General features: G+C 51.4%; 163 protein-coding genes, 1 tRNA gene and 2 pseudogenes. 99 read left to right on the plus strand and 67 right to left on the minus strand.

Features of this window, described 5'->3' with window-relative positions; all coding sequences use genetic code 11:
- Nucleotides 1–88: 88 nt before the first annotated feature.
- Nucleotides 89–1,027 carry a KamA family radical SAM protein gene (locus FYJ64_RS06210; protein ID WP_154574349.1) on the plus strand — a complete coding sequence of 313 codons (939 nt, stop codon included), beginning with the start codon at nt 89–91 and terminating at the stop codon, nt 1,025–1,027.
- Between the two features lie 335 nt (nt 1,028–1,362).
- Here FYJ64_RS06210 and FYJ64_RS06215 read toward each other — a convergent pair whose 3' ends face one another.
- From FYJ64_RS06215 to rpmH, 21 genes are all read right to left on the minus strand, one after another.
- Nucleotides 1,363–1,770 carry a DUF5301 domain-containing protein gene (locus tag FYJ64_RS06215; RefSeq protein WP_154574350.1) on the minus strand — a complete coding sequence of 136 codons (408 nt, stop codon included), beginning with the start codon at nt 1,768–1,770 and terminating at the stop codon, nt 1,363–1,365.
- A 164-nt stretch (nt 1,771–1,934) separates the two neighbouring features.
- Nucleotides 1,935–2,522: a GNAT family N-acetyltransferase gene (locus FYJ64_RS06220; RefSeq protein WP_206045562.1), complete on the minus strand. Its 588-nt coding sequence runs from the start codon at nt 2,520–2,522 to the stop codon at nt 1,935–1,937.
- Between the two features lie 38 nt (nt 2,523–2,560).
- Nucleotides 2,561–3,511: a ferredoxin gene (locus FYJ64_RS11335; protein ID WP_206045563.1), complete on the minus strand. Its 951-nt coding sequence runs from the start codon at nt 3,509–3,511 to the stop codon at nt 2,561–2,563.
- Between the two features lie 165 nt (nt 3,512–3,676).
- On the minus strand, nt 3,677–5,686 hold the full coding sequence (locus FYJ64_RS06225) for an LTA synthase family protein (protein ID WP_154574352.1): 2,010 nt from the start codon (nt 5,684–5,686) through the stop codon (nt 3,677–3,679).
- A gap of 26 nt (nt 5,687–5,712) precedes the next feature.
- A complete protein-coding gene (rsmA, locus tag FYJ64_RS06230; protein ID WP_154574353.1) occupies nt 5,713–6,579 on the minus strand; it encodes a 16S rRNA (adenine(1518)-N(6)/adenine(1519)-N(6))-dimethyltransferase RsmA in 867 nt (288 codons plus the stop codon).
- The gene (rnmV, locus tag FYJ64_RS06235; RefSeq protein WP_154574354.1) at nt 6,536–7,096 is read right to left on the minus strand and encodes a ribonuclease M5; all 561 of its coding nucleotides are present in this window, start codon (nt 7,094–7,096) and stop codon (nt 6,536–6,538) included. The genes rsmA and rnmV overlap by 44 nt, the downstream gene beginning before the upstream one ends.
- Nucleotides 7,086–7,424, minus strand: coding sequence for an FtsB family cell division protein (locus tag FYJ64_RS06240; protein ID WP_154574355.1), 339 nt, complete (start codon nt 7,422–7,424; stop codon nt 7,086–7,088). Before FYJ64_RS06240 ends, rnmV begins: the two co-directional genes overlap by 11 nt.
- Nucleotides 7,408–8,694: a DnaD domain protein gene (locus tag FYJ64_RS06245; RefSeq protein ID WP_154574356.1), complete on the minus strand. Its 1,287-nt coding sequence runs from the start codon at nt 8,692–8,694 to the stop codon at nt 7,408–7,410. Before FYJ64_RS06245 ends, FYJ64_RS06240 begins: the two co-directional genes overlap by 17 nt.
- A 17-nt stretch (nt 8,695–8,711) precedes the next feature.
- Nucleotides 8,712–10,025 (minus strand): replicative DNA helicase, encoded by a 1,314-nt coding sequence (dnaB, locus tag FYJ64_RS06250; protein ID WP_206045564.1) that lies wholly within the window; start codon nt 10,023–10,025, stop codon nt 8,712–8,714.
- Entirely contained in the window at nt 10,025–10,468 is a 444-nt protein-coding gene (gene rplI / locus FYJ64_RS06255) for a 50S ribosomal protein L9 (RefSeq protein WP_154574358.1), read from the minus strand. The genes dnaB and rplI overlap by 1 nt, the downstream gene beginning before the upstream one ends.
- A gap of 5 nt (nt 10,469–10,473) precedes the next feature.
- On the minus strand, nt 10,474–12,234 hold the full coding sequence (locus FYJ64_RS06260; protein WP_154574359.1) for a DHH family phosphoesterase: 1,761 nt from the start codon (nt 12,232–12,234) through the stop codon (nt 10,474–10,476).
- Nucleotides 12,235–12,352: 118 nt separating this feature from the next.
- Complete coding sequence (locus FYJ64_RS06265) at nt 12,353–13,249, minus strand: ParB/RepB/Spo0J family partition protein (RefSeq protein WP_154574360.1); 897 nt, start codon at nt 13,247–13,249, stop codon at nt 12,353–12,355.
- Nucleotides 13,249–14,022, minus strand: a complete 774-nt coding sequence (locus FYJ64_RS06270; protein ID WP_075713307.1) for a ParA family protein — start codon at nt 14,020–14,022, stop codon at nt 13,249–13,251. Before FYJ64_RS06270 ends, FYJ64_RS06265 begins: the two co-directional genes overlap by 1 nt.
- Before the next feature lie 205 nt (nt 14,023–14,227).
- Entirely contained in the window at nt 14,228–14,971 is a 744-nt protein-coding gene (rsmG, locus tag FYJ64_RS06275; RefSeq protein WP_154574361.1) for a 16S rRNA (guanine(527)-N(7))-methyltransferase RsmG, read from the minus strand.
- Nucleotides 14,971–16,851, minus strand: a complete 1,881-nt coding sequence (mnmG, locus tag FYJ64_RS06280) for a tRNA uridine-5-carboxymethylaminomethyl(34) synthesis enzyme MnmG (RefSeq protein WP_154574362.1) — start codon at nt 16,849–16,851, stop codon at nt 14,971–14,973. The genes rsmG and mnmG overlap by 1 nt, the downstream gene beginning before the upstream one ends.
- A gap of 6 nt (nt 16,852–16,857) precedes the next feature.
- A complete protein-coding gene (gene mnmE, locus FYJ64_RS06285) occupies nt 16,858–18,228 on the minus strand; it encodes a tRNA uridine-5-carboxymethylaminomethyl(34) synthesis GTPase MnmE (protein WP_235897135.1) in 1,371 nt (456 codons plus the stop codon).
- Between the two features lie 34 nt (nt 18,229–18,262).
- Nucleotides 18,263–19,120: an RNA-binding cell elongation regulator Jag/EloR gene (gene jag / locus FYJ64_RS06290; protein WP_154574363.1), complete on the minus strand. Its 858-nt coding sequence runs from the start codon at nt 19,118–19,120 to the stop codon at nt 18,263–18,265.
- A gap of 47 nt (nt 19,121–19,167) precedes the next feature.
- Nucleotides 19,168–19,905, minus strand: a complete 738-nt coding sequence (locus FYJ64_RS06295) for a YidC/Oxa1 family membrane protein insertase (RefSeq protein WP_154574364.1) — start codon at nt 19,903–19,905, stop codon at nt 19,168–19,170.
- Between the two features lie 12 nt (nt 19,906–19,917).
- Entirely contained in the window at nt 19,918–20,148 is a 231-nt protein-coding gene (gene yidD, locus FYJ64_RS06300; protein ID WP_075713317.1) for a membrane protein insertion efficiency factor YidD, read from the minus strand.
- Nucleotides 20,145–20,543 (minus strand): ribonuclease P protein component, encoded by a 399-nt coding sequence (gene rnpA / locus FYJ64_RS06305; RefSeq protein ID WP_154574365.1) that lies wholly within the window; start codon nt 20,541–20,543, stop codon nt 20,145–20,147. Before rnpA ends, yidD begins: the two co-directional genes overlap by 4 nt.
- Nucleotides 20,494–20,628 (minus strand): 50S ribosomal protein L34, encoded by a 135-nt coding sequence (gene rpmH / locus FYJ64_RS06310; RefSeq protein ID WP_075713321.1) that lies wholly within the window; start codon nt 20,626–20,628, stop codon nt 20,494–20,496. Before rpmH ends, rnpA begins: the two co-directional genes overlap by 50 nt.
- Before the next feature lie 283 nt (nt 20,629–20,911).
- Between rpmH and FYJ64_RS06315 the strand changes: the two genes are divergently transcribed.
- From FYJ64_RS06315 to FYJ64_RS06350, 8 genes are all read left to right on the plus strand, one after another.
- Nucleotides 20,912–21,994, plus strand: coding sequence for a PTS sugar transporter subunit IIC (locus FYJ64_RS06315; RefSeq protein ID WP_154574366.1), 1,083 nt, complete (start codon nt 20,912–20,914; stop codon nt 21,992–21,994).
- Nucleotides 21,995–22,205: 211 nt separating this feature from the next.
- Nucleotides 22,206–23,585, plus strand: coding sequence for a chromosomal replication initiator protein DnaA (gene dnaA, locus FYJ64_RS06320; RefSeq protein ID WP_154574367.1), 1,380 nt, complete (start codon nt 22,206–22,208; stop codon nt 23,583–23,585).
- 150 nt (nt 23,586–23,735) lie between these two features.
- Entirely contained in the window at nt 23,736–24,845 is a 1,110-nt protein-coding gene (gene dnaN / locus FYJ64_RS06325; RefSeq protein WP_154574368.1) for a DNA polymerase III subunit beta, read from the plus strand.
- 1 nt (nt 24,846) lies between these two features.
- The gene (recF, locus tag FYJ64_RS06330) at nt 24,847–25,962 is read left to right on the plus strand and encodes a DNA replication/repair protein RecF (protein WP_154574369.1); all 1,116 of its coding nucleotides are present in this window, start codon (nt 24,847–24,849) and stop codon (nt 25,960–25,962) included.
- A 196-nt stretch (nt 25,963–26,158) separates the two neighbouring features.
- Nucleotides 26,159–28,075: a DNA topoisomerase (ATP-hydrolyzing) subunit B gene (gyrB, locus tag FYJ64_RS06335; RefSeq protein ID WP_154574370.1), complete on the plus strand. Its 1,917-nt coding sequence runs from the start codon at nt 26,159–26,161 to the stop codon at nt 28,073–28,075.
- Nucleotides 28,076–28,104: 29 nt separating this feature from the next.
- On the plus strand, nt 28,105–30,588 hold the full coding sequence (gene gyrA / locus FYJ64_RS06340) for a DNA gyrase subunit A (protein WP_154574371.1): 2,484 nt from the start codon (nt 28,105–28,107) through the stop codon (nt 30,586–30,588).
- A gap of 121 nt (nt 30,589–30,709) precedes the next feature.
- Nucleotides 30,710–31,108: an ATP-binding protein gene (locus FYJ64_RS06345; RefSeq protein WP_154574372.1), complete on the plus strand. Its 399-nt coding sequence runs from the start codon at nt 30,710–30,712 to the stop codon at nt 31,106–31,108.
- Nucleotides 31,105–31,845, plus strand: a complete 741-nt coding sequence (locus tag FYJ64_RS06350) for a SigB/SigF/SigG family RNA polymerase sigma factor (protein WP_154574373.1) — start codon at nt 31,105–31,107, stop codon at nt 31,843–31,845. Before FYJ64_RS06345 ends, FYJ64_RS06350 begins: the two co-directional genes overlap by 4 nt.
- A 56-nt stretch (nt 31,846–31,901) precedes the next feature.
- Here FYJ64_RS06350 and FYJ64_RS06355 read toward each other — a convergent pair whose 3' ends face one another.
- Both FYJ64_RS06355 and FYJ64_RS06360 read right to left on the minus strand, forming a co-directional pair.
- The gene (locus FYJ64_RS06355) at nt 31,902–32,537 is read right to left on the minus strand and encodes a DUF47 domain-containing protein (protein ID WP_154574374.1); all 636 of its coding nucleotides are present in this window, start codon (nt 32,535–32,537) and stop codon (nt 31,902–31,904) included.
- 55 nt (nt 32,538–32,592) lie between these two features.
- Nucleotides 32,593–33,612 carry an inorganic phosphate transporter gene (locus FYJ64_RS06360; RefSeq protein WP_154574375.1) on the minus strand — a complete coding sequence of 340 codons (1,020 nt, stop codon included), beginning with the start codon at nt 33,610–33,612 and terminating at the stop codon, nt 32,593–32,595.
- A 213-nt stretch (nt 33,613–33,825) separates the two neighbouring features.
- Between FYJ64_RS06360 and FYJ64_RS06365 the strand changes: the two genes are divergently transcribed.
- Nucleotides 33,826–34,080, plus strand: a complete 255-nt coding sequence (locus tag FYJ64_RS06365) for a glutaredoxin family protein (protein WP_154574376.1) — start codon at nt 33,826–33,828, stop codon at nt 34,078–34,080.
- A gap of 150 nt (nt 34,081–34,230) precedes the next feature.
- On the opposite strand, the gene FYJ64_RS06370 is transcribed toward FYJ64_RS06365, so the two are convergent.
- Entirely contained in the window at nt 34,231–34,788 is a 558-nt protein-coding gene (locus FYJ64_RS06370) for a hypothetical protein (protein WP_154574377.1), read from the minus strand.
- Between the two features lie 112 nt (nt 34,789–34,900).
- Nucleotides 34,901–35,455: a ribonuclease H family protein gene (locus FYJ64_RS06375; protein WP_154574378.1), complete on the minus strand. Its 555-nt coding sequence runs from the start codon at nt 35,453–35,455 to the stop codon at nt 34,901–34,903.
- 137 nt (nt 35,456–35,592) lie between these two features.
- Between FYJ64_RS06375 and FYJ64_RS06380 the strand changes: the two genes are divergently transcribed.
- The 17 genes from FYJ64_RS06380 to FYJ64_RS06460 all read left to right on the plus strand — a co-directional run bounded on the left by FYJ64_RS06380 (nt 35,593) and on the right by FYJ64_RS06460 (nt 49,770).
- Nucleotides 35,593–36,393, plus strand: coding sequence for an MBL fold metallo-hydrolase (locus FYJ64_RS06380; protein ID WP_154574379.1), 801 nt, complete (start codon nt 35,593–35,595; stop codon nt 36,391–36,393).
- A 3-nt stretch (nt 36,394–36,396) separates the two neighbouring features.
- Nucleotides 36,397–36,876, plus strand: coding sequence for a 23S rRNA (pseudouridine(1915)-N(3))-methyltransferase RlmH (rlmH, locus tag FYJ64_RS06385; RefSeq protein ID WP_154574380.1), 480 nt, complete (start codon nt 36,397–36,399; stop codon nt 36,874–36,876).
- 125 nt (nt 36,877–37,001) lie between these two features.
- The gene (locus tag FYJ64_RS06390; RefSeq protein WP_154574381.1) at nt 37,002–37,376 is read left to right on the plus strand and encodes a hypothetical protein; all 375 of its coding nucleotides are present in this window, start codon (nt 37,002–37,004) and stop codon (nt 37,374–37,376) included.
- Nucleotides 37,373–38,158: a F0F1 ATP synthase subunit A gene (locus FYJ64_RS06395; protein ID WP_154574382.1), complete on the plus strand. Its 786-nt coding sequence runs from the start codon at nt 37,373–37,375 to the stop codon at nt 38,156–38,158. Before FYJ64_RS06390 ends, FYJ64_RS06395 begins: the two co-directional genes overlap by 4 nt.
- A gap of 51 nt (nt 38,159–38,209) precedes the next feature.
- On the plus strand, nt 38,210–38,431 hold the full coding sequence (gene atpE, locus FYJ64_RS06400; protein WP_075713357.1) for an ATP synthase F0 subunit C: 222 nt from the start codon (nt 38,210–38,212) through the stop codon (nt 38,429–38,431).
- A gap of 37 nt (nt 38,432–38,468) precedes the next feature.
- On the plus strand, nt 38,469–38,978 hold the full coding sequence (gene atpF / locus FYJ64_RS06405) for a F0F1 ATP synthase subunit B (protein ID WP_154574383.1): 510 nt from the start codon (nt 38,469–38,471) through the stop codon (nt 38,976–38,978).
- Complete coding sequence (gene atpH, locus FYJ64_RS06410) at nt 38,969–39,505, plus strand: ATP synthase F1 subunit delta (RefSeq protein WP_154574384.1); 537 nt, start codon at nt 38,969–38,971, stop codon at nt 39,503–39,505. The genes atpF and atpH overlap by 10 nt, the downstream gene beginning before the upstream one ends.
- Before the next feature lie 12 nt (nt 39,506–39,517).
- Complete coding sequence (atpA, locus tag FYJ64_RS06415) at nt 39,518–41,032, plus strand: F0F1 ATP synthase subunit alpha (protein WP_154574385.1); 1,515 nt, start codon at nt 39,518–39,520, stop codon at nt 41,030–41,032.
- Nucleotides 41,025–41,888, plus strand: coding sequence for an ATP synthase F1 subunit gamma (atpG, locus tag FYJ64_RS06420; RefSeq protein WP_154574386.1), 864 nt, complete (start codon nt 41,025–41,027; stop codon nt 41,886–41,888). Before atpA ends, atpG begins: the two co-directional genes overlap by 8 nt.
- Nucleotides 41,889–41,905: 17 nt before the next feature.
- The gene (gene atpD / locus FYJ64_RS06425) at nt 41,906–43,312 is read left to right on the plus strand and encodes a F0F1 ATP synthase subunit beta (protein WP_154574387.1); all 1,407 of its coding nucleotides are present in this window, start codon (nt 41,906–41,908) and stop codon (nt 43,310–43,312) included.
- Nucleotides 43,305–43,565, plus strand: a complete 261-nt coding sequence (locus FYJ64_RS06430) for a hypothetical protein (protein ID WP_075713369.1) — start codon at nt 43,305–43,307, stop codon at nt 43,563–43,565. Before atpD ends, FYJ64_RS06430 begins: the two co-directional genes overlap by 8 nt.
- Nucleotides 43,562–45,079, plus strand: a complete 1,518-nt coding sequence (locus FYJ64_RS06435; RefSeq protein WP_154574388.1) for a Y-family DNA polymerase — start codon at nt 43,562–43,564, stop codon at nt 45,077–45,079. Before FYJ64_RS06430 ends, FYJ64_RS06435 begins: the two co-directional genes overlap by 4 nt.
- A complete protein-coding gene (locus FYJ64_RS06440; protein ID WP_154574389.1) occupies nt 45,076–45,321 on the plus strand; it encodes a hypothetical protein in 246 nt (81 codons plus the stop codon). Before FYJ64_RS06435 ends, FYJ64_RS06440 begins: the two co-directional genes overlap by 4 nt.
- Nucleotides 45,309–46,679 carry an MFS transporter gene (locus tag FYJ64_RS06445; RefSeq protein ID WP_154574390.1) on the plus strand — a complete coding sequence of 457 codons (1,371 nt, stop codon included), beginning with the start codon at nt 45,309–45,311 and terminating at the stop codon, nt 46,677–46,679. Before FYJ64_RS06440 ends, FYJ64_RS06445 begins: the two co-directional genes overlap by 13 nt.
- Before the next feature lie 176 nt (nt 46,680–46,855).
- Complete coding sequence (locus tag FYJ64_RS06450; protein ID WP_154574391.1) at nt 46,856–47,914, plus strand: ABC transporter permease; 1,059 nt, start codon at nt 46,856–46,858, stop codon at nt 47,912–47,914.
- A 2-nt stretch (nt 47,915–47,916) separates the two neighbouring features.
- A complete protein-coding gene (locus FYJ64_RS06455) occupies nt 47,917–49,095 on the plus strand; it encodes an ABC transporter permease (RefSeq protein ID WP_154574392.1) in 1,179 nt (392 codons plus the stop codon).
- Nucleotides 49,096–49,770 (plus strand): ABC transporter ATP-binding protein, encoded by a 675-nt coding sequence (locus FYJ64_RS06460; protein WP_206045565.1) that lies wholly within the window; start codon nt 49,096–49,098, stop codon nt 49,768–49,770.
- Nucleotides 49,771–49,782: 12 nt separating this feature from the next.
- Here FYJ64_RS06460 and FYJ64_RS06465 read toward each other — a convergent pair whose 3' ends face one another.
- Nucleotides 49,783–50,115: an ArsR/SmtB family transcription factor gene (locus tag FYJ64_RS06465; protein WP_154574393.1), complete on the minus strand. Its 333-nt coding sequence runs from the start codon at nt 50,113–50,115 to the stop codon at nt 49,783–49,785.
- A 143-nt stretch (nt 50,116–50,258) separates the two neighbouring features.
- Between FYJ64_RS06465 and FYJ64_RS06470 the strand changes: the two genes are divergently transcribed.
- The 10 genes from FYJ64_RS06470 to buk all read left to right on the plus strand — a co-directional run bounded on the left by FYJ64_RS06470 (nt 50,259) and on the right by buk (nt 62,616).
- On the plus strand, nt 50,259–51,656 hold the full coding sequence (locus FYJ64_RS06470) for a sigma-54 interaction domain-containing protein (protein ID WP_154574394.1): 1,398 nt from the start codon (nt 50,259–50,261) through the stop codon (nt 51,654–51,656).
- A gap of 306 nt (nt 51,657–51,962) precedes the next feature.
- Nucleotides 51,963–53,024, plus strand: coding sequence for a 2,4-diaminopentanoate dehydrogenase (ord, locus tag FYJ64_RS06475; protein WP_075713390.1), 1,062 nt, complete (start codon nt 51,963–51,965; stop codon nt 53,022–53,024).
- Nucleotides 53,025–53,195: 171 nt separating this feature from the next.
- Complete coding sequence (ortA, locus tag FYJ64_RS06480) at nt 53,196–53,495, plus strand: 2-amino-4-oxopentanoate thiolase subunit OrtA (RefSeq protein ID WP_154574395.1); 300 nt, start codon at nt 53,196–53,198, stop codon at nt 53,493–53,495.
- Nucleotides 53,495–54,901, plus strand: coding sequence for a 2-amino-4-oxopentanoate thiolase subunit OrtB (ortB, locus tag FYJ64_RS06485; protein ID WP_154574396.1), 1,407 nt, complete (start codon nt 53,495–53,497; stop codon nt 54,899–54,901). Before ortA ends, ortB begins: the two co-directional genes overlap by 1 nt.
- 123 nt (nt 54,902–55,024) lie before the next feature.
- Complete coding sequence (locus FYJ64_RS06490) at nt 55,025–55,396, plus strand: ornithine aminomutase subunit alpha (protein WP_075713396.1); 372 nt, start codon at nt 55,025–55,027, stop codon at nt 55,394–55,396.
- Between the two features lies 1 nt (nt 55,397).
- Nucleotides 55,398–57,650, plus strand: coding sequence for a D-ornithine 4,5-aminomutase subunit OraE (gene oraE, locus FYJ64_RS06495; RefSeq protein ID WP_154574397.1), 2,253 nt, complete (start codon nt 55,398–55,400; stop codon nt 57,648–57,650).
- 195 nt (nt 57,651–57,845) lie between these two features.
- Nucleotides 57,846–59,582: a GlmL-related ornithine degradation protein gene (locus FYJ64_RS06500; RefSeq protein WP_154574398.1), complete on the plus strand. Its 1,737-nt coding sequence runs from the start codon at nt 57,846–57,848 to the stop codon at nt 59,580–59,582.
- 21 nt (nt 59,583–59,603) lie between these two features.
- Entirely contained in the window at nt 59,604–60,695 is a 1,092-nt protein-coding gene (orr, locus tag FYJ64_RS06505; protein ID WP_154574399.1) for an ornithine racemase Orr, read from the plus strand.
- Nucleotides 60,682–61,530, plus strand: a complete 849-nt coding sequence (locus FYJ64_RS06510; protein ID WP_154574400.1) for a deoxyribonuclease IV — start codon at nt 60,682–60,684, stop codon at nt 61,528–61,530. The genes orr and FYJ64_RS06510 overlap by 14 nt, the downstream gene beginning before the upstream one ends.
- Before the next feature lie 33 nt (nt 61,531–61,563).
- Entirely contained in the window at nt 61,564–62,616 is a 1,053-nt protein-coding gene (gene buk, locus FYJ64_RS06515; protein WP_206045566.1) for a butyrate kinase, read from the plus strand.
- Nucleotides 62,617–62,917: 301 nt separating this feature from the next.
- Here the strand turns inward: buk and FYJ64_RS06520 are convergent, their stop codons facing one another.
- Nucleotides 62,918–64,552: a phosphohexomutase domain-containing protein gene (locus FYJ64_RS06520; protein ID WP_154574402.1), complete on the minus strand. Its 1,635-nt coding sequence runs from the start codon at nt 64,550–64,552 to the stop codon at nt 62,918–62,920.
- Between the two features lie 264 nt (nt 64,553–64,816).
- On the opposite strand from FYJ64_RS06520, the gene srtB reads away from it, so the two are divergent.
- From srtB to FYJ64_RS06565, 9 genes are all read left to right on the plus strand, one after another.
- The gene (gene srtB / locus FYJ64_RS06525; protein WP_206045567.1) at nt 64,817–65,560 is read left to right on the plus strand and encodes a class B sortase; all 744 of its coding nucleotides are present in this window, start codon (nt 64,817–64,819) and stop codon (nt 65,558–65,560) included.
- Nucleotides 65,561–65,636: 76 nt separating this feature from the next.
- Nucleotides 65,637–66,380 (plus strand): LytR/AlgR family response regulator transcription factor, encoded by a 744-nt coding sequence (locus FYJ64_RS06530; protein WP_154574404.1) that lies wholly within the window; start codon nt 65,637–65,639, stop codon nt 66,378–66,380.
- The gene (locus tag FYJ64_RS06535; protein WP_154574405.1) at nt 66,367–67,299 is read left to right on the plus strand and encodes a hypothetical protein; all 933 of its coding nucleotides are present in this window, start codon (nt 66,367–66,369) and stop codon (nt 67,297–67,299) included. Before FYJ64_RS06530 ends, FYJ64_RS06535 begins: the two co-directional genes overlap by 14 nt.
- Nucleotides 67,296–67,448, plus strand: coding sequence for a hypothetical protein (locus FYJ64_RS06540; protein ID WP_154574406.1), 153 nt, complete (start codon nt 67,296–67,298; stop codon nt 67,446–67,448). The genes FYJ64_RS06535 and FYJ64_RS06540 overlap by 4 nt, the downstream gene beginning before the upstream one ends.
- Entirely contained in the window at nt 67,445–68,752 is a 1,308-nt protein-coding gene (locus FYJ64_RS06545; RefSeq protein ID WP_154574407.1) for a lectin-like domain-containing protein, read from the plus strand. Before FYJ64_RS06540 ends, FYJ64_RS06545 begins: the two co-directional genes overlap by 4 nt.
- On the plus strand, nt 68,752–69,516 hold the full coding sequence (locus FYJ64_RS06550) for a LytR/AlgR family response regulator transcription factor (RefSeq protein WP_154574408.1): 765 nt from the start codon (nt 68,752–68,754) through the stop codon (nt 69,514–69,516). The genes FYJ64_RS06545 and FYJ64_RS06550 overlap by 1 nt, the downstream gene beginning before the upstream one ends.
- 242 nt (nt 69,517–69,758) lie before the next feature.
- Nucleotides 69,759–70,181: a PaaI family thioesterase gene (locus tag FYJ64_RS06555; RefSeq protein ID WP_206045568.1), complete on the plus strand. Its 423-nt coding sequence runs from the start codon at nt 69,759–69,761 to the stop codon at nt 70,179–70,181.
- Nucleotides 70,182–70,207: 26 nt separating this feature from the next.
- A complete protein-coding gene (locus FYJ64_RS06560; RefSeq protein WP_154574410.1) occupies nt 70,208–70,762 on the plus strand; it encodes a phosphoribosyltransferase family protein in 555 nt (184 codons plus the stop codon).
- Nucleotides 70,763–71,115: 353 nt separating this feature from the next.
- A tRNA-Lys gene (locus tag FYJ64_RS06565) sits at nt 71,116–71,191 on the plus strand.
- A gap of 228 nt (nt 71,192–71,419) precedes the next feature.
- On the opposite strand, the gene FYJ64_RS06570 is transcribed toward FYJ64_RS06565, so the two are convergent.
- Nucleotides 71,420–71,812 carry a mannose-1-phosphate guanylyltransferase gene (locus FYJ64_RS06570; protein ID WP_154574411.1) on the minus strand — a complete coding sequence of 131 codons (393 nt, stop codon included), beginning with the start codon at nt 71,810–71,812 and terminating at the stop codon, nt 71,420–71,422.
- A gap of 3 nt (nt 71,813–71,815) precedes the next feature.
- Complete coding sequence (locus FYJ64_RS06575; RefSeq protein ID WP_154574412.1) at nt 71,816–73,060, minus strand: ATP-binding protein; 1,245 nt, start codon at nt 73,058–73,060, stop codon at nt 71,816–71,818.
- A gap of 271 nt (nt 73,061–73,331) precedes the next feature.
- On the opposite strand from FYJ64_RS06575, the gene FYJ64_RS11340 reads away from it, so the two are divergent.
- From FYJ64_RS11340 to FYJ64_RS06585, 3 genes are all read left to right on the plus strand, one after another.
- Nucleotides 73,332–74,033, plus strand: coding sequence for a helix-turn-helix domain-containing protein (locus FYJ64_RS11340; RefSeq protein ID WP_206045569.1), 702 nt, complete (start codon nt 73,332–73,334; stop codon nt 74,031–74,033).
- Nucleotides 74,034–74,041: 8 nt separating this feature from the next.
- The gene (locus tag FYJ64_RS11345; RefSeq protein WP_268891410.1) at nt 74,042–74,926 is read left to right on the plus strand and encodes an IS3 family transposase; all 885 of its coding nucleotides are present in this window, start codon (nt 74,042–74,044) and stop codon (nt 74,924–74,926) included.
- A 556-nt stretch (nt 74,927–75,482) separates the two neighbouring features.
- Entirely contained in the window at nt 75,483–75,701 is a 219-nt protein-coding gene (locus FYJ64_RS06585; protein WP_154574413.1) for a hypothetical protein, read from the plus strand.
- 197 nt (nt 75,702–75,898) lie between these two features.
- On the opposite strand, the gene FYJ64_RS06590 is transcribed toward FYJ64_RS06585, so the two are convergent.
- The 4 genes from FYJ64_RS06590 to FYJ64_RS06605 form a co-directional block, all read right to left on the minus strand.
- Nucleotides 75,899–77,071, minus strand: coding sequence for a M20 metallopeptidase family protein (locus FYJ64_RS06590; protein WP_154574414.1), 1,173 nt, complete (start codon nt 77,069–77,071; stop codon nt 75,899–75,901).
- A gap of 15 nt (nt 77,072–77,086) precedes the next feature.
- Nucleotides 77,087–77,797: a cysteine hydrolase family protein gene (locus FYJ64_RS06595; protein WP_154574415.1), complete on the minus strand. Its 711-nt coding sequence runs from the start codon at nt 77,795–77,797 to the stop codon at nt 77,087–77,089.
- 175 nt (nt 77,798–77,972) lie between these two features.
- On the minus strand, nt 77,973–79,283 hold the full coding sequence (locus tag FYJ64_RS06600; RefSeq protein ID WP_154574416.1) for a sigma-54 interaction domain-containing protein: 1,311 nt from the start codon (nt 79,281–79,283) through the stop codon (nt 77,973–77,975).
- A 53-nt stretch (nt 79,284–79,336) separates the two neighbouring features.
- The gene (locus FYJ64_RS06605) at nt 79,337–79,606 is read right to left on the minus strand and encodes a hypothetical protein (protein ID WP_154574417.1); all 270 of its coding nucleotides are present in this window, start codon (nt 79,604–79,606) and stop codon (nt 79,337–79,339) included.
- Between FYJ64_RS06605 and FYJ64_RS06610 the strand changes: the two are divergent.
- A pseudogene (locus FYJ64_RS06610) lies at nt 79,597–79,719 on the plus strand (transposase); the annotation flags it as partial. The gene FYJ64_RS06605 and the pseudogene FYJ64_RS06610 sit on opposite strands and share 10 nt — an antisense overlap.
- Complete coding sequence (locus FYJ64_RS11350) at nt 79,670–79,885, plus strand: hypothetical protein (RefSeq protein ID WP_206045580.1); 216 nt, start codon at nt 79,670–79,672, stop codon at nt 79,883–79,885. The pseudogene FYJ64_RS06610 and the gene FYJ64_RS11350, both read left to right, overlap by 50 nt.
- Here the strand turns inward: FYJ64_RS11350 and FYJ64_RS06615 are convergent.
- Nucleotides 79,857–80,405 carry a YgjV family protein gene (locus FYJ64_RS06615; protein WP_154574418.1) on the minus strand — a complete coding sequence of 183 codons (549 nt, stop codon included), beginning with the start codon at nt 80,403–80,405 and terminating at the stop codon, nt 79,857–79,859. The two genes, FYJ64_RS11350 and FYJ64_RS06615, sit on opposite strands and share 29 nt — an antisense overlap.
- A 159-nt stretch (nt 80,406–80,564) precedes the next feature.
- On the opposite strand from FYJ64_RS06615, the gene FYJ64_RS06620 reads away from it, so the two are divergent.
- Nucleotides 80,565–81,449: a LysR family transcriptional regulator gene (locus FYJ64_RS06620; RefSeq protein ID WP_206045570.1), complete on the plus strand. Its 885-nt coding sequence runs from the start codon at nt 80,565–80,567 to the stop codon at nt 81,447–81,449.
- Nucleotides 81,450–81,653: 204 nt separating this feature from the next.
- Here FYJ64_RS06620 and FYJ64_RS06625 read toward each other — a convergent pair whose 3' ends face one another.
- From FYJ64_RS06625 to FYJ64_RS06650, 6 genes are all read right to left on the minus strand, one after another.
- Nucleotides 81,654–82,142, minus strand: coding sequence for a GNAT family N-acetyltransferase (locus FYJ64_RS06625; RefSeq protein WP_206045571.1), 489 nt, complete (start codon nt 82,140–82,142; stop codon nt 81,654–81,656).
- A gap of 16 nt (nt 82,143–82,158) precedes the next feature.
- A complete protein-coding gene (locus FYJ64_RS06630; RefSeq protein WP_154574421.1) occupies nt 82,159–82,326 on the minus strand; it encodes a hypothetical protein in 168 nt (55 codons plus the stop codon).
- Between the two features lie 213 nt (nt 82,327–82,539).
- Nucleotides 82,540–83,280 carry an aminotransferase class I/II-fold pyridoxal phosphate-dependent enzyme gene (locus FYJ64_RS06635; protein ID WP_154574422.1) on the minus strand — a complete coding sequence of 247 codons (741 nt, stop codon included), beginning with the start codon at nt 83,278–83,280 and terminating at the stop codon, nt 82,540–82,542.
- 29 nt (nt 83,281–83,309) lie between these two features.
- Complete coding sequence (locus tag FYJ64_RS06640; protein WP_206045572.1) at nt 83,310–84,323, minus strand: ornithine cyclodeaminase family protein; 1,014 nt, start codon at nt 84,321–84,323, stop codon at nt 83,310–83,312.
- A gap of 92 nt (nt 84,324–84,415) precedes the next feature.
- On the minus strand, nt 84,416–85,426 hold the full coding sequence (locus FYJ64_RS06645; RefSeq protein ID WP_154574424.1) for an ornithine cyclodeaminase family protein: 1,011 nt from the start codon (nt 85,424–85,426) through the stop codon (nt 84,416–84,418).
- A gap of 18 nt (nt 85,427–85,444) precedes the next feature.
- Nucleotides 85,445–86,566, minus strand: a complete 1,122-nt coding sequence (locus tag FYJ64_RS06650; RefSeq protein ID WP_154574425.1) for an aminotransferase — start codon at nt 86,564–86,566, stop codon at nt 85,445–85,447.
- Nucleotides 86,567–86,738: 172 nt separating this feature from the next.
- On the opposite strand from FYJ64_RS06650, the gene FYJ64_RS06655 reads away from it, so the two are divergent.
- From FYJ64_RS06655 to FYJ64_RS06665, 3 genes are all read left to right on the plus strand, one after another.
- Nucleotides 86,739–87,884: a PucR family transcriptional regulator gene (locus FYJ64_RS06655; protein WP_206045573.1), complete on the plus strand. Its 1,146-nt coding sequence runs from the start codon at nt 86,739–86,741 to the stop codon at nt 87,882–87,884.
- Between the two features lie 261 nt (nt 87,885–88,145).
- Entirely contained in the window at nt 88,146–89,444 is a 1,299-nt protein-coding gene (locus FYJ64_RS06660; RefSeq protein ID WP_154574427.1) for a GNAT family N-acetyltransferase, read from the plus strand.
- Nucleotides 89,445–89,477: 33 nt separating this feature from the next.
- Nucleotides 89,478–90,005 (plus strand): DUF2284 domain-containing protein, encoded by a 528-nt coding sequence (locus tag FYJ64_RS06665; RefSeq protein ID WP_235897137.1) that lies wholly within the window; start codon nt 89,478–89,480, stop codon nt 90,003–90,005.
- 124 nt (nt 90,006–90,129) lie between these two features.
- Here the strand turns inward: FYJ64_RS06665 and FYJ64_RS06670 are convergent, their stop codons facing one another.
- A complete protein-coding gene (locus FYJ64_RS06670; RefSeq protein WP_154574428.1) occupies nt 90,130–91,404 on the minus strand; it encodes a hypothetical protein in 1,275 nt (424 codons plus the stop codon).
- Between the two features lie 189 nt (nt 91,405–91,593).
- On the opposite strand from FYJ64_RS06670, the gene FYJ64_RS06675 reads away from it, so the two are divergent.
- From FYJ64_RS06675 to FYJ64_RS06735, 13 genes are all read left to right on the plus strand, one after another.
- Nucleotides 91,594–92,250 carry a cupin domain-containing protein gene (locus FYJ64_RS06675; RefSeq protein ID WP_154574429.1) on the plus strand — a complete coding sequence of 219 codons (657 nt, stop codon included), beginning with the start codon at nt 91,594–91,596 and terminating at the stop codon, nt 92,248–92,250.
- 87 nt (nt 92,251–92,337) lie between these two features.
- On the plus strand, nt 92,338–92,523 hold the full coding sequence (locus tag FYJ64_RS06680; protein WP_407928778.1) for a ferredoxin: 186 nt from the start codon (nt 92,338–92,340) through the stop codon (nt 92,521–92,523).
- A 242-nt stretch (nt 92,524–92,765) separates the two neighbouring features.
- Nucleotides 92,766–93,941, plus strand: a complete 1,176-nt coding sequence (locus tag FYJ64_RS06685; protein WP_206045574.1) for a PucR family transcriptional regulator — start codon at nt 92,766–92,768, stop codon at nt 93,939–93,941.
- Nucleotides 93,942–94,181: 240 nt separating this feature from the next.
- On the plus strand, nt 94,182–95,495 hold the full coding sequence (locus FYJ64_RS06690; protein WP_154574431.1) for a cytosine permease: 1,314 nt from the start codon (nt 94,182–94,184) through the stop codon (nt 95,493–95,495).
- Nucleotides 95,496–95,695: 200 nt separating this feature from the next.
- Nucleotides 95,696–96,727, plus strand: a complete 1,032-nt coding sequence (locus FYJ64_RS06695) for a 2,5-dihydroxypyridine 5,6-dioxygenase NicX family protein (protein WP_235897138.1) — start codon at nt 95,696–95,698, stop codon at nt 96,725–96,727.
- A 294-nt stretch (nt 96,728–97,021) separates the two neighbouring features.
- Nucleotides 97,022–98,737, plus strand: a complete 1,716-nt coding sequence (locus tag FYJ64_RS06700; RefSeq protein ID WP_154574433.1) for a choice-of-anchor A family protein — start codon at nt 97,022–97,024, stop codon at nt 98,735–98,737.
- Between the two features lie 484 nt (nt 98,738–99,221).
- Nucleotides 99,222–101,999: a hypothetical protein gene (locus FYJ64_RS06705; RefSeq protein WP_154574434.1), complete on the plus strand. Its 2,778-nt coding sequence runs from the start codon at nt 99,222–99,224 to the stop codon at nt 101,997–101,999.
- A gap of 221 nt (nt 102,000–102,220) precedes the next feature.
- Nucleotides 102,221–102,868 carry a MotA/TolQ/ExbB proton channel family protein gene (locus FYJ64_RS06710; RefSeq protein WP_206045575.1) on the plus strand — a complete coding sequence of 216 codons (648 nt, stop codon included), beginning with the start codon at nt 102,221–102,223 and terminating at the stop codon, nt 102,866–102,868.
- Nucleotides 102,855–103,178, plus strand: coding sequence for a DUF2149 domain-containing protein (locus FYJ64_RS06715; RefSeq protein WP_154574436.1), 324 nt, complete (start codon nt 102,855–102,857; stop codon nt 103,176–103,178). Before FYJ64_RS06710 ends, FYJ64_RS06715 begins: the two co-directional genes overlap by 14 nt.
- Nucleotides 103,179–103,201: 23 nt before the next feature.
- Nucleotides 103,202–104,977 (plus strand): fibronectin type III domain-containing protein, encoded by a 1,776-nt coding sequence (locus tag FYJ64_RS06720; RefSeq protein ID WP_154574437.1) that lies wholly within the window; start codon nt 103,202–103,204, stop codon nt 104,975–104,977.
- A 30-nt stretch (nt 104,978–105,007) separates the two neighbouring features.
- Nucleotides 105,008–107,455 carry a PQQ-binding-like beta-propeller repeat protein gene (locus FYJ64_RS06725; protein ID WP_154574438.1) on the plus strand — a complete coding sequence of 816 codons (2,448 nt, stop codon included), beginning with the start codon at nt 105,008–105,010 and terminating at the stop codon, nt 107,453–107,455.
- A gap of 343 nt (nt 107,456–107,798) precedes the next feature.
- Nucleotides 107,799–108,290: a hypothetical protein gene (locus FYJ64_RS06730; RefSeq protein ID WP_154574439.1), complete on the plus strand. Its 492-nt coding sequence runs from the start codon at nt 107,799–107,801 to the stop codon at nt 108,288–108,290.
- Between the two features lie 11 nt (nt 108,291–108,301).
- Nucleotides 108,302–109,873, plus strand: a complete 1,572-nt coding sequence (locus FYJ64_RS06735; protein WP_154574440.1) for an ASKHA domain-containing protein — start codon at nt 108,302–108,304, stop codon at nt 109,871–109,873.
- Between the two features lie 120 nt (nt 109,874–109,993).
- Here the strand turns inward: FYJ64_RS06735 and FYJ64_RS06740 are convergent, their stop codons facing one another.
- The 7 genes from FYJ64_RS06740 to dltA all read right to left on the minus strand — a co-directional run bounded on the left by FYJ64_RS06740 (nt 109,994) and on the right by dltA (nt 116,661).
- Nucleotides 109,994–111,421, minus strand: a complete 1,428-nt coding sequence (locus FYJ64_RS06740) for a sensor histidine kinase (RefSeq protein ID WP_154574441.1) — start codon at nt 111,419–111,421, stop codon at nt 109,994–109,996.
- On the minus strand, nt 111,418–112,095 hold the full coding sequence (locus FYJ64_RS06745; RefSeq protein WP_154574442.1) for a response regulator transcription factor: 678 nt from the start codon (nt 112,093–112,095) through the stop codon (nt 111,418–111,420). The genes FYJ64_RS06740 and FYJ64_RS06745 overlap by 4 nt, the downstream gene beginning before the upstream one ends.
- A 17-nt stretch (nt 112,096–112,112) precedes the next feature.
- Nucleotides 112,113–112,280, minus strand: coding sequence for a hypothetical protein (locus tag FYJ64_RS06750; protein WP_154574443.1), 168 nt, complete (start codon nt 112,278–112,280; stop codon nt 112,113–112,115).
- A complete protein-coding gene (dltD, locus tag FYJ64_RS06755; protein WP_154574444.1) occupies nt 112,246–113,433 on the minus strand; it encodes a D-alanyl-lipoteichoic acid biosynthesis protein DltD in 1,188 nt (395 codons plus the stop codon). Before dltD ends, FYJ64_RS06750 begins: the two co-directional genes overlap by 35 nt.
- 25 nt (nt 113,434–113,458) lie before the next feature.
- A complete protein-coding gene (dltC, locus tag FYJ64_RS06760) occupies nt 113,459–113,698 on the minus strand; it encodes a D-alanine--poly(phosphoribitol) ligase subunit 2 (protein WP_075713540.1) in 240 nt (79 codons plus the stop codon).
- Nucleotides 113,699–113,798: 100 nt separating this feature from the next.
- A complete protein-coding gene (gene dltB / locus FYJ64_RS06765; protein WP_154574445.1) occupies nt 113,799–114,971 on the minus strand; it encodes a D-alanyl-lipoteichoic acid biosynthesis protein DltB in 1,173 nt (390 codons plus the stop codon).
- A gap of 1 nt (nt 114,972) precedes the next feature.
- Nucleotides 114,973–116,661, minus strand: a complete 1,689-nt coding sequence (gene dltA / locus FYJ64_RS06770; protein ID WP_154574446.1) for a D-alanine--poly(phosphoribitol) ligase subunit DltA — start codon at nt 116,659–116,661, stop codon at nt 114,973–114,975.
- A gap of 271 nt (nt 116,662–116,932) precedes the next feature.
- On the opposite strand from dltA, the gene FYJ64_RS06775 reads away from it, so the two are divergent.
- The 3 genes from FYJ64_RS06775 to FYJ64_RS06785 all read left to right on the plus strand — a co-directional run bounded on the left by FYJ64_RS06775 (nt 116,933) and on the right by FYJ64_RS06785 (nt 121,125).
- Nucleotides 116,933–117,136 carry a hypothetical protein gene (locus FYJ64_RS06775; RefSeq protein WP_154574447.1) on the plus strand — a complete coding sequence of 68 codons (204 nt, stop codon included), beginning with the start codon at nt 116,933–116,935 and terminating at the stop codon, nt 117,134–117,136.
- A gap of 402 nt (nt 117,137–117,538) precedes the next feature.
- A complete protein-coding gene (locus FYJ64_RS06780) occupies nt 117,539–119,392 on the plus strand; it encodes an NAD(P)-binding protein (protein WP_328596995.1) in 1,854 nt (617 codons plus the stop codon).
- Entirely contained in the window at nt 119,386–121,125 is a 1,740-nt protein-coding gene (locus tag FYJ64_RS06785; RefSeq protein ID WP_154574449.1) for a [FeFe] hydrogenase, group A, read from the plus strand. Before FYJ64_RS06780 ends, FYJ64_RS06785 begins: the two co-directional genes overlap by 7 nt.
- A gap of 12 nt (nt 121,126–121,137) precedes the next feature.
- Here FYJ64_RS06785 and FYJ64_RS06790 read toward each other — a convergent pair whose 3' ends face one another.
- Nucleotides 121,138–122,109, minus strand: a complete 972-nt coding sequence (locus FYJ64_RS06790; protein ID WP_154574450.1) for a calcium/sodium antiporter — start codon at nt 122,107–122,109, stop codon at nt 121,138–121,140.
- A gap of 711 nt (nt 122,110–122,820) precedes the next feature.
- Between FYJ64_RS06790 and FYJ64_RS06800 the strand changes: the two genes are divergently transcribed.
- Entirely contained in the window at nt 122,821–123,024 is a 204-nt protein-coding gene (locus tag FYJ64_RS06800; RefSeq protein ID WP_441139498.1) for a TnpV protein, read from the plus strand.
- Nucleotides 123,025–123,246: 222 nt separating this feature from the next.
- A complete protein-coding gene (locus FYJ64_RS06810) occupies nt 123,247–123,531 on the plus strand; it encodes a hypothetical protein (RefSeq protein ID WP_465250622.1) in 285 nt (94 codons plus the stop codon).
- A gap of 193 nt (nt 123,532–123,724) precedes the next feature.
- Here FYJ64_RS06810 and FYJ64_RS06815 read toward each other — a convergent pair whose 3' ends face one another.
- Complete coding sequence (locus tag FYJ64_RS06815) at nt 123,725–123,931, minus strand: type II toxin-antitoxin system YafQ family toxin (protein ID WP_465250624.1); 207 nt, start codon at nt 123,929–123,931, stop codon at nt 123,725–123,727.
- On the minus strand, nt 123,928–124,206 hold the full coding sequence (locus FYJ64_RS06820; RefSeq protein ID WP_075713569.1) for a type II toxin-antitoxin system RelB/DinJ family antitoxin: 279 nt from the start codon (nt 124,204–124,206) through the stop codon (nt 123,928–123,930). Before FYJ64_RS06820 ends, FYJ64_RS06815 begins: the two co-directional genes overlap by 4 nt.
- 254 nt (nt 124,207–124,460) lie before the next feature.
- Here FYJ64_RS06820 and FYJ64_RS06825 point away from each other — a divergent pair.
- The 6 genes and pseudogenes from FYJ64_RS06825 to FYJ64_RS06850 form a co-directional block, all read left to right on the plus strand.
- Nucleotides 124,461–124,601, plus strand: a pseudogene (locus FYJ64_RS06825) (cysteine-rich VLP protein); the annotation flags it as partial.
- Between the two features lie 128 nt (nt 124,602–124,729).
- The gene (locus FYJ64_RS06830; RefSeq protein WP_154574452.1) at nt 124,730–126,073 is read left to right on the plus strand and encodes a M14 family zinc carboxypeptidase; all 1,344 of its coding nucleotides are present in this window, start codon (nt 124,730–124,732) and stop codon (nt 126,071–126,073) included.
- A gap of 71 nt (nt 126,074–126,144) precedes the next feature.
- Nucleotides 126,145–126,879 (plus strand): RlpA-like double-psi beta-barrel domain-containing protein, encoded by a 735-nt coding sequence (locus tag FYJ64_RS06835; RefSeq protein WP_154574453.1) that lies wholly within the window; start codon nt 126,145–126,147, stop codon nt 126,877–126,879.
- Between the two features lie 522 nt (nt 126,880–127,401).
- Entirely contained in the window at nt 127,402–128,268 is an 867-nt protein-coding gene (locus FYJ64_RS06840) for a DNA-processing protein DprA (protein ID WP_206045576.1), read from the plus strand.
- A 17-nt stretch (nt 128,269–128,285) separates the two neighbouring features.
- Entirely contained in the window at nt 128,286–129,134 is an 849-nt protein-coding gene (locus FYJ64_RS06845) for a phosphoribosyltransferase (RefSeq protein ID WP_154574455.1), read from the plus strand.
- 26 nt (nt 129,135–129,160) lie between these two features.
- On the plus strand, nt 129,161–129,553 hold the full coding sequence (locus FYJ64_RS06850) for an ATP-binding protein (RefSeq protein WP_407928779.1): 393 nt from the start codon (nt 129,161–129,163) through the stop codon (nt 129,551–129,553).
- 260 nt (nt 129,554–129,813) lie between these two features.
- Here FYJ64_RS06850 and FYJ64_RS06855 read toward each other — a convergent pair whose 3' ends face one another.
- Nucleotides 129,814–130,662 carry a histidine phosphatase family protein gene (locus tag FYJ64_RS06855; RefSeq protein WP_154574456.1) on the minus strand — a complete coding sequence of 283 codons (849 nt, stop codon included), beginning with the start codon at nt 130,660–130,662 and terminating at the stop codon, nt 129,814–129,816.
- Nucleotides 130,663–130,834: 172 nt separating this feature from the next.
- Nucleotides 130,835–131,860 carry a serine O-acetyltransferase EpsC gene (gene epsC, locus FYJ64_RS06860; RefSeq protein WP_083628205.1) on the minus strand — a complete coding sequence of 342 codons (1,026 nt, stop codon included), beginning with the start codon at nt 131,858–131,860 and terminating at the stop codon, nt 130,835–130,837.
- A gap of 420 nt (nt 131,861–132,280) precedes the next feature.
- Between epsC and FYJ64_RS06865 the strand changes: the two genes are divergently transcribed.
- Nucleotides 132,281–132,877 (plus strand): hydrolase, encoded by a 597-nt coding sequence (locus FYJ64_RS06865; RefSeq protein ID WP_154574457.1) that lies wholly within the window; start codon nt 132,281–132,283, stop codon nt 132,875–132,877.
- Nucleotides 132,878–132,976: 99 nt separating this feature from the next.
- Here FYJ64_RS06865 and hslO read toward each other — a convergent pair whose 3' ends face one another.
- Nucleotides 132,977–133,864, minus strand: coding sequence for an Hsp33 family molecular chaperone HslO (gene hslO, locus FYJ64_RS06870; RefSeq protein ID WP_154574458.1), 888 nt, complete (start codon nt 133,862–133,864; stop codon nt 132,977–132,979).
- Between the two features lie 808 nt (nt 133,865–134,672).
- On the opposite strand from hslO, the gene FYJ64_RS06875 reads away from it, so the two are divergent.
- A complete protein-coding gene (locus FYJ64_RS06875) occupies nt 134,673–135,629 on the plus strand; it encodes a DMT family transporter (protein ID WP_154574459.1) in 957 nt (318 codons plus the stop codon).
- Here the strand turns inward: FYJ64_RS06875 and FYJ64_RS06880 are convergent.
- The 4 genes from FYJ64_RS06880 to FYJ64_RS06895 all read right to left on the minus strand — a co-directional run bounded on the left by FYJ64_RS06880 (nt 135,626) and on the right by FYJ64_RS06895 (nt 145,149).
- On the minus strand, nt 135,626–136,504 hold the full coding sequence (locus FYJ64_RS06880) for a LysR family transcriptional regulator (RefSeq protein ID WP_154574460.1): 879 nt from the start codon (nt 136,502–136,504) through the stop codon (nt 135,626–135,628). The two genes, FYJ64_RS06875 and FYJ64_RS06880, sit on opposite strands and share 4 nt — an antisense overlap.
- A 381-nt stretch (nt 136,505–136,885) precedes the next feature.
- Entirely contained in the window at nt 136,886–141,718 is a 4,833-nt protein-coding gene (locus FYJ64_RS06885) for an InlB B-repeat-containing protein (RefSeq protein WP_154574461.1), read from the minus strand.
- A gap of 540 nt (nt 141,719–142,258) precedes the next feature.
- The gene (gene nrdG / locus FYJ64_RS06890; protein WP_276960812.1) at nt 142,259–142,801 is read right to left on the minus strand and encodes an anaerobic ribonucleoside-triphosphate reductase activating protein; all 543 of its coding nucleotides are present in this window, start codon (nt 142,799–142,801) and stop codon (nt 142,259–142,261) included.
- Between the two features lie 2 nt (nt 142,802–142,803).
- Nucleotides 142,804–145,149 (minus strand): anaerobic ribonucleoside triphosphate reductase, encoded by a 2,346-nt coding sequence (locus FYJ64_RS06895; protein WP_154574462.1) that lies wholly within the window; start codon nt 145,147–145,149, stop codon nt 142,804–142,806.
- A gap of 221 nt (nt 145,150–145,370) precedes the next feature.
- On the opposite strand from FYJ64_RS06895, the gene FYJ64_RS06900 reads away from it, so the two are divergent.
- The 13 genes from FYJ64_RS06900 (at nt 145,371) to FYJ64_RS06970 (ending at nt 156,739) form a co-directional block, all read left to right on the plus strand.
- Entirely contained in the window at nt 145,371–145,883 is a 513-nt protein-coding gene (locus tag FYJ64_RS06900; RefSeq protein ID WP_154574463.1) for a transcription repressor NadR, read from the plus strand.
- Nucleotides 145,884–145,997: 114 nt separating this feature from the next.
- Complete coding sequence (pgeF, locus tag FYJ64_RS06905; protein ID WP_206045577.1) at nt 145,998–146,861, plus strand: peptidoglycan editing factor PgeF; 864 nt, start codon at nt 145,998–146,000, stop codon at nt 146,859–146,861.
- A complete protein-coding gene (locus FYJ64_RS06910) occupies nt 146,858–147,778 on the plus strand; it encodes a ketopantoate reductase family protein (protein ID WP_154574465.1) in 921 nt (306 codons plus the stop codon). The genes pgeF and FYJ64_RS06910 overlap by 4 nt, the downstream gene beginning before the upstream one ends.
- A 640-nt stretch (nt 147,779–148,418) precedes the next feature.
- Nucleotides 148,419–150,338, plus strand: coding sequence for a tetracycline resistance ribosomal protection protein Tet(W) (tet(W), locus tag FYJ64_RS06920; protein ID WP_154574466.1), 1,920 nt, complete (start codon nt 148,419–148,421; stop codon nt 150,336–150,338).
- 50 nt (nt 150,339–150,388) lie between these two features.
- On the plus strand, nt 150,389–151,156 hold the full coding sequence (locus FYJ64_RS06925) for a class I SAM-dependent methyltransferase (protein ID WP_002586626.1): 768 nt from the start codon (nt 150,389–150,391) through the stop codon (nt 151,154–151,156).
- 171 nt (nt 151,157–151,327) lie between these two features.
- Nucleotides 151,328–151,750: a sigma-70 RNA polymerase sigma factor region 4 domain-containing protein gene (locus FYJ64_RS06930; RefSeq protein WP_002586616.1), complete on the plus strand. Its 423-nt coding sequence runs from the start codon at nt 151,328–151,330 to the stop codon at nt 151,748–151,750.
- Nucleotides 151,743–151,955, plus strand: coding sequence for a helix-turn-helix domain-containing protein (locus FYJ64_RS06935; protein WP_002586615.1), 213 nt, complete (start codon nt 151,743–151,745; stop codon nt 151,953–151,955). Before FYJ64_RS06930 ends, FYJ64_RS06935 begins: the two co-directional genes overlap by 8 nt.
- 497 nt (nt 151,956–152,452) lie before the next feature.
- Nucleotides 152,453–152,851: a plasmid mobilization protein gene (locus tag FYJ64_RS06945; protein WP_002596229.1), complete on the plus strand. Its 399-nt coding sequence runs from the start codon at nt 152,453–152,455 to the stop codon at nt 152,849–152,851.
- Nucleotides 152,814–154,448, plus strand: a complete 1,635-nt coding sequence (locus FYJ64_RS06950) for a relaxase/mobilization nuclease domain-containing protein (RefSeq protein ID WP_439895554.1) — start codon at nt 152,814–152,816, stop codon at nt 154,446–154,448. Before FYJ64_RS06945 ends, FYJ64_RS06950 begins: the two co-directional genes overlap by 38 nt.
- The gene (locus FYJ64_RS06955; protein ID WP_002596231.1) at nt 154,438–154,824 is read left to right on the plus strand and encodes a cysteine-rich VLP domain-containing protein; all 387 of its coding nucleotides are present in this window, start codon (nt 154,438–154,440) and stop codon (nt 154,822–154,824) included. The genes FYJ64_RS06950 and FYJ64_RS06955 overlap by 11 nt, the downstream gene beginning before the upstream one ends.
- A gap of 72 nt (nt 154,825–154,896) precedes the next feature.
- Nucleotides 154,897–155,691, plus strand: a complete 795-nt coding sequence (locus tag FYJ64_RS06960; RefSeq protein WP_006356266.1) for a replication initiator protein A — start codon at nt 154,897–154,899, stop codon at nt 155,689–155,691.
- Nucleotides 155,688–156,530: an ATP-binding protein gene (locus tag FYJ64_RS06965; RefSeq protein ID WP_002596233.1), complete on the plus strand. Its 843-nt coding sequence runs from the start codon at nt 155,688–155,690 to the stop codon at nt 156,528–156,530. The genes FYJ64_RS06960 and FYJ64_RS06965 overlap by 4 nt, the downstream gene beginning before the upstream one ends.
- A gap of 14 nt (nt 156,531–156,544) precedes the next feature.
- Entirely contained in the window at nt 156,545–156,739 is a 195-nt protein-coding gene (locus FYJ64_RS06970; RefSeq protein ID WP_002596234.1) for a transposon-encoded TnpW family protein, read from the plus strand.
- A 64-nt stretch (nt 156,740–156,803) separates the two neighbouring features.
- On the opposite strand, the gene FYJ64_RS06975 is transcribed toward FYJ64_RS06970, so the two are convergent.
- The gene (locus tag FYJ64_RS06975; protein WP_002596235.1) at nt 156,804–157,004 is read right to left on the minus strand and encodes a hypothetical protein; all 201 of its coding nucleotides are present in this window, start codon (nt 157,002–157,004) and stop codon (nt 156,804–156,806) included.
- Between the two features lie 225 nt (nt 157,005–157,229).
- Here FYJ64_RS06975 and FYJ64_RS06980 point away from each other — a divergent pair, with 225 nt between their 5' ends.
- The 4 genes from FYJ64_RS06980 to lysS all read left to right on the plus strand — a co-directional run bounded on the left by FYJ64_RS06980 (nt 157,230) and on the right by lysS (nt 165,500).
- Nucleotides 157,230–158,846, plus strand: coding sequence for a recombinase family protein (locus FYJ64_RS06980; RefSeq protein WP_002596236.1), 1,617 nt, complete (start codon nt 157,230–157,232; stop codon nt 158,844–158,846).
- A 353-nt stretch (nt 158,847–159,199) separates the two neighbouring features.
- Nucleotides 159,200–162,754, plus strand: a complete 3,555-nt coding sequence (locus FYJ64_RS06985; protein WP_206045578.1) for an AMP-dependent synthetase/ligase — start codon at nt 159,200–159,202, stop codon at nt 162,752–162,754.
- 146 nt (nt 162,755–162,900) lie between these two features.
- On the plus strand, nt 162,901–163,383 hold the full coding sequence (gene greA / locus FYJ64_RS06990; protein ID WP_075713595.1) for a transcription elongation factor GreA: 483 nt from the start codon (nt 162,901–162,903) through the stop codon (nt 163,381–163,383).
- 191 nt (nt 163,384–163,574) lie between these two features.
- Nucleotides 163,575–165,500 (plus strand): lysine--tRNA ligase, encoded by a 1,926-nt coding sequence (gene lysS, locus FYJ64_RS06995; RefSeq protein ID WP_441185381.1) that lies wholly within the window; start codon nt 163,575–163,577, stop codon nt 165,498–165,500.
- Nucleotides 165,501–165,723: 223 nt separating this feature from the next.
- Here the strand turns inward: lysS and FYJ64_RS07000 are convergent, their stop codons facing one another.
- The 7 genes from FYJ64_RS07000 to FYJ64_RS07030 all read right to left on the minus strand — a co-directional run bounded on the left by FYJ64_RS07000 (nt 165,724) and on the right by FYJ64_RS07030 (nt 171,887).
- Nucleotides 165,724–167,148: an ABC transporter permease gene (locus tag FYJ64_RS07000; protein WP_328596996.1), complete on the minus strand. Its 1,425-nt coding sequence runs from the start codon at nt 167,146–167,148 to the stop codon at nt 165,724–165,726.
- The gene (locus tag FYJ64_RS07005; protein ID WP_154574469.1) at nt 167,108–167,485 is read right to left on the minus strand and encodes an IS3 family transposase; all 378 of its coding nucleotides are present in this window, start codon (nt 167,483–167,485) and stop codon (nt 167,108–167,110) included. Before FYJ64_RS07005 ends, FYJ64_RS07000 begins: the two co-directional genes overlap by 41 nt.
- Nucleotides 167,486–167,509: 24 nt before the next feature.
- Nucleotides 167,510–167,731, minus strand: a complete 222-nt coding sequence (locus FYJ64_RS07010; protein WP_154574470.1) for a hypothetical protein — start codon at nt 167,729–167,731, stop codon at nt 167,510–167,512.
- Nucleotides 167,732–167,764: 33 nt separating this feature from the next.
- The gene (locus FYJ64_RS07015; RefSeq protein ID WP_154574471.1) at nt 167,765–168,067 is read right to left on the minus strand and encodes a helix-turn-helix domain-containing protein; all 303 of its coding nucleotides are present in this window, start codon (nt 168,065–168,067) and stop codon (nt 167,765–167,767) included.
- A 64-nt stretch (nt 168,068–168,131) separates the two neighbouring features.
- Nucleotides 168,132–169,409 (minus strand): Sapep family Mn(2+)-dependent dipeptidase, encoded by a 1,278-nt coding sequence (locus tag FYJ64_RS07020; RefSeq protein ID WP_154574472.1) that lies wholly within the window; start codon nt 169,407–169,409, stop codon nt 168,132–168,134.
- Nucleotides 169,410–169,479: 70 nt separating this feature from the next.
- The gene (locus FYJ64_RS07025) at nt 169,480–170,568 is read right to left on the minus strand and encodes a DUF917 domain-containing protein (protein WP_154574473.1); all 1,089 of its coding nucleotides are present in this window, start codon (nt 170,566–170,568) and stop codon (nt 169,480–169,482) included.
- 29 nt (nt 170,569–170,597) lie between these two features.
- Nucleotides 170,598–171,887, minus strand: a complete 1,290-nt coding sequence (locus tag FYJ64_RS07030; protein ID WP_154574474.1) for a cytosine permease — start codon at nt 171,885–171,887, stop codon at nt 170,598–170,600.
- Nucleotides 171,888–172,056: 169 nt separating this feature from the next.
- On the opposite strand from FYJ64_RS07030, the gene FYJ64_RS07035 reads away from it, so the two are divergent.
- The gene (locus FYJ64_RS07035) at nt 172,057–173,637 is read left to right on the plus strand and encodes a PucR family transcriptional regulator (protein ID WP_154574475.1); all 1,581 of its coding nucleotides are present in this window, start codon (nt 172,057–172,059) and stop codon (nt 173,635–173,637) included.
- Nucleotides 173,638–173,784: 147 nt separating this feature from the next.
- Here FYJ64_RS07035 and FYJ64_RS07040 read toward each other — a convergent pair.
- Nucleotides 173,785–174,296: IS256 family transposase (locus FYJ64_RS07040; protein ID WP_206045579.1), on the minus strand; the 512-nt coding region annotated here is incomplete at its 5' end.

The following is a 174,296-nucleotide window of genomic DNA, read 5'->3' on the forward strand; positions in this document are numbered from 1 at the left end:
AAGGTGCATATCACTATTCTAAGAAAGGATATTGGTGATTTCCATCTCTGGAATGCTGATTTCCGTTTGACCGGAATGGTGATTTCCAATGGCCGGACAGGTGATGGATTTCACTCCGGAATACTCATATGATGTATGTAGCGATGAAATATATGATCCGATAGGTGACGATAACTATATGAAAGTCAGGGGGCTAATTCATCGTTATCCTGACAGAGTGTTATTGATACCTAGAAATGACTGTGCGGTGCAATGTCGTTTTTGTTTCAGAAAATGGAGATTACCTGAAAATGAATCTGAGCTCAGCATAAAACAAATTGATGACGCATTAGATTATGTTGCAGAAGATGACAATATTTGGGAGGTAATTTTAACTGGTGGTGAACCTTTGCTTACAAACATAGATAAATTGAATCACATTATTGACAGGATAAAGAAAATTGACCATGTTAAAGTTCTGAGAGTTCATTCACGACTTCCGATAGTCGATCCATCGTCAATAAACGAAGGAATATTGGAACTCTTTACTTCTATTACACCTGTTTATTTGGTATTGCATTGTAATCATCCTGCAGAACTAACCGATGAGGTATGTTCAGTCATAAAAAAGATAGCTGATTCTGGAGTAGTTTTGCTCAGCCAAAGTGCACTATTGAGAGAAATTAATGATGATTCAAAGATATTAGAGCTTCTATTCAGAAAGCTTATCGAAAATAGAGTTAAACCATACTATCTCCACCACTGCGACCTTGTTCCGGGAACTCGTTTCTATAGAACAAGCATAAAAGACGGACAGAAGCTACTCAAGGGGATACGAGGCAAAGTATCCGGAATCTGCTGGCCAACGTACGTATTGGACATCCCAGAGGGATATGGAAAAGTTCCTCTTGGCCCTAATTACTATGAAAAAGACAGCGATGGTAATACCATAGTTACAGACTATAAAGGACAGCAACATGAGTATCCAGACATAGATAATTCTTCTTCGAGATATCCACATACTATGGCCCATTCAAATGAGGATTGACAATCAACTACAGTTTAGAAATGTTGAAAAAAGTATTTGAATAATATGGGGGAGGTGAGCGATTAGTCGCTCACCTCCTCTCACCACCGTACATACAGTTACTTTACACACGGTTCAAAGCATACATTTGCTGTCAATCAGAGATACCAAGTTTCAAAACTCCTAGAGACTCAATTCCTACGCAATTTCTCGCGGAGGAGGAGATTTCCACACAGGAAATAACTGACTATGGCTGACCAAAGTACTATTGATAAATTTCTTTAATATGGGCTTTTTTGTTTGTTTTTTTTCAGCTTGTATAAAATGTTTTCTAACAATTAGACTTATAAACCAATTTAACGAGCGTCTATTGCTTTCACAAGTCTTTCTACAGACAATGTTTGTTTATATACTCCTATATAAGGGCTTTCTAATAAGTTTTCTTTATTCTTTTGATAGAAATATATCTTTTTTGTTTCTTTTTCCATTTTAAGAGAAATCGTTCCGTATTTTTTTTCATCAGGTACATCATTTATGGATTCCGCTTTCCATTTTGCTTCATTTAAATACTCAATAATCGTTGAAATATCTTTCTCGTCTTTATAAGTCTTTAAAGAAATATCTTTAGATTCAATTGAAATTTCTTTCACACTTTCCTTTTTCTGGACTAATAAAGGAGATTTGTTTTTTGCACAACTACAAAGAATAACGCTAAATATTAAGCAGATCAGTAAAAACAACGATTTTCTTTGTTTGTGATGCATTATTTTTCACCAGCCTTTGAAGATTTTACAAGTTTACCATTTTTTGTAATTCTACATTTTCCTGCTCTAACTTTTGCTCTTGAAAGTAGAATGGTGACTGACTGCTCCCCACGGCAAGCCGTGGAGTTTTCGCCGCAAATTTATAACTTGCAAAAGAAATTAATTTATTCGGACTTAGTTCGCGCTGACGGCTGTTTATCTGTAGCGCCGCGGTCCACAATTCCCAGTTCCTCGGCTTCTTCCCGCAGCATGGAATAGCATCGGGAATCCCGGCAGACGCCGGTCCAGGTCTCATAAGAGTGGCGTATCGTCCCTTCGTATACAAAACCGCATTTTCGGATTACGCCCTGAGATCTTTCATTGTCCGGCGCGGTACAGATTCCCACCAGCGCAAGTCCCAGCTCCTCAAACGCGAAACGCAGCACTTCACGGCATGCCTCCGTCATGAGGCCTCTGCCCCACATATCCTTCGCAAGAGAATAACCGATTTCCCTGGAATTCTCATCTCTGTGCCGATCATTCTCTAGCCCGATGGTTCCGATCAGTCTGCCGTCCTCCTTAAGGAAAATGGCCCAGGCCTCCACAGGCATAAACATTGTACGTATGATTTCCCGGGATCCCTCTGCACTTTCATGAGGTTTCCAGCCGGCGCGCGGCCCCACATCAGGATCCTTCGCATATTCGTAAAGCCCCTGCGCGTCCTCCTCCGTATAGGCCCTCAATATAAGTCTCTCTGTTTCCAGTGTTTTCATTTTCTTTCTCTCCTTGCTGTTACAGTGATTTCCGGATTCTACAGGAAAAATGCCGGTTCTGCCCGTCTCTGATAATGTTCCTCCAGGTACGCCACATGGGACAGAAAGGCGGGATCGCCAAAAAACTTTGCACCCTGAGGACAGTTCACCACACAGGCGTGGCATTTGATGCAGATTCCCGGCACTCGGGACGTCTCCATGACGTCTATGGATCCCAGAGGACAGACGCGGGCGCAGATTCCGCAGTCATCGCATTTGATAAGATTCGTCTGAACTTTAGCTTTCAGGAACTTCGCGGGCAGGCCGTCTCTCCCCAGGGGCGTATAATACGGACCCACCTCTTCACGCCCCGCAATAGATGCGATTTCCGCTGTATCCATTCCGGTTTCTGACGCATCGTCTAATTTAGTTTTCACCTGTTCCGCAAACCTGTCCACCTTCGCCAGGTCCTCTGCATCCGGCCGTCCCGGAGCGATTTTTTTCGAGAAGACATGGCGGCACGCCACAGCGGCTCCCGCGACAGGAACAAAATCCAGTCCGCTGAGCTCCTGCGTCAGCTCTGTAAGCGAGCTGTCGAAATTTCTGTTTCCGAAGGTGACCACCGCAACCGCCTGTGCCCCGTTACCTCTGAACAGATCACGAATCATGGGTAGGACCTTGTTAGGAACGCGGCCCGCATAAGTGGGCGTACCGAATACTACCAGCGTCTCCCTGTCGAATACAAAGTTTTCTGTTCGAGCGCAGGGAAGCGTGAAATCAACGGTTCGCACCTCCGGAGCGCCGGTCTTGCCGGCGTCCGCGGCATATTCTCCGGCATCCCTATCCCCGATACCTCCGGCGTCCGCGGTGTCTCTTCCGGCGTTCTCATTCTCAGTACCGCCGGTGTCCGCGGCGTACTGCTCTGCAAGTTTCGCCGCGATGCGCTCTGTTACTTCCTTTGTTCCTCCCGCAGCGCTGAAATACACCGCCGCAATTTTTCTGATTACCATTCCTTCTCCTCTCTCTCCGCACGGACGAAAAAACCGTCGTCACAGCGCGGAAGATTTTCGCTGCGCACACTTCAGTTCTCTCAGGCGCTCTTCAGTGCCCTCCGGCGCCCGCCTGGCCGCCCGCGCGGATGAAAACGCCCCGACATTCGCCGGGGCAATATTCTCCTACTCTGTGGTGCTGATAATCGAATTGTTGCTCTTATCAATCTGGCTGACCTTCATCTTGGAAGCGTCGTTGGGATCGACCTCCTCCAGCAGACCCAGCAGGCTCGGACCCAGATAGACGGTCTTCAGCTGCTTTCCGTCCAGCGTAATCTTGCTCTGCTCCGTGAAGTTCTGGCCCTTGATATAATATTTTCCGCCCACATTGACCACCTTGGTGATCTTAATTTTTTTGACACCCATCTTCATGCCGGCCTTCCTGAACGGATTCTTTCCGCCGTAGATGTACTCCTGTCCGTAGAGCATATCATATCCCAGAAGCTTCAGGTTCGGCAGGTAGGATGCGGACTTGTGGCTGACGTTCTGGTGGTATCTGAAAATCGTGCCGGTATGGATCCCCACACGGTTCAGCACATCGGCTGCCAGCTGATAGGCCGCTTGATCCTTGTCCTGCTTTTTCATCTTATAATTACTCCAGATTACATACTGAGTCTGGTAGAGATCCTTCGCCTTGTAGGTGTCCTCGGTGATGTTCAGTGCCGGAATATGGTCGCCGTACATGACCAGAACCACCTTTTCATCGTATCTGGAAAGAGTCTCCGTCAGTTTTTTTACAAACTGATCCATCTCGTAAATCTGGTTGACGTAGTATTCATACTCGTTCTTCGCCTCTTCGCTGGGCGCCTTCGTTACCTTAATCCTGGGATCGGCGATCATCTTCTCACTAGGATACTTTCCGTGCCCCTGCACCGAAATCGTATAGATATAGTCCCGGCTCTTTGTGGATTTCATCGCATCCATAATCTGTGAAGTCAGTATTTTGTCCTTGGCCCAGTTCTTCGGCGTCTTCTCCGCACCGCTCATGTATTCCAGCGAGGTGAAGGTATCGTAGCCGATATTGTTGAACACCTCGTTGCGGTTATAGAACATGGCTCTGTGATTATGTATCGCGTGAGTTCCGTAGCCGATATCTTTCAGATCCCAGGCCAAACTCTCCGCAGTCTTGTCCTTCAGGACAGATTTGAACGGATATTCGCCCGGTCCGAAGAATTTGACCGATATTCCGGTCATCACCTCGAACTCCGTATTCGCCGTGCCGGCGCCGCAGGCCGGAACCGTCAGAGACCCGGAGGAGTACTTCTTCATCAGTGAACGATAGTACGGAATGGGATCCTGCGAATACTCAACATTGGTGAACAAAGTGGGGTCCACGAAGGATTCCAACTGCAGGAACAGGATGTTCGGCCCGTCCTCGCTGTCCCTGCTCTTTGTCTTCGTGATCTTCACCGTCCCGCTCTTGCTGATGCCGCTCTTCTTAATCACCTTCTTCACACTCTCCTCAGAATAGCCGGAAGGCTTGTGAATTCCCTGATTCAGCCAGGTGTTGACAAAGCAATACGCGACGCCGTAATCCCGGTACGCATAAGCAAGATTTCCGAAGAATGTACTGAGCACGTTGATTTTCAGGAGCCCGACTGTACTGCCAAAGGCTGTAAGGATAATCAGAATCACCACGAGGAGATTCCTCTTCAGCTTCAGCTTTCCCTTCTCTACTTTTGGTCCCTTGACGAACAGCCATACGAGCACGACTGCCATGATCACCAGGGAGGCGACCATCACAATCAGCTTTGTACGGGAAATATAGTTGGTCATGATCGTGGCACCATCCGTCATGGCACTGAGATCCTTCATCGTGAAGGGGGTCATTCTCTGCGTCAGAATCACACCGTTTGCGATTCCGATGGCGATCCAGAGGCCGGATATGATCGTCGCGAGAAATATCCGCCGCCGGAACAGGAAGCAGACTGACAGCGTAGCGAAAATCAGCAGCGCGTTATAAAAAAAGAGCAGCGGATGTGTAAACACGAAAATAATTCCGCCCAGTACCGGGATGCTCTGGCGTTCCAGTGTCTCCAGAATCAGATTGACGATGCAGGCCCATATCGCGTACCGCGCCATCCCATAGCGGATGCCTTTGTCTGAAACGATTTTCAAGTCCTTTATTTTCTTCATAAACAAGTTTCCTCTTTTGTATCTCCTTACCCGTTATCCCCTGTTACAAAGCCATTGGCAACGGCAGCGAAATCCTGCAGCGACAGAGTCTCGGCCCGCTGCCGGGGATCAATGCCGGCCTTCTCCAGGCACTCCCTTATGGCATCCTTGCTGAAGCCGGCTCCGGTCAGGGAATTAAGCAGAGTCTTCCGCCTCTGCCCGAAGCCTGCCCGGACACAGCGGAAAAACATCGCCTCATCCAGCAGGCTCACCGGGGGCTCCGGGCGCATATCAAGACGCAGCACCGTAGAATCCACCTTCGGCGCCGGAAGAAATACCTCTCTCGGAACTTCCTCAACCACGCTCACCTCGCAGTAATACTGCACCGCGACAGACAGCGCGCCGTAAGCGCGGGAGCCCGGCGGTTCTTTAATCCGCTCTGCCACCTCCTTCTGCATCATGACTGTGATGCTCTCCACAGGGAGGTGACTTTCCAGAAGCTTCATCAGAATCGTCGTCGTTATATAGTAGGGAAGATTTCCGATAATCTTCACATGTTTGTATTTTACACCCGCTTCCTCAGAAATCAAGGATGACAGGTCCATCTTCACAACATTTTCATTTATGATGCGGATATTGTCGTATCCGGCCAGTGTGTCCGCCAGAATCCGGATCAGTCTACGGTCGATCTCGATGGCAACCACACGGCCCGCTTTTTCCGCAGCGGCGCAGGTAAGCACGCCGATTCCCGGTCCGATTTCAATGACCAGATCCTCCGGTCCGATCTCCGCGCCGTCGACGATGCCGTCGATGACACCCTTATCCGTCAGGAAATTCTGCCCCAGACTTCTGGAAAACTGAAAACCGTATTTATTCCGGATCGCCCGGATTACAGATGGATCGTACAGCTCCATAAAATTCCCCTCTCGTTATTCCAAATCCGTTCAGTCTCGACAGCATCCGTCTGCTGTTCCCGTAGCCGATTCCCAGAACGGCCGCAACCTTCTCCCGGCGAAGCCGGCTTCCTTCTGTGCCGCACAGACCCGCGGCCTCCAGGTCTTCCATAGTGAAGACCTCACTTTCATCCTGTTTGGTGCAGCGGGCCCGGGCAAGAGCCTCGCGGATCGCCTCCGGAGAAGCGTTCTCCACGCCTATATTCGTTCCCCGCAGTGCTTTATCTCTGGGCAGAAAGGCCTCTCCGGCTTCCGGAAACCGCTCCTTTACCTTGCGTCGGATGTTTTCACCGGCTCGGTCCGGATCGGTGAAGATGATGATTCCACGCGTCCGTGCGGCAGTCCCAATCTGCTCCCACATCCGGTCACTCATTCCGAAACCGTGGGTCTCTATCGTCTGGGCATCCACCGCGCGGAGAACCGCTGCGGTATCATCCCGCCCCTCTACGATAATCACCTCTCGTATCTTACTTTTCATTGGATTTTCCTTTGTTGTCATCGTCTCCTGTGATATACAGGATCTCGCCCGGCTTGATCATGTTCAGCTGTGTGCGCGCCTGTTCTTCGATGTAGTTCTTGTCGTTGACATTCTTCAGCTCTGCCTCCAGCTTCTTCTTCTCTGCCTTCAGCTCCACGTTCTCTTTTTTCAGATTTTTCTGTTCGATGCGGAGATCCACGATGTTCTTGACCGAAAGCGCGAAAATTATCCCGACGATTAAAATTACCACGGTCAGCGCCATGCGGGTCTTGTTGATCCGCACTCTCTTTTTTCTTCTTCCGGTATTTCTCCTAGTTTTCCTTTCCATTTTCCATACCCGCTTTTTGTTTCAGCCAGATCTCAGCCTCTTCCATACGCTTCCCCCTGCAGGAACAAGGCTCTCCCATGTCAGTGATGCCTGTATCATGGCACTTGTTACAAAAATATCTCTTATCTGTATAGTCCAGCTCAAAATTATGGTCAGTCAGAAGAACCGCACGTTCTTCCTCCAGATCATCTCTCTCCTTATTGATTCCTGCGCCGACCTCGCTCTCCCGGCCTTCAATCAGTGCCTTGGAAAGTGCGGTTCCCAGCTGCTGCATCCGCTGGTCGATCTCGCGGATGCGCGGGATCTGCGCATACACCTCCTGTGTCCTGTTTTCTGCATCCCGTTCGGAGCGTTCCCGCAGGTACAAATAATATTCCTTCAGCTGCGCCTGAGTCACCGTGATTTTTTTGTTCACGTCGTTGTCGCCCCGGCGCTTTGCGTCCTCCTTCCAATTTTCCAGCACTTTGTTGACGTAGCTGAAATTCGGGTTCGTAATCCCGGTAGTCTTGCCGACGGCATCCAGAACGCGATCCATGCTGTATCCGTATACGTCAAACCAGCGGTCCATCATCTCCCGCTCCTTCTCTGTGGCGTTGCGGGTCAGACCCAGCGCCTGCAGAACCCGGCGGTACTGGTAGAATCTCTGGTCGATTTCCTCCAAATAATGGTTCACCTCGTCCACGGTGTACAGCCCGTTCTCCGTCCAGCGCCGTATGACACTCTCGATATACCGGAAGCTGTTTTTTCCCTTTTCTACGCAGTAGCCGATTCCGTAGGTGACAATTTCCGGCGGGATCCTGTCGTCCATGATCCAGGAGATTACGCTGCGGATCTCCGTAGAACTGAGACTGCGCCCCATAGTCTGCTCAATTTCATCGAACAACTCGCGGAAGCGCTCATCGCCGAAGACCGCCTCCTGCTTCTCCGCACTGTCGGAAACCGCTTCGCCGCTGCCGTACATCAGTTCCTTCAGGCTCAGAAATTCCACTGCGTAATCAGCCTTCCCGGAAGCGCCGATGTAGTGCCTGCGGATAGCGCCCACCTCTTCCCAGTAGGTCCACGCCTCTGCCACCTTTTTCTCGGAAACACCCAGCTGCTTGGCGATTACTTTGTCCGTCATCTCCATACCGAACTCGGCGTACATATATGCGAACAGGTATACCTTGACAAAATCTCCCGGCGCCGCTGGCAGGTATTCATTGATAAAAATATTTTCTATCTGTGAATCGTGCAGATAGAAATCTGTGACTTTTCCTTTGATGAAACTCACGCTCTGCCTCACCCCGATTATGCCTTATCACTGAATTTAGTATACCGGGCCACCCATGTCAGCTCAATGGTTGCCGTCGGACCACTTCTGTGTTTGGCGAGATTGACCTCACAGATTCCCGGTTTTTCGGATTCTTCGTTATAGTAATCGTCCCGATACAGGAAAATGACGATATCCGCGTCCTGCTCGATGGCGCCGGACTCTCTGAGGTCGGACAGCATCGGTCTGTGGTTCGGCCGCTGTTCCGGCATACGGGACAGCTGGGACAGAACCAGAACCGGACAGTCCATCTCCCTGGCAAGCAGTTTCAGGTACCGGGACAGATTGCTGATCTCCTGCTGCCTGCTCTCCGACCGTCCATCCGACTTCATCAGCTGGAGATAGTCGATGACCACCAGATCCAGACCCTTCTCAGTCTTCAGTCGACGGCATTTGTTCTTAATCTCAAACACACTGAGATCCGGCGTATCATCGATGTTAATGTTCGCTTTGGACAAAGTATCCGCCGCAAGCATAATACGATCCCAGTCCTCCCGATCCAGATTTCCCTTCTTGATGTTCTCCATCTCCACCCGGGCTTCCATTGCCAGAAGTCTCTGCCCCAGCTGTTCCTTGGACATCTCAAGACTGAAGATCAGAACTGATGCACCGCCTTTCACCGCAGCATTCTGCGCAATGTTGAGGGCGAAGGCGGTTTTTCCCATCGCCGGACGCGCAGCCAGAATCACCAGATCGGACTTGTGCAGTCCATAGGTCACCTTATCCAGTTCTCTGAAGCCGGTCGTAACGCCGGTGATCTTGCCCTGATTGCGTACCGCCTCGTCCAGCATGTCGATATCCGTGAACAGGACCTCTTTCAACGGCGTGTAATCGTGACTCTGCCTGGACTGGGCGATTCCGAATATAGACTGCTCCGCATAATTCAGAATTTCTCCCGGATCCTCGTTCTCATCGAAACCCTTCTCCCGAATCTCTTCTGCGGTCAGAATCAGTTTCCGCAGGGAAGCCTTTTCCGCAACAATCCGCGCATACTCTGATGCGTTGGTGGCGGAAGGGACCTCGCTGGAAAGAGACGCCACATAGCTTCGTCCGCCGGCCTTCTCCAGTATTTTCCGGTTCTTCATCTCATCGCACACTGTAACGATATCCACCGGCTTATCCTCCCGGAACAGATCCATCATCACGGTAAAGATATCTTTGTTCGCCCCGTCATAAAAATCCTCCGGGCGTACCAGTTCGATAATGTCTGAAAGAGCGTCCTTGCTCAGCATCGCCGCGCCCAGAACAGAGCGCTCCGCCTCGAGATTATGAGGAGGGATCTTCTCGGCCATCAGTCTGTCACCTTCACATTCAGTTTAGCGGCCACCCCCGGATACAGTTTCACATTAATATCAAAGCTTCCCATCGCCTTAATCGGCTGGGGCAGCTGGATTTTTTTCTTGTCTACCGAGATGTCGTGCTGTTCCTTCAGCGCCTCCGCGATATCTCTGGATGTAATGCTGCCGAACAGTCTTCCGCCTTCGCCGGCCTTGGTACGGATGACCACCTCCAGATCACGGAGCTTCTCAGCCGTCGATTCCGCTGCGGCTTTTCTCGCCGCTTCTTCTTCCGCCTGCTTCTCCTTCACCTTTTCCAGTGTATGCACGTTACCCTTCGTCGCCTCAATCGCCCATCCCTTCGGGATCAGCATATTCCGGGCGTAACCATCGTTCACCTTAACAATATCACCGGCCTTGCCGCTGCCTTTTACATCTCTCTTGAGAATTACAATCATCTATGTCACTCCTTTTCCTCTGAAATAATGTGTTTAATCAGTTCTAGAACCTCTTCCGGGCTTTCCTCGACCTGTGCTCCCGCGGTGGTCAGATGTCCGCCGCCGCCCAGCTTCTCCATAATCACCTGTACGTTTAGTGCGCCCAGGGAACGGGCGCTCACAACCGTTTTTCCTGCATCGTTTCTGCTGGCGACAAAGGATGCCCGGACGCCTTTGATATTCAGCAACTCATCCGCAACCTGCGAATTGATGATCTGTGCGTCCCGGTTGTAGCCCTCACAGACAGAGGTGGCGATGCCGTTATCATGCAGCTGCGCCGCCGCAATGCTCCTGGCCCGAACGCGGAATGCATCCATGTCAGTCTGGAAGAAACGCTTCACCTCTGTAGTATCCGCTCCGGAACGCCGCAGCCACGCCGCTGCTTCAAAGGTCCGGACGCCGGTCTTGACGGCAAACCGGTTGGTATCAATGGTAATTCCTCCCAAAAGCGCTTCTGCCTCTAATTTGGAGAGCGCACGCTTGCGTCCCGAATACTGAAGAATTTCCGATACCAGCTCCGACGCTGAAGATGCATAGGACTCAATATACGATAGATCCGCATCCTTAATGGCGTCGGCCGCCCGTCGGTGATGATCGATAATGGCAATTTTTCCCACCTTGTCAATCAGCGGCCGGCAGGTCAGATATCCCGGCCTATGGGTATCTACGATGATCAGCAACGTGTCATCGCTTGCCAGTTCCTGTGCCCGCTCTCCGGAAATGAAACTGTATTTGGAAGACTCCTTGGCCTGTTTATAAATCACCCGGAGGGAATCATTGACCTCGTCCAGCACGATGTGAGCTTCCTTGCCCTGCATCTTGCATACGCGTACCATTCCCAGCGCTGCGCCGAAGCAGTCCATATCCGGATTGGTATGTCCCATGATCATGATCCGTCCAGCGTCCTCGATCATCTGGCGGAGGATGTGAGCGATTACTCTGGACTTTCCTTTGTTCGTCTTCTCCACAGTCTGGAGTTTTCCGCCATAGTAATCGATCTGATTGTACCGCTTGACCACTGCCTGATCGCCGCCCCGCCCCAGCGCCAGATCCAGTGCCGCGCTGGCCGCCTCTTCCGTCTCCAGAATCGTCTCGCCTCCGTTTCCTACGCCGATGGAAAGGCTCATCGGGAAATCCGCCTCTGTTTCTATCTGCCGGATCTCATCGAGTATCGCGAATCTGCTGTCCACCATACCCTTCAGATAGGAATGCTGGAAGTACATCACGTACTCGTCGCTTTTGTTATTGATGATCGAAGCCCGGATGTCCGACGCCCATTTCCGGATCGTCTTGTCCACCTGCGTGGAAATCTGCATACGCATGTCCGGCAGTGTACTGGCAATCAGTTCATCGTAATTGTCAATGCGGATAATGCAGACACAGGTTCTCTCTTCCTCGTAAGTTTCCTTCAGAGACTCGTACCGGGTTATATCGTAAAAGTATACCAGCATATTGCTGGGAGGCGCCGTTCCGTTCAAACTGGAAAACAGCCGGAATTTCTTTCCGTTGCGCTCAATCGTTCGGTAGACATCGGTCTCCGCCGCCGTCATGAGATCATCAATACGGATTCCCGTCAGTGCGAAAAAATCGCTTCCGGTGATCTCGTCATATATAAAAACGTCACTGATCCGCGAGTTGAATCCAACGATCTTCCCTTTCTGATCCACAACACACATCGGAAAAGGCACGCTCTCCGTCAGTTTTTTTTCAAATATGGTTTCACTCATTTACTCTTCCTCACATGATCCGGCAGCAGTTATTCTTCGACTGTTCTGTTCACTCGCACCGTTCCCCTCGCATCTCCGCCGCTGCGGCCGGAAAATGTTTCACATGAAACATTGCCCTCTACTCCACTGATTTCAATATATCGATAAGTCGGTTCAATTCCTCGCGACTGTAAAATTCCAGTTCGATTGTTCCTTTCTTCCCCTTCTGATTGATGGAGACTCTCGTTCCGTATATTTCCTTCAGTTCATTTTCCACCGAAACGGTGTCCGGACTTTTCACTCTTCTCGCCGGAGTCTTTTTCCCCGGTTTTCCTCCGGAAGCCAGTTTCTCTGCTTCCCGGACAGAAATTCCCTCTCTGATAATTCTGTCGCAGATTTCCTTCTGCCGCGCTTCACTCTTCACTCCCAGAAGTGCCCGCGCGTGTCCCGTGGTAAGTCTGCCCGCTCTGACATGATCCCGAATCTCTTCCGGGAGCTTCAGCAATCGCAGGGAATTGGTAATATACGGTCTGCTTTTGCTGACGCTTCTGGAGACCTCCTCCTGAGTCAGACCATAGGCCTTGATCATCTCGTTGAGGCCCATGGCTTCCTCGATGGGATTCAGGTCCTCCCGCTGCATGTTCTCTATAATCGCCACAAGCATGTTTTCTTCATCGGTAAACTCTCTGACGATACACGGAACTGTATCCAGATCTGCTTCCCTCGCGGCACGCCATCTTCGTTCACCGGCGACAATCTCATAATGACTGTCTGAGTGGCGAACGACCAGAGGCTGAATAATACCGTGCTCGCGAATAGAGTCACTGAGCTCTGTGATCTTTTCAGGATCAAAGGTCTTTCTCGGCTGGTTGCGGTTGGGAATTATATCATTAATATCAACATAGATGATACTGTTCTCATCCAAACCTTCTGCCATATTTTCATTATTTCTGCCCGGGTCGATGGGAGCCTGGTCCGCGAATAAAGCGTCCAGCCCCCTCCCCAGACCTCTGTTCTTAGGAGACTTCCCGCTCATTATAAGACGCCCTCTCTTTCAAGAAATTCCTCTGCAAACTCACGATACGCCTCCGCTCCTTTGGACCGCGGATCGTATTCGACGATAGGCATTCCGAAACTCGGCGCTTCCGCAAGCCGGATGTTTCTGGGAATAACAGTGGAATAGACCTTTGCTCCGAAGTACTTCTTGACCTCCTGAACCACCTGAATCGAAAGATTGGTACGTCCGTCAAACATGCTGAGGACGACGCCCTCCACTTCCAGATCAGGCTTCAGATTCTTACGCACAAGTTCGATCGTGCTCATCAGCTGACTTACTCCCTCCAGCGCATAGAATTCGCACTGAATAGGAATCAGCACAGATTCCACCGCACTCAGAGAGTTGATGGTCAGCAGTCCGAGCGACGGCGGACAGTCGATGAAAATATAGTCGTAATCGTTCCGGATCTTGTCGATTGCTTTCTGCAGCCGTTTCTCGCGCCCTTCCAGCTGGACCATTTCAATTTCCGCTCCGGCCAGATCCACATTCGCCGGAATCAGGTCCAGGTTTTCTACACTGGTATGCAGCACAGCGTCCCTCGGGTCGAAATTGTCCTCAATGAGGAGCTCGTAAACGGTATACTCCAGTTCCTTTTTTGAAACGCCGATACCGCTTGTGGTATTACCCTGAGGATCGATATCCAGCATCAGGACCCGTTTTCCTTTCAGCGCCAGACACGCTCCGAGATTGATGTTGGTCGTGGTTTTTCCAACGCCGCCCTTCTGATTAAAAATAGCGATTGCTTTACCCAATTTTATCCTCCTCATTACTGACATGTTTACTTGTTCCTCTATTATAATATACCCCCGTGACATTTGCCATAGTTTCCGGTAAAAAATAAATGTTTCACGTGAAACATTTATTGTAAATCGCTGATTTTCAAGGATTTTCGGCTATCTGATGTGATCTTTTTCCCATCCGTTCTCTATCCCGGGTACGTAGCTGAGGATGACCGGTTTATCGTATCGGCGTTTTTTTCGGCTTGCCGGCCTGCCTTGGATATCGGGCGGGTGTGGAGGTTTCCTTTCGGATTATAACAAAGTTATGCCCGAGTCCCTTTGTATTCACAGCCTCCACTCCGGCAATCCGCCCTCCCAGTACACGAATCGCTTTTTTCGCGGCACTGAGTTCTTCTTCTATGTCCGATCCTTTATAGGAAACAAAGTATCCTCCCGTCTTTACAAAGGGCAGGCAATATTCCGCAAGAACAGCCATATTGGCAACTGCTCTGGAAAGGCACAGGTCAAACTGCTCACGATACCGGGGATCTCTGCCGAGATCTTCCGCACGACCGTGCCGCAGATTCACATTTGTCAAAGCAATCTCCCCACACATTTCCTCCACAACGCGGACTCTTTTCTGCAAGGAATCGATCAGAGTGAACTGTTTGCCCGGAGTCAGTATTGCCAGAGGAACGCCGGGAAACCCTCCGCCGGTTCCCAGATCGAGAACGGTATCTGCGGCTCCGTATTCCGGAAGCTTCATCACGGCGGCGGAATCCAAGAAATGCTTCAGAATAAATTCATTCGGGTCGGTGATGGATGTGAGATTGATATGCTGGTTCTTCTCCAGCACAAGTCGCATATATTCCATCAGTCTGCGGCTGTCTTCTTCTGTGCACCGGATCCCCATCTCTCCGAGAGTATCCCGCATCATTTCTCTCTGTTTTTTCTTTGTCATCTCTTCAGCCATCATGTCCATCAGAGTCCTCCCCTCTTCTGCTTCTCAAGATAGATCAGCAGAACATTTATATCTGCCGGCGAAACACCTGAGATTCTGGCGGCCTGGCCTACAGACAGCGGACGAATCCGGCCCAGCTTCTGAGCAGCCTCCAGGCGCAGCCCGCGGATACCGTCATAATCCAGATCCGGTGAAAGCTTTTTATCCTCCAGTTTTTTAAACCTCTCTATCTGCTGGAGCTGTTTGGTGATGTAACCCTGATACTTGATACGGACCTGCACACAATCTCTGGCATGAGAGGAAAGCTGCGGGCGCTCCGGATCAATCTCAGTAAGCGAATCATAATCAATTTCCGGTCTGCGGAGTAGATCGTAAAGCGAAACCCGGTTCTGCAGCGGAGAGCTGCCGCGTTCCTCCAGATACTGCGATGCGTCTGAAGGTGTAACCGACGTGTTTTTCAGACGGCTGATCTCTCGTTCAACCTCCTGTTTTTTGGAAAGATAACGCTGATAACGCTCTTCTGACACAAGTCCCAGGGCGTATCCCTTCTCTGTCAAACGCTCGTCTGCGTTGTCCTGCCTCAGAACCAGCCTATATTCCGCTCTGCTCGTCATAATTCTGTAAGGTTCATTAGTACCTTTGGTCACGAGATCGTCGATCAGAACGCCAATATAAGCCTCGCTTCTGTCTAGAATAAAGGATTTTCTTCCATTTATTTCCAGTGAAGCGTTGATTCCGGCCATCAGTCCCTGTGCAGCCGCCTCCTCATATCCGGAGCTACCGTTAAACTGACCGGCACAGAACAGCCCGCCGATATTCCTGTATTCCAGATTCAACTTCAATTCCTGAGGATCAATACAGTCATATTCGATTGCATAAGCCGCCCGCGTGATCCGTATATCCTCCAGTCCTTCAATCGTATGGTAAAATTCCCGCTGTACATCTTCAGGCATGCTTGAACTCATTCCCTGAATATACATTTCCTCTGTATCCAGCCCCTCCGGCTCGACGAAAAGCTGATGGCGCTTTTTATCCGCGAAACGTTTCACTTTGTCCTCAATGGAAGGACAATAACGGGGACCGACGCCCTCGATTTCTCCACCGAACAGTGCCGACCGGTGAAAATTCTCCCGGATGACACGGTGCGTCTCTTCATTTGTATACGTAAGCCAGCAGGGAACCTGCTCCCGCTCCAGATGCTCATTCATAAAGGAGAAAGGAACGATCTTCTCATCTCCGTCCTGACGAATCATTTTGTCATAATGAAAGGTCGAGGCAAGAGCACGGGCCGGCGTGCCTGTCTTAAACCGTCGGAGTTTCATTCCGTGCTTCCGCAGATTTTCCGCCAGTTCTTCAGAAGGGGCAAGTCCGTTCGGACCGCCGGGGAAGCTGCTGTCGCCGATGAATATTTTTCCACGCAGGAATGTTCCCGTGGCGAGGATCACCGCCTTGCTCCGGTAAATGCAGTGAGTTCTGGTCACAACGCCGCAGACTCTGCCTTCTTCTGTCAGCAGATCCACAACCTCATCCTGTTTCATATCCAGATTCTTCTGCCTCTCCAGAGTCTTTTTCATCTCCAGATGATATTGATATTTATCCGCCTGCGCACGCAGCGAATGAACGGCCGGTCCCTTCGCTGTATTCAGCATTCGGCTCTGGATGAAAGTCTTATCGATATTGACACCCATTTCTCCGCCGAGCGCATCGATCTCTCTGACCAGATGTCCTTTGCCGGTTCCTCCGATAGACGGATTACACGGCATCATGGCAATAGCCTCAAGATTGATTGAAAAAATCATCGTTTTGTTTCCCATGCGCGCAGAAGCAAGCGCTGCCTCACAGCCGGCATGCCCTGCTCCCACGACGATAACATCGTACCGGTCCATTACGATCTGTTCCATTGTTCCCTACTTTCCAAGACAGAATCTGGAGAAGACCTCGTTCAGAATATCATCCGCAACCGCCTCTCCGATAATTTCACCCAGACGCTCATATGCGCTGTTCACATCAATTTCAATAATTTCCAGAGGTTCTTTTCTCAGAACCGCATCGATGGCGTCGCAGAGGGACCTCATTCCTTCTTCCAGAAGATCGCGATGCCTGGCGTTTGTCACCAGTATACTTTCACGACGGGCGGACGTATCTGTTTCCACACGAGAAACGATGCAGTCCTCCAATGCTTTCAGTCCTTCTATATCCTTCATGCTCTCGGATACCGTCCGTGCTCCCTTCAGCGCCGATGAGATCTCCGAGGCAGACAGCACTTGAGGAAGATCGGATTTGTTGATGAGCACGATCGTGCGGGAAGGATTGACATGCTCCATGATGTCATAATCCTCCTGCTCCAGTTCCCTGCTCCCGTCAAGCACAAGAATCACAAGATCCGCCTCGTTGAAGGAGGCCTTGGACCGTTCGATTCCGATTGACTCTATCTTGTCATCCGTCCTGCGGATACCGGCCGTATCGGTAAGAATTACCGGGATACCGCGTATGCTCAGACTTTCCTCTATCGTATCTCTCGTCGTTCCGGGAATTTCTGTTACAATGGCCCGGGATTCCCGGAGCAGTCCGTTCATCAGCGAGGATTTTCCGACGTTCGGCTTTCCGATAATCGCTACCTTCAGTCCTTCCCTGAGAATCCGGCCGGTATCGGCGCTGTCGATCAGCGTCTGAATCTGCTGACGGACAGAATCCAGCCCGGTGAAAAGTTTCCGGTAAGTCAGTTCCTCGATATCCTCATCCGGATAATCGATATTCACTGTCAGGTCCACGAGCACATCCAGCAGCATATTCCGGAGCATCCGGATCTTCCGGCTCAGTATTCCCTCCATCTGCTCCACGGCCACATCGTAGGTTCTGTCTGTCTTCGCGGAAATCAGGTCCATCACCGCCTCCGCCTGCGTCAGGTCAAGACGGCCGTTCAGAAAGGCTCTCTTTGTAAACTCGCCCCGCTCTGCTGCCCGTGCTCCCGATCGGAGCACCAGTTCCAGTGTTTTCCTCAGCGGAACCATCCCTCCGTGACAGTTTATCTCCACCACATCCTCTGCAGTATAAGTCTTCGGTTTTTTCATCAGAACGCAAAGAACCTCGTCGACGATGTTCTGTTCCTCGTCCACAATATGACCGTATGTCATTCTTCTGTTAACGGGATCCCCGGGCACTGCGGGAACAAAGATTTTCCGAAGGATTTCCTCCGCATTATCTCCGCTGATGCGTATGATCCCGACGCCGCCTTCTCCATAAGGCGTAGAAATTGCTGCAATTGTATTCTTCATCATAGTATAAAAGCCCGCAGGATGCGGGCTATGTCTCTCAATTCAGTTCTATGATAACCCTGCGATAAGGATCCTGTCCTTCGCTTCGCGTTGTTACACGAGGATCATCCTGCAGTGTAGCGTGAATGACTTTCCTCTCATATGGGTTCATAGGCTCAAGCTTCACGGAACGTCTGGTGCGAACAACTTTGTTCGCCAGCTTTCTGGCCAGCTGCTCCAATGTGCGTTCCCGCTTGGATCTGTAGTTTTCTGCGTCAACGACGACCTTAACGTAGTTGTCTCTGTCCTTGTTCACCACCAGGCTGGTCAGGTACTGAATCGCGTCCAGCGTCTGCCCTCTCTTCCCGATGATCGTGCCGGAATCGTTTCCGTCGATATTTACGTAGACATTATTCTCATCCGCCCGGACAACCATGTTGAGTTTCAGCCCCATCTGTTCTGTAACTTCCTCCAGGAACTCCTTTGCCGGATGTTCTTCACAGATTGGAAGAACATCCATTGTCTTGTGGAAATCCAATTCTTCCAATTTGCTGCTCCGCTGTACGGGAGCTTCGTCAAGATCGTTGCGGGAGGACTCAGCCTTCCGATGACGATTTTTCTTCTCAGACGGTTTCCGCGGAGACTGTTCAGAACGATTCCGGGTCGACGGCTTCTTTGTTTCAGACGCTGCGTCGAAGACTTTCGCCTTCTTTGTTTCAGGCTCAGGCTCTTCCTCCTCGGGTTTTTTCTTCTTTTCAACTCTGACCAGAGCAAGTTTGGAACCGATACCGAAGAATCCCCGGCTTGGCTCTTCCAGAACAGTGACGTCAACCTCGTCTCTTGTGAGTTTGAGGTCCGCAAGAGCAAGCTCCACTGCGGAATCTACATCATCGCCCCATTTTTCTGTTACATCCATATTTACTCCTTGTATAAATCCGCGCACCGCAGGCGCGGATCATGTCGCTACGTTCTGGCAACCGCCTTCGCGTGCTTCTTCCCTCTTTTCTTCGCCTCCGCTTCCTCTTTCATCTTCCTGCGAATCTGATTGAACCGGATATTATAGAAAATCTGGATAAACTGACTCAGGAACCAGTAGGTCGCCAGTCCTGCAGCGTAGGTCTTCGCCAGCCAGACGATCATGATCGGAAATCCGTATTTCATGACGTTCATCATGGCGTTGCTGCTGTTCGGAGCCTGTCCGGGCATCGCGCCATTCTGCTGTGACATATAGAAGGACGCAAATGTGGCGATTCCTGCCAGGATCGGAAGAATCCAGGGATCCGGCTGCGCCAGGTCATTAATCCACAGAAAACTTTCGTGAACCGCGAAGTACATGCTTTCCGAAGGAACGTACTTCAAGGGATAACGAAGAAGTGTGAACAGACCCATAATCACGATCATCTGGATGATCATCGGCAGGCATCCTGCCATCGGGTTGACTCCTTCCTCCTTATAAAGCTCGGTCATTTTCTGATTCATCATTTCCTTGTCGTCCGCGTACTGCCGCTGGATCGCCTGCAGCTTTGGACCCATTTCTGACATCCCTGCAGTGGAAAGAATCTGCTTCTTATAGAACGGATACAGACAGAGCTTCACGATAACAGTCAGGATAATCAGTGCAATCGCATAATTTCCCACCATATCATACAGCCACGTCAAGATCCATCCTAACGGTGTAGCGAGTATACCAAAAAAATCCATTCATTTCCTCCATTACGGAACAGGATCGTATCCCCCCGGATTCCAGGGGTGACACCTCAAGATCCGCCGTATTCCTAAATATGTGCCCTTAATCGGCCCGTACTTCTCCAGCGCCTGGATAAAGTAAGTCGAACATGTAGGGTAGAATCGACATGTAGCCGGAAACAGCGGCGAAATACATATCTGATAAAATCGTATCAGCAATATAAATATCCTTCTTACAAAATTGCTAATATACTTCATTTCACTTCTTTCAATACCCCGGTTCTTCTGAACGCAGATTCCAGCGATTTCTGCACCTGCTGACACTTTGCTCCGTCGATCGTATTACGGGCGATGATTACAAAATCATATCCGCAGGGAAGGCGCATCCCGCTGAGGCGCATCGCCTCCTTCATCAGTCTGCGCGCCCTGTTGCGACGAACGCTGTTGCCAACCTTCTTGCTGGCCAGAAAGGATATTCTGTTGTGGTCCAGATTATTTTTCAGGCAAAACACGACGACATATCGATCGCCCACTGATTTGCCCTTTCTGTAAACCCTGTCAAAATCCTTCTGATATCGAAGTACGTCTTCCCGCCGTTTCTTCTTATGCGGAAAGCTTTTTTCTGCCTCTGGCTCTTCTTCTCTTGAGGACATTTCTTCCGTTTTTGGTGGCCATTCTTTTGCGAAAGCCGTGTTCTTTCTTTCTCTGTCTTTTCTTTGGCTGATATGTCTGTTTCATGTTAACCTCCCGTTAATCATATAAATTTGATTTTTGCACAATCTAAATTACAATATGTGCACGCATATTGGTATATTATACTTTTATTATGTTTTTATGTCAATACATCTTCACAAAAACTCATCTGTAACATGTCTGTCTTGACACATGATAAGACAACTTGCTATAATATCTGCGATAACCCGTCGGACCGTCTCGTGCGCACCTTCGCGCCGGATGCCGGCACCGCATATTTTTTCTTTGTTAAACAAAGAGATATAGACATGACAGGAGAACATTTGAAATGAATGAACAAACCGGCTTCAGAGCCTTTTGTAAAAGAAAAGATATTGAAATCAGTTTCAAACGCTATGTACAGGATGCACTGTCCGCCATGGGTCTCGGACTGTTCGCTTCACTTCTGATCGGGCTCATATTGAAAACAATCGGAGAACAGCTTTGTAATATCCCCGGAATCACAGAAAAATCCGCAATACCCGCTTTTCTGATTTTAATCGGTACAGCCGCAATGAATATGATGGGGCCGGCAATCGGCGCAGCGGTAGCCCGGTCTCTGAAAGCTCCTCCGCTGGTACTGTTTTCCTGCATCGCTCTCGGTTATATGGGCGCCACATTCACCGGATTCGGAATCAAATTCACAGGCGGTCCCGCCGGTGCGTTTATCGCAGTGGCAGTAGGAGCGGAATTCGGAAAAATGATATCCAAAGAAACTAAAATCGATATCATCGTAACACCTGCAGTCACTCTTATTACAGGGGGACTGGCCGCCACTCTTATCGGCCCCGGAGTCGGCTGGCTGATGATGGAGCTGGGAGATTCCATCGTTGCCGCCTGTAACTGGCAGCCTTTCTGGTTCGGAATTTTCATTTCTGTCGTCGTCGGCCTGGTTCTTACCGCTCCCATTTCCTCCGCAGCTCTCTGCATCATGCTGGGTATTTCCGGTCTTGCAGCGGGCGCCGCAACAGCCGGATGCTGTGCACAGATGATCGGTTTCGCCGTCATCAGTTACAAAGAAAACGGTATCGGCGGTTTCTTCGCCCAGGGAATCGGTACTTCCATGCTGCAGGTTCCGAACATTGTACAGCACCCGTGGATTCTGGTACCTCCCACTCTTACGGCAGCCATTACCGGACCGATCAGTACCTGCATTTTCAAAATGACCAATAACGCTGCCGGTGCAGGTATGGGAACCTCCGGTCTTGTGGGACAGATCATGACACTGACGGATATGGGCTTTACTCTACCCGTATTCTTCAATATCCTTATCATACAGATAATAGCTCCCGCCATTATCTCATGGCTTATTTACAAAGTCATGTACAGAGCCGGACTCATTAAAGACGGAGATATGAAACTGGATCTGTGAAAACATCCGTAATATCATGAATATTTTCATCATATTCTGTAAAGCTCAGGTAAAATTAAAGTATTGATTTTATACTTATGAACAGTTTTATACACAACCTGTGGATAAAGTTGGGAAATATTTATTTTCCAACTTTATTATTTTCCACTTGTATATGGATAACTTATTAGTTAAAATATGAATTAATCACTGTTTAATCAAAGAGGGAAACATGAACGACAATCATCAGACCTGGGAAAAGGTCTTGGCTATCATTAAAGAGGAAACAACGACGCCCAGCTTTAATCACTGGTTCGCTTCCGCTCATCTTCATTCTCTGGATGACACCGCGAAAATCGCTTATCTGGAGACACAGGATGAATTTAATGTGAGAATCCTGAACAACCGTTATAAGACCATGCTGGAAAATACCTTCAAAACGGTTCTTCAGGAGGACTACCGTGTTATCGTGCGAAAAACCACGGATTATGAAAATGAGCCGGAAAAGCCGGAAGCAGTCATCAGAAAAGAAAAGGCTAAGGTGACCTATGTCAATAAAGAATTCAGAAACCAGAGGATTTTCAACCCGAAATTCAACTTTGACAATTTTGTAGTAGGAGAAAGCAATGAGCTCGCCTACGCTGTCGCCAAGGCAGTGGCGGAATATCCGGCCCAATCTTATAATCCTTTGTTCCTTCACGGAAAATCAGGACTCGGAAAAACCCATCTGATGCACGCCATCGGAATCTATCTTCTGGAAAATAACAATGATCTCAACGTTCTCTACGTTTCATCGGAGATGTTCACAAACGAGCTCATCAAAGCTCTGGGAGAGAAAAACGGAACCAGAGAATTTAAAAACAAATACCGGAAGGTGGACGTTCTCCTGATTGACGACATCCAGTTCCTGGAGGGAAAGGAGTCCACACAGATGGAATTTTTCAATACCTTCAACGAGCTGTACGCGAACAATAAGCAGATTGTCATTTCCTCGGACAGACCGCCGGATCAGCTGGTACGGCTCGACGAGCGGCTGCGTTCCCGTTTCTACTGGAAAATGGTGGCGGAACTTATGCCGGCAGACTATGAAACCCGCGTGGCGATTCTGCAGAAAAAGGCTGAGAATGAAAATCTGACTATGGACAGCGACCTCTACGAGGTAATACAGTTAATTGCGGAACGGATCTCGGATAATATTCGTGTGCTGGAAGGCGCGTTTTACCGTGTTATCTCCTTCTCCAACCTAATGGATAAGAAAATCGACAAGTCATTTGCGAAGAGGGTTCTTAAAGATATCATCATCAACGGAAGCAACAACCCTACCCCGGTACAGATAAAGAATGTGGTCAGCAAACATTTCAATATTAAAATCAACGATCTGGAATCCTCCAAACGGACTAATCAGATCGCTTATCCGCGCCAGATTGCAATGTATCTCTGCCGGACCATGACCGACTTCTCTTTTCCTCAGATCGGACAGCTTTTCGGAGGAAAGCATTATACAACCGTAATGCACGCCTGCGACAAAATACAGAAACAGCTGAGAACCGATCCGAACCTGAAGGATGTCATCGATGAGCTGAAGAAGGAAATAAACAATGTTAACAATTAAGAACAACTTTTACAGATTATCCTTATTTCAAAAACAACTGTTTTTGTTAAAAAATAGAGTTGCTCTGAAGTTATCCATATAATCCACAGGCTCTACTACTAATACTACTAAAATAATTATAAGTAAAAAAACGTATTTCGGAGGTCAATTATGAAATTTTCATGCGATCAGCAAAAGCTGTCGAAAGCTCTCAACATCGTGTCCAGGGCTGTAACTTCCAGGACGACAATGCCTGTCCTGAAAGGAATTCTGCTTGAGGTCAGAGAAGGAAAGCTCACGATGTCAGCATCCGATCTTGATATTTCCATACAGAATACCATCGACGTTGATTCTCCGGAAGACGGATCCGTCATCGTAATGGCCAAGCTGTTCGGAGATATCATCCGCAAACTTCCGTCCACAGATGTGAAAGTAATCTGCGATGACGAATACAATGTAACTGTCAAGTGTATGAACTCCAATTTCAAAATTATGGGAATGTCCGCAGACGAATTCCCCAGCATCAATACACTGGAGGAAGAAAGCAGATTTGCCGAGTTTGACAAGGATGTTCTCCGCAGTATGATTGAAAAGACATCCTTTGCGGCCAGTATAGACGAATCCAGAGGAATCATTACCGGCGTTCTGATTGAAATAGAGAACGATCAGATAAACATGGTGGCGATTGACGGCTATCGCATGGCGATTAACAGAAAGAACAAAGTAAATCCGCAGCAGAAAAAGATTATCGTTTCTGCCCGGACACTGACGGATATCGGACGTATTTTAGGAGAGACGGACAGCAGCGAGAAAACAGGAACCCTTTATCTCAGCAGTAAGAAGGCTGTACTGAGAATGGACAATGTACAGGCGGAAATGAAACTGATGGAAGGCGAATTCATCGGATACAGAGACATCATTCCCAGGGAAAGCAAAATCATCATGAAGGTGAACCGCGGTATGCTTCTGGAAAGTATAGAGAGAGCGTCTCTTCTGTCCCGCGCCGGAAAGAACAATCTGATCCGGATGAACATTCAGGATACGATTATGACCCTGACCTCCAATTCCGATGAGGGAAATGTAAGGGAGGAGATTCCCGTAACAAAAGAAGGCGAAGATCTGACCATCGGATTTAATGCACAGTATGTTATCGATGTGCTGAAGGCGGTGGAGGATGATGAAGTGAAGATGCTCTTTAATACTCCTGTCAATCCCTGCCTGATTCAGCCGCTGAGCGGGGATGAATACGAATATCTTGTCCTGCCGGTAAGAATAAACTGATATGTATATAACAGAGCTGGAACTGAAAAACTTCAGAAATTATAAAGAACTAACCATTCAATTTGATAAGAATGTAAATATTATCGTTGGGAGGAATGCACAGGGAAAGACAAACCTCATTGAGGCTGTCTTTCTCTCTTCTATTGGAAGATCCTTCCGTACTTCACATGACAGCGATTTAATCCGCTTTGGTCAGGAGGAGGCCTTTGTTCGTGTAAAGGCAGAAAAAGAAGTCATCGACACGAAGGTGGAAATAAAAATCAACAGACATCATAAAAAGTCAATACAGAAAGACGGGAACACTGTTCACAGGACATCGCAGCTGATTGACAACATCATTATTGTGATTTTTTCACCGGACGATCTGAAAATTGTAAAAGAGGAGCCGGAAAAAAGAAGAAAATTTATCGACCGGGAGCTCGCTCAGATTAAACCGGCCTATTACGACTGTCTTTCCAATTACAAAAAAACGCTGCAGCAGAGAAACGCTTGTCTGAAAGAGGATTATGTGGAGCCGTCTCTTCTGAGCCTGTGGGATGAGCAGATGATTATTTACGGAAGTGATATCATACGGATGAGGAAGGATTTCATCGACAGAATCAATGAATATTCGTCGAGGATTCATCGGGGTATCACCAACAGAAGTGAGGATCTCTCTCTGCAGTATGATCCCAACATTCGCTTTTGTGAGACAAAGGAAGAGCAGCAGGAAGTGTACAGGAAGGAACTGATGAAATCCGCCGCCTCTGATCTGCGGATGCGCACGACAACCAGAGGACCTCAGAAGGATGATCTGCAGTTCTTTGTAAACGGCGTAAATGCGCGAAGCTTCGGCTCACAGGGACAGCAGCGAACCTGTGCCCTGTCACTGAAACTTGCGGAGCTCGACTTCATCAGAGAGGAAACAGGAGAAAAAGGAATCCTTCTGCTGGATGACGTCATGAGCGAACTAGATGAAAGCAGAAGAGATTATCTGGTGAAAACTCTTCACGAAAATCAGCTGTTTATCACTACGACTGACATAGATCCCGGAATACTGGAATATTATCCGCAGGCGAGAATTATAGAGATAGAAAAAGGGGAATGTGTGAATTTGGAAAAACCTGCTAATTTATAATACTTAAGTAAAGAAAAATTAGCGGGTTTTTAAGTACAAAACAATTGATTTAACGGATTTTTTCTTTGTTAAATGATAATTTAATTAAAAATACCTTAAAATCTTGCTAAAACGCTGATTTTGTTATATAATAAAGGCTGATGCCATATCAAAGTATGGAAAATAATGGATAAGAACACATAAAAGGTGGGATTAAATGAGCGCAGAAAAGAGCAAGAATCAGTATAACGCCGACCAGATACAGGTTCTGGAAGGATTTGAGGCAGTTCGCAAAAGACCGGGTATGTATATCGGATCTACGGGTCCGAGAGGACTTCACCACCTGGTCTATGAGATTGTTGACAATAGTGTGGACGAAGCTCTTGCAGGATTTTGTAAGAAAATTAACGTTATCATCAACGAGGATAATTCCATTACGGTCATCGACGACGGCCGCGGAATGCCGGTGGATCTTCATCCCAAGATGAAGATTCCTGCTGTTGAGGTTATCCATACAGTTCTTCACGCCGGAGGAAAATTCGGCGGCGGAGGATATAAGGTGTCCGGGGGACTGCATGGAGTCGGCGCCTCTGTAGTCAATGCTTTGTCAACAAAGATGATCGTTGAAATCAACAGAGACGGAAAGACCTATGAAATTGAGTTTTCCCGGGGAAAAACCACGAAAAAATTGAATGTGATCGGAGAATCCTCCCACACCGGATCCAAGACGACCTTCTGGCCTGATCCGGAGATATTCGAGGAGACGGAATACGATTATGATACCCTTCAGCATCGTCTCAGGGAAATGGCCTTCCTGACAAAGGGAATTAAAATCACTCTGGAGGATCGGAGACCGGGCCGCAGGAAAAAGGAGGTATTCCACTACGAGGGCGGATTGAGAGAATTCGTCAAACACATTAACATCAACAAGGATGTCATTAATGACGATATTTTCTATTTCGAGTACAGCGACGGAAATCAGGAGGTCGAGGTAGCGATGCAGTATACAGATCGCTACAATGAGCTTCTTCTTTCCTATGCCAATAACATCAATACGGTGGAAGGCGGTTCCCACCTTGCGGGATTCAAGTCTGCTCTGACAAGAGTGATGAATGATTATGCGAAGAGAACCAAGATGATGAAAGACGGAGATTCTCTTTCCGGAGAGGACGTCCGGGAAGGTCTGACTGCAGTCGTTTCTGTTAAACTGACAGAACCTCAGTTCGAGGGACAGACCAAGGCAAAGCTCGGAAACACGGAAATGAGAGGCTTTGTGGAAACTTCCACCAGTCAGAATCTGATCGCGTTCCTGGAGGAAAATCCAAAACAGGCTCAAGCAATCCTGAATAAGTGTCTCAGCGCATCCCGCGCCAGAGAGGCCGCACGAAAAGCCCGGGCACTTGTTCGCAGACAGACGGCGCTGCAGGGACTTTCTCTGCCGGGCAAGCTGGCGGACTGCTCGGAAAAGGATCCGGCGCTTTCTGAAATATTCCTGGTCGAGGGTGATTCCGCGGGCGGCAGCGCCAAGCAGGGAAGAGACCGGAAACGGCAGGCGGTTCTCCCGCTTCGCGGTAAGATTCTGAACGTAGAGAAGGCCCGTCAGGATAAGATGCTGAATTCAGAGGAAATCAAGAATATGATTACCGCATTCGGCTGCGGAATCGGGGATGAATTCGACATCAGCAAGCTCAGATATCACAAGATTATCATAATGACGGATGCCGACGTGGACGGCGCTCACATCCGCACACTTCTGCTGACCTTCTTCTACCGTTATATGACGCCGCTGATAGAAGGCGGTTATGTGTACGCAGCCCAGCCTCCTTTGTTCCGTGTGCAGAAGGGAAAGAAGACCTGGTATACATACTCGGACAAAGAACAGAACAAGTTGCTGGAGGATATAAAGGATACTGCCGGGAAGGTTGAAATTCAGCGATATAAAGGTCTCGGAGAAATGGACTTCAACCAGTTATGGGAAACCACGATGGACTACACCCGACGGACGATGGTTCAGATTACAGTAGAGGATGCGACAGCGGCAGATGAAATCTTCACGACTCTGATGGGTGACAAAGTGCCGCCCCGCAGGAAGTTCATCGAAGAAAACGCCAGATACGCCACACTGGATGTATAGACCTACGGAAGACATGAAAGGAAACAGTATTGGATACTTTATTGGAAGATAAAAACATCATACAGCACGAAATCCATAACGAGATGAAGAATTCCTACATCGACTACGCCATGAGTGTCATTGTCGGGAGAGCGCTTCCGGATGTGCGGGATGGTATGAAGCCGGTGCACAGAAGAATTCTCTATGGAATGTCTCAGCTTGGAGTCACGCCTGATAAACCCTATAAAAAATCGGCCAGAATCGTCGGTGAAGTCATGGGTAAATATCATCCCCACGGAGATAGTTCCATCTACGACGCCATGGTGCGTATGGCTCAGGATTTCTCCATGCGTTATCCGCTGGTTGACGGACATGGAAACTTCGGTTCCATCGACGGCGACGGTGCGGCCGCGCAGCGTTATACAGAGGCGAGGATGAGTCCGTTCTCCCTGCAGATGCTCAGGGATATCGACAAAGATACAGTCGATTTTATTCCGAACTTCGACGGCGAGGAAAAAGAGCCGGTGGTTCTTCCCAGCCGCTATCCGAACCTCCTTGTAAACGGATCCAACGGAATTGCCGTCGGAATGGCGACTTCGATTCCGCCTCATAATCTCGGCGAGGTCATTGATGCGACAGTGAAGATTATCGATAATCCTGAGGTCAGCATCGACGAACTGATGAAAATTGTCAAGGGTCCGGACTTTCCGACGGGAGCTCAGATCCTCGGAAAGAGCGGAATTAGGGACGCGTACAGAACCGGTCAGGGAAAAATCAAAGTTCGTGCCATCTGTGAGATTGAAGAGACGAACCGGGGAAAATCTCAGATTATTGTTTCGGAAATTCCCTATGCAGTTAATAAGGCGAGACTGATTGAAAAAATCGCGGAACTGATCAAGCTGAAAAAGATAGACGGTATTTCCGATATCCGGGACGAATCCAGCCGTGAGGGAATGCGTATCGTCATTGAGCTGAAGCGGGATGCTAATCCTCAGATCACGCTGAATCAGCTGTATAAACATACGCAGCTTCAGGATAATTTCAGCTGTATCATGATCGCATTGGTGGATGGACAGCCGAAGCTTCTGAATCTCTATCAGATTCTGGATGAATATATTAAATTCCAGAAGGAAGTTGTGACAAGAAGGACCCAGTTTGATCTGGCCAAGGCGGAAGCGAGGGCTCATATTCTGGAAGGTCTGCGTATCGCTCTCGACAATATCGACGAAATCATCAAAATTATCCGCAGCGCGTACAACGACGCGAAGGAGAAACTGATGGAGCGTTTCGGACTCTCTGAAATCCAGGCGCAGGCGATTCTCGACATGAGACTCGCCAGACTGCAGGGACTGGAACGTGAGAAAATCGAAAAGGAATACGAGGAGCTGATGGACCGCATCGCATACTATAAGGCAGTTCTTTCCGATGAGGGAATGCTGATGGGAGTCATCAAGGCTGAGCTTCTTGAAATCAAAGACAAATGGAACGACAAAAGAAGAACCAGACTGGCTCCTGACGCTTCAGAATTCGAGGACGAAGATCTGATCGAGGAGGAGCAGGTCGCCGTTACTCTGACTCATCTCGGATACATCAAGAGAGTGCCGGCAGATACCTACAAGGCGCAGCGCCGGGGCGGCAAGGGCATCATGGGAATCACCACGCGTGACAATGATTTTGTAAAAGACTTAATCATGACATCCACTCACGATCAGCTGATGTTCTTCACTAACACAGGGAAAGCCCACAGAATGAAGGCGTTCCAGATTCCGGAGGCTTCCAGAACTGCCAAGGGTACGCCGGCCGTCAATTTCCTGAGTCTGATGCAGCGCGAGAGAATTACCTCCATCATTCCGGTAAAGAATTTCGAGGAAGAGAAGTATCTTGTAGCTGTTACAAAGTTCGGTACTATCAAGAAAACAGCCATTTCGGAATATAATACGAACCGCAGCAGCGGCATCATCGCCATCAAACTGAAGGATGGCGATCAGCTGATCGATATCAAGCAGACGACAGGAAAAGACAATATTATCATCGTCACCCGAAAGGGTAAATGCATCTGCTTCTCCGAGGACGACGTGCGGCCGATGGGACGCATCGCCGGCGGAGTGCGGGCTATCAAGCTGGAAAAGGATGACGAGGTAGTATCCATGTCACTGGTTCAGCCGGGTCAGGAACTTCTGGTCGTCACGGAAAATGGTTACGGAAAACGGACTCCGGTGAAGGAGTATAAAATTCAGGTCAGAGGAGGCAAAGGACTTCTGACTTACGATAAGAGCAAATTCTCCAAGACCGGTCCGCTGATTGGCGCTATGGTAGTCGATGAGGATGACGAGGTTCTTCTGATAAACTCTGACGGTATCATCATCCGTATACGTGCGGAGGAGGTTTCCGAACTAGGAAGAGCGACTCAGGGAGTCAAGATCATGAAGGTCGAGGACGGAACCAGGATAGTCGCAATGGCGAAGGCGATCCGGGAAGAGGACGCGGAGAAACAGGCGGAGAAATCAGACGCCGGAGAACAGATAAAGATTTAATCCCGGAAAACAGGGTATAAAGGTTCTGAGCGAGAACATCGCTCAGAATTTTTATACTATGGCGCTTGCATCTTAGGAAGAGGTATATTAAGATGGTGATGTAAGCCAGAAGGAGTCAAGGATGGATAATATCAAATTTATTATTCCCGGAAAGCCGGAGTATCTTACAATGGTGCGGCTTGCGATCAGTTCCATTGCCACGACGGCGGGATTTGATCTGGAGGCGGTCGAGGACATGAAGACGGCGGTGAGCGAAGCGTGTAAGAACATTTCCTGTCACGGATACAGTGGATTTGCAGACAAATATGATGTAGAATGTAACGTGGAGCAGGGAATGATCGAAATTACAGTGAGAGATGATTGTGATTCTCATTCCATTGCCAAGACACATAAGCCGTGCGAGATGTGCCCAAGCGAGGGAGACCTCGGCATTTATGTGATTGAAACGCTGATGAACAAAGTAGAGTTTGGCAGGGGAGAGGATGAACGCAAGTTTATCAGAATGGTGAAGAAGGTATGACGGACAGGGATCAGTTTATCGAATATAAGAAGCATCCTACAATTGAATTAAGAAATAAAATCGTGGAGGATCATCTTTACATGGTAGATATTCTGATCCGCAAGTACCTGAACAAGGGCGTCGAGTACGACGATCTTTATCAGGTGGGCGCGTTGGCGCTGGTGCAGGCTGTGGAGCGTTTTGATCCGGATAAAGGTTATGAGTTCAGTTCCTTCGCCACGCCGACAATTCTCGGGGAAATCAAGAAATATTTCCGGGACAAGCAGTGGAGCCTGAAGGTACCCCGCCGCCTGAAGGAAATTTCGACCAAGGTTCAGGAGGTCAGAGACGATCTCTTTCTGAAATATCACCGCAACCCCACCGCGGCGGAAATCGCGGAGGCTACCGGTTTTACCGAGGAGCAGATCATTGAAGCGATGGAAAGTTCGCAGGCGTATGGAACCTATTCGCTGGACAAGACATTTGATGACGCCGGAGAAGATGGGGAAAGCTCCTTTCTGGAAAGGTACACAGGCTTTGATGACAAAGGCTTTGAACGGGTGGAAACTGCAGAGATTATTAACAAGGTCATGAATGAGCTCAGCGATCAGAACCGGTATATCTTCCGAGAACGCTTCATTTACAACCGATCTCAGGCAGACATTGCCAAAACACTCGGAGTCAGTCAGATGACCATTTCCCGTGCGGAGCGCAATATCATCCGCCAGTTCCAGAATGAGCTCCACAGATCCTCATAAAAATAATCGCCGAACCGCAGAGGAAGCGCGGACAGCGATTTTTTTATTTGATGGTTTTATTTGATGGACTTTATTTTCAGATCCCCCAACCGATCCGCGACTTTTCCTGTTTTATTGGCCAGCGAGTTCAGATCCCGGCAGAATTCCCTGGAAGAAATGATGTCGCGGATGGAATCTTCTCCTTCGATTTCCCGGATGTTTTCCCAGAACAGCCGTTTGACTTTATTCTCATTCTTCTTTATCCGTATCATTCCCTTCCAGAACCGGTCGTCGTCGCTGCTGATCCAGGCGCCTACGGATTCCTCCAGGATGTGAATGGAATCCCGGTTGATTTCAGCCATTTCAATATTCTTGGGGGTCGGTCGATAATCGAAAAACTGAATAAAATCCTTCAGATCCTTGATTTCATCCGTCAGGTCGTCGATGACCCGGGAAAGATTGAACAGATAGTGACGCGAGACCGGAGTAATAAAGGTGTTTTCCACATAATAGATGAGAGTTTCCCGTTTCCGGTCTGCGGTCTTCTCTGCCTCTTCAATGCGGTCTGCGGTGTCAGGATCCAGCGTGTGCATGAACTGCACGAAAAGGTCGGCGCTCAGGCTGCCCTGTGCGCACTGTCCTTTCAGCAGATCATATACCTCAGTATCCGGGCAGCTCCTGAAAAAACTTTTTTTCTTTATTTTCTCTGTCATGAACAAAACCTCCGGTTTTTTTCTTTTCTGTGTTCCGTTCCGATGAAGACACGGGTTATACGGGAATAAGTATCATAAGTCTGATTACAACTGCACCGGTCAGGCCTGCCGCCGGAAGGGTCAGGATCCAGGCCGCCAGTATTTTGTACAATATCTCCCAGTTCATCGACCGGGGACGGTCTTCGGTTCCGACGCCCATGACGGATCCGGTGATGACCTGCGTGGAACTGATGGGAAGTCCCGCTGCATTGGCGATTTCCACCACGAGTATGGATGAGAGCTGAGATACAAAGGCCCGATCTGTATTGATTTTCACAATGTCGCGGCCGACAGTGCGCATCATGTTGAAGCCGCCTGTCATGGCTCCGATGGCCAGTGCCAGACCGCAAAGGGAGGTAATCGACACCGGAAGATAAGGCAGAGTCAGACTGTCCGACGGAGAGCCGCCGCCTGATGCCAGAGCGCCGAGGCATATCACGCCGGCAACCTTTTGTGCCTCGTTGCTCCCATACGATAAAGCCAGCAGAAATGTGCTCACAATGTCCAGTGCACGAACTCTCTGTGTCCAGACGATCGTTCCCCGCCGCAGGATACGATTCTGAAGTTTCAGCAGCAGAAAACCCAGTGCGAAGCCTGTCAGAGGCGAGAGAATCATGGCTGCGACGACCCGCAGCATCACGCTGCTCCATATGACTGAATCCATACCGCAGACCGCCATGGAACAGCCGATCATGGAGCCTATCAGCGAATGGGAGGCACTGGAAGGAAGACGTCCTGCCCAGGTAATCAGATTCCATACCATGCTTCCCAGGAAGGCGGAGACGGCGAAGAGAGCGGCCTGTTTCCCTCCGCCCGCAAGGATGGCACCGCTGTTCACGATTCCGTTTACCATAGTGGTTTGAACCGCACTTCCGAGCAGAACGGATCCCATCAGGCAGGCGAGACCGGCCAACAGAATTGCGGACCGGGGTTTCATAATCCGGGAGGTGACGGTGGTAGCGACAATGGTTCCCCCGTCGTGCATGCCGTTTACATATGCAGTTGCAAGTCCGATGATAACAGTCAGTACTAACATAATGATATATTACCACAGAAACCGGAAAACCGCGCGGTATTTTCCGACTCAGCCGGATGATCGTTCAGAAGTGTTGATGCGGAAAATATGGGTATAATACATCTATCCGCAGATCGGAGGCATCAGTGCTGTGCTGTCCGGCAGAGAGCGGATGAGGCGAAGAACGAAGAACGGAGCGTAATAAAAGACTCCGGTAAAAACAGGAGGAAAAAAATGAAACTGGAATTGTATAAATTTGAAGGATGTCCCTTCTGCATGAGGGTGATGAATGAAATCCGGGAAGAAGGAAGAAATGATGTGGAGTTCCACGATATCCATCAGAACGAGGATGATCGGCAGCGTCTGGTCCGCGACGGAGGCGTGGAACAGGTTCCCTGTCTGTTCATCGACGGCAGACCTCTGTATGAAAGTGCAGACATCATCGAATGGCTGCGGGCCAATCCCGCTTCCGTCGATTCCCGCGGATAATAGAGGAAAATCGAATGGAAAACGGCGCATAGAGCGCCGGACAGAAACAGAAGAGCCGTTTCCCGAACCTCTCGGGAAACGGCCGATATTCAGATACGTCCGGGGAGCACATGTTCTGACAGGTGAAAGTCTCAAACCCGGCCGAGTTGTTCAGCGTTTCTTCGACGCTGTTTTTTTCTTTTTGTTTTTCTTCCTCGGTGTGCTGATGTTGTACTTCAGGCGGATGCCCTGCATCATGGCGATTACGCTGAAGATGGCCGCGATCAGCATCAGTGCCAGCCAGATTCTGTTGTAGAATGTAAAGTCGTGGATTTTGTTATTCTCGTCTACATAAAACCGGATGTGCTGTGTAATGGTATAGAGTCCCCAGTAGACGAAGGTAAAGATGTTGCAGATCATGACTCCCTGAGAGCCGGAAATATAGCGTTCCGACTGAATGCGGAAGTTTACGCCGCCCTCCTCGACCGTCTTCGGATCGAGCGCCCTCATGTTGAGCAGGCAGATGAATGCGTAGGCGCATCCTATCGCCGCGGAAAAGATAATGACATTCAATCCGTAAAGGCTGTTTTTTTCCACGCCTTCTGCAGAGACCATGGGGCCTGTGAAGAAATTGACGAAAAAGAAAAACGCGATGACCAGAGCACCGCTGATTCCGGTGGCCGCCAGTCCGATTTCATACTTTCTCAAAAGTTCTTTTCTCTGTTCCATAATCTGATTCCTCGTATTCTGAATGTTGCTGTGGTGAAGAGTGTCTTCGCATTAAATTACCGTCGGATTTAACGGGCATTGACGCAGTTTGTCAGCAGTGCCGCTGCGCGGGTTATTCAGCCTGCCTGATCTCGTCGATCCCGATATTCGCCAGCTCGTCCGCACGGTTGTTCATTTCCGTGATATACAGAAAATCTTCGAAGCTGAAGCCGGTGCCGTTCCATCGGACGAATTTCTCATAGAGCCGATCCATATTGGTGGAGGGATGATCGGGATTCACATGCCCCTTGACCCGGTAGAAGTTCACGTCATGTCTGCGCACCAGCGCCAGAAGTGTCTGCCAGAGTTCCTGATTCTCGACAGGCTTTTTCTGAGAAGTTTTCCATCCGTTCTTCTCCCAGTTCACATACCATTTTTTCCGAAAGCAGTCCGCCACATAGGAGCTGTCTGTGAAGACCCGAACGGTCAGACCTTCCCGATTCAGTGCCGAAAAGGCGGAAATCACCGCCGTCAGTTCCATTCGGTTATTGGTGGTGTCTGCCTCGCTGCCGTGAAGCTCTTTTTTGTGATCTCCGAATTCCAGAATCGCTCCCCAGCCTCCCAGATTCTTATCGTTCTGGTTGCCGGCACATCCTCCGTCGGAATAAATGTTCAGTATCTGTGCCATAAATCTTTTACCTCGGTACTATTATGCCTTATTTTCCGGGAAACGTAAAGAGAATAACATCATCTTGCCATTTCCGAGTTTCGTGATATAATCTTATCAACTGAAACGACAACAAGACTGAGCAAGAAGGGAAATGAATGGGATTATCGTTCTGTTCTTTTGCCAGCGGCAGTTCGGGCAACTGTTATCTGGTGGAAAGTGAGAATACAGTAATATTAATTGACGTAGGGATCACGGGCAAGCGGATTCTGGCCGGGCTTGAGGAAAACGGTCTGAAAGCGGAAGACGTGGACGCGATCCTTCTGACCCATGAACACATCGACCACGTGCGGAGTATCCGGATGATCGGCCGCAAGGCCGGCCACGCGGAAGTTTATGCTTCCGGGGGAACGTTTGCGGGAATTGAAGAGAAGCTTTTGCCCAGGGGACGCTGGAGTCCCGTTCCCGACGAGGAGTTTGCCATAGGAGATATTGCGGTCAGAGCCTTCAGCCTTTCCCATGATGCAATTGAACCTACGGGATATACATTGCGGAGCGGCGGACGACAGGTGACGGTCGTTACGGACACAGGCGTCATTACGGAAGAGATTTTCGAGCAGATGAAGACTGCCGATCTTCTGGTACTGGAGGCTAACCACGAGGTGAATATTCTGCGGATGGGGTCCTATCCGTATCCGCTGCAGCAGCGGATTCTGGGAGATGAGGGTCATCTCTCCAACGAGACGGCGGGCCGGATTTTGTGCTCGCTTCTGGATCAGATGCACGGAGAAAGGGTTCCCCGGGTTCTGCTGGCACATCTTTCTCATGAGAACAACACTCCGCAGCAGGCATATCTGACGGTGAAAAACATACTATTCGAAAGGGATTACTTTGTTGACCGGGATGTGAAGCTGGCCGTGATCCGCCGGGATGAGACAAGCCCCCTATTGGAGGTATAGAAAATGAATATAACGGTGATATGCATCGGCAAGCTGAAGGAAAGATACTGGCGTGAGGCCGTCGGCGAATACAGCAAGCGGCTGGGAAGCTACTGCAGTCTGCGGATTCAGGAACTGAAGGAGGCGAGACTGCCTGCCGGCGCGGGGCCTGCGGAGGAAGAAGCTGTGAAGATTGCGGAGGGCGAGGAGATCCTCTCCCGGGTGAATAAAGATATGTTCGTCGTGTCTCTGGAAATCCGTGGAAAGCGGATGAGCTCAGAAACGCTGGCGGAAAAACTCCGGAGTCTGGCACTGGAGGGGCGGAACGAAATTGCCTTTGTTATAGGAGGAAGCCTTGGACTGTCTGAAGCGGTGAGCCGGAGAGCGGACCTGAAGCTGTCCTTCTCCGATATGACTTTTCCGCATCAGATGATGCGCGTGATTTTGCTGGAGCAGATTTACCGCTCTTTTCGGATTATCCGCGGGGAGCCTTATCACAAATGAAACCGGGCCGGCCGGAAAGCGGAGAAGAAAAAAGACTGAAAATACCGATAGAATACAATGGAAATTGATAAAAGATCTGTACTTGATTTTTGACGGATTTCGGAATATATTTATGTGATAAAGTTATGAACATGACGCAATTCAGGACAACAGAGAAAAAAGTATGCATAACCTGCGTGCTGTTCAGTGTGATATGCGCGATCACCTTTTCTTTAGTGAAGGGGATCAGCAGCGCCTTTTTTATCGGAATCGCGCTGGGAACTGTGCTGATGCTGCTGAATTTTCATCTGCTGGGAATTGTGGTCAGCAGATTTTTCGACAGATCGGGGATGGGAATTCCCGTTATGTTATATGTGCTCCGGCTGCTCATTTATGCCGCGGGCGCGGTGTTCTGCTTTCGGGTGGGAATGACCTGCCTGCTGGCGTATGCGCTGGGCGTTCTGGGGCTTGTTGCGGGAGCACTTTTAAACTTTGGTAAAGGAGGAGGTAAGGACCAATGATTCAATTCAGTGAATTGGGTCCAAGGATCATTCTGTATTTCGGGAGCGGCGGTAAGGTTTTCCTGACGGAAAGCACCTGCTTCGAGATCATCCTCGCCGTGATTCTGGCTGTCGTCGGAATCTGGCTGGGAAGCGGTCTGGAGAAGGTTCCCAGGGGGAAACAGATCGTTGCGGAAGTCCTGGTCGGCTGGGTGTATAATTTTGCTCAGCAGAATCTGGGAAAAATCCGGGGTGAGAAATTCGCACCTTATCTGGGATCACTTATCGTGTGGCTTGTATTCGCCAACAGCCTCGGGCTGATCGGACTCAGGCCGATCACGGCGGATCTCAATGTGACGGCGGCGCTGGCAGTGATGTCATTCGTCCTGATTCAGGGATTTGCGATTAAGGAACTGGGCGTCAGGGGAAGAATCGACGAGCTGGGGGATCCCTACTATGCGATTCTGCCGATGAATGTGATCAGTGAGCTGATTCTGCCGGTTACGCTGGCTCTTCGACTGTTCGGAAACATCTTCGGCGGCATGGTGGTCGTCGATCTGTGGATGCACCTGATGGAATTCCTGAGCTACAAATTCTGTGCAGTTCCGATTCTGCGGTGCATTACAGTCATTCCGCTGAATCTGTTCTTCGATATGTTTGAACCTGTGATTCAGGCATACATATTCACCATTCTGACTGCGGTCAATCTGGAGGAAGGTATGTCTGGCATGCGGGAGGATACAGCAGAGAAGAGACGACTGAAGAGAGAGAAGAAGAAACAGAAACTTATTAAAGAAGCCTGATGAAAAGAACTCAGGCACAGAAAAACCACGTATTTTAGGGAGGTAAAGAAAATGGGACTTATTGCAATCGGAGCAGGACTTGCTATGGGATTGGCGGCACTCGGCGTAGGCATCGGCCAGGGAATTCTGGCGAATGGAGCGATGCACGGAATGTCCAGGCAGCCGGAGATCGCCGGTAAAATCACCGGAAATATGATTCTGGCTATGGCTATCATGGAGACCGCGCTGGTCCTGTCCTTCGTTATCGCGATTATGCTTTACAGTAAGCTTTAATCAGGGGAAGAAATACAGAGAAAGGAGGGAATAAAACATGCACGGGTATCAGGCACTGTTTAATCTGAACTGGAACTTTCTGTTCTCGATCATAACGTTTATTGTTTTATTCTTGATCTTGAAGCATTTCTTCTTTGAAAAGGTCCATGACTTTATGATGAAGCGTCAGCAGGAGGTGGAGGATTCCCTGAATAATGCGGCGGAAACCAGCCGTATTGCCGACGCGAAACTCGCCGACTATGAGGAGCGTATCGCCAATGTAGAAACAGAGAGCCGCGCGATTATCAAGAAAGCCAGAGATGAAGCGAAGATCCAGGCGGACGGCATTATCGACGCTGCCAATGAGAAGGCTAAGGCCGCGATTACACGCTCTCAGGAGGAGATCCGGCGGGAGAAATTCAACGCCCGCAAGGAGCTTAAGGAAGAGGTGGGATCGCTGGCTGTTCTCGCCGCGGAGAAAATCATGGAACGGGAAATCGATGCGGACAGGCAGAAGGATATCGTTGACCGGATCATTGAGGAAGCTGAGGAGAAGACATGGAAATAGAAGTCGCAATGGTCTATGCCGAAGCGCTTTACGGTGCGGCGAAGGATCTCGGCGAGGTGGAAGAGATCCGGGACGAGATCACGCAGATCGACCAGATCCTCCGGAAAAGCAGAGACTTCTCGGAGCTTTTTCTGAATCCGGCTATTTCGGCTGCCGAAAAGAAGAACATACTGAAGAATGTGTTCGATGGCCGTGTGCAGAAAGAGGTCCTGAATTTCATGTACATTCTGGTGGACAAAGGCAGGACGACAGGTTTTCACGAGATGGTCCGCCAGTACTGCAGACTGATGGACGATGCGGAAGGAATCAGCGAAGGCGTAATCTATTCCGCTTATCCTGTGACGGATGAGCAGCTTCAGAAATTTGAAGCGGAGACCAGCCGGCTGTTCCGCAGAAAGGTGCATCTGAAAAACAGGGTGGACAAAAGTCTTCTGGGAGGCGTCCGGCTTTTTGTCGACGGGAAAATGATCGACGCATCCGCACAGCATAAGCTGGAACAGATGGCAAATGAGATCAGAGTATACTAAGGAGAATTTTCAATGAATTTAAAACCGGATGAAATAAGCGGTTTGATCAAAGACCAGATCAAGAATTACAGAAATGAAATGGAAATCTCCGATTTCGGTACTGTCATGCAGGTGGGCGACGGAATTGCCCGGGTCTACGGACTCAACCACTGCATGTCCGGAGAGCTGCTGGAATTTCCGAATAATGTTTACGGAATGGCACTGAACCTGGAGGAAGACAACGTGGGTGTCGTCATCCTGGGTCCATACAGGGAAATCGGAGAAGGCGATATTGTAAAACCGACCGGCCGGGTCGTTGAAGTCCCGGTGGGCGAGAATATGATTGGAAGAGTCGTGGATCCGTTGGGTCATCCCATCGACGGAAAGGGAGCCATTGAAACAAGCGAGACACGGCCCATCGAGTACCCCGCGCCGGGGGTGCTGCGCAGGCAGCCGGTCAAGGAGCCGCTGCAGACTGGAATCAAGGCAATCGACTCTATGATTCCTATCGGAAAGGGTCAGCGTGAGCTGATCATCGGGGACCGTCAGACCGGGAAAACGGCAATAGCGGTAGACACGATTCTGAACCAGAAGGGCAAGGATGTGATCTGTGTCTACGTCGCGATCGGGCAGAAGCAGTCCACCGTAGCGCAGCTGGTCAGCACACTGGAACAGAAGGAAGCCATGAATTACACCATCGTGGTGTCAGCGACTGCCAGTGCCGTCGCACCGATGCAGTACATCGCACCCTACGCCGGCTGTGCGATGGCGGAGTACTTTATGTATCAGGGCAAGCATGTGCTGATTATCTATGACGATCTGTCCAAGCATGCGGTGGCGTACCGAGCCATGTCGCTGCTTCTGCGCAGACCGCCGGGGCGAGAGGCGTTCCCCGGAGATGTATTCTATCTTCATTCCAGACTTCTGGAGAGAGCCGCGAAGCTGTCTGAGGAGCTGGGAGGCGGATCGATTACGGCGCTGCCTATCATCGAGACTCAGGCGAACGATATTTCCGCATACATTCCGACAAATGTCATCTCCATCACCGACGGACAGATCTTCCTGGAGACGGAGCTGTTCTTCGCAGGACAGCGGCCGGCGATTAACGCCGGAATTTCCGTATCCCGTGTCGGCGGAAGCGCTCAGATAAAAGCGATGAAGAGAGTTTCCAGCAAAATCAAGCTGATGCTGGCGCAGTACAGAGAACTTCAGAACTTCTCTCAGTTCGGCTCCGATATTGATGCGGATACAAAGAAGAGACTGGATCACGGACGTATTCTGATGGAGATCCTCAAGCAGGGACAGTACGGTCCGCTGGATGTCGCTGATCAGGTAATGATCATCTACGCCGCCTCCAACGGCATGCTGGATGATATCCCGGTAACCTCCGTCAAGGAGTTTGAGCGGCAGTTCTACGTCTATATGGACGACCATTATCCGGAGGTCAAGAGAGAGATCCACACAACCGGCGATTTCTCTGAGGAATCGGAGAAACTGATGCGGAAGGGAATTGAAGAATTCAAGAAAGTAGGGTTTATCAATGGCTGAACAGATGCAGGACATCAAACGCAGAATTAAAAGTATCAACAGCACAGAGCGGATTACCAACGCAATGAAGCTGGTTTCTGCGGCAAAGCTGCGTCGGGCCAAGGCGATTTACGAACACAGCAAGCTGTACCTGGATCGGATTATCGAATCCATCGATGAAGCCTTTGACAACGGACAGAAGGTTCCGAAGGAGCTGATTCTGGGAAGCCGGCAGATGAAAACAAGCTGCTATGTCATCATTACCAGCAGTACCGGGCTCTGCGGAAGCTTCAACGGAAACGTGATCCGGGAGGCGGAAGCGACAATCAGAAGAAAGAGCCGGGAGGCGGTTCTGGTGGACATCGGAAGCAAAGGCCGGGAATACTTTGAACGCAGGGGGTATGATGTGATCATCGAACATGATCCTCCGGCAGACACCGTGGACTACGAAGAGGTGAAAAAACTTGCCCGCCCTTTGTTCGAGAAGTATATGTCCGGAGAAATCGATGAGATCGTGCTGGTATACACCTCTTATGTCAACACCCTGAAGCAGGAGGTTGTCCGGAAACGGGTCCTGCCGGTGGACATCAGTGAGCGGAACGTAAGATCCTCGAACATTAATGTGATCGAGTATGAGCCGTCCGTGAATGAGGTCTTCCGCTATCTGGTTTCCAAATATATGGAAATGACGCTGTACAGCGCGGTCATTGAATCGGCGACCTGCGAACACGCGGCGCGCCGCCAGGCGATGGAGAACGCCAATGACAACGCCAGCGATATGCTGAAACTGCTGATGACGGAATACAACCGGGCGAGGCAGTCGCAGATCACTAATGAGATCATAGAAATCGTCTCAGGCTCTGAGGCATTGAATTAACAAGGAGGGAAGATAATTTGAATACAGGAATCATACATGAAATTATCGGACCGGTAGTCGATATCAAGTTTGATCCGGATCATCTTCCGGAGCTGCTGAATGAAATAAAGATCAGGCTGAATGACGATACCGTCATCGTGGCGGAGGTTGCGCAGCATAAAGGAGACGATGAGGTCAGATGTATCGCGCTCTCTTCTACTGACGGTCTTGCCAGAGGTATGGAAGCTGTAGATACGGGCAACCCCATCGAGGTTCCGGTCGGCGATGAAGTCCTGGGACGTCTGTTTAATGTTCTGGGCGAGCCCATCGATGAGAAGGGACCGGTGGAAAGCAAGATGCGCAAACCGATCCATCGGCCTGCTCCGCGGTTCGAGGACCAGGATACGTCGTCACAGATGTATGAGACCGGGATTAAGGTCATCGATCTGATTGCGCCGTACACCAAAGGCGGTAAGACCGGACTGTTCGGCGGCGCCGGCGTCGGAAAGACAGTTCTGATTCAGGAGCTGATTAATAACATCGCGACGCAGCACGGCGGAATCTCTGTCTTCGCCGGCGTCGGAGAGCGCACCAGAGAGGGAAACGACCTCTATGGTGAGATGACGGAATCCGGCGTCATCAAAAAGACCGCGATGGTATTCGGGCAGATGAACGAGCCGCCCGGGGCCAGAATGCGTGTGGCGCTTACCGGTCTGACCATGGCTGAGTATTTCCGCGATGAGGAGAAGCAGGACGTGCTTTTGTTCATCGATAATATTTTCCGTTTCACACAGGCAGGCTCCGAGGTCTCAGCGCTGCTGGGGCGTGTGCCCTCTGCGGTGGGATATCAGCCGACACTGGCCAATGAGATGGGTGCGCTGCAGGAGAGGATCACATCCACAAAAGACGGATCTATCACCTCCGTGCAGGCGGTTTATGTACCGGCAGACGACCTGACGGATCCGGCGCCGGCAACCACCTTCGCGCATCTGGACGCCACGACGGTACTGGATCGCTCTATTACGGAGCTGGGAATCTATCCGGCAGTGGATCCGCTGGCCTCTACGTCCCGCATTCTGGACCCGCTGATTGTCGGCGAAGAGCATTATGAAGTCGCCCGTCGGGTGCAGGAGGTTCTGCAGAAGTACAAGGATCTTCAGGACATCATCGCGATTCTCGGCATGGACGAGCTGTCGGAGGATGACAAGCTCACAGTGTCCCGGGCCAGAAAGATCCAGCGTTTCCTGTCGCAGCCGTTCACGGTCGGAGAGCAGTTTACCGGAATCCCGGGGAAATACGTTCCCGTGGCTGAAACTGTCCGGGGATTCCGCGAGATCCTTGACGGTGAGCACGACGATATTCCGGAGGAGCTCTTCCTTTTCGTCGGCGGTATCGACGAGGTCGTAGAGAAGTGGAACGCACAAAAGGAGCAGAACAATGGCTAGCACGAAGCTGGAGATTCTGACGCCGCAGGATATGTTCTATTCCGGTGAAGTCGAAAGTCTGACGGTGCAGACCCTCAGCGGTGACGAGGGATATCTTCCCGGGCATGTGTGGTGCCGCAAACTGCTGAAGGAGGACGGGAAGATCCGTTTTCGGGAGGCAGGATCCGCGGAAACAAAGACTGCATACATTAAAGGAGGTTTCGTTGAGATCCGTGATATCTTCACGGTGTATTCGGAGGATGCTTCTTATTGAAACGAACCTATATTGCGATTGATCTGAAATCGTTTTACGCCTCGGTGGAATGCCGGGAGCGCGGGCTTGATCCGCTGACCACGAATCTTGTGGTGGCGGACGCCGCCCGAACAGAGAAAACAATCTGCCTTGCCGTATCCCCCTCCCTGAAATCCATGGGAGTGCCGGGACGGGCAAGGCTGTTTGAGGTAATTTCCGTCATGAGGCAGGTCAATGCCCGCCGCCGTGCTGCGGCAGGCGTCGGTCTGAAGGGAGAGTCTTCGGATATCGAAGAACTTGCTGCTGATCCTGAGCTGAAGGCGGGCTGGATTACGGCGGTCCCACGTATGGCGCTGTATATGGAGTACAGCAGCCGCATTTATGATATCTATCTGAATTACGTGGCGGCAGAGGATATTCATGTCTATTCCATCGACGAGGTCTTCATGGACGTAACGGATTATCTTCCACTCTACGGAATGACGCCGCATCAGTTTGCCCGGGCGATTATTGATGAGGTTCTCGCGCAGACCGGTATTACCGCGACAGTGGGAATCGGTCCGAATCTTTTTTTGTGCAAGATCGCCATGGATCTCGAGGCCAAGCACTGCCCGCCGGATGAAGACGGCGTGCGGATTGCCGAGCTGGATGAGATGAGCTATCGCAGAAGCCTGTGGGAGCACAGGCCCCTGACGGACTTCTGGCGGGTCGGCCCCGGATACGCCCGCAAGCTGGCGTCTGTGGGGCTTTATACTATGGGGGATGTGGCCCGCTGCTCTCTGGGCGCACCCGGCGAGTTCTACAACGAGGATCTGCTGTATCGCCTGTTCGGCGTCAACGCGGAGCTTCTCATCGATCATGCATGGGGATGGGAGCCCTGCACCATTGCGGATATCAAGGCGTACCGGCCGCGAACGGAGAGTGTCGGCACCGGTCAGGTTCTGCAGTCTGCCTATGAGGGGGAAAAGGCGAGGCTTGTGGCCTGGGAGATGGCGGATCAGCTGGCGCTGGATCTGGTGTCCAGAGGACTTACCACAGATCAGATTGTGCTCAATGTCGGCTATGATATTGAGAATCTGCAGAACCCGGTGCTTCGGGCGGCATATAAGGGGCCGGTGACGACGGATCACTACGGGCGGCAGGTTCCGAAGGCGGCGCATGGAACCATCAGTCTCGGGGATGCGACCTCCTCCACAAAGGATATTCTGGAGGCGTCGATGACGCTTTACGACCGCATTGTGGATCCGCGGCTGCTGGTGCGGCGGATCACAATCACGGCGGGTCATGTGGCGCCGGAGCAAACAGAGCCGCCGGCGCCGGAACCGGAGCAGCTGGACATGTTCACGGATTACGCCGCCAGAGAAGAGGAAGCGCGGCAGAGACAGGCGGAACGGAGCCGTGAGAAGAAGGTTCAGAAGACGATTCTGGAGATTAAGGGGAAATTCGGGAAAAACGCGATTCTCAAGGGTGCGAACCTAGAGGAGGGCGCTACGGCGCAGAGCCGGAACAAACAGATCGGAGGGCACAAGGCGTGAGCAGATACGACGACATTATCGGGCTTCCTCATCATGTGTCGAGCCGTCATCCTCATATGTCCATGAAAGAGCGGGCGGCGCAGTTTTCACCTTTTGCGGCGCTGACGGGCTACGGGGATACAGTGAGGGAAACGGCGAAGCAGCATATTCGGGAGACTGAAGAGAAGAACAGTAACAGTACGCTGATGGATGACGAATATGAGATTCATCTGGAGGATATGAAAGAATTATGGAACGACTGAGCATGAAGGATAAACTGGGATACGGGTCGGCCTCGCTGGCGGACTCGCTCTCGTATAATTTCATCGCGACATATTTCATGTTCTTTCTGACGACCGCGGTGGGCATCCGGCCGGCGACGGCGGGAATGATCACTGTGATCGGAGCGGTCTGGAACGGTTTTATCAATCCGGTAATCGGGTATTTCGCCGATCATATACGGACCTCACGGGGCCGCCGCCGGCCTCTGATTTTGTTTTCCTCGATACCGCTTGCGCTGACGCTGCTGTTCGCATTCACAGACTTTCCCTTTGTTTCCGCGGAGGGAAAGCCGTTTTACTACGGGATTCTGCTGATGCTGTTCTGGCTCAGCTATACCGGGTTTCTGGTGCCGTATCTGGCGCTTGCCTCGGAGTACACGACGGACTATGACCAGAGGACGATCCTGCGGTTCTTCGCGTCCATGTTCAATATGGCGGGAGCGCTGGTAAACTTCCTGATTCCTTCGGTGGCGGTGGAATGGCTGCAGGATGCGGGCGTTCCGCTGTCTCTTGCCTGGAGTCTGGTGGGAGGAATGGTCGGTGCGGTCTGTTTCATTTCAATCCTTCTGACGTTTTTGTCGTCAAAGAAAAAGGATCCGCCCTGTGTGGATTCCGGCGCTCGCCCGGGGTTTAATCCTGCGGATGTTTTTCGGGAGTATGTTTCTCTGTTTACGCTGGGACCCATCCGGCAGCTGATTGTTGCCAGCATTGCCACTCTGATCTGTTACAGTATCATGCTTGCGGATATGGTATATTTTCTGACATATAATATGAAGTGTACTGCGCTTCAGATGTCTTTATTCATGTCTCTGCGGGCGGTATTCGGGATTCTGCTGATTCCGCTGGTGGCAAGACTGACCGTTCGGTTCGATAAGAGGGGAGCGTTCGGGCTGCTCTCTGTAATCGGCATAGCCGGCATGGTGGTTCTGAGAATGACCGGCGTCGGGTCTACAGGCGGAATCATCTGCTATATGCTGATGGTTACTCTTTGTACGGCGATCTACTGGAGTCTGATGCCGTCGATGTATCTGGATGTCTGCGACTATGACAGGCTGAAGACGGGAAAGCGGCGGCAGGCCACAATTGTTTCGTTTCAGGGGCTGGTGGAGGCTGTGTCCGGAGGAATCGGCACCATGCTGCTGGGGTTTCTGTTACAAAATGCAGGGTTCGACGGCGGCGCGCCGGTACAGACAGCGTCCGCCTGCGAGTGGATATTCAACTGCACAACGGTAATTCCCGGCGCGTTCCTGGCAATCGCGATTATCGCCGTGTGGCGGTATCCGCTGACCCGCTCCGTCCATCGGGAAATTATGGAGAAAATCGGAGAGACCGGGGAGTAAGGCAGTCGGACTTAGACGGGAATTTAATGAGCAGATACTGATTAAAAGGGAACCGAGGTCAGCATATTTGGAAATGCCTTAATATTGACAATGCTATATATACACTGTACAATAAAGAGCAAAGTGTTGGAGTTCCGTAACAGAAGTACAATTATAATTGGGTATATCTCTAGACTATGCGAGGGATTTTCTACAAGTCGAAACTGATTTTTACAATTTTCGTTGCAGTCGCTGTGCTGTTTACACTGGCGGGGGTTTCCTTTGCTGAACAAAGAAAGAATGCCAGGCCGGCTGACTTTCTGTCGGATCAGTTTGTCGTGTTTGAAATATATAATGCGGCGAATTTTACAGAGCAGGATCTGCTGCGGATTATGGAGCGGAACTGTGGCGACGGAGGTTTTCTGTGTATGAAAAAGTATACGGCGAAAGAAGGCTGCTCTATATATTTCAGTCCAGGGATGAACTGCAAAATCAGGGTTACAGAGGGCAGGTCCTTTTCCCGGAAGGATTTCGACGAAGGGAAAAATGTCGCCATTGTGACCGGTGACCGGCAGAATCAGCCATCCCATATCTCTGTCAGCCAGAAAAGATACGATGTGATCGGAAGCTGCTCCTCGCAAAGGGCAGGACAGGCTTCCGACTGGTTCATCAATATGAATGCAGAAAATCTGAAGAATAAGAGAGTGTACGGCTACTATTTTTTCGATACCGACAGGCAGGACTGCCTTGGAACAGCAAAGAAAATTGCTGGAGCTGTGAAGGACGCCTGCCCCACAGCATCAGTGGCGGCAGAAAAGGGAATGAGCAGAATCGGGCGGGGTATGCGGCCGGAAAAGACAAATTATACGAATATGCTGGGATTCCTTATCGCTACGGCTGTCCTTGTTTTGCTCAATTCCTTTTCTGCGTGTTATTACTGGCTTGAGACACGGAAAAAAGAAATTGCGATTCGGAAGATGGCGGGAGCGCGAGGCAGGAATATCGTTGCATGGCTCTGCAGAGAATACGTCGTAATTCTGTTGCTGGCCTTTTTTACCGGTGTGGTGCTGTCTGAGTTATTCCTGCGGATTGCAGTATATCTGCCTGTGGCAAATTCCGTTGAACTGATGTTTGGAACGCATATTTCACTGCCGGGCACACTGTCCGGGATGGCGCTGCTTGCACTGATCGGTGCAGTTGTCATCACTGCGACTCTGAAGCGGTTCGGCAGAAATGCGATTGCGAGTAGATTATAGAAATGAGAAGAAATTTTTTTACATTCTTTTGGCAGGATATAAGGCGGAACCTGCTTAATTACCTTGTCATTCTGGTTCAGATCGTTCTGGCTGCGGTGGTTTTGTGCTATGCGCTGACACTGGCCTGTAACGGATGGGTTGCGACGAAGAAGTTTGAAAACCTCAACGACAGGAGCAGCATATATAAGCTGTCTGCGGATCTCGAAGAATCGGAAATGGACGAACTTTCCAACAGCAGGGCAGAAGCCCGTGCCCTGTATCGCCTTATTCAGGATATGTATGCATCAGACAGCCTGGAATGTGTGACAGCCGATGACTCTATGGATTTTACCTTCGGAAAACACCGGAAGGAGTATGCCGGACTCGACAAAAAACTGCGGGTTCCAAGTGATAGAACGGTTTCGGTAGATATGGCGGTTGTCAGCAGCAATTTTTTTCGTTTTTTCGGGATAAAGGGGAAGTATGATCTGCGCCCGGAAGGGAAGCGCCAGTCGCTGATACTGGGAAATGACTTCAGAAAATACTATCGTGTCGGAGATGTCCTTCATGATTCAGTTGATGATGAATATGTTGTGAAGGGGTTTCTTCCGAAAGGCGCGTACTATGTGAATCCATTTGAGAAGAACGAACCATTTTATCTGGATCGCTATTTTATCACCGCTGTTCTCCCGCAGCGCGATGACGCCATGGGGTCGTTTATCACCGTCATGAGTACTTTTGTTGTTGAAAAAAAGAAGAATGCGCTCCATGAGATGATGAGCAGGGAAAGCATGAAGAAACTGGATTTTCTCTACACGGAAAACTATACTGATGAGATCCGGGAATCCGTCACGGATATTCTGAACAGCGTAATGACGATGGCTTCAATCGCGGTCATTATTCTTATCTTTTGTTCCGTAGGACTCATCGCGAATTTACTGCATTTTATGGAAAGCAGCATGAAGGAGTTCGCCGTCAATATGCTGTGCGGGGCACGGCGCAGAGATATTATCCTTCGTCTTGTCGCGCAGGTTGGAAGTATGACCGTAATTGCAGGCTTTGTAACGCTTTTCGTATGGCAATTCTCAGGACTGGCAGTGGTGACGCTCCTTATTCTGGTGATTTATGCATTTATTGCGCTGGCTTATCCAGTCCGTCAGCTGAAGAAAATCGAAATAATTGAAATCATAAGGAGAAAATAGGTGGCATACAGTATAGAAATTGATCAGATCTGCAAGACGTACCGCGGGGTGGGCTATGAGGTAAAAGCGCTCCGGAATGTATCGATGAAAATCAATACGGGAGAGATGACTGCAGTCGTGGGTACCTCTGGTTCCGGAAAAACAACGCTGCTGAATATTCTGGGGCTCATCGATTCACCGGATTCCGGGACATATCGGCTGGGAGACATTGATACAGGAGAGTGTACGGAAACTGAGCGTGCGGGCCTCAGAAATTCCAGACTGGGGTTTATTTTGCAGGAATTTGCGCTAATCGACCGATATACTGTGGAGCAGAATATAAAAATCCCTCTGCTTTACTCCAACGTTCCGAAAAGGGAGTGGAATATGAGAATTGATGCGATGCTGGATAAGCTGGGAATAGCAGAGAAGAAAAAAAGGCGGCCGGCAGAATTGTCGGGAGGGCAGAAGCAGCGAGTGGCAATCGCACGAGCACTGATCAGTCAGGGAGACGTGATATTGGCAGATGAACCGACAGGAGCGCTGGATTCCCGAACTTCATTAGAAATAATAGATCTGTTCCAGAGGATTAAAAGCGAAAATAAAACAATTGTTCTGGTAACGCATGATCACGATATTGCAGCCGAATGCGACAGAATTCTGCATATTGAAGACGGCAGATTATATGAAGATTGACGCCTCGGGGAGCTACAGCACGCTGAATTTCCGTGTTGCGTCGATGTATCTGGCGAGAACGCCCAGATTAGCGTAGAAGTAGGAGAATTTCTCGACCCGGCGGACCTCCACCAGCCCGGATTTGACAAGCCGCTTCATGTGCTGGGAGATTGTGGCCTGCGCATAGTCAAAAACCTGCACCAGATCCTTGGTGCAGACAGGCTGCATTTCCTTATTACAGTGCATGATGTAGCGGAACAGCGCCAGACGGACAGGGTGCGCCAGAGCATCTGAAACGGTTGCGATCAGCTCTGTATCTAATCCCTGAAGTTCCTCACTGACACCTTTGTCTCTTCTGATTCTCATGAATGAGTATACCTCCCCGGCGAAAAAACGCCATATATCAATATACAGGATTTCTGCGTCAATTTCAACCTCTCCGATAGGTGCAAAAATATTTGCATTCAAGCGGGAAATAGTGTAAAATACAGGTAGCGGAGGTATCAGGAATGGACGCAATGTGCTATAAAAAAATAATCGAGGAACTGATCGATCTGATCGACGAGGGCGTTTACATCGTGGACAGCGACGGTGTCGGTCTCTTCTACAATGAAGAGATGGCGGAAAATGAGAAGATTAACGTTACCGATGTTATCGGAAGGGATTTTCACACGGCATTCCCGGGAATCAAGCTCAATGAAAGCACCATGTACCAGGCCCTGCACAAAGGGATCGCCACGAGGAACAAGCAGCAGACCTATACGAACCTGTACGGAAAAGAGGTCACAACCGTCAACAGCACCGTACCTGTAGAGCTGGACGGCCAGCGTATCGCCGCGATTGAAGTGGCCCGTGACATCACCAATATCCGTTCCCTGAGCGACACCATTCTTCAGCTGCGGGAGGACAGAAATCCCCCGGAAAAGGCCGCCAAGGCCAGTATCAAACGCTACAATTTCAACGATTTAGTCGGAGAAAATCTGCGTTTCCGAAGCGTCGTAAACAGAGCCAGGAGAGCGGCCGGGAACAACGCCTCAGTGTTCATCTATGGCGAGACGGGAACCGGCAAGGAACTCTTCGCACAAAGCATTCATTACGAGAGCCGGCGGAAGGACAAGCCGTTTCTGGCACAGAACTGTGCGGCTCTACCGGAATCCCTGCTGGAAGGAATTCTTTTCGGGACGGCCAGAGGCGGATTCACCGGAGCCGTTGATCGTGCGGGACTGTTTGAACAGGCTAACGGCGGAACGCTTCTGCTTGATGAGCTCAGTGCTATGCCCTATGATCTGCAGAGCAAGCTTCTGCGTGTGCTTCAGGAGGATTACATCCGCCGTGTCGGTGGAACAAAGGATATTCCCATCGATGTCCGCATCATCGCAACCGTCAACGAAGCGCCGGAAAAACTGATTGCGGAGGGTCTTCTGAGAAAGGACCTCTATTACAGACTGAATGTCGTGGGAATTTCCATTCCTCCGCTGCGGGAGCGTAAGGATGACATTCCGGTTCTGGTGGATTCCTTTCTTGAGAAATATAACAAAAAATATGACAAGCAGATCTGGATGGTGTCAGAGAACGCTCTCCAGAGACTCTGTGCCTACAACTATCCGGGAAATGTACGGGAGCTGGAGAACATCATCATTCAGTCTGTGGCCATGGCGGAAACGGAACACGTTCTGACGGAGCGTCTGCTCCAGATGCCGATTCATGTCGATGAGATCGGCCGGAGCGCGGAGAAGTGGGACGGACGTGCGCCCCTGAACGAATATATGGCAGAAATGGAGAAGATGATTATTCAGGGCGCATTGATCGACGCCGACGGAAATGTGACGAAGGCCGCCGCGATGCTGCAGATCAAACGGCAGACACTCCAGCATAAGCTGAAGAAGTATGGACTGACCCCACAATAGCAAAAATATTTGCAGAAAAAGAGCAAAAATATTTGCATCGAGCAAAAAGCAAATGACAAAAAATTACAGTATTTTTCTGATAATTCATAATTTCGAAAGATATATTGTGGTTTTAAAGGGTTTTTCTTTGTAAAACCACTTTTTTTTGTATAAAATTCTTGAAGACTGTATTGTGTATACAAGAATTGCGTTGGCATAAGGCTTGCTTTGTACTATAGGCACGGGATTGTTTCCCTATGGGGTGCCGTAAGGCAGGCCATTTCGGATAAGGTTAACTATTTGTTATGAAGAAAAGGAGAAAAGCAAATGAAAAATGTACAGGTAATCCTTTGGGGATTAGGCGCTATGGGCGGCGGAATCGGAAAAATGCTGGCAAAGAAAAAGGGCGTTGATATCGTTGGCGGAATCGACATCGGCGACAAGATCGGCAAAAACCTCTATGACGTCGTTCCCGGCATTGAGCAGGGCGACAGACCGGACGTTATCGTAGGAACTCCGGAAGACGTCATCAAGCCGGGCGCTGCAGACATCGTTGTCGTTTGCACAAATTCGTTCACAAAGGATGTTTACGAGAAGCTCGTTTTCGTTATGGAGCGCGGCATCAACGTGATCACCTCCGCAGAAGAAATGGCATATCCGCAGGCACAGGAGCCTGAACTGGCGAAGAAACTGGATGAATGCGCCAAGAAGAACGGCGTTACCGTACTGGGAACAGGAATCAACCCGGGCCTCATCATGGACCTGCTGGTCATCCTCTGGACCGCGGCCTGCGAGGATGTGAACCACATCACCTCCAGAAGAGTCAACTCTCTGTCACCGTTCGGACCTGCCGTTATGGAAGAGCAGGGCATCGGTATCTCTGTTGAGGACTTCAACAAGAGAAAGGCAGAAGGAACGATGGCCGGCCACGTCGGATTCGCAGAGTCTGTCGGCATGATGTGCGAAGCTCTGGGCTGGAAGCTGGATGAGTTCGGACAGGACATGGAGCCGATCGTTACAGATGTAGACAGAAAGTCCCCGTATGGATTCGCTCCTGCGGGCAGCGTTGCAGGTGTTGCCATGAAGGGCTGGGGAATCATCGACGGCGAGAGAAAGATCGATATGGATCATCCGCAGCAGATCGAGCCTGAGCAGGTTGGCGTACACACCGGTGACTATGTCATTCTGGATTCTGTACCGCCGGTCAACATGGCTAACAATCCGGAGATCGAGGGCGGCATCGGAACCATGGCGATGATCATGAACTGCATTCCGCACGTAATCAATGCGAACCCGGGTCTGAAGACCATGATCGACATCCCTGTTCCGCATGCAATTATGGGCGACTTCAGAGATCAGATCGACGAAGAGAAAAAACTGGTTAAATAAGAACCGCAGTGTCCTGACTCCGGTGACGGCCGGAGAAGCAGGAACAGAGCTGTCCCTTCGGCGGCATGCTCCGGCGAAGGAGGAACGGACGCGGACAAAAACACAAAATATCTGGGCGGGACGGGAAGCCGTTTCCCGCTCAGTCATTCATGAAAAAAGGAGAACCAAGCAATGGCAAAAAAAGGAGACTGGGTACGTATTCACAGTATCGTTCTCAAGGCCGAAGAAAGAACCGGAAAGATCCCGGAAGATACGCAGAAATGCGATCTGGAAATGTGGACCAAAGGGAGTCTTCTGGCTGATGCAGAGATCGGCGATACAGTTGAAGTAGAAACAGCGGTGGGCCGTATTGAGAAGGGCACACTGATCGAGGTAGGCCCCTACTACACCCACAGCTACGGAAAATTTGTTCCTGAGATTATCGAGATCGATAAGCAGCTGCGTAAAATCACGAGAGGAGGGGACAAATAATGGCACTGGCGAAAGATTATGATTCCGTAATGGGAAGATCCAATGAAATTCAGAAGAAGGCGCTGGGTCTTGACTATGAGAAATATGAATCCGGTTCCATCGCCTTCGATTATGAAGCCCTGATGAAGGATACAGGATATACGCTGGACGAGATCACCAAGATTCAGTCCAGAACCGCGGTAGGAAACACACCGCTCATCGAGCTGAGAAACATCAGCAAGCTGGCGAGAAAATACGCGAAGCCGGGCTACGGCGCAAGAATTTTTGCGAAGGATGAGGCTGCTAATGCTTCCGGAAGCTTCAAGGCCAGAAGAGCCGCATGTGCAGTGGCACACGCCAAGAAGCTGGGCTACAAGGGTGTTATCGCCGCAACCTCCGGAAACTACGGTGCGGCAGTTGCGTCCCAGGCGGCGATGCAGGGACTGGACTGCATCATCGTTCAGGAGTGCTATGACTCCAACGGAGTCGGACAGCCGGAAATTGTAGAGAAGGCAAGAAAATGCGAAGCCTACGGCGCAGAGGTTATTCAGCTGACTGTAGGACCTGAACTGTTCTACACCTTCCTGTCCGTTCTGGAGGACACCGGATATTTCAATGCGTCTCTGTACTCCCCCTTCGGTATTGCCGGAATCGAGACTCTGGGTTACGAGATCGCGATGCAGTGCCGCGAGAGAGTGGGCAAGGATCCGGATATGGTAGTCTGCACCAACGCGGGCGGCGGAATGATGACCGGTACGGCGAGAGGTCTGCTGAAGGCGGGCGCTGTTGATACCAAAATGGTCGCGGCGTCCATCGATCTGACCGGACTGTCCATGGCTTCCGACAAGCAGTTCAACCTGAAGTCCTGCACCACCGGACATACCGGATTCGGCGTTCCTTACGCGACTGATCCGGATCACTCCGACGTTCCGAGGAGTGCGGCGAGACCGCTGCGTTACATGGATCGTTACGTTACGGTCAAGCAGGGCGAGGTTATGTACATGACAGAAGCTCTGGCACAGCTGGAGGGAATCGAAAGAGGACCTGCGGGCAACACAGCGCTGGCCGCGGCGTTCTCCCTGGCACAGGAGCTGCCGGAGGATGCAGTTCTGGTCATCAGTGAGACAGAGTATACCGGAGCCGGAAAACACATCCAGCCGCAGCTGTCCTTCGCGAGAGACAACGGCATTGAAATCAAGTTCGGAAATCCGACTGAGGAAGACAAGCCGGGCGTGAACGTCGTTCTGCCGGCAGACCCCGGTCTGATCCAGTGCCACGACGCAGATCTGCACCACTTCAGACAGTCCCTGATCAGAAAGGCTGTCAAAAAGGCGGGCGGTGTAACGCCGACAGATGCGGATCTTCAGTTCCTCGCAGAGGAGACCAAGACCGATGTTGCGTTCGTAAAGGAGACGCTGGGACTTTAATGGATATAACGCCTGTCTCCGTCGGGAACGTCGGAGGCAGGCATATATTGGAAGACCGACACTCATAACTGGGCGCCCGTTTCACCGACAGAGGGCGGGGCTCAGGGAAAGGTAGAAAAGAGAATGATAAGAGAAGACGATTTTGAAAAAAGAAGAGTTGAAAAAGGTATCGCCGATCTTACAGACGAGCAGCTGTACGACAAGTTCTGGGAGCTGTGCACACAAGTTGTGGATCCGCTCATCGAGCTGGGCAGAAAGAACACGACTCCTTCCGTAGAGAGAGCCGTTCTTCTGCGTATGGGAGTATCCTCCCTTGACACACAGAAAATCGTAGAGGGCGCTATGGACAGAGGCCTTATGGGTCACGGCACCGGCCACATCGTCTACAGAATTTCCAAGGACAAGGGAATTTCTATCCGCGAAGCTTCACAGGCATTGGCTCAGGGTGAATACTGGGATGATGCAGTAGCTATTTTCGGCAAGGAGGAGAAGTAAGATGGCAGATATGGTACTGAATAAGAATGAAAAACTGGACGTAAGAGAAATCCTGAAGGATCTCGAAAACTACGCCCCGAGAAGACATGGATGGCACTGGAGAGAGCCGGCCCCGAATCTTGAGATGGGACCCTTCACGTTCCACGACATGTCCAAGCCGCTGAAACAGAGCATCGGCCTTCCGCCGGCGAAGTTCTTCGGCGACATCGATCCGCAGCCGCAGCCGGTCATCACCACAGAGATCGCTTCCGGAAGATTCGAGGACGATATCAGAAGAATGAGAATGGCGGCATGGCACGGCGCTGACCATATCATGGTTATCCGTCATATGGGCCAGTCTCATATCGACGGCCTGATGGAAGGTACTCCCCAGGGAATCGGCGGCGTTCCTATCACCAGAAAACAGGTCAGATGCCAGAGAAAGGCTCTGGATCTCATCGAGGATGAGGTCGGCCGTCCGCTGAACTACCACTCCTACGTATCCGGAGTAGCCGGACCGGACGTTGCGGTCATGTTCGCAGAGGAGGGCATCAACGGCGCTCACCAGGATCCGCAGTATAACGTTCTGTACAGAGACATCAACTGTGTAAGATCCTTTGTTGACGCCTGCGAATCCAAGAAGGTTCTGGCATGGGCAGAGATCCTGCAGATCGATGGTGCGCACAATGCGAACGCTACCGCTAGAGAAGCATGGAAGGTTATGCCTGAGCTGATCGTGCAGCACGCCATCAACTCCCTGTTCTCGGAGAAGGTCGGAATCAAGCCGGAGAACATCTCCCTGTCCACCGTACCGCCGGATGCGGCTCCTGCCCCGGCGATGTACCTCGACCTGCCTTACGCGGTCGCGCTGAGAGACATCTGCGGCAGATACAAAATGAGAGCCCAGCAGACAACCAAATACGTCTGCTCCTCCGTCAGAGAAGCGACGGTAACACACGTGATGAACATGGTCATCTCCAAGCTGACCAGCGCGGACATTCAGTCCACCATCACACCGGACGAGGGAAGAAACGTTCCCTGGCACATTTACAACATGGAAGCCATCGACAACGCCAAGCAGGCCTTCGTATACATGGACGGCTTCAACGAGCTGGTTGAACTGAAGAAGGACGGACCGCTCCGCGAGATGGCGAGAGAGATCAAGGAAAGAGCGACACTGTTCATGGAGGAGATCGTCGAGGTCGGCGGTTACTTCAACGCAGTTGAGCAGGGATTCTTCGTTGATTCTGCGAAATACCCCGCCAGAAACGGTGACGGAATTGCCAGAAAGATCAAGGGCGGCGTCGGCTACGGATTCATCTTCCCGAGAGAGGATGACTACATGGCTCCTGTTACGGCGCACTTCGGATACAACAACGTGGAGCAGTACGGCGGCGACCCGGAGAATCCGAGCGCGCTGATCGGCGGCTGCACATTCGAGGACAGAAGCAAGATCGTCTATATCGACGAGCTGGATGAAGTCGACAACGTCAACGTGAGACTTGAGAAGGTCAAGAAGTATCTTGACGGCGAGGCGATCAAGCCTGAGATGGAATGGTGCGGAGACGGCGTCGTCATGCTGACCATGATGGTGCCGGCGAACGTGAGAACCGCAGAGGCTACCGGTCTGCAGATCGCGGAGAAGATGGGTCTGGATTCACCGGAGGTCATCTCCAAGGAAATCATGCACCCGGCCGAGGGTACAAGAATCGAGATCAAGGGCAAACTGACCTTCGATGTCGATCCGAAGTCCCTGGTACTGCCTCCGCCGCCGCATCATCTGCCGGATGAGGTTCTGTACAAGGAATTCAAGGATCATCACATGAGAGTCGTCTGCGGAACCGTCGGTGACGACGAGCACTCCGTCGGACTCCGTGAGATCATCAACATCAAGCACGGCGGAATCGAGAAATGGGGAATCGAGGTTAACTACCTGGGTACCTCAGTACCGGTAGAAAAACTGGTAGACGCGGCAGTCGAGCTGGATGCTGACGCAATCCTGGCTTCCACGATCATCTCTCATGACAACATCCACTACAAGAACATGAAGAGGATCAACGAGCTGGCCATCGAAAAGGGTATCCGCGACAAGGTTATCATCGCGGCAGGCGGAACACAGGTATCCCCGGAGGATGCACGCGCCACCGGAATCGATGAAGGCTTCGGAAGAGACTCCCACGGTATCGACGTAGCGACATACCTCTGCGAAGAGGCGATGAGACGCCGCGGCGAACTGCCCCCGGGAGGACACCTGAAGGGCATCGACGAAGACTGATAACTGCAGCGCCGGCGTAAAAGACGCGGCACAGCGGGTAAGGCTTTGTACGAATACAGCAGATACACCGGGGCGGGCATGAACCCGTCCCGGATTTTTTTAGAGCAGAGCTTTCACAAAGCAGGCAAAGAGCAAGCAAACGGAGGAATCTGCGGGAAACCGGCAGATCATCAGGACATTGGAGGACAGAAACAAATGAATGTAGACGTATTGGTAGCGGAAATCGGATCCACAACGACAGTGGTCAACGCATTCACGGATCTGGATACCGATCATCCGTGCTTCTGGGGGCAGGGTCAGGCACCGACTTCTGTACTCGACGGAGACGTGAGGGTCGGACTTCAGGGCGCTGTCGACGACCTTTGTAAGAACAAAGGAATAAGCAGCATTGAATACGGACAGATGCTGGCGACTTCTTCCGCGGCCGGCGGACTGAAGATGACCGTGCACGGACTGGTTTATGATATGACAGCCAAGGCTGCGAAGGAAGCGGCGCTGGGTGCGGGCGGAATCATTCATTATGTGACCAGCGGACGGCTTCGCCGGACTGACCTGAAGAAGATCCGGGAAATTCAGCCGAATCTGATTCTTATCGCGGGCGGCGTGGATTACGGCGAGCGGGATACCGCACTGGACAATGCCGAGATGATCCGCGGCATGGGACTGAAGGTTCCGGTCATCTATGCGGGCAACGTCGAGAACAAGGAGGAAATCAAACTGATTTTCGAGGACAGTGAGCAGGAGCTGTATATCGTCGAGAATGTGTATCCTAAAATCGATGCGCTGAATGTAGAGCCCTGCCGGAAGGTGATTCAGCAGGCCTTTGAGCAGCATATTACTCATGCACCGGGGATGGAGCACGTCCGCGACATGGTCAGCGGCCCCATCATTCCTACGCCGGGTGCGGTGATGGAGTGTACAAAGGTGCTGTACGACTGCATCGGGGACTTAATCGTTCTGGACGTGGGCGGAGCGACTACGGATCTGCATTCCGTTGCGGTGGAATCGGACAAGGTCGCCAGAATCATGACTTCTCCGGAACCGAAGGCCAAGCGGACGGTGGAGGGCGATCTGGGCGTTTTCGTAAATCGCTACAAGGTAATCGAATCCATCGGTGAGGAAAAACTGAGAGAGGAATGCGAGAATGAGCTCCATATCGATCTTGATAAGACACTGGAGACATACTACGCGATTCCGAAGAACGAGGATGAAATAAAACTGGTTGAGAGGCTGACCCGTGAGGCCGTGTTCCGGGCGACGGAGCGGCACGCCGGACAGCTCCGGTATATCTATGGACCCTCCGGCCGAAGCACTGTGGCAGAAGGTAAAGATCTGACACAGGTCAAATACATTGTGGGAACCGGAGGCGCGCTGACACGGCTGCCACACCGGGTGGAAATCATGGAAGAGATTCCGGGAGAGAATATCACCGGCATGAGGCTGTTCCCGACTGACCACGCAAAGGTTCTGGTGGATAATGATTACATCATGGCGTCTCTGGGCGTTCTGTCCAAGACCAACCGTGAAGCGGCAATTAAGCTGCTGGAAAAGAGTCTTGATTTTGAATTCCCGGAGAAGGTTGAGAATGAGATCTATAAGTCCTCAATCAAGGCGATGGAGGATGTCGAAGCCGAATATGAGGCGAAGAAGAAAAAGGAAGAGGAGTATGCGGAGCACATCCGGGAAATGGAAGAAATGGGCTATGATATGAGCGCGTACAAGGAAGAGGAGCCCATCGGCGGTGCCAATGCCAGAGGTCCGGAGGGAAGCCACCATGATCCCGCCAAGGAAGGCATCGAGGCAGGCGGCGGTCTGCAGCCCGGCTGGAACCGGGAGAAGCAGGAAGACATCTCCAAGCCATGGAACAACTGCAACCGCGAGTGTGACATCTGCACTCATACCCACTGCCCCAACAACCAGAGCAGACGATGAGAATGAATGGAGAGTGAAACGATGTATCCGAAACTGGTAATAGATCTGAAAAAACTGCAGGGTAATCTCGACGCTGTCGCGGAGATTACAAAAGACCGCGGAGGATGTTCGCTGATGATCGTCACCAAGGGACTCTGCGCCGATCCGGAAATGGCCGGGCTGGTGGCGAGGGATCCGAAGGTGGATTACATGGCAGACTCCCGGGTGAAGAACCTGGCAAGCTACGCCGATATGGCGCGTGCCAACGGCAAGAAAACGGTGCTTCTGCGCATTCCGATGCACGATGAGGTGGAGGGCGTCATTCAATATGCGGACATTTCCTTCAACTCGGAGCTTTCCACCATCCGACTGCTGAACGAGGAAGCGGGCAGAGTCGGAAAAGTTCACGACATCGTTCTGATGATCGACCTGGGCGATCTGCGGGAAGGTATCTTTTTCCGGAATGAAGATCTGATCTGGGAGACCGTGGAGGAAATCCTGCAGATGGAGAACATCAACCTCTACGGTATCGCTGTGAACCTGACGTGCTACGGAGCGATTATTCCGAAGTATGACAATCTTTCTCAGCTGGTGGATATCGCAAGGAAGATTGAGGAGAAGTACGACATCCGTCTGCAGATGGTGTCAGGAGGGAATTCCAGCTCGATCTATCTGATCGACAAAGGTGAACTGCCGGAGGGTATCAACAACCTGCGTCTCGGAGAAGCGTTCCTGCTGGGAAATGATACTGCCTACGAGACAGATCTTCCCGGCACGGTCGGCGATACGGTGACGCTGCAGGCGCAGATCGTGGAGCTGAAGGAAAAACCTTCGCTGCCCATCGGCGAGGTCGGAGTGGACGCCTTCGGCCAGAAGCCGTACTATGAGGACCGCGGAATCATGAAGCGTGCGATTATCGCAGTCGGAAAACAGGATACGGATCTGGGCAGCATGACGCCGACGGATCCGCAGATTGAAATCATGGGCGGAAGCTCCGACCATACTATTCTGGACGTTACACACTGCGACAGAGACTACAAGGTCGGGGATGTTGTCACCTTCGAGCTGGGATACGGCGGTATGCTCAAGGTAGCGACCAGTCCCTATGTGGAGAGGGAATATGTCCGCGGATAACAGAATATACCTCGGATGCCATCTGTCTTCGGCAGATGGCTTTGAAGTAATGGGGCGAAACGCCGTGAGCATCGGCGCTAATACCTTCGCCTTTTTCACCCGGAATCCCAGAGGCGGAAAAGCGAAGGACATCGATCCGGAGGATGCGGCCGCCCTTCGGCACATAATGAAGGAGCAGGAGTTCGGCAGACTGGTGGCTCACGCGCCCTACACGCTGAATCCCTGTTCTGCGACTGCCCGCGTCCGTGAATTCGCCCACATGGTTATGGAGGATGACCTCAGACGGATGGAATATCTGCCGGGAAATTATTACAATTTCCATCCCGGCAGCCACGTCGGACAGGGGACGGAAACGGGGATAAGGTTGATTTACAGCCTTCTTAATGATATTATATCTAAAGACCAGACAACCACGGTACTGCTGGAAACCATGGCAGGAAAGGGAAGCGAGGTCGGCAGCAGGTTCGAAGAGCTTGCGCAGATCATAGAGAGAATCCGCATTGACGAAAAGGTCGGCGTCTGCATGGATACCTGCCACGTCAGTGATGCAGGATACGATATTGTCAATGATCTGGACGGCGTGCTGGAAGAGTTTGACCGGATAATCGGATTGGACCGGCTTAAGGCACTTCACATCAACGACAGTATGAATCCGCCGGGTTCTCATAAGGACCGCCATGCGCGAATCGGAGAGGGAACTCTCGGACTGGAAGCCATACGCAAATTCATACATCATCCTGCTCTTGAGGGACTGCCCTGCATACTGGAAACACCGCAGGACAGTATCAGAGGATATGGAAAGGAAATCGCAGTTTTAAAGAGAAAAGGAGATTAGACAGACATGAATGCAAGTGAAGTAAAAGACATTTTGGTAATTAATCCTGGTTCGACCTCGACGAAAATCACGATCTATACCAAGCAGAATACAGAGATTCTGTATGAGAACAACATCGTGCATGATGAGCAGAAGATTCTGGAGTTCCCGACAGTCGCCTCCCAGAAGAACTACAGAAAGGGCATCATTCTGGATGAACTGAATGACAAGGGCTATGATCTTAAGAATCTGACAGCTGTTGTAGGAAGAGGCGGTATGCTGTTCGGCCTGAAGGGCGGCGGCTACAAAATCAACGATAAGATGTATAACGAGATGGCGAGCTCAAAACTCCCTCAGCACGCCTCCTCGCTGGGAGCGCTGCTGGCGTATTCCATCGCACAGCCTCTGGGGATCCCGTCGTTCATCTATGACTCTACCATGGGCTGCGACCTGCTGGATATCGCCAAGGTTACCGGAATTTCCGAAATTGAGAAGTACGGTGCCACGCATCTGCTGAATTCCCGGGCACAGGCGATTAAATACGCTAAGTCCAAGGGGAAGGACTACAAGGAGATGAACTTCATCAACTGCCATATGGGCGGCGGCATTACCGCAAACGCCATGAAAGGCGGAAAGGTCATCGACACCGCAGCCTATGACGACGGCCCGATGGCACCGGAACGCTCCGGCGGCGTGCCCCTGCTTTTGTTCAAGCAGCTGTGCTTCGACGGAAAGCACACAGAAGAGGATATGGAGAAGCTGATCGCAGGCAAGGGCGGACTCTACTCCTATCTGGGAACAAAGGACGCTAGAGAAGTGGAGAAGATGATCGAGGAAGGCGACAGTTATGCGGCCATGGTCTATGAGGCGATGGGCTTCCAGGTGGCAAAGGCGATTGCGGGGCTGTCCTGCGCGCTGGAGGGCAAAGTTGATGTCATCATTCTGACCGGCGGCGTGGCGTATTCTAAATGGCTGACCGAGAAGATCAAGAAGTACTGCGGACACATCGCGCCGATCGAGGTTATGCCCGGTGAGAGCGAGATGGAGGCATTGGCGGCCGGAACGCTGCGGATGCTGACCGGTGAAGAGGAAATCAAAGAGCTGTAGAGGCGGCTTTCTGTGAATTCTCCGTCGGTCTGATACTGCCTTGATGGGCGCTGACAAAGGTCGGTTAACCGCGCCGCGGAGCGCACACCGGAGTGTGCGTTATAGTAACTCAGGGCGGATTTCCTACCACTCAGGCAAAAAAAGACCACTTTCTCCGGAATCTGATTATACTGAAGGTGAAAGTGGTTAAGATAATAACATGAAAACCGGCAGGCGCCAGGCGAAGCCTACCGGTTTTTTCATGCGTGTTTGTCGTATGCCCGCCGAGCGCCTCGCGAAAAACGCGGAACAGCAGAACCGTTTATAATCCGGACGTGTCCAGACCGTCGATGTCTGCGAGACAGCCGGACAGCAGGCGGCGTATCAGGCTGCATCCGCCTGTCTGAGCGGACTCAATGTTCAGCGGCATGATGGGATCGTGAAGAGATTTCCGAAGCAGGAACCATCCGCTGTATGCTCCGCGGTAAGCCACCCGGATTCCTTCATAGTTCGGCTGTACGATTTCCAGAGAGAGTCCTGCGTCCCGGGCGGAGGCAGGATCAGAAGCCCAATGCCGGACCGCTTCAAGCGCACTGTCCGCGCAGGCAGAGAAGTCCTCTGCACTGATGGGCAGGCGTACCTCCTCGGATTCAGCCGGCTCAGAAAGAGCGGCGATGACGGAGGAAATTCCAAGCCCTTTTTTCTTCAGGACAGCGGCGCGGATAACGATGCGGGTCGCAAGGAATGCGCCGTCGTCCAGGAAATAGTTGTCCCGGTAGGCTGCATGTCCGCTGGTTTCGATAGCAAGCTGAGCATCTGTCCCTTCATTGTTTAGTTCGATGGCTTTGTTGATGACATTGCGGTAGCCTCGTCTGAAGCGCAGATGTTTCAGGCCGAGACTGTCCTCCAGATAGGTGTGGAGTTCGTCGCTGGTGACGCTGTCAGTGACCACGGTGGTACCGGGATGTTCGTCCGCGATCAGCGCCGCGGCCATTGCGACGATTCCGTTGCGGCTGATTTCGCGCCCTTCTTCATCCACAGCTGAGGAACGGTCCACATCAGTATCGAAGATAATGCCGAGGTCGCACCGGCTGTCAGTGACCGCGGCACTGATGGATTTCATCGCATCCCTGTTTTCCGGATTCGGGGCGTGGTTCGGGAAGGTTCCGTCCGGCTCCAGGAACTGACTGGCGGATACATCCGCACCCAGAGGAGCCAGAACCTGTTTCGCATAGAAACCGCCGGCGCCGTTCCCTGCGTCCACGCAGATCTTCAGCCCCTCCAGGGGGTGGGGATCGCCGGAGCCGGCCGCAGTTCCGGTTTCGGCCGCTGCATCGGCGCTGCTCGCGGCAGCAGGATCGTCCTTTGTCCCCGCGGCCTTCGCCACGCCTCTGCAGATAAGATCCCGGAGATGCGCTGAATAGATCGCCATCAGATCTGTACCGGCCTGTGTCTGTGAGGCTTGCGCGCTGCCGGTTCCTGCCGGGATCATCCCCAGAATCTGGTCGCTTTCGGCGAAGACGATGATGTCTGTGATGTCGCCCTTGTTCAGACCTCCCGAGGCACTGAAAAATTTCAGACCGTTGCGGTTCCATGGAAGGTGGCTTGCCGTGACCATAACTGCGCCGTCTGCCCGGAATTCATCGAAGACAGTGGACATGAACATCGCCGGCGTGGAGGCCAACCCGCAGTTGAGAACCCGGACGCCGAAGGGAGACAGTGCGTCGCAGAAGGCGGTCGTCAGTGCTTCGCCGGAGAGGCGGGAATCACGTCCTACCGTGACGGTCATCTGAGAGGGAGCCTTGCCTGTCTGCTGTGTCAGCCAGTACAAAAAGCCTTTTGCGAGTCGTTCCACCGCGGTGGGGGTGAGGTTGACCGGCTCACCGGGAATTCCGTCCAGGGCGACGCCGCGTATGTCGCTGCCGTTCTGAAGTTTTTTGAAATCGTAATTGGACATTTTATCTTCTGTATTCCTTTCTCATAGTATGCTGGATGCATGCGGATCTGTTTGCATGTGCCTGCCGCATTCCGCCCCGGCGGGGCGGAATGCCCGCGCTGCGGGAGGGTCATCCGGCAGCGCGGAGGCGCGCCTCCGGGGTACGGGGCGCGCCGGCAGGCACTGCAGATACTTTAATTATATTGAATTCATGCGGTTCAGACAAGGAATTGTTGGCGAAAGGGCAGATTTATGTTAAAATATTGCCGAAGGAGTGTATTATCAATGGCCAGAAAAGGGAAAAGAGGAAAAGGGGATCTGTTCTTTGATGTCATCATCGTTATTCTGCTGTGCGTAATCGCATTCAGCCTGTTTAAAGTTGCTTCAATACTGAACGAATACCAGAAAGGCACCCGTGAATATAAACAGATCGCGAAAGACGCTGATCTGAAGCTTGAGGAGAACCGTCTCCACATCGACTGGAAGGCGCTGAAAAAGAAAAACAGCGACGTGAAGGCCTGGATCTATTCAAAGGGAACCGTTATCAATTATCCGGTGGTACAGGGCGACGACAACAGTTTCTATCTGCACCGCCTTTTGAACAAAGAATATAATTTCAAAGGAACGCTGTTCATCGACTACAGGGTGGAGCGGCCGTTCGATGATTTTAATACGATTATCTACGGACACCGGATGAAGGACGGCTCCATGTTCAAGCCTCTGGTGAAATACCGCGAGGAGGATTACTACAGGAAGCATAAAGTGATGCAGCTGGCGACGCCAAAGCACCAGTACGATCTGAAGATTTTCGCAGCGGTTACGATTCCGGCCCGGAGCAGTATGTACAAGTGCGCCTTCGGGACCCGAAAGGAGAAGGAAGCGTATCTGGAAAAGATCCGGGAGAAGAATGTTCTGACAACGGACGTACATGTTTCTGCGAACGACAGGATTGTGATGATGAGCACCTGCACTTATGAATTTGATAATGCGAGAGTTGTTGTATATGGAAAACTGATTGAGAAGGACTGAAAATGACTGGAGGCCATCCGGGGGATTGAAGCGGCGCGAATGGCCGGAAATAATCCGGAAGGTCTGAGAATGACTGATGGGGTGGATCATGCGGATTGCGATTTGTGATGATGAAGTAAAGGCGATCGAAATGTACACGCGGGATCTTCAGCGGATATGCCGGGAGAATGATATTGAGGCGGATTTTACAAAATACAGAAGCGGGGATCAGCTCTTGTTCTTCACGGAGGATATCGTCCGTGACACAGATATTCTCTTTCTGGATGTGGGAATGCCGGGAACTAACGGCATTGAAACCGCGAAACGCCTGAGAGAGAATGGCTATGAGGGAGAAATCATCTTTCTCACATCGTCGAGGGAAGCTGTGTTCTATGCATTTGATGTGAGAGCGACGAATTATCTGGTGAAGGAAATGGCGTCGGAAAAACGGCTGAAGGAGGTATTTCTTCGTGCCGTGGAGACCGCCCGGGAGAAAAGAAGCGAGTATCTGCTGCTTACCGGAGTCGGAGAATACCGGAATATCAGAATCAGTGAGATTCGTTATTTTGAAGTATCGCAGAAAATTGTCACCGTATATTACGAGGATACGAGTTTTGAATTCGTATCGACGATAGGAAAGCTGGAAAATCTTTTGTTCTCCAGAGGCTTTGTGCGGATCTCCAGGTCCTGCATCGTTGCGACCCGCTACGTCGCATCCTTCGCCTATGAAAAGGTCACGCTGACGACCGGTGAGAATCTTTCGGTCGGTCGAAAATATTATAAGGAACTGAAAAAAACGATGAAAGGCGGAAGTGATGAACGGCAGGATGAGAGGGAATAGAGGCAATGACAGAGCTGCCGCGCCGTTTCCGTCGCACCGGTCTTCACGTCTGCCCGCATCAGGATGGACATTCTGTCCGATACCGGTTCTGGTGATCTTCTGCATAGTGCTTCTGCTGCTTTGCTGCACGGCGGTTCCGGCGTTTGCCGAGAGCAGCTGCCCTGAAGGCGGTGAGCACGATTATGAGGTCAGTCTTGAAAAACGTGCGACACAGACCCGCGCCGGCCTGCGCCGGTATACCTGCCATAAATGCGGCAGTACGTATACAGAGCGGATCCCGGCGATGGGACATGTCTGGGGAACGTGGAAAATAGTAAAGAAGGCGACCTGCACAGCTGACGGCAGAGAGACGCGGATCTGCAGCAAGCATCCGGGGTTGGTGCATGTACAAAGCAGGGTTGTCCCGGCGCTCGGGCACGACTGGAGCGCGTGGAAGACGGTGCGTTCGGCCGCCCCCGGCAGAGCGGGGCTGGAGAAGAGGGTCTGCCGCAACAATCCGGATGAGGTTCAGTATCGGCAGAGTCCGGCGTTCGGGACATCGGACGGAGCTGGCTCCGGTGCAGTGACGGGGAATCTGATGATTTCCGGTTCGCACTCGGGAAATGTCTCCGGAGACAATGACTCGGAGAACGCAGGGGATCCCGCCCGTGCAGGAGCGAAGTCCGGCGTGGGATCCGGAAACGGCATGGCCGGCGGAAGCGCCGGCAGCGGTGATTCGGGCGGTGATTCGGACGGCGCGGGAGGAACAGGAACCTCCGGTGCCCGGAAGACGGTTCCGTTCGGCGCTGCAGACGCTGCGATTCTGGGAGCAAACGGTGCGGCGGTGCTGTTCTGGACGCTTCTGCTGCTGCCGCTGGTCCGAGTGATGTTCTGGGTGGTTGCAAAGCGCAGGGAGAAGGAAGAGGAGGCATCTGCATGATTCTGAGACGCGTGATCGGACTGATAATCCTTGCGGCTGTCATGACGGCGGGAGCGGTTCTGTACCTGATCCTGAACCGCAAAGTCGCCGATATTGAAAGTGATCTGACGATTCGTGAAAAAAAGGATATCCGGGGTTTAAAGAAATGAAAAAGAAACTGCTGACCATTTTGTTATGCCTTGCGGTATGCTTCGGAATGTACGGAGCGGTTCTTGTGATGCCCGGGGAAAGCGGACCGGCTCATGCGGAAACCGCCGCAGAGGGTATCGACTTTACGGAATTTCAAATGACGGGCGGACTAGACACGGGCAGCGACAGTGAGAAGAACAAAGGCTTTTCGGACTGTATCCGCACCGGCTCGTCCACATCCTCCGCATGCGATACGATTACGGTTTCCAGACCGTCAGACGCGGATCGGGTAAACTTTGTTTCCACCTCCACGAAAACCTTCGATTTCAGCCGGAGCTTCTCCTTCCGGGGAACGGCACGAATCTCTGAGGATCCGGACGGAATGGCCGTCGTGTTCCAGCCGGACAGGAGCTACGCATATGAGGCAGGTGCCGGACAGTACGGTTCATCGCTGTGCGTCTACCGGATCGAAGATGCGACCCGCGGCGTGCGGAATGCGCTGGTCCTGGAATTCGACACTTTTCTGACCGGCGACAACGGCACGGACGGACAGGCGGCGGTCCGCAGCGCCGGGCAGCCTCATATGGCACTGACGACGGTGGATGCGGATGGAAAAGAGAAAGATGACGGAAATTATCCGGTTCGCGCAATTCCCATTGACATCGGAACGGTCAGTTTCTCGATGGATTGGGAGATTACCGATGCAGACAGCGGAATGGGATGCTGCACGGTGCGGTGCGGAAGCGGAGATGGAGAGCGCACGATGCGCTATGAAAACTTTGATCCGAAAGCTGTGTTCGGAACGTCCTCTGTGTATATGACGGTGGCAGGGTCGGTGAATTACGGGTACTACGACCAGTCGGGCGGGGACTGGCAGCTCCGCCTGTTCGACTTCGCATACCGGAATCCGCCCGTGGTTCCGCCTGAGAATCCGCCGGAGCTTTCTGTGAAGGAGAGCAGCAGCCAGAGCAGTCGCTACGCAGAGGATGACAAAATATACAAGTATACGATCACGGTGGAGAACAAAAGCACATCCGATGCCGTAGGCCTCTTTGTCCGCCGATATATGCCGGAGTATACGAACTTTTATTCGACGGACAGCCTCGGGCATTACGGATGCGTCGACGGAAGGGAGCATGTCAGCTGGTTTATCGACAGGCTGAAGGCGGGAGAGCGTGTTCAGCTGACCTTCCGGGCGGCGGTCAACAACTGCAGGCCCGACAGACTTGTTATTCGACATCGTGTGTATTATGAGATTTCAGGAAGTGAAACCCCGCCAATGATGAACACCGGTACAGATCCGGAGAAAGTTGCGGCAGACTGATGAAAATTGCAGTTACAGGAGGAACCCCGGAGGCGGCTTCCGCGCTTCGGGACGTAATTGAAAGCTGGGCCTCGGACAACCTCCCCGAGACGGAAATATCAATGTACAGAGGCGGAACCCAGATGCTTCGGCAGGTGACTCCGGGCAGGTACGATCTGGCGTTTATCAGTTCCATCATGTCAGATATGAAGGGCATCGAGCTTGTCGAAAGGCTATGGGAGAAAACTCCTTCGACGGGCTGTGTCTTTGTTTCCTCGGATGAAAGTCTCATGCCGGAGGCCCTGAATTGCCACGCCTTCGACTATCTGGTCCGTCCACTCAGGGAAGAGCAGATTTTCCAGGTGCTCGGCGACATGCAGGAACGGCTTCCGCAGGCGGCCCCGTTCTTCTGCTATACCTGTGACCGAAGAGCCTGCCATATGATGTTCCACGATCTGATCTATGCCAGAAGCGATGGACATTATATCGAGCTTCACAGCAGGTCGGAGGGTACGCACAGGATCCGTATGTCGATGAAGGAGCTCCAGGAGCGACTCCGCGGAGATGAACGGTTCTTCCTTATCAACAAAGGAATCCTTGTGAATATGGGGCATATTCTGTCGGTGTACGGCGGATTCTGCCTGATGGACGACGCCAGAAGAAGTCTGCTCCCGATCAGCGTCCGGAGAGGCGCGCGGCTGAAGGAACAGTTGCATCAGTACATTTATCAGAGCCTGTGCAGGGAACGCGGCGACGAATCTCCGGGCAGGACAGTAGACTTCTGAGCGCCGGCGACGAAATTCTGAATAATTGCCAAGGTCGGGGACGCGGATGCCGGAGGCTGGGAATATTACCGGTCGAGGCCGCTAACGCCGAGGTCGGGAACGTCGCCGATGGCACTCCGGAATATAGCTGCTCTGAAATATAGCAGAATATAAAAAAAAGACGCTGCGGCATGAGGCCGCGGCTCTTATTTTGTGATATAATGGGAAAGCGGTGGAAAATTTCCCCGCGGAAGGAGAGTGACATGATCCCACTGAAAGAGATTCAGCGAGTATTTGAGAACGACCAGTTTGCCACATCCAACGGCATGGAGATCATGGAGGCGGATATCAATTACAGCAAATGCAGGATGGTTATCCGGGAGGAGCACAAAAATGCCCGGGGCGCGGTGATGGGCGGCGCGATCTATACGCTGGCTGACTTCGCCTTCGCGGTGGCTGCAAATCCGGAACATCCGGAAACGGTAACGCTGGACAGCAGTATTTCCTTCATGAACAGTACTCGAGGCAACGTGCTCTACGCAACGGCGCGCTGTGAGAAGGACGGCCGCCGCACCTGCTGCTTCAATATTGAGATTACTGACGACACGAGTACTCTGGTGGCGGCGGTGCGCTCTACAGGAATGCGTGTGGGCACAAAGCCTGTTGAAATTGACTACAATGAGTGAAAGATGTGAAAGAGAGGAATCTGAAAATGTTTTATGAAATGACAATCGCCGGCTGCAAGCGGCAGCTTCCCCTTTGTCCGGTCAACGACGAACTTTACATCGCGGCGTTTATTATGTTCAATGATGTGGAAGTTACCCGCGCCGCGGCGAAGGAACTCCTGGCGAAGGCGCCGGAGTTCGATGTGGTGGTCACAGCGGAAGCCAAGGGCATCCCTCTTGCCTACGAGATGGCGAGACAGGCGGGGAACAAAGATTATGTCGTCTGCCGCAAGGGTTTCAAGCTGTACATGCGCAATGTGATTGAGACCAGCGTGGACTCCATCACCACCGATCATCTGCAGAAGCTCTGCATCGACCAGGATGATGTGGAGACTCTGAAGGGACGCAGAGTCCTGATCGTGGACGATGTGGTCAGCACCGGCGAATCGCTGAATTCCATCGAGGCGCTGTTGAAGCAGATTGACCTGACCATCGTCGGACGGATGTGTGTTCTGGCAGAGGGAGAGGCAGCAGCCCGGGGCGATATCACTTACCTGAATGAGCTGCCGGTGTTCAATCCGGACGGCACGGTAAAAGAATAATCCTTCTCCGGAAAGGCTTTATGTCATAACCGCGAATTTACAGGGTCTGTTTGTTAACCTGTGCGTGCTCAGCCATCGAATATGCTCGAAATGTCAATAATACAGAGGGTATATTCGGTGGCCTGCCGCACTTTATAGGGAGAGGTTTTGCCGAGGAAGCATCAGCGCAGGCCGCCGGAAATCCAGAAACCTGTCGGAGTCCTCTCCGAGCGGTAACCGAAAACCCCTTCCTGAACACTAACCTGAAATCCCGAAAAAACCTGAAAAACTGCAGATTTCAGGTTGACAAGGTTCGCGTAAAATGGTATTATATCAAATGTGCCGGACAGCTGACACAGAAATTCATACGACGAGCACCATTAGCTCAGCTGGGAGAGCACCTGACTCTTAATCAGGGTGTCCAGGGTTCGAGCCCCTGATGGTGTACCAAAACAACAGACGCGTAAGCGTCTGTTTTGTTTTGGTACACCGAAGGGGCTCGAACCCGAAAGGGCGCGACCGTAAAGCGCGGCAGTCCAGTGAACTGCCGCGTAGGGAGCGGGGCAAGGCGACCGAAAGGGGAGCCGCAGCCCGGCAGACTTGCAGAGCAAGGATGCAAAACCCCTGATGGTGTACCAACTAAGATATGCAGTTTCAACAAGAAGCCGCATATCTTTTTTATTCATTTTGTTCATTTAGAATCGCATGGATTCTCTCTATCGGGAAGACATCGTCTATATCCTGGATATCAAAGTGTGATTCATTCAATGATTTTGATTTTGTTATTGCAAGGTACTCGTCAATGACCTTTCGATCAATAATTACTTTGCCATGACCTAGCCAATGACGGTCACAACCATTTTTCTTGACTCCTGAAATCCAGTACTTCTCGCCAGTTTCTAAATCATAATAGTTACCACCTATGCCAGTAACGCCCCTGCTGGAACACCGTTGAAAGGCATGATCATTGAAATAAACTGTTTTTCCGGATTTTGATTCTTTAACGTTCCCTATCCAGGCTGGACCATCATCATTGTATCCAGTTTTTAATTCTATGTATTTTATGTTCATCTTTTATTTCTCCAAACAGTGTTGATCAAGCAGAAAATCCAGTAAGCCAATTACCAGGATCCCATCCTCTGTATGCCATGGTTTCATGCTGCCTTTAACAACAATTATCTTTTTAAAGCTGTCACTGATATTATTGAGCGGCCGGCTTTCCTGACTTGTCTTCTCTGGTGTGTCCAGATTTAATGCGGACTGAATGTAATATCGATTACTCCCCTGATTACAAATAAAATCAACTTCAGTCTGTATCCGTTTATTCCCTTCACGGATCTCAACAACACCAACGTCAACATTATAATCTCGTATGAGGAGTTCGTTGTAGATTGCGTTTTCCATCAGATGTGATTCTTCCTGCTGCCTGAAATTCAGACGAGCATTTCGAAGACCTAGGTCTGCAAAATAGTACTTTTGTGGGGTATTAATGTATTTCCTGCCCTTCACATCATAGCGTAAGGCTTTTTTTATGATAAAAGCATCTTCCAGATAGCTCAGGTATGAATTGATCGTATTGATGGACAGCTCTTTTGTGCCTTTGCTTTTGAAGGTGTCATGTATCTTTTGTGGATTAGTCAGAGAGCCTACTGAAGAAGCAAGAAGATTGACCATTGCGTCCAGTACATCCAGCCTTTTGATCTGATTACGATCAACGATATCAGTAAAATATGTCTGATTGAAAAGGTCTTTGAGATAATCCATCTTTTCCGAATCGGTTTTTCGAGAAAGCACCAATGGCATCCCACCGAAAGTAAGATATTCATTCCAGCATTCAAGTTTATCTCCACCAACAGCATTATAGAATTCCGAAAAAGATAATGGCTGTAGATGGATCTGGTCACCTCTGCCCCGAAATTCTGTTATAACATCAGATGACAAAAACTTTGAGTTACTTCCCGTAATATACACATCGATATTACCATCATAAAGAAGTCCGTTGAGAACTGATTCGAAATCTGATACAAGCTGTACTTCATCCAGAATCAGATAATACTGCTTATTGTCTTTGATCAGAGAATGGATATATTCATCAAAAGCTTCAGGGTCAGTATGATACTTCTTATTGGAAATACGATCCAGTTCGATTTTTATGATATGATCCTTCGGAACGCCTGATTCAAGTAGATAATCCCTGAACATTGGATCCAGCAAGTACGATTTCCCACATCTGCGTATACCGGTCACAATTTTAATAAGCCCATTAGTCCTTCGCTCAATAAGCTTCTGTAAATAATGGTCTCGTTTGATTTCTTTCATTCTGCACCTCGATGAATATATTTGCCAATAATGTCACTATTCTTCAACCAAACTATACCACGTCAGACAGGATTGGTCAATGTGCCTACTGAATATTTTTGCCGTAATTGGCGTGTTTCTTCATTTTAAATCATTACTAGGAATGTGGCCGGAAGTGTGTTACAAAAATTTGACGATTACTATATATTATAAGAAAAAAATGGCCGTCATGCTGTGATATGCTACCCTCAAGTAGGACACTAAAATATAAAACCTACTTGGGGGTATTTCTATGTCCAGAAAGAGTAAGATTGATCCAGTCCTTAAGGTCCAGTTAGTTGAACAGTATCTGAGGGGCGAAATTGGAATCAGCGAAGCTGGGAGATTAGCCGGGTTGTCCGGAAACGGAACAGATTCCTTCCGGAAATGGGTTATCATTTATCAGAACGAAGGTCCTGGCGGTCTTTTGAATCAGACGCATAACAAGCACTACCCTTTGGAACTGAAGCTTAGCGCAGTTAATGATTATCTTCAAGGAGAGGGATCTCTATTGGAGATAATGAAGCGGTACGGAATTCGGTCAAAAAAGGCACTCCAAGATTGGATAAAGCAGTATAATACTCATGGAGAAATCAGATGCCGCGGAAGCGGTGGAGGTAGCTACATGAGGAAAGCCAGAAACACTGCACCGGAAGAGCGTCACGAGATAGTAAGGGATTGCCTTGCCAATGATAAGAATTATGGTGCGGCTGCATTGAAATACAACTGCTCCTATCAACAGGTACGTAACTGGGTATTGCGTTATGAAAAGATGGGATCAGCCGGTCTGGAGGATCGTCGCGGAAGACGCGCAGGTACACAGCCTGCCAGGACGCCTGAGGAAGAAATGCGGGATAAGATCGCAGAACTGGAGCGAAGGAATCGTGATCTCCAGATGGAGAATGATCTGTTAAAAAAAGTCAGGGAGTTAGAGATGAAAGATCGCTATCTCTGACTCGACATCTGTATAAATATCAAGCGATCAAAGAACTGTCTGAAGAAAAATACTATCCCGTACAAAGGCTATGTGAGCATCTTCAGCTATCACGCAGCGCTTACTATCGCTGGCTGAAAGACCCTGTCAGTTTCAGCGAAAAGTATAATGAAGAGATCTCTGAGAAGATCAAGGATATCCATGAAAAGCATCCTGACATGGGATACCGGCGGATAAGGGATGAGCTGGACAGGAAGCATGGTATCGCTGTGAATGATAAGCGTGTCTTGAGGATCTGCCGCAAAGAACGCATCCAGTCTACGATCAAGTGGAAGCCGAAGAGCTGTACCAGAAGCAGCGATGATCCTGCACACATCGCCAGGAACTACCTGAACCGGGATTTCCACGCGGATGCTCCGAACGAGAAGTGGCTGACCGATGTGACTGAGTTCAAGTATTACATCGGCATTGAAGTCCACAAGGTATACTTAAGCGCCATTCTGGACCTTTATGACCGCAGGATTGTGGCTTACATGATAGGTGACCGCAACGACAATCCGCTTGTTATGAACACGTTTGATGCAGCTGTAGCAGTTGAGTCGGATGCCCATCCGCTGTTTCACAGTGACCGAGGTTTCCAGTACACCAGCAAGCAGTTCTCTGCAAGGCTCAAAAAGCATCATATGAAGCAGAGCATGTCCAGAGTGGCCCATTGTATTGATAACGGTCCGATGGAAGGCTTCTGGGGGATCCTGAAGCGGGAAACGTATTATGGGAGTCGGTTCACTTCAAGATCAGACCTTGTAAATACCATAGAAACCTATATCAGGTATTACAACACGGAAAGGATCCAACGAAAGCTTCAGCTGATGACCCCTGTTGAATACCATGAAAGCTACTACGCGGCTGCATAAGAATACCGCCAGCCGATTGCTCGACTGGCGGCGCGAAACTTTTTAATTATTCACTGTCCTCTTGACGGGTAGCACACCAATGCTCCGGTGCCTTTTATATCTTATTTTATTCTGATCAGCGTTTTGATCGACAACTTCTCATACTTTGTTCTGCGTCGGCTCAGGTTCTTCGCTTTAATGTCGGAGCTGCCGCAGGTTGCCCACACGGGATAGCCCCCGCCCCGCTGAATCTCAAAAGCGCCATCGTGTGCACTTTGGAATTTCCCCACTGGAAACCGACCACATCTTTTTTTGAAAAGCTTTACGGAAGATATTGAGATAGGTATACACCTATGATATACTATAATCAGTTCAAAGGAAAGGGGGTGGCACCATTGACACCAGAAGAAATAAAAGACCTGCTCAAACTTCTGGAAAAGGCATTGGCTAGCGAAATTGTCGACAAACTCGTAATAACCATTAAGCCTAAATAAGTTGTTCAAGCAGGCGGGCAGGTGTTAAATCACCTGCATTATTCTACACATAAATTGTTACAAATGTCAAGGGAGGCTTTATCATGGATGCTAAAGTGAAAATTAAATACGCAGACGGTTCTGAGCAAGTACAAAAATACGGTAGCCAGTCTAAATACGACAAAGCTAACACCGTCCAATTTAAAATGAAATTGAACAAAAAAACTGATAGCGACATTCTCGCTTGGCTGGAACAGCAGCCTAGCAAGCAAGGCGCGATCAAGGCATTAATACGGCAAGCCATCAATGAGGTGAACAAATGAACTTGATTGTGGTTCACTACACTTTACGGCAAGACTTCAACTGTTAGAACTGTATCATGCCAATTACACCATTAAAAAATTCTTTCACCTTCTTTCTGTCGAGTCCCTATATTTGAATCATACAGGAAGCTCCTTTTGGGAATAATAAAAGACCGTAAGCCATGCCTACGGTCTAAGTCTTTAGTTATTGATAGTTTTCATTTTCCGCAAATATCCATTGCGATATTTCCGAAGATTCTCACTCCATACTGCAGTGAGTCTTCATCAATATTAAGGATCGCGCTATGAAGTGATCCGGTCTCAATGTCATCGCGCTTACATCCTAACATGAATATCACACCGGGAATCTCCTCCTGGAAATATGCAAAGTCTTCAGAACCTAAATGTGGTCTTTCGATCATTATAATGTCATCTTTGCTTTCAAGTGATTTCTCAGCAGCATCGATAACATTCACTGTCAGGCGAGCATCATTATTTACTGAAGGGAAGCCTTGTATGAATTCGACTTCAGCTCTTCCTCCGAATCCCTGAGCGGTGCTTTCTGCAATTGAACTCATCTTTTCTCTTATCATGAGTTTGTTTTTGGCCTCGACACATCTTATCATTCCGCTCATTTCAACATAATCCGGAATGACATTGATTGCCTCTCCACCGTTGATCTTACATATAGAAAACGTTCCTACATCGAAGGGGCTCATGATATTACTGATTATAGTGTTAAGTCCCATGACTATCTGTGATGCTATGTTTATCGCATTTACACCGGTCTCTGGCTCAGATGAATGTGCATCATGTCCGTATACTCTAATATGGAATTCGTCATCAGTTGCTGTCATATATCCGGATTTGACTGCAATCGTACCTGTCGGGAGGTCAGGCATCATATGAAGAGCATATACTCCTTCAACGTCTGGATCCTTCAGTGCGCCATCATTAATGATGCATTTAGCACCTCCGTTAGCTTCCTCACCTGGCTGGAATATGAGTTTGATCACACCCTTAAGTTCATCCTTGATCTCGGAAAGAAGAATCGCGGTTCCTAAAAGTACAGCCATATGTCCATCATGTCCGCATGCATGCATGACTCCCACTCTTTTAGAGTCGAAATCAAGTCCGCTTTCTTCCATGATCGGAAGTGCATCCATGTCAGCCCTGAAGGCGATCACCGGACCCGGGATACCTGTGTCTAAAGTTGCCATAACTCCGGTACCGCCTATATTGGTCCTGACATCATATCCAAGTCCTTTTAGTTTATCTGCAATAAACTCGGAAGTCTCAAACTCTTCGAAACTCAGTTCAGGGAATTCATGAAAATGTCTTCTGTATTCAATCACTTTAGGTATGATCCTGTTAACGATCTCATTTATCATACGTGCCTCTTTTCTTTAGAGAGCCTCCAGTCTGGCAAGAAGCTGCTCTGTTGTTTCTGAATTAGCATATATTCTCTGGATACCCTGGAGTGCCTTCTCATGTCTTTCCTGGCTCATAGCTCCGATAGCATCCTCGATCATGTCTACATTATATCCGAGATCTCTGAAATCTCTGATAGCTGTACTTACACACTGATCTGTATAGAAACCGACTACAAGTACACTGTCAATGTGAAGGTTTCTCATGATCCTGTCGATGTTTGTCCCAACTACACAGCCGGAGCATGTCTTGTTAAGAACGATTTCACCTTCCAAGGGCATTGCCTCCTTAACGAAATCCGATCCTGGAGCTCCAGGTGGATAGAACATTCCGGCTTCTGTATGGAGTCTTCCGGTGTCAGCAGCATCAGGAAGATATGATCCTAACTTGACGTGAATAGGTTTGATGCCTTTCTCTCTGCACTTATTAAGTATCTTTTCAATATTTGCAAGAACTTTATTGGTGTTCTCGCCAAGCTGATCAAGTGCAGGCATAAGTGGTTCTACATCAATTCCCATAGCCTTATATCCCTCTACAAAGTATTCCTCTGTTACGCATTCCTGAACATCGATCAAGACTAATGCAGTGGTTTTAGGATCAAGGGGTACAGGGTTTCCATAAACTCCTCCGGCTAACTGCGCATAATAGTTTCTTACAAACTCATCTAAAATCTTGTTGTTATCCATTTTTTCTTCCTCCTATATCAAGAGCAAAATATAATTATCAAGTTTGCCAAGATATATAGCAACTACCGTGCCAACATAAGGAAGCCCTTATTTCAAGGGGTTTCATAAATGGATAGTTGTTGATTTGCAAATATTTGCGGCAACAATTTACATTATTGCAATATTTTGCAATAGGTTATATTCCAAGTTTTTTACATTTATAGTAGAGTGTCCTGAGTGGTATACCCAAAGCAACTGCAGCCCTGTTTTTATCACCGGCAGCGTTTTCGATAGCTCTTTTGATTACAACAGTTTCAACCTGTTTAAGAGCAGCCGTCAATTCTGTAGGCAAAGTATCAGGTACTCCTGCATAAGATGCTTTTGCCTTTCTGGGTCTGGCATCCTCTCCGTTGATCGAAGCTTCAATATCTTCTGCGGTCAGTACTTCTTCATCTCCGGAAAGGTTTATGAGCGCTCTTGAAAGAACATTCTGAAGTTCTCTGACGTTTCCGGGCCAGTCACTTTTCTTCAGAAGCTTGATAGCATCTTTTTCGATGGTAGTCACCTTTCTGCCATAATAGTCGTTATACTGGTTAAGGAGGTACATCGAAATAGCTTCAATATCATCCTTGCGCTCTCTGAGAGGTGGTATCTTGATTGGGAAAACGTTGAGCCTATAGTACAGATCTTCTCTGAATTCGCCTTCTTCAATCATCTTTTCCAGCGGTTTATTAGTTGCGCAGATAATCCTGACATCGATAGGGATAGACTCTGTGGACCCAACTGGCATGATTTCCTTTTCCTGAAGAGCCCTCAATATCTTCACCTGCATCCTGGGAGATACATCACCGATCTCATCTAGGAACAAACTTCCTTTATCAGCCTCTTGGAAGAGACCTTTCTTGCCGCCGCGCTGCGCACCTGTGAATGCACCTTCCTTATATCCGAATAATTCACTCTCTAGTAGTTCATCAGGTATCGATGAGCAATTGATCTTTACGAATTTCTCATTTCGCCGGGGGCTGGTATTGTGTATTGCATTGGCGAAGATCTCCTTACCGGTGCCGCTTTCACCACGAAGCATAATAGTCGCTGGTGTCATAGCAGCTGTTCTGGCGATATTAATAGCTTCCTGCAGTTTTTCATTCTCTCCAATAATGTCCTTAAAGGAGTACTTAGCCTCTACCTTTCTCAACTTCTGATTAAGTCGATCCAGTTCTCTCCTGAGTCGGTTTACCTCAGAAATGTCGTGATAAACTATGACCCTGCCTGCTTTCTTGCCATCGATATATATATCTTTGGAATCAGATACGATTTCCACGTTACCGCGCTTTAACATGATCTCATAAAGCGGGTTCTCATAGATGGTGTTTCCATACCTGTCCAACACACATATAGCATCTGATGTGGCCTTAAGCACTGGCTTAACTTCTTCGAGTATTTCCTTAACGTCAGTCCATTCCATGTCGTTCACCTTTTTGCAACTAATTGCAGCAACTTTATACATGGAATATACCACGTTTTGTTGTTTTTTTAAATGTGTTTTGTCATGTTATTTAATTATCTTTCCCAACTCTGACTTCTGACTCGAAGTTGATCTAGAAGACCATCCTCTTTAAAGCTGTACATCTCGCCGGTTTCAGCGGCAACGATGATATGATCCAGCATATTAATGATCTGGCCGTTAAGTTTCAGATTAAGAACCAGAAAGACTTCTCTGTCATAGGTGGAGAGTTCTTTGGCTATGACCTTTACTACATCTTCAGGTGATTTTATTGGCTCCGGACTATATAGTGATGGTTCTTTGACGAGCCTGATATTTGATAACATGGATTGGAACCATCACTCTCTCTGTTCCGCGTCACCGGAACCAGCCTTTCCGGACGCTGATCTTTGACAACTATTCCCGGAGCGAAGCCGCCCTCATCGCTGCGATGGCAGAAACAGAACGGATATGACTTCATCACGCTGGTGAAGACGAACATCTCCTGGGTAAAGTCGCTGATCGACAAACATATGGAAGAACTCAGCACGATATTCACGGCATACCCTTACGACGCCACGACCCACGGTGTGAGTCCTAAGCTGCACTGTCTACAGTGCTCTTGAATCTATCGTCATTCAGGTTTTTCCAGCCGAAGCGAATGATCGAAATGATGATAGAGACCAAGGTGATCGATTCGCTCAGCATGCCGCCCCAGGAGTGGATCAGAACATCGTAGAACAGTGTGCACGGCGATCCAATAAGCTGTGATAAACGGATTTTCTGTGCGTTGTCAGTCCAGTATCCTACAGTTGTCACTCCCACCGATGCAAACGGCAGGAGGCTGATCCAGCCATCCCATGTCCAGATCGTGAACGCTGCCAGAAGAGCTAAGATGCCTATCATAATCTTTTTGCTTTTTACCCAAGTCCAGACATTCACCTTGAGCAGAAGAATATTTCTCAGGATATTTATGAGAAGGCTGAGTGCTCCGGTATAGGCACCCAGGATTCCGAACTGTATGGCGAAGATGGAGCATCCTATCAGCTGGAATAAAAACAGCAATCTGTTTGATTTCATCTGATATGACAGAATGAAGAATGCTACTGCCACAAACCCGATTCCCTGTGCGATGTATCCGTTCATGTTTGCCTACCTCCGTTTTACCACTTTTCAATTAGAGATTAGCATGGCTAAAACGATTTGTAAAACTAATAGATTTTATTATATCAATAGATTGAATCTATCGATTGTGGCGTTTGTATGATATAATAGACCTGCAACTGCAGAATGGAGAATGAGTATATGGAAAATAAAAACGTCGCAACATTTGTCAAAATCGTCGAGTTCAATAATTTCACAAAGGCAGCAGACAGTCTCGGATACTCACAGGCGGCAGTTACGGCACAAATCAAATCGCTGGAGAAAGAACTGGGAGTACCTCTCTTTGACAGAGTGGGTAAAAGAATATTCCTGACACAGGCCGGCAAGACATTTCTGCCTTATGCAATCGATCTGTTAAAAGCAGAAGAGGCGGCAAAAAATTCCGTTGGTGTTTCGGAAGAATTGGAAGGGGAATTGGTCATCTGTTCCGCTTCATCCTATGCTTCGGAAGTGCTTCCTCAAATTTTGCTGCGGTACATGCATCTTCACCCAAAGGTTCGTATTACTGTAAAGGTTTCGGATTATCTGGAAGACAATATGCATAAACTTGCGCAGGGAGAACTGGATTTCCTGTTATGTATGGATGAAAGAAACGCCTTCCCCGATTTCGCATCCTTTGCTGAAAAGCCCGAACCGGTAATCTTTGTGACACACCCATCAAACCCTCTGTTGAAGAAAAAAAGGAAACCACTGCAGGATGTCGTAACAAGCAACTTTATCGTATCCGACAGGGAAATCGGATACAGCAGATTACTTGAGAAACAATTGCAAAAGAAGGGTATTGAACTATCACCAATTATGGAGATGGGATCAACCAATGCAATCATCAATGTGCTGCTCGGAGGATATGGGACGTCTTTTTTGCCGGAGTACACAGTGCGAAAGCATATCAAAGATGGAACGCTCGCCAGGATCGACGTCAAGGATATCAATGTTGATATGTACTCATTCTTTCTTTGCAGCAGAGATCGCTGGATCAATCCGGTCATGCAGGCATTCATAGATATTGTGAACAAATCAGAATAATGCAAGGGAAAGAAAATGTGCTGTTTTCGCGATTTTTCAATAATACTAAGTTTCTATATATCACCTGAAATGTCAACGAGAGTTAATTTGATCGGAAACTGCCATATACATTTTAAAAGCATATGGTAAACAAGATAAACCTTACTTGGATATCAGCAGCGCCGATTAAGCCCTGTCGGACTTAATCGGCAGACACGGTTTGGATTAATAGAACCTTCTGCGAACCATTTCAAATGTCCGGTTCGGATCTGTGGAGGTTCGTTCGATGCGTCCGGGAGCGCTCTTCACGGAGTCTCCTGTGAGGTGAAACCCGGCCTTTTCATAGACTGCTGCAGCACGGTCGTTGTCCGGATAGTGAATCAGTTCTACACAGCCGATACTCGGGAATTCCTTCTTAAAAGCTTCGCAGCAGGCCTCAAGCGCCTGCACTCCATACCCTTTTCCCTGCTGGTTTTTGTCCACCATGATGCGGTGGAGGAACACGTAATCCGGATCTCCTTCTACGAAATAGTAGAGGACAAAGCCGACAGGGACGTCGCCGTCGTAGATTCCTTTGGGGATGAATTCTTTGTAGAGATAACATTCCGCAATGGAAAACAGGTTATCCTCAACGAAACCCTTCTGGTCATCCTCCATTTCAAGATCCGTTATTTCAATCAGATTCTCTTTGGTTACCGGTTTTAATTTCAGCATTTTGCACCTCCCGCCGTCAGGCGTTCTCTTCGATAAACTCATCGATCAGTGCCAGTCCCTCTTCCAGCCGGTCAGCGTGGGACAGTGTGATCCGGAAGGAATGGGGAACAAAGAAGCAGTCGCCGTGGCAGACCAGGATCCCCTTCTCATCCAGTAGACGGTCGCCGAATACCTGTGCATCCATATCGATGTCATAGTGTATCAGGTAAGTGGTGCCGTGCGCGTCGGCGTACTGTTTAAGATGCGGGTGGCCATCCAGCCAGCGGTCGATGATTTTTTTGTTGGCGTTAACGATGGAACGGCTGCGCTGAAAGATTTTGTCCGCATGCTCCAGCGCAACAGCGAAAATCCATTCATCGAAGACCCCGCCGCAGATAGAATCATAAGAACGGCGATTCTAGATTCTCTTCCGCATCTCCGCATCATGGCAGACAATCCAGCCGACCCTTACGCCGGCCATGGAATAGATTTTCGATGAGCTGCAGGTGACGATGGCCTTCTCGTACAGATCGGCGAAGGAGGGCATATATTCCTCGTCCAGACCTCTGTACATTTCATCACAGACAATCCAGGCGTCACAGCTCCTGGCGATCTCCACCAGCGTTTCCATCTCCCGGCGCGTCAGCAATGCTCCGGAGGGATTGTTCGGGTTAGTGAACAAAATCGCCCTGGTGTCGGAGTCGACCTTCCGGCGGACCTCCTGCAGGTCCAGACGATATCCGGCTTCCGGCTGCAGATGCACATTCCGCACCTCCGCCCCCAGGGAACGGGGGATCGAATCGAACTGCTGATAGTTGGGCACAATGGAAATTACATTATCATCAGGCTCCACCAGGGTCATGACCACCGTGTTATTGGCGCCCGTTCCGCCATGTACCAGAATCACCTCATCCGGCTCTACTGCCCTGTACAAACCGGACACGGCTTTCTTGCAGCGAGGAGTGCCGTCAAACCGCGGATAACCGAGATTCATCGTTTTCAGTTCCCGGAAGAAGTCCTCCATACTTTCCCCGGTAAGCCGGAACAGCTCTTCTACCGTCATGGGCTGCACACAGCTGCCGCCCAGATAAATTTTGTTCTTGTCACTGTCACAGGCAGGATTCAGCCAGTTTTCCAATACAAAGTTATCAATTTTCATGGTATTCCTCCTTAACGGGCATATGTTATTTAAATTTCTGCTGTTGTACCGAGATGCTTTTTCTGCGCCGATTCTACCGCTGTCTTTGCGGTGACAAGATCCAGGGCAGCCAGACCGGTGGCGTCGAAAATCGTGATATCATCCGCAGATACCCTTCCGGGGACTTCTCCGATGAGAACCTGACCGATTTCCCCTGTTACTGTGTCCGGTGAAATAAGCCCCATCCTGGCCGGAATTTCCATTTCGCCCACGGCGCAGCACTGCTTTGCATCGTCCGCAAAGGCTCTGGCGACTGTAAAGAGCTGAGGATCAATCTCCTCCTTCCCCGTCATGTCGGCGCCGATACAGCTCAGATGCGTTCCCGGGCGGACCCAGTCCTTCATAATCAGAGGCTTTGTGCTTCTGGTCACGGTAAGAATGACATCGCTGACCTCCACCGCTTTTTTCAGATCATCGCATGCCCGGAAGGTCACATGACCGCAATCGATATGTAATTCTTCCTTCAGCCTTTTCTCGATGGATTTCACATATCGGGAGGCGTTTTCTGGCGCATAGGGGTCGGCGACAATTACTTTCGTAATGTCGGGCAGCTTCAAAATGGACGCGCCCAGCAGATAGATGGACTGTAATCCTGCTCCGACCAGAAGAAGCGTTTCGCTGTCCGGACGTGCCAGGGCGGCGGCGCCAATAGCCGCTGCTGCGCCGGTGCGAAGGCGGGTGATATAGGAAGCATCCATTACGCCGATGGGCATGCCCGTTTTCGAGTCGAAGGCCATCAATACGCCGGTAAATACCGGAAGCCCCTTCTCTGCGTTTTCCGGGAAATTATTTAACAGCTTCGCACCGTGAATGGCGACTTCTCCGAATGCTCCTCCGGAGCGGATATCCATCAGTGCGCCGGTTTCAAACCGGTGCTCCACAAGAGGCCATGCCGCGACCTGTCCTTTGGCCTTGGCCCTGTACACCGCCTCTACGCCTTCGATGACTTCCGGCAGCTCCAGAACGTTTATGAGATCCTTTCTGCTCAGTACCTTGATTTCCATTGCTACTACCTCCGTTTGATTTTGTTTAATGCGTGTTTGCAGCCGAACACCTGATGAACAGACACTGTTTACGGTAGCTTCCTTTGTCTGCTCTACAGATCTACTGTTACGCCCAGTCCCTTTTCTGCGCCAAGGGTCAGAGCCACCTTCGCAGCCGCGATGTCCATGAGTGCCATGCCGCATGGATCATAGATTGTAATTTCCTCATCCGATGTCCGGCCGGCAGTCTGCCCCGCAATTAACGTTCCGATTTCCGTAAGATCTGTTTCTGCAATAACGCCATTCTTAATCGGGATTTCCACTTCTCCTGCTTCGATGCAGTGCGGAATGTCGTCGACAAAGACTTTGGCGCCGCGGAAGATCTCCGGATCGATTTCTTCCTTTCCTTCCATATCGGAGCCGACAGTGGAGAAATGTGTTCCGGGTCTGACCCATTCCTTTCTGATTACCGGCTCTCTGGCAGGGGTGACGGTGATGACGATATCGCTGTCCGGAATGGCGGAGGCCGGATCTACGGTGGCTTCAAAGTCAACACCCGATGCATCGATTCCAAATTCCTCCTTCAGTCTCCGACGGATTTCGGACGCAAAACGTTTTCCGTTATCAGGGTTGAGAAGATCCGCGATATAGACTTTTTTCAGCCCCGGGAATACCACCAGTGTCGCTCCGATCTGAAACGCCGCCTGATTCCCCGCACCAAGGACGAACAGGGTGTCGGAGTCTTTCCGGGCCAGATATTTGGCGCCGATAGCGCCGGCCGCCCCTGTGCGAAGTCCTGTAATGTAAGAACCCTCCAGAAGGCCGATCAGACTTCCGGTATATTCATCGAATACATTGATTGTTGCCATAAGCGTGGGCAGGTTCTTCTCTGCGTTTCCGCCGAAAAAGCCGATTGTCTTATGTCCGAAAACATGTTCTCCGGGCAGGTAACCGGAACGGATATCCATGTCCCGCACGCCTTCCTCAAAGATATGGAACACGGTGGGCCAGGCGACAGCTTCTCCTGCGCTTTTCATTTTGTACACGTTTTCTACAGCGGTAATCGTCGGCTCCATCTCTACGACCTGCATGATGTCGGCCTTGTTCATAACTCTTGCTTTCATCTATGTCCTCCTCGTTCATCAGATTTCCTTCAGATATTCCCCGAACAGTTTCAGCCCTTCAGCCAGAAGCTCTGAGTCAAAGGCGTATCCGATGCGCACGGCGCCTTCTATCTCGAAGCATTCGCCCGGAGTGAACATGACCCCTTTGGATTTAAGCAATCCGATGCATAGATCTCGCGAGGGGATGTCTTTTCTGTAATAGACCAGTGCCGTTGTGCCGGCCACAGGTTTCTGATACCAGACTTCTTCAGTGGCGTTCACCCACTCGTCCAGAATATGCCGGTTCTTCAGCAGAATCGCTCTGTTTCTGGCGTAAATCGCCTCTTTATTGGCCAGAGCAAGCGCCGCAAGTTTATCGTCGATTACCGGGCAGCTGATGGTGTCATAATCCCTTCTTTCCCTTGCCAGACGCACCAGTTCTTTGTCGCGGGAAACAAACCAGCCGATGCGCAGTCCCGCCAGAGAATAGATTTTGGACATACTGCCTACGCTGATTCCTTTCTCGTAGATATCGACGATGCTTGGCATATAGCTGCCGTCTTCGGAAATTCCGCGGTACACCTCGTCACAAAGTACATAGGCATCCACGCTTCGCGCAATCTCAGCGATTTGCTGCATTTCCTCTGTCGGAATCAGAGAACCGCTGGGGTTGTTCGGATTGTTGATGGTAATCATCCTGGTGTTCTCATCCACAAGTGAACGAAGTTCGTTCAAATCCGGAAGGAATCGGTTCTCTGGGTTCAGTCTCAGCACGCGAACCTCTGCTCCGATGGACTCCGGTATGGAATAATGCTGCTGGTAGGTCGGCATGACCGATACCATATTGTCTCCGGGCTCCAGCAGTGTCATAATGACCTGATGGTTCGCACCGATTGCCCCGTGGAGGGGAACGATGTCCTCTGCATCCACATTTTCATAGAGCGACGCGATTCCGGCAAGCAGCTCCGGCGATCCCTCGATATGACTGTAGGTCAGCCGGGTATCCGCCAGATTCTTCATATATTCCCCGACATCCTCTCCCGAGAGCTCCAGAAGCTCCCGCACAGTCAAAGAGTCGATACAAGTTTCTGCCAGATTATACCTGCACCTGGTTTCCCACTCGTTCATCCACTGTTCCACTTTAAAGGTTCTGATTTTCATGGCTCTTACCTCCGTGTTTACGCCCTTTGCGTTCTTTGCACTCTTTGTGTTCTTTGCGCCTTTTGCACCCTGTCTTTGTCTCTATTCTAACAAAAGTTTTCCCTATAATTTATTGTAGGTTTCAATAAATTAATGTATACTATTTGTGAAATATACAATGAGGAGGAGAGCGATGGCACTGACGGTTAAAGACATATTAAAGCTGCCCTGCGCTGATTCCTTTGTGCTGGCTGCGGGGCGCGGAGGGCTGGAGAGACCGGTTCAGTCGGCGGAGATTCTGGATTACGAGTTTGCTCCGGACGTAGTATACGATGCCGCGGGATCCTTCAATCCGGACAGCGTGGTGCTTTCCAGTCTGCTATTCGCAAAGGATCGCCCGGAACTGCTTCTTCCGGCCGTCAGAGAGCTTTCTGAGCGCGGTTCTGCGGCTCTGATTTACAAGCGGGTTATCTTCGAGACACTTCCTCAGGAGGTTCTGGACTTTGCCGACAAAATGTCTTTCCCTGTTTTTTGTTATCGGGAAGGCACCTGGTTTGAAAATATTATCTTTGACATCATCTACGCCATCCGGCAGGACGACTCGTCATTTCTTACCTCTGATGTGGTTGATCAGATGATTCGCGGGAATCTGGGAAGGGAGTCCCAGTACCGGATCAGCCATGGGATTTCTTTGTTATTAAAGGAATTCAGCGCTGCGGTGTACTTTCGCCCCGGAAGTTCCGGCGAGCCGGACGTCGCACGCGTTGAAAACTCATACTATCTGAGCAAGGGAATCAAAACGAAGGTGCTTCCGGTGCCTTATGATGACGGGCTGTTCCTGCTGATGACCGCAAGACGGTCTGAGCGTTCCGCCTTCGAAGCGGTATTCCGTGAGGCTGCTGATGTGCTGGGGATTCCCTGCGGGAGGCTCCGCATTGTCTGGAGTGGAATCCATCCTTCTCATGAGTGCTTCGGCGAGATATTTCGGGAGGCCTATTATGGATGGCTTGCGGCTTCTATGACCGGTACGGCTTTTCATTCTTATGCGGATATCGGAGTCTATCAGTTCCTGATTCCATTGGCAGATTCGCCTGCCATGACGCATTTCTCCGCACATTACGCAGAGGTCGTGAAGGAATATGAGGGAACCTGCACCGCATGGATTCAGCACGGCGGGGACGCCACGGCAACGGCCGCGGAGCTGAGATGTCATGTAAACACAGTCCATTATCGTTTATCCCGCATCAAGGAGCGCATCGGACATCCGGAGTATTCAGACAGCCAGCTGTTCCGGGATCTGTCCATCGCGTATGTGGCGCTGGCGAACCGGAAAGGTTGAAGAGGTGTCAGCAGCTCCGGTCATAACTCCGCTATTGTACGGCAATGATATTATTGATATAATATTCAGAGAGAAATTAATGCGCACTCAGCCATCGAATATGCTTGGAATATCAAGAATTACAGGGGTGTATTCGGTGCCTGCCGGCGCACACTGCCACTGGACTGTGCACCGCGGCGCTGCCGTCAGTGCCCTTTAAGTCCGGCGGGGACTTAACGGGCATGCACCGGTTGGTTTTGAGGAGAATGTGGAGGAATCGATATGCTGAAAATCAGAGAGCTCGTATCCTCAGATATTGAGCGATACCTGGATGTTTATCTGAACGCCTATCCTGCGTTTAAAACGCTGGATGCGGAGTGCAGGGCCCGGCAGAGGGAGAGAAATCTGCGCAATATGGGGCTTTCCGATGTGGACTATATCGGAATGTTTGACGGGGAGGAACTTGTCGCGGCGATGAAGCTGGTGCATTTTCAGATGAACCTGTACGGGAATGTGGTACCGGCGCTGGGGCTCATGTCGCTCGCAGTTCATCCGCTGCATAAGAAAAAGGGCCTTGCCCTGAAAATGGTCCAGTATTATGAAGCCCGTGCAGTTGAGATGAAGGCGTCCGTGGCCCCGCTGCTGCCCTTCAATATGACGTTTTACAGGAGCATGGGGTACGGGCTCGGAAGCAGGCGCTCGCTGTATCATATCCCGACAGTGAATCTCCCAAAGGGAGAGATTTCCGCTGACCTTCGTTTTGTCAGAGCGCAGGAACTGGATGCGCTCGTCGCCTGCTACAACGAGAAGGCAGCGCGCACGCACGGGATGATCCGGAAAACCGGAGAGGAACTGGGTGACATGAGGGCCGATACCGCTTCCATCCGGCTCGGTGCATATGACGGGCAGAAGATGACCGGCTACCTGAGCTACAGGTTCGAGGATGCCAGTGAAACGAACTTTACGCAGAATCGCATTGTAGTAGATGAACTGATCTGCCTGGATGCGGAAACGCTGGAAAGCTTTCTGGAATACTTGCGGCGTCAGGCGGATCTGGCCCAGTCCGTTGTGCTGACCTCCGGCTGCGACGATTTCTATCATGTCCTGGCAGATCCCCAGGATCTGTCCATGGAATATCTTCCTTACGGGTATCTTCAGGTCTGCAGATCCTTCATCGGGTATATGTACAAAATCGTGGATTACCCTGAATTTTTCCGCGTGACGAGCAACCGGCCCACGGGTGCGGGATCGGTGACTGCGCGTATCGAATACCTGGATGCGTTCGCGAAGGAAGAACGGTTCCTGCTGCTCGATATCGGAGGGGAGCGCGGCGGCTGGCGGCTTCTTGCGTGCGGAACAGCGGGGTCGCCGGATGACGTCCGCGACGGAAGCGAAGGGCCTGTCCCGGAGCTTACGCTCAGATGCAGAGAATGCGACCTGAATGCGCTGCTGATGAACTCGGCGCGCCTTATGCCGCTGATAGACCTGGGCGTTGTCCGGACGGACAACACAGACGCGGCTCGCCGTATGGATATGATTTTGTACTACAGCAGTAAACCCTACAGCAACACGGATTTCTGACGGCGGGAGACCGGGAAAGGATGGCAGGCAGAGATGAATTATTCGCTTGAGAGGTTTGAGAAGGAAACCGATATGGGGAGTTACATCGACGAATATGTGAATGTGGAGGAGTTTCTTCCGCGCTGCATGGAATGCGGCTCCTACGGCCGGGTATGGTCGTGTCCGCCTTTTCAGTTTGATCCGATGGAACTGTGGCGGTCGTACCGGCGGATTCTGATTCAGGGATACCGTCTTTCCTTTGGGGAGGATAGAACAAAGGAAACAATGACGGAGGCTTTGTGGAAGGTCAAAGAGCAACTGTCGGAGGAGCTTTTTGTGCAGGAGCGGGAATTCCCGGGAAGTTTGGCTCTCTCTGCGGGCAGCTGTCAGCTCTGCGAGGGATGTACGAGGCCGGAGGGAGTACCCTGCCGGAACAAAGAGAGGATGCGGCATTCCATCGAATCCCTGGGCGGGGATGTGGGGAAGACGCTCTCGGAGCTCTGTGGGATTCAGCTCGAATGGGTCCGCGGAGATCGCCTTCCGTCGCATTTTGTCCTGTGCGGAGCGCTCCTGAAAAAGTGAAGGGGCAGTGAAGGGGCAATGAAGCGGACGGGGAGCGATGCGCAATGCATCCGTTCCCGCGTAGGGTGCATTGATAATACACGGCGGCTTTCATCATCCTGCGTTGGGACGTACGGGGCTTTTATCAAAGTGCGGCAGGGAAGACGGCGACGCGCAGCCGTGTCTTTCCCAGTGTGGCAAAGCAGACGGTCCGGGCTGTGCGGTCATAGAAGCCTGCGGTTCCGCGGATGGACCAGGTTCTTGCTGACTTTCCGGTGTCGATATAGCGCCCGCGTGTTCTGACGCCGAGATACCGGACAGAATTCCCTGTGACCCGCAGGTATGCCGCGCCGCCCTTTGCCCGCGGATAACAGAGCCGAACCGACGCGGATCCGTTAATCACTGCCGGACTGGCTTCACGGACAAAACCGGGCAGTCCGGTTTTCCTTGCGGTGACATTTCCTTTACTGTCGAACAGATAGCAGGCGCCCTTCCCCTTCCTGTCCGTCAGAGTGAGGACGAACCGCTTTATCGGCGCGGCGTATTGAACCTGATAACAGTAGTAGGCTGTACGGCGTTTCAGAATGCGGGTTCTGCCCTTTCGGCCAGTGGCCGGGTCGTAGACGGCGCAGCAGAGCTGCGCGTCGCGGGCGCGGGGAACGTACCGCTGCCAGACCAGAAAGGCCTTACTTTCGGAGGCCGCAATCATCGGCCACCAGTCACGGTGCTTCTTTCCGACGGAGACCTTTGTTGTCCGTTTGCCCCGGCCGTTGGCGGAGAAGGAGGATACCCAGACGTCGTCGCCGGTTCCCAGGCCGTGATCCGCGCCGCCGTCCACCCAGCCTTCAGAGTAGAAGACGATATGATGTTTTTTTGTGCTCGCGCTGTGACCGGAGTGACCGCCCCATTTGACGGTGGTTTTCTGCGGATTGTAGGGGACTTCGGGCCGGAGTGAAGAAGAAAAGATCGCATAGCGCTGGGCCAGCGTGTAGTCGTGACCGCGGTAAGTCGTCGCATTACCGTCCTCAAAGGTCAGAAACACAGAGCCGTCTCCCGCCACGGACGCAGACGCCGGCTCCTGCGCTTCATGAGCGGAGACCAGAGTCTGTTTGTTTGCTTCAGGGTTCCTGAGGCCGGCTTTCGTGACCGGAAGTGCGTATATATCATGAGTCCAGCTGCCGTTTGCACTCTTTCGCCCGTACTGATCCGACCAGATGAGATACCTTCCGGAAGGTGTCTGAATATAACTGATTCCATGAGCCTGCTCCCTCGGATCCGAGTAGGCCAGGACTGATGCGGGCAGAGTGCCGGCTGTCAGCAGGAGAGCCAGAAGGAGACAGACGGTCTGCCTCATCTTCAGGCGGCGTCTCTCTGCGAGATCTGTATGTCCCCCTGCTTCATGGTCTTTTTCCTGCTTCATTGAACCTCCTCCTGCTCTGCGGAAGTATACTTTGTTTCTGCAGTTGTATTGTCAGAGACGGCGTGACCGGCCCCAGCATATATGCTATATTATACCATGCCGGCGGAAAAAAGTGAAATCGTATCATTTGTTACGGAAGCGTCTGTGGTAATATAGTAATGTAAGCTCAGGAAGGAGGAAGGGATCAGTATGAATGGTACATTTTCAGTCGCCGGAGAGCATCCACCGCGGACGGGCATGACGATCTCCACTGTCTCGGGACTGCGGGGACCGGCAGAGGTTACCTTTTTCTCCCTGGGTGCCGGAACGGATATCAGCGCAGAGGCATACCCTGTTCCGAGACTGTATGTCGGCGCGGGAGGAAGGACGGATTTCTCTCTGGGGAACAAAGGAAATATGGCGCATACGGCGGTTTGCGAGGGTGAACTGCTGACAGCGCCGGCGGACGTCCTCTGCGGAATGGCGTCAGAGGGCGGATCAGTGTATACGGAAATCGTTCCGGGAAAGGAGTTTACGATGAATCAGGCAGTGAAACCGGGAGAGGTATTGAAACTGGCGGATCTTGTGCCGTATGAGGACGGCAGTATCGTCAATCTGGATGTGGCGTCCGGGGAAACCATGAAATTTGTGGTCATGGCCTTCGATGAAGGAACCGGGCTCGCGCCTCACAGCGCGCCGGGCGACGCACTGGTTTTCGCATTGGAGGGAAAGGGCGTCATCGGCTATGAAGGAAAGGAATATCCGATCTGCGCCGGCGAAAACTTCCGGTTTGCGAAAGGCGGTATGCACAGCGTGACGGCTGACGGAAGATTCAAAATGGCGCTGCTTCTGATGCTGGAGCAGTAACCGAAAAAGCAGAGTGCGATATTGCCGGATAAACTATGATAACGCGGCGCCGGGAAAAGGCGTCTGTGTAATAAACAGGAGGTATTAATGATGAAGTACAAAGTAAATGACGGATGTATCGGATGCGGAGTCTGTGAGGCGACCTGCCCTGAGGTGTTCACGCTGGTTGACGGTGTAGCTGTGGCGAGCAAGGATCCGGTACCGGCGGAGTGTGAGGGCAGCGCCGCGGAGGCCTGTGAAAACTGCCCGGTGGGAGTGATTGAGGAGGCGTAGAACGTCTGAAAACGGAGAGCACGGGCCAGATTTCCGCAGCCCGTGCTTTTCGGTGTTCGGATACACGGATCCTGAACTGTATGCGCCGATATCCGGACATACGACGTGCGGGCTCCGGTGCCCGGATATTGGCGTCCGCACGCTGATGCCCGAACTCAGGCACACGCATCCGGCATCCGGACGCCAGCGCCGCGTGTTGACGCAGTTTTGATGAGGAAACAGGAACAGACAATATGGATATTATGTATGTAAGTCTTCGGGAGATTCTCGAGAATCCGGTCTTCGGGGAGGCAGAGGTTCTGTGCGGAGCGGGAGGTCTCGACCGCGCGGTCAGCCGGGTTTCCGTGTTCGACTGTACTTATGAGGAGTCGGTGACCGATCCTAATATACTGAGCGACGGCGACCTGTATATCACCTGTCTGGAGCAGTTCAACGATTCAGTCCGTCAGACCCCGCAGGAATTCTTCCGGCTGCTTATTGAGCAGAAAAGCGCGGGTCTCTTTGTGGTGGGCGATCACGGACTAGGCAATCTGACAGAGGATATTGCTGTGCTTTGTGATGAAAAGAATTTCCCGGTGGTTCACGTCCCCATTGAGATGCCCTACGCTCTGATTATGGACACTGTCAATCAGTATATTCTGTTCGATAACACCAATGCGCTGAATGCCCTGAAACTCGGGCGGATTCGGTACGCCCGGGAGCAGACGGCGGAGGACCTGGAGATCCTGAACAGCATCAAGCCGGGGATCGGCCGCTTCCTTGCGGTCTGTTACGTCAGCGGAGAGTTCGATTCAGAGCTCTCGAGACTGCAGTTGTACAAACATTTTCTGAAGGAGCCCGGTGATTTCTTTGTTCTCAATCAGACGCAGAAAATCTTTCTTTTCAGCGGAGAAACGAAGGAGGAACTGCAGCGGCACCGCCGGATCATGATGGAGCGGATACTGGAAAATATGCCGGGAGCTTTTGTGGGCCAGAGTCGCGTGATGATGCGGCGTGATGTGCGCGAAGCTCTGGAAGAGGCCGGAAAATCACTGATCATTGCGGAGAAACTGGGGATACAAAATCAGGTTTACGATCCTCTGAACACCATGCAGCTGCTGCTGATCCTGCGGGACTCACGGGCGGCCGTCGATTTTTATGAGGCGTATGTGGAGCGGATCCGGGAAGGCGGAATCTCCCGGGAAAATCTGCGGGAAACGCTCCGTACCGTCGAGGTGTACGCCGCGCAGCAGGGAAATTACAGAAGAGCGGCGGAAGTGCTGGAGCAGCATGAGAACACCGTCCGCTACAGGGTGAACAAAGTAAGATCTGCTCTTGGAATGTCGGAGGATCCGGTGAAGTTTAACGAAACTGTTGCAATCGCCATGAAAATCCGGGCGCTAATCGGAGCCGGGCTGGACGGAGAGATGCCGGAGTAATGAGGACCGGGTTCTGCACGGAATGTCGCAGGGCGTCCGATTTGACTGCAGAACCGTGGGATGTCCGGGAATGGGCGATATCCGGGGCTGAATCAAGGACGAACCGGATTTGAAATAATTACAAAATACAACAGATAAATTTAAAATTTAAACAAAGAATTTCATCATCCGATGCGGTATAATACGGTAACGTGCTAAAGCGGTGCGTCTTTTATAATATCGTAAATCGGAGGTTTTGTAATGGATAAAATGAAAAAGGGCGGAGGCGGTATGGAAACCACAACTCTGGCCGAAGTCCCCATGGGGGAGCGGAAAAGCTGGATCGACGTCGCCATGATTCAGGCCGGGATTATGATCTGCGTTCCCAGTCTGATGCTGGGAGGTATGCTTGTGGAGGCGATGTCCTTTAAAAATGCGATTATTTCCGGCGTGATCGGTTATGTTATTGTGGCGGTTCTGTTCTGCCTGATGGGAGTCATCGGCAGTGATATCGGCCGTCCGACCTGCGTCACGGCGATTGCGGGTTTCGGCAGGAAGGGAACACGTTATATCATCAGCACGCTGATTTTTATCTCGATGATCGGCTGGTTCGCGGTGCAGACCAGCGTCTGCGGAAACGCATTCTCCAGTCTGATCAAATCGTCCGCAGGAGCGGACTTTCCGCCGCAGGCCAGTATGGCGATATGGGGACTCATCATGCTGGTTACCGCGGTTTACGGAATAAATGCGCTGGACTGGCTGAACAGAATTTCTGTTCCCGCTCTTTTTGTCATCACCATTGCGGGTACGGTTCTGGCGGTCAACAAGTATGGCACGGGGAATCTGTTCAACGATCCGGACAAACCGGGCATGACCATCGTCGGCGGAATTGTGCTGACTGTCAGCTTCATGGCGGCGGGATGTCTGGCGGCTTCGGACATCACGCGTTTTCAGCGCACGAGGAGGGATACGGTTCTTTCCAGCGTTCTGGGCGTTTCTCCGGCGGGAATTCTGATGGTCGTTCTTGGGGCGGTTATGACCCGGGTCGCGCAGCAGTATGACCTGACGCAGGTCTTTGTTATGGTAGGGCTGCCGATTCTGGGCATGATCGTTCTGATTGCGGCAACCTGGACCACCAATACCACCAACGCCTATTCGGGCGGTATCAATGCGGTTCTGATGCTGCGCCTGGCAGATGACCGGCGCTGGCTGGCGACGATGGTTTCCGGCATTCTGGGAACGGTATGCGCTCTGCTGGGACTGGCGGATCACTTCGAGGCGTTTCTGTATATCCTCGGCGATCTGCTGCTGCCGACCATGGGCGTTATTCTGGCGGACTACTGGATTCTGGGACGGGGAAAGCCGGAAAATTTCCATATGCCGCAGGGCTTTAACTGGCTCGGCATCGTTTCCTGGCTGGCAGGCTATGCGGTGATCCGGCTGATTCCGCAGGGGATTCCGTTTGCACAGGGAATTCTTGCCGCGGGACTGCTCTATATTATCTTGACAAAGCTTATCGGACGGCCGCAGGATAAGCCCGGGTACGTTGACGCTGAGCTGACGGACCGGCTGTAAAGGCGGGACTCGGGAACAGCGGATCCGGGAACAAAAGAAGAATCGGACGGGGAAGCAGTGACTTCATCGCGGCGTTACGCCTCGCCGAAAGCCGGCTCGGGAAGAGCCGCGGCGAAAGTTCTTTGTTCCGGTGAAAGACGGGCGGAAAAGAAGAATATTCCGTCCGGGACAGAAGATAACAGTAGTAGGAGGAAATGAAAATGTTTAAGTATGAACTGCAGAATGCGGCGGACTGCCTCGTGAAGGATATGTTCCGGGTAAAGAAGGGGGAGACCGTGGTGATTACAGCGGACACCTGCTCTTATGAGGATGTTGTGGACGCGGTGGCCTCCAGCGCGGCGGCTGCCGGCGCGAAGCTGCTGGTCATTAATATGCCGACGCCGGGAGGCGTAGGGAAGGCGGCTGATCCGGATCTGCCGGTGGAAGCGCTCTCTGCGGTTCTGACGAAGGCGGATGTCTGGATGGAATTCAATCATCAGTGGCTGCTGTACTCCACTCCCTTTGAAAATGCGATGAGGGACAATAAAAACCTGCGTTATATGTGTCTGGTTGATATTGATGCGGCGGTTTTCACCCGTATTATCGGTTCGGTCGATCTGGAGCAGCTTAGGAAGTTCATGATCGCGGCGAGAGAAAAGCATCTGGACGCGAAGGTGATGAGAGTGACTACGCCGGCGGGCACGGATGTATCCTTTGAGATTGACCCCGGACACCTGATGCAGCTGGACTACGGCGACGCTTCAGCGCCGGGAATGTGGATGGCGCCGGGACAGTTCAACATCGTTCCGCGGTTCGGAACCGTTAACGGAAGAATTGTCTTTGACGGTACAGTAACGCCGCCCTTCGGCAAACAGCTGTCGGAGAATATTTCTCTTACAGTGGAAAACGGCGTGATACAGAAGGTAGAGGGCGGAAGCGAAGCTGTTCAATATGAGAGCTGGCTGAAGAGCTTCGGGGATCCGGGAATGTTCAAGATGGCACATATCGCCTATGGCTTCAATCCCGGAGCGATTCTCACTGGAAATGTGGTGGAGGATGAACGCGTCTGGGGATGCACTGAGTGGGGCATCGGCTACGTCAGCCCGCTGGATGCGCCTCCGGCCGGGCAGGACGCCGCGTCCCATACCGACGGAATCTGTCTGAACACCAGTGTGTGGCTGGACGGCGAGCCGTTCATGGAGGAGGGACGGATCGTTGATCCGGAGCTGAAAGCACTGTCGCCGGTTAAATAGAATCGGACTGTAACGCCGGGAGGATTATCGCCTCCCGGTTTTGTTATATCTGTATGCGGAAGCCGGGGTGCACCGGCATACCAATCCGCATTTTCAGCCAGATGAGAGGTTGAACGTTACTGATAATTTGCCGGAAGATATCAACTTTCCCAGATGTCCCAAAAAGTTCTGATTTTTCCTATGCAATTCATATACGCCGCAGTATAATAACCAAGGTTATTGTAGGGTTATCCATACGATAACAATGTGCTGTTAAAGAAAGTTGTATTCGAGAGATGCTTTAAGGAGGAAAGGATGAAGTTAATATCGAAGAGGCGGGAAGTGCGCTGTGCACTTGTTCTTGCCGCGCTGGTTTTTTGTATGTATATGCCGTTTGGGGCCACGGCATATGCGGACGATGCGCCAGGGGCATCAGAGTTGTATTCCCATGTCCTCGGCGACGCTGTCAGTTACGGCATCGTTACCGGAACCTTCAAACTGAATGGTGATGCGCAGACAAATGTCGCAGCCAAGAAGGTTGTTCCGTTTTCCGGACAGACCGGAAACGATCTCACTAACGATGTTACGCAGGGCTTCCTCATCGGTTCGATAGATACCTCGACCAATTATCCGTTTCACATAAAGGGGCATGCAGTTCTCATTCATTCCACCCCGGAAGGTAAAGACCATATCATCCATGAGAGCAAGGATAAAATTTCATTCTGCACGGACAACTGCGATGAGAAGCAGGTTAATGAGAAAATCGACGGCATGATGAACCATGTCTCGAAGTCCTCCCGTGAGCTCTCCGGCAATGCGGCGAATGCGAAGATTGAATATAACCCTTATTCGCAGAGGTATGCTCTGGATCTTTCAGACAAAGCCGACGGAATTTACTATGTTGATGTTGATAAAGATACATATGAGAAAAGCATGAGTGAACCGGAGAAGCTTCAGATTCACAAAAAATCATCTCAAACGATTGTATTCAATGTAGCGGCGTCCGGCAATCTGAAAATGCAGAAATACAGTATAAACGATCAGGGTGTAGATTCGCTGAATAATAATTCAAGTTCCAGCGAGGTCACCCGCAGCATTATCTGGAACTTCACCGGAGATGGCTCAATCAGTATGGAGGGATCGGTCAGCGGCGTCCTGCTTGCTCATGACTTTGATATCACGACATATTCTACCGGCTCCGGCTGGATCGCGTCCAGAAGTGTGACCATTACTAGCGGTGAGTGGCATAACACCTATGATCGGCTTCTGCCGCCGACCGAGGTTCTTGTAACAAAGGATAAACCTTCTGCCGGTGACAAAGGCGAATCGACCGGGAAGACGGATACACCAGACAAGACGAAACCTCCCGTCTCTACGGAAACAGGAGGTGGAGACTTCCCCGTCTACGATGTAGAGGAACCGGATCAGTCGACTTCCGGCGATAAGGATAAGCCTTCGGATACAGGCGACAAGTCGACTTCCGGCGACAAGGAGAAACCCTCAGATTCGGGTGACAAACCGACTGTCGGGGACAAGGACAAGCCTTCGGATTCAGGCGACAAGCCGACTGCCGGGGACAAAGGCAAGCCCTCGGATACAGATAGCAAGGCGCCCACCGGCGACAAAGACAAGCCCTCGGATTCAGGTGACAAGCCGACCGCCGGGGACAAAGACAAAACCGACAGTACAGGTGACCAGCCCGGTCAGAAAGAATCCGGAGGCGGAGAAGTTCCGACCTATGGCGACAAAACGACGGATAACCCGGAACAGCCGACCGACGGCGGCAAAGAAAAAACCGAAAATACAGGCAGCAAAACCAAGCCTGCTGACTCAGACAATTCGTCCGGTCACAAAAACAAGAGTACGGCGAAACATAGCGGACAGACTGCTAAAGCCGCACACAGTTCCGATGTACCGGATACCGGCGATCATTCGGATCTCCTGTTCCATTTCCTGGTGCTGACCGGTGCAGCCGCGGGATGCGTGATTATCCTCATGAAGCGCCGCAGAGATTCGATGAACGCAGACTGAGGCATGGATGAACTTCGCGGATTTCGGGGTATATTCCGGATTACCGACGCATCAGTCAGAAAGTGAAACATGCGAGTGAAAGTTTTGCAATTCTGCAATATTGAAATATCAGGATACCCGTTCTGTCAGGAAGGCAGGGCGGGTACTTTGTTTAACTGATTCCGGATTATTGCGATTTTTCGGTTGAGTATGTTGCATCCATGCGATGTCTGTGATATACTGAAATGCGGTTGAGAAAACCGGAAAAGTGAATAATATGTTCAGGAACGTGGCTAACGGAAAAGGGTGTGAGCCCCTTACTGTTTCTCAGCAACCGTGATTTTCCGCAGGAGCGGAGATAAGTCGGGAGACGAGTCGGGTTTCGATGTATGAACTCTGAGGCAGTATCAAGCATCGACGAAATGCATAAAGCGGGAGAGTTCCGCTTTTTTTATTTTTTAAATGGACGGCTGCTTCAGGCCGTCTTTTGTTATATGAGGAAAGTATGGGAAGGAATAAGCGTAATAAATCGAGAAAAACAGGAATAGTACTGCTTGCGGCGGCAATGCTTCTGTCGCAGATTGTGATGCCGGGGACGGAGCTCTTCGCCGCGGAGGGAGACGGCGCTGCCGGAGAGACGACCGGCGTGCAGACGGTCCGGGAGAGCGAGGAGAATTCGACGGCGTCCGGGACAACAGAGGAGCAAGAGTCCGCAGAATCGGGGACAACAAAGGAAAAAGCGAAGGAAAACGGCGCGCCGCCGGCGGATGCGGCTGGCCCGGAGAAATCAGAAAAAAACGAAGCAGCCGGTTCCGCAGCAGAGCAGGGCCGGTCGGACAGGCCTTTGTCAGAGCAGAAAAACGAGGAGAAGGAACGGCGGCGGATTGTTATCCGGGCAACTGACCGGCAGGGGAAGCCGATAGAGCAGGCGAAGATTCTGATGGAGCGTTCGCTGGACGCCAGAACCTGGAGCGTGGTCAGCCCCGATGCAGACAGCTCCGGCGGGCAGTACACCCTGGACGTGAAAGATAAAAGAGAAAATCTCTTTGTGACATATCGTTTCAGCGTGATGGCCCGGGGATACACTCCGCACGAAGGACAGAAATTCACGTTTCAGAGGAAAAACCAGTATTTCGACCCGGCGGAGGATGCGGATCCTGTGGAAATCACCGTCCGGATGTTTTCAGCGGATGAGACTCTGAACGCGGCAAAGGATAAGGCGATTCAGGAGCTTCTTCACTACAAAGAAAAGGACGGATACAGAGAGACTGAGCAGGAGCAGCTGCAGCAGCAGATTGACGCGGGGATTGAAAAGATTCGGGAAGCGGCGTCTGTCGGCGAGATTGATTACGCCCTGAAGACTGCGAAAGAGCGGATCGACCGCATCAAAACCCGGACGCAGTATGAGAACGAGGAAGCGCGCGACCGGATTTATTTCCGCTCGGAAGACGGAAAGACCGTAGTGCGTCCCGACAAATACGGAATGGTGACGCTGACTACAGTGGACAGCGGAACATTTCATATAGGAAGGGCGGACGGTACAGACTACGCCAATGACGACAACGAGACCGACTGGGACTGCACCTGGAAGTACACGGATCCGGATCACGGCGACATCGCGTGGAATGTTATCATCGGAGCCTATGGACAGTATCAGGGGAAATTCGTGGGAAATTACGACGCCTCGGTGACGCTGCGGGACACAGGACAAAAGATAAATTTCAAAGTGCGCGTCACAGACGGACATATCGACAGGCTTCGGGCTGTCATAGACGGGGAAGATGCGTCTGGGACGGAAATTCATGTGATGGGCAGTGAGAAGAAAAAGGCCGCAATCGAGGGCAGACTGTACGGGACAGACCGCTGGATCTCAATTCCCGCACATGCGCTGAAATACACCCCCGGAGGCTCGACGAGCGTGAACCACGCCACGGCGCAGTTCCGCACATGGGGTACATCGGGAAGCATTACGTACAGCCTTGTTTCCAGGCCCTCAGTGAAGGTCAGGGTCGGGATTCGGGCGACCATCGTGCATCCGACCGGAATTGAAGTCACCGTGCCAAAGGAGGCGTATGTAGATGACTGGGACGGTGCATTCGATCGTTTCGTCGGGATCCGAGAGGGAGACAGACCGGGCGAGTACCGGGTCAGAGTCTATCCGGAAAATGCCTCGAATCCCTCCGTCAGATGGACTGACCTGACGCCGGATATCGCGGAATTTCAAGAGAAACACGCCGGCGGAATCGTTCCCCGGAAGGCGGGCGTTGCAAAATTCCGAGTCACCTGCGTGGACAACCCATCGGTGAGCAAGGTGGTCAGCATCCGCTTCAAATATATGAAGCCGTTGAAAACCGCCGTTTCGGACAAATCTGTCTACTACGCCAGAGTCGGCGACAGTCCCCTCCGTCTTCACATCATAACCAACGGAGAGTGGAACAGCGTCAGGGGCGCTTCCGAGCAGCGATTCCACTGGACGTACAGTACGGGAGGAGTCGCTGCGGTGAAGGATTCAGTCCGATATGATCCCAGCAGTGTGACGATTCCGCGGTGGGTCGAGCATTCCATCACGATTCTCGGCGAAGGTACGGTATATGTGACCGGAAAGCCCTATGATACGACAGGCGGCTGTAAGCCGGTGCGGTTCAAGGTGGTTGTCTCGGATGACATCGACTGCGACCGGGAGGCGGCAGAACGCGTGGAGCGGATGATTAACGCTATCGGCGAGGTGACGCTGGAGAAGAAGGGGCAGATTCAGGGTGCACGGGCGGCGTACAACGCGCTGACACGGACACAGAAGGGTCTGGTCGACGATAAGGTCTACGCCAAACTGGTCGCTGCGGAGCTGCGGCTTCGTCAGCTGGAGCGTCAGCAGTCCGGGGATTCTTCGGAGAACGGCGGACCCGGCGGCGGAACACAGCCGGGGGCGCCCGGAGGAGGGGATTCCGGCGGCGGCACAGTCACCCCGGGAGGAGAGACGACAAAGCCTGATCCGACGGCAGAGAGCGGAACAAAGGCCGATGCGAGGACGCCTGAGGCGTCGATTAAGCCGGCTAAGGCGACGCTTCGGCCGGCCGCCGACAGAAAGTCTGAAAAGACGGGGCAGAACGCCGCCTCAGCCCGTATTTTCCGGGAAGTAGAAATCCGGAAAACCCCGAAGAAAACCGTCAATACAGTGCAGAAGCTCAGCCCGATGCTGTCGATGATTCTGCTGCTGGCTCTGACGGGAACCTTCGGAGGAGGGGCCCTGCGGAGATACATGCTGTACCGTCGCGAACGGAGCTGAGCGGTCGGATTGCCGCGCCGCCGGTCGCCGCAAGAGCATCGTCGATGCATCTGGCGCGGGACCGGCAGTCAGCGTCCGGCCGCTGCCGGAAATGCAGCGTCGGTGAATCGGAAGGATATGCCCGGCAGTCGGCGGAAGTGTGTCCGGCGACAAAACAACATAAAACAAGTGCTGAGAATGCGGGGCAGAACGGCCCCGGAGAATCTTACGGAGAGAAAAGAATGATATCAAGTACGACAACGAATATTCTGAGAGCTGTGATTTCAGAGCTTCAGACACCGGTGGTTGCAGTTCTGCTGGTGCTGATGGCGGTGACGGTGGTCATGACGGGGAGCTTCATCTGTGAATTTTTTACGGAACATCGGAAGCTTTCCGAAAAGATTCCGGAGCTGATAGAGCGAATCAACCGTGCGGAGTTCAGTGAACTCCCCGGGCTGATTGAAGAAAGCGGACTGCTGAAGCGCCAGAAGGCGGCGGTCCGGAAACTGCTTCAGGAGCAGAGCATGACCAGAACGAGCCGAGAGGCTTATGCGGCACAGCTTTTGTTCGATGAGGAAGAGCATTACCACAGATATATCCGCTGGCCGGAGGCGATCCTCCGGCTGGGACCGATGTTTGGACTCCTGGGGACACTGATTCCGCTAGGTCCCGGGCTGATGGCGCTGGGGAAAGGAGATACCATGGCGCTATCCAAGTCGCTTCTGGTTGCCTTTGATACGACGGCCGCCGGCGTAATCATCGCCGCAGTTGCCTTTGTAATATTCCAGATCCGCAGACACTGGTACCGATCCTACGCTCAGGGCCTGGAGTCTGTGATGGAGGTTATTCTGGAGAAGGAAGAGCCGGAGGTGGCGCATGCTGAGAGATAGAAAACGCCTTTCGCGCCGCTTCGATGCAGAAGAGAGCCCTAATCCGTTGGACAGCCTTTCCAATCTGTCCGACGTCATGCTGGTGTTCGCCTGCGGGCTGATGGTTGCGCTGATTATCAATCTGAAGGTGGACGTGTCCCGGCTGGATCAGGCGGTGATTCAGTACAAGGACACCAGCAGTAAGACGACGGTGGAGAAATCCGGCGGAAAAGGAATGGAGAAGATGGGAACCGTCTACAAAGATCCGAAGACGGGGAAAACCTATATTGTTGACCAAAAGAAAGAACGGAAAAGAACAGATAAAAATTGAGTAATGCAGCAAAGGAGGTAAAAATGTTGCAAAGAAGAAAATGGTGCACCGGAATTATCCTGGCGGCGCTTGCAGCGCTCCTCGTCATCGCGGCGGCGGCCGTTACCGACCGCGCCTATGCGGACGAGCCGGAAAAGTGCAGAGTGAAAATCGTCGTTCTGGATAAATCCACCGGAGAAGAGATTAAGGATGCGACGCCGATGGTGTATGATGTAAAATTTGAAGGTGGGGATTATGTTTATGTTCCTGTAACTCCTGAGGAAGACGGAAGATTCCTCCTTGAGGTGCCTGAAGATGAATGGGAACGAGATTACAGGTATACATACAAAGCAGAAGCCAAGGGGTATAAATATGAATATAAATCAAAACGCCAGGAACATGGTGAATATATAGAATTCGGCGAAAAGCCCCAGGATGCCCAGGGGAACTGGACTCTGACGCTATACGTTAAGCTGACGCCGCAGACCGAGGAGGAGCGTCTGAATGACATCAGAACAGAATCCAAAAAGGCATTGTCAGACTATAAGAAGGCTTCCGACTATGAGGCGGAAGATCAGGAAACGCTGAAAACACTGATTCAGACATATTCCAATAAAATCGACGACGCGAAGACCGAGGATGCCATCAAGCAGGCGCTGGCGGAAGGAAAAGGAGAGATTGACAAACTGGTCACGGCGCAGGCGAAGAACAACGATCGCTATGCGTCGAAGCTCATGTTCACCGACCGGAACGGAAAGACAACTCCGCTGCTGACCGGAGAAAAGGGACAGTATGAAGCGAGTCTTTCTCTGCTGGACAAAGGCGGCGTATTCTCTGTAGAGGGAGATCCCGCAGCGCGCTGGACAGTGAAAAAGGGACTGTGGATCCAGAGCATGGCGATGAATCACAGCGTCGAGTATGTTACAGAACGCACCGGCTCTTTCCTGACCACTTCCATCCCCGACGACACGGAATTCGTGGATGCGGAGATCAGTGATGCAAGCGTAACGCTGGGCGACGGAAGCAAGGTCACCTTCACGCTGAAGATTTCCACGAAGGAAGAGGACAAGACTGCCGCGGTAGCTGCTGTGAAAGAGAAAATCGGCGGCATCGGCGAGGTGACCCTGGATAGCGGCGATGCGATCCGGCAGGCCAGAACCGATTATGACGGGCTACTGAAGTCGCTGCAGAAGAAGGTAGACAATTACGATGTTCTGACCGCCGCGGAGAAGAAACTGGAAGAACTGAAGAAAGCTAAGGAAGCTAAGGAAGAAGCCGAAGCAAAACAGGCGAAGGCAGTAGACGAGAAAATCACAGCAATCGGTGAGGTGACGCTCGACAGTGAAAATGCAGTTACCGAGGCCAGAAAGGCCTATGACGCGCTGAGCGACGGAGCGAAGGAAAAGGTTACCCGGTACGGAGACCTGACCGCCGCAGAAAAGAAGTTGGATGAGCTGAAGACAGCCAAAGAGAAGGAAGAAGCCGAAGCCAAAGCCAAGGCAGAGGCTGAAGCAAAGGCCAAGGCGGAAGCCGAGAGAAAGGCGAAGCTGCCGGGAAAGGTAAGCCTGAAGGTAAAGAGCGGAAAGAGAAAAGCCGTTCTGTCCTGGAAGAAAACGTCGAAGGCGAAGGGCTATGTGGTTTACCGCAGCACAAAGAAAAACGGAACCTATAAGAAGATCCGGACACTGAAGAGCGCGAAAACGCTGAAATACACCAATACAAAGCTGAAAAAGGGCAGAACCTACTACTACAAGGTCTGCGCATACAATTCAACAGGAAAAGGACCGATGTCCTCTCCGAAAAAAGTGAAGGTGAAATAATCTCATATGAGACAGAACCAGGAAAAGAAAGTGAAAAGAAGAATCAGAGTGAGCATCGCTGTCGCGGCGATGCTCGCGTTTCTGCTTGCAGGCGCCTGTGCATTCGCCGGCAGTGTCAGCGACGGAAGCAGCGCCGACAGTGTTACAGGTCGCAGCGCAGCGGCAGTCAGTGCCTCAGCCGGAAACAGCTCCGAAGATGACTGGACCTGCTTTCAGAACAGTGAAAACAATAACGGCGTGACAACCCGGGCGGCTGCACCGGACGCCGCCCACGCTGTCTCCCTGTGGGGTGATGTGAAAACGGAGAACTCCGTAACTCCGCCCCTGATCGTCGGTGAGGATCTCTATGTCGCCAGTGAGAAGACTGTTTATCAGATTGACCGGAGAACGGGAAACGTAAAAAAGAAGGCAGAAGCTCTGCACGGCGACGTGGGTTTTGCAATGCACCCCATGGTTTACGCCGACGGGACGCTTTATGCGGTGACCAATGCGGACGGCGAGGGAACCATGATTGAGGCGGTGGACGGCAAAACCCTGCAGCCCCGCTGGCACAGCAGGGGATATACCGGCCTCGGCCTGACCCAGCTGACCTACCGGAAAATCAACGGGAAGGGTTACCTCTATACGGGAACAGGAGTTTATGACCACCAGCGTCAGCACTACGATGAAGCGAAAGCCGGCAGTGCGGACAACGGCACTCTGCGGTGGTTTTTCTGCGTTTCCGCAGAGGACGGAAAGACCGTATGGAGCGTCAAGGATGCAGAGAGAGGCTTCTACTGGGCGGGAGCCTGCGTCACCGACCGGTATGTAGTGTTCGGCTCAGACAACGGAGATCCGGGCAGGCTTGATACGGACGGCTCTGTCATCCGCTCGCTGGATCCGCTGACCGGTAAGGAAATCAGCCGCGTTGAAGGTCTGAAGGGAGACTTTCGCAGTGCCATCGTCCGTGACGGAGATTTCCTGTATGCCGGCACCATGGGAGGCCGTTTTTATCGGATTCGCATCGGCGAGGACGGAACTCTCGCACAGCCTTCTGCATCCGGCGATGAGAACGGAGACTTCAGCTACGTCGACCTGGGAAAATCGATCCGCGGCGCTGCGGTAGTGTACAAAGGAAGAGCCTATGTCGGCGTTTCCGAGGAAAGCAGATGCCGCTATGTCGTTCTGGACATCGGCAGGGCGCTGAATAAAAATTCGGAGATTTACAGCGTGCCTGTGGCGGGAACGCCGACCGGCGCTCCGCTTCTCTCAGTCCCTGAAGGGGACCCCTCCGGCGCGCGGTACCTCTATTTCGCCTGCAATGTGAAGCCGGGAGGGATCTGGTGCATCCGTGACGTTCCCGGGCAGACAGAGGCGGGAGCCGCCGAACAGGTCTTTGTTCCGGAGGGAGCGCAGGCGCAGAACTGCATCAGCCCTCTGGCTGTCAGCGGGGACGGAATTCTTTACTACAAAAATGACAGCAATTACATCATGGCGATCGCGCCACGGCTCCTGTCCGGCGTGAAGCTGACGACAGATAAAGGGAAGCCGCTTTCCGTGTCTTTCCAGCCGGGAATGCGTGACTATCAGGTCATTGCCGACGATACGGCAGCTTCTGTGAAGCTGGCGGTTAGCGGAAAAGACGGGGAGACTTCCTGCAGCCTGTCAGTGAACGGAAAGGAGCAGGGCGAGACCATGACCGCGAAGCTGGGAGATGCCGCGGAGACAAAGATCCGGCTGCGGGTGAAGAGGGGCGCCGTGTGCGTAGATTACTACTTCACTGTCGTGCGGGTAACCGAGAAGGATGCGGAGCTGAGTGTTTTGTCGCTGACGGAGGACGGCCGCTACGATGACAATCTTCTGGACGAGCTCACACGGGGACAGGACCGGTACCAGACGAAGCAGCTGGAGAGTGGGAAGGACACATACAGCCTCTGGGTGCTCCCCCTGCATTCCGAAGCGGAGGTGCATGTGTATGCGCGGGAGAACGTCCGGGATCCCGAAAAGGGAGGACTGCTGAAGGCCGGCAGCGAACTGGATTACAGCTGGCGGGATGAGATGGACGATTCTCAGAAGTATGTAATCGGTTCAGCTGACCTGAATAAGAATACAGTTGTGGATGTCCGCGTCACCTCGAAGGACAAAAGCACGACCCGGGATTATCTGGTGACACTGAACCGGGCAAAGCCCCGGCCGGAGGTGAAGAAGCCCGCTCCGCCGGCGAAGGTGAAAAGCGTCAGCTGCAAGGCAGGCAGAAAGAAACTCACCCTGAAGTGGAAAAAGGCTTCCCGCGCAACAGGGTATGAGATTACCGTGGCGAAGGACCGGAAATTCCGGAAAGGAAAGAAGAAGGTCCGTGTTGACCGCCCGAAAAAACTCACCAGGACGATTCGTCAGAAAAAAGGAACCAGATACGTTCGCATACGCGCTTACGTCCGGTCCGGCGGCAAGACCGTATACGGTCCGTACAGCAAAACCGTGCGCGTAAAGGTTCGATAGCTGCAGTCGGTGCACTGTTCCTTCTGCGGCCTGCAATTCCCGGAAACAACCGAAACCTCCGTATATCCCCGGAAACCTCCGCATTGAAAAGTTCCGCCGTATGCGTTACAATTTCTTTTGTAATAAGTGTATGCCCATTAAGTCCACGTCGGGCTTAATGGGTGCTGACGGCAGTTTGTCAGCAACGCCGCGGCGCACAGTCCCAATGGCAGTGTGCCCCGGCAGGCCGCCGGATATGCTCTCTGGATGCTCACTGCAGTATTGGCATTTCAGACATATTCGACAGCAGAGCACGCATTAATAAAGCATGTGAAACGACAGTGAAACGGGAAAGAAGGACAGCATGGAAGAAGAAATTAAGTTGAAGAATAACGGTTCCGCTCCGGATCGGGAGGAGCTGTTGAACACTCTGATCCGCGAGATAAAGGGTGACTTCGCGGCGGAGGGATGCACGTTGGAGATTGCGGAGGAGGCCTGTGATATGGGCGCGGACTATGCCCGGACGCGGAGGTTCAACAATTCCGGGCGCTACCACAATTACGATTACCGACTTGACGACGGCGGAAGCGTGAAGGCGTTCAACTACTTTGATATTTTTATGACCCGGCTGCAGACTTCGGCATATATGGATGCGGAGAAGGCAGTCCGGGGTTTTTTTGAGGATCGCGGGAACCGGCTGTTCCATCTGGTAAGGGAGCAGCGCTTCGGGATCAACGGCGTATTCAAGGCCGTCATGTCCTCCCGTGAGGCGCAGAATCTGAGCTTCTCCGACTATGTGCTGGTCATCGCCTGCTTCTGCGCGGGGTTTATGCTGGAACAAAATACGGAACGGTGAGGTGACGGCGTATGGCGGATTTCAGAAAATGTGACGGCAACTGCGAAGCCTGTGGCAAATGCAGGGGAGAGAGGCTCCTGAGGGAACTCAGAAGCCGGAAAAGTGAACTGACGTACATGCCGGAGGGGTTTCATTCGGCAGCCGGAAACAGCACCGCAGACAGTGAGCCCGCGTACGGGAACGGCAGCCCGGCACCCGGGAGCAGCTTCGCAAACCGTTCGGAAACCGGTGCCTCAGAGTCCGGCGACCGACCGGGAAGCGGATACGGCATCGCCTTTGATATCGGAACGACGACAGTGGTGGGACTCTGCTGGGATCTTGCGAAACGGGAACTTATGGCAACCGATGCCGCCCGCAATCCTCAGGTGGTTCACGGAGGAGATGTCATCAGCCGCATCGGTTACTCTGTGCGGGAGGAGGAAAACCTGGAAGAGATGCGTCAGCTGGTGATTGACTGTCTGAACGAGATTCTGGACGGATTTCTGGAAAAATTGCCGGTTCGCAGAACTGAAATCACGGAGATTACGGCGGTTGGAAACACTACCATGAGTCATCTGCTCCTGGGCGAGGATCCGGAGGGGCTTGCGGTAAGTCCGTTCCGCCCGGCGTTTAAGGGCGCAGTTCGGGAGAGCGCGGCAGCACTCGGTCTGCGGGTTCCGGCGGAGACGGCATTTTATCTCCTGCCGGGAATCGCGGGTCATGTGGGCTCGGATATCACGGCGGGATTGCTGGCACTGGATCTGGGGAACAAAGACAGCCTGGATGTGTTTGTGGATATCGGCACGAACGGAGAGGTCGCAGTTACGGAAAAGGGGCGGATTCTGGTATGCTCTACGGCGGCCGGGCCGGCTTTTGAGGGGGCCGCGATCCGTCAGGGAATGCGGGCTACGGAAGGTGCCATAGAGGGTGTCAGCCTTTGTGAAAGCGACGGTGCTTTCGGCCGGACCGGTGCGAAGTCTGCGTCAGGAGGTAATGGCGCTGATATCGAGCTGAAGGTAATCGGAGACGTTTCGCCCGCGGGGATCTGCGGCTCCGGTCTGATCGACGCTGTTTCTGTCATGCTTTCCGCGGGGCTCATGGATCGTACAGGGAGAATCCTGACTGAGGATGAGGCTTTGTCTGCAGGGACCTCTCCGCTGCTGACGCGGCGGCTTGTTCTCCGAGATGAAGAGGCGTGTTTCGTACTACAGGAGCCGGATCCGGAAGGAAATTCAGCGGAAATCCTGCTGCGGCAGAGCGACATCCGGGAGGTGCAGCTCGCGAAAAGCGCCATCGTTTCCGGAATCCTGGCGCTGCTGAAAAAATCCGGGCATACGGCCGCGGAAGCGGATCATCTTTACCTTGCCGGAGCCTTCGGAAATTATATCCGGAAGGAAGCCGCTGTGAACATCGGACTGCTGCCCGACATTTCGCCCGACCGCATCATCGCGGTGGGAAACGCCGCAGGCGTCGGTGCCAGCCTGGCTTTGTTCGGCGACAAAGAAAAAGCCCGGGCCGAGCGCATCGCCGCATCTGCGGAGCACGTTGAGCTGGCCGGGTCGTCACTGTTTTATGATCTCTACATTGAAAATATGAATTTCTGAGGTGAAGCCCGGTCTGTGCAGCTGCCGCGGCGGCCGGACTGCGGCCTTTGACGATCATGCCGGAGCGGGTAGCAATTCGTATGCTTCCGCTCATTCGTATGCTTCCCGCGCGGATTGTTTTCACAGACGGACGGTGAAGGTGACCAGGCCGGGGTCATTTTTCGCCGTAATTGTTCCGTGGTGGGCTTCGACAATAGTTTTGGCGATGGAGAGACCGAGGCCGAAGTGTCCGGTTTTTCCGTTCCGCTCTTTTTCCACGCGGTAGAAGCGTTCAAAGATATGCGGAAGATCCGCCTTCGGGATTGGGCTGCCGGTGTTGACGACTGTGATGACGGGGTGCTTGCCCTGCTTGCGAAGGGTCATTTGAATGTCTCCATTTTCCGGCGTATGTTCTATCGCGTTGTCCAGGAGAATGGCGCAAACTCGGCGGAGGGCGTCACCGTCGCCGCAGTAATTGATGTTCTCCCCGATGTCGTAGGTGAGAGAAATGTTCTTCTCGAAGGCGGTGCTCTCCATGGACAGTGCAACTTCTTCGCACCCCTCGGACAGGGAGAACAGCGTCTGATCCATGTGTAGCGTTTTTTCTTCTATATAGGAGAAGGAGAGCAGTTCTGAAATCAGTCGGCTCATCCGTTCTGCTTCGGTCAGGATGTTGCTGACAAGCTGGCGGTTGCTCTCGCGAGCCTTGTCAGCAGAGAGCCGGTTCGAGGTTCCCGGGCCGGCGACCGATTCAGCGTTCGGAGTGCCTCCGTTTGCGTTCAAGGTGTTTCCGGCGGCCGACTCAGCGTTCAGCGTGCTTCCGCCGGTCAATTCAGCGTTCAGAATGCCTCCGTTTGCGTTCAGGGTGCTTCCGGCGGCCGACTCAGCGTTCTGCGGCTGCCCGTTATTCATCGCGATGACCGGCGCGTCTCCGGCCGATTCCTGATCCGCCAGGACCTGCGCGTTGATGCGGATGGCGGCGACCGGCGTTTTCAGGTCGTGGCTGGCGTCGGAGATGAACTGCTTCTCACGCCGCAGCATTTCCTCGGCGGGTCGGGTCACAAACCTGGAAAGGTAGAGACTGACGCCCAACAGCAGGAGCAGTCCGCCCAGCAGGAAGAAGACCCTCTTGAACATCCGCCGGATGTCCGAGGATTGCATGGAGGCGTCCTGGAAGACGATATAGCTGGACCCGTCTTTGTTGCTGACGCTGTAATACAGGTAATCCTTCCACTGGTATGTGTCATCATCCTGAGCGCTGATGCCCCTGACTATTTTCGCGATGTCGGCCTTCTCATACTTTCCGTTGCTGGACTGGATGCTCCGGACAGTTCCGTCTGATTTCACGGTGACGGCGTAGATGGGATTGGTCCCGCTGGTCTCGATATCGGAATCGTCCAGCGTCTCCTGGAATGAGTCGCTTTCCGCGATTTCTCCGAGGGTGTACAAAGTATTGTACTTGTTCCAGTAATAGTCGGAGATGCAGTACACCGCAAACAGAGCGGTGAATACGATCGCGAACAGCAGCATCGTCACGATAACAAATTTTTTTCGTAGCTCTTTAATCATCGCGGCGGCTCCTCCAGGGAATATCCTACATTCTTTGTCGTTACGATGGAAACCTTCGCCTTAATAAAGCGGAGTTTCTTCCGGAGGAAGGAAATATACACTTCCAGGTGGTTGTACTCCGGCTCCTCTTCGGGATCCCAGACCCGTGAAATCAGCATATCCTTTGTCAGGATATGACCTCCGTTGACCAGCAGATATTCCATCAGCTCGTATTCTTTGTGTCCGAGTTTGACCTTGCGGTCCCGGCACGACATCTCCTGACGTGCCCTGCTTAGAGAGATGTCACCAAAGGTCAGCTCCTCCGATTCACTGTAGTCCCGGCCGCGGATCCGCGCTCTGACACGTGCCAGAAGTTCCGTCGCATCAAAAGGTTTTGTGAGGTAATCATCCGCACCGCAGTCGAGACCCTGCACTTTGTCCATCGTCTCCGACTTCGCGGTCAGCATGATCACCTGAGTCTTGCAGCCCTGTCCGCGAGCGGTTTTCAGCACAGAAATCCCGTCCTTTCCGGGCAGCATGATATCCAGAATGACGAGGTCATAAACGCCGCTCAGGATCTCGTCGAGTCCGCTGAGTCCGTCATAGCAGATGTTTACCGTATATCCGCTGCGTTCAAACAGCAGGGCGAGTCCGTCCGCCAGTTCTTTTTCATCTTCAACGATTAACAGTCTCAAAGTCGTCCCTCACTGCCTTAAAAGTCCGCGTAGGTGAATGCCGGGCTGGAGAACATTCCGCCGAACAGCGAAAACAGATACAGTACAGCCATCAGCACGAAGTAGATCAGCGTCTGCTTCGTGAAGAAGATCCGGAATACCCGGGATGTTTTAATTTTCTTTACAGAAGTTATAAATCTGTTCATCGATCAGTACCCATCCTACGTTCCAGGGGTGCTGCGCATCCCTGGTCACAAAGTTTTCATAGTCAAATTTTGATAAATCGGAGGTCTCCACTCCGTACTTCTTTCCGAGCCGGATGATTTTATCTGTGGTCTGCTTCCGGATCGCCTTGGTCGTTCCGATATAATCATACCATCTTCCGTTCACCGGTAAAACGATTATTTTAGCGTCAATGTGGTTCGCCCGACAGATTTTCAGGAAAGCCTCGTAATCCCCGAACTCAGGGGAATTCACATCCGTCTTCCGGCCGAATTTGCTGCGCCCGGAGCGGTAGATCTTCCGGTATTTCTGTTTCCAGCTTCTGTCCGACATATAGAACGGATTGTTGGACCTCCGGCCGCTGGCGTTGATGGCGTTTGTCATGATTCCGCCCCAGTCATTGGAGGGCATGGGTTCATGCGGCGGCTCGGCTCCTGCGGCGCCGGAAACGGGCAGATCCAACTTCATCGCCTTCATCGCCATGCTCACGGCGGCGTAATCTCTGCGGTCGGCCTTGCGCTTTTCCATCAGGAACAAAGTGCGGGTCACGGGATCACGGCTGTTATGCAGCAGGTTCCGATTGATGAGCCTCACCTGTGTATATTTGTCCAGACTGGGACGGAGCAGACTCTCCGTCCGGTTCGCCACATACTTTTTTACCTCATCGGGAATATCTTTGTTTTCCATGAAGCGGATGTATTCCGTTTCAGAAAACCGGAATGCGTAGCCGTTGGAATCCACGCCGTCGGTCTTGAACCAGGTGGGAGAAACAAGCAGTATGACCTTGCGGCTCTTCAGTTTTTTCTCCAAAGACCCCAGAGCGATGGTGTGAAAGAGTGTCTGGTTCCACGGTCCGCCGACGGATACAAGCTTGAAATTGCTCTTTCGGAACATATTCCGCGGGTAATAGGCGGTCTTTCTGCCGTGCCGGAACTCCGAGGAACCCAGCAGCAGAACAGTGTCTTTTTCCATGTTTTCCGACAGTGCGGCGTAGGACATGTCTTTGTACGCGTTAAACCAGAACCCGAAGTCCCGGTTGTCCATCTTCAGAGAACCGCGTTCAAAAAGACCGTTCACGATCAGTACGAACACGAGCAGAAGCACCAGCGCCGCGCCGAAGGATTTAAGTTTGTTCATCTCCAATATCCCCCTTTGGATTCGGTCACGCCTCTTCCAGCTTCTGCTTCACGATCGCGATAATCTTGTTCGGCGTGTCCATCTCCTCCCGTGTGTATTCGGTCGGAGAGATGATTACTCCCAGCTGATCCTGAAGATCCATCAGCAGTGTGATATAGTCGAAGGATTCCATCAGATGCTCCTCCACCAGATTGATATCCGGTTCCTCCGAGACGACCTCGTCTCCGCAGATGTTTTCCAGTATCTTCAGTACTTTCTCTTCCATTTCAGTTTCCCCTTTCGTGTGTTGAGTGATAGTGTTTCATTTATGTAAATCGCAATATAATCGCTTTACAATCAATGCATGTTCATGAAACCTGCGGCGGTTACCACGCCTTCCAGTGCATCAGCGCGTTCAGTCTCCCGGAGAAGATGAAAAAGCCGAACAGAACCAGATGGAGGGTGAGTGCCCATTCGATTATGATGAACCATTTTTCCTTGCTGTATTTGCGATACAGACCGGACCTGGTCCGGATGATCTCAAACAGCGTGAGCAGCACGCCGTGATACAGTCCATACAAAATGTAGTACGAGGTCAGACCGTGCCAGAAGCCCATCAGCAGCATATTCGTCATGAATGCGATGGAGGCGATGGTCAGCCGGCGCTTTCGCAGTCCGGTGCGCATCAGCGACATCGTGACACGCGAGAACACGTAATCTCTCAGCCAGTGAGACAGTGTGATGTGCCAGCGGTTCCAGAAGTCGTTGATATCGCGACTGATAAATGGTCGGTTGAAGTTGTCCGGAACCTTGATTCCGAACAGATATCCGGTGCCCACAGCCATCAGACTGTATCCCGCGAAATCGAAGAACAGGTAGAAGCCGTAGGTGTAATAGTAAATCAGCACACCGGTCATATCCTTCTCCATGCCGTACTGCTTCATCAGGAAATACAGCACCGAAGCGATCACGGTCTTGTACACCATGCCCAGCAGGATTTTGTAAAGTCCTGTTCCCGCCAGCTCCAGGTATTCCGACCGCGGGATTTTCCTGTTCAGGTCCTTGCTGAACCGACGGCTCCGGTCGATGGGGCCGGAGGTGATGGTCGGGAAGAACAAAAGCAGGTACGCGTATTCAAAGGGACTGACTTTCTTGATGATTCCGTCGTAGATCTCGATGATCATCTGTGCAACCTTGAAGGTCATGTAGGAGATTCCCAGAAATCCGAAAATATGCCAGGGATTTCCCGTCAGCGCCAGCACCTTGTATGTCGCCAGCGGCGCAATGCTTAGCAGCAGGAACAGCCAGTACAGGACTTTGCTTCTGTTTCCGCCGAGTCGGAGCTGCAGATAGATCTGTATGATGGTATACTCCAGCAGGCAGAAAACGATCAGGTATGTCAGCGCGACGGTGTTGTGCCCCAGCGCCAGCCAGAGGAACACCAGAGAAGCGAACATGCCGTAGTATTTAATGGGTTTTTCAAAGACGCCCAGAATGAAAGCCGGGATCGTCATCACTATCAGCCACGCGAAGAAGCTGTGATCGGCAAACATCTGCATTTTACGACATCGCCTCCAGCTGCTTTCGGTCCAGTTTGCCGTTGCCGGTCATCGGGAACTTTTCTACGAAGCGGATCTTTTTCGGTACCATGTAAGCGGGGACGAGCTCTCTGAGTCCGGAGCGGACAGCCTTACGTCCCGCATAATCATCGGTGATACAGTCGCCGTCGCGGATAATGAAGGCGGTCAGAAAATCAATTCTGCCCCCGCTGCGGGACGGTGCGACTACAGCTCTGGAGACTCCGGGAAGTTTTTCCAGATTGGCCTCGATGTCCTCCAGTTCCATCCGGTAGCCGTGGAGCTTGATCTGGTGATCGAGACGGCCCTCACAGTAGAGCATGCCGGTCTCGTCAAGGTAGCCTTTGTCCCCCGTGCGATAGGAACGGCAGGAACCGCAGGAACTGTCGGAACCATCCGCACTCGCGCCGGTGAGACCGCAGGAACCGCCAACATTTGTCTCACATTCGGAGAAAACCTTGGCTGTACGTCCGGGGTCTTTGTAATAGCCGGGACTCACGGTGTTTCCGGTGATAATGATCTCATTGGTTTCAGGATCGGTTTCTATTCTGGTCATAGGGCCCGGTCTGCCCACGGGAAGCGGGCTGTCCGAGGCAACCATGGCGCCGGTAATCCGGACCTGCGTTACGCACACTGTGGTTTCCGTAGGTCCGTAAGTGTTAATAACCTTCGCGTCCGGGAAACGTTCCATCAGACGCCGGGCGGTCTCATTGGTCAATACCTCCCCGCAGAACAGGAATGCCCGGATTGACGGGATCCTGTCTGCGCTAAAGGAAGGTTCTCCCATGCACAGCTCCGCAAAGGAGGGGGTGGAGACCCAGTATTCAATATGCTGAAGACTGAGAAAGTCTATCATTTTTGGAATATCGTTCTGCAGCTCACGGTCGATCGAGACGATTTTGCCGCAGGTGGCCAGGCTCAGATACAGGTCCATGACCGACAGATCAAAGGAGTAGGGGGCCTGGTTCAGGAACACGCGGCTGTGCTGAATGCCTCCTGCCAGATCCACGGCCCATTCCAGATAGCCGTTCAGATTATCGGCGGTGATCTGAACCCCCTTGGGCTTTCCGGTGCTGCCCGAGGTAAATATTATGTAGAAAACGTCTTCGCCGCTGCAGGCGCGGAGAGCAGTCTCCGGCGTGGACTGTCCGGGTTCTCCGGAGGTTTCCGTGATACGACGCAGCTCGTCGTATGAGATTACTTTGTGCTCTGTTTCCGGGAATTCCGTCTGCGTGATGTTATCCGTCTGCTCTGAGAGTTCTGCCTGCGCGTTGTTATTCGCCTGCGCGCTGCGCTCCGCCTGAGAACATGCTGCCGCGGAAGCTTTTGTTCCCAAAAGCCCGCAGCCCTCCGGATGCGCGATGAGGATCAGCGGATTGCCGATCTCCCTCGCGACGGATGTCAGACGATCCTCCGGCATGTTGGTGTCCATCGGACAGTACGCCCGCCCGCTTCTGACGCACGCCAGAAAACAGATGAGCATCATCGGGTCTTTATGTCCGTAGACGATGACCGGATCCCGATTGTCTCCCATCTGTGCGTCGATTCTGCCGGCGAGGCGGCCGGATTTTTCCCATAGCTGCGCATAAGTAAGACTTCCCGCGCGTGAAGTGAACGCGACGCGGTTCCCCTCCGCGGCGGCGTTGCGCGCGATGCTTTTCAGAATATCCATCTCCCAAATCCCTTTCTGTTATTTTACCCTGATAACCTTTTTTCTCTATGGACAAAAGAATATGCAGTCTACCTTAAATAAACCTTGAACAGATGAAAAATAAGTGAAATTTTTTCGGGTGACATGAGAGGAGCAGACGCGCGGACGCGCAGTGCGGTTTTTTCACAAAATATAGAGTTATAATAATACTTGAATTATTAGTGCAAATGAATTATACTTTTCTCAAGGGATATTAGCTATTGTCAATGTTAATGCTAGGGGGATGAGTACGATGAAGACGACAGGTGTTCCGGTGGATATGGGAATATATGATATTCTGCCGACCATAGTTCTGGTTGCATTCGTTATAGGGGTCGTTGCGCTGGTCATAGCGGTGATCGCGGTGCTGCTTTATATCAGGAGAGTCTGCAGACTGACAGAAAAAGAATCCGGGGAAGACGGAAATCGGATTACGCGGCGGGGGAGACGGCTGTAGAGAACGTGAGGGCTTTCGCCGTCTGCCGGCACAGAGTAATTCAACTTCGATGCGCACCCGGTATGTGTCCGGTGTGCGCCTGAGCGCATACCGGCAGATAGTGCCTGATTTCTGTGCGGAGGGATTCGGTCGCTTCCGAATTCCTTCGCATTTTGTGATGTTTCGGACAAAATAATCGCCATCTATGGGCCTGAGGACTGAGGAGTATTCGTTAAAACTTTTTGCGGTACTTCTCACGAACACAGTTTCGCTCTTCCGCCGCCTGCACACCCGTAGGACCATTGAAATTAAAGGGAAAGAAGACTTTGTTAAATATTAGATTATTTTTTGTGATTTTTATATCATTTAAGAAATTTCCGTGATATAATGAGGCTGAAAAGAAGCGAAAGGAGGAGTCCGAACGTGAGCAGACTTGAATTCAAGAAGAAAGACCAGGCCCAGAAAGAGGTAGAGCGTCTGTACCAGGATCTGGAACGCCGTGTCGTGGCAAGCCCGCCCAGTCAGTGTCCCGTGGATATGACGTCGTCGTTTCTGAAGCTGTGCCAGGCTCAGTCCTGCGGAAAGTGTGTGCCGTGCCGCGTGGGCGTGGGACAGATGATTAACATCATCGAGGATATTCTGGATCTGAGCCGGGAGAGCAGTATAGAGGATCTGATTCTTCTGGAACGTACTGCAGAGTCAATCCGGAATTCCTCGGACTGCGCGATCGGGTCGGAGTCGGCGGAAATGGTGCTGAAGGGAATGAAGAGCTTCCGGGAAGACTACATATCCCATATCGAGAAAAACCGCTGTTCCGACCATCTGAGGGACACCAGGCATTCTATCCCCTGTATTGCCAAATGTCCTGCAGAGGTGGACATTCCGGGCTATATGGCGCTGGTTCGCAGTGGACGCTATGATGATGCAGTGCGGCTGATCCGCAAGGATAATCCGTTCCCCACGGTATGCGCCTTGATTTGTGAACACCCATGCGAAAGCCACTGCAGAAGAAACATGATCGATGCACCGCTGAACATCCGGGGGCTGAAGATGTTCGCCGTAGACCATTGTTCGGACGAGGTGCCGATTCCGCGCAGAATGCCGAATACCGGAAAGCGGGTCGCTATCGTTGGTGGCGGTCCAAGCGGGCTGACTGCGGCCTTCTATCTTGCGCTGATGGGGCACAACCCGACGGTGTTCGAGAAGAGGAAACAGCTGGGCGGTATGCTCCGCTACGGAATCCCCAGCTACCGTCTTCCCCGGAAACGGCTGGAGTGGGATATCCGCGCGATTCTGAAGGCAGGCGTAGAGGTGAAGCTGAACGTGAATATCGATGACGAGGAAAGCATAAGGAAACTGGTGGACGGCTATGACGCTGTCTATGTCGCAATCGGTGCGCATAACTACAAAATGATCGGAATCGAGGGTGAGGAGAGCAATGGCGTATACTCTGCCGTGGATATGCTGCGTGCCATCGGTGACAATCACATGCCGGATTTCAAGGGGAAGCGGGTTGCCGTCGTCGGCGGCGGAAATGTGTCAATGGACGTGGCGCGTACCGCCATGCGTCTGGGGGCCTCCCATGTGGACATCGTTTACAGACGGCGCAAGGCGGATATGACGGCCATGAGCGAAGAGATTGAAGGCGCGATTGCAGAGGGCTGCCGTCTTCTGGAACTCCGCACGCCGGTTCGGATCGAGTCGGATCCGGAGGGCAACGTATCGGCGCTGGTAATCAAGCCGCAGAAGGTAGGCGAGTTCGATGATTCCGGCCGCCCCCGGTCTTTCCCGGCAGACAAAGAAGAACAGAGACTTTTGTGCGACGTGGTTGTCGGTGCCATCGGACAGGAAATTGACTCGGACGTGTTTGAGAAAGCCGGCGTCTCTGTCCTGTGGAAGAAGCTGAACACCGATTCCTCCATGAGCGTCATCGGAACGCCGGGCATGTTCGCCGGCGGAGACAGCGTCACAGGTCCGTCTACGGCAGTGAATGCCATAGCACAGGGGAAGGTGGCAGCTGCAAACATCGACAATTATCTGGGATACAATCATGAAATCGAACTTGACATCGATATTCCCGAGCCACTGCTGGAGAACAAAAGACCCTGCGGCCGCTCGGAACTCACGTCGCGCTACCCGGATGAGAGGAACAGGGATTTCGACGGCTTCGAGAACGGACTGCTTCTGGAAGAGGCGGTGCAGGAGGCGGGACGCTGTCTGCGGTGTGACTGCAACAGCCTTGGTGCGTTCCGCGGAGGGAGGCAGGTAAAATGGTGAATTTAAGAATCAACGGAATTGCTCTCTCCGTACAGGAGGGAACTACGATTATGAACGCCGCCCACAGCGCAGGAATCGACATCCCTCATCTCTGTTACTGGGAGGGACTGAACGAGATTGGCGCCTGCCGGATCTGCGTCGTGGAAGTGGCCGGCATGGACAAGCTTCTCTCTGCCTGCAATACAGAGGTGAAGGAGGGCATGGAAATTTTGACCAACAGTCCCAGGGTCCGGCTGTCCCGTAAGACGAATGTGCAGCTGATTCTCTCGGAGCACGACTGCCAGTGTGCAACCTGCACCAGGAGCGGAAACTGCGCTCTGCAGACCATCGCGAAAAACCTCGGCATCGCCAATCCGATTTATAAGGATATTACAGAGAAATTCCGATGGAACCGGCATTTCCCGCTGATCCGCAATTCCTCCAAATGCATTAAATGTATGCGGTGCATTCAGGTCTGCGACGACATTCAGGATCTGCACGTATGGGAGATGGTGGGAACTGCTCAGCGAACCAGTGTCGGCGTGAGAAACGGCGTCCGTATGGATGAGGCCCGCTGTTCCCTTTGCGGGCAGTGCATCACTCACTGTCCGGTGGGCGCTCTCCGGGAGCGCAACGACATGGACGAGGTTCTGGACGCGCTGGCGGATCCGGACAAAATCACCATGGTGCAGTTCGCTCCGGCGGTTCGCGTCGCCTGGGGAGAAAAGGCGGGACTGCACCGCGTAGAGCAGACGACAGGCAAACTCGTTGCGGCGCTGAAGCAGATCGGCTTTGATTATGTTTTCGATACCGTGTACTCGGCGGACATGACGATTATGGAAGAGGGAAGCGAGCTGATTAAGAGGATGGGAGACAAAGAAAAGTACAGCTGGCCCATGTTCACATCCTGCTGCTCCGGCTGGCTGCGCTTTGTGAAAAGCGAATTCCCGTGTTTCCTCCCGAATCTCTCCACCGCCAAGTCTCCGCAGCAGATGTTCGGTGCGCTGGCCAAGACCTACATGGCAGAAAAGCTGGGAATCGATCCTGCCAGAATCGTTTCCGTCTCGCTGATGCCCTGCACGGCCAAGAAGTATGAGGCGGATGTGGAGCAGGTGAACGGCTCCGGATTCAAGGATGTGGATATCGTCCTGACGACCCGTGAGCTGGACAACCTGATCCTCGCGGACGGAATCAACGCCGGTGAGCTGAAAGAGATGCCCTTCGACAGTTTCTTCGGCGAGGGCACGGGGGCAGGCGTCATTTTCGGAGCTACCGGAGGCGTCATGGAGGCGGCTCTGCGCAGCGCATATTTCCTTATCACAAAAGAAAATCCGCCGGCTGACGCCTTCAAAAATGTTCGTGGCATGAACGGATGGAAGGAAGCCACGTTTACCGTGGCGGGAACGCATATGAAGGTGGCTGTCGCCAATGGCCTCGGCAATGCAAGAAGGCTTCTGAACGCCATCAAGGCAGGCGCCGTCGAGTACGACTTCGTCGAAATCATGGCGTGTCCGGGCGGATGCGCCGGCGGCGGAGGACAGCCGATACACGACGGCCGGGAAATGGCGGAAATCCGTGGAGGCGAGCTGTATAACATCGACAGCACCCTGCCTCGCCGATTCTCCCACGAAAACCCCACCGTGCAGCTGACCTACCGGGAATACCTGGGTGAACCTCTTTCCCGCCGGGCCCATCAGCTTCTCCACACCGAAGTAGAGGGCTGGGATCTGACGCCTGAAACGATGAAGCAGTAGCCTGATAGCCGACTATTTTCGCAGAATAATGTAAATCAGGTAGATTGTATACATGATGAGCATGAAGACTCCCTCTCGCCGAGAGAGGGATTTTTTTGTCCAGCAGAATCCCCATACGATCAGACTCACGACGATCAGCACGCCCATATCCACCAGATTCGCCGTGACGATGGCGATGGGACTGAGGAAGGCGGCTACGCCCAGAATGAACAGAATGTTGAAGATGTTGCTGCCGATTACGTTGCCGATGGCCAGATCGAGTTCGCCCTTGCGAGTCGCCTGAATGGAGGTCACGAGTTCCGGCAGGGAAGTGCCGCAGGCCACAATGGTCAGACCGATCAGTGTCTCGGAAAGTCCGAAGCTTTTGGCGATATAGGAGGCACTGTCCACGACGAAATCTCCTCCGAATTTGACGGCGACGGCGCCGCCTATGACATAGAGGACCGACTGCCACATCGGCAGAATCCGGTATTCCTGCGCGGCCTCCTGAAACTCATCGTCATGCTGAGAGAGCCTAGCCTTCCGGGATTTTGTTGCGGCCCGGACGGTGTAGATGATGTAGAGCACAAAGGCAACGCACAGAACAGTGCCCGCGAAGCGGCCGATACACATGCCTTTGTAACACATGATCATCAGGCCGGCGGCGCAGAGTATACTGATGGGAAAGTCCCTGCGCAGAACCCGGTCGTCCACGTTCAGCGGAAGAATCAGTGCGCTGGCGCCCAGAACAACGACGAGGTTGAACAGGTTCGAGCCTGTCACGTTGCTGACGGACAATTCATTGTTCCCCTGCAGTGATGAGACGACGCTGACCGACAGCTCCGGAAGTGAGGTTCCCATGGCGACGATGGTCAGACCGATGATGAGCGGGGGTATCAGCAGCGTTTTGGCGATGGAGGAACTCCCGTCCACAAAAAAATCGGCTCCCTTAATCAGCAGCACGAACCCCAGTATTAATATTCCTGTGTTTATCAGCATTTCCATACTCGTATTATATAGAAAGATCCTCGTCAAGTCAATGAGGAACCAGGGCGGATTGACCTGTGGATGCGAACCGACTGACGCGTATCCGGGTGCTTGAGATTAAGTTCGAAATTTTCGGTGGATTTTTTGCCGCAGCGTGCTATAATGGTTATAAGTTCTTTTTATATCAAGTGTGTGACGGGTTGCAGCGCTGCTGATATATTGATATTCCCGATTGTAATGGTTGAGAAAGAGAGTGAGAATATCTTGACAGGCGATAATAAAAGAAGGACAATCTTAACAGACAGACAGACAGACAGACAGACAGACAGACAGACAGACAGACAGACAGACAGACAGACAGACAGACAGACAGACAGACAGACAGACAGACAGACAGACAGACACTGTCTTTTTGTTGCGGAATAATTCCCAAAACAACAATGGAAGAGTCAGATCAAGAAGGAAGTAACTGCCGCGAATGCGGACGGATACTTCTTTTTTGTATGCCTTTGCGGAGCCGGCCGGGAGCTGACGCCGGAATCCGCATTCGAACAAATGGTAAAAGCGATATTTAATTATATACGGATACGCCCTGGAGCCTGTACGCCCCAAGGCGTATCTTAATGTGTGCGTTGCGGCGAGGAGATGTATGCTCTAAGTGACTTCTTAATCATGTTTTTTGTCATGGTTAGTGAAGCAGTCACTTAGAGCATTTCCATTAGCTTGATCTTGAGTGAAAAGCTGTACCCACACCTGTTGGAGATTGACCGGGCGGCGCGTGAACGGATGGACGCCATGCTGCCCCGCATGATGGAGGCGGCGGGCGTCACTGAGGAACTGAAATTCCGTGATCCCATGCGCTGGGTGGGGCTGATGAACACGCTGAAAGCACAGGTGGAGGAAATTGTGCTGTCAGAGCTGATTTATCAATAGCTCTTTTACAAGCGGAGGCTGCTATTTGCGGCCTCTGTTTGTTTTTACGCTTTCGACATATCTCACACCTTGTATTCTTCGAGATAATGAAAAATGTTGTCGGAGGTGCGAATATGGACTACGTGACACTCAAAGAGGCAAGTGAGAAATGGGACGTTTTGTCCCGCCAAGTCAACCATTACTGCGTTGAGGGGCGTATCCCCGGCGCTGTGAAAATGGCCGGTGTCTGGTTACTCCCCAAGGAGGCAAATAAACCTACAGATCGTCGCCGACAACAAGCTGCTCAAGGAAATCAAGGCCCGCATTACCCGCCTCTACAACTGGTCTAAGGCCGAGGCAGAGAAGCGGGAGCTGTTCGAGCAGCGCCACAGCTGGGAACTGATTCTCTATGACGCGGCGGCCCGGTATCTGAAAGAACTGAAAGCCATGGAACGGCTCCGCAAGGCCGCCAACCAACTGGCCCGCCAGGAACGGGACAAGTCCCGCGACCGAGGACCGGAGCGGTAAAGGGTACGGCGCTTTGCCGCCCCCCCCTTGCGGTGCATCGCGTTTCACGACACCCCTTTGCACACAGAAAAACCGCCGTACAGGTTTTACCTATACGGCGGCAGACGGTTTATTTGCCGAACAAGTCGCTATGCGACCCGGTGCGGGCCAGCGTCAGGACCAGCACATCATCCTCGATACGGTAAATGAGCAACTAGTCCGGGAGAATGTGACATTCTCGATGGCCCACCCAATCGCCGGACAGATCGTGATCACGGTTTTTATCCGGCAGCGGTTCACCCATTGCCAGCAGCGCCACGACCTGTTCCAGCAATTCGATTTTCAGGCCGCGCTTGATTGCCCGCTTGTAGTCCTTTTTGAAAGCGGTCGTGTACTTGACGGTGTACTTTGTTTTCCTCATTTTTTCAGGTCGGCAAACAACTCGTCAAGGTCTTTGTAGCCCTTTACAGACGGGTCTTTTGCAATCCTTTCCGCTTCCAGCATGGCAGCAATCGTTTCCTTATTGGGCTGTTCCAGCTTCACTTCAAAGGGAATACCGCCCTCACGAAGCGACTGGCGCACGAAGATGTTGAACGCCGTGGATAAATTCATGCCGAGTTCCGCAAACAGGGCATCGGCCTGTGCCTTCAAATCCGCGTCCATGCGGATGCTGATGTTTGTGGTATTTCCAGCCATATCATCAACCCCTTTCTGCTAGTACTTTTAGTATATGCTATTTGCACGAAGAAAACAATACTTTGCACGAATATTTAACAGTAAATTCATTGAAGGAGGTCGCTGTATGAAACAGATTATTTTGCCCGTCACTGTTCACCTGAATGTCCGACTGCCCCTTGCCCTCTTGCAGCCGGTACCGGCAGACGCGCCCACCGGCCCGGAGCCGGAGGCCCATGCCTGCCAGGGCCGCGGTGGGTGCGGGAAGTGCCAGCATGAAGAAAAGCAAGCCTGAACCCGTCTTCGTCATGGACTACCGTCAGTACCGCAGAGCGCGGCGGCTGGTACATGAGTGCTGCAACTATGACTGCGGCAACTGTATCGCGCTGGATGATAGGGAGGAATGTGTCTGCGTCTAGTCCATTTCCTACTCCCTGTTGTGCCGGTGGTTCCGGGCGGTAGGGAATTCGAGTTTTTTTCACACACATGGGTAGTTTTTGTGGTATACTAAAACACATTGTAAAAACCAAATTACGAGGCATTTATGAAGAAACTGAGACGATGTGCGATAGTAGTTCTGGGGCTGGTTGCTGCAATCACGACCCTGAGCATATCGACGGTTTTCGCAGACACGTCCGTCGTGGATACCACGGATGCGAAGTACAGTTATGCGGATCTGACCGCAGATGCCAAGGCGCTGGCGAAGAAATACAGCGATCGGTGCAGGCTGTCTTCCCTGGGAAAGTCCTGGGACGGAAGAAATATATGGTGTCTGCGGATCGGCAGCGATAATGCCAGCAGGCAGATCGTGGTCTTTGCCTGTGTCCACGCCCGGGAATATATCAACGGGCCGGTCGCAATGGCAATGGCAGAGGAATATTGTAAGAACTACACAACGAAAAAAGTAAACGGGAGAACGTACAAGGATATTTTTTCTCATACGCAGATCTATATCGTACCGATGGTGAATCCGGACGGTGTAATGATCGCGCAGGAGGGACTGGATTCCATACGCGACAAATCGCTGCGGGAAAAGGCGGAAACCTATCCGGTCAGCGGCGGCTACTACAATTGGAAGGCAAACGCCCGGGGAGTGGACATCAATCGGAATTTTGAATCCGGGTTCAATGACACGACGAATAAAAATACGGTGCGCAGCAGTGAACGCTATGGAGGAACCGAGCCCTATACGGAGAAGGAGACCATGGCGATGGTGAACCTGGTGAAGGAACTGAATTGCCAGGCGGTCATCAACCTTCATACCATGGGGCAGGTGTATTACTGGGGTTACACAGATCAGACAAAGGACGCCGAGGAGCGTCTGGTGAAAATCGTATCGGAGGAAACCGGCTACACCGGACAGCTGGAGACCGGAAACGGAGACGGGGATGCGGAACACTACTTCAGGAACATCACCCACACGCCCTATGTGTGTATTGAAAACGCAACAGGAGGATATCCCAACGACCACAGTCAGTTTACATCAATCTACGAAAAAAATGTGAACATTCCGGTACGTACTGCGGACGCTTTCCGGGGAGAAATCGTTAAAAAAGCAGATACTTCCTCAGAAACGTCGGGGGAAAGCGACGCCACGGCAAAACAGAAACTGAAATCCGCGATGAGTCTGGAACTGCTTCCGCCGTGGATCGCCCTTGTCATCGCGGTGGCCTTCGCCGCCAGCTATCTGATCTGGACCAGAATCATCGACCGGCCGGGACGCCACGACGCGCCGGGAAAGCGCGGCAGCCGCAGAAGACCTGCTCCTCAGAGCAAGCGAACAGGACAGAGCCTGCGAGCCGGGCAGAGTGCGCCGGATGAGCGCAGAAAGCCTGACCGCCGGAGCGTGCGGCCCGAACGTGACCGAAACCGCGGCAAAAAAAGCTGAAAACCTCAGCCCGTCCGCGCAGCTGCGAAAAATCATGCGGACGTTATGCGTACGTCATAGGAGGATTGAACATGCAGAAGCTATACCGAAAACAGGGACCCGATATCTACTTCCATTTCAAGCCCCTTGTTTTGCTGCTTACGGTCATCGCTCTGATCCTGCTGGTTCTCATATACGCCAACGGCGTGATGACGAATCAGAAACAGGAGCAGCTCACGATGGAGAACCTCACACAGAAGCAGGCGGTAGGACTGGTGTTGCTGGATGAAGAGGCGGAGCTTCCGGGAACAAAGGAAGCCCGGGCGGTAGTCGATGAGTATGAGCGCAAGCAGGAAATCAAACAGCAGAAATGGCTTGCCGCACAAAAGAAACGTGTCGCCGCCGCCAAAGCGGCCGCTAAGAAAAAGGCAGAGAAGAAGGCTCGGGAAGAGGAACGAAAGAAAATTTTGCAGATCGCCAGGGCGAATACCCGCAGAACGTATTCCGGAACATATAGCGGCGCCGTACTTTCCCGGGGTGCGGGAACCGTCATGGGCCCTTCCGGTAAGGAAACCTATTACAATCTGGATATGTCAACCTGTGTGCGCATCATGCGCGGGATGGGTTTCTCTGCATCGCAGTATCCGTACAAAGTCCGGTCCGACGGCGTCAAGACGCTGGGCGGCTATGTGATGTGTGCTGCCAATCTGAGTCTGAGGCCGAAGGGAAGCTATATCATGACCTCGCTGGGCGTTGGAATCGTAGTGGATACAGGCGGTTTCGCCAGCCGCAATCCGACACAGCTGGATATCTGTGTAAACTGGTGAAAATGTGGGTAATCAAAGTTTTTTAGGGAAAATCATTAGGGTCAGATATCATTCGTTATGGTCTGTCGTTAGGGGCAGTCTGTAGGGTCGTTCATTAGGGGCATTCTACGGGGTCTGAACAAACAAGAACTGAACAGAAAATCAAGTGGAGGGTCGATAAATGCTCTCCGCTTTGAATTGCAACGATTCTGATGTCAGTTTTCTTAATGAGAGTTCAGGTTGAAGTACCAGACCTGGAAAGGGTTCGTCTTCATTTTGTTCAGAATGAGCATGGTTTCTGAAATAGATGAATTCATCCCATAGATTCATCCAGGACAGGAATCCGTACAGGTAGTTTAATTCTGTTGTCTGGAAATCGAGATCCGTTTCAAGATCGAGGATATGTTGATGCAGTTCCTGAGAGACGTGCTCAATTATTTGCGTTGTGTTATTTAGCATAGCGAAGTATAATTATAAAAAAAGATTGGTGGTAATTGTTTGAATAATCATTGCATCGAATTGATGCTATTAAAAAGCCTACCAATGGTTGGCAATGCAAGGATAAATAAAGAGTATTGTACTGTTTTGCAATCATGTGAAAATGTAGATGGTTTGATTAAATACCTATCAAGTCAAGGCTTTTCTGACGTTGAAATATCGAACGCAAAGCAGAAGGCCGTTGAAGAATACTATGTGGTGAAGAACAGCAAAGATACACAAATACTAACCGTATTCGATGAATCGTATCCGGCTCAACTGAATTGTATGAAGCATAAAAAACCTGTATTCCTGTACGCAAGAGGGAATGTAGAACTTTTAAATACAGAAATGGTAGCGGTTGTGGGGACGAGAAAACCGTCAGATTTTACTGAGAAAGTCGAAAAAAAAATTGTAAAAAGAATTATTGATGATTATAAATTAACGATTCTAAGTGGTTTGGCATTAGGATGTGATGCAGTAGCACATGATGCTGCCCTCCATTGTAATGGATCTACAATAGCAGTTTTACCTTCTGGTCTTGACAATGTTTCACCTAAACGCAATATAGGATTGGCAGAACGCATTATTGATAATAATGGACTTCTACTCAGCGAATATCCTAATAATTTTGAAGCAACTAAATATACCCCTTTGGCAAGGGATGAAATTGTTGCAGGGTTATCCGGTTCCATTCTCGTAATTGAATGTAGTGAGGAAAGCGGAACGATGCAAACTGTAAAATTTGGAAATAAATATAATAAAGTTGTCGGTACCTATGTTCCGAGTGATGCGTCAATGGGAGATTATTCAGGGAATATCTTTATCATAGATAATAAAATGGGAATATCAATAAACTCTAAGGAAAAGTTGCCTGAATTATTCAAAAAAAATAAAGACGATACTAGAGGCGAACAGTTAATGATATTTTAGAAGAGATGGTATAGATTATGGCATATGTAAAGGTTAACAAACGCAAAATATTGTTTTTTACTGACTATTGCAAAAAAAATGACAGAAGCTACTGTGATCCCAAGACGCGAAAGATGTCAAATTTAATAGTTGATTTCAAGTATGAAAAACACTGCTCTCCGGATCCATTTCAAAGTTTTTCCGCAAAACTAAACATAGCCATACATTGTATTGCACGGTACTGTATAAATGCGGACGGTATTGTCCTGGTTGCTGCGCCATCTTCCTCTATTGAAAGAGACAAAAATTCGCCATTGAAAAAAGCTGTAAAGATTTGTGCGAAAAAGCTTGGGTTTGAAGATGGATCAAATATACTCCAACGAAAAATGAGCATAGAGTCATCTGCAAGTTGTGAGAATAGGGAGAGGAATTCGATTGAGCAGCTGAAGGAAACCACAGAATGCACATCTAAGTTGAAAAAAAATAAGGCATATATCTTAATTGACGATGTTACTACCACGGGTAATAGCATGAGGGCATACTCATCTATCCTAAAAGAAAATGGGGCCAATAATGTTGTATGTTTTGCTTTTGGATCAACTATGCTTAAAGGCGAATCATTCGAACAAGTCGGATACACAATAGACGACTATTTCAGAGACAATCCGATAAAGGTATATAAGCGAAGTTTAGGAATATATAAATACCGTAGATTTCCCAAAGGCATAGAAATTTATCATAGAATTCCACTGTTGGATTTTGAAGAACAAGCGCTTATTAAAATGGGCTGGAAAAAAAGAAATGCAGACTGTTATTATATAGCTAAAAGAAATTCGAATTATAAAAAGTGTGAAGCCTATGCACTTAAACATTTTGATAAGGGATAATGAAGCATAACGTCCGCACCCCCAAATTGAATTTGCGAAAAAATCTTGACACTATCGCTCCTCTCCTCCTTGAACTTGCACGCTTCGATGGGACGTACAGGAAAGTTCTGGCCAAGTATGCCAATCCGATTGTTCTGATCCTGGATGAATGGCTGCTTCTGAAGCCGACTGAGGCTGAGCAGCATGACATCCCGGAACTATTGCACAGAAGGAGGAAGAAATCTTCCACGATCTTCTGTTCACAGTATGAATCGGATGGCTGGTACGATCAGCCGGGAGGCGATGACAGTCCCTTGGCCGAAGCGATACTGGACCGCATCAAGCATGATGCCTACAAGATTAATATCGTACCGGTGGATCCGGCCAACTACCGCGCAATGAGAGAGGTATACGGCCTGGACCTGGCAATGAGTGAGTGAACAGATGGCATGGCCCCGTTCCGGAGGATGTTTTCTATCCCTGGAATGGCGGCTACGCCGCATTGGAAATCAGTAGTACTGATTTCCATATGCCGGGCTGGTGATTTCCGGTTTGCCGGATTGGCGCTTTCAGCGCACTAGAATATCCAGCACGCTTTGCAAACTCAACTGGGACAGGTCTCTATAATAATGTTTGGTGTATGACTGAGGTATCGTGCCTGCCGATCCCGAACTTTATTGCGCCTGCTGCACCTGGACAGCTATTGTGCCTGTTGAGCCTGTGAAGACTGCTGTTTGCGGAACATCGGTCTGCGCCGGAACTCCTCCGGGAGATGGCTGTCTTCATTCCAGACGGTGATTGACGCGCGTTCGCCCGGACGGGGCCCGGCGTCCTGCGGCCCGCCTGTCTCTGAATTCTGCGGGCCACCTGTCTCTGAATTCTGCGGACCGCCTGTCTCTGAGCTTTGCGGCCCGCCTGTCACGGAGGTGAATGCCGCATCGTCCGAGGCGTTTTCCGCGGTTCCTGCGGTCGAATCGATTTCCGCGGGGGTGAAGACCTCCACCCGGTTCAGTCCCGCGTTGGAGATCGGGTGCGCCCAGATCTCATCAATCGGGAGTCCGGCGATGCCCAGAAGCAGGGCGGACAGGCAGACCATATGGGACGCGATAAGTATCGTTTTCCCTGGATTGGCGTGGACGCATTCCCAGAATGCCCGCGTTGCACGTTGCTGAACGTGCAGGAAAGTTTCTCCGTCGGGAATCTGAACCTGACCGGGGCAGTTGCTCCAGAGCTCGAGTTCCTTCGGATACCGGAGACGGATTTCCTCGGCGGTCAGGCCTTCCCATGCGCCTGCGTTTTGTTCGTGAAAATCGAATACAGGCTCCGGCTCGATTTCCCGCTCCTGCAGGATAATGCGGGCCGTTTCCATAGCCCGGCGCAGCGGACTGGCGTATGCGGCGTCAATCTCCGTGCCCTTCAGCGCATCGCGGGCACAGGATGCCTGATACCGCCCTGTCTCGCTGAGAGGAATGTCGCTCATTCCCTGAAATTTTCCTGCCCGGTTCCATTCTGTTTCACCATGCCGGACTAAAATTACCGTTGTTTTCAATGAAGTCCCTTTCTTTGAAATCTGCTTTATGAGAATAATTTCTGAGAAGTCCCTTGCGTCGCTGCCGCGCGCGTGTCATGCCTACAGTACATGGTACATATTATGCTCGCAGCACGTAACACATGTCATGCCTGCAGTGCGTGGCATACGCCCTGCAGGCTCTTGCCGCCGTCTAAATCACGTAGAACCATGTGGAGTCCTGCTCCAGTTCCTTCTCTTCGGGTTTGTTTTTCGCGCCCAGCACCATTTCGTGTGTCTTGATGGTGACGGTGGAGTGCGGGGCGATAGACTTTGTAACGAAAGAGTTGCCGCCGATGACGGAGCCTTCGCCGATGACAGTGTTTCCACCGAGGATGGAGGCGCCGGAGTACAGGGTCACATTATCCTCAATTGTAGGGTGCCGCTTGCTTCCGTGAAGCTTGTGACCTTCCTTTGTGGACAGCGCTCCGATGGTCACGCCCTGATACACTTTGACGTGCTCACCGATGATGGAGGTGGAGCCTACAACAATACCGGTGGCGTGGTCGATGAAGAAGTATTTCCCGATGGTCGCGCCGGGATGGATGTCCACGCCGGTGACGCGGTGCGCATACTCAGTCATCATGCGGGGCAGAAGAGGAACCTTCAGCAGAAACAGCTCATGCGCCATGCGGTAGATAGCGGTCGCCAGCAACCCCGGATAAGCAAGGACGATCTCGTCCTTGCTGTCCGCCGCAGGGTCGCCGTCGAAGGTGGCCTGTATGTCTGTATTCAAGTATTCCCGCATTTTCGGGATCTTGCGGAAATAGTCCAGACAGATTTTCTGTGCCGCCCGCTTCCGGACGATCTTCTTGCTGTCCGAGTATTCCGGGTCGAAAAGCAGCGCGACCTCAATCTGCTTTCGCAGGTCGTACATCACGTCTTCAATCAGGACGCTGAGTTTGATGTGCGTGCTGCGGGTGCGGTATTCCTTTTCGCGGTAATAGCCGGGGAACAAAATCATCAGCAGCTCGTGGATGATTTCTTCCACAATTTCCTGATCCGGCTGTTCGAATACATTCATGTTGTCGATGTCTCTGCCGTGGCTGTAATCTGCGAGAACCTCCTGAACGATATCGTCCATCTCCTTGTTCAGGGCATCTTCGTCGATATCGCCGCCACCGTCGCAGATCCGGCAGATATCCAGAACATCCAGATCCTTGATGTTTTTCACTGTCATTGCTGGTACCTTACTTTCCTGTTGTACGCAGGTCTCCCGTGTGGTCGCTGTGCCGCGCGTCGTGTGCTGCGATTTTCCGCATCGTGCGGCCGTTGCGCCGCTCATCGAGTTACGCATTTTGCCGCATCGCGCAGCCGCGGTGCTGTGTGCTGCATTTTGCCGCATCGTGTGGCCGCGCTGCCGCACCGTGAATTCCCGCATACGCCTTAAACGAAATAATCAGGACACAAATGCGCCTGACCGTGCATATACATTTTTATTTTATATCCCGTTTTCGTGTTGATAAAACAGGTTTGACAGGATTTCCGCCGAGTTATATAATCGGAAGATAAAGAGCAGAAAAACTGCCCGCGAAGCTGTGTCCGGCGAAGGAGATAACAGGCCGGCGGCTCAGGGCGGCAACGTATGGAGGTACACACAATGAAAGACCACATTTCAAGGGAAGAGGCCCTGGAGCTTCTTCGGAAATATAATAAAGAGCCCTTTCACATCCGTCACGGACTGACGGTGGAGGGCGTCATGCGCTGGTATGCCGGGGAATTGGGATACGGCGATGACAAAGACTTCTGGGGCATTGTCGGCCTGCTTCACGATATCGACTTTGAGAAATATCCGCAGGAGCACTGCCTTAAAGCTCCGGAGCTTCTGAGGGAAGCCGGTGTTGGCGAGGATATCATCCACGGTGTGGTGAGTCACGGCTATGATCTGACGGTGGATGTGAAGCCGGAGCATGAGATGGAGAAGGTTCTCTATGCGACGGACGAGCTGACAGGGCTTATCGGCGCTGTGGCGCTGATGCATCCGTCAAAGAGTGTGATGGACATGAAGGTGAAGTCGGTGCGGAAGAAGTTCAAGAATCTGAATTTCGCGGCCGGCTGCGACCGGGAGGTCATTCAGGCAGGAGCTGAGATGATGGGCGTAGAGCTGGATGAGCTTTTCGACAAAACCATACAGGCCATGCAGAGCTGCGAGGCTGCTGTGGATGCGGAAATGAAAGACCTCGGCCTCGAGGAATAAAGCCGGGCGGCCGCCGTTTTTGCCGGATCTGCGCCAGGACGGCCGTCTTTCTGCTGTTGTCTGCCCGGGCGGCGGCTACGGCCTCATCTGAAGAAGCGGTCAGCCCTGCCGGGAGCCGTACTCCTCAATTGCGGTCAGCTCCGGAATTGAAAACTGATAGGCTTTGTTGCAGAACCAGCATCGGACCTCGATGGACTCGCCGTCGGCGATGATTTCATCCAGGTCTTTTTTGTTCAGTGTGGCCAAAGCCCGGGAGACTCTCTCCTTGGAGCAGTCGCAGTGAAAGCGGCAGTCTCTGGTCTCGAATATGTCGAGTCCCATGTCGCCGAGGATGTGCGTCAGAATTTCCTCCGGTCCCATCCCTCGTTCCAGCATTGCGGTTACAGGCTCAAGTTCTGCGACCCTGGTCTCCAGCGCGGAAATCGTTTCCTCGGAGGCAAAGGGCATGAGCTGCAGAATGAATCCGCCCGCCTGAAGCACAGAGCAGTCAGTATCCACTTTTACGCCTAGTCCTACTGCGGAGGGCGTCTGCTCCGACATCGTAAAATAGTAGGCGAGATCATCGCCGATTTCGCCGGTCTGAATCTCGCACTGTCCGCTGTAAGGATCACGCAGCCCCAGATCCATGCTGACGCTGAGGATGCCGTGTCCGACGGCGGAGCCGACGTCAAGCTTTCCTTTGTACTTCCTCGGGATGTCCACCTGAGGATTCGCGACATATCCCTTGACATTGCCTGCGCTGTCCGCCGTGACGGTCATGCCGCCGATAGGGCCGTCGCACCGGTATTGAATGGTCAGGAGATCCCCGTCACCTTTCATCATAGAACCCATCATTGCTCCCGCCGATAAAAGTCTGCCCAGCGCTGCGGTGCAGACGGGTGACATGTGATGGATCCGGCGCGCTTCCTCCACCAGATCTGTGGAGCGAATGGCAAATGCCCGGATGCTGTTGTCTGCTGCGGTGGCCCGCGCGATATAGTCGTTCATTAAAGTCCCTGCTTTCCTGTAATCTGTTCCGCTTCTGCGGATGCATCATTTTATCTTTCTTTTAATCCGGAACGTTTCCGGTATTTCTTCATTTCGATAATATCAGTATACCGAGAAGTGGGGGAATTTGCAACAGCATCCGGGCCGGAACTGCGGCAGGCTTTGTATCTGAACAGATGGCGCGGTCGGACAGTACTCGAACAAATGGCCGCAACCGGTGCCGCAGCCGGACTGTATCTGCGGAGAGGGTTCGCGGACATATTGTGCCGTGAATTCACATAACCGACAAGGAATCGTCAGTTTATGCAGAAGAAACGACAACTAAACTACGGGAAAGCGTTCCCGGTTCATCACATAAGACCTCTATACTTAAAACTGTCGAAGGGAGATGATAGACAGCAGACAACACCTCACAAACTCACAGATAAAACAATAATACTTTCTTTCAACACTTTCTTTCAAAACATTCTTTCTCACATAATAACTCATAAAAGAAAAACTGACAGACTCCGGCGGTGACAGAACGCCGGAGCCTGTTGGTTTTTGCGGCGGCCGTGGATAGCAGATGCCCGGTGGCCAAGGCGTTTCCGCTGCATCCCGGTCGGGGATACAGTCATCGCCGGCGCACCGCTCCCGCATATATGTCTGCGACGGCCGCGGACTCTGCTTGGTGCCAGGCGATTTACAGGCTAAGACCGGGGAAAGGACGGGGTGAAATCTAAATAATCTGTCAAAGACGAAAAGCCTTGATTTTTTCTGCTGCGGTGATAAAATCGAGGCGTATAAGGAAAGGAAGTGCATCATTGTTATGAAAAAGGTGGTCGTTTGCGTGTGTCTGACGGCGTTTTTATTTGGCACGATGGAGGTTGCCCTGAAAACAGGGGGCGGAAACATGGATTCCGTACAGCTCACGTTCCTGCGGTTCATGATCGGCGGTCTGATTCTGGCGCCTTTCGGAGTCGTGGAGGCAAGAAAAAACAGTCTTCGGATAACGAAAGGAGAGGCGGGCTGGCTGTTCCTGGTTGGCGTTATGGGGATCCCCGTGAGTATGCTCTGCTTTCAGCTGGGCGTCGAGAGATGCAACGCGGCGACGGCTGCGGCGCTGATCTGTCTGAACCCGTTGTTCACGATGGTCATCGCTCATCTGTTTACTTCAGAGAAAATGGACAGAATGAAGAGTCTGGCATTTGTAATCGGGCTGGTCGCGGCAGTGTTCATGATTCGCCCCTGGGACGTGCAGGAGGGAAACACGATTCCCGGAATCATCCTGATGCTCATCGCCTCCGTGACTTTCGCGGCATACACGGTTATGGGGAAACGTACGGTCGGCAGAATCGGGACGTTCGCGCAGACCAGCATCAGTTTCATCCTGGGATCGCTGGTGCTGCTGGCGGTTATCGCGGGCACCGGCCGCCCGGTCGTGGACGGCGTGGCGGACAACTGGATGATCGTCGCATACTGCGGAATCTTCGTGACCGGTCTGGGCTATCTGTTCTACTTCATCGCGATCCGCTGCTCCGACGCGACGACAGGATCCATCGCCTTCTTCATCAAACCTGCAATCGCGCCGTTTCTGGCGGTTCTCCTGCTGAATGAAACGGTTTACTGGAACACGATTGTCGGAATTGTTCTGCTGGTCTCCGCATCGTTCCTGACGCTGTACGACGCCAGGCGCGGTCTGGCACGGGAAACCCTCGTCACAGTCAGCGACGAGGCGCTTCAGAAGCTGGAAGCCGAGAGCTCGGCGGCTAGGGCCAGAGGTTAACCGACCGTATCGATAACGCACTCTGTAAAGGACCGGGTGGCGGGCAAAGGCTCCTCGCCCGGTCTTTGTGCGATTCCGAGAGAACGGAACATGGGCGGATCCAGAGAGATGTTGATGGTGTCCGGCGGATAATTCTCCAGCATCAGGTCGCCGGCCAGCGTGACGCCCAGATGATGCTTGACCATCTGAATCGCGGTCATGTCATTTTTGCAGGTATACATGACATTGAACTTGACTTTGTGGGAGGTAAAGGTCTCCGGCCACAGCTCATCCGGCCGGGAAATCGCTCCGGTCGCATAGGAGATGAAGGGATATTGGCTCATCTCCTCCAGTGTGATTTTGTCTTTCAGGGACAAAGGATGATTCTCCGGGACGACGGCGAAGACCTCGTCCCACACCAGAACCCGAGAAATGTAGTTCTTTTTCTCTGCCACCTCCATCAGAGCCAGATCGATGCGCCCGCTCATCAGCATGCGCTCCAGTTCCGGGGCCTCGTGCTCCAGCATGTTGATCTTGATATTCGGAAACTGCTGCGCGAAGATTTCCAGAATACGCGGCATCCAGGCGGTGCTGATGCTGGAGAGACATCCCACTGTAACAGTGCCGGTTTCCCTGCCGCTCATACGGTCGCATTCCTGCCGGATCGTCCGCTCCCAGCGGTGCTCCTCTCGCATATACGGCAGCAGCGTCAGTCCGTTCTGCGTCAGATTGGCACCTTTGTTGGTGCGTCGAAGAAGTCTGACGCCCAGTTCCCGCTCCAGAGAGTTGATCATCTGAGTAATTCCGGACTGCGTGTACCCCATGCGTTCTGCGGCCTGTGTGATGCTGCCGGTCTCAGCGATGTTGATCAGCGCTTCATATTTTCGGTTATCCATGGTGTCTCCTCTGCGTCCTCTTTGGCATTAGAACCTGTAATTTCAAATATAAGAAAAAAACATTTTACTTATTATATGTGATATATTATTATAAGTCAAGGAAGAGAGGTAAGGTCTTCCATATAATGCCTTAAACGAATAATAATTACACTGGAAAGACGTCACAGAGCGATCCCCAATTCGCAACGTGACGGTTTTCTTTTTTTGACCAATGCGGCGGCCTGACGCAACCGCTTTGTTCATGAATAAAAACTGCCGCAGCATTTGATGCGGCAAGCCTGAATGGCATACAGGAAGCCCGCTCTGTATGAAGAACGTGGCTCCCTGTATAATAGAGTTGTTATTTTACCGCGCGGTGTTTCTCCTGAAAGAATTCCGGCGTTACCTGACAGTGACAGTGACTCTGACGTAAACTCCGTTCTGCGCATAAGCGTAGACCGAGCAGGAGCCGGCTTTCACAGCTCTGATCTTCCCGGAGGAGCTTACTGTTGCGACCGACGGGTCAGAGGATTCGTACACCACTCCGCGATGCTTCCGGAATTTCAGTTTTTTCGACTGAAGTGTCTGCCTCGTGCTGACCTTGCAGGTCTGTCCGGGCTTCATGGACTTCAGTTTTTTTCTGATTGCGGAGGCGTTCTGCAGGGAGAGCTTTCCGGGATTGGTATACTTGCCTCCGTCTGTTGTGACATGAACAGTCAGCGATTTTGAGAGAATCCTGCCGCGGCTGTCCTTTGCGACAACGTACATCTTATAGTAAGTGCCTTTTCTGAGTTTCTTTCCGGAAATCCGGCTGACAGTCGTTTTCAGACCTCTTGTAGAGGTGACTTTTTTGTAGTTTTTCTTTCTGTCACATCTGCTTGCGTAGACAGTATAGCTGGCCGCTCCGGAGATTTTCTTCCATTGGAGACGGAGTGATTTTTTCGTCTGACTGACGGATCTGGCCTGAAGCAGAGGCTTTTCTGCGGTTTCTTCCGGATTGGGTTTTACAGCATCCTTTTTGCTCCATGCGGCCTTCAGCGTCAGGTCGTCCTCGATTATCGTATTGAAATCGAATTTGTTTCCTGCGGCGTCATACCAGCCGGCGAAATTGTATCCGTCTTTTTCCGGCACTGCCGGTGCGGCGATCTTTTGGCCTTTGCCGACCGCCACGGCGGCGATTTTAGAGCCTCCGTCGGAATCAAATGTGATGACAGCCGTTTTCGCAGTATAATCAGAGGTATAGAAGAACACCATCTCATCTCCGTCCTGCAGTTTCATTTCCCCGAGTGTTTTGTCGGTTAATTCGCCGTTGACTTTGTACATCCATCCGCTGTTGTCCCCGGCCTCCTTCTGAGCCAGAACTTTGCCGGAGGGCGTTGTTATGGCTGAGATGTAGCCGGAGCTTCCTGTATAGGAATACCCGTTTTCCTTTAATGCCTTTGTCAGAACATCGAAGGCGGAAGCGTTTTTCTTAACGGAAACCGTTCTCAGATTCAGGAGGGTTTCACCCTTCTGTCCGAGCAGACGGAAGGATACGGAAACTCCGGCGTCCGGATTGGGATCCGCACCTTTTTCGCCCCTGACTGTCATCGTTGCTTCTGCATGCTGACGATAGAGCCCGGCAAACAGCGACATTGCGTCTTTGTCACCGTCTTTTCGGGCTTTTACAAAGTATTTTCCGTAGACTTCATGTGTCAGATAACTGTCTACGGTGACCTCTGTATCGTATTCCGGTTTGCTGACAAGCAGGTTGGAATCGGCTATCACAGAGGGTTCGCTGGAGTTGAATCTGCGGTAGTCATTATCATTGCCGCCGTCAGGATTCTCCACATAGGTATCCGCACTGACGCCGGTCCAGGTTTTTTCATCGGCCCGGTATATGAAAGAGACTGAACCGTCATTGTCGGCGTTGATTTCCTGGAAACTCTGCAGATCTCCGGTGATGTTATCTTTCGCTGTATTATTGTTTCTTATTCCGTCCCAGTATCCGCTCACGGCTTTTTTCATTAATGCTTTAGCGGTTTCCAGTTCCTCTTGTGTCAGCGGCTGTACGGTGACGTCGATGTTTCTGGAGACTTTGACGCCGGTCGCCTTGTCTGTGATGGTTACCGTAATCGTGACTTTTACCGGAGGCTTTCCCGGAAGAGGCCGATAGACTTTGACGGATGCCGCATTGTTCAGGGGCTCGCCGTCCTTGTTCTTCCAGGGTTCAATCACGTCCTCGTTGCTGCTGGTGATCGTAACCGGCTGATATTTGCCATCGATCCTGAAATCTCTGGTCGTCGGGAACTGTATATTGTCTGTGACATGGTCGGTGTCCAGCGCCCTGCCCGTGGAAAAATCGGTGAGACCCGGATTCTCCATGCCCTTGTCCAGTTTTTCCTGAAGCTCGGCCTCCAATGCTTCGTTTGCGTTCTCAGAGGTTCCTTTGACAGTCACAGTGTAATCCTTTGTTACCGTGACAGCGTCCAGACTGTTGCATCGGATTGTTGCGGTCAGTCTGACCTCCTTGTCATAAGCCTTTGGGTTAACGGTCACCGCATACGGCGAATAATATGGGTAGTCCGGCGCGTCTCCCACCTTTACGACGGAAGAATCGTCCGATGTCCATGTGACCGTCGCCCAGCCGTTGAAGTTGTCGTACTGACTGTAATCAGGACTGGTTACGCCTTCTTTGACCGGATAACGCGGAAGCGTTGACAGTCCGCCCTTTGTGACCGGCTCTGACGGAAATGTTATGCGATCCAGTTCAGACTGCAGTACTTCTGAAACCTTTTTCTGATCCCACGGCATCAGAGTGTACATCTGTTTTTCAACGGTGATGCCGTCTCTGCTGAGCAGGAATGTCGTATAGAAATAATCGCCGTTGCCGGACATCGCGGGATTGAAGTAATAGTGGATCGTTCCATCTTTGTCGATGGAGGAATATCTTCCTTCGGATTTCTCCTTCACGGATATTGTAATGTTCTCGTATCCGGAATTTTTCAGCCGTGTGCGGATTATTTCGGTCGCATCGGTATCTGTTCCGAAGACAGGAGTCAGATTGCCGGTGAGCGAGGCTGCCGCGGTATTCAGAGATTCAGTGGTCTGAATCGCCTTTTCGGAATAGACCGTGAGAACAAAGTCTTTGCTCTGTGTGGAGTTGTCTGATGTGTCGGTGACGGTTGCCGTAATCGTAACGTTGACAGTACCCATCAGTGGCAGAGCGGTTACATCTCCGGTGTCGGATATGCAGTCAGTGTCACTGCTTTTATAAGATACTTTATACCCGTCGCCCTCTGTCGGCAGTTTCAGGGAACCTGTATTCCGGACGATGTCGTCCTCCGGAAGAGCTGTCCGGACAGATGTAAATGCCTTGTGGAATACAGTTTCCTCCCAGACGGCATACAGTGTCTGTCCGTAACCGTCACCGTAAGAGGCGTTCCAGATGTAGTCCTCTTCATCGTCATATGATTTCGACCAGTTGGACGGAGAACTGCTTGTGCACCATTTCACAAACTTATATCCGTCCCGGGTGAATGTGCATTTCGGAAGTCTTGCAGTTACGCCGTTCTCTACGGTCAGAGGCTCCATACTGCCTTCGCCGCCGTTGGCGCTGAAGGAAATTCTGTTCTGATAGTTGCGATAGTGTGCGTAAAGCCGGGTGTTTTCATTGAAAACAGTATCCGGATCAATTTTCTGACCTCCCTCTGCGGCGGTATACCAGCCGTCGAAGACCTTTCCGTCCAGGGATGCGGAGGGCAGAGAGCCGTAGGCAGTCCTTCTGTCGATGCTCTTGGAGGATACATAGCAGCTTCCGCCGTTGGCATCAAAGGTGAGAGTTACCGCCTGTGCCCAGTGGGCGTACAGGGTTTTCCCTTTCAGAGCGTCTTCCGCTGTAAATTTGTACTGACTGGTAATTGTGTACCCGCCTTCTGCCGCATCGAACCAGCCTTTGAAGTTCCAGCCGTCTCTCGTCGGGTCCTTCAGCTCGCTGTACTTTGCGGAAGACCCGGAGCTGATGTAGTTGTAGTTCGATCCTACGACTCCGGTTCGGGAGACCGTCCTGTTATCGGTGTCATAGTTCAGATCGACAGTAACGGCGACGTCATTTCCTGCCCAGACCGCGTACAGTGTCTGCACGTCGTCCTGTCTGCTTTTCAGGTTACTGACAGTCTGATCTTCTCCGTAGGTTTTTGAGGAGCCGGAAGTCCCCCAGCCGACAAAAGTATATCCGCTGCGGGTAAACCCGTTCTTCGGCAGAACAACTTCCTGATCATAGGTGGCTGTAATGGAGTCCATTGTTCCGGTTCCCCCGTTTGCATCGAAACGGACAGTATATGTGACCGGCGTCCATTTTGCTGTGTAGGTTACATCGCTTTTGATCACGGTGTCCTTCGTCAGCCGATCTTCTTTGTTATACCAGCCGCCGAAGGTGTATCCTTTTCTGGTCGGATCCGCGGGCATCTTTGCGGTTCCGATTGCGGTGTTCCGGGCAACGTCAACGGAATCGGTGCTGCCGTTATTATCGAATGTTACTGTATAAGCGTCATCCCATACGGCGTACAGATCGATGGAACTGTTCAGTGTAATGTCTGCACCGTCCGGATATTTCACTGTGCCGTCTGCGGATTCCGCCCATCCGGCAAAGACCTGCCCTGTTCTGGTGAACGTGTTGGTCTGCAGTGTGCCTTTGCCGCCGTAGATTTTCTGCTCACGGGTTTCTGAACCGTTGTGGAAGGTGACGACTAAAGCCTCTCCCGCACTGAAATTGCGCAGATAGCAAGTATCGTCTCCGCCGTTTCCGCCGCTGTCCTTTGAATAGGTAAAGACCATCGTATCGCCGGACTTGACGTCAGCCTCCGCTCCGGTCCAGTCGACTTCTCCGCTGGCGTCTTTCACCAGCGCTGTGCTGCCGTGCATGATGCTGAATTTATCATATTTCTTTTCTGAGGATACTTTGTACTCAAAAGAAATATGAGTGTCTGCCGTAAATGTCAGTGTCAGGGTACTCGTGGAGTAACTCTTACCGGCATTACCAGACTTCAGGATCTTGTCGGCAGTCGCCGTCCACTGTGTCGTTCCCGTTCCCGGGGTCGCCGTGACCGGCAGTCCTTCGAAAACGTCGCTGACGGACGTTGCCGCATATACGTCTGTCGTGCCGGTCATGAAAGAAAGTCCCGGCATGAAGGTTACGGTCATCAGTACCGCCAGGAGTAGAATTGTGATTCTGCTCCTGAGATTTCTTGTTTTCATTTTTTTCTTATCCTTTCCTCGATTAACCTGCCGGTTTTCGTTTTCCCTTTCTACACCTCCCTTTCCTTTTCGGAAAACAAAAAAACCGCCCTGAGGCAGCCTATGTATCGCAATGATCGCAGCAAATCCAAATCAATGCCGTCAACACACAACCATTGTTTCAAAACCAACAATAACATCAGAAAGTGCCGTATCTGCAGAACTTCGCGCCGCTATAACCCGAAGCTCTCTACGCTCGTTTCCCTGTCTGAATGGATGGACATACGTGCCTCAGGAATGAACCATCCAAGCCACTGCTCGTCTCCCGACTCATGCCCTGCGGCATTCACGGTTGCTGTGGACAGTAGGGGCTTTTCACCCCGTTTCCGTTAGCAGCGCTTTTATAATAACTTGTGAGGTAATTCTACCACGGTGTTATTTGCCTTTCAACACAAAATAAAAGTGTCCGCCTTCTTCGTTCAGGAACGACAGGAAGGTGAACACATTCTGGTTCAGGGGGCCCGGGCATATCATAATGCGCTGGTCGCACCGTATCAGGTTTCAGTATTCTGTCAGGGTCAGCGTGCCGGTTTCGCGGGTCCGGTTCATGTCGATGACCCGCTGGTTGGTGCTTCCGCGGTACCGGAGGGTCAGGTCGCGCTGCGCCTCTATGTATTTTCCGTCAACCAGAACGTCGATGGTGTTCAGCAGCTTTCGCAGCGCTTTCCGGTCCTCTGCCAGCCGACAGGGGCTTTCCGGACCGGAACGGGCCAGGCGGGACAGCTCCTCCAGCGTGTACCCGGTATACATCCAGACATTCAGGCCGCGGCGTTTGATTTCCTTTGCCAGCGCATAGAAAGGAGCCGGCTGACACGCCGGCTCTCCGCCGCTGAAGGTGACCCCTTGAAGAAGGGGATTGGCGTCCACAGCGGCGAGGATTTTGTCAATATCACAGTCATAGCCGCCGGAGAAATCGTGAGTTTCGGCGTTATGACAGCCGGGGCACCGGTGAGGGCAGCCCTGACAGAAGATAACGAACCGTATTCCGGGACCGTCTACGATGGATTCGCGGATAACGCCGGCGAGCCGAAGAGCCGTGCCCACGGCTACAGCCTCTCAAAGCCGGAGCTCAGGCCGTGCTTGACCCGGTCCCGCTCCTCCGCGGTCTTGGCGTCGTTCCAGTTATCCATGGTCCCCACCAGATAGCCGGTGATGCGGCGGATCCGTTCAAAGTTTGGGTTGCCGTCGCCCTCGCGGCGGCCGCAGCTGGGGCATTCGTTATCGATGATGCCGGTATAGCCGCAGACCGGATCGCGGTCCACAGGATGATTGATAGAACCGTAGCCGATGCCGCTCTCCTTCATGCAACGGACGACGCTTTCGTAGGCCTCCAGATTTTTCAGCGGGTCACCGTCCAGCTCAATATAGGAGATGTGACCGCCGTTGGTCAGCTCGTGGAACGGAGCCTCCTTGCGGATTTTGTCGAAGGCGCTGATCTCATAGTAGACCGGGATGTGGAAACTGTTGGTGTAGTATTCGCGGTCTGTGACGCCTGGAATCACGCCGAAGCGTTCACGGTCGATGCGGACGAACCGTCCGGAGAGTCCCTCCGCCGGCGTGGCGATCAGAGACCAGTTCAGCCCTGTCTTGCGTGCCTCCTCGTCCATCCGTTTCCGCATGTAGGCGACGATTTCGATGCCCAGCTGCTCCGCCTCCGGAGATTCTCCGTGATGCTGCCCGATTAAGGCCTTCAGGCATTCCGCCAGACCGATGAAGCCGATGGTCAGAGTGCCGTGCCTGATGACCTCCTCCACCGTGTCCTCCGGGCCCAGCTTGTCGGAATCGATCCAGACGCCCTGCCCCATCAGGAACGGGAAATTCTTGACTTTTTTCTGCCCCTGAATCCGGAACCGTTCCATCAGCTGACCGATGCATAGATCGATCATGTGATCCAGATTCTCGAAAAAGATTTCCTGGTCTCCCTTCGCCTTGATGGCAAGGCGGGGCAGGTTGATGGAGGTGAAGGACAGGTTCCCCCGCCCGTAGACGATTTCCCGGCTCGGGTCGTAAACGTTGCCGATGACCCGGGTGCGGCAGCCCATGTATGCGCATTCTGTTTCAGGATGGCCCTCCTTGTAGAACTGTTTGTTGAAGGGAGCGTCCAGGAACGAGAAATTAGGGAAAAGTCGCCGTGCGCTTGTGCGGCATGCGAGCTTGAACAAATCGTAATTCGGATCCTCCGGATTGTAGCTGACGCCCTCCTTGACCTTAAAGATCTGGATGGGGAAGATCGGCGTTTCGCCGTTCCCAAGACCGGCTTCTGTGGCCTCCATCACGGATTTCATGACGAGGCGCCCTTCAGGGGATGTATCGGTGCCGTAGTTGATGGAACTGAACGGAACCTGTGCGCCCGCCCGGGAATGCATGGTGTTCAGATTGTGGATCAGCGCCTCCATCGCCTGATAGGTTTTCCGGACGATTTCCCGATCCGCGAACATGGCGGCCTTCTCCTGCAGCTGGCGGACAGCGGGCTCGTCGGCGTACTGCAGCAGTTGCTTCAGCTCCACCTCCCGGTAGTCGTTGTCCCAGGACATACAGGGAAAGACACCGAGCCTCTTCTCGGCTTCCCGGCCGAAGGCCCGCATTCTGGCTGCGCCGTTCTCCAGACCAAACAGGAGCTCCAGCATCTTTCCCATATTGTCAAAGTAAAGACGCTTGTAGGACTTGCGGACGCCGGGCGCCATGCTGTAATCGAAGTTCGGGATGGACTGACCGCCGTGCTGGTCGTTTTGATCCGACTGAATGGCGATGCAGGCCAGAGCCGCATAGCTTTCAATGTCGTTGGGCTCTCTGAGGTGACCGTGTCCGGTGGAAAATCCGCCCTTCAGCAGGCTCAGCAGATCGATCTGGCAGCAGGTCATGGTCAGTGTATAGAAGTCCATGTCGTGAATGTGGATGTCGCCGTTCTCATGGGCTCTGGCATACTTGGGGTCGATCACGTACATCTTGTAAAATTCTTTTGCGCCTTCGGAGCCGTATTTCAGCATGGTTCCCATGGCGGTGTTTCCGTCGATGTTGGCGTTTTCCCGCTTGACGTCGTTGTCTCTGGCCTCCTTGAAGGTCAGATCCTCGTAGATGTGCATCAGCCGGGTGTCCATGTCACGGATGCGGGTGCGCTCTGCGCGATAGAGGATGTATTCCTTGGCGGTTCTGGCGTGGCCGTTTTCAATGAGAATCTTCTCCACTGCATCCTGAATCTGCTCCACCGTCGGGACACTGTTATGGCAGACCTCCAGCAGATAGAGCTCCACCTGCTTCGCCAGGTAAGAGGACATTTCCCTGTCCTTTCCGCCCAGAACCTGAGCGGCGTTGAAAATCGCATCGGTGATTTTGTCAATATCAAAAGGGACGACCCTGCCGTCGCGCTTTATGATACGTTCGATAGTTTCCATTGTTCAAACTCCTTCTCTTGCTGCCTTTGTTACACGCTCTGTAATACTATATATTGTAGAATTATGTTTTGCTGCTCCACAAATTATACTACGAGGCGGAGCTCCGGTCAACAAGGAATCGTCGTGAATCTCCCTTTCTCCGCATTGCACAAAACAGAAGGAAAGAGTATAATTGTAAATCCAGAAGGTATGCTGTCCGGCAGAAAAGGAGACGAACAGAGATGAAGGGAGCAGAACGAAGAGCAGAAATTATCCGCAGAATAAGCAGCAGTGAGAAACCGGTTTCCGGGACGGATCTGGCTGCGGAATACGGCGTCAGCCGGCAGGTGATCGTACAGGATATCGCACTGCTTCGGGCCACAGGCTGCCAGATTATTTCCACCAACCGCGGGTATCTGCTGGTGGAAACTGATCGGCCGCGGAGGGTGTTTAAGGTGAGCCATACGTCGGAGCAGATGGAGGACGAGCTGAACACTGTGGTGGATCTGGGCGGAACGGTGGTGAACGTTTTCGTGTGGCACAGAGTTTACGGCAAGGTCACGGGGGATCTGGACATAAGCTCCCGGCGCAAGGTCAGGGAGTTTTTGGAAGGGATCCGGGAGAGCCGGTCCGCTCCGCTGATGAATATCACCTCGGGGTACCATTATCATACGGTGGAAGCCCCTGATGAAGAGACACTGGAGCTTATCGGACAGGAACTGAGCGCGAAAGGATATCTTCTGCCGGATGACTAACCTATGGCAGAATATTTTTGCAGAATGAGTAAATCGCGGAAAAGTCTGTGCAGCGGAGGCGCTGCCCGGAAAGACCCGCGAACTCTTTCGGCAGTCAATACGAGGAGGCCGGGGATGATCCCACAGAAAACGGAAAACTATGAAATGCATCGGCGGGGTGAAGCATGTTATCTGACCTTTCCGCAACTGGACCGGTATCAGGAGTTGCGTCATCTCTTCACCACACGGTGCGGCGGGTTCAGCGAGGGCCCCTGTGCCACCTGGAATCTGGGCTTCGGACTGGGGAATGATCCGGACACTCCGGAGAACCGGGCTCGCAACATCGGCGTGCTGGCGGAATGTATGGGCATCTGTCCGGAGAATCTGGTGTTCACGTGGCAGACTCACACCACGAACATACGAAATGTGACGGAGGAGGACCGGGGATGCGGTGCGACTCGTGAGCGCACCTATCAGGATGTGGACGGACTGGTGACGGACTGCCGCGGCGTTGCGCTCGTCACGCTGCATGCGGACTGCAATCCGATCTACTTTTATGATCCGCGGCGGCATGTGATCGGACTGGCGCACAGCGGCTGGCGCGGCACGCTGGACGGAATCGGATCCCGTATGGTGGACAAAATGCAGTCCGATTACGGCTGCAATCCCGGCGATCTCATCTGTGGAATCGGACCGTCGCTGTGCCGGAACTGCTTCGAGGTAGACGCAGACGTTGCAGAACTGTTCGCAGGGAGGTACGGCGATTTTTCGGAGTTTTCCCGGTATGACGGGGGCCGGAACAAATATTACATCGATCTCTGGGAGCTGATCCGCAGGCAGCTGACGTCGGCGGGAGTCAGGCGTGAGAATGTCGCCTGTATGGAGCTTTGTACAAAGGAGAATACGGATGTGTTCTTCTCTCACCGCGGGCAGGGCGGAAAGAGAGGACTGATGGCGGCCTGCATGATGCTGACACCGCCGGAACAGGAGGAGGTATGAGTCTGAGATATGTGATTGTCGGCGCGGGAGGCGTCGGCGGAAGTGTTGCGGCGTTCCTCGGGATGGCGGGCCGGGATGTTACGCTGATTGCGAGAGGAAGTCACCTGGACGCCATGAAGGAAAACGGGCTGATTTTTGTCCGGGACGGCGGGGAGCAGGCGATCCCTGCGGTGAAGGCTTTGTCGTCGGAGGAATACCTGACCCGGAGAGAAACTCCGGACGTGATTTTCCTTTGTACCAAAAGCTACTCGGTGAAGGAGGTCGCTCCGTTCATCCGGCAGGCAGCGGGGAAAAGCACGCTCGTCATCTCTCTGCTGAACGGCATCGCGGCGGCAGAGCAGATTCGTGAACTGCTGCCCGGTGTGAAGGTCGCGGATGGGCTGATTTATATTTTCGCGCGAAAAGACGGAGACGGCAGGATTTACCTAAGCGGAGATCGGATGCACATCTATTTCGGAACAGAGGATCCGGAGGTCAGCCGCGAGAAGCTGGAGACGATTCAGAAGGAATGCACGGTGCCGGGGATGAAGGCGACTCTTTCTGAAGATATACAGAAGGAGGTTCTGCGGAAGTTCTCACTGGTGGGGTCGATGGCCGTCACCGCCCTCGTATATCACTGCCCCATGGGCCTGCTGATGAAGCCCGGAGAGGAACGGGACTTTTACCGTGAGGCGATCGGGGAGGTCGTCGCTCTCGGGGAGAAGATGGGGATTCATTATGAAGAGGATCTGATTGAACGCAATCTTACAATTCTGGATCGTTCCCGGCCGGAGGATACCACTTCGCTGCAGCGGGATGTGGAGGCCGGCGGTCCGTGCGAGACAGACGCGTTTATCCTGCGGCCCATCCGGCTGGGAGAGCGCTGCGGCGTGGACATGAAATGCTGGAAGCGTGCGGCGAATGCTCATGTACGGTAAGGAAGCAAGCAACCGAAAACAAGAGATAGACCGCCAGCACTACACTATTCCGAACCAAAGACCAAAAGATAAGCATTGTGGGAAAATCTAAACTTTTGGATTTTCCTACAATGCCAACTACGGCGGAATCCCTCCCACTCCTTATATCTTTCTGTATACATTGAATTTGTATTTAGTAAAATGCAGACAACACCACGGATCGGCTTTTGGTTGGACAATTCCAACCAAACACCACAGCAGACAGCAGAAAACATTCTGAACGCTAGGAAGCCGGTATGATTGTTACATATAAGGGGAAGAAAAATTTCTTTTAGGTACTTGCTTTCCTAAAACTGATGTGATACAATGATTTAATCCAGAAAAGGAGTAAAAAATATGCGGCAAGGTATTCTTAAATAAAACTATAATCAAATAGTGGGAACAAAGGATTATGATAGCTCCTTTTGTAGGGACTTAGTTTTTTGTACCCAATTTAAGAATACTTTTGCCTTATCAATTTTGACATATCCCCAAAAACAGCAATCACAAACAGGTGTATGCTGTATATGTGTATGTCCGCAACTTATAATCCCCAGTGGTAAAAGTATTTTACTGCTGGGGATTTTTATGCCCTTTGGGGCTGTAAAGGGAGGACAATCACATGAAAATAATCAATATTGGAATTCTTGCCCATGTAGACGCTGGAAAGACGACCTTGACGGAGAGCCTGCTATATGCCAGCGGAGCCATTTCAGAACCGGGGAGCGTCGAAAAAGGGACAACGAGGACGGACACCATGTTTTTGGAGCGGCAGCGTGGGATTACCATTCAAGCGGCAGTCACTTCCTTCCAGTGGCACAGATGTAAAGTTAACATTGTGGATACGCCCGGCCACATGGATTTTTTGGCGGAGGTGTACCGCTCTTTGGCTGTTTTAGATGGGGCCATCTTGGTGATCTCCGCTAAAGATGGCGTGCAGGCCCAGACCCGTATTCTGTTCCATGCCCTGCGGAAAATGAACATTCCCACCGTTATCTTTATCAACAAGATCGACCAGGCTGGCGTTGATTTGCAGAGCGTGGTTCAGTCTGTTCGGGATAAGCTCTCCGCCGATATTATCATCAAGCAGACGGTGTCGCTGTCCCCGGAAATAGTCCTGGAGGAAAATACCGACATAGAAGCATGGGATGCGGTCATCGAAAATAACGATGAATTATTGGAAAAGTATATCGCAGGAGAACCAATCAGCCGGGAAAAACTTGCGCGGGAGGAACAGCAGCGGGTTCAAGACGCCTCCCTGTTCCCAGTCTATCATGGCAGCGCCAAAAATGGCCTTGGCATTCAACCGTTGATGGATGCGGTGACAGGGCTGTTCCAACCGATTGGGGAACAGGGGGGCGCCGCCCTATGCGGCAGCGTTTTCAAGGTTGAGTACACCGATTGCGGCCAGCGGCGTGTCTATCTACGGTTATACAGCGGAACGCTGCGCCTGCGGGATACGGTGGCCCTGGCCGGGAGAGAAAAGCTGAAAATCACAGAGATGCGTATTCCATCCAAAGGGGAAATTGTTCGGACAGACACCGCTTATCAGGGTGAAATTGTTATCCTTCCCAGCGACAGCGTGAGGTTAAACGATGTATTAGGGGACCCAACCCGGCTCCCTCGTAAAAGGTGGCGTGAGGACCCCCTCCCCATGCTGCGGACGTCGATTGCGCCGAAAACGGCAGCGCAAAGAGAACGGCTGCTGGACGCTCTTACGCAACTTGCGGATACTGACCCGCTTTTGCGCTGCGAGGTGGATTCCATCACCCATGAGATCATTCTTTCTTTTTTGGGCCGGGTGCAGTTGGAGGTTGTTTCCGCTTTGCTGTCGGAAAAATACAAGCTTGAAACAGTGGTAAAGGAACCCACCGTCATTTATATGGAGCGGCCGCTCAAAGCAGCCAGCCACACCATCCATATCGAGGTGCCGCCCAACCCGTTTTGGGCATCCATCGGACTGTCTGTTACACCACTCCCGCTTGGCTCCGGTGTACAATACGAGAGCCGGGTTTCGCTGGGATACTTGAACCAGAGTTTTCAAAACGCTGTCAGGGATGGTATCCGTTACGGGCTGGAGCAGGGCTTGTTCGGCTGGAACGTAACGGACTGTAAGATTTGCTTTGAATACGGGCTTTATTACAGTCCGGTCAGCACGCCGGCGGACTTCCGCTCATTGGCCCCGATTGTATTGGAACAGGCATTGAAGGAATCAGGGACGCAACTGCTGGAACCTTATCTCTCCTTCACCCTCTATGCGCCCCGGGAATATCTTTCCAGGGCTTATCATGATGCACCGAAATACTGTGCCACCATCGAAACGGTCCAGGTAAAAAAGGATGAAGTTGTCTTTACTGGCGAGATTCCCGCCCGCTGTATACAGGCATACCGTACTGATCTGGCCTTTTACACCAACGGGCAGAGCGTATGCCTTACAGAACTGAAAGGATATCAGGCCGCTGTCGGTCAGCCGGTCATCCAGCCCCGCCGTCCAAACAGCCGCCTGGACAAGGTGCGCCATATGTTTCAGAAGGTAATGTAAAGATACATAATCGTCAAGACGGCAACAATCAGAAGTTATGGAGGGTAACAATGGAATATAGTAAGGAAGATTTAATGGAAGCAAAAAAGCAAATTTGGGGAGTGGGAGAGAACATGGGAACAGAGGAAAGTAAAAAAATCTGGGAGGAGAACGCACAATTTTGGGATAATGCAATGGGTGACGAATCTAATGAATTTCACAGAGAGGTAGTGCGTCCCAAAGTAACGGAACTTCTATCTCCTAATCCTGCGGATTACATTTTGGATATTGCGTGTGGCAATGGAAATTATTCTTCGTATCTTGCACAAAGAGGCGCTTCGGTTGTCGCTTTTGATTACAGCAAAAAAATGATAGAATTGGCTAAAAGACGGCAATCACAATATGCAAAACAAATTGAATTTTGTGTGGCGGATGCGACCGATAGAAAAAGTATATTAGAATTAAAAAGAAATCGAGCCTTTACGAAAGCAGTTTCTAATATGGCAATTATGGATATTACGGATATTGAACCACTTCTTATGGCTGTTTATGAACTGTTGCAGGAAAGCGGAATTTTTGTCTTTGCAACGCAACACCCTTGTTTTGTCACGTTGACTGAAAAATATATGACACCGCACAGTTACTATGATATAGCGATTGAAGGGCAACCGAAAGAGCAGATTTATTATCATCGTTCCATACAAGATATTTTTAACCTTTGTTTTAGAGCTGGATTTGTCATTGATGGATTTTATGAAGAATGTTTTAAAACCAACAAAGAAATTCCTATGGTAATGATAGTAAGGCTTAAGAAGGTAAAACGTGATAGCTTAAAATAAATTCAAGTTTGTCGGGTAAATAGCAAACCCAGCCGAGCCAGTCAACGGTCAAGATGAACGGCGCATATGCGCAGCCGTTGACAGCCCCGCCCGCCTTTGCTGGTAGGCAATCAAGGGGCGACAGCAAGAAGTGCCACCGCCCCGCACTATTATTCAGAAAGGGGAATTTCCATGACCGACCAGATAGCCTATCAAGAATATATCCAGCGCAGGTACAACGCCTTTTGCAAGACTGTTATCCGCTGTGCCGCCTTGGACAAGATTTTGAAGCTTAAACGGCAATGGGAACGGCAAGTTTCCCTTGACTATCTGATGAACGAGAAGTTTGTCCAGTTTGCCGCGTCGGAGCCGGACGAGGAATACCCATTTACCGTCTGCGGTCAGACCGTCCTGCTCTGCAACGCCGCCCTTGCCGACGCGATCTCTGTTTTGCCGGAGCAGACGCGGGAAGAAATCCTGCGCTATTACTTTCTGCGCCAGCCGCAGCGCGTGATCGGCGCGTGTATTGGCCGGTCACGCAGCACAGCGGGGCGGCATATCCAGCTTGCCTTGCAGCGGCTACGCGAAGAAATGGGGGTGAGCCGGTATGAGTAGACTTCTCCCCTATGAAACAATCCTCAAAGCCCGTGAGGGCGACCCAGAAGCCGTGAACGCTGTCCTGCTCCACTACGCCGGATATATCCGCTATTTCTCAAAAGTGAACGGGCAGGTCAACGCCGAGGTGGAGGACTATGTAAAGCAGCGGTTAATTGACTGTCAATTCAAGTTCCGGCTTGACGAACCACCGGACAAGTCATAAAAACTGAATACCAGCCGCCACCGACGCGGCCAGCGAAAGCAGTAAGTCTTGAAAAAGATTTACTGCTTTTTTTGTTGTCCGGCTCCGCTCCCGGCCATTTTGCCCCCTGCCGGTTGTAGTAGTAAGCGAGGAGGGAATTTTTCTGCCCTGGTGTTTGGCATTTGGAGCATTTACCCGTAGTAGAGGGCAAAGAGAAAGGATTTCTCCAACACCGGGTAGAAACCACTGCGTCCGGTGTCATTTTAGCGAAAGCGGGCAGGAATGCCCTTTACAGGATTAGTAGTAGCAGAAAAAGAGAAACAAACTTTTGTGGTTGCAGTTTTCCAAAAAAGTGGCGGACGGAAGTGAGAGAAAGTTTGCAGTCACGGAGAGCAAGTTTCTACCACGGTGCCAAAATCCGCAATTCTGCAGTTTTGCCCCTCGCGGGAAACTTGTTGGGGAGTGCCTTCCCCAAACCCTGCTCATGCGCCCTTACGGGCGAGAAAGGAGGTCACACCATGCGAAAGAAATACAACACGCCCCACCGCAGCCGCGTTGTGAAAACCCGGCTGTCCGAAGATGAGTATGCCGACTTCACAGCGCGGCTTGCGCCCTATGGTATCAGCCAGTCCGAATTTCTCCGGCAGGCGATACGGCGGGCGACCATACGCCCGGTTGTCCATGTGTCGTCGGTCAATGACGAGTTGCTTTCCGCTGTCGGGAAGCTGACAGCCGAGTACGGCAGGATCGGCGGCAACCTCAATCAGATTGCCCGGTATCTGAACGAATACGGCGTACCCTACAACACCCTTTCCGGCGAGGTACGCGCCGCCATATCCGACCTTGCCGTCCTCAAGTATGAAGTCCTCAAGAAAGTAGGTGACGCGGTTGGCAACACTCAAGCATATCAACTCTAAAAACGCCGACTACGGAGCCGCCGAGCAATATCTTCTCTTTGAGCATGACGAGTTTACCATGAAGCCCGTCCTTGATGAAACCGGCAGGCTTATCCCCCGCGAGGACTACCGGCTGTCCACGCTGAACTGCGACGGGGAGGATTTTGCCGTTGCGTGTATGCGGGCCAATCTCCGCTATCAGAAAAACCAGCGGCGGGAAGATGTGAAAAGCCACCACTACATCATCAGCTTTGACCCGCGGGACGGGCCGGACAACGGCCTGACCGTAGACCGGGCGCAGGCGTTGGGGGAACAATTCTGTAAAGAGCATTTTCCCGGCCACCAGGCCCTTGTCTGCACCCACCCGGACGGGCATAACCACAGCGGCAACATTCATGTGCATATCGTCATAAACAGCCTGCGGATTGAGGAAGTGCCGTTCCTGCCCTACATGGACAGGCCGGCCGATACGAAAGTCGGCTGCAAGCACCGATGTACCGACGCTGCCCTGCGCTACTTCAAATCCGAAGTCATGGAGATGTGCCACCGGGAGGGGCTTTATCAAATCGACCTCTTGAACGGCAGCAAGAACCGCGTCACCGACCGGGAGTATTGGGCGCAGAAAAAGGGACAGGCCGCGCTGGACAAGCAGAACGCCCCCATGATTGCCGATAGTATCACGCCCCGGCAGACCAAGTTTGAAACGAACAAGGAGAAGCTGCGGCAGACCCTACGGAAAGCCCTTGCCACCGCCGCCAGCTTTGACGAGTTTTCCTCTCTGTTGCTGCAGGAGGGTGTGACCGTCAAGGAGAGCCGGGGGCGGCTTTCCTACCTCACGCCGGACAGGACAAAGCCAATTACCGCCCGGAAGCTGGGCGACGATTTTGACCGCGCCGCTGTCTTTGCCGTTTTAGAGCAAAACGCCGCCAGAGCAGCCGAAGCGCCAGCCAGATCCCCCGATCCCCCACGCACCATAAAAGACCGCTTGCAGGTTGCCAGAGCCGAGATAGCCGCCCCGAAACAGGACGGAGTGCAGCGGCTTGTGGACATTGAGCAGAAAATGGCCGAGGGCAAAGGCCGGGGCTATGAACGCTGGGCGAAGATACACAATCTGAAGCAGGCCGCCAAAACGCTGTCCGTCTACCAGCAATACGGCTTTACTTCCCCGGAGCAGTTAGAAGCCGCCGTTGACACCGCCTATCAGAAAATGCGCCAGACCAGCGGCGAACTGAAAGCACTGGAAACGAAGCTGCAAGGGAAAAAGAAGTTGCAGCGGCAGGTGTTGGCCTACGCCCAGACCAAGGCCGCCCGCGACGGGCTGCGGGCACAGAAATCCGAGAAAGCCCGCGCCGCATACCGGCAGGCCCATGAGAGCGATTTTATCATAGCCGACGCAGCAGCCCGGTATTTCAAGGCGCATGGCATTACCAAGCTGCCCGCCCGGAAAGCGTTGCAGGCCGAGATCGAGCAGCTTATCTCCGAGAAAGACGGCCTGTATAACACCTATCACGAACAGAAACAGCGGTTCAAGGAGTTGCAGACCGTCAAGCGGAACATCGACCAGATTTTGCGCCGGGACGAGCCGCACCGCAGAAAGGAGCAGAGCCATGAGCGATAACCTGCCCCACATGGACTACCGCCAGCACCGGCGGGCGCGGCGGCTGGTACATGAGTGCTGTAACTACGATGAGGGGAACTGCCTGCTATTGGACGACGGGGAGCCTTGCGTGTGCGTCCAGAGCATTTCCTTTTCCCTCATGTGCCACTGGTTCCGTGTGGCTGTCCTGCCCCTTGACGGGGAGCTGGCCGCAGCCCTCTTGTGCCGGGGAAGCCGGAAACGGTGTGCCGTCTGCGGGGCGGCCTTTGTCCCCAAATCCAACCGGGGAAAATACTGCCCCGACTGCGCCGGGCGCATGAAGAAAATCAAAGCCGCCGAGAGAAAGCGGAAACAAAGGCAGAGATGTCACGCTTTAGAGCCTTTCAAACCCGCATAAATCAAGGCTTTTTTCGTGGGTGTCAAAGGGTACGCGATACATTTATCCTTTTCCCCCGGAAACGGCGTTTTAATGCGTGACAATACGCCAAAATCAACCCGAACACAGGGAGGTGATCCTATCGCTGATTATATCAGGGCAGACACGCGGCTGCCCGCCTATCTGCCGTATCCCCGTTTCCTGCTGAAAATGGAGATTTCACAGACCGCCAAGCTGCTGTATTCGCTGCTGTTAGACCGTTCCACCCTCTCCCAGAAAAACAAGTGGCTGGACGACGAGGGCAGGATTTATATTATCTATCCCATCGCGGAGATAGCAGAAATACTGGATAAAGGCAGCACCACCATCAAGGGGGCGCTTAATGAACTGGACACGGCGGGGCTGTTGGAACGGGAACGGGGCGGCTTCTCCGCACCGAACCGGCTTTATGTCAAAGTACCGCCAGTGCCACAGGTACAGTTTTCAGACCAACTGATGGCCGGAAGTCCGCCCCTCATAGAGCCGGAAAACCGTCCTACTGATGGTCAGAAAACCGACCTTATGATGGTCGGAAAACCGTCCCCTAACCAAACTACTATAAACAACCTTACAGAGAGCCAAACAAAGGGAGTGAGTGGGGGGCCGTCCGCGCCCTATGGCCGATATGGAAATATTTTTCTGTCACAGACCGAATACGACGAGTTGCAGGCAGAGTACCCTGACAGGCTGGAACGGTTCATCGAGGAAATGAGCCGCTACCTTGCCGCCAACGGGAAAAGCTACCAGAACTATGCCGCCGCCCTGCGGATATGGGCGGGGAACGACAAAAAGGAAGCCCCTAAAAAGGGCATACCAGACTACTCATGCAAGGAGGGCGAGAGTTTATGAAGAATGAAATCAACGCGGTTTTGGAGAATATGACGACCACCATCCCGGAGCCGGAGGACTACACCGGCGAGGACGGTTTACTGTACTGCGGCAAGTGCCGCAAGCCGAAAGAAGCCTATTTTGCGCCGGATAAGGCCGCTATCTTCGGGCGCGACCGCCACCCGGCAGAGTGCGACTGCCAGAGAACCGCCCGCGAGGAACGGGAAGCCGCCGAAAAGCGGCGCAGACACCTTGACACCGTGGAAGAACTGAAACGCCGGGGCTTTACCGACCCCACCATGCGGGACTGGACTTTCGAGAACGACAACGGCAGGAACCCGCAGACCGGGCTTGCCCGCCGGTATGTGGAGCATTGGGAAGATATGCGGACAGACAATATCGGCTGCCTGTTCTGGGGCGGCGTAGGCACCGGCAAAAGCTACCTTGCAGGCTGTATCGCAAACGCCCTCATGGAGAAAGAAATCCCCGTCCGCATGACGAACTTTGCTCTTATCCTCAATGACCTTGCCGCCAGCTTTGAGGGGCGCAACGAGTACATTTCCCGCCTTTGTCGTTATCCGCTGCTGATCCTTGACGACTTCGGCATGGAACGCGGGACGGAATACGGGCTGGAACAGGTGTTCAATGTGATTGACAGCCGTTACCGCAGCGGCAAGCCGCTGATCGTCACGACCAACCTTACGCTGGACGACCTGCACAACCCGGAGGACACCGCCCATTCCCGGATTTATGACCGCCTGCTTTCCATGTGCGTCCCGGTACGCTTTACCGGCGACAACTTCCGGCAGGAAACCGCCAAGCGGAAAATGGAGAGCATGAAGAAACTGATTACCGACTGAAAGGAGTATTGCCTATGGCAGATAACAAGCAGCACGACACCCGCACCACCCGCCGCCCTGACTGTGTGACGGAAATCCGCATGGGCAATTCCGTCCTTGTCGTGTCCGGCTATTTCAAGAAAGACACCACAACCACAGCCGCCGACAAAATGGCGCGGGTACTGGAAGCGGAAGCCGCTGCTACACAGGAGCCGACTTATCCGGCGTGAACCGGGGCATGGAAAAGCGGCCATGCCAGGGAGCATGACCGCTGGAACGAAAATCGGAAGTGCTTTAGCAATTCTTAATCTCATTCTCTATAAAATAATTTGCAATTTCAAAGGCTTTTATTCTTCTCTTTGCCAATGTGATTTGTGATTTATAACGCTCGGAATTATCCTTTGATTCAAATGTTTTTACTGTTTCTCTTAGCTTGTGCAGAGTTGAATCAATTTGCCTTTTGGCCGCGGTTAATTCATCTATTGTATACTTCATGTTTTCTCCTTTAACTTCTGATTTTTTTGTTAAATCAGAGTATACCACGGAGTTATGAACTTTTCTACTGCAAATATGGGACGACAACCCATACCATAAAAATCGGAAAATTGAAAAGCTGTAAAGAAGCAAATTTAACGCTTTTGCCGCTGTACAGCCCCCGCCGTTCCGTGGTACAATGAAACCACGGAATAGTGGGGCTGGCTGTCGGAAACGGAGGATTTTATGTTAAGACAAGCCACCCAAAACCTCATTACCGCCCTTTATCCGAGATTGTCCCACGAGGATGAATTGCAAGGCGAGAGTAATTCCATATCGAACCAAAAAAGGATACTCGAAACCTACGCAAAACAGAACGGCTTTACCAATCTGCGCTGGTACACCGACGACGGTTTTTCCGGCGCGAACTTCCAGCGGCCCGGATTTCAAGCCATGCTTGCGGACATTGAAGCCGGGAAAGTGGGTACGGTCATCGTCAAGGACATGAGCCGGTTAGGGCGAAACTACTTGCAGGTAGGGTTTTACACGGAAATGCTGTTCCCTCAAAAGGGTGTGCGTTTTATCGCTGTCAACGATAATGTGGACAGTGCCAGCGAGGGCATGGACAACGATTTTACCCCGCTGCGAAATCTGTTCAATGAATGGCTGGTGAGAGATACGAGCAAGAAAATCAAGGCAGTGAAAAAGTCAAAAGGCATGAGCGGCAAGCCTGTTACCAGCAAGCCGGTTTACGGCTATGTGATGGACGAGGACGAGAATTTTATTATAGACGAGGAAGCCGCCCCGGTGGTGCAGCAGATTTACCAGCTTTGCCTTGCCGGGAACGGCCCGACCAAGATTGCCCGTATGCTGACGGAGCAGCAAATCCCCACGCCGGGGACGCTGGAATATCAGCGGACAGGCAGCACCCGCCGTTATCACCCAGGCTATGAGTGCAAATGGGCGACCAACACCGTCGTTCATATCCTCGAAAACCGAGAGTACACCGGATGTCTGGTGAACTTCAAAACGGAAAAGCCTTCTTATAAGGTCAAGCACAGCATAGAGAACCCCGTCGAGAAGCAGGCCATTTTCGAGAACCACCATGAGCCGATCATCGACAAGGAAACATGGGAACGGGTGCAGGAGTTACGCAAACAGCGCAAACGCCCGAACCGCTACGATGAAGTGGGGCTGTTCTCCGGGATTTTGTTCTGCGCCGACTGCGGCCATGTGCTGTATCAGCAGCGGTATCAGAACAAAGACCGCAAACAGGACTGCTACATCTGCGGCAGCTACAAGAAGCGCACCCGCAACTGTACGGCGCACTTTATCCGCACCGATCTGTTGACCGCTGGTGTCCTGGCAAATCTCCGGCAAGTGACCGAATACGCAGCCAAGCATGAGAGCCGGTTTGTGAAACTACTTGTCCAGCAGAACGAGATCGGCGGCAAGCGAAAGACCGCCGCAGCCATCAAGCAGCTTGAACAGGCGCAGGAACGCATTTCTGAAATCAGCCGCATTATCAAGCGGCTGTATGAGGACAATGTAAACGGCAAAATCAGCGATGAGCGTTTCATGGAACTGTCGGCTGACTACGAAGCCGAGCAAGCGGAGCTGAAAAAGAGAGCCGCCGCCCTGCAAGCCGAACTGGACAAGTCACAGGCAGCTACCGTCAACGCCGAGAAATTTATGGGCATTGTCCGCAAGCACCTTGCCTTTGAAGAACTGACCCCCACTCTCTTGCGGGAAATGATCGAGAAAATTGTGGTGCATGAGTGCAGCTATGATGAGAACGGCACCCGCAGGCAGGACATTGAGATTTATTACAGCTTTGTCGGCAAGATTGACTTGCCCGAATAACCGCCCGACCTATCCGACACAATGGCCAAGTGTCGGATAGGAACGGCAAAATTTTTTGCACTTCTATTGCTTCTTTATCACACATAAGCAAAGGCGCTGGGATTGTAAGCAGTCTGCGCATTAAGTCTGAGGGAGACATGGTTTTTGTGCACGTCGCCCTGTACCTGCTGCATTCCGCACAGCGCACCGCATGGAAATTCTATAACAGAAGTTTTCTGGATTTCTGAAAGAAAGCTTCTGTATTTTATTGTATTCAGAGGACAAAAATGATAAAATATTGACCAAATATGTACCGCAGCATATGCTGTACAGAACAGCCGATACAGAAAGGCAGAAAGTCAGAAGGAAACCATATGAATAATAAAAAATACAAGGGCGTTTACTATCCGGTCAGGGATGTGACCGATCTGAAGGACATCATCGTACAGAGCACCCGTATGTTTCCGGAGCACCCGGCGTATCTGGTGAAGGACCGGAAGCTCGGCAAGTTCGTTCCCATCACCTACGGGAAAGTGAAGGAGGATCTGGACGGCTTCGGGACAAAACTGATCGACATGGGACTGAAGGGCCGGAAGATCGCGGTCATCGGCGAGACCAGCTACTACTGGATCCTCACCTACTTCACCGTGGTTGCAGGCGTCGGCGCCATCGTGCCGCTGGACAAGAACCTTCCTCAGGATGAACTGATGGGCCTGGTGGAACGATCCGGCGCCAGCGCGATTGTCTATTCCGACAAATCCGAGAAGAGTATTCGGCCGCTTTTTGACGATCCCTTTGATATTGAATTTTTCATTTCTATCGACGGAAACGAAGATACGGACAGGACTTTGTCCATGAACAAGCTCATCCGGCAGGGACGGGAGCTCCTTGAATCAGGGGACCGTCGTTACGTCAGTGCGGACATTGATCCTGATCAGATGGCGACACTGATGTTCACCTCCGGAACCACCGGTCTGGCCAAGGGCGTCATGTTGTCTCAGCGGAACATCGCGGCCAACGTGCAGAACATGTCCATGATGTTTGAGATTCCGGAACCGGGCATCGTGCTGTCCATCCTGCCGGTGCACCATGCCTACGAGATGACCTGCGACATCTGGACAACATTCTATCAGGGAAAGACCATCGCTATCTGCGAGGGACTGCGCTATATACAGAAGAATATGGCGGAGGTTCATGCCAACGTCATGCTGGGCGTGCCCCTCGTCTTTGAGAAGATGTATAAAGGTATGTTCAAGCAGGCGGAGGCCCGGGGCGAGGGCGACAAGCTCAGAAACGCCATCGCGCTGTCGAAGCGCCTGAAACTGTATAACAACAAACCCGTCGTCAAGCGGATGTTCAAGGCGATTCATCAGTCCTTCGGCGGCGACATGCAGAAGTTCGTTGCGGGCGGTGCGGCCATCGATCCAAAGGTCATCGAAGATTTTGAGGCCATGGGCTTCACGATGATTCAGGGATACGGCATGAGTGAGAATGCGCCGATCATCGCGGTGAATCAGGACCGGTACAGCAAGGCGGAATCCGTCGGTCTGCCTATGCCGCACACTGAGGTCCGTATTATCAATTCCGATGAGGACGGAGTAGGGGAGATCATCTGCAAGGGGCCCTCTGTGATGCTGGGATACTATGAGAACCCGGAGGCGACAGAGGAGGTTCTGCACAACGGGTGGCTTCACACCGGCGATCTCGGCTACATCGACAAAGACGGGTTCGTTTATGTGACCGGACGGAAAAAGACTGTCATCGTCACCAAGGGCGGCAAGAACATCTTCCCTGAGGAGGTGGAAGCGGTTCTGCTGGAGGACGAACTGATCCAGGAGGTGCTGGTGCACGGCGTGACGGACGAGCGGGTCGGAAACGTCATGATCACAGCGGATATCTACCCGAACTACAAGCTTCTGAAGGAGCAGAAGGGAGAGATGAATTCCTCGGAAATCTACCACTTCTATAAAGACCTTGTGGACGAGATTAATAAAAAGATGCCGGCGTACAAACAGGTGAAGCGCATCAATATCCGGACAGAGGAGTTCGCCAAGACCACCACCGGAAAGATCAAGCGCTTCGGTAACACATTGATCACCAATGCTGCGGACAGTCGGGGCAGAGCCTCCTTCAGCGAGATACGGCGCGCCCAGATGAAACGTGCCAAGAAGAAGGCTCAGGCACTGGCGGACAGCACGGATCCTTATGTTGTATATAAAACCAGCCGCCCCATTACGGACATCAAGCAGATGATTGAAACCAGTACCGACATCTACGGAGACCGGGTGGCGTTTTATCAGAAATACCAGAAGGACATGCCATATACAGTCATCACCTACCGTCAGATGCTGGCGGACGTTAACGGTCTGGGCACGGCGCTTATGAACCGCGGACTGAGCGGCGCCCGAATCGCGGTGATGGGCAAGAACTGCTATCAGTGGGGAAGCAGTTATCTTGCGGTCATCTGCGGTACCGGCGTTGTGGTGCCGCTGGACAAGGAACTCAGCGAGAAGGAAATCGGCCAGCTGATTGAAGCCTCGGAGGTCTCCTGCGTGATCTTTGAGGACGGGTACAAAGACATGTTCGCCCGCCTGCGCCGGGATCCGGGAAATAAACTGCAGACCCTGATCTCATTCGGCGATGCGGATCCGGAACGGGAGGTTCTCTCCTGGAAGGAACTGATCCGGGAAGGGCAGAAGGAGGTCAGCCAGGGCGACCGGCAGTTCCTGGATGCAGAGATTACGGCTGACGATATGGCGGTCATCCTCTATACTTCCGGAACCACCGGTGTTGCCAAGGGCGTCATGCTCTCCCACGCAAACATTTGTGACAACCTGATGAGCGCACCGACGCTTCTGAACGTGGAACCGACCGACATCTTCTTCTCTGTCCTGCCGATTCATCACACCTACGAGTGTACCTGCGGTTTCCTGATGCCCCTTTATAAAGGAGCGTCCGTCGCCTATTGTCAGGGTCTGCGGTATATCGAGAAGAACCTGAAGGAGGTGCGGCCCACCATGTTCCTGGGCGTGCCGGTTCTGATAGAGGGTCTGTACAAAAAAATCTGGAAGGAGATCCGCAGGCAGGGTAAAGATAAAATGTTCAGCAATCTGCTGGCAGTGAACCGGCTGACATCTAAAGCCCGGCTCAATCTGGTGAAGCCCTTCGCGGGAGATATCCTGAAGGTCTTCGGCGGTAATCTGCGGATGATCATCTCTGGCGGTGCGGCTATCGACCCGGCGGTGCTGGAGTTTTTCAACACCATCGGAATTCAGGCGGTGCAGGGCTACGGACTGACGGAATGTTCGCCGATGGCGGCGCTGAATCCGGACGACCCCGCCCGGATGAAGAACGATTCCGTCGGACATCTGCTGCCGGGAATGGACGTGAAGGTCATCGGACGGGACGAGGACGGAATCGGCGAAATCGTGCTGAAAGGCGCGAATGTCATGCTGGGATATTACAACGATCCGGAAGCGACGGATGAAGTCCTGAAAGACGGCTGGTTCAGCACCGGCGATCTCGGTTATGTGGACAAAGACCGGTTCCTCTATCTGACGGGACGGAAGAAGAACGTGATCATCACCAAGAACGGCAAGAATGTCTATCCGGAGGAACTGGAGAATTATCTGAACCACAGCCCCTACATTGCGGAAACCATGGTCTGGGGCTGCGAAAGTGAGATTGATCCCGATGAAATGACTGTCGCGGCGACGGTGACGCTGGAGAAGGACGAGGTGGAGGCCGCACTGGGGGCGGATTATACGCCGCAGCAGGCGCAGGACCTGATCTGGGAAGAGGTGGATCGCATCAACGAGGACCTGCCTTTGTTCAAGAAGATCAAAAAAGTGGTCGTGCGCGAGGACGATTTCCAGAAGAACACGGCGCAGAAAATCAAGCGTTTCGTGGATGAGAACAAGGAAGGCTGACGGGTCGTGTGTGCAGAGAGGCGGATGAGCCGCCGGCGTCTGCATGCAGGCCGTGCATAGAGAGCTGACAGGCCGCATTCATTGACAATAAGCGGCTTGTAGGGTATAATTTGGCGCAAGCGGATAGCGCAAAGGAGGAAATATTAATGTCAGATGAAGTACTGTTGACCCAGGAGGGTTATGACAAACTGGAGGCTGAGCGGGACGAACTTGTGTCAGTAAAGCGCAAGGAAGTTTCGGAAAGGCTGAAAGAGGCCATTTCTTATGGAGACCTGTCGGAGAACGCCGAGTATGACGCGGCGAAGAACGAGCAGGCCGAGCTTGAGGAGCGGATCCATAAGCTGGAGACGATGATGCGGAACGCCAAGATCATTAATGAGAATGATGTGAAGGGCGATAAGGTCAACGTCGGCCTGAAGGTCAGCGTGAAGGATGAGGATACCGGAGAGACGATGGAATTCGTGATCGTCGGTTCAACGGAGGCCGATCCGTTTGCAGAGCCGGCAAAGATCTCCAATGACTCCGCGGTGGGGGCCGGACTTTTGGGCAAGAAGAAGGGTGAAACCGCAGAGATTCCGGTTCCGGACGGAATTCTTCACTATACAGTAGAGGAAATATCTAAGCTGTAAGCGGAAAGCGCGGCTGCAGCCGGTTTTACAGACATCGTCCTCCATAATACAGCGGAAGACTCTTCAGTCCTGTAACGGCGAAGCGCGGCCGAGGCTGATTTTACAGGCGGCATATTGATATAACGGGATTGATATAACGGGAGAAGAAAATGAGCGACACAAAGAACAATAACGCGGATTCGGTGCAGGAAATGAGTGCCGAGGGAACCGCGGAGCAGGAAATGTATGCGGAGGACCTTACGGAGCAGCGCCGGATACGCCGGCAGAAGCTGAAGGAACTGCAGGAGGCGGGGCGGAATCCGTTTCTGCAGGAAACCTGGAATGTCACCGCTCACAGCATGGACATCAAAGATAATTTCGACGCTATGGAGGACGAGGAGGTGTCCGTCGCGGGCCGGATCATGAGCAAGCGCGTGATGGGCAAGGCCGCATTCTTTGACATGCAGGATAAGCAGGGCAGGATTCAGTGCTATGTTAAGAGAGATGACATCGGTGCAGAGGAATATAAATGGTTCAAGACTTATGACATCGGTGACATCGTAGGAGTGGAGGGCCGGGTGTTCAAGACCAAGACGGATGAAATCTCCGTTCACGTGACCCGCCTTGTACTGCTGAGCAAATCCCTGCAGGTACTGCCGGACAAGTGGAACGGACTGAAGGACACGGATCTTCGCTATCGTCAGAGATATGTGGATCTGATTATGAACCCGCAGGTTCGCGACACTTTTATCAAGAGAACAAAGATCGTACACGAGATCAAACGGGTGCTGGAAGAGGACTACGGCTACATGGAGGTGGACACGCCTATCTTGTCGCCAATCGCCGGCGGAGCCAACGCGCGGCCCTTTGTCACTCACCACAACACCCTTGACATCGATCTGTATATGCGAATCGCCAACGAGCTTTATCTGAAGAGGCTGATCGTCGGCGGCCTGGATCGTGTTTACGAGATGGGACATATGTTCCGCAACGAGGGCATGGACCGGAATCACAATCCGGAATTCACATCGATGGAATGTTATATGGCCTACGGTAATATGGAATCCACGATGGATGTGACGGAGCAGATCGTGTACAAGGCTCAGATGGCAGTGAACGGTACTCCGATTCTGACATATCAGGGCAAGGAATTCGATGTGACGCCGCCCTGGAAGCGGCTGAACATGACAGACGCTGTGAAGGAGATCACGGGCGTTGACTTTAACAAAATTGAGTCCGACGAGGATGCGGTTCAGGCGGCTATTGACTACGGCATGGATGAAGAGGAAGCCAGAGCACTTGGAAATCGTGGCAAAATCATTGCGGAGATGTTCGAGAGTTACTGTGAGGATGTGCCGGGATATCTGGATGGTCCTGTATTCGTGGTCGGTCATCCGGTGGAGATTTCGCCGCTGGCCAAGAGAGATCCGGAGGATCCCCGCGTCACCCGCCGTTTTGAGGCGTATATCAACGGCTGGGAAGTCGCGAACGCTTTCTCCGAGCTGAACGATCCTATCGACCAGTATGAGCGCTTTGCAGAACAGCAGAGAGAACGGGATGCGGGCGTAGACGACGAGGCGCACCCGATGGATATGGATTTTGTCAACGCGCTGGAGGTCGGACTTCCGCCGACCGGAGGCCTGGGAGTCGGCATAGACCGTGTAATTATGTTGATTACAAACAGCCCCAGCATCAGAGATGTGATTTTGTTCCCGACGATGAAACCGGAGGGTCTGAAGCCGGTACGGGAGAAAGAGGAAATCGATTTCTCCAAGGTCCGGGTGGAGCCTTTGTTCGAGGATATGGTGGACTTCGACACCTTCAGCAAGTCTGATTTCCGGGCGGTGAAAATAAAAGAATGCTTTGCTGTGCCCAAGAGCAACAAGCTTCTGCAGTTTACTCTGAATGACGGAAGCGGCAAGGACAGGACGATCCTGAGCGGGATCCATCCGTGGTACGAGCCGGAAGAACTGGTGGGCAAAACTGCGCTGGCCATCACCAATCTCCCGCCGCGCAAAATGATGGGCGTGGAATCCTGCGGAATGCTTTGTTCCATGATCTGCGACTACGAGGGCGAAGAGCATCTGGATTTCATCCTGCTGGACGACCATATTCCGGCAGGCGCGAAGCTGTACTAGCAAGAGCAAGGAGCGTATGCGACGCAGCGATTGCGTCCGGCAGAAAGCGCAAACGGGTTTGCGCCTGCCGGAGACAGCAAAGGCATGCGCAGGAAGCGAATGGGCAGTTCCTCGATGGAACTGCCCATTATTACAGTATACAGCCCGCAGAATATGACCAATCAAGACGGCTATGTTTAAGCGGTAAGCACAGGATGTGAAGACGGCATACAACTGTTCATTGTCAGACGTGTGTGCGTACGTCCATCCTTTTTAATGCCAGGACGCTGACTGCCAGGGCTGACAAAATAAAGAAGCAGCAGGAAGTAAGAAGTACGGGAACGTTCAATTCTCCGGTAATCGAGGTGCTTCCCATCCCATAAATAAGCATGGAGTACGGACTGGCATAATATGCGCCTTTAACGGTCAGCTCCAGACCGGCAAAACTTCCGGCAAAAGCAAGTGCGATGGGAAAGGCAAAGGAATGGAAGAGCATCGACAGCATGCTCTGCACAGCTGTGATGGCGGCAAGGCACAGAACAGCGCTGACCATTCGGATCCAGAACAGTTCTGGAACATCTCCCGGGAGCCCCAGGATCTTTCCGGTAAAAAGATAAATCATGGCGATCCAGCCAATGCTGAGAAATGAGAGAAGAGAAGCTGTCAGCCATTTATCCTTGACCAGCTTGGCAGGTGTGGTTACTGTCAGGAGCAGATTCCAGTTGCTTCCCTGATGCTCCATCCGCCACAGAAGACTGCAAAGAATGCCGACCAGAGGCGCGAGGAAAAACATGCCCAGAAACAGGGACTGCTGCGTCCAGAGGTCTCCCCAGGTGTTCTTCAGGACGTCCTGATTCTGCGTGAAATTGACTGTGCCGATTACAGCTGAAATCAGCGGGATCAGAACAAAAGGGATCCATAGGGGATTGCGTTTCAGTTTGATCAGTTCGACCGGCAGCCCGCTGTGAACAGAATGGGACACCCTGTGCTCGTGTGCGCCGGCCAGAAGTTCTCCCTGTTCCGTTTTTGTAAAAAGATACAATCCCAACAGAAAAAAGCCAACCAAGTAAAGCAGGGCAGTCAGAATCTCGGGAACTGTAATCGGCCGTAGAAAAAGCGTGGCGGTCCTGGATGCCCGGTCATAGTCCATCCCGACGGGACTCAGGGAAAACAGTACAGACCATGGCGTCCATGCTTTTGTACTGATATAGGCAAGAAACAAACCGGTCAGAGTACCGCCGAAGCCAACGGAAAGCGCAGCGAATTGACTGGAAAACAGCAGAGACAGCAGGCACTGTACCTGATAGACGATCATTCCGCTGACAAGTTCAGCCAGAAACGTGACTCCGATTGCATGAAAGGGAATGCTTCCTGCAAATCCAAGATGGACTCCCATCAGAATAACCATGGCCATCTGCAGCGAACAGAATATAGTCAGATAGATGAACCCGTACAGAATCTTGCCAAGATAGATGGACGCCCTGCTTTCCAGCGTCGGAAGGAGATTCCACATGGCTCCTTTATGCTCCATGTCCACAGACTGGCTGGCAATCACAGCCATTAAAACAGACAGGATCAGCGTATTGATTACAGGTAAGCCGTAGAGTACGTTATACCATTCCTGCTGATCAGGAGAGATTCCGTGAAACAGATAGAAATAATTCAGCACAACGGCTGCTGCGAGAAGCAGAAAGAAATGCTTGTGACGGGATTTTTTGAACTCTATGAGTGGGGAGACTGGTTTTCGGACAGTCTCCCCTATACGAACTGTATTTCCTGGCTTTTCGGATTTTTACTTCAAGACCCTCTTCCTTCATCACTCTGCGAACGACCTTCTCCGAGACCTTTATCCCTGTCCTTTTTAGTTCTGCATGGATCCTGCGATATCCATACCGAGCTTTGTTTTCAAGGAATATACGAACAACTTCATGGCACAGATACTCATATTTATCTTCTGCTGCAAAATCCTTTATCTGATAGTAGTAACTACTCCTTGACAGTTTCATTCTTCGAAGCAGGATCGGTAGCGGCTACTTCTCCTTCATGGCGTCGATTACCGCTACTTTCTCCCTGTTCTTCAGGTCCTTCCAGTCGACGCCGGGGTCTTTTTTTAATACGTTAATTGTCTCCTTTAAGATATCTACTTCCAATTGGAGCTCGTACATCTGCTTTCTGAGCGATTCGACTTCTTCTGAAGATATCTTTTCATCCATATCCGGTAATTTTCCCGGCCTGATATTTTTCGTGTTCATCAGAGAAGCTGCACCTCCTTGAAGATATCGCTTTCACCACATATATATGCTGACTCGGCTGTATCCAATCTCCTCTGATACTGATTTTACACTCTCTCCATTCTCAAAGCAACGACGAAGCACTTGCAACTTAAACTCCGCTGAAGGATTTCTGGGATGTTCAGTGGTGTTTTTTAGTTTAAGTTTTTTTCGTTTTTCTTTTGTTTTTCCTTCGTTACGAATCCAGGTATACAGGTGCTTTCTGCTGGGATAACCAAGTCGACGTACCGTATCCGTAACAGATTCTATCTCATGAAAAACATGCAGTGCCTTTGTTCTCTGTTCTTCTGAATACATCATTGACTCCTTTCTGAGCCCTATATGTGTCCAGGTTTTTGTCCGCACCCCCCTCTCTAAATCGCTATTCGGCTGCAAGCCTTTTAATTGCAGTCTTATATATTTCTTTAGCAAGAATCAGATCGGACAAATAGATATATTCATTTGCCTGGTGCTCGGTCAATTCTCTGCCCGGCAACATTGGACCGAAGGCAACAATTCCATTCATTGCCCTTGCGTAAGTTCCGCCACCGATGACTGTTGGTTCACTCACATCTCCTGTTTGATCGCGATAAGCAGAGAGAAGCGTTTGAATAACGGTATCGTTTTTATCCATATAAACATGTGGTTTGTCAGTAATAACCTCTACCTTGATATCACTGAAACCATTTGCTGCGAGATGGTTGTTAATAGCATTTACGATATCCTTTAGAGTAAATGTTACAGGATAACGCAAGTCTATAGAAAGAACAATATCATCACCAACCGTTTCGATTTTGCCAATATTGTAGCTTGCTGATCCGCTGGCTTCATCAGAGACATGTCCGCCAAGGCTTTCCCCATTGTATTCAAGCTTAATGAATTCACGGAAGAACTTAACAAGCCTGCAGTCTGCAGCATCATTGCTCAATTCACTCATCAGTTTTGAAATAGCATTTTCTCCATCTTCAGGAGTGCTTCCATGGGCAGCTTTTCCTCTTTCAGAAAGAGTCTTGGTTTCTCCGTTAACAGAGTATGTGGCAGTGCAGCTGTCAGGAACCATGTTTATCGCTGTTCCTCCGGAGATAGTATCAAAGCAGGTATCAGACTTCTTAAAAGCAATTTTCAAGTGAGCAATTCCTTTTTCGCCGTAGATTGCAGGGAAATCAGCATCAGGTGTAAAGCCAAAGTCAACCGCCTCTTCATTCTTTTTATAGTAATCCATGTCTTCCCACTCACCGGTCTCTTCTGTCTGTCCGAAAATGATACGGACTCGCTTATTAAACGTAACGCCTTCTTCAAGAAGCTCTTTCATAGCATGGATTACAGCTATTGCAGGACCCTTATCGTCTGTCACGCCACGACCGTAAATCTTACCATCCCTGACTTCAAGAGAAAAGGGATCGGAATCCCATCCGTCACCGGCAGGAACCACGTCCAGGTGAACCAGAATACCCATTAGTGTTTCGCCGCTTCCCACTTCTGCGTATCCAATCATGTTTTCACAGTTTTCAGTTTCAAAACCGTAATTCTTACATATTTCCAGAGCTTTCTTTAAGGCCATGTGCACACCCTCTCCAAAAGGATAAGCACCGGAGAAATCCTTTTCACATACACTGTTTATATTAATCAGTGAACGTAAATCTTCGATCATTTTTTCCATTTTATCACTTCCTTGTAAGAAATTTTAAAACAAAAGGTCGATTATACAACCGACCCTTGTATATCTTTCATTATTTTTCAAATGGCTTATATTCCACATCAAGTCCAAAGTGCTTAGGACCGAAGCATTCCAAACCTTCCGGGGTAGTCCAGATTTCAGGAGAAGGAAGTGCAATTACGGTCATCTTATCCCCGACTTTATAATTAGGTGTAGTCATTGGATTTCCTTCTTCATTAATCATGCAGATCAGATCCGGTACAATTACATCAACTTCTCCGTTGCGATATGAAATGATGTTTTCATTCTTTAACCGGATATGATAGGCTTCGTCTGCGTAATCTTCTTCACCCTTCAGGTAAATTTCGCCAAAGTTAAAGCCATCTCTTGTTTCACAAGTGCAGTCTGAAATGTGGCCTCTGAATAATACTTTACCTTCCTTATTATCACAGATGGCAGAAGCGACATCTCCACCGGCTTCTTTGGTTTCTCTCAAAACGTTACCAATTTCCTGAGCGTAAGTAATCATTCCGGGAATCAGAGAGTTCTTGATAACCTTGCCAACATTCGCGTGATCGGCTACGCCTACAAGATTGTCACTTACAACGGCAATCGCTCTGACAATATCTTCAGCCCTGAGGTCATCCGCTACATTTTGAATTACAATCTTTTCACCAAACTTTGTAGCAACGCCCATAGGGAAAATAGGAACGTTCTTTACGTAATATGTAGAATGCTGCAGTTCAGGAACCGAACGTCCGGCCGGGTCAGCATCGATAAGAGGAAGATCCATTAACAGTGCAACGTGAAGAGCTTCGGCAGTATTTTCTCCACCTAATTCCGTCGAACCAATTGCATACATTTTCTTACCTAAAGATTCCTCCAGAGCCTGTACAGCTAAAACTGCAGGAGCAGTTTCGCTATGCTTCAGATGACCAAGTCTAGGATCAGGCTTCGCTGACGGTGCACCGCAGCCATAAGGAGTAACAACGTACTCATCGTCCGGAAGCTCATCTAAAGTGATTAATTTTAGAGTTTTTCCCTTTTCGAAATGTTCCTCTAAAAGCTCCAGACCATCAGCTAATGGACCGCCGCCACCGGTGCCGAGCACAGCACATCCATACAATACATCAATCATGTCCTGTTTGTTCAATTCTCTCATTTTTTCTCTCCTTTTCTTCTCATGATAATTTATGCGACATTTTCGGCACTGTCTCTTGAAGCAGATGGGATAAAGCGCTCTGCAATAAGATAGATAACAAAACCTACAATGATGCCAACAAATTCAATTTTAACCAGTGCGTAGGAAATAATTGCACCTAAAGCCCAGGCAATTACGCCGGCCCAGTTTACACCGTCCTGCGGTCTGAAGTTTTTAGCCTTGCCTCTTCCTACAACCCAGTAATCTGCAAGGATTACTCCCCCAACAGGGCAGACAACATAGGATAATAAGCTTAGAACACCTTCAACGTGACCTAAAATACCCAGATCGCATAATACGATTCCGATAATTCCCGAAATCAAGGTAGCTTCTCTTCTTCTGTTATCGTTAAGCTTAAGGGCCATAACAATATTCAGACCTGCACTGTATGCATTTGTTGAGTTAGTTGTCCATGTAGAAATAACAAGTGCAATGATGCCCAGGAACGGAAGACCTACTTCAATTAAAACCATGCTGATATCGTATTGCCCGGACAATTTTGTAAGAACGATTCCCATAATCAGGGTAATTACTCCCATTGGAAATACACCGTAGAAAACGGATTTCACAGTATCCTTTCTGCTTTTCTGAAATCTTGTGTAGTCAGGACCGGTAATTGTACCTACAGCAGTAAAGTTAAATGATAATGCTACTCCTGACATGAAGCTCATCGACTGTACGGTGCCTTCATCATTAAGATTTCCTGTTCCGTAGATTTTAAATGCTAGGAATGTTCCGTAACACATAATAACCATTAGTAATGGAATAGAAATCTTATCAAGTTTTTCAAGAGCATGAACTCCGTATACTGCAGTCAGGAGCATGATAATTCCCCAAATTGTGTTTGAAACTACCACCGGAATATCCCATCCGGTCATAGCCAGCATAGCGTTACTGAAGGCTTCTCCACATACTCCATTTTGGATTCCAAACCAGCCAATCATGTTAACAGCAAAGATAGTACTTACGATAAATCTGGCTCCGCTTTTTCCAAAACCTGCCTGACAGCATGTGCAGGCTGCCAGGCCAAGGTCACAGCCTATCATTCCTGTTGCGACCATACCTACTACTACAATTAAGTAGCCTAAAGAACCTGAAATAATTGCAGGCCATATAGGCATTGCTTCTGCTAACAATGCTCCCAATAGGAATGCAGGAACGCATACACATATGCCGGCCTGAACGAAGGCTAACGAAATCCAGTCTTTTCTGTCTTCAGCAGAAATCGCCTGCAGAGCCGTGACTTCTGCTTTCTTACCTTTATTTTCGTTTGTACTCATAATGGGTACCTCCTCTTAAATTTTCTATATGATAACACATAATTCTTAAGATGATAACTATGCAGATGACAGAATTATTTATCAATTATATTGTGCTTTTGCACAATAATCTTGATTAAGGCCGGAAGCTTTGCTATTATAAAAGAAAACAATTAAAATAGGAGGAGTCATGAGTGTTACTGTCCAAGATTGTTTAAGACTGCCGGCATTTCATTCCGCAAGGGTGATTGCAGGAAAGAATGGGCTGGGGAGAATCGTGTCATCTGTATCTGTAGTAGAAATACCGGAAAAAGCAGTTGAGTCAATCAGCGTGTTCAATCCTAATGAATTATTAATTACATCATTTTTTTCAATTAAAGACGATCCGGATAGACAATGTGAGGAAATACGAAGCCTATATGATGGTGGAGGCGTTGCCCTAGTGCTGTTTTATGTCGGAGACGTCATCTCTCACGTGTCTGACAAGTTATTACAGGCAGCAGACGTCATGAATATCCCTTTAATTCTCATTGAAGATGATACGAAATACAGTGTCAGATACAGTGATGTTATTAAAGATGTAATGGGAGCTGTTTTCTACGATCAAGTATCCACAGATTCTTTTGCAGATGCTGTGGAAAACAGGTTAAAACAGATTCCTTACAATAAAAGAAGCATGGAAACTCTTCTCAATGTAATCGCTGAAACGTACAATTGCAATCTTGTGCTTTATAACAAAAATGGCTTATATTTTACATCAATATATAGGCCATCCTTTGGACAATTCGAACCGGAATTTTTTTTGAATGCCTTTGCTGACGGTTCAACGGATCTTTTCTGCAAAAGCATATCACTGCAGGATAAGTCATTTTATTTATACAGAAAAGAGTTTTCACACGCGGGAAATACCTGGTTCACACTCTATGCCTCCAGTAATGAAAACAGCCTTAGCAGGCATAAGTTAGATGAAATATGTGCATGTACAAATTTTTTCTCTACTTTATGGGGATATACTCTCGACATGCAGAATTACAATACTGTTATCACTTTGATTCTAAAATCATCTCGCATAATAGGAGAAAAATTTCTTGCAGAAGGCGATATACCTTTTTCGGAACTCTCAACAATTCTTGTAGTTGATTCGGAAGAAGACGATTTGAAAGAAATTCTTCGCCAGATTGAAAGCATATTAAAGGAAAATGAAAGATTCTTTGTTAAAGATATCATTGACGGCAGGCTTGTAATTCTAAGTTCTATAATGGCTTCCCAAAAGGATGATGGTATTATAGCTTCGGAAATAGAGAAATGTATAAATGAGTACGAGGGAGCGTCATTCTTTTTAGATACAAGTAAGAACCTAACTTCAATGAGAAAAATATACTCTGCTTTCTGTGCAAATTCGGCAGCCATGAGTAAAATTTTCATTCACCGAAAATATCGCGACATGTATGATGTTATATTTTCACAGGAGATTATAAATTTAGTCATAAACAGAGGCAATCGAAACGAACATATCAAATCAATAATCGAAGCCGTAAAGGACGATAGTGACAACCTGATGGAAACCCTTGCGGTATACCTAATCGACTGCGATTCGCAGCTCAACAACACCGCGTCCACCTTGTTTTTACATAGAAATACTGTAATGTACAGGCTTAATAAGATAAAGCAGATAACAAACACTGATTTCACCTTGATGCCAGCAGCCTACGATTTTTATCTGGCGGCGGCACTGTGGAGATTAAACGGGAGCATGAAATTCTTTCTGTAATTTGGGGCCTTTCATGAGATGAGATATATCTGAATGGGAAAAACTTCCCTTCAGCACCTGTCTACTGTTTATCAGAAATCTGCTGTCATGTCAAGGACACCCGGCAATTCCGGGCGTTTCTGGTTTCGGCATATCAGCTGATTTTTTCTATTCTGGGATCCTGTCCGGGTACATGATCGCCAGTTCTCCCAGGATCTGACCCCAGTTCCGGATCGGCATCGTCCATTTTCTGGTGGCTTCGAGCGTGGCCAGGTACAGCGCCTTCAGAAGTGCCTGAGCGCTTGGAAATACGGACCTCTGACGGTTCAGCCTGCGCAGCGTGGTATTCAGCGACTCGATCGCATTGGTCGTGTAAAATGCCTTCCGAACGTCCGCGGAAAACTTGAAGATCGGAGAAACGGCATCCCATTTCTCATACCAGCGTTTCATGGCATACGGGTACTGCGGCGACCATTTTCCTTTCACTCTTTCGAGCTGCTCCAGAGCGGCTTCTTCATCTACCGCCGCATAGACTGTTTTCAGATCTTTGGCGAATTCTTTCATGTCTTTGTTTGCCACATATTTCAGCGTGTTTCGCACCATATGGACGATGCAGCGCTGCTGCTCCGTCTCCGGGTAAGCAGTTGTGATCGCCTCTTTGATCCCGGAGAGTCCGTCCG

Origin of the sequence: Hornefia butyriciproducens (assembly GCF_009695915.1) — a bacterium.
Taxonomy (GTDB): Bacteria; Bacillota; Clostridia; order Peptostreptococcales; family Anaerovoracaceae; genus Aminicella; species Aminicella butyriciproducens.

Excerpts from the sequence above, each read along its gene's own strand:
- FYJ64_RS06945 (WP_002596229.1), top strand. The coding sequence starts at position 152,453 with ATGCGAAAGAAATACAACACGCCCCACCGCAGCCGCGTTGTGAAAACC.
- pgeF (WP_206045577.1), top strand. The coding sequence starts at position 145,998 with ATGATCCCACAGAAAACGGAAAACTATGAAATGCATCGGCGGGGTGAA.
- FYJ64_RS06510 (WP_154574400.1), top strand. The coding sequence starts at position 60,682 with ATGTCCGCGGATAACAGAATATACCTCGGATGCCATCTGTCTTCGGCA.
- FYJ64_RS06645 (WP_154574424.1), bottom strand. The coding sequence starts at position 85,426 with ATGAAAGCAAGAGTTATGAACAAGGCCGACATCATGCAGGTCGTAGAG.
- FYJ64_RS06575 (WP_154574412.1), bottom strand. The coding sequence starts at position 73,060 with ATGAAAGAAATCAAACGAGACCATTATTTACAGAAGCTTATTGAGCGA.
- FYJ64_RS06675 (WP_154574429.1), top strand. The coding sequence starts at position 91,594 with ATGAATGGTACATTTTCAGTCGCCGGAGAGCATCCACCGCGGACGGGC.
- FYJ64_RS06840 (WP_206045576.1), top strand. The coding sequence starts at position 127,402 with ATGGTTGGCAATGCAAGGATAAATAAAGAGTATTGTACTGTTTTGCAA.
- FYJ64_RS06490 (WP_075713396.1), top strand. The coding sequence starts at position 55,025 with ATGATAAGAGAAGACGATTTTGAAAAAAGAAGAGTTGAAAAAGGTATC.
- FYJ64_RS06260 (WP_154574359.1), bottom strand. The coding sequence starts at position 12,234 with ATGAGTGAAACCATATTTGAAAAAAAACTGACGGAGAGCGTGCCTTTT.
- FYJ64_RS06650 (WP_154574425.1), bottom strand. The coding sequence starts at position 86,566 with ATGAAAATCAGAACCTTTAAAGTGGAACAGTGGATGAACGAGTGGGAA.
- FYJ64_RS11335 (WP_206045563.1), bottom strand. The coding sequence starts at position 3,511 with ATGGTAATCAGAAAAATTGCGGCGGTGTATTTCAGCGCTGCGGGAGGA.
- FYJ64_RS06500 (WP_154574398.1), top strand. The coding sequence starts at position 57,846 with ATGAATGTAGACGTATTGGTAGCGGAAATCGGATCCACAACGACAGTG.
- atpH (WP_154574384.1), top strand. The coding sequence starts at position 38,969 with ATGGAAATAGAAGTCGCAATGGTCTATGCCGAAGCGCTTTACGGTGCG.
- FYJ64_RS06625 (WP_206045571.1), bottom strand. The coding sequence starts at position 82,142 with ATGCTGAAATTAAAACCGGTAACCAAAGAGAATCTGATTGAAATAACG.
- FYJ64_RS06635 (WP_154574422.1), bottom strand. The coding sequence starts at position 83,280 with ATGAAAATTGATAACTTTGTATTGGAAAACTGGCTGAATCCTGCCTGT.
- FYJ64_RS06530 (WP_154574404.1), top strand. The coding sequence starts at position 65,637 with ATGGGGTGGATCATGCGGATTGCGATTTGTGATGATGAAGTAAAGGCG.
- FYJ64_RS06985 (WP_206045578.1), top strand. The coding sequence starts at position 159,200 with ATGAATAATAAAAAATACAAGGGCGTTTACTATCCGGTCAGGGATGTG.
- gyrB (WP_154574370.1), top strand. The coding sequence starts at position 26,159 with ATGAGCGCAGAAAAGAGCAAGAATCAGTATAACGCCGACCAGATACAG.
- FYJ64_RS06465 (WP_154574393.1), bottom strand. The coding sequence starts at position 50,115 with ATGAGAATCAGAAGAGACAAAGGTGTCAGTGAGGAACTTCAGGGATTA.
- FYJ64_RS06210 (WP_154574349.1), top strand. The coding sequence starts at position 89 with ATGGCCGGACAGGTGATGGATTTCACTCCGGAATACTCATATGATGTA.
- FYJ64_RS06570 (WP_154574411.1), bottom strand. The coding sequence starts at position 71,812 with ATGAACATAAAATACATAGAATTAAAAACTGGATACAATGATGATGGT.
- yidD (WP_075713317.1), bottom strand. The coding sequence starts at position 20,148 with ATGAAGTATATTAGCAATTTTGTAAGAAGGATATTTATATTGCTGATA.
- FYJ64_RS06430 (WP_075713369.1), top strand. The coding sequence starts at position 43,305 with ATGGCTAGCACGAAGCTGGAGATTCTGACGCCGCAGGATATGTTCTAT.
- FYJ64_RS11340 (WP_206045569.1), top strand. The coding sequence starts at position 73,332 with ATGTCCAGAAAGAGTAAGATTGATCCAGTCCTTAAGGTCCAGTTAGTT.
- FYJ64_RS06775 (WP_154574447.1), top strand. The coding sequence starts at position 116,933 with ATGAAGACGACAGGTGTTCCGGTGGATATGGGAATATATGATATTCTG.
- FYJ64_RS06730 (WP_154574439.1), top strand. The coding sequence starts at position 107,799 with ATGGAAGAAGAAATTAAGTTGAAGAATAACGGTTCCGCTCCGGATCGG.
- FYJ64_RS06660 (WP_154574427.1), top strand. The coding sequence starts at position 88,146 with ATGCTGAAAATCAGAGAGCTCGTATCCTCAGATATTGAGCGATACCTG.
- jag (WP_154574363.1), bottom strand. The coding sequence starts at position 19,120 with ATGGATGTAACAGAAAAATGGGGCGATGATGTAGATTCCGCAGTGGAG.
- dnaB (WP_206045564.1), bottom strand. The coding sequence starts at position 10,025 with ATGGCCGAGAAGATCCCTCCTCATAATCTCGAGGCGGAGCGCTCTGTT.
- FYJ64_RS06535 (WP_154574405.1), top strand. The coding sequence starts at position 66,367 with ATGAGAGGGAATAGAGGCAATGACAGAGCTGCCGCGCCGTTTCCGTCG.
- dltA (WP_154574446.1), bottom strand. The coding sequence starts at position 116,661 with ATGGATATTCTGAAAAGCATCGCGCGCAACGCCGCCGCGGAGGGGAAC.
- FYJ64_RS06880 (WP_154574460.1), bottom strand. The coding sequence starts at position 136,504 with ATGGATAACCGAAAATATGAAGCGCTGATCAACATCGCTGAGACCGGC.
- rsmG (WP_154574361.1), bottom strand. The coding sequence starts at position 14,971 with ATGGACATGATGGCTGAAGAGATGACAAAGAAAAAACAGAGAGAAATG.
- dnaN (WP_154574368.1), top strand. The coding sequence starts at position 23,736 with ATGAAATTTTCATGCGATCAGCAAAAGCTGTCGAAAGCTCTCAACATC.
- FYJ64_RS06695 (WP_235897138.1), top strand. The coding sequence starts at position 95,696 with ATGTTTAAGTATGAACTGCAGAATGCGGCGGACTGCCTCGTGAAGGAT.
- FYJ64_RS07015 (WP_154574471.1), bottom strand. The coding sequence starts at position 168,067 with ATGTATTCAGAAGAACAGAGAACAAAGGCACTGCATGTTTTTCATGAG.
- FYJ64_RS06295 (WP_154574364.1), bottom strand. The coding sequence starts at position 19,905 with ATGGATTTTTTTGGTATACTCGCTACACCGTTAGGATGGATCTTGACG.
- FYJ64_RS06600 (WP_154574416.1), bottom strand. The coding sequence starts at position 79,283 with ATGTATAAAGTTGCTGCAATTAGTTGCAAAAAGGTGAACGACATGGAA.
- rnmV (WP_154574354.1), bottom strand. The coding sequence starts at position 7,096 with ATGAAAAGTAAGATACGAGAGGTGATTATCGTAGAGGGGCGGGATGAT.
- mnmG (WP_154574362.1), bottom strand. The coding sequence starts at position 16,851 with ATGGAACAGATCGTAATGGACCGGTACGATGTTATCGTCGTGGGAGCA.
- FYJ64_RS06845 (WP_154574455.1), top strand. The coding sequence starts at position 128,286 with ATGGCATATGTAAAGGTTAACAAACGCAAAATATTGTTTTTTACTGAC.
- FYJ64_RS06910 (WP_154574465.1), top strand. The coding sequence starts at position 146,858 with ATGAGTCTGAGATATGTGATTGTCGGCGCGGGAGGCGTCGGCGGAAGT.
- rlmH (WP_154574380.1), top strand. The coding sequence starts at position 36,397 with ATGAATATAACGGTGATATGCATCGGCAAGCTGAAGGAAAGATACTGG.
- FYJ64_RS06720 (WP_154574437.1), top strand. The coding sequence starts at position 103,202 with ATGTTGCAAAGAAGAAAATGGTGCACCGGAATTATCCTGGCGGCGCTT.
- dnaA (WP_154574367.1), top strand. The coding sequence starts at position 22,206 with ATGAACGACAATCATCAGACCTGGGAAAAGGTCTTGGCTATCATTAAA.
- rplI (WP_154574358.1), bottom strand. The coding sequence starts at position 10,468 with ATGATTGTAATTCTCAAGAGAGATGTAAAAGGCAGCGGCAAGGCCGGT.
- FYJ64_RS06560 (WP_154574410.1), top strand. The coding sequence starts at position 70,208 with ATGTTTTATGAAATGACAATCGCCGGCTGCAAGCGGCAGCTTCCCCTT.
- FYJ64_RS06595 (WP_154574415.1), bottom strand. The coding sequence starts at position 77,797 with ATGGATAACAACAAGATTTTAGATGAGTTTGTAAGAAACTATTATGCG.
- FYJ64_RS06680 (WP_407928778.1), top strand. The coding sequence starts at position 92,338 with ATGATGAAGTACAAAGTAAATGACGGATGTATCGGATGCGGAGTCTGT.
- FYJ64_RS06520 (WP_154574402.1), bottom strand. The coding sequence starts at position 64,552 with ATGTCCAATTACGATTTCAAAAAACTTCAGAACGGCAGCGACATACGC.
- FYJ64_RS06445 (WP_154574390.1), top strand. The coding sequence starts at position 45,309 with ATGGAACGACTGAGCATGAAGGATAAACTGGGATACGGGTCGGCCTCG.
- FYJ64_RS06965 (WP_002596233.1), top strand. The coding sequence starts at position 155,688 with ATGAAGAATGAAATCAACGCGGTTTTGGAGAATATGACGACCACCATC.
- FYJ64_RS06885 (WP_154574461.1), bottom strand. The coding sequence starts at position 141,718 with ATGAAAACAAGAAATCTCAGGAGCAGAATCACAATTCTACTCCTGGCG.
- FYJ64_RS06585 (WP_154574413.1), top strand. The coding sequence starts at position 75,483 with ATGGATGCTAAAGTGAAAATTAAATACGCAGACGGTTCTGAGCAAGTA.
- FYJ64_RS06740 (WP_154574441.1), bottom strand. The coding sequence starts at position 111,421 with ATGATTAAAGAGCTACGAAAAAAATTTGTTATCGTGACGATGCTGCTG.
- FYJ64_RS07020 (WP_154574472.1), bottom strand. The coding sequence starts at position 169,409 with ATGGAAAAAATGATCGAAGATTTACGTTCACTGATTAATATAAACAGT.
- FYJ64_RS06590 (WP_154574414.1), bottom strand. The coding sequence starts at position 77,071 with ATGATAAATGAGATCGTTAACAGGATCATACCTAAAGTGATTGAATAC.
- FYJ64_RS06390 (WP_154574381.1), top strand. The coding sequence starts at position 37,002 with ATGAACATGACGCAATTCAGGACAACAGAGAAAAAAGTATGCATAACC.
- atpE (WP_075713357.1), top strand. The coding sequence starts at position 38,210 with ATGGGACTTATTGCAATCGGAGCAGGACTTGCTATGGGATTGGCGGCA.
- FYJ64_RS06900 (WP_154574463.1), top strand. The coding sequence starts at position 145,371 with ATGAAGGGAGCAGAACGAAGAGCAGAAATTATCCGCAGAATAAGCAGC.
- FYJ64_RS07025 (WP_154574473.1), bottom strand. The coding sequence starts at position 170,568 with ATGAGAGAATTGAACAAACAGGACATGATTGATGTATTGTATGGATGT.
- FYJ64_RS06925 (WP_002586626.1), top strand. The coding sequence starts at position 150,389 with ATGGAATATAGTAAGGAAGATTTAATGGAAGCAAAAAAGCAAATTTGG.
- FYJ64_RS06630 (WP_154574421.1), bottom strand. The coding sequence starts at position 82,326 with ATGGATGCACAGGTATTCGGCGACCGTCTACTGGATGAGAAGGGGATC.
- rnpA (WP_154574365.1), bottom strand. The coding sequence starts at position 20,543 with ATGTCCTCAAGAGAAGAAGAGCCAGAGGCAGAAAAAAGCTTTCCGCAT.
- FYJ64_RS06450 (WP_154574391.1), top strand. The coding sequence starts at position 46,856 with ATGCGAGGGATTTTCTACAAGTCGAAACTGATTTTTACAATTTTCGTT.
- FYJ64_RS06865 (WP_154574457.1), top strand. The coding sequence starts at position 132,281 with ATGAAAGACCACATTTCAAGGGAAGAGGCCCTGGAGCTTCTTCGGAAA.
- FYJ64_RS06370 (WP_154574377.1), bottom strand. The coding sequence starts at position 34,788 with ATGGAACAGAGAAAAGAACTTTTGAGAAAGTATGAAATCGGACTGGCG.
- recF (WP_154574369.1), top strand. The coding sequence starts at position 24,847 with ATGTATATAACAGAGCTGGAACTGAAAAACTTCAGAAATTATAAAGAA.
- FYJ64_RS06225 (WP_154574352.1), bottom strand. The coding sequence starts at position 5,686 with ATGAAGAAAATAAAGGACTTGAAAATCGTTTCAGACAAAGGCATCCGC.
- FYJ64_RS06640 (WP_206045572.1), bottom strand. The coding sequence starts at position 84,323 with ATGGAAATCAAGGTACTGAGCAGAAAGGATCTCATAAACGTTCTGGAG.
- dltC (WP_075713540.1), bottom strand. The coding sequence starts at position 113,698 with ATGGAAGAGAAAGTACTGAAGATACTGGAAAACATCTGCGGAGACGAG.
- FYJ64_RS06960 (WP_006356266.1), top strand. The coding sequence starts at position 154,897 with ATGCGTGACAATACGCCAAAATCAACCCGAACACAGGGAGGTGATCCT.
- FYJ64_RS06750 (WP_154574443.1), bottom strand. The coding sequence starts at position 112,280 with ATGAACAGATTTATAACTTCTGTAAAGAAAATTAAAACATCCCGGGTA.
- FYJ64_RS06705 (WP_154574434.1), top strand. The coding sequence starts at position 99,222 with ATGGGAAGGAATAAGCGTAATAAATCGAGAAAAACAGGAATAGTACTG.
- srtB (WP_206045567.1), top strand. The coding sequence starts at position 64,817 with ATGGCCAGAAAAGGGAAAAGAGGAAAAGGGGATCTGTTCTTTGATGTC.
- FYJ64_RS06350 (WP_154574373.1), top strand. The coding sequence starts at position 31,105 with ATGACGGACAGGGATCAGTTTATCGAATATAAGAAGCATCCTACAATT.
- FYJ64_RS06665 (WP_235897137.1), top strand. The coding sequence starts at position 89,478 with ATGAATTATTCGCTTGAGAGGTTTGAGAAGGAAACCGATATGGGGAGT.
- FYJ64_RS06895 (WP_154574462.1), bottom strand. The coding sequence starts at position 145,149 with ATGGAAACTATCGAACGTATCATAAAGCGCGACGGCAGGGTCGTCCCT.
- FYJ64_RS06395 (WP_154574382.1), top strand. The coding sequence starts at position 37,373 with ATGATTCAATTCAGTGAATTGGGTCCAAGGATCATTCTGTATTTCGGG.
- FYJ64_RS06545 (WP_154574407.1), top strand. The coding sequence starts at position 67,445 with ATGAAAAAGAAACTGCTGACCATTTTGTTATGCCTTGCGGTATGCTTC.
- FYJ64_RS06355 (WP_154574374.1), bottom strand. The coding sequence starts at position 32,537 with ATGACAGAGAAAATAAAGAAAAAAAGTTTTTTCAGGAGCTGCCCGGAT.
- FYJ64_RS06975 (WP_002596235.1), bottom strand. The coding sequence starts at position 157,004 with ATGAAGTATACAATAGATGAATTAACCGCGGCCAAAAGGCAAATTGAT.
- FYJ64_RS06365 (WP_154574376.1), top strand. The coding sequence starts at position 33,826 with ATGAAACTGGAATTGTATAAATTTGAAGGATGTCCCTTCTGCATGAGG.
- FYJ64_RS06455 (WP_154574392.1), top strand. The coding sequence starts at position 47,917 with ATGAGAAGAAATTTTTTTACATTCTTTTGGCAGGATATAAGGCGGAAC.
- dltD (WP_154574444.1), bottom strand. The coding sequence starts at position 113,433 with ATGAACAAACTTAAATCCTTCGGCGCGGCGCTGGTGCTTCTGCTCGTG.
- rpmH (WP_075713321.1), bottom strand. The coding sequence starts at position 20,628 with ATGAAACAGACATATCAGCCAAAGAAAAGACAGAGAAAGAAAGAACAC.
- FYJ64_RS06315 (WP_154574366.1), top strand. The coding sequence starts at position 20,912 with ATGAATGAACAAACCGGCTTCAGAGCCTTTTGTAAAAGAAAAGATATT.
- ord (WP_075713390.1), top strand. The coding sequence starts at position 51,963 with ATGAAAAATGTACAGGTAATCCTTTGGGGATTAGGCGCTATGGGCGGC.
- FYJ64_RS06605 (WP_154574417.1), bottom strand. The coding sequence starts at position 79,606 with ATGTTATCAAATATCAGGCTCGTCAAAGAACCATCACTATATAGTCCG.
- FYJ64_RS07035 (WP_154574475.1), top strand. The coding sequence starts at position 172,057 with ATGAGTGTTACTGTCCAAGATTGTTTAAGACTGCCGGCATTTCATTCC.
- FYJ64_RS06540 (WP_154574406.1), top strand. The coding sequence starts at position 67,296 with ATGATTCTGAGACGCGTGATCGGACTGATAATCCTTGCGGCTGTCATG.
- FYJ64_RS06360 (WP_154574375.1), bottom strand. The coding sequence starts at position 33,612 with ATGTTAGTACTGACTGTTATCATCGGACTTGCAACTGCATATGTAAAC.
- FYJ64_RS06620 (WP_206045570.1), top strand. The coding sequence starts at position 80,565 with ATGGAAAATAAAAACGTCGCAACATTTGTCAAAATCGTCGAGTTCAAT.
- hslO (WP_154574458.1), bottom strand. The coding sequence starts at position 133,864 with ATGAACGACTATATCGCGCGGGCCACCGCAGCAGACAACAGCATCCGG.
- FYJ64_RS06715 (WP_154574436.1), top strand. The coding sequence starts at position 102,855 with ATGCTGAGAGATAGAAAACGCCTTTCGCGCCGCTTCGATGCAGAAGAG.
- FYJ64_RS06830 (WP_154574452.1), top strand. The coding sequence starts at position 124,730 with ATGAAGAAACTGAGACGATGTGCGATAGTAGTTCTGGGGCTGGTTGCT.
- FYJ64_RS06220 (WP_206045562.1), bottom strand. The coding sequence starts at position 2,522 with ATGAAAACACTGGAAACAGAGAGACTTATATTGAGGGCCTATACGGAG.
- ortA (WP_154574395.1), top strand. The coding sequence starts at position 53,196 with ATGGCAAAAAAAGGAGACTGGGTACGTATTCACAGTATCGTTCTCAAG.
- atpF (WP_154574383.1), top strand. The coding sequence starts at position 38,469 with ATGCACGGGTATCAGGCACTGTTTAATCTGAACTGGAACTTTCTGTTC.
- atpA (WP_154574385.1), top strand. The coding sequence starts at position 39,518 with ATGAATTTAAAACCGGATGAAATAAGCGGTTTGATCAAAGACCAGATC.
- dltB (WP_154574445.1), bottom strand. The coding sequence starts at position 114,971 with ATGCAGATGTTTGCCGATCACAGCTTCTTCGCGTGGCTGATAGTGATG.
- rsmA (WP_154574353.1), bottom strand. The coding sequence starts at position 6,579 with ATGGAGCTGTACGATCCATCTGTAATCCGGGCGATCCGGAATAAATAC.
- FYJ64_RS06655 (WP_206045573.1), top strand. The coding sequence starts at position 86,739 with ATGGCACTGACGGTTAAAGACATATTAAAGCTGCCCTGCGCTGATTCC.
- FYJ64_RS06550 (WP_154574408.1), top strand. The coding sequence starts at position 68,752 with ATGAAAATTGCAGTTACAGGAGGAACCCCGGAGGCGGCTTCCGCGCTT.
- FYJ64_RS06790 (WP_154574450.1), bottom strand. The coding sequence starts at position 122,109 with ATGGAAATGCTGATAAACACAGGAATATTAATACTGGGGTTCGTGCTG.
- FYJ64_RS06710 (WP_206045575.1), top strand. The coding sequence starts at position 102,221 with ATGATATCAAGTACGACAACGAATATTCTGAGAGCTGTGATTTCAGAG.
- FYJ64_RS06835 (WP_154574453.1), top strand. The coding sequence starts at position 126,145 with ATGCAGAAGCTATACCGAAAACAGGGACCCGATATCTACTTCCATTTC.
- FYJ64_RS06615 (WP_154574418.1), bottom strand. The coding sequence starts at position 80,405 with ATGAACGGATACATCGCACAGGGAATCGGGTTTGTGGCAGTAGCATTC.
- FYJ64_RS06930 (WP_002586616.1), top strand. The coding sequence starts at position 151,328 with ATGACCGACCAGATAGCCTATCAAGAATATATCCAGCGCAGGTACAAC.
- FYJ64_RS06670 (WP_154574428.1), bottom strand. The coding sequence starts at position 91,404 with ATGAAGCAGGAAAAAGACCATGAAGCAGGGGGACATACAGATCTCGCA.
- FYJ64_RS06955 (WP_002596231.1), top strand. The coding sequence starts at position 154,438 with ATGAGCGATAACCTGCCCCACATGGACTACCGCCAGCACCGGCGGGCG.
- FYJ64_RS06555 (WP_206045568.1), top strand. The coding sequence starts at position 69,759 with ATGATCCCACTGAAAGAGATTCAGCGAGTATTTGAGAACGACCAGTTT.
- FYJ64_RS06700 (WP_154574433.1), top strand. The coding sequence starts at position 97,022 with ATGAAGTTAATATCGAAGAGGCGGGAAGTGCGCTGTGCACTTGTTCTT.
- atpG (WP_154574386.1), top strand. The coding sequence starts at position 41,025 with ATGGCTGAACAGATGCAGGACATCAAACGCAGAATTAAAAGTATCAAC.
- FYJ64_RS06735 (WP_154574440.1), top strand. The coding sequence starts at position 108,302 with ATGGCGGATTTCAGAAAATGTGACGGCAACTGCGAAGCCTGTGGCAAA.
- oraE (WP_154574397.1), top strand. The coding sequence starts at position 55,398 with ATGGCAGATATGGTACTGAATAAGAATGAAAAACTGGACGTAAGAGAA.
- lysS (WP_441185381.1), top strand. The coding sequence starts at position 163,575 with ATGAGTGCCGAGGGAACCGCGGAGCAGGAAATGTATGCGGAGGACCTT.
- FYJ64_RS06380 (WP_154574379.1), top strand. The coding sequence starts at position 35,593 with ATGGGATTATCGTTCTGTTCTTTTGCCAGCGGCAGTTCGGGCAACTGT.
- FYJ64_RS06240 (WP_154574355.1), bottom strand. The coding sequence starts at position 7,424 with ATGGAAAGGAAAACTAGGAGAAATACCGGAAGAAGAAAAAAGAGAGTG.
- orr (WP_154574399.1), top strand. The coding sequence starts at position 59,604 with ATGTATCCGAAACTGGTAATAGATCTGAAAAAACTGCAGGGTAATCTC.
- FYJ64_RS06935 (WP_002586615.1), top strand. The coding sequence starts at position 151,743 with ATGAGTAGACTTCTCCCCTATGAAACAATCCTCAAAGCCCGTGAGGGC.
- FYJ64_RS06785 (WP_154574449.1), top strand. The coding sequence starts at position 119,386 with ATGGTGAATTTAAGAATCAACGGAATTGCTCTCTCCGTACAGGAGGGA.
- FYJ64_RS06980 (WP_002596236.1), top strand. The coding sequence starts at position 157,230 with ATGTTAAGACAAGCCACCCAAAACCTCATTACCGCCCTTTATCCGAGA.
- FYJ64_RS06215 (WP_154574350.1), bottom strand. The coding sequence starts at position 1,770 with ATGCATCACAAACAAAGAAAATCGTTGTTTTTACTGATCTGCTTAATA.
- epsC (WP_083628205.1), bottom strand. The coding sequence starts at position 131,860 with ATGACAGTGAAAAACATCAAGGATCTGGATGTTCTGGATATCTGCCGG.
- FYJ64_RS06875 (WP_154574459.1), top strand. The coding sequence starts at position 134,673 with ATGAAAAAGGTGGTCGTTTGCGTGTGTCTGACGGCGTTTTTATTTGGC.
- FYJ64_RS06265 (WP_154574360.1), bottom strand. The coding sequence starts at position 13,249 with ATGAGCGGGAAGTCTCCTAAGAACAGAGGTCTGGGGAGGGGGCTGGAC.
- FYJ64_RS06690 (WP_154574431.1), top strand. The coding sequence starts at position 94,182 with ATGGATAAAATGAAAAAGGGCGGAGGCGGTATGGAAACCACAACTCTG.
- FYJ64_RS06375 (WP_154574378.1), bottom strand. The coding sequence starts at position 35,455 with ATGGCACAGATACTGAACATTTATTCCGACGGAGGATGTGCCGGCAAC.
- FYJ64_RS06470 (WP_154574394.1), top strand. The coding sequence starts at position 50,259 with ATGGACGCAATGTGCTATAAAAAAATAATCGAGGAACTGATCGATCTG.
- FYJ64_RS06820 (WP_075713569.1), bottom strand. The coding sequence starts at position 124,206 with ATGGCTGGAAATACCACAAACATCAGCATCCGCATGGACGCGGATTTG.
- FYJ64_RS07005 (WP_154574469.1), bottom strand. The coding sequence starts at position 167,485 with ATGAAACTGTCAAGGAGTAGTTACTACTATCAGATAAAGGATTTTGCA.
- FYJ64_RS06970 (WP_002596234.1), top strand. The coding sequence starts at position 156,545 with ATGGCAGATAACAAGCAGCACGACACCCGCACCACCCGCCGCCCTGAC.
- FYJ64_RS07030 (WP_154574474.1), bottom strand. The coding sequence starts at position 171,887 with ATGAGTACAAACGAAAATAAAGGTAAGAAAGCAGAAGTCACGGCTCTG.
- FYJ64_RS06345 (WP_154574372.1), top strand. The coding sequence starts at position 30,710 with ATGGATAATATCAAATTTATTATTCCCGGAAAGCCGGAGTATCTTACA.
- FYJ64_RS07010 (WP_154574470.1), bottom strand. The coding sequence starts at position 167,731 with ATGAACACGAAAAATATCAGGCCGGGAAAATTACCGGATATGGATGAA.
- greA (WP_075713595.1), top strand. The coding sequence starts at position 162,901 with ATGTCAGATGAAGTACTGTTGACCCAGGAGGGTTATGACAAACTGGAG.
- FYJ64_RS06685 (WP_206045574.1), top strand. The coding sequence starts at position 92,766 with ATGTATGTAAGTCTTCGGGAGATTCTCGAGAATCCGGTCTTCGGGGAG.
- ortB (WP_154574396.1), top strand. The coding sequence starts at position 53,495 with ATGGCACTGGCGAAAGATTATGATTCCGTAATGGGAAGATCCAATGAA.
- mnmE (WP_235897135.1), bottom strand. The coding sequence starts at position 18,228 with ATGATGAAGAATACAATTGCAGCAATTTCTACGCCTTATGGAGAAGGC.
- FYJ64_RS06815 (WP_465250624.1), bottom strand. The coding sequence starts at position 123,931 with ATGAGGAAAACAAAGTACACCGTCAAGTACACGACCGCTTTCAAAAAG.